Consider the following 230,686-nt stretch of genomic DNA (forward strand, 5'->3'; position numbering starts at 1 on the left):
AAGCTAATAAAAGTGGGTATCAGTTGCAGGTTAACCCTTTGCCACCCCGTTATGTACAAAAAGAACATCAACAAGCGGCTTTTAAAGCTTTAGCCAAACGAGGCGAGCAAACAGCTTGCTTATAAAATAACGACATAGTTAGTAAACCTCTTAACCAGAGCTCAGGTTAACTATGTCGTCATGTATTTATTTTAGTTACTTCGTGCTTGATTGGTTAACGTAACCAGCGCTTTGCGAACCTCTAACGGGCTGTTGCACTGGGTTTTAAAGTTAATAAAGTAGTTACGCTTTTGACTTTGTATATAAAAGCCTGTGGGTAATAAACCGCTCATTATAGGGGTGTTATCGGCTACGTTATAGTGCTGCATTAATATGAGCGACATGGCGTCTTGATGATCGTCATTCATGTGATTAATCATGCTTTGCTGTTGGCTTTCGTCCCAGTTTTTTACTTCGTCTTGCCATTCGTTTTGCTCAAGCCAAAATATTTTTCCAAAGCCACCAATGTAACGCGCACGTATTACGTCTAATTGCCACAATTGAAAGTCGTGCGCGTTGCGATAGCTGGCGGCTTCGGGGTATAAGGCAATATAGTTATTAAGTAAAGTGTTTGCTTGCTCACTTGGCACAACAGAGCCATCACCTACAAGCGTTACTCGCCCGTGCTCGTTTTGGTCGCCGTAGTCGGCGGCATCAAAAATAGTAAGGCTCATACGAGAGTCGTGCTTTAGGTTTTTAGTGTGCTGGGCTATATCGCTAATAAAAAAGTATAGTCGGCCTTGTTCGTCGCACATATAGGGGGTTACCGAGCCAAACGGGTAGCCACGTAAATTATTAGAAATAGTCGACATGACACCGGCATTGGTTTTGTATACCAAGGTGCGTGCATCGTTTAATGCTTGCTCTCTCATAAAAACTCCTGACGTTGGGAAAAAACCATGGGTGCATCGTTATAAGGATGAGGATTTACGTGCAGTTTCATGGCGTACATTTGTTGTAAGTTTTGTTCAGTTAAAACGGTGTTTATAGGCCCACTTTGCAGCACTTTTTTGTTGTGCAATAAAATAGCATCGGTTGCATAAAGGCTGGCTAAATTTAGATCGTGTATTGCAATAATGGCGCTGTTGCCCTGCTCAACAAAGGTTTTAACGCAGCTGAGCAGTGCATGTTGGTGGCGCATATCAAGTGCTGATGTAGGCTCGTCGAGCAGCATTAGTTTTGGCTCTGCCGATTGTGTAAAGGCATTAAGCTGCGCTAAAGTTCGCGCCATATGAACTCGTTGTTGCTCTCCGCCCGAAAGCGCACTTACGCGGCGAGTTAAGTAATGGCTTAAATCCATAATCGCGGCGTATTTATGTACTTTTTCGATTTGCATTTTTAACGACTCTACATACGGGTAGCGGCCCATTGCAATAAGCTCAAATACAGTAAAGTCAAACCCTACGTGGTTAGCTTGCATCATGACTGCGCGTTGTGTTGCAAGGCGTTTTTTAGCGTGTGAGGCTAAAGGTTTTGTATTAAAAAGTACACTGCCTGTAAAGGAATGCATTCCTGCTAAGGTATGCAGTAAGGTTGATTTACCCGCGCCATTTTCACCCAGTAGTGCGACAAGCTGCCCTGCTTTGGCACTGCCGCTAATGGTGTTTAAAACGTTATGATTATCAAAGCCAACACTTAGGTTGTTAAACGTGATCATGACCAACCTCGCTTATTTTTAACGATTAAATAAATAAACAATGGCGCACCTAAAAGCGCAGTAATAATGCCAATGGGTAGCTCGGCAGGCATTATTACAATGCGTGCTAACCAGTCAGAAAGTAGCAATACCACCACGCCAATTAACATACAAAGCGGCAGCATATTACGTAAATGTGGCCCCACCATTAAGCGGGCAATATGCGGGACTACCAAGCCAACAAACCCTATTAAACCGGTAAGCGCTACAACCGCACCTACTCCTAATGCAACGAGTATAATTACATATAATTTAAGTTTATTAGTGTCTACTCCTAGGTACTGAGCTTGTGACTCGCCAATCAGGAGTAAGTTCATTGGTTCTTTTAATCGCCAAAGGCCAATAAGGCTAATAAGCAGTAACGGCGCCGCTTGAATAATCGTGCTCCAGCTTGCCCCGCCTAATGATCCCATGGTCCAGTAATTTATTAATCGCAATGCACTGTCGTCGGCAAAAAAGCTCAGTAGCCCAATAATCGCAAAGGCTAACGCGTTAATAGCCACCCCCACCAATATAAGTGTGGTGATATTAATTTGCCCTTGCTGCTTGGCAATAAAATATACCAGCGAGGTAACACCAAGCGCTCCTAAAAACGAGGCATAAGGTAAGTACAGCTGAGCGTTAAAATTAAACTGCGCGCTAAGTGCTATAAACGCCACAGCAACCATAGCCGCACCTGCACTAATGCCAATAATGGATGGGTCGGCTAATGGATTACGACACAGTGCTTGAGTTGCCGCCCCTGTTTGGGCAAGTATCAGCCCTACTAATACAGCAAGTACAAAACGTGGTAAGCGTATTTGCATTACTACATTAATTTGCAGTGCATCAAACTGATTAAAATACTCGGGCGCAAGCCAAGCAATGGCCAAACGCCAATCCCATCCTGCAGGGCCGTACCCTATGCTTAGTAGCGCCAAAGCAAAAATATACACAGAGGCTAATAGCATCCATTTATGGGTTGGGCTAAGCGTTATGCGCGTAAAGCGGCTCAATGTTAGGGTGTTCATAATTGGGTTTTATATTCGTTAAGTTCATTAATTGCTGTGGCAATACGCGGCGACATACCAAGCGAAAGTAAGCTATCCATTACAAGTAAGTTACAGCTTTGCGCGGCTTTTAATAAGCGTAGCGGGGCTTGCTTACAAAAGGCTTGTTTACCACCAAGGCTTTGCACAACATGCTTTGGCGCAACTAAAAAGTCGGGCTGATTTACAGCAAGTACTTCACTGTTAATTGCTTTAAAGCCTGAATGCGTAGTGGCTATATTAGTAATGCCCGCATAGCTAAATAATAAATTAGGGACGGTTTCTTGCCCTGCGGCAACAAGCCCGCGCTCATTAGCTGAGAGTAAAAATAGCGCACTGTGTGTTTGCGCTTTTGATTTTTCAGGTAATGAGTTTGTAATGTGCGTAATAAGTAATTGCGCTTTTTGCTTGGCGTTTAAATCGTCACCTAAACGTTTAATTAGCGCAAGTAGCTCATTAACAGAAGTAGGCTTTTTATAATGAATTAGCTTAACCCCTGTTGCCTCAATTTGTTTAAGCGCTTGGCTTCGCCCTGCGCCTTCAAGTGCTAATAAGGTGGTTGGGCGCATAGAAAGTACGCCTTCTGCCGCTAAATCGCGGTAATAACCCACCTGCGGTAATTGCGTAGCTTGTTGCGGGTACATGCTCGATTGATCAACCGCTACAAGGGTACTTTGTTTGCCCAGCGCATAAATTATTTCTGTAAGGGTGCCGCCAGCACTAATAACACGCTCTTGTGCAAGTACAGGTTGGGCTATTAAGGCAAACAATATAAATAGGTATTTCATTACACACTCCGGTTTTATTTTTCGGCTATTATAACCAGTTAAATCTAAATGAAAATGATTATCATAATTAATTGATCTTAATTTGACTTAGTTGTAACATCCCCGCCATAAATAATAACTATTATCATTTGGAGTTAAAATGAATCCCTCTGCATTTAAATTTACTGCTATAGCAACCTTACTACTTGGCTCGGGCGCTGCATTTGCCGAAAACATAATTGACGATCACATTGTTGTGAGTGGCTCGCGCTTTGAACAAAAGCTTAAAGATGTAACAGGCTCAGTTACTGTTATTACCGAGCAAGACATAGAGCGCCAGCTAGCTGTAGATTTACAAACCATGTTTAAATACGATTCAAGTATTGCAACCACTGGCAGCGGTGCAGGCGCGCAAACACTCACCGTACGTGGTGTTGGTGGTAACCGTGTTGTATTTATAAAAGATGGCCGACGTACCAACGATGGCTATGCAGGCGGAGGGGGTTATTTAGTTGGCCGTAATTACTTTGATGTAGCAGGCGTAAAACAAGTAGAAGTAGCCAAAGGTGCTGCATCGTCTTTATATGGCTCTGATGCACTCGGTGGCATTGTGGTTATAACCACTAAAGATCCAAGCGATTACTTAAAAGATAGCAGCAGCTTTGTAAAAATGGCGCTGGGGTATCAAGGTCAAAGCAACCAAATTGCCGCTGATATTACCGCTGCAAAAGACTTAGGCGACTTTGCTGTAAGCGCCGTTTATAGCCACCGCGACAGCGAGGAAGTACAAAACTATGGCGAAAACTTACCCGGTTATGATGCAAAGTCGGATGCTTTATTAGTTAAATTTGAGCAACAGCTTGATGAAAAACGCACACTTAAATACACCCTTGATTACTTTAATCAAACAATTGAGCAAGTAATAACTCCCGCCGTTCAAGAAACCGAAGAAGACGACACTAATTGGTCACTGGCGCTAGATTATCATTCTGAGGTAGCAACAGCGGCATTTGATAAATGGTACGGACAAGTGTCTTACAGTAGCTACGAGCAACAAAGCGATCAAATTAGTGGGGCAAGCACCTACACCGATTATAACGACTATCGCTTTGAGCAAAATATTTTAGGTTTAAAAGCGGTATTTAATAAAGGGCTTAAAGGAGAAACCACCGATCACGAAGTGGTATACGGAGTTGATATCGACTTATACGACACCACCCGCCCTCGTTTAAAAACGCGTATTTTAGCTGATGGCACGGTTGATTTTACAGACCAAAAACAAAAAGCGTTTCCGGGGGCCGATACCTCTTTAATTGGCGCTTATGTACAAGACAGTATTTCGTTTAATAACAGTGCCTGGTCGGTTATTGCAGGCGTTCGATATGATTACTACACCTTAGAGGCTAAAAATGATGAGCTATATGCCGATGCGCAGCTTGATGATATTACCGAATCTGCTTTTTCGCCTAAGCTAGGTGTTATATATCAAGTGGATGATAACTTATCGTGGTATGGGCAATACGTACGAGGCTTTAAAATACCACCACACGACCAAGCTTATCAAAGCCACGGTGTAGAGCCGTTTTATCAAATACTACCCAATGCCGATTTAGACCCAGAAAGCAGCGACTCATTTGAGCTTGGGCTTAGGTACGCAAGCAGCGATATTAGCGTAAATGTAAGTGCTTTTTATGCAGCATTCGATGACTTTATTGAAACCGCCGTAGTGGGTGTTGAGCCAACGTTTATTCCTGGCGTAAACAAAACCTTGTATCAATATCAAAATATTAGCGAAACACAAATAAGCGGTGTAGAAGCAGGGATTGCCGTGTATGTTGCTGAAAATCTACTGCTTGAGGCAAACGTAGCCTACGTTGATGGTAAAAACAAAGAAACCGATCAGCCACTTACCAGCATTAGCCCGTTAAACGGCTCAGTATTGTTAAGTACAGAACAGGGTAATATTAACTGGACCGCTGCATGGCGTTTAGCTAAATCGCAATCGGATGTAGTACTTGATACAAACGGCGATAAAACCACACAAGGGCATGGCTACGGTATTGTTGATTTATACGCAAATTACGAGTGGCAAGCATGGCAGTTTAATGTAGGCGTACTTAACTTGCTCGATAAAGAATATGTGCCTTTTGAGCTAATTGCAGGCCAGTCGCAAAGTGCTGATTTTAGCCAATACAGCCAACCTGGGCGTAACTTTTCAGCAAGGGTAAGCTATCAGTTTTAATTAGGGCTAAACAAATGGCAATAAGCGCTGCATGGGAATGCAGCGTTTACTTGTCACATATTTACTCAAGTTAAATTACTTAATGGTAGTTATATTCAAGAAAATTTGTACACACTTAACGAGTCATAGCTTGATTTATACCAAACTGCATAAATCTTTGATCAATTTAACGAATTAAATTGCACTATAACGTCGTTAAAAATTTTTTATTTAGAACAACTAGATACAAAAATTTTTGCCTAGTTCTAGCGTAATTTTTTTAACGTTAAATAGACCTCATATATAAGCAGATTGGTATTACTTTGTACTTTATTAGTTATTAGCTTTTCAACTTATAGCAGGTTTTTAAAGGTTAGCTTGTGAGTAAAAATTGGCTTGGCATTAGCGTATTTACCAAATTTTGTTATTGACGATTTAGGGTTACAAAATTAACTGTAAAGGGGGTTAACAGTCACTACAGTGAGGATATTGTAATGATTTATAAGCCATCAAAAGCAGATGGCTGGCTTAATAAACTCATGTATTCTCTGTAAAGTATTTATCAATTTAAGGTAATACTGGGTAGTACTCAACGAAGCTGCACTTAGCTAATATCGGCCACTACGCACTGGTTACGGCCATGCTCTTTAGCATGGTATAGCGCTTTATCGGCACATTTATATACTTGGGCAATATCAGCACTATGCTCAGGCCAAGTTGCAATACCTATAGAGATAGTGATGTTGCCAATAGTGTCCATCTCTGTTGATTCTACTGTTTTACGTAAGCGCTCTGCAATTTTAAGAGCGCTTTGGCTGTCTTCATTAGGTAACACAAGGACAAACTCTTCACCGCCGATTCTCGATACTATGTCGTCTCTTCTTGATAGTTTTTTAATTATATTGGTTAGCGAAACTAAAGTTTCGTCGCCTTTGTCATGCCCAAAAGTATCGTTAACACGCTTAAAAAAGTCGATATCAATTTCTAATATAGCGAACGGGGTTTGCTTTAGCATAAGTTGGTTAAGTAAGCCGTTTAAGCTTCTTCTGTTATGCGTATCTGTTAAGGGATCTGTTTGGGAATCATGGCGTAGCACACCTATTTGAGCTTGTAATAAAGTAACTTCTCTTAACATAGCTAACTTTAGTTTTTGACTTTCGAAATACCACGACTTCACATTTTTAAGCTTTTCTAAGCTTGAAGGATCGTCGAGTGTATTTGCGTTATCGGCTAAGCGTTTTAGTGGCCTTGCTATAAAGTGTGCAAATAAACCAATAAAAATAAACGTAACTAATGCCATAGGTATCGTTTGTTTAACCACTTCAATAGTTAATGTATCAAGAGAGGAGAGCGTTGATTTTAATGGTCTTTGCGCCACTATTCCCCAATTAGATAAAGTAACGGGTGCATAGCCTGCGAGCATTGGCTTATTTAAGCTATTAATAACGGTTGAAGTACCCATTTCGCCATTTGTTACTGCATTAATCACACTATTATTAGTAACAACATTGCCGATTCTTAACGGTTCTGGGTGATATAAAATGCGTTTATTTGAGCTAACAACATAAAGGTATGAGCCACCCTTATAGTAATGCTGATCTAGAAGTTCATTTAAAATATTTTTCTCTTTTAAATAAAGAGAGCCTCCAATATAACCTAAATACTTACCTTCAAAATCAAACAACGGGTGCGATATAAAAACAATTAAATTATTAGCTGCCGATAAATAAGGCTCACTAATTAATGGGCGTTTTTCTTTTAACGCCTCTATTGCACCAGGTGATTGTATTTGTTGGCCTATTATACTTTCTAAACGAGGTGACGTAGCAGCAACTACGCCATGTAAATTAATAACAACAGAGTTAAAACTATCAGTTTGCTGATTTAAACGAATAGCTTCATCGTTTAATAATTTGGAGTTATTTGGTGATTGTTCAATAGTTTTAGCTGAGTATTCAAGCTGCTGAAGCGCAGACTTTAAAAAGTTATCAGTAGCAGAGGCTAGTTTTTGAGCATAGGCTAAATTACTTTTTAGCGTATATGATGTTAACTGCTCTTTTTGAACCTGATAGGTAGAATAAAAACTCCCTACCAATGTGCTCAGTGCTGCAGAGAGTGCGAGTAGCAATATAAGAAATCTTAAATTTAAAGCAGGTAATAATTTATATAGCAAAGCTTGCATCCCAAAGCACAATATTCAGCGCGTATTATACGAAGCTAATTATTATACCCATTTAAGTGTTTTTAGTTAAGATGGTTTGTTTGATTCTGTGACTAAGCGCTATGCTATGGAGTGATAAATAATATATTCCAGCATTGCATTTTTATCCTCAAATCAGTAAAACTCAATATGACTTAGTGGCGCCGAGGTTGTTTATTAAACTTTGATATATAGGTTGTTAACGGTGTATAAAAAGTCAATGAAACCAATAAATCAATGTGTATAGCCATCAAAAAGTTAATATGAGGTCATGACTAAAAACACCAAACTAAGTACATAAAAAGGCCAGAAGCAAAAGCGACTGGCCTTTCATTAAAACCGTCATGTGTTTAAAGACGGTATGTTATTTAAACTTATTTACTAACTGTTTTACGGCGTCTGTTAAACCATACTAATGGAGTAAGTAATAAAGCAATAAAGCCAAAGCTACCACCACTACTAGATTTGGTTTCTGTCACAGGTGTTATTTCAGCAGCTTCGTTCTTAACCATTACAGTGCTTTGCTGAGTAACCGTGGTTACTCCATCGCTCACTGCAACTTCAAATACAAGCTCTTCGTCTGCAGTAATTGCTGCAGGTGTAAAGCTTAAAGTTGCTGTATCAGCACCAGAAAGGGTCGCAGTACTACCACTAACTTGAGTCCAAGTATAAGTTAGTGTTTGACCATTACGATCGGTAGCTGTTGCAGTAATTGTTCCTGTAGCAGATTCAGTGATTTCCGCCGCGCTTTCGACTAAAACAAGTGGAGCTGCGTTATCACATGCCAGTGAATCACCCGCTACAAGCTCTGAAAATACAGGAGATAGCACGTTAGACATAGTTAGGTTATCAATCCACCAACCTAAGTCAGCTACAGCGCCATCTGATGAAATTCTAAAGCGTACTTTTACTAAGTTACCATTTAGTGAATCACCAAAGTTGATGGTTTCATAATTACCATATGTGCCGCTATCTTGAATGTTATTACCTGTAAAGGTTTCACGCTCTTGAAGCTCTTGCGAATCGTTTTCGGTTAGAACAGCGTCATAGCCAACATCAAATGTGCCGCCAATTTCAGTAGCATCAACCCAGTCACCACCATTAACACTAACTTCTACAACACCACCATCCCAGTCTTGCTCGATACTATAGAAATGCCAAAACGAAATTTCAAAGTCGCCTGAGTAGCCAACTTCAAACGCCTTACTTTCTACAGCTACATCTGATTGGAAGTCATTATTTAGAAGACGCATCGCTTGTGTGCCTAGTTCAAACCCGCCTTGTTCAAAGAATATAATATTACTACTGTTATCCATAACCTGAGTGCCAATGGCTAAATCAGCACCAAACATTACGTTTTCTTTTAAGTCAAATAGTGACGAACTTGCTACTTCCATATCATCTGTAACTACAGCCCCAACAGGCGCTTTTGATTCAAAGCCTATATTTACTTCAAACGTAAGTGTTTGATCAAGTGCTTCAACGATGTCATCGTCCGTTTCAATCTCAGGGAATGTAACTTCAATTTCTAATGTTTCAGCGGTACCGGCTTCATTCAAAGTAACTTTGATATCGTTACTTGTTATTGCTTCATATGGTTGAACTTCACCAAATGTAAGTAAGCCATCATTCTCAAATGTTACATCGTGATCGCTTATAACTGTCAGTTGTGCTGTTGTACCACTAAGCACTTCACTACCACGGTTAGTAATTGTTACGCTAACAGTGCTTGTTTCACCTTTATCTAAAATATTATCGTTAGTACAAAAGCCAAGTTCTGTACCGTTGTACATATTGTTTAAGTCAGCACTTGCAAATGCATAGCTAGATAGCTGTGTTTTATCTGATTCAACTACGCCTGTAAGGTCATTACTGAAACGATCTGGCGATACTGCGCCAAGGCCCATACCACGTTTAGCGAATGCGCCTACCATTAACTTGTAATCAGCAGGGTCTACTGCATAGGCAGCAGCTAAAATAGCATCACGCGCTTCAGTGTACGTTGGAGCTATAGGTGTTAATTTATAACCCGCAACTAAGTAATCTGCCATTCGAGTTTGTGCTTCATTAAAGCCATGCTCGTTAATAAGCGCTACGTAGTTCTCCCACAAGACAGTAGCCCAAATTTCGCCGGCAGCATGAGGAGAAGCAACGCTTGTTGGTGAAATACCAATATCAGCGCCTGCATCTTCAGTAATATGTCGGAACGACAATGCATTTACATCGGTATCAGTTGAATAAGGAACGCGACGAATACCGAAGTAGAAGTCTTCTACAAATGTGCCACTACCATATGCTTTTTGGAACTTATCATTACCTGTAATATTAATATCGTCTTCTTTAGCGATAAACATTAATGAGTGGAAATCTCCCCAACCTTCGCCCATTGCGCGGCCTTGGAAGTTAATAAGGCCTGATGAATTACCGACTAAGCGGTTACTGATGTAGTGACCCCATTCGTGAGCAATAATACCGTTATCAAACGTACCATCTTTTAATGTTGCTTTGGTAAACATGTTTACAGTAACAGCTTCACTAGCATCAATTAGGTCATACATTGCATGACCATCGGCGTAATTTAAACCCATATTTGGAATAGTTACAGTATCGTCTTCACCGCCCATTGGTGCTGGTTCAGCCGTATCTGGGTCATTATTAACAACGATAGTTGCTATTGCACCTGCATCTTGTGCATTTTTTACTTTAATTGTAAAAGAGCATGAGCCACGGTCTACAATTGCAATTTTACCTGCTAGTTCAGCCGCATTTATAGCTGGCTCACAACCATCATTAATACTTGTTGAATCTACTGTATTTCCATCATCTAAACGAACAACTTCTGCAACCACATCACTAAATTGGTATTTACCAAAGCCTGATTCTTTTGTTGAAGCTAAAAGGCCTAAAGAGTCATGTGAAGTTACTGTAATACCAAAATCTACACCAACAACGGCATCTTTACTGTTGTACAAGTACATTTGCATACGTGGGCTAGCACCATCAGCTGGTGTAGACATATTTGCGTTATTACGACCTGAGTTATCTTGAGCCTGTGCTTCAATCGGGTCTCCTTCTACGCCGCCACGATCAAAGTTAGATACCTGAGCTACATTTGATGTTTCATCAAAACCATGGTCATAGAAGAAATCATGTAAAAAGTTATTCATATAAAACAAGTTAACAATAGCCGCTTTACGGTTTGCGAAACTATTTGCAACTTCATCTACTTTATAAGGGTAGTCAAATGTAAAGTCTGCTGTTGTTTCAGCGGTAAAGTCACCTTCACTAAAGTCTTGAGGTGCAACCACATCTGCGTAAGCAAATACGTTATTACCTGATGTTGTCGTAGCATCATCAGCTAACCATGGGTCCATTGTGCTTAGTTTGCTGTAGTAAGATAGAGATACCATTGGCGCATCTAAAATCTCAGTCTCGTCTACTTGTCCTGGGCCATCTGCAGGGATTACATCACCGTGCGGGCTTTCCATAGGGTAACCATCTTGGTTAGCATAAACACGGTAATTAAAGTCAGCCGCATGAGATTTCAAATCTTTCGAAAAATATACTTTGCTGTTATTCGAACCTACCACATAGCTAAAGTAGTCACTTTCTAAAGAACCAACATCTGCTACCTCTACTTCAATGTAGTAAGCTGATTTAAGCTCGCCAGCAACTTCAAAAAAGACTTCTTTAGCACGTGGCGTGCCCAAAACAGTTTTAGCATCGTCTAGTGATTTAGCTTCATACGTTGCATATCCACCTTTGCTACCAATTTTACGAAGTGAAACATTTATACCCGCGACTTCATTAAATGCTTTTTTTATACTTTGCTCTGCATTAGCAAAGCCTGTTAATGCAGCAAGTTTATTTTTAGGTGAAGAAGTGTCAGCAAAGTAGCCCGAGCTTGCAACTAAGTTATGCTCTTTATCCATCAACAAGTTATATTCGCGGTTAAAAACATCAATGCCATTTATTTGTTGTTTGTATTTGGCGCTGATAGACCCACGTTTTTGCTCTGATAAATTAACCATTACAGCAGAAGATGCAGTTGCTTTGCTGTTACTGATCCCAGTTAAAGATTCCATGTAAAAGTCAGCTGCATATTGATTACGGGTATCTGCGGCTATTAAAGCCAGATCCGGTTTACGCTGACCAATTGCTTGCCATAAAAATGTAGCTTTACCCATTTGCGAATCGTAAATTGATTTTTGTCCTGAGACAGTTGCGCGCTCAGCTAAGGCTTGCTGTTTTTGTATGTTTAAAGAAGCTGATTGGGTCGCTGTGTTGCTTGCACTAACATCGAAAAAACGAGTTTGTTCAGCTGCGGTTATATTACCAGAAGTTAGCGTAGCCGTTATAACTGCTGCGATTGTTGTTAATTTAAATTGAGACATGTTTCCACCTATTAATGTTCATTATTATTACAGATAACATGTTTTTATTTGAGTGCTTTCTGTAAATGAAGTGTTACAATAATTAATATACATGTTTTATTGTGTCTTAAAAGCATTTAATTTAAATAAAGGTAAACAAAGGTAAACGAATGAAAAAAACAATTATATCTGCTCTATCATTGATTACAGTCGTGCTTTTAAGTGCATGTAATCACGAAACACAATTAGAGAATAAAACTGAAAAACTTCAGCCCAAAAAAAATGAAACTATGAAGGTTAGCAAAGAGGGTACATCACAAAATAAGGGGGCTGATAACATAGAAAAATATATGTCTGAAGAAAAACTCAATAGCATAAACTCATCGGGAGATAAGCTTACTTTTAAATCTGATAAATTATTTAAAGGGGGTATTATTTATAATCAAAACCTTAAACAGAATGGGGTTGTTACAGGTACATTAACGGTCACATTAAGCACAAATAAAATACCAAGCAATTTATTTGAAGGTTATAAAGTAAAAAAACTAACGACTCATAATTATATGTTACTAATCGAAAAAAATATCGATATAGTAACACTAACTAAAAAACTAAAAAATCACGAAGCTATTGAAAATATAGAAATATCTGTAGATTACTCACCTATAGAAACTCATTATTAATCAGTGTAATGACAAGAAAACGCCTACTTTCACTAGGGCGTGTTGATCTTTGTGGGTTGAAAATTGTTCAATCTAGGGGCTGTTTTATCGCGGTGTAAGGTTTGTAACCTAATGCTCTTCTGCCTAAAAAATAAATAGCCTGCTAGAAATTCAACCTCGAAAGGTAAATAGGCCCTAGTATCAGATACCAATAAATAGCTGATCTATTTTACTTGCTAAAACAACCCATTTATTTGTTGTAAATTTCGCAAAGGGAACAACCATTTACATCAATTTACGCCTAGAACTGAATTATTTTTTCGGCGTAAAATTTAGAACACATACTTAATGGAATTGGTATTAGATCGCAATCGCTTTTAAAGTTGAATTTTTAAAGTTAAAAGTATTTTAATAAAGGTGCCTGATTCGTAATCTAGGTAACTCAATTAGACCCTCAGTCTCACTAAGTTTATGAAAGCAAAGGTTACGTAAAAAATTCATATAATGTTATAGCTTATTTATGGACAGTAACGTCATTTCAGAAGCTTTATCTAGCCTAATAAAACATGCTAATAATTTAAGTACAAGAGATAAATATAATCCAATTTTAAAGCCTCTTAAAAACCAATTAAGGTAGATGAAAAAATTTATAAAACTGTTATCACTCCCGCTACTGAATGATGTTTTAAGAATGCACAATAGTATTAAATAGATAAATATCTGTGAAGCGAAGGCTATTTTGCAGTTACGTCTAAAAGTCGATAAGCTGCATGCACTTTTATACTTTATTTAGCTTTGGAGAGCGTTTTGCTAAATAAGCATGTTATATCGTCTATCGTTTTTTTATCTGGGTGTTTAATGCCGTTACAATCTTCTTTCGCTAAATCAACACTTTCTCTTGAACAGCAGCTTGGTCAAAAGTTAATACTCGACTTTCGTTACTACTGTGAGCAAGGTGCGAGTAAACAATGCCGAACGCCAATGACTAGTTTGCCAAGTGAGTTAGCAAACATAGTGACAAAGTATAATATTGGTGGGGTTATTTTATTTTCAGAAAATACTCAATCAATAGAGCAAACTATTACGCTTAATAGCCAATTGCAAACAGCTGCAAGTAAGTCTAGTAGTAAGCTGCCTTTATTTATATCAATAGATCAAGAAGGTGGACGTGTAGCACGTTTACCACGCGATGTTGCCACGTCATTTACCGGTAATATGTCCATTGGTGCAACCTATAAAAAACACGGTACAAGCTTTGCGACAAAAACAGCAACAGTAATAGCTAAAGAGTTAAATTCGCTGGGTATCAATGTAAACTACGCGCCCACAGTTGATGTAAATATGAATCCCGATAACCCTGTTATTAACGTACGTTCGTTTGGTGAAAACCCAGCACTAGTTAGTAAATTAGGCACAGCTCAAGTTGCAGGGTTTGAAAACAACGGCGTTATTACTTCGTTAAAGCACTTTCCTGGTCACGGCGATACAAACGTAGATAGCCATACAGGTTTGCCTCAAGTAAACCATGTAAAAGAAGTTATTTACGAGCAAGACTTAGCACCGTTTAAACATATTATCGCCAAGCAAAACCCAGGCATGATAATGACGGCGCATATTCAATATCCCGCGCTCGATAGCACAACGTTTGTAAGTGTTAATGGCAAAACTATGATAAAACCGGCAACAATGTCGCGCGCAATCATTACTGATATTTTACGTGGTGAGCTTAATTACCAAGGTGTTGTAGTAACAGATGCGCTTGATATGGCTGGTATTAGTAACTTTTTCACACCAATTCAAGCGGTAATTAATACGTTTGCGGCTGGGGCTGACATTGCCCTAATGCCCGTTGAAATTAGAACACCCGATGACTTTAATAAGCTCGACGACCTTATTAAAGAGCTTGTTGCAGCGGTTAAATCAAAACAACTTGATGAGCAAGAAATCGCACAATCTGCGATGCGTATTACCTCTCTTAAAAATAAATTTAGATTAAGCACTAATTTTGACCCTATTACCGCGCTTACAGAAGCTAAGCAGGTTATTGGCAGTGCAGCACATCGTAAAATAGAAGCGCAACTTGCTGTAGAGGCAATAACGCAGGTTAAAAATAATAACAGTACTTTGCCGCTTAATTTAAAAGCAGGGAGTAATGTTCATATTATTATGCCCGACACGCGTAAATGTATGGCAATGCAGCAAGCAATTGAAGCTACCAGCCAGCAAAAATACACCTATAGCTGTAGTAGCTTACAAGGGTTCGACCCTGCACTCGCAAAAACACAAATACACGCCGCTGATGTAGTTATAGCTGGCAATGCAACGCCTAATCAAAGTGCGGTAGAAATTGGCGGTATGGATGATTTAAAAGACGATCCTAATTTTGCACTTAATAATGCAGAGCAACCAAAAGCACTTGAGTCATTATTAAATATGACAAAAGAGAAAAATAAAAGCACTGTGTTTATAAGCTTAAGAGCCCCTTACGACATTGCTAAATTTGGTAATTATGCAAATGCTGTACTTGCATCTTACGCATATAATATTGATGTAGATAAAAACGATATTGTATCTGGGCCTGCTTTTACCGCCCTTGCAAAAGTGTTACTTGGTGAAGCACCTGCTAATGGCGTGCTACCTGTTACTATAAAATCGCAAAAGGCGCACTAATATGAAACTTAATTGTGATTTAGGCGAAAGCTTTGGCGCGTGGAAAATGGGGCTAGACGATGACGTAATGCCACATATTGATATGGCTAATATTGCCTGTGGATTCCACGCTGGTGATGCTGATGTAATGGCAAGTACGCTGCTGCTTGCCAAACAGCATAATGTTCAAATTGGTGCTCACCCAAGTTACCCCGATAAGCAAGGCTTTGGTAGGCGCTCAATGAATCTTAGCGAAAAAGAGCTTACAAACTGCCTGCATTATCAAATTGCAGCGGTTGAAGGTATGGCAAAAGTGCAAGGTTTAACACTTAGCTATGTTAAACCCCATGGCGCACTTTATAACGACATGATGGCTGATGAAACAATATTAAACACTGTCATGCATGCCATTGCCATCTACCCAACCCCATTAAAGCTCATGCTACTTGCAACAGCTAAAGCACAAAGCCATCAGCAACTTGCCAAAACATACCAATTAACATTAATTTTAGAAGCCTTCGCGGACCGTCAATATACCGATGCAGGACTGTTAGTATCGCGGAATATTCCTGGTAGCGTGCATAATAAATCGGCACTGATTGCGCAAGTAAAACAATTGTTAACTACAGGCTGTGTAACAACTCAATCGGGAAAGGTATTACCTTTACATGCTGATAGTTTATGTGTGCATAGCGATAACGAAGCAAGCATTGCCCTTATTCAGGAGATCAAAGCTCTGTGCCAAACTCGTTAAACACTCAAAAACTAAGTAACCTGACTCTGGTTAAGAGATTTACTGCGTATTGAACCATGGTGATATTTAACTTTATTTTCTCTAGCCAGAGATTCTCAGTGAAAAAAAGACGAATTTACGCGTCAATAGCAGGCCTATTGCAAGTAAATTCAACGCAGTTAGCGCTGAAAATAGCTGCTCGATATAGATTTATTATCCAGAGTTCAGGTTAATTAATCATGCATATTGTACATTACGCAATGAGCTTAAGCTCAGCACAGGTCATAAACTTTACTTTATTTATTATATTTTTAACGTACCATTAAAGTGCTACTCTTAATTTTAGGAAAAATGCAAATAGCATATGGAACTTTCCCCTTATACTCAGTTTACACCCTACCTTAGCCACAGCACTTTTTGTTGTAAATTTGATAGTAACCACTTTATTGATAGTGACTTTTCGAGTTATCAGATTTTTTCACCGCTGCAACTTCAAAAAGCAGTCACAAAACGAAAGGCCGAGTATTTGGCTGGCCGATTTTGTGCGAAAAAAGTACTAAACGCACTCGGTATTTCCTCTTTTGATATTCTTTCTGGCAATGATCGCGCGCCGATATGGCCTGATAAAGTTATCGCTAGTATTACCCATACTCAAGGGATTGCAATGGCAATGGCCTCTCAGCGCACAGATATCGCTGGCATTGGTATTGATATCGAACAGCTAATGAGCGCAAAACAAGAGCGAGAGCTACAAGAACAAATTTTGCACCCTAATGACTATCCTCAGTTTAGATTGTTCGCAGAGCAGGTATCACACCCGTTAACCATTATCTTCTCAGCAAAAGAAAGTATTTTTAAAGCTTTGTACGCAAGTGTGAAACAATTTTTTGGCTTTGAAGCGGCTACGCTCATTGCCTTTAATGAACAACAACTGCAATTTAAAATAACCCAAGCACTTTCACCGCAAGTGCCTAAAGACACTTACTTAACCGTATTTTACCAATGTGACAAAAATATAGTGCTCACAGAGTGCGAATTCAAAAATTCCTAGTTATACCAACCTGCATAAACCTTTGAGCAATTTAACGAATTAAATTGCACTATACGTCGTTAAAATTTTTATTTGAAACAAATAGATAAAAAATTTGTCTAGGACCTGTTTATCTTTCGAGGTTAAATTTCAGCCGTATGCTTGGTATTTAGGCAAGGCTGAGCTTATGTAGTGTGGTTATTCCCCATAAATAGGCGATAACGTTGAATAAATGCCAAATATGCGCTGCCAGTAGGGTAACGCAGGAGCCGTTACCAAGCTCACTAGATTACAAACCTCACGCCGCGATTAAATCGCCCTAGATTGAAATAACAGCCAAACCACCTCTCTACTGATTAACAATTAAGTTAAAAATACAACATTAATTAACTTTATTGTTGTATTTTAATACAATTGAATATAGTATTGAAAACAATTATCATTTACATTTGCAGAAAGGAATACCTGTGAAATTTAAGGATGTTTTAATCCCCCTAGCAGCACTTACATCTACTACAGCTTTAGCTAATTCTGATAACGATGACGCAGTGGATCAAATGACCGTTATTGAAGTTACTGGAGAGTTATTATCAAGAAGTCTACTACAAAGTGGTAATAGCGTTGTTGTTTTCGATAGTAAAGAACTTGAAAGCCGCCCCGAATTAAGAACAGTAAGAGACGTACTAAGCGAAATTCCAAACATCACAATGGTCACTGGTACTGGTAAAGCTCCAACAGTAAGGGGTATTGATGGTACTGGAGCCGCAGAAAACGCGAATGCATTTTTTGCAGGCAGCAGAGCACGCTTAAACTGGCAAATTGATGGTCGTTCAGCTACTTATAACGAAATAGTTTTTGGCGATTTAGGTATTTGGGACCTTGAACAAATTGAAGTTCTCAGAGGGCCACAAAGTACTTTAGCTGGGCGTAATGCAATAGCAGGTACAATACGCGTAGAAACACAAGATCCGACGTTTGAACAAGAGTTCACAATTCGTGCTGAAGGCGGGAATTTAGACCAAAAACGACTTTCAGCTATTTATAATCAACCTCTTTCTGAGCAGTTTTCCTTACGAATTGCAGCAGATCAATTTGAACGTAGTTCATCTGTTGATTATGAATCTTACCCTGGTGTTAAAGACCCAGCTGACATGGAAGGCCGTGCAATTAGAGGGAAATTACTTTATGAGGGCGATGACAAATACGGTACACGCGTTGTTGTCACACTAACCGATAACAAATACAGTGGTCCAAATAGTGAAATCATTGATTATCCATTTGATCAGCGTCGTTCTAACTTTCCGCAACAACCCGTTCATGTTACGCATACTAAAAGCTTAGGCATTGAATACAGCGCATCATTAACTCAACAACTACAGTTAGAGGTAACGGCTTCAGCAACAGACTTTAATTTTGAACGTAAATCTACGCCAGATGGTTCTAAAGCGAATATTGATAACAAAGAGTTTGTGATAGAACCTCGTTTACGCTATCAAGGTGATAACGGCGAACAATGGGTTATTGGTAGTCGCTACTACACTTCAAAACAAGATGATTGGATCCAATTCATTGTAAAACAAAGCTTTACTGATGATTCAGATAATTTTGCAATTTACTCTGAGGGTGCCCTCCCATTTAGTGACAAATTTGAGCTAACGGCAGGTTTACGCTACGAAAAAGAAAATCGCAAACGTGAAGGCGGTGATCCTGATAGAGCGATTGCAAAAATAGAATCTGATAACGACTACAGTGCCTTATTACCTAAGCTTGGGCTCAGCTACCAAGTAAGTGATACGCATATTGTCGGTTTACAATTATCTCGCGGGTATAATGCAGGCGGCGGCGGCATTTCCTTTGGCGCACCAATTGTTAACTATGAATATGATGAAGAGTACGTAAACTCTTTAGAAATCTATGGTCGTCAGCAATGGGCTAATAACAGTATAAGCACATCTCAAAACCTGTTTTATTCGCAATATACAGACATGCAACTACCTTTTGATTTAACACCTGAAAACTCACGTGATGAAGCTTATGTAGTTAGAAATGCAGACGAAGTAACTACTATTGGTTTTGAATTTAATGCCGATTGGCAGATTAATGATCAGTTCAATCTTTATGGTGGTTTTGCACTGTTAGATTCTGAGATCACTGATTATCCAAACTCAGGCCTAGAAGGGAACTCATTACTTACGGTTCCTTCTGCTTCTATGAAATTAGGGATCACATGGCAATCAAATAATTGGGTTGTTAACGTTAGTGGCCAGTACACTGATGGCTGGTATACCAGTATTTCAAACGATGAAGGCGGTAAAACAGACGCTTTTGCGACCTTTGATACAAGTTTGAACTACGTTATCTCTGAGCAAGCTAAAGTGTATCTTTCAGTACGTAATATTTTTGATGAAGATGCTCCTGTTGCATTGTATCCAGGTACAGCACCTGCTGATAGCAATGAACCTGATACTAACTTTGATACAGCAGTATTGACCCAACCAAGAACTATTAGTGCGGGCATACAGTATACATTCTAATCAATCAGATTTTTCCACAGCAAAGCTAAATCATTTGCCGTGGAAAAATCTATAAAATCAATAACAAAGGTTATTAAGTATGACAACAATTAAATACGATAGCAGCCTCTGGCCATTAGCTGTAACAGTAGCAAAGGGGGAGTGCACGCTAGCAATGCACTTAGACTCTTTAATATCATGGGATCGTTGGTTTGATAGAGCTGAAGCATTTATTGTAGTGCGTGTTTATACAGATGAAGCATCCTTACAACACCCTAAAGGGGCGGGTCCTGCAACACAAGAATGGCTTAAAAATGGTGCGGCAGAGAAAATGCTACAACTTGTTCAAGCGATGCTTATCGTTGTTCCTGAGGAGCAATATCAAAAATTGCAGAATATGAGCGTTCAAAAAGCCTTTGGTATACCTGGAGCCGTATTTAAATCACTTGATGATGCTGCAACATGGCTGCAGGCATCAACCAAAGAGATAGCGATACCTGAAAATATTGAATTACAAGATGTAGCTACACTTGTCCACTCTCATTGCGGTAATACCAATTAGCTTAATTAAGTGATCTATTTTGAGGTAAGCAAATCGTGTTGATAACAAGGCAACAAAGAGTTAATCGTCCCTCAAAGGGAAGCGCATGTTTGCTCTTTATGCTGCGTTATCGCTTATTTATGGGGAATAACCACACTACATAGGCTCTGCCTTGCCTAAAAACCAAACAGGCCGCTGTAAATTCAACATGCCCTAGTTATACCAATTCCAATAAATAGCTGATCTATTTTACTTGCTAAAACAACCCATTTCTTTGTTGTAAATTTCGTAAAGGGAACAACCATTTACATCAATTTACGCCTAGAACTGAATTATTTTTTTTGCGTAAAATTTAGATCACATACTTAATGGAATTGGTATTACCCCTTTATAAAAACACTCAATAATATGTAATCGATACAACTTAAAATCATATATTTGTGAGTGTTTTTTCCGCCACCATAATGTGGGGAAGTACATCTTCAATATCTGTTTGCAGCTTTGCATTAATATTATAAACATTACTTAAATAGCGCTGTGTTAGTACTTCTTCAGGCGAGCCATGAGCAACAACTTTTCCTTTATCAAGCATGTAAATTCGATCTGCAAAGCTCGCAGCAAGTGATAAATCATGAAGAACAGCAACAACTCCCGCGCCTTGTTTTGCGGTTGTAACGGCTTGGTTCATGACTTCATATTGATGATATAAATCTAAGCTAGCAGTTGGCTCATCAATTAATAAATAAGCATTTTTTTGCTGAGTTAAACTTGGCTGTAATTGGCACAATACACGAGCTAATTGAGTACGTTGCTTTTCACCACCAGAAAGCTGAGTAAAGCATTGCTGTGCTAGGTGAGTAATCCCTACGGCTTTCATTGCATCATTAGAGAACTGTTTCAAGGTAGCCTGCGTGCACTGTTCTTGATGACTAAAATGCGCCATATCAACAACTTCATTAACGGTGAAAGGAAAATCTAACTCGTAGCTCTGGGTTAATACCGCCCTTAATTTAGCAAGCTCTAGCAAACTATACTCATTTAACTCTCGTTGATTAATATTTACAGTTCCGCCACTTAACGGTAAATCTCCTGATAATGCTTTCATTAATGATGATTTACCTGCGCCATTGGGACCAATGATAACTACAATTTCATTTGGTTTTACATAAAAATCAATATTATCCAGCAACGTTTTATGTTTAATTTTTACGCTAAGTTGGTTGCCAATTAACATAGTTCACTTTGCTCCTTGGTAAGTTTTTAACAGCATAATCAAAAAGAATGGACCGCCAATAGCACTGGTTATTAGACCAATGGGGACTTCTGCTGGTAGCATTATGGTACGGGCAAATAAATCAGCAAGGCTAAGCATTAATGCTCCCCCTAACATACAAGCTGGTAATAAATAACGGTGATCTGGGCCTAATATTAAGCGCATAATATGCGGTACTATTAAGCCGACAAAACTAATAACGCCCGTAATTGCGACGGCTGCTGCTGTGCAAAGTGCCGTATATATAAAAACCTGCTTTTTCAATTTAGTCACATTAATGCCGACATGCTTCGCTTGAGCCTCTCCTAATAAATACACGTTAAGAGGTTTAGATAAACGTAATAAACCAATACAACAACCAATAATAATACCGAGTGTTGGCATTATCATCGCAAGGTGATTTCCCGCCAAAGAGCCCATACTCCAAAATGTTAAATCACGCAATTGTTGCTCATTACTTACCAGTGTTAAGATACCGATAATAGCGTTTACAATCGCATTTACGGCAATCCCTGCCAGTAGTAGGCTAACAATAGTAAAACGCCCATTTTGCGCGCCCAACCGATAGATAAACATGCATACCGCAATACAACTCAAAAATGCCCCTACAGGCACCGCATAGTAGCCTAAGTTGTCGCTAAAATTAGCAAACAAGCTTGTTCCTAATACAATAGTTGCTACTGCACCTAACGCTGCACCACTGGCAATGCCAATCAAGCCAGGATCTGCTAATGGATTTCTAAATAAAGCTTGCATTGCAGCACCGCAGGTTGCTAAACCAGCTCCAACAACCATCGAAAGTAGAATACGAGGAAGGCGGATCTGCCAAATTATAGCGTGCTTAAGCTGATCATCTACCGGCTGGGTTAGCATAAGCATCGTCTCGCGCAGCGTTATCACAACCCCTCCCTGACTTAGGGCAATAAAAAATACTAATATACAAATAATAAACAAAACAGGAATAGATAAAACCCGTATCCGTTGTTGCGCTAATAACCTATTTCCTAACGCCAGCATAGCTATCGCTCGTCCTGTTGTTTTGTGCTGTTTTCAGCTAATTTTAAAAATCTATATTGATAGCCATCCGGCAAGCGTGTTTTAGGATAAAATGCATGCGCTAGTTCTACCGCTGCTTGAGGCGTTCTAGGGCCCATACTTAACAAATAGAGCGCATCAAAATTGTAAATACGTCCATTTTTTATCGCATTTGAATATTTAAAAACAGATAATATTTCAGCGCTTGGTTGCTGATCATTGGCGCCAATTCCCATACTAATAATCACATCAGGATTTAGTGCTAATGCGGCCTCGCTTGAAATCGTCTGCCAGTTAACCATTGTTTGAGCCATCATATTCACTCCACCTGCAATAGTTACCAACTCATCAGCAGTTGTCTCTGCCCCTGCAACCATAAGTTGACTACTGCGGATAACCAAAACCTTAGGTTTAGTACTTGTTTGCTCTAAAATATATGACAAGGCCTTGCGGTCCGCTTGCAAAGAGTCTGCGAGCATATTGCCCTTACTCACAACATTTAATTGTTTGGCTATTTGCTCTATTTTATTTTCAATACGCCAAAAGTTGTCGTTTTCATGCAAGATAACCAAGTTAGCGCCAGTGAGCTTTAATTGCTCAACCATTTTTTTAGGACCAATATCTGATTCAGCGAGGATAAGATCTGGATTTAATGACAACACACCTTCAACGCTTATTTTGCGAACATAGCCAATTTGTGGCTTCTGAGTTGCAGCGGCTGGATAAACACTGGTGCTATCAACGCCAACAATGCGTTGTTGTTCACCAAGGGCGTAAATAACTTCTGTTATTGAGCCCCCTGCAACCACTATTCGCTGTGGGTTAAGAGGCTGCGGACTTGCATGTACATAGCTATTAGCAAGTAAAATAACAAACGGAATAAATAAAATAGATGAGAGTTTCATGATGTTAAACTTAAATTACAAATAAAAACAATAACAGTTTTCATTTGTAACTAGTAGCTTTTATTATGATTGTTTTAATGCCCTATAAAATTTAGTTTAACCTCTTAGGTAATAAGGTATGTGAGCTTTCGGAGTTAAATGATTTCAATTTAAAGGCTATTTAATCACGGCGTGAAATGTGTAACCAAGTCACCTCATACGGCCCGCATTACTCTAATGGCTGTATCCTTGTAAGAATAAGTAAAATACTGGGTAACAAAAGGGTTTCATCACCAAGTCAAACCTAAATAGCAGCGAGTGTCATCCATATTTTTCATCGCCTACTTATGGTAAATAATCACACCACATAGGCGCTACCTTGCCAAAAAACCAAACACTCTGCTGCAAACTCAACCTCGAGAAATAAACAAGCCCTTATTAAATTAAAATTTATTTCCCCCTGTTTATTTAACCTGAACTCTGGATAATAAATCTATCTCGAGCAGCTATTTTCAGCGCTAACTGCGTTGAAAATCTCTGGCTAGAGAAAATAAATTTAAAAATCAACATGATTCAATATGTTAGTAAACCTCTTAACCAGAGTTCAGGTTACTTAGTAACTTTTTAAACACCGTAAAGTAGATATTTGTTAAATTGCCAAGCTCACTAATATGAACTCGTTCATTTTCTTGATGGATAGTGCCGTTAGTTAAACCAAGTTCAACTACTTGCGGACAAATATCGCTAAAAAAACGGCCATCAGAAGTTCCTCCTGCAGTTGAGGTTTGAGGAAGCAAACCAGTACATTGATTAATGGCTGTTTTGCACTCTTTTATTAGCGAAAGTTTATTTTTACTATTCTCTGCAGAGTGATAAGGGTTGCAAGCATGCGATGTTGTTAGTGAGAAATCATTAGTAGTTCGCATTACAATATGAGTGACTAAATGAATTAGATCATCTTCACTGTAAGCCGTGGTATAACGAATATTTAAATTAATTATTACAGTATCAGGAATGACATTATCACTGCACAGGCCTGAGTCGATATGAGTGACTTGCATTGTTGTACCAAGCTGATTGCTATCTCTATTATCCCAATCAAATTTCATTAAATCTTTTACAATGCTACAGGCATGATGGATAGCATTAATGCCTTGAGTCGGATAAGCAACGTGCGCACTTTTTCCATTAACTTGAATGGCAAAACTCAACGCCCCTCTGCGTCCAATTTTTAGCATATCACCGCACTGCTTTATTGATGTCGGTTCTCCAACAATACAATAATCCAAGTCCTGTTTTGCATCTTTAAAGTGTTTTACAATTTCACATGAGCCGAATAAAGCATCGCCCTCTTCATCGCTGGTAATTAAAAACCATAGTCGCCCAACAAAGCGCCCTTCAAGTACTAGCATCTCAGCTGCAACTAAGGCTGCGGCAATACCGCCTTTCATATCTGCGATGCCTCGACCGATCAAGTAATCATTTTTAATTTCACCTGCAAAAGGTGGGGCTTGCCATTTATTAAGATTACCTGTGGGCACAACATCCGTGTGCCCACAAAAACCTAAATCGGGTCCATCACCATTAGATATAACAGCAATTAGATTACTCACCCCATGACTTTCAAATGTATCGACTTTTGCTCCCAGCATTGATAACTTTTTTGCAATCCATGCTTGGCAACCTGCGTCATCAGGTGTTACCGATTCAAATTGCAGTAATTCACGTGCATACTCAATTACTCGACTTTGGTATTCGCTCTTTAACTCAGCCGTTAAAGTAAATTGTTCATCGATGATAAGGCTCACCTCATAATTAAATAAAGGGTATTAAGGTAGTTTGTTTCATCAACAAGTTAAACAACAAACTCCCAGTAATAACTAATACTTTAAACGCACTATCAACTCACTATTAGCCACATTCATCGCATTTCTTGAAAATAGCAGTGTTAAACATTCATCAATAAACTGATCAACATCATCACCGAGTACAACAGTTTGAGCTGCAAAAGCGGCAGCTCGTAATGCATTTTTTAGACTTTCGGGGTTTTCCCCTCCTGCAACATTGATATTCTCGCGAATAGAAACCACTTCAAATCCTTTGTGTAAAAAAAATGCTGAAACATCTTCAAGAGAATGTTGAAACATAGCTAAAGGGGCATCTTTCAATCTGTCCTTCCATTTGGGACTCATAAATACTTCCTGTAATGTATCCCTTAATAAAAATCCCTCTGTGTTTGGCTGACTGCAGCTCCACTGTATAGCAATACATCCACCTGGTTTTACCGCTGCTGCCATTTGTTCAAGCGTATGAGTTGCATCTTTTAGCCAATGAAGCATCCAAAAACTAGTCACCAAATCATATATATTTGGCTTTAATACTAATTGCTTCGCATCACACACATTCGCATTAACAGGCAAATCATTACATCGCTCAATAGTTTTACTTATCATTGATTTTGAAACATCAGTAGCGTCAACACTCCACCCCCTATGCGCAAGTTCAGCAGCTAAGCGACCACTACCACAACCAATGTCAGCAGCAAGGCCAGCAATATTATTTTTATATAAATCTGTTTTTTTAAGTGCCTGTAAGGCCTCTAGAAATTGGCCATCATTAGCTTGCTCATATTCATCAGCCAGCCATTGTGGTGCATCTTCTAATGGTAGTTGTGTATCATTTATTTGAGTCATATTGTTTGTATTCCTTGATTTGTTGTTTATTAAGATCAAAATTAATTTTTTCTGATAATTTTTTACGAGCAATTTTACCTATAACGGTTAATGGGATATGTTCAACATACGCCACTGTATCTGGCAACATATAGCGTGCAACACCTTGTGCCGCTAGGTATTGCCTTACGTCTTTGAGTGCTAACTTAGGCGAATTTGGGTCTTGCGAAACGATAACTGCGCATGTTCGTTCACCGAGTTGTTCGCAAGGTAGTCCCACAACAGCAACATCTTTTATGCCATGATGGCAGGCTAAATGAGCTTCTAATGTTTCAACCGAAATAGTCTCTCCACCTCGGCGAAGAACCTCTTGGATTCGGCCTTCAACAATAAGGTGACCACTGCTTAGCCGCCTTACCTGATCCCCAGTACGGTAATAACCTTCAGTAGTAAATGATTTTTGATTGGCCTGCTCGTCTTTATAATAACCACGGATTGTATATGGACCTCTAGTCAACAGCTCGCCACACTTTCCCTTTGCAACATCCTGGCCTTGTTCGTCCACCACCCTAACTTCATCCAAATCAGATAATGGACGTCCTTGAGTCTTGAGTTTTAAAACACTAGGATCTGAATTACGAGTGAAATTAAGAAGTCCTTCAGCCATGCCAAACACTTGTTGTAAATTACAATTAAGTTCATTACCGATTCTGCGAGCTGTAGCTTCATCAAGTTTAGCACCGCCAACTTGTAATAAATCAAGACAAGCCGCTGGAGGTGTTACTAATGCAGCATAATTAAGCCAAGTTTTCACTAAAGTCGGCACTAACGCTGTCACCGTAACCCCTGCTTTTTCAATATACTCAAATGCAATTTCAGGACTCGGCACTGGACACATAACTACACCTGCTCCCACTTCAATCGCACCTAAAATACCTGGGCAAGCTAATGGAAAATTATGCGCCGCTGGTAATGCAACAAGATAGCGGTCTTGTGAACTCAATTCACAAAGCTTAGCGCTGGCTTTTATATTGTAGAGGTAATCTCTATGTGTTCTTGGAATTAACTTCGGTATTCCTGTTGTACCGCCTGAGCATAATAATAAAGCCATTTCAGCAGGATCCGCTGCGAGACCAGGAAACTCAGGTGCTGTCATTTGAGCTTCAGTTTCCTTAGTAAACTCTAGTAAAGATAATATTGACGGATGCGGTTTTAAATCTAGGCCATCTACAACAACATGTTTAAGTGTTGGGACTGTATTAAGTAGCTCATTGGCAAATGCATGACAATCGAAACTAATCGATTGTTCACTAACAAACCAAGCACGTGCTTGTGTTAATTTCACAAAATGCAAAATTTCACGTTGTCCATGCCCAGGTAACGCCATAACAGGAATAACGCCTAGCTGGAGTAAAGCGAAAAAGGTTAATACAAATGCATTATTATTACCCATTTGCATCACCACTTTATCACCTCGCCCAAGACCAATACTGTGGCAATGCTCTACTATATTATTCACAACAGCGCTTATTTCTTGGCCTGTCATCTGTTGCCATTCACCAGATTGAAGGTCGGGGCCGCTGAGCAAAATAACATCAGCATATTGCTTAAGTTTTGCAGTTAACCAATTTGCAAAGTTTTCATTTCCCCACACCCCTTGCTCTTTATATTTTCTGCTTATTTCTTCTGGCCAAGCATATAACCCGGCTTCGGTAGGCACAAACTCAGTCACAGTGCCCCCTCCATTTCCAATTCAGCACTGAGTGCGTCATCATCTAAATCTAAGATTTCACAATACACTTGAGCAATTTGTAATACTTCTTCAGCATCGCTCGAGTCAGTAATTGAAGCGGCAATGCCTGCAATAGAAGGTGAACTAAATAAGCTTTTCATGTCTATCGAATTGGATCCGAAGATTTCCCTAATTTGCGCGATTAACGAACTTGCTAAAACAGAATCCCCACCCGCAGCAAATAAGTTTTGATGAATATTACTACCATCCCCCCCGATCACTTCATGCCAAACAGAAGCTACCACACGAACTATTGGCATACTTAACGAGGTTTCATCATGTTCTACATTTTTAGTAATTACTGGCTCTTGAGTCTCAGCAACGACTCTATTTTTGGGTAACGTATCACCAATATGCGTATCCCAATAATCTGGCTCAGTGACGAGGTTCACTACGGTATTACTGAAAAAATCAAACATTGCATCGAGCACACCATCAACAAAAGCATCCTCTCGACAATCCCAATTAATTAAAATACCACCATCAAGTTCAGTTACTTGCGCATCAAGTAATACCTGTGGCCCTTGAGAAATAATCCAAATAGGATCCCCAAATACTCGGCGCACATTTGCATCAAATAACTCACCTAAATTTAATGCGCTTGTAAATACAACAGGCGCTGTTACTTGCTGCCCACGTGCACGCCCTAAATCTCTTAAAACATGAACTCCACCGTAGTCTGCGCGCGCTGCTCCCTCGTGCATACTAGATTGAACATCACGCGCTCGTGTCACAAAAGTTGCAGTCGGGCCAGTATCAACATCGAGGAGTATTGAACTACTAAAGTCGCCTACCACCTCTTTAATATTAGGGCCTGCGAGTGGACGTTGAAATAAAGGAACATTAAGAATAAAACGCGGATCTTTACTCCATCCAGCTAGGGTTTCTGCCAGCACGGTTGCTAACACCACTGATGGGGTTAATCCATACTGACGACATTGCGCATATAATTGTGCTTTACGCTGCGGATCAATATTAAAATGGCGTCGTGTTGTAATAGGATGCTGCGATGAAGCTGCTTTTAAAGGTAGTAATGGGCCATTGGGTAAAGAAGCTAGCTGTGTTTGCCACCACATCCCTGAGCTTTCTTTTATTGACTCCCAATTATGCTCAATGGCCATTCGGCAATCTTTATAACTCATTGCTAAATCAGCAAGTTCTACATCAGGATCATCGTATAACAGTGCAAGATCACGCAGTAGCGTGCGATAACTAACGGCGTCTGCAGCTATCATATCAATGTCTAAATGCAGGCGACTGTTACCATTTTCTAATAAGCTTAAAGCAACCGCAAATACTTCTCCTGACTCAATATCTAACATTTGTGATGAATAGGTCGAGCGGTACTGCTCTAGTAACTGCTGCGCAACATCAGTAGGTTTATCCCGTAAATCATTAAAGATGACATGCACTGTATTATTACTTGGATTATGTATTTGCTGTCCACTGGAACATACCTGTAAACGCAACGAGCTATGACGTTGAACAAGTTTTTCTATTGCTAGCGTCAAACGGGCTAAATCTAATGGCTGTGACTTATCATTGATTGCCGACAACTCAAATTCACAATACAGATGCGCTGATACCCCCCCAAGCGGTTGATTAACATCACGTCCTAACCAATAGGCATACTGCATAGGCGCAAGTGAAAAAGGCGCATGAGGAAGTTTCCCAATTTTTATTTTTGGGATCCCAAAGATAGTGTCTTGTGCATTATCAGCGAGGCTGGCAGCCGATACCCTAAGATACTCAACCCATGCCCCCACAAATGGTTTTTTAGCTAAATCTGCAAAGTTAATATCATAACCAGCCGCTCGCCAAGTTGACACTAAGTTCATTAATGTGATCGAATCAAGTCCTGCTTCAATTAGGTTACATTCTGCTGATACAGCACCTGGCTGTAAATTTAACGTATTACTAACGACAGCAAGTACATCTTCTAATAGCGAGGCTGAATTACTATTTTTATTCATTTGGGTAGTTTCCATTCTTAATGTTTGTCTTTACCAAATCATGTTGTTGACTTGGCGAGGATGTCTTGTTGCTTCAAACGCAGCAGCTCTAGCCGCTGTTGATGCAAAGAAGAAGTACTTTTTTGATTTGCTTGCCACTGCATAAGTAACGCTTTTTCATCCAGTTTTCCGTTTACTGTTAGCGGGAATTTTTTAACAAATAAAAAGTCTGAAGGTAAATAGTGAACAGGGAGATGCTGAGATAGATAATTTCTCAATGTTGCTATTGGTTGTGCGGTAAATGATTCCTCTGTCGCGATTAAAATAGCAATTAAGCCATCTGATAAACCACTGTCGAGGCATGGTTTTGCTATCACGGCTGCTCTTTGTATCTTTGCATGTGATTCTAAAACAACTTCTATTTCACTCGGCTCAATACGAAATCCTCTTACTTTCAATTGCCTGTCTGCACGACCAAAATAAAAGAGTTGACCATCAAGTTGCTTCGCTAAGTCACCCGAACGATACATCCGCTTCCCTGTATGAAAAGGACTGGCAACAAATCGCATCGCGGTTAGATCAGGGCGATTGATGTAACCGAATGCCACTTGATCTCCTGCTACATAAATTTCACCAATTTCACCATCAGCCACTTTTTCTAAATTTTCATCAAGTAAAAGCACCTCCAAACTAGATAGCCCTTCACCTATTGGACTATTTTCAGTGCCACAAAGTGAATCACTTAGTGTTAGCCATGTTACGTGCACCGTTGTCTCTGTGATCCCGTACATGTTTATCAATTGCAATGTTTCGCAAGGGTAAAGCTGCCACCATTTTTTTACTTTATCCAAATTAAGTGCTTCACCACCAAAGACCACTTTGCGCAAGCATAGTGGTTGCTCACTCATTTTTAGAGCCTTACTTTCTGCGTCAATTAAGGCATAAAATGCTGAAGGCGTTTGATTAAGAATAGTGACCTTTTCTGCTCTCAAATATTGTACTAAGGCGTCTGGTGACCAAATTACACTTTTTGGAATAATCGTTAGCTTGGCTCCTGTGGTCAAGGCTCCCCACACTTCCCACACTGAAAAATCAAAAGCCAGTGAATGAAACAAAGCCCAAACATCAGTATGTGTTGCATCTAATAAAGGCATTGCCGCATTAATTAAGGCCAGAACTTGCTGATGCCCTACAACAACTCCCTTAGGGTTTCCCGTCGACCCTGAAGTAAAAATAATATAAGCGAAAGCACCTGCGGCTCTGTAAACAGGTTTCTCGTGCTCATCTGGAACAAAGTTAAATTGGTCCTCGACAAACAACAAATGACTCATAGCTTTAGTAAGTGAATCGTTACCCCAAAGCGTCATGCTCAACTCTCGCTGAGTAACAATTGCGCTAGGCTGACTACAAGCAATTATCCAATCGATCCTTTCTTTGGGGTAGTCGGGATCAATCGGCACATAGCACGCTCCAAGTTGCAATATTGCTAACACGTGAATAATTTGCTCACAGTTTCTAGGCAATATTAAAGCCACGCAGTTTCCTGTACGAACACCACTTGCATAAAGTCGATGTGATGCCAACTCCGCTTTTTGTTTAAGCGCTTTATATGTCAAGGAGCTATGTTCATCACTAACAGCGATGCGATTAGGGTGCATAACGGCTTGTTCAGCAAAGGATTGATACAGGCATGCTGTACCTGCTGGCATCCCTTTGTTAATCTGCTCCATATTAATTTCCATCCATCTCTATGAGTGATTTAGGACGTAAATCTGTCCAATTATCATTTAGCCAACTCAAACAAGTATCACGTGTTTGAGGGCCAAAAACAGGCTCCCAACCAGAAGGAATAGTTAATACTTCAGGCCATAACGAATACTGTTTTTCATGATTGATAAGGACTACAAATGCCATTGATTCATCATCGAAAATATTTTCACTCATGATTTAACTCCAAAGAGACTGTTGATAGGGGGTTTAATTCGCTGTTATTAAGTTGCGCAGAATTTGCGGCTTCATGACTGAATTTGTTACAACTATCGACAAGTGCTTGCAAATAGAACTCAAAATCAGTTAATAGCTGAGCGCTACGTTTTTTGCCCACTGCATGCGGGTCAAAGCTCAAACGGATCTTGGTTGTTGCACCTGGGTAGATAAATAAAGCAGCGGCTTGGCCAACCGAATCTTGCCACTTAACATCCTTTAATCCTGCCAATGCAACTGGTAATGTAAGTCCTTGAGATGAATTGACTTGTTTAATTGGCTCTGCGGTTTGTGTATCCGCATCAAGGGCATTTTCAATAACTAATAAAGTATCAAAAAATTCACCAAAACGATGAGTCGCCTCCAAATTATCCAACCTAACCGGAGCTAACGCTTGCCATTCAAATTGTTCCGTTTGCAACTGCTGCAACAACGCAATTGGACTACTCAAAGAGCCGGTCTTAATCCGTATTGGTACTAACTGAGTAACCAATCCAACAAGCGTTTCAATACCTGCTAACGACGCTGCACGACCAGAGTCAAATAAACCAAATACGACATCGTCCTGATTAAGTGCATTACCCACTGTTTTAGCCCATGCCAATTGAAATAGCATGGCCGTAGATACATTAATCTTTGCAGCTAATGCTTTAACATCTGCATTTACAGCAGTACAAAGCACACTAGATAATTCTTGTGAAGGAAGTCGTTGTTGTCTTGTCGGGCATAATAATGAAGGGGCTTTGAAACCATTCAGCGCTTTATTCCAATATTGACAAGCTATTGTCGGATCTTGTTTTTGTAACCAATCAAGATATTGACCCCAATGTAAATTTGGATAAGCTAAAGTTGCTTCAGCACTCATCCCTCCAAGCCACTCTTGCAAAATTCGAGGGGCTGACCAACCATCCAGCAGTAAGTGATGACAATGAATCAAAATTAGCCACTGAGTATCACTTATACGTATAGATAAAAATCGCATGAGTGGCGGAGCATCAAATTCAAAGCGATATTGGTAACATGCTGTGCGATGTTGCGCTAACAATGCTTCATATTGCTCACTTGGTTCACCACGTAAATCTAAAGTTTCCCATACAGGCTCGAGTATATCGGCAGTAAAAGTAGAAAATGTTTTCACAAAAAAGCCTGATCTTAGCGCGTCATGACGGCGCAGAAGATCCGCAGCCCCTGCTTTTAAAGCACTTTCAGATATTTCTGGGGTGTGTTGATTAGAAAGAGTTATTTCCATTTGTGTTGTCCATGGATCTGCTAGTCCATGACAGTGGCGAAGCATTTCAACTTGCAGTGGCGTAGCTGGCTTAATTGTCAAATTATTACTATCAACAAGACCTTGCGCTTGTAGCTGTTGTTGTTCTTCAATAAAACAGTCGTGTAGTTGATGAAAAAGCTTATTTAACTCAGCTTTAAATCGTAGTAGATCACTATGGTGCAATTCGCTACTAGGTGCTATCGCATTAAAGTGAAGAGTTTTTATCCCTTTTTGTTGACAGTAGTAGGCTGTTAAATCTAAAGAATTTAGTAACGGCCAGTGATCGGAGCAAGCTTCAGTGAGCTGCTCAAGAAGCGGAGTTACTGACCATAAACCTGAATTGGAGGATAAATTTAAATCACCAAGAAAATTAAAACCGACTAACCATCCATTTACACCTTGTTGAGCAGGCGCGACACCACTTGATGATACAAAAGGAGAGTCTTGCTGAATAATTTGACCACACCATTTGCGCAACACTGTTTCTATCAACTGGCTCGACATTTCGTCCGATTTAGTCTTTAAAACATCACTATTGAGAGCCACATAAACTTCACGGGCAAACCAGCCAATGGTCCTGCTTAAATCTTGTGTTGGTTCCTGAGCTTCTCGACCATGCCGCTCTAGTACCAAGGTAGGGCAGCGATTATCTAGCGCTGGTTTTAATTTTGATGTAATAGCAGCTAAGCAACTTATTGCAGGTAATAAACTAGCCAGTGGAAGGCCTAACCTACGAGCGATAGTTAATGCTGGACATATTTTATTATAAGGTTCCAAGCTCCAAGTTAATGTATGAGCACTTGCCAACGTTCCCAAATTGGTTGAATTTTGCGCAGGTATATACTGCTGGCTTAATTTATTTATATGATTGGACCAACTACGCCATGATGTTGGTACGGGAGGTAATTCAAGTTTTTCATTACTCACTTGCTGATTTCGGACAATCGCAAGGTCTTCAGCCAAAATATGCCATGATGAGGCATCTATGACTAAATGGTTTATGGCAAACCAAGCCCTTTGGTTATTATTTTCATTTTCTTTAACTAACAATACGGCAACCATAACACCGTTTTTAGGACTTAAATTACTGCATAGTTGTTTTGCCAACTCAGCTGCTGATAATACACCTGAGTTTTCTAAAGTGGGTAAATCAGTATTTTCAGAATACACTCTATACTTATTATCATCACACTGTTGATAAGTTTGCTCACAATAAATAGTTTGGGCATTTTCAACTGGAACATTTAGGGATAACTCCCCCGTACCCGATTGCACTAATTGAGCTCGCAACAACCCATGGCGATTAAGTAAAGTATACACAAGCTCTTTTAGTTCACCAGCCGTCATACTTTCAGGCACTACTACACTTGCTAGTTGTGCAAATCGATCAAGCGGCGTCGCTGCACTAAGGTAGCGCTGCATTAATAAAGTTGAAGTAAGCTGACCTTTATCATTACTATCGTGGCTAACCGTTTTACTATTTTGACTGTCTCCGGGGGGATCAACTTCGTGTAATTCTTTAACCAAATTCGCAATGCATTTTGCATTAAATACTTGACGAGGAGTAAGGTGGATCCCTTCTCGACGAGCGCGACTGACTAATTTTACAACTGAAATACTATCGCCACCCACTGCAAAAAATCCATCGTCAATGCCTATTGTCTCAATCCCTAAAACGTCACACACTAAACTACATAGCTTTTTCTCCAGTTCATTGCGAGGGGCTCTTTTGGCAATAACACCTAAATCATCAGGTATCGACAGCGCTTTACGATTAATTTTTCCATTAGGTAATTTAGGTAGTTTTTTATTAATTACAAAATACTTGGGGACTAAGTGAGGAGGTAGAGCTTGCTCACATACATAGCGAAAGCGGGCTATTAAGTTTAAATTAGCCTCTTGATTATCGCTTAGTTGCTCTATTTCATTTTCAATATAACAAATTAACTCCATCGCACTTTGAGTAACCGCTCTGGCAATCACAGCGCAAGGACATTTAATTAACAGCTCAATGGTTGACTCAACTTCGAGCGGCTCAACACGAAAACCTCTAATTTTTACTTGCTCGTCTATACGGCCAATGTATTTAATATTTCCTTGAGTTGTCCATTTTACTCTATCACCACTTAGGTAAAGTCTTTCACCTTGTTCAGAAAAAGGATTAGCAATAAACTTGCTTGCTGTTAAATCACTACGATCAAGGTATCCTCTTGCTAATCCAGCACCAGCAATTGCAAGCTCACCAGGCACCCCTAAAGGCGCTAATTGCAAGCAACTATCTAAAACATAAACTTGCCCTCCTGCAACTGGCTCACCTATTACCGGCTTTTCAGCGGCATTGGTTTTAGCAATCATTGCATCCACTGTTGCCTCTGTCGGGCCATATAAATTAAAGCCCAACGTACCAGGCAGGCTCTTTATACGTTGCCAAAGCTCTTGTTTTACCGATTCACCACCAAAACCCAATATTGCAGGTGTGTGAGGTTCAATAAATTGCCCATTGGTATCTGTAAGTCCTGACTGTAACCACGGTAATACTTCATCTAGCATACTGGGAGTTAACTCAATAAAATCCATTTTTTTAAGCATTATCTCTTTGGCAAGAGTGACCGCGTCTTGCATCGTATTTGCATCAAATAAATAGACTTTATGGCCTTCAAACATCCACAGTGTGGGTTGCCATGAGGCATCAAAAGCCAAAGACCAAGCATGGCCAACTTTTAGCTGATTATGTTCTACAAGCGCAGAAGCTTCGCTATAGAGATCGTGTTTATGACTAGCAATAAGGTTAACCAGCGAAGCATGTTTTACAACAACACCTTTTGGCTGCCCTGTTGAGCCTGATGTAAACGTAATACAGGCTGGATGAGATGAGCGCAATGGCCGGCATCTCTCTTCGTTTGTAAGATTAAGATCACTATTTTTTACACTTAATGCTTCATTCTCAATAACTAACAAACTGACTGTTTTAGTTTGTAATTCAGTCGCTTTAGCTGATTCAAATGAATGTGTATCACCGTTATTAATTACTATATTTGGCGCCGCCAATGTAAGTACTCGGTTAATGTAATCCTCTGGATAATTTGGATCTATAGGTACAATAGCGGCACCAGCCTTAAGTGTACCAAGCATCACAACGAACCATTCCAACTGACGAGGCATTATTATGGCAACCCGATCCTCTGGCCCAATCCCTTGCGATACTAGCCACCTTGCGACTCTATTTGCTCTTGCATTGAGCGTTAAAAAGCTGAGGTCATGCAGGACGTTTTGTTTTTGCAAAACACTCTTTATCGTTTCACTGCCAACTAACTCAACGGCAGTTCGATTTGGGTATTTACCCACGGTACTCTCAAACCAAGCAACGAGCGTTGTTACTGGGCTTAAAAATGCATCGCGTTGACCCCATTTTATTAATTGATTTTCATCGGGTAATACAGTGGTAATGTTAGCTAGTGCTATATCTGGTTCTTGGACACAGTGTTTAAGTAACTGTAGCAGCCGTTTTAAATGATTTGGTATGGTTTTTGGTCTATATAATGAAGCACGCCAAGTGGCTTGAAACTGAAGGCAGTTATCTTTTAATAATGCGTCAAAAGAGAGATCTGTTTGCGTTGTACCATTAAAATACTTTTCCCAATGTACATCTAAGTCATCGATTACCGGTGGAGACATCCCATGGCTTAAGAAAGTCACCATAGTGTCTAATAATGGGTTTTGCGATTCCCCTCGTTTTATTTGTAATTTTTCAAGTAATAATTCAAAGGGTAAATCTGCATGTGAAAAAGCAGCACGACATTGTGTCGCACAATCACGGATCAGTTCACGAAAACAAAGTTTATTATCAACCTTAATCCGCAGTGGAATAACATTACCAAAATTACCTATCAGGTCACTCAGCTCAGGTAGATTACGATGCGAAGCCACTGTCCCTATCGTCACTTCCGAGGCCCTAGAAAGCCGAGTCATTAATAAAGCAATCACCGCAATAATGGCTTCAAAAGTTGTAACTTGTTCTTCTCGTGCTAACGTAAGTAGGTTTTGTGTTGTTGCTTTATCAAGATTATCACTGTGCCAGCCACCATTTTCATTTTGTCTCACTCCCCGAGGAAAATCAGTTGGAAAATCAATAGGCTCAGGTAGCGGTGTAAGCTGCTTTTGCCAGAACGCAACCTGCTCTTTGCTTTGTTCGGAATCTTGTTGCCATTTTTCACGATGCCATTGAGCAAAATCTAAATACTGGATGGGTAACGGAGCGCGTTGTTTAAATTCGCCGCTCTTAATTAGCCTATAGTATGTTGATAATTCATTGGAAAAAATACCAAATGACGCCCCGTCCCAAACAATATGTTGCCCTACCATAACTAAAGTGTGATGACTGTCGGTCATTTTTACGAGAGCAAGTCGAAGTGTACTCTTAGTTGCAAGATCGAAAGGTTCTGTACTTGCATGTTGTGCTATTTCTTTAAGACGTACTTCTCGCGTCTGCTGATCTAAATCTTGTAAATCATATTCACACCATTGCAAAGGAAACTCATCAAGCACTTTTTGTCGAGCACCAACAATAGGGTCTGCATAATAGGAAGTTCGAAAAATACTGTGCCTGCTCACTAATTCAAAACAACTTTGCTGTAAAACTCGCGCATCTAAACAACCCTTAAATTGCCACAAGACACAAACATTGTAAGCAGACGAAAGTGGATCGAGTTGATTAAGTAACCACATTCTTTCTTGCGCATTAGAAAGTACATAACTGGTCTCATTTTTTGCTTTTGAAACTGTAAAGCTTTGATTTAATGTCGATAAAGAGTCCACATTATTATTCGGCATGATTATTTTTCGAGTTGCCGCCAATTTTCTCGCAAGCTTTAGCCTAAGTGCATTATCCATAAAACAGACCCTAAAATATAAATAATAATAATTTGCATTATTATTTACTGTAGTTATTATTGCAACACATTGATTGAAAATTAATCCCGTGTGTATAAAAAATGTATTTTGAAAAGGAGCATAAGATATTATGAAAACTAATTTTTCCAATGAAGGCACAACCCAAAGCGATGAGCAAAATTTAATCTTCGCACGAGCAGCCGCTCTAGCCGACTGTGGTATATTTAAAGAGTATTTAATTTACGAAGATAACGGTGAATGTTGGTTTGCAGGGAGTATTGTTCGATCTATAACAGTATTTGCAACTCACATTGAATCTAATACCTCTGCAGGAAAAACTCAGCGCCAAGTTAACAACGAAAACCTCTGCCAAGTCCTACAGCAAGAATTAAATACTTGGGATGGTGAATGGCAAGCATGTGGATGGTCTAGTTTTGAATTCGCGTATGCCCTGAAATCACCAAAACTATTAACCGAAGAAGAAAAAGCAGGCCAAGAAGCGTTATTATTTATTTGTGAGCCAAAAATAACGGTATCCCTAGGGAAAAAACCAACACTCATTAAATCTAAATCCAGTGAACTTGAGCAAAAAGTACGCTTAATACTAGAAAATGCAGTTGTACGAGCACACGTTCCTTACAAAAATGTCGAAATACCAGACAATATTAATTATAAAAATGCAGTCAAAAAGTCTGTCGCCAATATCAAAAATGGTTTACTAGAAAAAGTCATACTCTCGCGTAAGGTTCCCCTACATTTTTCTCCCGATTACACTGCGACTTGGCTTCAAGGACGTTCAATGAACACACCGGCTCGTTCATTTACAATGAATTTAGCTGGTTGGAAAATCACCGGGTTTAGTCCTGAAATTGTACTTTCAGTTGATGAAAACCGTAAAGTTACAACAGAGCCGTTAGCGGGTACTCGACGATTAGAAGGTAATCCAGAAACAGATCAAAAAATATTTGATGAGTTACTAAAAGATCCAAAAGAAACCCACGAACACGCAATATCTGTGAGACTTTCAGTTGACGAAATGAATGAAGTTTGTGAACCAGAATCTGTACATGTACCACAGTTCATGGTTCAAAAAAAGCGAGGTTCTGTGCAACATTTAGCTTCGAGAGTCTGTGGCACTCTAAAAACAGAATATAACGCTTGGCATGCATTCGAAAGCCTATTCCCTGCTGTTACAGCATCTGGTATTCAAAAGCTGGCTGCTTTTTCAGAAATACGACGACACGAAGGCAGTAGCAGAGGGCTTTATGCAGGCGCAATTTTAAAACTAGATCACACAGGCGTTATTGACGCAGCATTAGTTTTACGCAGTGTTATGAGTAAAGGCGATCAGCACTGGTTACAGGCTGGAGCCGGAATTGTACTTGATTCAACACCAGAAAGAGAACTCACCGAAACCAGTGAAAAACTAGCAAGCATTTCACCTTGGGTTGTTGAAAAAACAAGCTAAATTAACGTAATTCATTAAATAAGGATACTTAATGAATCCTTATTCAGCTAATACCTACTGCTACACATTTTTATAAAAAAAAGTAAATTTATGTAGCAGATAAAAGTTGTTTTAAACGAGGAGTTTAAGCATGGCACAGCCACTAATACCTACATACGATATCATTGGTGTCGGATTTGGCCCATCAAATATAGCTTTGGCGATTGCCTTAGAGGAAATTAAAAGCAATTCCACCACACTAAATACCTTATTTATTGATAAACAGCCAGAATATCAATGGCATGGTGATACTATTACTAACCAAAGTGGGCTACAAGTCTCATTTTTGAAAGATCTTGTCACATTGAGAAATCCAACCAGCCCTTACTCATTCTTAAATTATTTACATTCACATAATCGTTTAGTGGACTTCATAAATTTAAGTACTTTCTACCCAAGCAGGCTAGAATTTAATGACTATCTGCGCTGGGTTGCGGGTCATTTTTCTTCTCAATGTCAATACGGCGAAGAGGTTACCTCTATTGAGCCGGTTATGGATAATCAAAAAGTAAAATTACTCAAAGTGACAACCGCAGATACAGGTGGTACAAGTAAGATCCGTTTTACTAAATCACTTGTTATGGGCACTGGCGGAACCCCTTTAATACCGGAAGTTTTTCAACCGCTAAAACAAACCCCGATTGTATTTCATCATACTCACTACCTATCAAAAATGGCTAAACTTATTCCAGCAAAAACAAAAGACTTACGCATTGCTATAATCGGTGGTGGGCAAAGTGCTGCGGAAGCTTTTATTGATATTAATGATAATTATCCGCACGCAAAAGTTGATTTAATTATGCGTGGTAATTCGATGAAGCCAGCAGATTCAAGTCCCTATGTGAATGAAATTTTTAACCCATCATCAACAGACTCTATATTCAGTAAAACGCAGCAAGAAAGAGAGGAGCTATTAAAAGAATATAAGTACGCTAATTATTCAGCTGTTGACTCATCGATGATTGAGCAAATATATAATATTTTTTATCAACAAAAAGTTGCCATGATGGAGCAACATACATATTGCCCTAACAGTGAAGTTACTGAAGCATCTGAAAAAAATGGAAAAATAACGCTGTCTATACTTGATAGAAAATCAAATCAGCATGCCACGAATAATTACGATTTAGTAATTTTAGCTACAGGGTATCAACGACCTAAAATGGCACCTATGTTAGAACCTATTAAAGCCTATTTAGGAAACATTGATATTGATCGAAATTATCAAGTTAAAACGGACGAGCGTTTTCTTCCATCGTTATTTTTGCAAGGACGTTCAGAATCATCCCATGGTTTAAGCGACACTTTACTCTCAATACTTTCAGTGAGATCAGCAGAAATAGCACACTCATTACAGGCAGAGTTGCAAGAACAGGCTCAGCAAGCAGTTGCTTTAGCTTAATCCCTTGAAATGCATATTACTCAAATAAGTCATTATCTAAGTAATGTGCATTCATCGCAATCGGGTTTATTTTCAATCATTATTGCCTTATAACAAATGTGATACTGTTTAATAACAAGGAATAAAAATGAAGTTTATTGCCCCTTTTGCGCTTTTGGCAACAGTCAGTTTTTCGGGTTTTACGAGTCAAACAGAGCAAACGCTACAACTTGAAAACGTATTCGACCTTGAATATGCGAATCAGATAGATATAACCGAAGACGGTAAAACGGTTTATTTTGTGCGTAACCGCATGGATATAAAAACAGATCGTAAAGTTGGTAATATTTGGTCTGTTGATTACAAAACCAAGCAAATGCAGCCGTTAACTTCTGGCGTGCACATGGATTACTCGCCAGTTCTTTCTCCTGATGGTCAGCGCCTTGCGTTTATATCGACTCGTGATGGCAGCAGCCAAATATATATTAAGTGGCTTAAAACAGGCGCTATGGCAAAAATTAGTAATCTAACGAATAGCCCGCGTGCAATTACGTGGAGCCCTGATTCTAGCCAATTAATATTTAGCATGTTTATTCCAAGTGCTGCTTCAGCGCCAGTAAGCTTACCGGGCAAACCTAAAGGGGCAACGTGGGCAGAACCAGCTAAGTTTATTGACGATGTTTATTACCGTTCAGACGGTGTTGGTTATACACAAAAAGGCTTTAGCCAATTATTTGCTATAGATGCTAACGGGGGGAATGCTAAACAACTTACTCATGATGAGTTTGATAACGCAGGCGATGTAAGCTTTAGTAACGATGGTAAATCACTTTATTTTTCTGCGAACAGGCATAAAAACAACCAGCTAAAATTCACAAATAATGAAATTTATAAACTTGATTTGGCCTCGCAAACTATAACCGAAATTACTAACCGAGATGGCCCTGATGAACAACCTAAAGTATCGCCCGATGGCCGTTACTTAGCGTACACAGGTTATGACGATATACGCACTAATTACGAAAATGCTCAACTTTATATTCGTGATTTAAAAACAGGTAACACAACTAGTTTAACGCCAAATTTTGACCGTAGCGTAGGGCAAATTAAATGGAGTGCAAACTCAAAAGGGATTTACTTTAGTTACGCAGATAAAGGCCAAACCGCCCTCGCCTACCAACCACGCAGCGGTAAGCATAAAGTAATAACAACTCAAATTGGCAGCGTTGCATTTGGTCGCCCTTATTCTGGTGGTGACTTTGATGTAAGCGAAGATGGCGAAGTAGCCTTTACCCTTGCCGATACTCAGCGCCCTGCTGACATAGCAACCATTAAACGCGGTAAAGCGCAGCGCTTAACTACCCTTAATAGTGATGCTCTGGCCGACAAAGCTTTGGCTAAAGTAGAAGAAATTTGGATTAAATCAAGCCACGATGAGCTAGCAATTCAAGGTTGGATTGCTTACCCACCAGGTTTTGATAGCAGTAAAAAGTATCCGCTAATACTAGAAATACACGGCGGCCCTGTCGCTAATTATGGCCCGCATTTTAGCGCCGAAATTCAACTGTTTGCAGCAAAGGGAAATATCGTCTTATACATGAATCCACGCGGTAGTGATTCATACGGTAAAGAGTTTGCACAAACTATTCATCACAATTACCCAAGTAACGACTTTGACGACTTAATGACGGGCGTTGATGCGCTAATAGCGAAAGGCTTTATTGATGAGTCTAAGCTGTTTGTAACTGGAGGCTCAGGCGGCGGCGTATTAACAGCGTGGATTGTAGGTCATACCGATCGCTTTGCTGCCGCTGTAGTCGCTAAACCTGTTATTAATTGGATCAGCTTTGTACTAACTGCTGACTTTTATCCATTTTTTGCTGATTACTGGTTTCCGGGTAAACCATGGGATCATATTGAGCATTACATGAAACGCTCACCTATTAGTTACGTTGGTAATGTAACCACACCAACCATGCTGCTTACTGGAGAATCTGACTACCGTACACCAATATCAGAAACTGAGCAGTTTTATCAAGCATTAAAACTACAAGGTGTTGATACAGCAATGGTCCGTATACCTAATGCTTCACATGGTATTACAGCTCGCCCATCAAACTTGATGACTAAAGTTGCTTATATTCAATGGTGGTTTGATAAACACACTAAATAAACTCTGGATAATAAATTTATAGCTCAAATAAAAGCCACTTCAAATAAGTGGCTTTTATATTTACCGCTATAGTATTCAAACTGTAAACCCCCTTTACACTTCTGTGACAATTAAATATCGGACTTAGCTAAAACTTCAGTTAGTAAAATTTCGGTTTATAGCATTTTTTGTAACTTGAGTTGGTAAAAAATCGGTTTGAGTCACTGTTTATACCCTCTCAGTTAGTAAAATTTTGTTTTATAGCAACGAGAAGTTAGTAAAAAATCGGTTTATAAATTCCCTCTGTTTGTCTATTAAAGCAAAAATCAGTCACTTATCCGCCCTTTAAAGTTGTTGTAAACGCTTTTTACAGCAAAATCACCCCAAATATGCCGTTTTATGAAAGGTTAGTTAAACTCTGATCTGTAAATTTACTCAGGTAGTTAAATCGTGATCCAACATGATTTAATTAACCTGAACTCTGGATAATAAATCTATCTCGAGCAGCTATTTTCAGCGCTAACTGCGTTGAATTTACTTGCAATAGGCCAGCTATTGACGCGTAAATTCGCCTTGTTTTCACTGAAAATCTCTGGCTAGAGAAAATAAATTTAAATATCGCCATGATTCAATACGTTAGTAAATCTCTTAACCAGAGCTCAGGTTAGTTAGTTAAAATCTGATCTAAAAATTAAAACAATAAAAAAGGGCCTATTGGCCCTTGAGTAACACTATCTAGTTAGGAATTAAAATTGGTTCATGGTGTTATCTTCACCACCGGCTTTCAGCGCGTTATCACCAGAGAAGTATTCTTTGTGTGTATCGCCCATGTTAGAACCCGCTAAATCTTGATGCTTAACAGATGCCTGCTCACGACGAATCTCTTGGCGTTGTACATCACGTACGTACGCCAGCATACCCATGTCGCCAAAGTAACCTTCCGATAAAATATCAGTGCTTAGCGCAGCTGTATGGTACGTAGGCAGAGTAATTAAGTGATGGAAAATACCCGCTTCACGTGCGCCATCGCGTTGGAAGTTTTGTACTAGTAAATCGGCTGCTTGCGCAAGCTCTGTTGCATCCATTTCTGGAGCCATAAGGCCTTTATTGTCGCCAAGGCTTGGGTAAGCACTTAAGTCACGGCCAGCTTCTTGCCACTCTTGGTACACTTGCTCACGGAATTTAAGCGTCCAGTTAAACGAAGGCGAATTGTTGTATACCAGTTTTGCATTTGGCACGTGTTCTTTTACACGATTTACCAGCTCTGCGATTTGTTTAACATGTGGTTTTTCTGTTTCAATCCACAGTAAATCAGCGCCCGACTGCAAGCTTGTAATACAATCTAGTACTACGCGGTCTTTTTCTGTGCCTTCGCGGAATTGGAATAAACCGTTATCTAGGCGAGTTGGTTTACATAACTGGCCATTAATTTTCATTGCTGTGTCGCCTTCATTTAAGTCATCAACACCGTTAATTGGGGTGGTTTCTAAAAATGCGTTGTACTGGCTTGCTAAGTCACCTGGTGTTTGCGACACAGGTACTTTTTGAGTAAGGCTGGCGCCTAATGAATCTGTACGTGCCACAATAATACCGTTATCAATACCGAGTTCTAAAAAGGCGTAACGTACTGCATTAATTTTTGCTAAAAAGTCTTCGTGCGGTACTGTAACTTTACCCGCTTGGTGACCACATTGTTTAGCGTCAGACACTTGGTTTTCTATTTGAATGGCACACGCACCGGCTTCAATCATTTTTTTAGCCAGTAAGTAAGTTGCTTCTTCGTTACCAAAGCCAGCGTCAATATCAGCAATAATTGGCACAACATGGGTTTCAAAGTTGTCTATTTTATCAATAACCGCTTGAACGTCACCGCCATTCGCTTTTGCTTCATCTAGGTCGTTAAACAAGTGGTCTAGTTCACGTGCATCAGCTTGCTTTAAAAATGTGTAAATTTCTTCAATTAGCGCAGGTACCGATGTTTTTTCGTGCATGCTTTGATCTGGCAGCGGGCCAAATGCAGAGCGAAGCGCTGCAACCATCCAGCCACTTAAGTACACATAGCTGCGTTTAGTTGTTTTTTGATGGCGCTTAATAGCCATCATCATTTGTTGTGCAGTAAAACCATGCCAACATCCTAAAGATTGTGTGTACTGGCTTGTATCTGAGTCATATGCTGCCATATCTTCACGCATTACGTCTGCTGTGTATTGCGCAATTTCAATTCCTGTGCGGAAACGATTTTGCTTACGCATACGGCTTGCGTATTCAGGGTTAATAGCTTTCCATGGGCTGCCTTGAGATTGGCAAAGAGTAGAAAGAGTGTCTGTTTCGCGTTGATATGTTGTCATAATAAAATCCTTCGAACGAGTGTGTAATACCAACCTGCATAAATCTTTGATCAATTTAACGAATTAAATTGCACTATAACGTCGTTAAAAATTTTTTATTTAGAATAACTAGATACAAAAATTTTTGCCTAGCTCTAGCGTAATTTTCTTAACGTTAAATAGACCCCATATATAAGCAGATTGGTATAAATTATTTTAATGTTGTGAGAGTGGCTAGGAGTGTGTGCTCCGTTTCGCTTGATTCAACATTAGGCTCATTTTTTAGATTTAGTAAATTTATAGTTATTATTGCGGCTATACATTTCGTGAATGGCTAAAAAGCACTCAACATTGCTTTTTTGAGTTATTGTTGCCTTAACGCACTAGCACACAACAACATCGCGACCGTTTAAGGAAGGCAATTATGTCCCACACTCTCACACATTCAGGACTCAGCGTAGACACACAACTTGCTGATTTCGTTAAAAACCAATTACTCCCTGGCACGCATTTAAGTGAACAGCAGTTTTGGCAAAACTTTGCACATATAGTGCAAACACTTACCCCTACAAATAAGGCGCTGCTTGAAAAGCGAGAACTGCTTCAAAAGCAAATAGATGACTATCATCTTGCTAACAAAACCTGGGATAGCGCTAAATACTATGCATTTTTGCAAGATATTGGTTATTTAGTAAAAGAGCCTGCCAACTTTGAGATTGAAACTCAAAATGTAGAACCTGAAGTAGCGCTTACAGCAGGGCCTCAGTTGGTTGTGCCTGTAAGTAATGCACGCTTTGCACTTAATGCTGCTAACGCACGTTGGGGTTCGTTATACGACGCTTTATACGGTACTGATGTGTTAAGCGAAGACGATGGCGCCGAAAAAGGCACTACCTACAACCCAGTACGTGGTTTTAAAGTAATGGCCTACGCTCGTCAGTTTTTAGACAAAGCATTGCCGTTGACTAATGGCTCGCACATAGAAAGCACTAATTATTCAGTAGTAAATGGCGCACTTTTAATTACGTTGCGTGATAGCTCTCAAACCACATTAGCTAATCCATCTCAGCTTATTGGCTACCAAGGTGAAGCGCAAAATCCTACTGTAGTATTATTAAAAAACAATGATTTACACATAGAGCTGCATATCGATCACCATCACATTATTGGTCAAGCAGATAAAGCTGGCTTAAAAGATGTGGTATTAGAAGCGGCACTCACAACCATTATGGATTGTGAAGATTCAGTAGCTGCAGTAGATGCAGAGGATAAAGTACAGGTTTATAAAAATTGGCTTGGTTTGATGCAAGGTAACCTTGTTGAATTATTTAAAAAAGGCAATAAAACCGTAGAGCGTACCCTACAAAGTGATAAAACATACACCGCACTCGATGGCGGCACAGTTACTTTAAAAGGCCGCAGCATGATGTTTGTTAGAAACGTTGGCCATTTAATGACGAATCCAGCGATTACCGATGTGTACAATCAACCAGTATTTGAAGGCATCATGGACGCGATGTTTACTGCAACGGCTGCCTTGCACGACCTAAACAAAAAAACTGGTATAAAAAATACCAGCGCGCAAAGTATTAATATCGTAAAACCAAAAATGCACGGCCCCGAAGAGGTTGCGTTTACTAACACTTTATTTAGCTTAGTAGAGGAAGCGTTAAGCTTACCTAAAAACACCCTTAAAATGGGTATTATGGATGAAGAACGCCGTACTTCTGTAAACCTAAAAGCCTGTATTCATGCCGCTAAAGAGCGTGTGGTATTTATTAACACCGGATTTTTAGATAGAACCGGCGATGAAATTCATACCTCTATGCAAGCGGGTGTTGTACTTCCAAAAGCACAGATTAAACAGCAACCATGGATAAGCGCATATGAGGATCGCAATGTCGATATTGGCCTTGCTTGTGGCTTAAGTCATAAAGCACAAATAGGTAAAGGCATGTGGCCAATGCCAGATAAAATGGCATTAATGATGGAGCAAAAATTAGCGCATCCTAAATCAGGTGCTAATACAGCATGGGTGCCCTCCCCTACAGCCGCTACCCTGCATGCAATGCATTATCACGATATAAACGTATTTACCGAGCAGCAAAGTATAGCTAAACGTACTATTGCTAGCCTTAATGACCTGCTTACACCGCCATTAATGGCAGACCCTAAAACGCTTTCAAAAGAAGATATTCAAAGTGAGCTTGAAAACAATGCACAAGGTATCTTAGGTTACGTTGTACGTTGGATTGATCAGGGCGTAGGCTGCTCTAAAGTACCCGACATTAACCACATTGGATTAATGGAAGACAGAGCAACACTGCGTATTTCAAGCCAGCATATGGCTAATTGGTTGCTAAATGGCGTGTGCTCAAAGGCGCAAATAGAATCAACAATGGCTAAAATGGCCAAAGTGGTTGATGGTCAAAACGAGCACGACACTGCGTATACACCCATGGCAACAAATGAAGAAACATTGGTTAACAGCATTGCCTATCAAGCTGCACTTGCACTGGTTTTAGAGGGCGTAACCCAACCGAGTGGTTACACTGAACCATTACTACATAGCTACCGTATAAAATACAAGGCACAACATTGTTAATACACTCCAAATGTTTAACTCGTGCTTGAGTTTTTTCGAGTAAAACCAGCCTTAGGGCTGGTTTTTTATCGGCTAGAATTAAAAAAGTAGCGCTTGTATGGCGTTTTAAAGATATATATCCGAATAAGCATAATATGCATGAATACCTAACATTTATTCAAACGTAAAAAAGCGCGTTTTGCTTACACAAAACACGCTTTTTTAGTGTTTTTAGGACTTTACTCTAATTTTTTACAATAGCATTGTGATAAATATTTTGTACATCGTCACAATCTTCAAGCATATTTATAAACTTATCAAAGTTAGCAATCACTTCTTCATCTTCAATTTCAATATTAACTTGAGGAATAAACGTAATTTCGTCTACTTCAAAGTTAATGCCTTCAAATGCATCTTCAAGGGCTGTTTTAGCTTTAAAGTATTCTGTTGGCGGTGCAAATACCGATATTTTACCGTCCTCGGCTTCAACATCGCTTACATCTACATCAGCCATCATTAGTGCTTCTAGCACAACTTCGTCGTCATCGCCTGCAAAGCCAAGTACCGCATAATGATCAAACATATGTGCTACACAGCCAGGAGTACCAATTTTTGAGTCTGTTTTAGTAAACGGTAAGCGTACATCTTTAATAGTACGGTTTGGATTGTCAGTTAAACAGTCAACAATAACCATGCAGTTACCAGGGCCATAGCCTTCATAACGGGCAACAGAGTAATCTTCCCCTGCGCCACCGGCTGCTTTTTCAATTGCTTTTTCGATAACGTGCGCGGGTACTTGATCTTTTTTAGCTTTTTCGATTAGGCGGCGCAGTGTTTGATTTACTTCGGGATCGGGATCACCGCTTTTTGCTGCAACGTAAATCTCTTTACCATATTTTGAGTTTACTTTTGTTTTTGCATTGGCTGTTTTGATCATAGAACTTTGACGAACTACAAATGCTCTGCCCATTTTGTGCCCCTAATGAATACGTTACGTTTTGCGGTATTTTACCAATTCAAAACGTATTGGGCTAGAAACAAACGTTATTTTGTAATTTAAATAACGTAGCACTTATTCTTAAATAAATTCAATAGCGCGCTATTTAACATAACTCTATTTTTTTAGAGTAACTCTCAACCAATGTCACTAATTCAACAAAGTCATGTAAAACGTAATCAGCTTGGTCTGCGTAAGCTGGCGTTGACTCTGGAGCATATAAACATGCTCGCATGTTTGCATTATGCGCAGCTTGAATATCGTAAAGGTAATCGCCTACATAAAGTAAATTTCTGGCGTTAATGTCCCAAAGTGTAGCAATAGCATTTAAAGCGCTCGGGTCGGGTTTTGCAGGTGCATCGCTTCGCGTTAAAACCGTGCTGATAGGAAGTGGGTTATTTTGTAATTTAATTGCAGCCGCTTTATCAAAATTGCGAGTAACAATCGCCATGGGGATATTTTTGGCTTTTAAAGCATGAATAGCTTCACTCACGCCGGGTAAAATAGTGGCATGTTGAGCGTCTATTAATTCGTGTTGGTGAACTATATTCATTGCCTCTTCACGCATATACGGTGAGGGCAACTGAGCAATATAATCAAGTAAATCTTGCTCGCAAGGGCAACCTATTTGGGCCTTAATTAATGCAAAGTCTAATTCTGATGAAACCAATGTCCCATCTAAATCAAAAATTACTCCAAAAATAGCCTCAACCTGAGTAGTCATATCATTCCCTGAATTTAGTTATTACTAAATGAAATTTAAACATAAAATTCTCTACTGCTTATGCCCTCGGCCGGTAAATACAAAGGGATAAATGAAACTAACTATATTTAAATATTAATACGCACCATTATCAATCTATTGATAACACAGTAATTTAAGTGCTTGATATATCATGCGCAAAAAAAGGTAAATATACAAATTGAACTACCAATTTTTACGTAAATTTACAAATAACAGATCAAATATGAACGCAGTTTAAACGTATGAAGAAAACGCGCACATAAACTGATGTGCGCGTCGGTTGGGGAAGTTTTAACTATTAATTTTGCTCAAAGCGGGCTTCGAGCCAAGTATCATCTTGTGCAAAGTTTAGGGTTTTAATCTTACCTTTGCCCTCAACATTTACCATATTTACCTGAGATGGCCATAAATCACGAAGTGCGCCATTACTCATTTTAATTCCTTCAATTTCTGCAGGAATAGGTGCTTCTTGGTAAACCCAAAAAAACTTACCATCAACTTGTGCCCCCACAAAGTTAAGTGGTAAAGGTTCACCACTTAACGTTTGTAGAGCAACATGCGATTCAACATATTTAGCAAAACGCTGTTGGTCGGCTTTATTATTAATAATATCGATTTTGCCTTTAAATAATGTTCCTACGGCATGTTCGGTATCGTGTAAATAAAAGCGATGCATTAACTCAACATTATGCGTTCGTTTATTAAAAAGCACAGTTGTAACTGACGACTTTAGTTGATGCGCCATACTTGGCGCAGCAACTAAAAAGCAAACAATAATAAGCAAAAAGCGCATTATTGCTGCTCCTCACCGTCATCCTTTTCGTCTTTTTTCTCATCAGTTTTAAGTTCAGTTTTAATATCTTGCATGATATCGCGACTCACCTTAGCTTTACTCTTTTCCTTTTTAAACACTTCAATACGTGAAGGAATAATACGACGAGGGTAGTTATTATTCTCTACATTTACGTCAGCTGTTTCCCAGCCTGGATCGACAGTAACTGACACAAGTGGCTTGTTTTTATCGGTAACAATTAGCTTTTGAACATTTTTATAATTACGACGCCAAATTTCAGCAGGAATATAACGCTCTTCTTTAGTGCCATCTTCATACGTTAGCTCTAATAAAATAGGCATTACCAAACCACCTAGGTTTGAAAACTCCATAACGTAGTAGTTTTTATCTTCACTTACTGCACGGTCAAGCGTTTTACGCTCCCACGGCTCTAAGCCTTTTAAAAACTTGTTGTACTTGTTACGTTCTTTATTGGTTACAGTAAAACGGTCGTTTTCGTCATAAAAGTCGGTAACATCAGTATTTTGCTCAACCCATGTTTTTTTACCTTCAGCACGGTTACGCTCAACAAATAATGACGTAGGCTTGTCTGCTTCAATGTCACGTAAACGGTTGTAGTCAATATCAGGGTTTTTAGTGTCTAAACGTAGTTGATATACTTTATCTAACGAGATATCTACATGATCTGTGGTGTAAAACCAACCGCGCCAAAACCAATCTAAATCAACACCAGAAGCTTCTTCCATTGTACGGAAAAAATCTGCTGGGGTAGGGCGCTTGTATTTCCAGCGCTGAGCATATTCTTTAAATGCAAAGTCGAATAAGTCACGACCTAAAATTACTTCACGTAAAATATTAAGTGCGGCTGCAGGTTTAGTATACGCATTAGGCCCCAAACGTAATACGCTGTCTGACTGAGTCATAACAGGTACTTGGTTTTCAGACTTCATGTAGCTCACTATATCGCGAGGCTCAACACCCCAAGGAATAGTAGGATCCCATTCACGACCAGCAACGCCATCTAAAAAGCTATTTAAGCCTTCATCCATCCACGTCCATTGGCGCTCATCTGAGTTAACAATCATTGGGAAGTAAATATGACCTACTTCATGGATAACTACGCCAAGTAAAAAGCGCTTTTCAGCTTGAGAATAAGTACGAGTACCATCATCTTGTAACTTAGTACGCGGGCCGTTAAAGGTAATCATTGGGTATTCCATACCGCCAACAGGGCCATTTACCGATTGCGCAGTTGGGTATGGGTAGTCAAAAGAATACTTAGAGTACACTTCCATTGTGTGTACTACAGCTTCAGTTGAGTACTTTTCCCATAAATCGCCACCTTCTTTAGGGAAGAATGACATTGCCATAACTAAAGGTTGAACATCACCACCTTGCTGATAACCTTTTGCATCCCACATAAACTTACGAGACGACGCCCACGCAAAGTCACGTACGTTTTGGGCTTTAAAGTGCCACGTTTTAGTTTTGTCAGTGCCTTCTTTTTCGTTTTCTAGCGCTTCTTCTGCGTTAACAATAAACACAGGACGCTTAGATGTTTCGGCTTGCTTTAAACGTTTGCGCTGAGTACTTGTAAGTACTTTGCTCGCATTATCAAGCTTACCAGTAGCCGATACAATGTGATCCGCAGGAACAGTAATCTCTACATCGTAATCACCAAACTCAAGCGTAAATTCACCAGAACCTAAAAATGGTTTGTTTGTCCATGCTTCGTAATCGGTATAAGCCGCTAAACGAGGAAACCACTGAGCAATTAAGAATATGTCGTTGCCATCTTCTTCAAAGTGCTCATAACCAGAACGTGCACCCACTGCATCTTCTTCAACAATGTTGAAGGCAAAGTTCATGCTAAATTCGACTTCTTTACCTGGTTTTAATGGCTCGTTTAAATCAATGCGCATTAAAGTATCGACTACAGTTACACGCAGCTCTTTACCATCGTCATCTTTTACGCCACTAATTGTATAACCCAGTTCGTTGTCGCTCATAAATTGCTGACGACGTAATTCGCCTAAACTTAATTTAGCGGGCTTTTGAGCTGGTAAGCTGTTTAATGTACTTTTAAAAGTTTTCGTTGTTTCGGCAATTGAGTCACTTTTAAAAATATTTTGGTCTAGCTGCAACCATAAATACTTAAGCGTATGTGGAGAGTTATTTTTGTATTCGATGTTTTGGCTACCGGTAATACGGTGCTTTTTTTCATCAAGCTTTACATCAATATCGTAATTAACACGTTGCTGCCAGTATTTTTCACCTGGTTCGCCAGCCGCACTACGATATACATTGGGTGTAGGAAGTGCTTCGTCTAATTGACGAAATTTATCAACGTAAGAACCTTTTGTTTGTTCAACTGAAGACGCCATAGCTGCACTCGATATTGCAAAAGGCAATACAAAAGCACTTAGCGTAAGACCTATTTTTTTCATTGTTAGTCCTAATATAATTTTGTGAGCGTACTTTGACAAATATACCAACAAGCTTCAATAAATTAGCGACCAAATACCGTATTTTTAGGGTGATGTTCACTTCGTTTTTTAGATAAAAAAATACAAATGTTTTGTAACAAAACACGAATGGATAAAAACTGTAAAGGGGGTTTACAAACAGTAATTCGATTTAAAGTATCAAAAAAGGAACAAGCCCTTGAATTTAGGGTTTTCATGCCTAATTCATAGTAATAGTTTAAATTAAAAGTAATTCGCAATTTGTAGGGGCACGATATGAAATTTTACATTGTAAAAAAAGGTCATCAGCTCGAAGCAATTCCTGCTAAAAAAGCATTACTTGAGCGCTATCAAGCAAATCATTACTCCTATGTAAATGTGGTATCGGGTTGTAATAAGCAAGATGCGCTTAAGCGCCTATCTACTGAGCAAAAACACAGTAAAAAGAGGCTATTAATTGGCGCAAATATTGCTGTGTTTTCAGTAATATTAACTATTTGTACGATAAATTAAAAATAGTGCATTTTTAGGTTGATCTTTAGTGCTGTTTATATTTAAAATCGCCAACCTTTTTATTTGAGGCAAATAAATTCGTCACATTTATCCTCAAATTAATATCGATTACTAGCAATAAATGCGGTGGGCTTATGGATTTTTATATCCTAAAAAAACAACAAGAACTAATTGCGATTCCAGCAAGTGAGAATAACTGTAAGCAGTATCTCGATTCGGGTTATTTTTATATCGATAAAGTAGCAGCGTGCAACGAAACTAATGCACTAAAGGCGCTACACGCAAAACAAACTAAAACGTTAAAAATCCCATTATTAATGGCACTTTTAGCATTACCGGTTGTTTTTTCAGCGTGGTACAGTTTAACCTAACGTAATGCGGGTCTTAGGCTTGCATCTTTAACTGCCTTGGGTATATTGGCGCTCTTACGGTTTTATTAAGAGCGCGACATGAAAGTCCTCCACACCTCAGATTGGCACCTTGGCCAACAATTTTACGAACACGATCGCCGTGTTGAACACCAAGCCTTTTTTACCTGGTTATTAGCCACTCTTGTTGAACAACAAATAGATTTACTTTTAGTTGCTGGCGACATTTATCATACAGCGACGCCAAGCGCTAGCGCTGAAAATCAGCTTTATCAATTTATTAAAGATGCCAAAAAAGCATGCCCACTATTACATGTAGTGATTATTGCGGGTAACCACGACTCTGCAAATCGTATTTTGGCAGCTCAGCCATTACTTGCACAGTTTGATACTCACGTAGTAGGACGCTTTGATGTCGCAACACCCGATGAAACTGTTATTATCATAAATACTAATGGTAAACGCGCTGTAATCGTCGCTATGCCATTTTTACGCGCAAGCGATGTAAGTTCACTTAGCCAAACTGAAAACGGCTCTAGCTATGCACAAGGCGTTGCAAAAGCTTACGAACTTGCACTAGAGCAAGCTGTTAATATAAATGAGCAAAACTCACCATTAATAGTTATGGGGCATTTACACGCTAAAGGCGGAGATATATCAAGTGACTCTGAGCGTAACTTAGTAATAGGCGGTGAAGAGTCTATTTCAGCTAATGTATTTGGTAAACAAGCTAACTATGTTGCCCTTGGGCATTTACACAAAGCGCAACAAGTTGCTAAAAGCGATGTTATTCGATACAGCGGCACACCTATCCCAATGTCGTTTTCAGAGCGTAATTACACGCATCAAGTAAATATTATTGAATTTATTACTGATAAAAAACAACATATTAGTACAACTGTAAACCCCCTTTACATTCCGCGATCTGCCGATGTAATTGTTTTACCAAAAGGGGAGTGCGTACCATTAAGTGAACTGTGCGAGCAAATTAAAGCACTCGACACATCACAAAATACAGTAGCGCCTTATTTACGTGTAAAGCTTAAATCGAGCGATACCGACACCACCTTCAGAGAGCAAATAGAACAAGCACTTGAAGGCAAGCATATTAAATTTTGTGGTATTGAACGCGTACGCGAGCAATTAGCTAACAATGACGAAAACACCGTATTTGAAGATTTAAGCGAGGTTGAAATGCTCAACCCACTTAATTTATTAGAGCAAGCGTTCGCAAACGATAAAGACATGGCAGGGCAAAGCGTACCCGATGAGCTAAAAGCACTTTTAAGTGACGTGATAAACGAGCTAACGGAGCAAGAACAACTATGAAAATAACCGCAGTTCGTATTCATAACTTAGCCTCAATTGTTGACGCTGAAATAGACTTTACTAAAGCCCCATTAAAAGACGCGGGTTTATTTGCCATTACAGGCGATACCGGCGCAGGTAAAAGTACCTTTTTAGATGCGATATGCTTAGCGCTTTATACAAAAACAGCACGGCTACGTGGCGATAAAGGTAATTTAATTGAGTTTAACGGCGACAGCATTAAGCTAAATGATGCGCGAAACTTACTACGCAGAGGCACCTGGGAAGGCTACGCTGAGGTTGACTTTTTAGGGCAAGATAAACAGCTTTATCGTGCGCGCTATACAATTTCACGCACCCATAAAAAAGTAACAGGCAAGCTTAAAGTTGCAGAGCACACTTTAGTAACCCTGCCAGACGAAACCCTAATAGCAGACAAAAGCCACACAATAAAAGAAGTTGAGAGCAAAATAGGGCTTAACTTTGAGCAATTCTCCCGTGCGGTATTATTAGCGCAACACGAGTTTGCTGCATTTTTAAAAGCCACTGGCGATGAGCGAGCGCAACTTTTAGAGTGCTTAACAGGCACCGATAAGTTTAGCCGTATTGGCGTGCGTATTTTTGAACGCCATAAAGAGCAAGTAGCAAAGCTTGAAGCGCTTAAAGCAGGCCTTGAAAGTTATACTCTATTAACACCAGAAGAACTTGAGCTACAACAAACCAAGTTAGCCGATTTAAAAGCGCAAACCGAACACGCTAAAAAAGAGCTGACCAAAACTGAAAAAGCACTTAGCTGGTATCAGCAAGCAGCAGTGCTTGAGCAAAACTTACTCCAAGCGCAGCAAACCCAGCAACACGCAAGCTCAGCGCTTGAAAGTATCGCTGAGCAAAGCGAGCAAGCAAAACAAGCTAAACAAGCGCTTGAAATAAAAGATAACCGCAGTCGCTTTACTCAATTAACAGATCAAAACACGGTGCAAAATGAGCAAATTACAGCGCTTAAAAGTGTTGACCATTTAGCGGTAATTAACGAGTGTAATACCGCGCTTACCAAACATACCGAGCTGCTTAATAACGCAAATGAGCAAAAACAAAATGCAGCGCCCGTTATCGCTAAAGCGCGCGAGCTCGACAGCAGCATTGCTTTGCAAAGCCAAAGTATAAAAGGTACTGAGTCACAAATAGCTAAAGAGCAAACGCAGCTTGATGAGCTCAATCAGCAGTTTAAGCAAAGCAGTAACGAGTTAGAGCTTGCTAATACCGACTCTACAAAAAGCCAGCAATGGCTTAATGAGCATGAGCAGCTGCATGTTTTAGCAAAAGATTGGAGCTATTATAAGCAAAGCTTTACTACTTACTTAAGTGCACAGCAGCAATTAGCCGCAAACCTTACGCAAAGCCAAACTCTTAATAGCGAGCTTGCAAATCAGAGCGATCTTTTAAATGCGCAAAATAATAAAGTGCAGCAGTGCGAGGCGTTACTTAATAACGAGAAATCAACTTTACAGGTATTAGATAATCAGCTGACTGAATTTAATGCAGAGCACTGCGACGCGCAGCTAAAGAGTATTGATTACTTAAAAGAGCAACGCGAGCGTTATGGGCAATTTAATACAGAACTAAAACAAAGCACGCAACGCCAACAAGTACTTAATCAGCAGTTAAATGAAAGCCAACAAGCTCATGCTTTACTTAATCAAAATTTAATAACCAGTGAGCAAGCGCTTAAAGGTAGCGAATACGCACTTAATCAAGCGCGCTTAAGAGCCAGCGAAAACGTAGAGCATTTACGTACTGAACTTCGCCCTAATGAGCCTTGCATGGTATGCGGCGCCACTGAGCACCCGTACGCGGTAAACCAAAATCAGCAATTAAATAACTTAATTACTGATTTTGAAAATGCTTTTACTACTGCTAAAAAGCAATTTGAGCATGCACAAAGTGAGCTGCATAAGCATCAAACTCAACATGCTGTATTAACTGCTGAACATGGACAACTTGAGCAAGTAATACAAACAGCAAAAGCTAAACAGCTTGATATTAAAAATACCATGCAAGGCGCACGTACCGAGCTTAACGACTTAACGGCCGACCAGCTTGAAGTTACTTATAAGCAGTTAACAGAGCAAAAAGCGCAATACTTTGAGCAACAAAAACGCCAGCGTACACTGCAAACCAAAGTAAATGAGCTACAAGCAGCACTCAAAGCAGAGCAGCAAGTACAGCAGCAACTGAGTAATAAACACCTTGAGCTTACACATCAGCAAAACCAAATAACGAGTAAGCATAGCGAACTAAGTGCGCAAGTTAACGAGCTGGGTACAACGCTTAATAGCCAATTTGAAAACAGTGATGTTTGGCAACAACTACAAGCCAATACGCTTGAGCTTACCCAGCTGCACGAGCAGGTTACGCAGTACCAGCAAACTCAAACGCAACTTGAGCAGAGCCAAAAACGTCAAGACACAGCTAATGAGCAAATAAAACAACTTACCCCGCTTATAAGTAAAAGTGAGCTGTCGTTAAAAACACTTAATGAAGAGCTCATAAAAGCTAAAGCGCTATTAAGCACTGTGCAAAGTGAGCGCTTAGCATTATTTAATAACGAGCAAATAAGCGCAGACGACTACCAAGCAAAACTTGTCAGTGAGCAAGAGCAAAAGCAATCGCTGGTTCAAGCTAGCCAAAAAGCACATGACGATGCTATTAAGCAGCGAGACGAGCACGCTATAACGCTTAAAAACGCAGAGCAACGCTTACTTGAAAACAGCCAAGAGCTAGCAACGCTTGAGGCACGTTATAACGAGTGGTTTAGCGACTTTAAAGTGCAATTTAGTAATGCAACGCACGAACAGGTCAAAATTTTACTAACGCTTAGTAGCGATGTTATTAAAACGCATTTAAATCAACACGAGCAGTTAACTCAAGCGCTAACCGATGCAAACGCCGCATTAAAACAGCAGCAGCTTACGCTTGAAAAACACAACAGTAGCGATAAACCAACGCAAAGTGCAGAGGCTTTAAATACCCAATTAAGTAGCTTAAACGAGCAACAAACGCAGCTGCAAAGTTCATTACTAGCGACTAATACTGCCATTGAGCAGCATAACCAAAATACAAAGGCGCTTGAAGGCAAACAAGCTGAGTTAACTACGCTTAAAACGCAGGTTGAACAGTGGCACTTGCTTAATAAAGTACTAGGTGATGCAACAGGTAAAACCATGCGTAATTTGGCACAAACGCAAACGTTAAAAATATTACTGCACTATGCCAACAGCCATTTAAAAACACTCAACAAACGCTACGAATTAACGGCAATAGCACAAACGCTCGACATTGCGATTATTGACCGCGACATGGCCGACGAGCAACGCTCTGTTAATACGCTCTCGGGTGGGGAGTCATTTTTAGTATCACTTGCGCTGGCACTTGGCTTAGCATCGCTCTCGTCAAACAAAGTACAAATCAATTCTTTGTTTATTGACGAAGGGTTTGGTACGTTAGATAGTGAAACCCTCAGCATTGCAATGGACGCTCTTGATTCATTACAAGCACAAGGTAGAAAAGTAGGCGTTATATCGCACGTAACACAAATGAGCGAGCGCGTAGCCACTCAAGTGCATGTAGCCAAAAAGCCAGGTGGATATTCCACAGTTGAAGTTATATAGCTATTAGGGAGTTTAAAAATGCCAACATTTACAGGCGAACAAGCAACACAATACGATAGCCGCATTACTCGTTTAGTCCCAGGTTATGAGTTATTACACCAACTAACTAACGCACAGCTACAAGCAACGCTAAGCGACAATGCACATGTTCTAGTAGTAGGGGCAGGCACAGGTAAAGAAGTGCTCGCACTGGCTGCATTAAACCCAACATGGCAATTTACCGCGCAAGATACATCAGCCGACATGCTTGCTATCGCACAGCAGCAATTTGATGAGCAGGGCATAACTAGTCGCGTAACGATTCACAATGGTCCTGTTGATAAATTATCGGTTAAAGCTGATGCCATTTTATGTTTATTAGTGATGCATTTTGTACAAGACAATGGCGATAAAAAGCAGCTATTAAAAGCAATGAAGGGCAATCTTAAAAAAGATGCACTCCTTTATATTGCTGATTTAATGCGCCCCGAAACGACGTTTGAGCGCGAAGCCCAACTTACCACATGTGCGCAATTAGGTTTAACCGAAACCGGTAAAACACAAATGGGACACGACCTAGAAAATGAGTTTTACCCACTCGATAGAATGCGCTTTAGCGAACTGCTAAATGAGTGCAAATTTGGTATTCCAAAGCTGTATTTTAAAGCGCTAGGTTTTAGTGGGTATGTAGTTTAATTTATCTATCTATTTAGATGAATGTGGCTTACACCACTGAACTGTGTGCTTATGGCGCGGTATCGTTTTACATTCTTTATCAGAATTAGCTCCTGGCTCGCTAACATATTGCGAGCTTGGCGCTACATTGGCACAACCTGCAGCCAATAATATAGCAAATACGGGTATTAATTTTTTCATTTCATCACCTATTAAAATATGTTTTAAAGCGCTTTGCAGTTACTGTAAATACAAAGCGCTTATTAGTTTGCTAGCATCTCTCACCAATATGGCGGGTAGTTATGCATCTACAAAAATAACTTCGCCTGTAATAAAGCCATCAACCGAACGCTCAAACGCTTTACCTACAAGCTTGCCTGGTACTGGTTGAAAACCTGGCATCATCTCGCCGTATACGTCCCATGCTTCTTCAAGTACGGTAGGGTTAACCACATTAATGCGAGTGCCGCGTGGCATTTCAAGCGATACGCATTTTGCAAACGTATCTATTGCGCCGCTAGTTGTTGCATCGGCAATCGCAAACGGAATAGGTTTAACGTTTAAAATACCGCTAATTAGCGTAAATGAGCCGCCATCGGCAATGTACTTTTGACCAATGCGTACAAGGTTAATTTGCCCCATCATTTTGCTCATAATAGTGCTCATCCACTGGGCTTCGCTCATATCTGCAAACGTTTCGTACTCACATAAACCTACGGTATTAACTACGGCATCAAAATGGCCTACTTTTTCATACAGCTCAGTAATTGATTGCTCGCTGGTAATATCAACAATATGATCCACATCGCCCGAACGACCCGCTGTAATTACTTTATGCTTAGATAAACCGGTTAATGCCGCTTGACCCATTTTTCCTAGTGCGCCTATTAATATTACTGTTTTCATTGTTTGCTCCAATCATCTGTTCACTTTAGTGTGTAGGAGCATAGTAAGGGGGTATCTCAACAATTAGAAACAACCCTTTTATGTAAGAGATACAAGATAATTTGGTTATGTGGTAAGTTAAATATTATTACTAAATAACACTGGCAGCAGCATGAGCAAGTTAGACCGATTAGATATAAAACAATTACGTATTTTCCAAGCGCTCATTCGCGAAAAAAATGCCTCAAAAGCAGCGAGTAAATTGGGCTTAACCCAACAAGCAGTGAGTGAGCAACTAAAAAAGCTACGTGATGTATTTGACGATCATTTGTTTTTAAGAAAAACCAATGGCTTTGTGCCCACGCCCTACGCTGAAGAGCTATCGGTAGATATAGACAAACTATTAAACGACTTTCAGGCATTATTAGCACCTAAAATATTTGACCCAAAAACAGTTAATGATGAGTTTGTAATAGCCGCTACCGACTACGCACAGCAAGTCGTTTTACCAGCATTAGTTAAAGTACTCCGGGCACAAGCGCCAAATTTAAAGCTTATAATAAGAGACTTCGAGATAGACAGCCTGCACGATTTAATGGAAAGCGGCAAAGTAAACCTTGCTATTGCATTTCCTGACTATATCCCAAGTACTTATCCCATTATTAAATTGTTTGAAGAGCAACATATTTGCGTTACCTCGCCGAATTCATCAATAGCAGGAACTAAGCCAAGCCTTGCTGAAATCGCCAGTTATCCAAGTATTATTGCCTCGCCTTCGCGTCCAAATTTTAAAGGGTCTATTGACGATTGGTTTAAAAGCTTTGATTTAACCCGTAACGTAGTGGTGTCGGCACCGTGTTTTTCTATTGTGCCGATGTACCTAGAAACAACCGACTCTATTGCATTTTTACCCTCACGCGCAGTAAGCTCAGAGCTAGTAAAAATAGAGCTGCTACAGTTACCTGCGCCGTTTGACGTAATAGCCGCATGGCATCCGCGCTACAATAAAAACCCGCTTCATAAATGGGTAGTATCGAAGCTGATTGTTGAGTGAAAAAGTGTGTGTTTAATTTCACTACACACGCTTACAACTTCTGACAGATACAAACAAAGTTCTCACATATTTTTTATGCTCTGATACTTATTATTTCCCTATTAAAATGATTAAAAGGGAAATCAGCATGAAAAAGTATCTTATAGTGGTATTACTCCTCTCGGGTTGCGCATCACAAGGTGTTGACCGTAACAATCAAAATCAAATAATTAAACGCTATTACGCCTCGGTAGAATCTATGCAACGTGTAACACTTTCATCAGAAGTGGGTACAGGCATAGCAGCAGGCGCCGGATTTGGCTTTGTAGATAATTTAGATGGTAACACCGAAGAAATGGTAGGCGGAGCAATAATCGGTGGGTTAGTTGGAGGACTATTTACCGCATTATTTGAAGGCGGTAACGATGCGTATCAATATAATTTATACGCTGCAAACGAAGGCGAGTTTACTGTAATTCAAAAACAAAAACTCAATAAAAACGCTCAATGTGTAGTTGTAGTTGCAGGCGATAAAGTAAAACTTGAGCCAGTAGCCTATCAGAATTGTACTAATAGCAAGAGGGTACATTTTGCAGCCAATTAACATACCGAGTTTTCCCCACAGTAAAATTACACTGGACGATAAACTCTTTATGTTTTTCATTATTGGTTGCTAAATTATTTAGCAACGTTTTACCCTATTCAGGGTAAAATAAACTTAATATTCGAAGTGAAATATTAAATATTGCTTAATTATTTACCAGTCTTATGTATAATAAATATGGAACGTAATGAAATTATTGGAAATATAGTTATTAAACCGTAAAACATAGCAGCTCTTGTGTCTTCGCTTGAAAACTCCCAGTTAAAAAAAATTGCGATGAATATCAGTGAGTAAATAAGTGAATTAAGTAGAATCATTTTAATTTTTTGCTTATTTACAAACATCAAAAATATCCTCCGACCGGTTAACAAGAGCTTCTTTAAAAGCGTTTAACTTATTAACCCCTATATTACTAGTTATAAGGGTTTTCATTAAGTAATCTCCGCTATTGCTATCTATTTCGATAAAAAAAACATCTAAATTAGTACTTTCAGGAAATTCTGCTTTAATTATTTTTCGGCTACTTTCAAAAGTGCTATGTTCGTACATAATTTCAGTCTTATAAAACAACATTGTCTCTAATGTATCTTTCTGGTAAGCATCGAGTAAGCTCTCATAAATACTATAGGGCTCATCGCTATAGTTTATATCCGATTTTTCTAATCGCTCTTTACTCAATACCCATACACTTAAATTAGAGTCAAAACCACCTATGTTAACTATTTTTGAATAGATTGGCTTATTAAAACTTTCGAATTTGCACTCTGCCGAAGCAAAAGGAGAGACGATAATTAATGTAAATAAAAGAAGCATAAGTGCAATAATGTTTTTTTTCATATTAAAGTTTCGATAAATATTTTTTCTTTGAAAAAGATAGAAAGTTTAAATAAGCAAATATAAACAGTAACGAGCCAAAAAATACGTAGCCTTCATATTCACTAGTCGTAGCTTTCTCCCATAATAATATCATTAAAGCCGTAGATATGAACGTGATGGCTACATGCTTAATTAAGACTTTCATTGCACTGGTTTGAGTGAGATTGTTCTAATAGAACTGCGACGTTTTATCTCGTCATTGACTTTGGCAAGTTCGCTTTTGTTAAACAACACAGTCCCCCATATAACGAGAGTTACAACTCCTCCCCGAGTTATTTTTCGCTGCTTCCAAACTTGTTTTAATAGATCTTTGCCACTAAGTACTGATGCACCTACACCGACATATGATGCAAAAGTATCTATTTGACTATGAAAGTATTTATCGGCGATTAACTCTTCCTCAGTAAATGACCATATACCTAAATCTTTATTAATAAAAGTTGGTTCTATTGCAACAGAAATCAATTTACCGGTTAGTGCTCGATTAGGTAAAGCACGAATTTTAGTCATTACTTCCATTCTTTGATGTCTATCGAGGTGCCTGTAGAGCATTGCACCGCAAATTGCTTCCACCTCATCTTCGCCACCATCTTTAACAAAAGAGTAGGGGATATCAACTATATTCGCTAATATTCTTAGTTGCTCATTTAAATTACTTGGTAAATTATATGGAAGATTATTTATAGAGAAAGACATTTTTTATTCCTTTAAAAAATTATTTCCAAATAAGGTACTTGATTAAATAAAATAAATCAACCACACACAATTAGACAAAATTGATAATGTAATTTCGTTATCATATCAATTACCCTTAACCAATCTCACCAAGTGCTTTCATAGCGGCTTGTGCTTTATCTGTTTGTACAAAAATATGGTCGTGATAAAACGCTGCTACTACATTGGCACTAATATTATGCTCGGTTAATTTAGCCGATACCGCAGCGGTTAAACCGACTGCCTCAAGGCTCGAATGCACGTTAAGAGTAATTAAATTATATTTACTCTCAAAGGTAATACCTGCTTTGTCGGCGGTTTCAGCTTTTAATATAAGAGTTAGCCCTTCTTCTTCTACATAAGTAGCAAGTGGCTCTAAATGAATATAATCAGCGAGCTTTCCTGCCAAGCAACAAAAAATATACTCGCCTTGCTTAAGCTCTGGCTGCATTGATTTTAATAATTGGTTTAACTCTAAAATTCCGGCCATGGTCGTTTCTTACAATGTGTTATTTAACCTGAACTCTGGTTAAGATATTTACTCACACATTGAATTATTTTGATATTTAAATTTATTTTCTCTAGCCAGAGATTTTCAGTGAAAGCAAGGCGAATTTACGCGTCAATAGCTGGCCTATTGCAAGTAAATTCAACGCAGTTAGCGCTGAAAATAGCTGCTTGAGATAGATTTATTATCCAGAGTTCAGGTTATTTAGTCATTTTTAGCTGCGCTACTAGCTCGCTTAAGCGCGCTATTTTTATATTACTTAGCTGCCTGTAATCAAAATACGGGCATACTATAATATTGTTGGCTGTATCTATTGCAAATTCGTCGTCGAGCCACTCAAATTGCGCATTAAGCTTACCTTGTTGGAGTAAGCTTTTAGCGTGCGTACGCCCAGCAATTATGTGTAACTGGTTTTTATTATTTGAAGCTTTATCCGTTCCAGTAAGAGTAAAGTTAGGCGCGCTAAATAGCAGGGCGGTTTTACTACTTTTTTGCAGTAAAAACTCATCGCGATATTGCTGCCAAGTAGGCGCTTGTTTTGCAAATGAATAATGCTCACTTGGTAGAGCAAACAATACTTTGGCGTATACGTTAAATACTTTTCGCCAACCATTACCACAGTGCTGGTTTATGGTATTTATTTGTTCATTTACTACAGGTTCAATACTATTAAGTGTTTCAAAAAACGGCATTGGTGGCGCTTTTGCTATGTACACTGCTACGCTAAATTGCGTATCGCCTAAGCCAACTAATTGTGTGTTCAAGTTAGTTAGCCTTGTTTTGCGCTAAAATACGATCGAGATTATTAGCAAAATTTTGACGGTCGGTTTGGCTAAGCGGAGGCGGCCCGCCACTCATTTCTACGCCACTTGAGCGCATGGTATCCATAAAGTCGCGTACGTTAAGTATTGAGCGAATATTCTCCGTGGTGTAAAGCTCGCCACGCGGGTTGAGCGCCTGCCCACCGTTATCAATTACTTCACTTGCTAGCGGTATATCGCCAGTAATAACTAAATCGCCTTTTTCAATACGTTTCACTATTTCGTCATCGGCTACATCAAAGCCTGACGATACTTGAACACGGCTTATGTATTTTGACGGCGGAATACGCATTGCGTGATTAGCCACTAAAATAGTGTCGATTTTCATACGCTCTGCAGCTCTAAAAAGTATTTCTTTTATAACGACAGGACACGCGTCTGCATCTACCCAAATTTTCATGCTATGGTCATTTTTATTGCTTTAGAATTAAGACGATCCTATAGCAAATATTATTCTTGTGAAATAGTATAAATTACATAATTGAAAAGGAGCTTACATGAAGGCTATAAAATACGGTTTACTTATTACTGGGCTATTTTTTCTTAGTGCTTGTACCAGCCCTCCTGAGGGAATAACACCCGTTAAAAACTTTGATATACAAAAGTATAAAGGCAAATGGTTTGAAATAGCGCGGCTCAATCACTCATTTGAAGAAGGTATGGAGCAAGTTACCGCTACGTATTCTATTAACGACGATGGCTCAGTAAAGGTCCTTAACAAAGGCTATTTAACTGAAGAGCAAAAGTGGGATGAAGCTGAGGGCTTAGCTAAGTTTGTTGAAAACACAGATACAGGGCATTTTAAAGTCTCGTTTTTTGGTCCATTTTATGGCGCTTACGTGATTTTTGAGCTTGACCAAGGCGATTACCAATATGCTTTTATAACCAGTTACAACAAAGATTACTTGTGGTTCTTGTCGCGTACACCAACGGTTAGCAAAGAGCTTAAAGAGCACTTTTTAACTAAAGCGAAAGAGTTGGGCTTTGCTACCGATCAGATTATTTGGGTAAATCAAGAGAGTATGTAAAGGGGGTTTACAGTTAGCTGTACGCGCTTTTAAAGTGGTAATAAAAACGTCATCTAACTGTAAAGTAACTTAAATATATAAACGCTATATTGCTAGCACTTACAGTGAGACAGTAAGTATTAGGAACACTGAATATCCCCTATTGTTGGCAAGCTATATAGCTTGCCATTTTTTTTGCCTAATCTATGGGAAAATAACGGATCACGTTTTTACTAACTAAGGCTAGTTTAACGCTAAAAATTGCCCGCTAAGTACAATTAATAAGGCGCTTAAAACACTAAACCACTTTACGTAACCTATTAAAAAATTATAAAAAACCACTATAATCAGTACACTTAGCGACATAAACCCACAAAAAAGTAATGCGCCATAACCACTTTGAGTTGCTACGCAAAGTACTAAGCTTAGTAAAATACTGATCCAAGCAATAAATAGAAGGCTTTTACTTTGTAATTCTGTAGGGCGTTTTTTAAATACATCTTTAAAATGATTAAACTTAGCCAGTGCAAAACCATTAAAACCAAACAAACACAGGCTAAAACCAAGTAAATCAATCATGATTTTTGCCTTTTAAGATTATCAGATTGGTTAGGGCTAATTATTTTTGAGGTGTTTTTAGCAGTACGTAATTTTTCGGTTTGTATAAAAAACAATATACTAAACAATAAAAACAGTGCATCAAAAGTAAATAAAGCCCACTGTTTGTGCATCAAATAGCTAACTATATTACCGTTGGTTGTAAGGGCATTAATAACCGGTACGCTTAAGCATGCAACAGTATTTATAGCAGCCATAACTCGCCATTGCAGTGTATCGCGCTTTAAAAGGGCAATAACAGCCACTGCTAACCATGTTAAAAAGAACGCGAGTATTTCTTTATCGGCGCGCTCTGCGGTAGTTGGGTTAAGTAGTCTGTTAGCAATAAAAAATGCACACGTTGCCAGAGGTAATCCCATAATCGTGGCTAGGTTTAACCCTTCAACTAGTTTTAAACCAAACGAAGGTTTAGCGTTATTTTTAGTTCGCTCGCGAATTCGTTTAGCCCACATTATGCAACCAGAGCCAATCATTACACAGCCTGCAATACCACCTAATACGTATAACCAGCGCAATAACCACGTAGCTAATCTGCCTGTATGCATTGAATTTAGTGACTCGTAAAGCGCTTTGCTATTAGTTAGTTCGTCATCAGTTTTAGCGACCATTTGCCCTGTAGCACCACTAAATATTAAGCGTGGTGCTTGGTCTCGTAGTGTTTTACCTGCGCTTACTAATACGGTAATTGTTGAAGCTGCCATATTGGGTTGGTTAACTTGTACACGGGTAATATCTGCATGAGGCCACTTAGTATAAACCTGATCTAAAATACTTTGAATCGGCACCATTGATGATTCGCCTTTGGCTTTATCGGTCATGGTGTTACGAGGGGTTACATCGTTAAAAAAGCCACGCATACCGTTATCGTAAGCTGTTTGCGCAGGGTAGGGGAACAACATAAATATGAGCGTAATCATGCCCGTGTAAGTAATCATTAAATGAAAAGGAAGGGCAAGCACAGAGCTTAAATTGTGGGCATCTAACCACGTGCGGCTACCTTTGTTACGCCTAAAGCTAAACATATCTTTAAAAATACGTTTATGAATAACCACGCCCGATATAATGGCAATCAGCATAAAAAAGCTAGCAAAGCATATAACCCAACGCGCTGTTATTGCATCCATATAATGTAGGTCAAAATGCAATCGGTAAAAAAAGTTACCGCCTTTAGTATCTACAAAGGGCTCAAGCTCTTGCATAGTATTAGGGTTTAGCTGGGTGTTTTTAAATTGACTGCGGCGCTGGCCAGGTTCTTTTGGTTTTGCATAGCCATAAACTAGGTAAGGAATACGCGGCTCGGGCAACGTAATACGCCAGCTTGGTGAGTTAGCCCCATGGTTTGCTAGGTAATCAAATCCGGTAATTATTTGTTGTTTTTGTGCTTCTATACGCTGTGTTTGGGCTTGCACATTATGTATGGCAGGTTGATTCCATAACGTTATTTCGTCTCTAAAAAAGCTAAGTGTTCCGGCAAAAAATATTAAATATAATAACCAACAAACAAGTAATCCAACCCAAGTGTGTAACCAAGTCATTGATCTGAAAAAGCTGTCTTTCATACCCAATCCTTTAGCAACGCAAGCAACCCGGCGAAAATACCTGTACTTAGTAAAATACTGATCCACACTGTTTTAAATGATTTAACGCTAAAGGCATAAATAAATACGACGGCATAAATTAAAATACTGATTGAAACACTAAACAGTACTGCGTCTTGCTTAGCTATTGGCATTAAAAAGCACAATAAAGCAGTACTTGCAGACGTAAAGGCATAGCCACCAATGATGGCAATAAAAAACCGTAAAAATATCAAAACTCGATAACTGCTTACGCTTTTTACTATAAGCGCAATCACGTTAATTTTATCGAATGACGCACTGTGCAAAGGTGCCTGCATAGTTAATTAATCCTTTATTTAAAGCTGAGGACAAAACAGAGGCGCTATTATATATGTTACAAATACAAAAGATAGCTATTCTCATTTGTAATATTAATATTCAAGTAAATTATTTCACCTTACTTAGGGTCTGTTGATCTTTCAAGGTTAAATTTGCAGCAGTCTGTTTGGTATTTAGGCAAGGCAGAGCCTATACAGTGTGGTTATTCCCCATAAATAGGCGATAACGTAGCATTAATGCCAAACAGGCGCTGCCCAAAGGGTTCTTCCTAGGGGCTATTTACTCTTTGTTGCTCGGTTTTGACTTAGCCCACTAGGTTACAAATCTCGCGCCGCGATTAAATAACCCCTAGTTTGAACAAATTTTAATCCGCAAAGATCAACAGACCCTAGTAAAATACTGATCTGTTATTATTTAATGATATTGCACAGACTGTATGTAAAGCTTAAGGTTAATAAACTGAGTAAAAATAAAGAGTAAAAATAAAGAGTGATCACGAAAAACTAAATTACGTTGAGCTTCCTGCATGTGACTTACCTGCTACTAAAGCTTTTTTTAGTCATGTATTTAATTGGCAGTTTACTGACTACGGCCCAGAATACACGGCGTTTAGCGGCCAAGGGCTCGATGGTGGATTTTTTAACGCACCGCTTAAATCGCTTACTCAAAACGGGGCTGCGCTCTTAGTTTTTTATAGTAACGACATTCACGTTACCTACAAAAAAATAGAACTGCATGGCGGCACAATATTAAAGCCTATTTTTGAATTTCCGGGTGGTTGTCGGTTTCATTTTGCAGAGCCAAGCGGGAACGAGTTTGCTGTATGGGCAGACAAGCATTAGGTTTTATGAGGGGTGTAGCTCGATTTAGTTTAAAGATCACGATTTTACTAACTAACGCTCGTTTTAATTAAAATAAACCGATTTTTTACCAACTCATTTATCCTAAATGGCCATTTAGGATGAATATTAAGCATTTAAGGCCAAATAAACATGAATAGTCACCAATTAATGGATCAAGTTAGTAAATGCGTGATCTGTGAACCTCATTTACCTTTGGGTGCTCGCCCAGTAATACAATTTAGCCCAAACGCACGTATTTTAATTGCGGGCCAAGCACCTGGTATAAAAGTTCACGAAACCGGAGTGCCATTTAACGATGCAAGCGGCAACCGGCTACGAGAATGGCTTGGGCTAACACGTGATGAGTTTTATAACGCCAATAATATAGCCATTTTGCCAATGGGCTTTTGCTATCCGGGTAGGGGTAAGTCGGGTGATTTACCACCTAGAAAAGAATGTGCACCGGCATGGCGTGAGCAATTATTAGCTGCACTACCAAATATTGAGCTGACAATAGTGCTTGGTAAATACGCGCAGGCGTATCACTTACCAGACACTAAAAAAATGCCACTTACTGAGTTGGTAAAATCGTGGCGTGAGTATTGGCCAAATTATTTAGTGCTTCCACACCCCAGTCCGCGTAATAATATTTGGCTTAAAAAGAATCCATGGTTTGAACAAGACGTACTACCAGAACTTGATAAGCGAATAGCGACTATTTTAAATAAATAAAACTCTGACCTAGAATAAAAATTAGGGTGGGTGTTACATTATTTTGCCTATAAAGACTCTCAAGCTCAAACGTTATGGTAGGCGCAGAGCTTGCTCGCGCGAGAAGCGAAGTTTCTAATTGCTAAAGCGCATTTCAGGGTGGCACAAGAGTGTGAGTAATACGGGGTGAAAACATTAGAATTAGGATGGCATCCTTTCTAATTATTTTGAAAAAGTAAGAGAGAGTGTCAACGTTATTTTTATTTTGGAGAGTGAATTGGCAAAAGTTACAGCAGAGCAAATTTCGGCGGCTTATCAAGTGAGTAAAAATATTTTTTCCAAAAAGATAAAAAGAGCTGAAGGTATTGAATTATTATCTAACACCTATCATTTAAATAAAGCGAGTGCTGGTGATTTTATAAATTGTTTTAAATGTTTGATGGAAGGAAGGGTTTTTCAAAGGGCAATGAGTAGTAGTGCGATGGATTTTTTTATGAGCAGTATAACTACAGATTTTTCCATAGAGCGCCAAGAAAATGCATTAAATGCGCTGTATAAACATATTGAATATTGGGAGTCGCATTATAAAACCAATGCTTTATCAATGAGAAAAATTGCAAATTACTATTTAAAAGGCATAGAACAAAATTTAACAACCGATTCTATTTATCAGCAACTTGAGCAAAGTGTTGCGGAATCTCTTAAGTTAACAAGTTATGAGAGATTGAACAAAATAAGAGCTAGTAATCCTATTCCAAAAAAAATATTGGTAAGCTCAACTGTCTATCAACGTAATCAGCATGTTGTAGCTGAGCGGTTAAATACTGCAAATGGTACTTGTGAAAGATGTAATAAAAAAGCGCCGTTCTTACGCGCCAAAGACAATACTCCCTACCTTGAAGTGCACCATAAAAAACAATTAGGTCATGGAGGATTAGATGTTTTAGAAAATACTATTGCACTTTGCCCTAATTGCCATCGAGAATTGCATTTCGGGATATAAAGTAGCTAATAAAATGCTCTGAGGCAGGTCATGGGTTAGGAGGAGGGTTAGGAGGACATCCACTCCAAATACTTAAAAATTAAGATGGGTCTCATACTACTTTCTAAATGGCCTTAATGATTTACGAGCTACGCCCACCACATAAACAAGTTATAAGCTTGGCTCGCAAGCTAAAACGTTACGGTAGGCGCTGAGATTGCTCGCGCGAGAAGCGAAGCTTCTAATTGCTAAAGCGCATTTAAGGATGGCACAAAGGTAATAAGTAATACGGGGTGAAAAAGCAGTTAATTATTTAGTTACTAAAACAGCGCCTTACTTTGTAAGGCGCTACAGTAAATTTACTCTTTGGTTTGCATATTTTTAGCGCGCTCTTCTGCATCTATCAATGCTTGCGATTTAGGGGCGCGTTTTTTCTCTTCTATTTTTGGCTTTTCAGTCGAGTCAGGATCCCAACTTGAATCTAGCGATAAGTTAGCAAATGGGTTGCTACTGTCTGCTTTTTTAGGGTCATTTTGTGGCTCATCAATTTGCTGTGCTGTTTGTGCTTGCTCAGGTATCGCGTCTTCTTTTTTAGGCATTGGCTTTTCACCAGGTAATGGTGCGTTTGGATTAAATGTACGCACTTCTGGTTCTTTAAAATCTTGCTCAGTTGTATACAAAGTCGATTGAGCGTCAGATATTTGCTCTGGCGTATGTAAATCTACAACCGGTTCACTCGCTGTTACTGGCTCAGGAGTGCTAATAACTGGCTCTACAGTGTTATGTTCGGCCTCTATTGGCTCATGCTCCGTTATTTGGGCTGCATGGTGTTTACGTTGTTTTTTTACTGGCTTTGCATCGGGATCAAAGTCGCGTACCTCTGGCTCATTAAAGCTGCTGGCATTTTTAATACGCTCTAAGGTTGTTTTAGCGGCGGCTTCAAACTCGGCAGTGTTAGGCTCAGGTTTTTGTTTTACTTTGTTAAATGTAGCTCCGCTTGCTTGCTCTGAGATATCAGTTGGGTTAAGAGGTGTAGGCTCACTTTCGCTTGCTTGCGCTTGAGTTGTTAAGGTGTTTGGCTCATTTGTACTTGGTGTAGCTGTACTTTTAACATCAACATCAGCATCAACATTTTGCGCCATATCCGTAGGCTCTGACTCTTTGTTTGCTGCTATGTTGCTTTCAACTATCTTATCTACTTGGGTTACTTTATTAATTTCAGCAGGCTCAGCATCAATCTCTTCTGTTGTTTTTACAGGTGCAGTTGTTTTAATTTCCGCTTTAGCTGGCGTAGTAATTTTTTCTGATTTAACTTCAGGTTGAGCCACGATAACGGGTGCTGCCGTTGCTTTACTTTGCTTTGCACGGCGCAGGCGCACGACTACCATAGCGCCAATAAGTACCACTATAACAAGTATTAAAGTGGGTAAAAGTAACGAGCTTGGGCTCTGTGCTACAGGTTGTGGCGCAATTACTGGCGCTGGTTTAGTTAACACAGGTGCTGGCTTTACAGGCGTAGGTTGAACGTTTTGCTCTGGCGTCGCCGGTTTTACTTGCTCTACTGTTGCTTCGTTTTTTTGCCCTGTAATTACTTGCTCAGGTGCTGCTTTTGTTGGCTCTGCATCAATTACTATTTCGTTACTGTTGGTATTTAGCTGATCGTTTATTTGTTGTTTTTGATCATTAGTTAAATTAAGCGTTTGCTCGTTGATGCTTTCTTTAACAGCTTCTTCAGTAGGTTCAATAACGGGGGTAGGTTCAACAATTTTAGTTTGTGGCTGAATAACAATAGTGGGCTCAGGCTCTATTACTTGTGGTTTAGGTTGTGCTTGAATCTCTTTTGGCTTATTACAGTTATTTTTGTAATCACGCACTGCCTTACGATATTTTTGACTCGCTTTATTATTACTATTTTGCTGCATTTCTTGTTTAATTAAAATGCACATAGCTTCGTTGTATGCAGCACTTTGCGCACTATAAAATAAGGCAAAGCAAAGGGTAAATCTAATTAATTTTGATATCATAAAGTTATGTGCGCTTAAATATTAATAGTTTGATTTTAAGCGCAAAATTAAAAATTATCTAGAGCAAGTTAACTTAAGTACCACTAATCAATGACCATTAAACTGCGATATTCATCGTAAGCAAATTGGTCGGTCATACCGCTTATATAATCTTGGATTAATCTACAACGATAATAAAACTCGTATGCAGCAAAGTGATCGGGCTCTTCTTGCATGGCATCTATTGCGTGTTGGTAGCTATTTAAATGTTTTTTAGAGAGCTTTTTAACAAGGCGCGACTCTATTAACAGGCGTGAGTCGCCATTGAGTGCGCGCTTAAAGTCATCGCTGTTTAATTGCAGTAGTGGTTTGTAGCAATCGAGTAAGCCGTTGATTATTCGATAGCCTTGTAGCTCTAGTTTTTCGACTTCTTTATTTGAAAAAACATGCTCAAGCGCCACCTGTTTTAGCGTTTTGGTTACAGCGTGTAAGTGGCTTCTGTCTTCTAAAAGTGCGTGGTTAAAATCGCCATGATAAATAGACTCTATATTTTCGATAAAGCGCTTAGCAGCATGATTAACCAATGGGTGTAAAAGTGCTACGCGTAGGTAGATAAAAAACTCACTGTTAAAATTATATGGCTGTGCTTTGGCGCGATCGAGCGCGTAATCTACGGCTTTATCTACAAAGTTTAGATGTTCTGTATCGTCTATTGTTAGGTTTATTAATGCTTTTTTATAATGGCTTTTAAGAGCTTGGCATAATTGCTCGGTGCTTATTATGTCTTTTTCAACGGCGTCTTCTATGTCGGCTAAGCAGTACGAAATGTCGTCGGCGGCTTCCATAATATAACTTGCCGGATGGCGGCAGTAAGGCTCAATAGTGAGCTCATTTTGGAGTGCTTCAACAAAGGCTTTTTCGCTGTAGTAGTAACCTACTTTTTTCATTAAGTAATTTTTATTTTGCGGAATATCTTTTGTATCAAGCCCTGCTGGGCGGGTGTATTTTAAAATACCGGCACTTTGGCTATACGTTAAATTAAGCGTTTGCAAAGAATGAATTATACGTATGCCTTGGGCGTTGCCTTCAAAGTTACAAATATCAAGCGCGAGGTGTTTAAATACAACACCTATACCAGTGTTTGGCTCTTTACAGCGCTCGGGTGTTACGCTTACTAGGTTATTATTAAACCAGTGGTTAATAGCCGCTTCGCCAAAATGTCCAAAGGGTGGGTTGCCTATGTCGTGCATTAGGCAGGCCATTTCTACTAGGCTTTCTAGCGGGCGTTCTAGGTCGGTTAAGCCGTAATCTTTTTGTTGTTGATAATTTAAGTTGGCAAAAATACGTTGCACTATAAAACGGCCAACTTGTTGTACTTCAAGCGAATGGGTAAGGCGCGAGCGTACGGCTGCATTGCGTTCAAGTGGAAACACTTGAGTTTTTTGCTGCAGCCTGCGAATAGCGGCACTGTTAATAATACGGCCGCGGTCGCTTTCAAGCGCCATCTGTAAGTTAGAGGTGGTGCGATACATACGTGCTGGCGTTATTTTTTTACTAAAATCTATGGTCATCTTTGTTTTTATCCTTGTTTACATTGATGACTGGCATAATTTTTAGCACATCGTCATTCGTTTTTGTAACCGGCTGTTATTCGTCTTTAATATACAGGGTTTAATCTATCAGTTTGTATCATAAAGTAACAACTTGCTTTAAAATAATTTTTTGAGTAATTGTTGTGCATTTATAGGTGTTTATAATGAAGCAGTGGATTTTAAAGGCAGTCTCAATTTGCCTATTATTAGGGATGAACAATGCGTTTGCTGCAAAAGAGCAAACAGTGGTGCTTATATCAATTGATGGCCTGCGTTGGGATTATATTGAAAAACACGGCGCGCCAAATTTAAAAGCAATGGCGGAGCGCGGTGTTCGCGCACAAAAGCTAATACCTGTTTATCCAACTAAAACATTTCCTAATCATATTTCTATTATTACGGGCTTATTGCCGGTAAATCATGGCATTGTAGATAATAACTTTTGTGATAAAGCGCGTAAAAACGACTGTTACAGCATGGGCAAAGCATTGGGCGATAGCACATGGGTAAAGGGTATTCCGCTTTGGAATTTAGCAAAAATGCAGGGGCTTAAATCAGCTACTTATTTTTGGCCTGAGTCGGATGCGCGCTTTAACGGCATGACACCAGATTATTTTTATCACTATTCTAAATACAGCGATTACCAAAACCGTGTTGATCAAATTCTTCAGTGGTTAAGTTTACCTAAAGCACAGCGCCCGCGTTTTATTGCGAGTTACTTTTCGCTAGTTGACAGCATGGGCCATGAGTTTGGGCCAGACGCACCACAAACACGTGATGCTGTTAAACAACTTGATGAATTAATGGGACAATTACAAGCTCGCTTAAGTAAATTAGAGCAAGAAGTAAACTTAGTTATTGTGTCGGATCACGGTATGGCGAGTATAGATCCAGATAAAAGTATTGATGTAACCACACTCCCTGAAGATGAAAACTTTTTAGTTAAAAATACAGGCCCACGTTTACTTATTTATACTCAGCCTGATGCTAAAAACGCTGATATTGAAGGTTACAAAGCGCGTTTACGAGATGCGTCAAACGGTCGTTATACAGTATTAACTGACGAGCAATTAGCAGCGTACCATTACAATAAAGGTACGCGTGTAGGCGATATTGTGGTGCAAACTACAGCGCCAGCGGTATTTACTAATGGTAAAAAGCCAACCTATTTAGGCACTCACGGTTATGCATATACTGATGATATGGCAGCATCATTTATTGCGGTTGGTCCTGCGTTTAAGCAAGGTGTAAGCCTTAAGGAAGTAAGTAACCTTGATATTTACCCAGTACTTGCAAAGGTGATGGGGCTAAAATTATTAAACAAAGTAGATGGCGATGGTAAAACATTAATGCCAGCAATTAAGCAAAAAATAGTTGTTCACTAAGTAGTTTTTATTGTGATGTTCAAAGCGGCTACTTAGCCGCTTTTTATGTTTAATCGATTAGTTATTTACTCTCTCCCCTTACTTATAGCACTAGTAAAACCGAGCTCGTCGCTTTGCAAAGTAAGCACAAGTTGATGGCGTTCGCATATTGCTTTTACGGTTGCCAAGCCTAATCCAAACCCTTCTTTTTGCCTCGCCGGATCGCCTCTATAAAAACGCTTGGTGAGTTGTGATAATTGCGCGGTTTTTACGCCGTTGCCATTATCGCTAATATTTATATGATTACTGGTAAGTGTAATATGTATCGCTGCGCCATTACCTGCATATTTTATAGCGTTTTCGATTAGGTTAAATAAAGCCTGAAAAAGTAGGTTTTTGTCGCCTTGAAGTACTAAGTTACCCTGATTAATTACACTTATATGCTGCTGATTTTGCTGTGCACTTGGCTCTAGTATTTCTATTAGATCGTTAATAAGTGTTTGGCAGTTTATAGGCTCTAACTTTAACGGAAATTGCCCGTGCTCAAGGCGAGTCAATTTAAGCATGGCATCAAAGGTATGTAATACGGTATCAAGCTGCTCTATTTCAAGCCCAAGCTCTGGTTGTTGCACTACTTGGCGCTCTAGTTGCAAGCGCAATCGAGTAAGTGGGGTTTTTAAATCGTGCGCTATGTTATCGGTAATGCCTTGCACTAAGGCAAAGTTTTCTTCGATGGTGTCGAGCATGGTATTAATGTGTTTGGCTAGTTTTACAAACTCATCGCCTTGTTGTTTATGTATTACTCGCGCCGACAAATCACCTTTTTGAACTTGTTCTACTACATCATTAAAATAATTTACACGTCTTAAATGCCTGCGCGCAAAAATATAGCCAAACACACAGGTAAGTAACAAACTGACCAAGCAAGCCCACGTTGCAATGGTTTTAAATTCAGTAATTAAGCGACTTAAATGCTCGGTGGCTGTGGCAATAACAACATTGCCATGTTGAGTATTCACAATACCGGTAGTAAGTAATCTAATTTGCCCTCGTTGCGTGTCGAGTACCGGAAATTCAAGCGTGTTAGGCAGCTTTGGTATGTCGTTTGGTAAAAAACTTAATTGTTGAAATTGCTCATCATCGCTTTGCCAAAATATTAAAATATCGCCTTCGTTACGAAATACCGCTAATTGCTGAAAAAAAGACGTTTTATCAAACTCATTCGCGAGTCCTTCAATGCGTACTTGCTCGGCGTTTAAGCGCCTTTCTACTTGGCGTGTTTGCTCGCCTAATAACAGCTGATATATAAGTACAACGCACAGCACTAAAACAATTGATGTAATAGTGGCAAAGGCGAGTGTAAGTCGCCATACAGAACTAAAACGCGGGTTAAATTGTTGCCAAAGGTTGCTGTTAGCAATCATTATTTTGCTCTACTTGTAATCGGTAGCCAACGCCTCGTATTGTTTCTATTTGTACTTTTGCACCAAGCAATGATAGTTTTTTACGTAACCTTGCTATGTGTACATCTATTACATTTGTGCCAGGATCAAAATTATATTCCCATACCGACTCAAACAACAAAGTGCGCGTAACGAGTTTGTTTTTATGATCGAGCAAAAAGTGTAAAAGTTTAAATTCTTTAGGTTGTAAGTTAAGTGTTTGCCCAGCTACATCTGCTTTATGATGACGAAAATCGAGGTTTACGTTTGCTAAACTTAATGCGGTTTGCGGTGGTTGGTTATGAAAAGGGCGCTTAATTATGTTTTCTACACGAATGGCTAATTCTGAAAAGGCAAAGGGTTTTATAAGGTAGTCGTCTCCACCGGCTTTTAGCCCTGCAACTCGGTCGTCTACTTTATCAAGCGCCGAGAGTATTAGTACAGGTGTTGTTTTACCTGTTGCTCTAAGTGCAGCAAGTACTTGCAAACCATCTAACTTTGGTAGCATTCTATCTAATACAATAACGTCGTGTTCTTCGCATGTAGCAATTAATAATGCTTGTTGGCCGTCTTGTGCGGTATCTACGGTGTAGCCTAGCTCGCTAAAGGCTTTGTATAAAAACTCGCGGTTTTGTTTGTCGTCTTCAACCAAAAGTAATTTCATTAATTGCCCCAACGCAGTAGTGGTAGGTTTTTACCTGTGGCAAGGTCAATGGCTTTTTTATGACGCCCTTTTAACGATACAAACGTGGCAACCATATAAGTTACGCCCATATCTTGCTCAAGTTGAGCTTCTATTAAGTATTGTGTTTGCGTTGAATCTAACGACTCGACAAGTTGATACATGCGGTAATCTTTTTTACGCATTAATTTAGCGGCTGCTACTTCGTCGTCTTCATCAAGCTCTGGCGGGGCATATTCAAGTTCAATTAGTTTACCTTTTACATCAACTAATAATTCAATAAAGCGATTATGTTTTTGCTCAAAAAGTGTTACCTCGTAGGTGGTTTGTCCTTTTTCGAACTCTAGCTCAAACTCTACAATAACGGCTGTATTTAGGTATTCGGTTTCTATATTTTTTAAAATACTTTGTGGTGATGGCTCGTTTGCATTATTAAGTTTGTCAAAAATTGCAGAGCTGCTTGCATGGCATAACCCGCTGAAAAAAAATAAGGCGCTCAAAAAAAAATGTTTCATGTAAGTATGCTCTTGTTTGAATGTGTTTAGCCTACCAAATAAGAGGGCTAAACACATTTATTTAGTCGTATGATTTATTCTTTATATCAGCGCTTTATATTGCTTATGGGGATTAGTCATCTAAAACGCATGCTCTTACTTGGTTGCTTGCAACCCATTGGCATTCTAATTCTACCGTTTGATTTAAATATTGCGTTAATGAGTTATCTTCACTTATGTAACCCCAAAGTGTTGCTTGCTGATTTTGATTTGCTGACACTAAGCCGGTTAAGTTAATCTCACTTGTATCGTCTTCTAGTTCAACTTCGCTTACGCTGTTTTGCTCATTGTTATAAGTGCCTTCAAGCTCAACCCACTGACCATCAAGGGTATTAACCGATAATCCATCTTCAAATACAGTTTGGCTATTAAATGTAAATTCAATGCCATTTATTGTCGCTATATTTTGCTCGTAACTAACAACGCCGGCTACCGAAAACTGCTGATTAGTTGTATTTGAGTTGATGTTTGTTGATTCAAATTCTATTTCTTGAGCGAGTAATTTATTGTTGGCTTGCTGCCATACACCATCGACCTCAACAACTTGACCAACAACAAGATTAGCGGTGGTGCCATCTTCAAATTGAGTTTGATCATTAATGCTAACTTGCCACTGCGAGTTTAGTGTTATTAAGCTCATATTGTTATTTACAAAGGTGATTACGCCTTCAAGTTCGGTGTCTATATTATCGGTGAAACTAAGGCTTTGCTCTGCATCAACCTCGGTTGCGGTAAATATTGCATTATTATAAAAACCTTCAACCTCAACAAGTTGACCATTACTCAGCGTGCCGTCTATATCAGCTTGTTGGTAGTTAATAACTAAATCACCTAAATTAAATGTGCGCAACTGCTGGTTTAAATTGGTGATACTGCCTTGCACTTCAAGCTCTGATTGGCTGTTAGTAATAGGGGCTTGGTAGGTAACCGTTAATGAGTTTAATGAATGACTGTAGCCACTAATTTCAAATAATTGCCCTTGACTAAAGTCGCTGCTGTTTAAGTTACTAAGCGTCACACCTGCAATACTCACCTGGCCATTTTGTATATTAATAGGGCCTTTAAATACAGGGTCATACTCTATTTCGGTTGCGCTTGTACCATTTGTTTCTACTTCTACCATCATGCCTTGTTTGATGTTTGCAAGGGTAGCGTTATTGCCATCTACTTCTATCTCAGCTGAACTTGCTGTAATAGTATGATCGTTCACGGTTATTGAATCCGACGTTACACCTGTTACTTGCCCAATGATCACACTTGGTAAGTTAGCTGTAGCAGCTAGCTCGTTGCTGTCGTTTTTTGACGAACTACTTCCGCATGCGCTTAACGCAAGTGTAATAGCACTTAATGAGATTAGTTTTGCTGTATTTTTAATTGATTGGTTGGTCATAGGGAACTCCAAGTTAATAACTATTGTTGATGGAGCCAGTATACTTAACCATGTATATCAAGAAGGTGGACAGAACATTAATTTTTGTTAATGTTATAAAAAAGAGCGCGTAAGCGCTCTGCAGGGAAGAACATGTTAAAACTTTAAAGCGAGCTATTTAACCCACATTTTTATTGGGCAGCTTATTTAAAGTTAGCAATACTTGTTTTTGTCGCAGTAACCGTGCGAATTGCATGCGCTTGGTTTGTAATACCAAATGCAATACCGTTTACGCTCCAATTAGGATTCGAGAAGTAATCGTACTGAGTTGCGCTACCGTAAACGTGCGGGTAAGCCATAATACTTGCAAACTCATTTTGTACGCCATGGCCCATACCATCAACATATACACCACCAGACGTATCACCTTGTTTGCGTGAATGCGCTAAACCTTGGTTATGACCAAGTTCGTGTACGAAGGTAGTTGCACCACAATCAATAGCGGTAATTGAGTACATACGACTGCTCATTGAGCTGTATAGGTTGCCATTAGTACCTTGACCAACCCATGCTAAACCACATGAAATAAGCCCATTACCAGCACTTTGACCAGTGCCTAATACGGCAACCATGTCGGCTTTCCAATCGCTGCGCAAACCATCTACGTAGCTACTATTTGTAATTGAATCTAACCAATCTTCAGACGGCGTTACTGCGTAGTCACCTAGGTTTTGCTTACCAGCTAAGCGTAGTGTTATATCAACGCCATTTTGGCTATATACCTGGTTACTAAAGGCAATTAGTTGATTGATTTTAGTATCAATATTGCTAGTTGCAGCCGCTGATTGATCGGTATACAAAATACCGATATCGATGGTTTCTGCTTGAGCAATACTTGCTGCACATAATGCCGCAGCCAGTGCGGTTGTAGTAATTACTTTTTTCATTGTTGTATTTCCTTACTCTTGTTGTGGTTGGAACTTGTTTTTAATTTGCTTGGTTGTCTGAAAAGCAGACACACTAACGCTGCCCTATAGTGCGGCTTTGGTTGTTTTTTATATTTTTTGGTTAGCCATCAATTTTTGGTGCAAATATATCGATGTTTTTATCTGATTTGGGTTTTGGGGCTGTTACTTCATGCTCTATATGGCTTTTGTATAAATCGCGCTTTGCTGCAATCCATCCGTATTTACCTTTACTTTCGAATACATAGTTGCCAGAGGGCGCAGTAAATTGGCCATATACGGCATCTTTACCTACTGTTAAAACAGTATTGTGCATACGCCCATCAACACCCACTATTTTGCCAAATATGCTCTTATCGCCATTTTCAGATTCAACCACATTAGTCACTTCGGCGGTGAATGTTTCGGCTGTTTGAGGAATAGCTAAATCAAAGTTTTCGCCAGTCTCTAACGCCTGCAAAGAATTTAAATCAAACTCAATATAGGCTTCGTTATGTAAGTCGGTAGGTAAAACTTTTGCGTTTATAAGCACTTGCTTTGCTTTGTCGGATAGGCGATTTACGGCATCAAATTCTTCAAACGGTAAGTTGTTGTCAGGGGTAACAATGTGTTTAACAGTAATTGGATCTTTGCTCATATCAATAGGGGCTGGGGCGTGTGTATTGCGTGTTTTTTGTAAATCAATAGGAACAAAATCAATTGCAACGGGCGCTATAGGCTCTACCGCTTTATCTGTATCAAAAAATAGCCCATAAACTGCAAATGCCGATAATGGTATAGCAATTAGTAAGACGACAGATCTCTTCATTCGTTTCTCTTTTAGTGTTTTTGGTTAACTATTTGTTACGTTTTATATTATTAAATAGATTAGATCAAGATAATAAATGTAACCGAAAAGGATTAATCATAAATATCATAATTCCTTATAAAGTATAGGGATATTTATTTTTGGCATGTTTTTTACTCTTTTTAGTATTGGTTATTTGTAGGGTTTATACGGGGTTTGGCGCGTTTGTGGGTACTTGTTTGTTTAGTTAAATACAATGGTTAAAAGTGACTTATTAACGTTAATTACAATGAAAAATAAAAAGTGAATTTATTTCACCTTTTGTAAACCAATCGCTAATTGCAATGTAATTATCGGGCACGTATGTTGTGTGCTGCATAAATGCATTACGAGGAATTTATGAAGGTGTCTGATCAGTTGCTTAACCGAATTACAGCAGGACTTGTGGCTGTCATTATTGGTTTTTCTAGTTCTATTGCACTGATTTATCAGGTAGTGATAACCCTTGGCGGTACGCCAGATTTAGTGGCTAGTTGGATTTTAATGCTCGGTTTAGTAATGGGTATAACGTCAATTGGCTTATCGTACTATTACAAAGTACCTATTTTAATTGCGTGGTCTACCACCGGAGCGGCATTACTTATTTCAAGTGCGCAGGGCTATAACTTAAATGAGGCCATTGGCGCATTTATGCTTAGCGCATTGCTGGTGTTTTTGTCGGGGGTGACGGGCTGGTTTGAAAAAATAATGAACCGTATTCCAAGTGAGCTTGCGTGTGCCATGTTGGCAGGTGTACTTGTTACCTTTGGCATAGACGTGTTTAATTTTATGAACGACATGCCGTTAGTGATTGGCTTAATGGTTGTTATGTACTTTATTGGTAAACGCTTTTTTGCTCGTTTTGCAATGTTAAGTGTACTTATTATAGGTGTACTACTTGCTTGGCAAATGGGCCATATTGATACCAGTGCACTGCACTGGAAAATGAGTGAATTTACTTATATTGAACCTGTATTTCACTTGCAGGCATGTATTAGCATAGGTTTCCCTCTTTATATAGTTACCATGACTTCGCAAAATTTACCGGGCATTGCTGTTTTAAAAGCGCATAAATATAAAGCGCCTATATCGGTTACCTTAAACGTGACTGGTTTTGTGAATATATTCACAGCGCCATTTGGCGCGTACTCTATTAATTTAGCCGCTATTACTGCAGCTATTTGTATGAGTGATGAGGCTGATAAAAATCCTGACAAACGTTATTGGGCAAGTATTGCCGGTGGTGTGTTTTATATTTTAATGGCGCTGTGCGCAGCTTCATTAGTTGGGTTGGTAGCAAGTTTACCACAGGCACTTATTTTAGCTTTGGCGGGCATTGCGCTATTTGGCACTATTGCTAATAGTTTGCAGCAAGCCCTTGGTAGTACTGAATATACTGAGGCCGCAATAGTCACTTTTTTAGTAACTGCATCTAACTTAACATTGCTCTCTGTGGGGTCTGCTTTTTGGGGGATTATAGCAGGTGTATTTACGGTAATGATCACCCGAAAAGACTAAGGTGACTATTGCTTTAAAAATAAGGTTTAAAAAATAAAATTAAAGGCTGTAACTGCAGCCTTTAGTTTTACAAAACAGGGTTTATCTAATCATAAGTATGATGGCGAGTTATGCTAAACCGATTAAGAAAATGGTGCATAACGTATACCGCACATAAACTTAAAATAATCGCTACAGATACCGAACTAAAACGGTATAAGGCACTGTAAATAATATCTTGCCCAGGACCAAGTGATTGCCCAAATAAAATACCAAAGGTAGTTAACACACCAAAACCAATACCCGGCGCGCCGCCTCCTAAAATATGATAACGCGAAAAAACAAACGATAAGATCCACAAAATTAATACAGGAAAAAGTAAAAAGTCAGAATTATTATACAAAACTAGCTGTGATAAAAGCGCTATGTTACACCCAATAAGAGTACCAATAGCACGATACCAACCAGCCATTCCAGCCGCTTTCCAACATAACGAAAATAAAATAAGCACAGATGCAGCTTGCGCCGAAATAGAATCTTGTAAATCTAAAACCTGAAAAACCACAAACGAGAGTGTTGCCACCGTAGAGCAAAGCAACACTTCATGGCGAATACTTTCTTTTGCTTTTGAGGGCATTGCACGCGCTGGGCGAGCTGTAACATCAGGAAATACAGCGTGCATTAAAACAGCGAGTATTACAGATAATAACGTCGCATACCCATTACTTAAAATAAGCGGATATACACTACCAGTGCCGGTAACATAGCTTGAAAAGTGTAGTTGCACAGATAACCCAACAACCCCTAACGCGCCAAATAAAAATGCACCTCCGGTACTCATTTTATAAAATAAAAGACAAAATGCGCCAAATACTAGTAGCCCCATTATTACAGGCAAATGCGAAAATAATCCCTGTATAATTAACACTACAAAGGCACTAAAACCAGCAGCTGCAAAAAATTGACGCACAACGCTTCTGCTTAATGTAGGGACTAACCCTAATAGCAGCATAGGATAAACCGTAAAAAAGATGCCATAAGGCCAATTCATAAGCTTATTTATAGCAAAGCCAAGAGTGCAACCGCCTGCAATGCGCAGCGCTTGACGCAGACCATTTGAGTCTAATTGTGGCCCTTGGCTAACAACTTGAGTCATAAGATCTCCATTAATAAATGTAGTGTAACCAACTAATAAACCTAATTTGTGCAGCACCAGCCCATTGACCAATCACAGAGTCTGGTAAAAGCTGTACTGTGGCACGTGCACCACTTGGCATATTGGCAATTAAATTTGCATCATCTAGCAGCTTTAAATGAATACGTTGTCGTTGTGCATCGCGTACCCAACGATTACTTGTCTCTGTGGTGCTTAGCAAACCATTTGCGCTTAATTGACCACTGCTTACACCTGCTTCAAAAGCTGTAATTTGTGCATCAAACACTTCACCAGGACGGCTATCAAAAACAACTCGCGCTGAGCTACCCGGCTTCATATGCAATAAAGACTTCTCTCTAAAGTCAGCGACTAAATCTGCTTTTTTTGCCACTATTGCTAACAATGGTTGTCCTGCTACTGCGTAAGCACCATTTAATAATTGTAAATTAGTGACAATACCGTCGCTTAATGCACGTATTTGTGTGTATGATAAATTAAGATTTGCTTGCGCTAGTTGATTAGCTGCGTGTCGCATTGCTAAATTTTGATCGCCTGATTCACCACGCGCCAAAATTGCTTCAGCCAACTGCGCCTCATAGGCGCCCACGTTAGCCTTACTTGCCTCATAGTTTGCACGAATGCTTTCAAGCTCTTGCTCTGAAATAGAGTTTTGCTTGTAAAGCTTTTCGCCTCTGCTTTTTAATAGCTTTTGCTCATGTTGTTTTGCTTTAGCTGCACTTATTTGTGCCTCAAGTGCTTTAACATTGGTATCGAGCCGTTTGTTTTGTAATTTAGCGTCATCGAGCGCCAGTTGAGCTTGATCAAACGCTAAATCATAAGGTCCTTGGTCGATACTAAACAATACATCGCCTGCCTTTACGTGTTGGTTATTACCTACCAATACATTGGTTACTCGACCACTAATTTGTGGTGAAATTTGCACAACAGGATGGTATACGCGCGCTTGTGGCGTTACAGGTAAGAAAATATCAGCCACTAAATAATAAATAAATACGAAAAAAAATCCGACGAGGGACAATCTCACGTAATGCGCAAATTTTTGATCAGGTGTCATTTTTAGCCTTAGTTTGAAATTTAATACAATGATGTGCGTTTTTTTCCATTTTAACTAAACCATAAGCCATCGCGTCTAATTGCTCGTCAGTAAAGCCGTCATATAACTGAGCCTTAATATGAGAAATTATCTCGGTTAATGAATCTAACGTTGCAAGACCTTGCTTAGTAAAATAGATTTGTTTACTGCGCTTATCATGCTCATCTATACGACGCGTAATAAGCGACTGCTCTTCTAACTGTTTGAGCGTACGGGTTAACGAAGGCATTTCTATACCTAAGCTATTGGCAAGCTCTAGTTGAGTTAACCCTTCTCGATTTATATTAATGTGCATTAAGACCATCCAACGAGATTGTGTTAACCCTAATGGCTCAACAGCAACTGTAATTGCCTCACGGCATATACGATGTACTCGCCCCATAGTGCCAATAATGGTTAAATCGAGAGTTTCGTGAAAAGGAATATTTTTGACCATAACCAGCCCAAAGTAGTTAGCAAGCTAACTATTTTATCATTGGTTAGCTGGCTAAGTAAATAAAATAGTAAAAAATGAATTTAAGGTTGGTAGTAAAAGTATAACAAAGCGGGGGATACCAAAATAAATAACGTACTTGTAGGTGCGATTTTATATCGCGCTCATGTAACGTGGCTTTAATGTATTATTCAATTCATTAAAACCTCACCTACGCGGGCTTAAACACCGCACTCAACAAAACCGTAGATGCGATTTTATATCGTGCTTATGTAATTAATTTCTCATTTACGGCTGTTATACAATCGCTCTAAAAGTTTAATAAATTAGCTGGTGAATATTGGTCAGTCAGTACTTTAGTATCAGCAGGCCAATCTTGACCATCTTTTGTAAACTCCATAAACTCACTTATGGCTTTTATATCGACATCATATTTGGCTAATCGCGGTGCTAGTAATTTTACTCGCGCGTTAATTTGCTCATTAGTTGGTATTGATTTAAGTCCCGCTAAAATAATACGATTACTACGATTTTCGCGGCTTACATTTATAAAATCGCCAAATACAGCGTGGTAAGTTGCCGACTCATGTTCATAAAGTTTACTACTAGAAAACGTATTTGCAGCTATAACGCCGCCTTCGGCTAATACGCTTTGTACTTCTTCAAAAAACTCTTTAGTGAGCAAATGCTCCGGAATATAGTCGCCGTTAAATGCATCTAAAATAATCCAATCGTACTTTTGCTTTTTAATAGCGGCGCGCTTTATAAAAATACGGCCATCTTGCACGCTTGATGTCACTAAATCGTTTTCTATAAAGTTAAAGTAATCGCGTGCCACTTTAGTTACTGCGGGATCTATTTCAACATTATGAATTTTTGCAGTGGGGTATAGCTCATGGATAACGTTAGAAAGCGTGCCGCCACCTAACCCTATAATAAGTACCCTTTTAGGGTTGTCGGCTACTAAAAGGCTCGCAAAAGTCAATTTTGTGTAATTAAAAACAAGTTTGTCGGGATTGCTTTTATACATACAGCTTTGGCTTGTTTGGCTACTTTTAGTATTAAATTTAAGGCAGCGTAGGTCGCGAGTCTCTTCAACAATAATATTGCGATAAAGCGAGCGTTCTTCATGAATGACCTCGCTCATTACTGCGCCCGAAAAGACGCTTGCAGCTAACAATAAATATTTAAGCATGGGCAAGCTCCTTATTATTGACCAAGGTATTAATAGCTATAGCGACTAAGCCTAGTGAGCCAAGCGTTAAAGCAAAGGTGCTAATAATCGTGTTTACGTCAAACGCGAGTACAAAGTAAAACGAGGTAATAATGGTGCCTAGGGCACTGCCAAGCGTACTTACAAAGTATAAACGCCCAGCCACTTGCCCACTTTTGTCGCTATCGGTTACCAGTAATCGTACAGAGTAAGGCGAAATCATGCCTAAAATAACGGTAGGTATAAAAAATAATGCGGTTGACGCTAACAGTGAGCCGTAACGGCTATCTTCAATATGGGTAAATATAAATTCCATTATTGGCTGCGAAAACAATGTAATAGGCACAACCATAAAGCTGGCAATTAAAAATATTAAACCATATTTGGTAAGGGAGGCATTTTTAGTGCTGAGTTTACCGCCAAGCAAATACCCAAAAGAAAGGCTAAGCATAAATACAGTGATTATACTGCCCCAAATATGTACGCTACTGCCAAAAAAAGGCGCTAGAATACGCCCTCCTAAAAGCTCAATTCCCATAATGCAAAAGCCACTGCAAAAGGCTAAAAAGTAAATTAACGCGTTTGTTTTGATACTCATGTAATTATCGTTATGTAACCTAAAGAGATCACCATACTAACGTGATGTATACAAAGCTGCTAATGCAATTTTTAAATTCAAATAAGTGGTTTTGTTATAAAGTAACACATGGTAAACTTATCGTTATAGTATAACATTTAATTAATTTCCCTATCATTATGAAGTACTCTTTAATTTATTTAGCCTGTTTAGGCATTAGTGCGCAAACACTTGCGCAAGAGCAAACCGACGAAATTGAAAAAATATCGGTTACTTATAAACAAGCATACCGTGGCGACATTCCTCAAAAGCAAATGCCGCAGTCTATTGTAAGTGTTAGCAGCGCTGCACTTGATCAAAAAGGCATTACCGAATTACAAGACGCGCTTGATTTTTCAGCGAGTATTTCGCGCAAGAATAACAGTGGCGCATTATGGGATAGCTTTTCTATTCGTGGCCTTTCGGGTAACGAAAATATGCCGTCGGGCTATTTAATTAATGGCTTTAGTGGTGGGCGTGGTTTTAGCGGCCCGCGCGATGTATCAAACATTGAATACATAGAAGTATTAAAAGGCCCAGGTTCTGCACTTTATGGGCGCTCGGAGCCCGGTGGCACTGTTAATATTGTTACTAAAAAACCACAATTTGAGCCACAAGGCGAGCTAAAGCTGAGCCTAGATAGCGACAGCTTTAATCGTGTTGAAGGCGATTATACTCAAGGTATTAACGATACCACTGCATTTAGAATAAATGGCGCATGGCAAGATAGCGATAGCTACCGCGATGAGGTTTACACCAATAAGAAAGTAATTACGCCATCTATTTATCATCAAATAAACGCATCGACCAGTGTCACTTACGAGTTTGAATACGTAGATTTAGCCCAGTTATTCGACCGTGGCGTTGTAGTACTTGATAACGACTTTGATACAGTGCCAAGTTCACGCTACTTGGGTAATCCAAACGATGGCGATACGCAGGTTTATTCTCGTGGTCACCAAATAACTTTAAACCACGATATTAATGATGATTGGGCAATAGTAGTGGGTGCAAACTACCGCAGCTCTACATTAACTGGGTTTTCGTCGGATGCTGAACTTTCGCCATCGCGCCAATCGTTATTTGACGATGGCCGCACACTTACCCGTCAGCAGCGCTATCGCGACTACGAAGTAGAAGACACAAGCGTTAAATTCGAAGTTAGCGGAAGCTTAGATACAGCTGGCATTACGCATCATTTATTAATAGGTGCCGATGCGTATAAATACGACTTACGTACAGCGCTTTCACGCTACCGTGGCGGTAATGGTACTTATATTGTTGATATTTTTGAGCCAAATTACGATGTTGAGCGCCCAGAAGTAAGCCTACTTTACGAAAACGACGAAGAGCAAAACGCATACGGTATTTATGTTCAAGACCAAATGGATATTACCGATAAATTTAAGCTATTAGTTGGCCTAAGGTTTGACAGCGTTGACCAAGACATTTTAGAAACTAACAGCGGCGTGTTTTCAACAAGCTCTGAGAGTCAAATAAGCCCACGTGTTGGCGTAGTGTACGAGCTAAATAATGCACTAACCTTTTACAGTAGTTACTCAGAAGGCTTTTTACCACTAAGCGGTACTGATGCAAGCGGTGACCCGTTTGGTTTTGAATACAGCGACTCGTTTGAAGTTGGCGCTAAATTTGAATACAAAGGCGTAAACGGTACTGTAGCATTTTTTGATGCATCAAAAAGTAATATGTTAGTGGCAGACCCTGTAAACGTTGGTTTTTCAGCGCCTATTGGTAAAGCCGATAGTAAAGGTTTTGAGCTTGATTTAAATACCTATATTACTGATGCAACGGCGTTTAACTTATCGTACGCCTATATAGATGCCACCACAGCAAACGACATTATTAATGCCGATTGGGGCGTACCAATTGAAAAAGGCAGCCCGCTGGTAAATGTACCCAAAAACAACTTAAACCTTACGCTTAGCCACCAAACAGCATTAATGGGCAAAGAGCTAGAGTTTGGTGCAAGTTACCAATACACAAGCAGCCGTTTAGGTGATGCCGCCGATTTAAGTTTTAGGTTGCCAAGCTATCAATTGGTGGGCGTATTCGGACAGTTAAACTTAACTGAAAAAACTGAGCTTAATATCAGCGTTAATAATATTTTTAATGAAGATTACGCCGAAAGCAGCTACAACGCTTTATGGGTTTACCCAGGTGCGCCAACTCAATTTAAAATGTCGTTAGCTTATAAGTTTTAATAGCTAGCAAATTAAAGTTTTCATCCAAAAGCGTCTTAATGTAGTGGTTAAGGCGCTTTTTTCATTTAAATTAAATTTCTTAAGTTTTCTTTAAGTTTCACTCGTTAAATTTAAACCCTGAAATATAAACAGGTTTAAACGAGCGAGCTTATGCAATTAGCCCACACTTCTACATCATTAGATTTAACACAAAATAATAGTCAGTTTATTAGTGCTCGTATTGATGATGTGCATCGGAAAAATCTCGAGAACACAGTTAAAGAAGGTTTTTTAGTTGCTTATAACGCTAAGCTTACTTCTTTTATGCCACTACTTTGCCAATACGTTACCGAGCAAGGAAAGTGCACGTTAGGGCTAAGGCAAGCAACTTCGCCATTGTTTATTGAGCAATATTTAGCATCACCCGTTGAAGATTTTTTAGGTGAGAGCATTTCTCGCAATAAAATTTTTGAACTTGGTAATCTCTGCTCTACAAATCGAAGAGCAACACTTGCACATTTTATTATTGTTAACGAAGCTCTGCAAAGTGTGGGGGCAAAACATTTGGTGTTTTGTGCAACCAACAAAGTGCGTGCTTTATTACGCTTACTTGGTGTTACGTGTACCGAAATTGCACTTGCGAGCAGTTTTGTAGTTGAGAACCCATTAAAGTGGGGCAGCTATTACGCTAACCAACCAACAGTGTGTATTGTGAGCCTAGAGCAAGCTCACCAACAAGTATTAAATACCCCAATGCTTTATAGTTTGATGCAGCAAAACCACTCAAATATCAATTCTTTGGTAAACGCATTGGTGAATGTATGAACTACTATAATACTCATTCAGTATCGCCATTAATTATTGCCCATAATAAAGATCTAACACGTGAAATTAACGGTGATGAGTTTAACCAGCAAATACAAAAAATAGTAAAAATACTACAAAGCTTTAACGGCAAATGTGTCGCTTATAAGCTCGATAATACGCCAGCTTGGCTTGTTATTGATGCCGCTACTGCGGTTTCTAATAAAGTGGCTGTGCCAATTGCTCACTTTTTTAGTGAACAACAAACTCAATATGTACTAGCGCAATGCGGCGCTAATGTATTTATGAGCGACACGCTAAACCCTTTATTTGGGGAGCCGACCGCATCAATCAATTTATTTGAGTGTTACACATTATATATTTACGAAATTGTTGTAGCTAAACCCGTCAGTTATTTTCCAGAAACTCAAAAAGTAACGTTTACATCAGGCTCGACTGGGCAACCAAAAGGCGTGTGCTTATCTGCAAAGAGCCAAATGCAGGTAGCTCAATCTCTTTGCGATAAGATTAATATTAAAAAGCCTGTGCATTTATGTTTATTGCCCCTTGCTGTATTGCTTGAAAATATAGCTGGCGTGTATGCCCCTTTAAAAAGTGGCGGTACAGTACACTTAATGCCATTAAATGAATTAGGCTTTGTTGGAACTGCATTAAAGCAGCCCGCACAACTTATTGCTGCGATTGATAAAGTTAAGCCAAATACGCTTATTTTAGTGCCAGAACTATTAGCATGCTTAGTTACTTTTGCAGAAGATGGGTGGCAACCGCCTAGTTCGTTACAGTTTATTGCAGTAGGTGGTGCGCTTGTCAGCGAAATACTATTAACCAAAGCGCGTAGCTTAAACTTACCGGTATACCAAGGCTATGGCCTTTCTGAAGCGGCATCTGTCGTTAGTTTAAATACACCCATAAACGATAACCTCCACAGTGCCGGCTCTGTATTACCTCATATTCAAACCAAAATTGAAAATGGTCAGCTTTTTATAAAAGGCGATTTGTTTTTAGGTTACTTAAATCATCAACCACACGACAAAAACCAGTGGTATGCAACCGGCGATCTGGTCGAACAGCATCAAAATACCTTATTTATTAAAGGCCGCCTAAAAAACCTAATTATTACCAGCATGGGGCGCAATATCAGTGCCGAGTGGCCTGAATCACTCTTACTTAGTCAAAGTGGTATTTTACAAGCGGTTGTATTTGGTGAGGGGCAACCTTTTTTAACCGCCATTATTTACGCCGATACAAAGCTAATTAACCCAGCGTTAGCGCAATACATTAACGCAATTAATAAACAACTACCCGACTATGCACGAATTCAAAAATGGCATCGTTTAACTGCCCCATTAAGTGTGCAACAAGGATTATTAACCACAAATAATCGCCCAAACCGAGATGCCATAAGTAAGCAGTACCATGCTGTGTTTGAGCAATTTTACCGACTTGGAGAAGTAATTAATGAGTGATTTTTTTAACACCCTTAAAGAGCAAACTAAACAAGAGCAAAACTATCTGCTTGCAGCACCTATTATTCAGCGTGTTTTTAAAGGCGAAGCATCACTTGAAGAATACGCCTCGTTTTTAGCACAAGCGTATCACCATGTTAAGCACACAGTGCCATTAATGATGTCGGTTGGTGCACGATTAACTGACGATCAAGAGTGGCTGCGCGAAGCAGTGGCAGAATACATTGAAGAAGAAATAGGTCATCAAGAGTGGATACTTAACGATATTGCAGCCTGTGGTTTTAATAAAGAAGCAGTAAGGTGCAGTCAGCCGCAATTTGCTACCGAGATGATGGTGTCGTATGCGTACGACTCCATTGCACGTAAAAATCCTTTGAGCTTTTTTGGCATGGTGCATGTACTTGAAGGCACTTCGATAGCGCTTGCTGATGGCGCGGCTTCAAACATTGCTAATGCTGTGGGTTTACCTAAAAAAGCATTTAGTTATTTAACCTCTCACGGCGCGCTTGATATAGAGCATGTAAAGTTTTTTGAAAACCTAATGAACCAAATAACAGATGAGGCGGATCAGCAAGCCATACTTCATGGTGCAAAGCGCTTTTATCGTTTATACGGCGATATATTTCGTGGACTCGATGACGAACCATTTTTTAAAGCAAGTGCACAAGGCAAATTGGCATGAGTAGCTCTTTATGTGTGCTCACTGGCGCAACAGGCGGAATAGGGCAAGCAATTGCTAAAGCCCTATATGCAAAAGGGTGGAAGTTACTGCTTGTAGGGCGTAATGCGCAAGCTCTTGAAAAACTGAGCCGTGAGTGCCCAGACAGTGAAACATTTACTGGCGATTTAACCGACGATACAACACGCATTAACTTAGCAATAAAAGCCAAGCAACTCGGCGGCGTTAAATTACTTATTAATAACGCAGGTATAAATACGATGCAAAGCCTTGAGCACACAAGTTCTGAGCAAATAGATAATATGCTGACTACTAATTTGTCGGTGCCTATTAAATTATGCCAGCTATTTTTAGGGCAGTTACAGTATACCAAAGGCACCATTGTTAACGTGGGATCATCGTTTGGCAGTATTGGTTACCCGTTTCAAACACTTTATTGCGCCAGTAAATTTGGTTTACGTGGTTTTACAGAAGCATTATCTCGTGAGTTGAATGGTTCAGGCGTTAAAGTGACCTATTTAGCACCAAGAGCAACAGATACCTCTATTAATAGCAGTAAAGCGCGGGCAATGAATAAAGAGCTCGGTAATAAAATGGACTCGCCAGAATTAGTTGCTCAAGAGTTATTAGCACTTATAAGTTCGAACCAAACAAGGCGCTTTATTGGTTTTCCTGAAAAATTATTTGCACGCATAAATGGCGCATTCCCAAGCGTTGTTGATAATACGATTGCAAAACAACTTCCTAAAATCAAACGATTTTTAAGTTAACAAACACACACAAGGGCAAAATTATGTATAAATTTACACTCGCATTATATTTAATATTAACGGCTGTATTTACTACCGCAGTACAGGCAGATGAAGCGCAAGACTTAACCTCAATTCAACAAAAGTGGGCAATTGCCAACTACGAACTTGAAGACGATGCGCAAATAGACGCGTTTACGCAACTAAGTGAGCAAAGCGCGTTATTTGTTAAAAACTACCCAAGCTCAGCACAAACACATATTTGGAATGGCATTGTGTTAGCTAGCTTTGCAGGTGCAAAAGGGGGCTTGGGTGCACTTGGTTTAGCAAAAGAGGCAAAAGTGTCACTTGAAAATGCACTCTCAATAGATGGTACTGCATTAAATGGGTCAGCTTACGCAAGCCTTGCAACGCTTTACAGTAAAGTACCTGGTTGGCCAATTGGTTTTGGTGATGACGACAAAGCTGAAAAATTATTTAAACAAGCGCTCGCTTTTAATCTCGAAGGCATTGATACTAATTACTTATACGGTGAATACTTGTATGACGAAGGCGATTATAAACAAGCTAAAGCACGACTACTTGTAGCACAAGCCGCGGGCATTCGTGATACTCGTGCAAAAGCAGATAAATATCGTCAACAAGCAATAAGCCAGCTATTGGTAAAAGTAGATAAAAAACTAAAAAGATAAACACATAATGCATTTATTACTCGTTGAGGACGATCATTTAGTGGCGCAAGGGCTTATTCGCTCTTTGCGTCAAGAGGGCTACAGCGTAGAGCATAGTGGCACAGTTAAGCACGCCTTAAAGTGCCTTTCTAGTGGTGAAATTGAGCTTGTTATTCTCGATTTAGGATTACCTGATGGCGATGGTTCGCAAGTTTTAAAGCATATTAAATCGCAAAAAAAAGTTATTCCGGTGGTTATTTTAACTGCTCGCGGTAGTATTGACGACAAAGTCCAAGGGCTTGATATGGGGGCAGACGATTACCTTGCAAAGCCGTTTGACCCCGCTGAGTTATTTGCCCGTTTACGTGTAGCAAGTCGGCGTATTAACCAAACACAATCAAGCTTATTACGCTGTGGTGATGTGGTAATGGATACATCTGCTCATACAGTTACACTAAGTGGGCAATCACTTACGCTACCACGAAAAGAATACATGCTTTTAAAAGCGCTGATGGAAAATCAGGGAAGGGTGCAATCAAAACAACAACTCGAAAACAAACTTTACCAATGGGGTGAAGAAGTTGGCTCTAATGCCATAGAGGTGCATATTCATCATCTTCGTAAAAAATTCCCTAGCGATTTTATTAAAACCTTACGTGGCATTGGCTACGTGGTTGGTAAGCGTTAGAGTGTGTTTGTTTTTCGAGGTTGAAAATGTCTATTCGTAAACGTCTGACCTTAATTTTACTTTCAATGATGGTGCTTACTTGTTTTTTAGCATTAGTAAAAGGCTATCAAAAAAGCATGCACCACGGCGAAAACTTGCTTGATAATGAACTTAAAATAGTGGCTGGCGTTTTAATTGAGCAACCATTGACACTGAGCACAAATGCAGTACAAGTAAGCAATAATAGTGCTCAGTTGTTGTATCAAATTTGGCAAAATAATCATTTACTTAGTGGTTCATCTAGTTTAACAAATAACCAAATTAGTTTTAGCGAGGGCTTTCAAACTGCAAATTTAGCAGGGCAGCGTATGCGAGTGTTTGTAATGAGCAAAAATACTCGTAAAGTCATCATTGCTGAACCTATAGCAAAGCGGTTTGAATTAGCTGAAGCCGTTATTTTATCGGCAATGTTACCTATGTTATGGGCAGTTCCCCTGCTTGCTATTTTTATAAGCTTTTTTGTTAAATACGCATTAGCCCCTCTTACCCGACTATCTAGGCAGTTGGCTTCTCGCCAAGCAAACGATTTTACGCCAATTAACTGGCAAGTAACCGACGAAGAAATTAAACCTGTTATTAATCGTTTAAACGACTTATTTAAACGAGTAGAAACCGCTTACTTACGAGAGCGCTTTTTTGCCTCAGATGCAGCTCACGAATTACGTACCCCGCTCAGTAGCTTAAAAATTAATGTACATAATTTAGCTAATAAGCAAAGTAACTCGCAAAATAATCAAGAACTCCAAGCAATGTCACAAGGCATTAATCGCTTAAGTAATATTGTTGAACAAATGCTAATTTTAGGGCGCACCCAGCCAGAACAGTGGCAAAAGCAGTTTAGTGAACAGTCATTGCTAACTATTACTCAACAAGCTGTGTCGGAGCAATACGATAAAATAGACGAAAAAAACCAAACGATTAGCCTCGAAGGTGATGGTTTTGTAATTAATGGTGATGAGTTTACATTAACGACCCTTATCTCTAACTTGCTCAGTAATGCGATTAAATACACACCTAGTAACGGTCAAATTATAATTAAATTAGCATCAAGTAATAATGACTATAGTTGGCAAATAGATGATTCTGGTGCAGGCATGACTGATGAGCAAAAAGAGCGAATATTCAATCGCTTTTATCGCGTGGGGGGCGATCAGCATCCATCAGGCGAGCAAGGTGCCGGTTTAGGTATGGCGATTGTTCAGCACATTATTGCTATTTATGACGCAAGTATTCATCTAGCGAATAGCTCTTTAGGTGGACTAACCGTTAAGGTTACTTTTACAGGAGTAAAAAGTGACTAAACGTTTATTCAATCAATGCCTTTGTTGTTTACTGTTTTTATCGTTTAACGCGGTGAGTAAAGAGTACCTTATTATTTTAAAAGATCACTTGTTCTATCCCTCGCAAATAATTATTCCCGCAAATAAAAAAGTAAAACTATTAATAGAAAACCAAGATAGCACACCAGAAGAGTTTGATAGCTTTGATCTAAACAGAGAAAAAGTGCTCTACCCAAATCGTAAAAGCATTATTTATATAGGGCCACTTAGTAAAGGGCATTACGAGTTTTTTGGTGAGTTTTCGCCAAATACAGCTAGGGGCGTTGTTATAGTTAGCGATAAAGGGGGGCAGCATGTTAATAACTAGTTTAGTCATGAGCCTTAATCAATTACTACCTGTGGCTATTTTATTAGTGCTGCTACAAGTAGTAAAAAAACAGAGCTCTTTGCGAATATGCTCTGCTGTGTTAATTGGCGCGGTAATGTCGTTTCTGTACATGCAAAGCGCATCATGGGTGAGCCAGTGGTTTGAACACCAAGGGTTAGAGTACTCACAGATAGGGCTATGTATTACTATATTTATTGCTGTGTTGGTATTTGCACTAAAGCAAAAGTCAGCGGCATTTTATATCGCAGTTATAAGCACAATAACGCTCTATTTAAGCCACTATATTATTTACCTCACCAGTTTTTGGCAAAATAGTGATGCAGGGCAAAGCTTATTTATTGGCACTTTATTAGGCAGTGGGATTTGCTTAAGTTTTAGCGTATTGCTGTACTTTTTAATGAATACAATTAAGTACCGCTTTAGTATGTATCCGCTTTTTACTTTGCTTGCTTTTAACAGCGCGGCTAAGTTATTAGTTGCACTGGATTTGGCAAGCCAAATAGATTTAATTACAAACACCGCAACCGTGTGGGATTTACGTGATGTGCTAAGTGAAAACTCTGAGCTTGGGCGCGTACTGCGTGCGCTTGTTGGTTACGAGGCCACTCCTGATTTAATGAGTGTACTTATATATAGTACAAGCAGCGTGTTATTTTTATTACTTTGTTACGTTATTCCAGCTTCAATAACTAAGGAACGTGTATGAAAGCACTCAACCTATATTTAGCGCTTAGTTTTACCGCTCTTTGTTTGTTGGTATTCTCAATCCAAGCAAAGGCCGATGGTATTGTTGTTGATAAGGTATATCACCCCTATGTTTTGCCTTTTGAGCGTGAGTTTGAGTGGCGATTAGTGTCGCACCAAACAGATAGTGGCAATATATTAGCGCAGCGTTTGGGTGGTGGCGGTGCTATTAACGATACAATGGCGCTAGAAGGTTACATAGTTGGTGAGCGAGACGATAACGGCGATTTTGGTATAGAAGCTTATGAGCTTGAGCTACGTTGGCAATTAATTGAACAAGGTAAATTATGGGCTGATTGGGGCGCGTTATTTGAGCTTGAAAAAAAGCATAACGAAGATGTGTATGAGGCAACTTCGGGTTTTGTGATCGAAAAAGAATTTGGAAAAACAAGCTTAACTATGAATGCCTTTTTAGTGTACGAGTGGGGGCAAGACATTAAAAATGAATGGGAAAGTGAGTTTAGAGCACAATATCGCTACCGGTATCGTTCTGCTTTTCAGCCTTCTATAGAGGTTTACGTAGGTGAAGACTTTATTGGCATAGGCCCTGGCTTTATAGGTTTGCAACGTTTTGATGGACAAAAACAATTAAAATGGGAAGCGGGCTTCATCACTGAAATAAGCCAATCAGAAAAAAATCATAGTTTTAGGCTCGCATTAGAATTTGAATTTTAATAACAAATAAAAGCAGTTTTGGTTGTTTATCACTCCGATCATAAATGTGTACTTGACATATTATTTAAACTCTATATAGTAAGCCGCAGCTAGAAAGAAAGCATGTAAGCTATAAATCTCCATTTCGATATAAGTAATACTTGTAGTACCGTCCTGAAGTTTTTAAAGTACCATCTCATTTTTTGCTACACCCGCTCTTATGAGCATATTTTTATTTTTATTTCAGGATATTACAATGTCTAACATCGTATCAGGTACAGTTAAGTGGTTTAACGAGTCTAAAGGTTTTGGTTTCATCGAGCAAGAAAATGGCCCAGACGTTTTCGCACATTTCTCAGCAATCAAAAGCGAAGGTTTCAAAACTTTAGCTGAAGGCCAACGTGTAGAGTTTACTCTTTCACAAGGTCAAAAAGGTCCACAAGCTGATAACATCACAGCTGTATAATTTTACTTTTTAAGTAAAATGAAAAAAAGCGCTTAAGGCGCTTTTTTTGTGTCTGAAATTTGACTCAAACCAAGCAACGCCCATTATCAATGTAAATTAACTAAATGATATTGCTATTATTTAGCTCCTCCTAATATTCGTTTTTCTATTCTTCTAAGTCATTCTTCTAAGCCAATGCGCTAATGCAAGTGAGTTTAAGCTTGTAATTTATACCGATCATTTCTCCCCTTATAACTTTAAAAATGACAAAGATCAGCTTGTTGGTATTAACCCCGATATTGTAAAAGATATTTGTACAACTAGTGATATAACCTGCGAGTTTAAATTGCTACTTTGGAAGCGTGCTTATAACTTAGTTTAAAAGCCCCTTACTGTGGCATTGTTTCAATAATTAAAAACATCGAACGTGACCCACCATTTTATTGGGCTGGGCCGCTGGCATCCAGTCAAACTTTCTTCTATAAGCTCAAAGCTAATAAGCAAGTTATACCAATTCCATTAAGTATGCGGTCTAAATTTTACGCCGAAAAAACAATTCAGTTCTAGGCGTAAATGGTTGTTCCCTTTGCGAAATTGACAACAAAGAAATGGGTTGTTTTAGCAAGTAAAATAGATAAGCTATTTATTGGGATTGGTATAAATAATCTAAAAGATGCGAAGCAGTTTTCTTTAGGAATAGTAATAGGGGATATATACGAATCATTAGTGAATGAAATCGTTTTTAAAGCGGGTGAGAACTTACTAATTTTTGAAGACTAAAAACAATATATAGATTTGTTTTTAAAAAGAAAAATTGATCTAATTTTAGGCTCAAAAGTTACAATAAAGTATAGCTAGAGCTCTTTGGATATAGAGCAAATGAAGTTGTGAAGTGCAAGAATTGCCTCTTCCTAAGTTTGCTGGCAATTATATAGCATTTAATAAGTCAGTAGCTGAGCGTGTTATAAAGCGATTTTATGAAGAATATATAAAGTTAAAAATGAAAGATAATTTTAACGTCTAAAAATATTGTTACCCACACTAATTTATTTTCCGTAAGGGAGCCCTTTATCCTCTTTTACTTTTAAAAAAGCAGCTTGTAATTTTTCAATTAAATCAGAGTTCGTTTCTTTATTAGCGGCTAAATAGGCATCAACAGTTAACTCGTCTATTTTATAAATAAAGTTTAAGTACCCTTTTTCAAGCTTTAAGTAGTCACTCATTTGTTGCATATAAAGAGGATCGTCCACAATTAAATCTACTTTTTTAGCAAGTAACAGATCATATGACTTTTGAATATCACTAGTTAACACAACTTCAAAACCAAGTTTTGAAAGTGTTTGAGTAGAAAAGTCATTTCGTTGCATTGCTATTTTGTAGTTTTTTGCTTGTTCGGTATTATTAATAATTATGTCGCAGCGGCCTGCGAGGCTAATAAAGCCTAAATGAAACTTACCAACTGGTGCAATCCAATAAAATTTGTTTTCTCGCTCTACAGTGCGAGCAAGGCTGTATATAAAGGTGTTTTTGAGTTCACTCGCAATCTTATAAGCGCGTGCCCACGGGTACATTTGAATATTAGGCGTAAGCTTTGCTTCTTTAAATATATCTCTAATAAACTCAGTACCTACGCCGGTAACTTCTCCATTAATTAATACTTGGTTCGGTGGTGCTAATTCAGTAACTACTAATAAGCTCTCTTTAGCATGAATAAATACAGAGCTTATTAAGCATAAAAGATAAAGAAGGTATTTCACGTTAGAGAGTCATCATTCAATTAATACGAGTAATATCAAGTGTGGCTTAAAATATAAAAAACACAAAAGGTGAGACGCAAAAAGTACTAATTAAAGTATTGGTTTATTTGAGTTATGTATAACTATAAAGGATGTTAGGTAGATAAGTGGCTTGAGGTTTGAAGTAGTTGAGGCTAAAAAATTAAAGCCCTAAAACGATAAAAGGGCCTTGCGGCCCTTGGTGAAGTATCGTTCAAGTCAGATAGAGCTTTAACCCCTTAAAGCGCTATCCTCTTGTTTTGCAACACCGGTGTTCATCTCAATAAGTTTCTAAGCTAGCGAGAGGAAAAACCCAGCAATTGCTGCGCTCATAAGGTTAGCCATAGATCCTGCTAACACTGCTCTGAGCCCTAAGCGTGCGATATCCTTCCGCCTGCTAGGCGCCATACCGCCTAACCCACCTAGTAAAATGGCTATCGATGATAAGTTAGCAAATCCACACAATGCAAAAGTAACAATTGCTTGCGTATGAGCGCTTAACGTATCGCGATAATTTATAAAGTCTAAGTAAGCAACAAACTCGTTTACTACTATCTTTTGACCAATAAAGCTGCCGGCTATAATTGCTTCATCCCACGGTACACCGAGTAACCATGCAACAGGAGCAAATAAATAACCTAATATTTCTTGTAGCGTTAATGTTGGGTAATCAAACCACCCGCCAATACCGCCTAATAAACCGTTTAATAATGCAATTAGTGCTACAAAAGCAAGTAACATTGCACCTACATTAAGTGCTAAATGCATACCGTTTGCGGCACCTGATGCAGCTGCATCAATTACGTTAACAGGCTTATCGTCGTCATCTAAATCTAAATCAGCTAAGTTATCTTTAGGCGTTTCAGTTTCTGGCACAATCATCTTGGCCATTAAAAAACCACCCGGAGCGGCCATAAAACTTGCCGCAATAAGATACTTAAGATCTACGCCAATAATTACGTAACCGGCCATTACAGAGCCCGCTACAGTGGCTAAGCCACCCACCATTACTGCAAACAACTCCGATTTTGTCATTGTTGCTATAAAGGGCTTAACTATTAACGGTGCTTCAGTTTGTCCAACAAAAATATTTGCTGTTGCTGAAAGCGATTCTGTACGAGAGGTTTTCAATAATTTTTGTAAACCGCCGCCTAAAATCCTAATTATCCAATCCATAATGCCAAGGTGATATAACACAGCAACAAGTGCTGAGAAAAACACGATAACCGGCAAAACTTGAATCGCAAAAATAAAACCTAATGTGTCTTGTGAGGCAAGTGGACCGAATAAAAATCCAATGCCGTCGTTTGCATAACCAATAACCGATGAAACGGCTGATGACATGCTAGTTAACACATTTTTACCTGCTTCGAAAAACAGTACAAAACCACCAATAACAATTTGCATCGCAAATGCTATACCAACGGTTCTTAAATTAATTGCCTTGCGATTAGTAGACGCAGCAAAGGCAATGCTTAGTAGCACACACATGCCCACTAAGCTCATAAATGTTGTCATACAAATGTTTCCCGTTGTTATTCTTGTAGTAAATATTTTATCTTACTTTTTATTATATCAATCGCAACGCGGTTCATACCGCCTCGAGTCACAACCAAATCGGCGTTATGTTTCGAAGGCTCAATAAATTGATAAAACATCGGTCTAACAGTTGCCTGATATTGCTCAACAACAGATTGTAACGTTCTGCCTCTTTGTTCCATATCACGTTGCATACGGCGCATTAAGCAAATATCTAAAGGTGTGTCTATAAACACCTTAATATCAAATTCTTTATTAAGCGCTTTATCACTCAATAGTAAAATACCTTCAACAATCAGTATTTTAGCAGCAGGCACTCGGCGTGTGGTTGCACTACGCGTGTGCTGTGCATAATCATACGTTGGTACTTCTACAGAGTTACCACAACGAAGTTGCGTTAAATGCTCAAGCATTAGCGCGTGTTCAAATGCATCTGGATGGTCGTAGTTTGTTTGCGTACGATGAGCCATCGGCAAATGCGACTGATCCTTGTAATAAGCATCTTCTTCAATAATGGCGATAGCGCCTGGTTCAAGCTCGTTAACCAGTTCATTGTAAATAGTTTGGCTAAAAAGAGATTTTCCCGACGCTGATGCGCCCGCAATGGCTATAATAGTAGTTCGTGTCACTAAAGTTCTCATCCACACAGAAAGATATATTGTTGGTAGATCACAATAGCAAAAAAGACACGATTAATCTCTTTTGCTTCGCTCAGGAGTGCAAATTTATAATGTTTAGGTTTTATGAAACAGGACTTTTGTCCTGTACGAAAAATTCGATCAGCAGATAAAGTAACCGCCTAGAATCAAAGTGAGGTCAAAATGGCAAGAGCAATTATCTTAATGGCAGATAGCCTAGGAATCGGTGCAGCACCAGATGCAGATAAATTCGGCGATCTTGGGGCTAATACATTCGCTCACTTACTAAAAGCATATTATGACGAAACAGGCTCAGCATTGTCGCTTCCAAACCTGTCAAAACTTGGGTTAGTGGACGCATGTGAAGCTGCCGGTGGCGAACCGTGTTTAATTTCAGACCGCCAAGCGCCTCAAGGCGCATGGGGTTACGCTAAAGAAATATCTAGCGGAAAAGACACGCCATCAGGTCATTGGGAAATGGCAGGCGTACCAGTGTTATTTGATTGGGGATATTTTCCAAAAACACAGCCAAGTTTCCCACAAGAATTTATAGACGAGTTTATTGCTCGTACAGGTATTCCTGGTATTTTGGGCAATTGCCATGCATCAGGAACAACCATTTTAGAACAGCTAGGTGAAGAGCACGTAAAAACAGGTAAACCAATCTGTTACACCTCAGCTGATAGCGTGTTTCAAATAGCCGCGCATGAAGAGTCATTCGGCCTAGAGAAGCTTTATCAAGTTTGCGAAATCGCACGGGCGCTACTTGATGAAATGAATATAGGACGAGTGATTGCGCGGCCATTTTTGGGTTCAAATAGTCAAGACTTTGCTCGAACGGGTAATCGTCGTGACTATTCAGTACTTCCGCCAGCACCAACATTGTTAGATGTACTAGCAAAAGACGGCGGCGAAGTAATTAGTATTGGTAAAATATCAGATATTTACGCGCATCAGGGCATAACTCAAAAGCACAAAGCACCTGGGCTTATGAACTTGCTAGAAAAAACCAGCGAAGTAATGGAAAGTGCGCCAGATCGTAGCTTAATATTTACTAACCTAGTTGATTTTGATGAAAAATTTGGTCATCGCCGTAATCCAGTAGGATACGCAAAAGCATTAAAAGAATTTGATGACTATTTACCAACTATACTAAATCAGTTAAACGCAGATGATGTATTAATGATCACTGCAGATCATGGCTGTGACCCGACCTTTCCAGGTTCTGAGCACACTCGTGAATACGTACCAGTTATTGCATACCAACCGGGTATGAGTAACACACCATTAGGTGAACGCAACAGCTTTGCAGATATAGGTCAAACACTGGCACAGTGGTTTAACTTATCTGCACTTGATTACGGCGACAGCTTTTTAAATGAGCTAACAACGCCAAATAAAAAGGAAAACAATTAATGAGTACTCCGCATATCAGTGCAAACGTTGGTGATTTCGCCGAAACAGTATTAATGCCAGGCGATCCGCTACGTGCGCAATATATTGCTGAAAACTTTTTAGATGATGCAGTACAAGTTACAGGCGTTCGTAACATGTATGGTTTCACTGGTACTTACAAAGGTAAGCCAGTAAGCATTATGGGTTCAGGCATGGGCATTCCATCAATGTCTATTTATGCACGTGAGCTAATTGTAAGCTTTGGCGTTAAAAATATTATACGTATTGGTACGTGTGGCGGTATCGGTACCGACATTAAAATCCGTGACGTAATTTTTGCACAAGGTGCAAGCACAGATTCAAACGTAAACCGTGCACGTGTACGTGGCTACGATTTTGCTGCTATTGCTAACTTTGACCTACTTTTAAACGGCGTAAACGCTGCTAAAGAGCTAGGCATTAAAGCAAAAGTAGGTAACGTATTTACCACCGACACATTCTATCAAGCAGATGACTCGTTCTATAAAGACTTAGACAAGTTAGGCATGTTAGCAGTAGATATGGAAACAGCCGGTTTATATGGCGTTGCAGCTGAATACGGCGCAAACGCAATGGCATTATTTACAGTAAGTGACCACGTAATTACTGGCGAAGCAACTCCTGCTGATGAGCGTCAAAGTACGTTTAACGAAATGGTTAAAATTGCATTAGAGTCTATCTAATCAATAAAACAGTTCCTTGGTAACGTATTCACTAAGTTTTGGAGACACGCCCAAAGTGAAGTGAGACTAAACCTCCAAAGCCGCATTTTATGCGGCTTTTTTTATGCCTGAAGGAAATGAGCCACCATACAATATTGCATCGCATTTTGACGTGATCCGCTGTGTTGTAGGCGCAGAGCTTGCTCGCGCGAGAGGCGAAGCTTCTCATTATTTAATTACCCATCCTAAAAACTACATTTTTAAACGCCAGAAAGCAGTGCGTCAACTGGTTAAATTAAACCGCGGGGTTAAAGTTTTGTTGTAGGCGGAGAGCTTGCTCACGCGAGAGGCGAAGCTTCTCATTACTTAATCACCCATCCTAAAAACTACGTTTTTAAACGCCTGCAAGCAGCGCGTCAGTAAGTGAATTTAACCCACAGCGTTAAGTTTCCCGGCGTAGGCGCAGAGCTTGCTCGCGCGAGAAGCGTAGCTTCTAATTACTTTACCACCATCTTAAAAACTGCGTTTTTAAACGCCTGCAAGCAGCGCGGTCAGTAAGTAAATTTAACCCAAAGCGTTAAGTTCCCCCGCGTAGGCGCAGAGCTTGCTCGCGCGAGAAGCGAAGCTTCTAATTACTTAATTACTCATCCTAAAAACTACGTTTTTAAACGCCTGCAAGCAGCGCGTCTACAAGTTAAATCAAACCACAGCGTTAAGTTTCCCCGCGTAGGCGCAGAGCTTGCTCGCGCGAAAAGCGTAGCTTCTAATTACTTAATTACTCATCCTAAAAACTACGTTTTTAAACGCCTGCAAGCAGCGCGTCTACAGGTTAAATTAAACCACTGAGTTAAGTTTGTGGGTAGGCGAAGAGCTTGCTCACGCGAGAAGCAAAGCTTCTAATTACCTAATCACTAATTTTAAAAACTTCGTTTTTAAACGCCTGCAAGCAGCGCGTCTACAAGTAAATTTAACCCACAGCGTTAAGTTCCCCCGCGTAGGCGCAGAGCTTGCTCGCGCGAGAAGCGCAGCTTCTAATTACTTAATCACCCATTCTAAAAGCTATGCTTTTAAACGCCTGCAAGCAGCGCGTCTACAAGTGAATTTAACCCACAGCGTTAAGTTTGCCACGTAGGCGGAGAGCTTGCTCACGCGAGAAGCGAAGCTTCTAATCACTTTACCACCATCTTAAAAACTGCGTTTTTAAACGCCTGCAAGCAGCGCGTCTACAAGTGAATTTAACCCACAGCGTTAAGTTTCCCCACGTAGGCGCAGAGCTTCCGTGAGAAGCGAAGCTTCTAATCACTTTACCACCATCTTAAAAACTGCGTTTTTAAACGCCTGCAAGCAGCGCGTCTACAAGTGAATTTAACCCACAGCGTTAAGTTTCCCCGCGTAGGCGCAGAGCTTCCGTGAGAAGCGAAGCTTCTAATTACTTTACCACCATCTTAAAAACTGCGTTTTTAAACGCCTGCAAGCAGCGCGGTCAGTAAGTAAATTTAACCCAAAGCGTTAAGTTTCCCCGCGTAGGCGCAGAGCTTGCTCGCGCGAGAAGCGAAGCTTCTAATTACTTAATTACACAACAAACTTAACCTTTAAAAACAAAAAAAGGGCCAAGGCCCTTTTTATGATGTTGTGCCTAATCAAACAGGCCAAATACTTAGTGCTTAAACTACTTCACCAGCCACTATTGTATTAAAGCTGTCGTTGTCATGTAGGCTTGCAAATGCACTCTCATGTAATAGCTCGTTACGTAAGTTAGGTGAATAATCAAGAGCCATTTTAATGTCGGCTAATGCATCAGCATGCTTATGTGTAAGTGCGTAAGCACATGCTCGTTGCCAGTAGGCATAACCGTAATCACTATCTATATCAATGGCTTGATTACACAGCTCAATGGCTTGTGCTGTTTCGTTTATTTCTAGTAACGCATCGGCTTTATAAGCAATGGCTTCAACATCTTCTGGCTTACGTTTTAAGATTTCATCAAATATTTCAATTTTATTAGCAAAATCACTTTCTAAATTGGCACGCATCCATAACGAATGAACCTCGTTGGTAACTGAGATACGTTCTTGGTTACTGAGTATTTCTTCAGAGCGTACGCGTAGCTTTTCTTCAAGAATTTTTAATCGGTCTTCATACTCGTCAGTAATTACACTTACACGCGTATTTACAATATCTTCTACTTTGTTTTTAACATCGCGTAGCGAGTTCCAACCTACTAAAACCAAAATAGATGCTGTAGCGGTAATTATAAAAAATACATTGTTAATAGTGTCTGTTGTGTACGTTAATGCACGATCGGCGGTATCAAGTTGCGCATGGGTAACTTGCTTAGTTACATCCTCACGGAGTTTTTGTTGATCTTGTCTTACCGCTTTTAGCTCGTCGAGTATGTAGCGCTCCATCAGCGGTTTATACATAGACTCTTTAAGTTGTCCAAGGGCTTGTTGTTCTTGTTGCGGTGTAGGAGCTGCAGGTTTTTGTTCAGCAGAATTTACTATGCCCGAAAAAAAAGTTAAACAAACAAAAAGTGTAGATAGGTAATAACGCATTGGTACGCCTAATTAAATTAATTACTGCAATAACTTTAACATGCAGGGCTTAAAGGCACTAGGTTTACACAAAAGTTAGTTTAAGCAAAAAAGAGGCAAAAAAAACCAGCTCAAAATGAGCTGGCTAAAACTGCTTAAAACAACAATATGTCGTAGGGATTCACAGGAGAACAACTTCATACTAACTGAATCTTTCTGAACAAATACTTAACTCAATTCAATCAGTTAAAAATATAAGAATACTCAGGGTATTCGTTATAAAGTAAAGGTGCATTGGGCTTAAGTAATGCACCTTTATAACTATATAACTACAATTTCATGGTGAAGGGGGGTATTCCAATGTGCGCTTTGAATAAATTAAAGCCACTTTCAAACCCTTCACATACCATTACGGCGAAATTTTTCAATTCGATCACAGGTCTAGTAAAAAGATTAAGGTTAACTTTTTTGATTTTACATTTTTAGCCTACGCAATACTTTATACGAGCGTCATCAAATTTAGTTTTACTATTATTTAAAACGTGACTGTAAACCTATTTTTAAATACATAATTAGCTAAAGACCGACCAATTAAAAATATAAATCGAAGCAATCGTTTTAAATAGTACGTTGAGGCTGGCGTAGCATAATTTATGCGCCTATATTAAGGATACATAAGTGTTTAGGCAGGCACACTAAATAATAAGTAAGCCGATTAAATAAAAATAACCGTTACTTTTTAAAAAGTTATAAATACATAAACAACAATACTGATTGATTAAGTATTTTACTTTTCTATTATAAGGATTCCAGAATGAGCAACCCAAAAGCGGGCCAGTGCCCTGTAATGCATGGCAGTAATACTGTTACTTCTAAAAGTAATACAGATTGGTGGCCAAACTCACTTAACTTAGACATCCTTCATCAGCACGACACTAAATCAAACCCATATAGCAGCGACTTCAATTATGCCGAAGCATTCAAATCAATCGATCTTGACGCGCTAAAAACAGACGTAAAAAGCTTAATGACCGACAGCCAAGATTGGTGGCCAGCCGATTGGGGGCATTACGGCGGTTTAATGATTCGTTTAGCATGGCATTCAGCGGGCTCTTACCGTTTAGCCGATGGTAGAGGGGGCGGTGGTACAGGTAATCAACGTTTTGCGCCACTAAATTCATGGCCAGATAACGGTAACCTCGACAAAGCACGTCGCTTACTTTGGCCAATAAAGAAAAAATACGGTAACAAGCTTTCATGGGCCGACTTAATTATTTTAGCAGGCACCATGGCATACGAATCAATGGGCTTAAAAACCTTTGGTTTTGCCGGAGGCCGAGAAGATATTTGGCATCCTGAAAAAGACGTTTACTGGGGAGCCGAAAAAGAATGGTTAGCGCCAAGTGACGAACGTTACAGTAGCGTGGATAAACCAGACACCATGGAAAACCCATTAGCCGCAGTACAAATGGGCTTAATTTATGTAAACCCTGAAGGTGTTAACGGTATACCCGATCCACTTAAAACAGCGGCTCAAATTCGCGAAACTTTTGCACGTATGGCAATGGATGACGAAGAAACCGCTGCATTAACGGTAGGCGGGCACACAGTAGGTAAAGCACATGGTAATGGCAAAGCAGAAAACTTAGGCCCAGAGCCAGAAGCTGCTGACGTACACGAACAAGGCCTTGGTTGGAATAACACTACAACACGTGGTATTGGCCGCGATACAGTTACATCAGGCGTAGAAGGCGCATGGACTACGCACCCAACACAATGGGATAACGAATACTGTAAGCTTTTATTAACCTACGAATGGGAACTCACTAAAAGCCCAGCAGGCGCTCATCAGTGGGAGCCTATTAATATTAAAGAAGAAGACAAACCTGTTGATGTAGAAGATTCATCAATTCGTTTAAACCCAATGATGACTGATGCCGATATGGCGATGAAAGTGGACCCAACGTACCGTAAAATTATTGAGCGTTTTAATAACGACTTTGAATACTTTTCAGATGTGTTTGCACGTGCCTGGTTTAAACTAACTCACCGCGATTTAGGTCCTAAATCATGTTACTTAGGTGCCGACGTACCAAGCGAAGACTTAATTTGGCAAGATCCAATTCCAACCGTTGATTACACATTAACAGACGACGAAATTAGCAATTTAAAAACGACATTATTAAATTGTGGTGTTAGTGCCGCTGATTTAATAAATACAGCTTGGGATAGCGCACGTACTTATCGTGGTTCTGATAAACGCGGTGGCGCAAATGGTGCACGCATTCGTTTAGCACCGCAAAAAAATTGGCAAGGTAATGAGCCTGAGCGCTTAGCATCAGTACTTAGTGCGCTTGAAAAAGTGCAAGCTGGCTTGAGTAAACCTGTTAGCATCGCCGACTTAATTGTTTTAGGTGGTACAGCTGCTGTTGAGCAAGCTGCGAAACAATCCGGTGTTGATGTAAACGTGCCGTTTGCATCAGGTCGAGGAGATGCAACAGATGAAATGACTGATGCAGAATCGTTTGATGTACTAGAACCCATTCACGATGGTTTTAGAAACTGGCTGAAAAAAGATTACGCAGTATCAGCTGAAGAGTTATTACTAGAGCGCAGCCAGTTAATGGGGTTAAGTGCACCAGAAATGTCGGTGCTTATTGGTGGTATGCGCGTACTAGGAACTAACTATGCAGGTAGCGAACATGGCGTATTTACAAATAACGTTGGCTCATTAACCAACGACTTCTTTGTAAACTTAACTGACATGTCAAACCGTTGGGAGCCAACTCAAAAAGGCTTATACAATATAGTAGAGCGTAAAAGTGGCACTACTAAATGGACTGCGACTCGCGTTGATTTAGTATTTGGTTCAAACTCTATATTACGCGCATTGGCTGAGTTTTATGCACAAGACGACAACAAAGAACGTTTCGTACATGACTTTGTAAATGCATGGGTAAAAGTAATGAACGCCGATAGGTTCGATCTTAAATAATCTACACGGTCATAATAAAAGGGGGAGTAATAATTTACTCCCCCTTTTTTATAAATTTAATATTGGTTATAAATTATTTGAGATAAGCGCAGAGCTTCCGCTAGAAGCACAGCTTCTAATTACTTAACCTAAAACCATCTTAAAAACTGCGTTTTTAAACGCCTGCAAGCAGCGCGTCTACAAGTTAAATTAAACTACAGCGTTAAGTTTGCCACGTAGGCGCAGAGCTTCCGTGAGAAGCGCAGCTTCTAATTCCTTAATCACTCATCTTAAAAACTGCGTTTTTAAACGCCAGCAAGCAGCGCGTTTACAAGTTAGATTAAACCACAGCGTTAAGTTTTCCGCGTAGGCGCAGAGCTTCCGCGAGAAGCGCTTCTAATTATTGAACCTAACATCCTAAAAACTGCGTTTTTAAACGCCTGCAAGCAGCGCGTCTACAGGTTAAATTAAACCACAGCGTTAAGTTTTCCACGTAGGCGCAGAGCTTGCTCGCGCGAGAAGTGCAGCTTCTAATTACTGAACTTCAAATAAAACCCTTCGGCTAACGCTTAAATATACCCTCTACTTGGTTGCGTAACCACATTAAGGCATCGTCTTTATCGGTGTTTTGGTGCCAATATAAATGCTGGTAAATAGCAGGCATGGTGGTTGGCACAGGGCGAGCTATTAATGTTTCATCAAGTAACTGACTCGCTATCATTGAAGGTAGAGTAAGTAAGAATGGCGAGTTTTTTATAACCTCTTTTGCTGCAAAATAGGTTTGGCAGCGTATCGCCACTTCTCGGTTTAAGCTCAATTGCAGCAATGCAATATCTTCAATTACTGTCCCCGTTGCTCTGTTTGAAACCGCTACATGTTTGGCGCTTAAGTAATTATCAATATTTAATTGGTTTTTAAGCGGGTGATCTTTTTTCATTAATACACAAAAATGATCACTCGAAAGCACAGCATGGCTAATGGGCGCTTTTATTGGCCGTGCTACATCTATCGCCATATCAATTTGATGATTAGCCAGTTGCTTGTGCATATCGTCGCGGTTTAACTTAACGCTCGCAAGGTTTGCCTTTGGGGCATGTTTTGCCAGTATTAATTGCAATTTAGGCAGCACTATTGGCTCAATAGCATCGTGCAGCGCTATTTTAAACGTTTGTGCGGTAGTGGTTAAATCAAAGTCGCCACAGGCTTGCAATACTTGTCGTAACTTTTCAAGTAAATCTATTAGCGCAGGTGCCATGCGCTGGCATGCAGGGGTGGGTAGCATTAACTGCCCTTGGCGCTCAAATAATGGATCGTTCAATACACTGCGCAGGCGTTTAATGGCATGGCTTACTGCAGAAGGCGTTATGTACAGTACTTTTGCTGTTTCGCTCATGTTTTTTTCAAAGTACAAACACTCAAAAATTTTAAGTAAATTTAAATCGAGTTGCTGAATGTGTTTAGCTTCTATCATTATTACCCGCTTATACTATGAATTATATTCACACTTGATTGGTAATATATTTCATTTAATTCATTGAGGCGAATGTTTTATGCTGGGTTAAATAAAAATAAACAGGTTACCCCATGAACTTTGAACCAAGCAAAAAAAGCCAAGACTACCTAAAGCGCGTAACAGCCTTTATGGATGAACACGTATTGCCTATTGAGCAAGCCGTTGTTGAGCATAACCATGCTAAAAATAACTCAAGCGATTGGACCACTTGGCAGCTAAGTGAACACATTGAGCCATTAAAAGCTAAAGCAAAAGAGGCCGGGTTATGGAATTTATTTTTACCTGATGAGCATTTAGCACAAGGTTTAAGCTGTTTAGAGTACGCACCTATTGCTGAGCAAATGGGTAAATGTCTATTTGCCTCAGAAGTATTTAACTGCAACGCCCCCGACACCGGTAACATGGAAGTGCTGTATCATTTTGCAAACGATGAGCAAAAACAACAGTGGCTAACCCCATTACTAAACGGTGAAATACGCTCTGTATTTGCCATGACCGAACCCGACGTTGCCTCCTCAGATGCAACCAATATGCAAGCTACCATAGATGTTGATGGCGACGAGCTTATTTTAAACGGTAAAAAGTGGTGGACCACAGGCCTTGGTCATCCTAATGCGCAAGTGGCTATTTTTATGGGGCTTTCTAATCCTGAAAACGATAAACACAGTCAACATTCAATGGTGTTAGTGCCATTAAGTACAACAGGGGTAAATATTAAACGCATGCTAAGTGCTTGTGGTGATTTTGATGCGCCGTACGGCCACGGTGAAATGGAATTTAATAATGTACGAGTGCCAAAGCAAAATCTTATTTTAGGTTTAGGTAAAGGCTTTGCCATTGCTCAAGGGCGTTTAGGGCCAGGGCGTATTCATCATTGCATGCGCGCAATTGGTGCTGCAGAGCGTTGTTTAGAACTTATGATTAAGCGCGGACTATCGCGCAGCGCCTTTGGTAAACCACTACTTAAATTAGGGGGCAATTTAGAGCGCGTAGCGCAAGCGCGAATGGCGATAGATCAAGCGCGATTATTAACCCTACATGCGGCATGGAAAATAGATACTCAAGGCGTTAAACACGCAATGACCGAAATATCGAGTATAAAAGTAGTGGTGCCCAATATGCTGCAAATGGTGTCAGATATGGCAATGCAAGTATTTGGCGGTGCAGGAGTGTCGAGCGACTTTCCTATTGCATCGTTTAATGCAATGGGACGCATTTTACGCCTTGCCGATGGCCCCGACGAAGTACATATGGGCATGGTTTCGCGCCTCGAACTTAACAAATACCGCTAAGGCCACCACATGAAAACAAGACTAATAATAACAGGTGGAGCCACAGGGCTTGGCAAAGCATTAGCACTTAGTTACGCCAATAACCTAGGTGCCAATTTACAAATTTGCATTGCCGATATAAACGCCGAGCGCGCAGCCGTCACAATTGCCGAGCTGCAAGCATTAAAAGCTGATGCCTTTTTTTATGCCTGCGATATAACAAAGCAAACTGATCTAGAAAGCCTTTGCGATATCATTCAAACCAAGTGGCAAGGGGTTGATATAGTTGTAAACAATGCAGGCGTTGCTACTGGCGGTTCGCTTGAAGGGGAGTCACTTGAGCAATGGCAGTGGATTATGGATATTAATTTGCTCTCAATGGTGCGGGTGTGCAAAACGTTTTATCCGGTATTTAAACAGCAAGGCAAAGGCTACTTTATTAATATTGCCTCACAAGCAGGGCTTACTCCTATTCCCTTTATGAGTAGCTACAATGCGGTAAAAGCAGCGGTTGTCAGTTTTAGTGAAACCTTAAAGCTCGAACTTGCCTACGACAATATAGATGTAAGTGTAGTGTGCCCCAGCTTTTTTAAAACTAATCTTGATGAATCAATGCGCACCAGCGAACCAGCTATGCAAACAATGCTAAACCGCGCGTTTGAGCGCTCGCCAATTACCGCAGAGCAAGTTGCTGATATTATTCATAAGCAATCGCTTAAGCGCCCGTTTTTAATTTTGACCCATAAATTAGGTAAACAAGCCTTTTTAATGAAAAAGCTTCTTCCCGTTGAGTGGTACATTAAAAGTATGCTGAAAAAAACACGCTCTATGCAACGTTTAAAATCAAAATAATAAAGGCAAACAATGAACACACAATTATTAGATCAAGCCAAAAGCGTGCGCCAAGGCGAAGAGCTCGACACACAAAAAGTAGATGCCTGGCTTAAACAGCACATTACACATTTAACTGGCGAGCCAAGTGTTACCCAATATGCAGGTGGCGCGTCAAACTGGACTTATTGCCTAGACTACCCAGAGCAATCACTTATTTTACGCCGCGCGCCAAAAGGCACTAAAGCCAAAGGTGCGCACGATATGGGCCGCGAATACAAACTACAACATGCGCTAAAACCGGTTTACAGTTATGTGCCTCGCATGGAAGCTTTTTGCGACGATGAAAGCATACTCGGTACCGACTTTTACGTTATGGAAAAACTCACTGGCATTATCCCGCGTAAAAACTTACCGCGCGACTTAACTGTAACGCCCGAGCGCACAAAACAGCTTTGCGAAAATGTACTCGACTGCCTAGTTGAGCTACATAAGGTAGATTATAAGCACGCTAATTTAAGTCACTTAGGTAAAGGCGAGGGTTACACACAGCGCCAAATTAGTGGGTGGAGCGAGCGTTTTACAAAAGCTAAAACATGGAATGTACCAAGTGGTAAAAAAGTCATTAAATGGCTTGAAAACAACATGCCAAGCCATGAGCGCATTTGTATAACCCATAACGATTTTAGGTTTGATAACGTCGTACTCGATGCCAACGACTACACAAAAGTACTGGGCATTTTAGATTGGGAGCTTGCAACGCTTGGCGACCCATTAATGGATTTAGGCAATACACTTGCTTACTGGGTAGAACCCGGAGATGACTTTTTAGCACAAGCTACACGGCGCCAACCAACTCATTTAAAAGGCATGCTTACCCATAAAGAAGTTGTCGCTTATTACTGTAAAAAAATGGATATAACGGTAGACGATTTTACCTTTTACGAAGTGTATGGCTTATTTAGACTCGCCGGCATAGTGCAGCAAATTTATTATCGTTATCACCACGGACAAACTAAAAACCCTGCGTTTAAAAACTTTTGGGTATTTGTACATTACCTTTTATGGCGTTGTAATAAAGCGATTAAAAATCAAGGCAAAGCCTAATGTGCATTTTATATTTAGTACGCCACGGACAGGCCAGCTTTTCGGCTGATGACTACGACAAGCTATCGGTAAAAGGGCAACAGCAAGCGAGCTTACTTGGCGAATATTTAGCGCAAAAACAGCTAACGCCTGATGCTATTATTGCAGGCACAATGCTACGCCATAATCAAACTGCCGAACTGAGTTTAGCTGCCCTTAACAATGCACCTGTTGTAGTAAATGATGCGCGCTTAAATGAGTACGATCACGAGCATATTTTAGCGGTTTATAACCCAAACCTTGCAACTCCAAGCCAACTACGTGCGGTACTTAGCAAACAAGCCGACCCCATGGAGTATTTTAAAACGGTATTTATTAGCGCCATAGAGCAATGGGTACTTAATCCCGACAGCACTCTCTATAACGAAAGCTTTAATGCCTTTAGTGCCCGAGTACTCGGCGCGCTTGAACAAATAGCCAAACAGCGTGATGGCAAAAAAGTGATTATTTATACTTCAGGCGGGCCTATTAGCATTATTACCAGCCATTTAATGGGGCTAAAGCTTGATCGCTTTATTGATATTAATTGGAGCCTAGTAAATGCAGGTGTTACTAAAGTGGTCGCGCGCGGCAAAGGTGAAAATCGTAAGCTGGGCATAAGCAGCTTAAACGAACATCACTTTTTAGAGCAATATCCACAACAAAAACTAATTACCTATACCTAAGGAGCAAATACAATGCGCAAAAATATACTTATAACAGGTGCAAGTTCAGGCTTAGGCAAAGGGATGGCGAAAGAGTTTGCTAAACAAGGGTGTAATCTTGCTTTATGCGCTCGCCGCTTTGAATTATTAGAGCAGCTAAAGGCAGAACTTGAGCAAGTAAATCCTAATATAACCATTAGTATAAAAGTACTCGACGTTAACAACCACGAGCAAGTGTTTAGTGTATTTAAAGCCTTTAACGAAGAGCTTAACGGCCTTGACCGAGTTATTATAAATGCGGGTATGGGTAAAGGCGCCTCTATTGGTACCGGCTATTTTAATGCCAATAAGCAAACCGCCGAAACTAACTTTATAGCAGCACTTGCACAGGCCGAAGCCGCAATGGAAATTTTTAGAGCACAAAATCATGGACATTTAGTCACTATTTCGTCAATTAGTGCTGTGCGTGGTTTTAGACGAGCGATGACAGTTTATGCTGCCACTAAAGCAGCTATTACCTCATTAAGCGAAGGTATACGTATCGATGTAATGAATACACCAATAAAAGTAAGTTGTGTACATCCTGGTTTTATTAGAAGTGAAATAAACGAAAAAGTAAAAACAGTGCCCTTTATTGTCGATACCGAAACAGGCTGTAAAGCATTAGTAAAAGCCATCAATAAAGAAAAAGCCAACAGCTTTGTGCCAACGTGGCCGTGGTCTTTTTTACATTGGATTTTACGTATAGCGCCGTTAAGTACAATTCGTAAAATGTCGTGATTTTATAATACCAGTCTGCTTATATACGGGGTCTATTTAACGTTAAGAAAATTACGCTAGAACTAGGCAAAAATTTTGTATCTAGTTGTTATAAATAATTTTTTTAACGACGCTATAGTGAAATTTAATTCGTTAAATTGATCAAAGATTTATGCAGATTGGTATGAAATATAAATTAGGCATTAAAAAAGGTGGCAACAGCCACCTTTTTTGTAAAACAATAAAACTTATAGAAGTGCAAAAAGCTTTTGTAGTTGTGGCATGTATTCGCTCACAAGTTCAAGGTTGCTTTCGCTTACTAAAGAATCCGTAGACTCCGCAGCTGCGCTTGATGATTTACCAAACGAACCCATTAACGAGCTAGCGCCACTATCTTTAGCACTTTTAAGGCTTTGCAGGCCGCCCATTACTTTAGTTGCAGTTTCTTGGTTATCAGCAGAAAGGCCCGATTTAAGATTTTCGATATAAGCCATTGATACTTCAGAACCTACAGTTACTAGTTGCTCTGGTGTAAAACCATAACTGTTTGTAACATCCGCGAAGCTTTTGTACAGCTCTTGCTCTTTAATCATGCTTAATGCGCTATTAGCGAGCGAGCTTTGCTCACCAACACTTTGATCAGCAGAGCCGCCTAGCATACTTGCTAAGTCTAAGTCTTTTAAAGACTCTTGGCTGCTTGCCCAGCTCGTTACAGCTGGCAGAGCTTTCATGTAGCTTTGAAGTTGGCCTTCATTAATATCTTCTGCGAGGCTTGAGAAACTCATTGCTAATAAGCTAAGTGATACAAGTATTTTTTTCATTGGGCATTTCCTAGTATTAAAGTTGCGCCAATTAAAAACTAATTAACGGCGCTTGCCAACACAAAACAGTGTATTAGCGGATTTTATAGTACAAGTTATGAGAATTTACTTAAGTTCTAAGATTTTAGTTGATTCACCACAAGTCAATGTACAGATGATATAATACATTTTTGACAAATAGAGCTGAACACAATGTTAACAATTTCAAATACTGTCACTATCGATGAATGGGAACTAGAGCTTACGGCTATTCGTTCGCAAGGTGCCGGTGGTCAAAATGTTAACAAAGTCGCAAGTGCCATTCATTTACGCTTTGATATTAACCGCTCTAAATTGCCTGATTTTTACAAAGAGCGTTTGCTAGCCTTAAACGATTCAAGAATCACCAAAGAGGGCGTTTTAATAATTAAAGCGCAAAGCCATCGCACGCAAGAGCTAAACCGCGAAGATGCGCTTAAACGTTTAAAAGATTTAATTCTTAGTGCCACGGTTGTCAATAAGGCGCGCCGCGCCACCAAGCCTAGCCGTAATTCACAGCGCAAACGTATGGATAAAAAAACCAAACATGGCCAAAACAAAGCGCTACGCGGCAACATAAAGTTTTAGTTTTAAACAAAATCAATAAAGTAGCCGTAGGATTTTATAACCTACGGCATACAGACGTTTAAAAACGCCGTTTTTAAAATGGTTAAATAATCAAAAAATTACACTTCTTGGATGAGTCAGCTTTGCGCTCACAACATCACACACTAGCTATTATAAAATCTAACTTATAAGCACAACTTTTTACTGACACGTAAAGCTGTAAGTCTTTGTCACTTAATGCTAATGTTTATAAATAAAATTCACTTTGAGTGAGTCATTTAAAACTTAATACCAATTCGCTTAATTAAGTTGTCTATTTTGAAGTAAGAAAACCGTGTCGATAACAAGGCAAAAATTTCGCTATTTAGTTGTTCTATATGAGAAGTTTTTAACGAAGTTAACGTGCGGTTTAATCCCTCAAATTGATTAGGTATTATTGCGAGTTGGTATAACTAGCTAAACCACGGGGGTAAATATGTCAAACTGGGTTGAAGCAACAGTAAAAAGCGTAACGTGGTGGAGCGAAACGCTCTTTAGCCTAACCGTAAATGCAAACGTAGAGCCATTTAAAGCAGGGCAGTTTACAAAGCTTTCGATAATGGATGGCGACAAACGTATTGCTCGAGCTTACTCCTATGTAAATGCTCCTGAAAATCCCGATCTTGAGTTTTATCTAATTAACGTTATTGACGGTTTACTATCCCCGTGTTTAGCTAAATTACAGCCCGGCGAAACCGTACTTATAGAGCAACACGCTACAGGCTTTTTTACTCTTGATGAAATACCACAAAGTGATCAGCTTTGGATGTTAGGAACAGGTACCGCCATAGGGCCTTTTTTATCGATATTACAACAACCCGATGTATGGAAAAAATACAAAAGCATAAACTTAGTGCATGGTGTGCGTTTTAATAACGATTTAAGCTATCAGGCACTTATTAACGAGCTATTAAGAGTTTACCCCGAGCAGCTCAATTATATTCCCGTTGTTAGTAGAGAAGAGCCATTACAAGGTTTAAGCGGGCGAATCACAAACGCTGTTGAAAATAATAGCTTGTTTGAACATGTAAAATTAAACCCAGCTCCTAGTAACGCGCAATTTATGATTTGTGGAAACCCACAAATGGTAAAAGACACAACCGCGCTACTTCTCGATAAAAACTTCACGCGCAACCGTCGTAAAAATCCCGGCAATATTACCGTAGAGCAGTACTGGTAAGCTACAGTAGTGGTATTAACTACCCGATAACGTTAAAATTTGCTATGTTGCACCCTTATACCAATTTTATCAAAAATATGATCATTCTATCGCATTAAATGACTCACTAACTGTGTTAAAAATTATTCATATAGAACAACTATATGTCACAATTTTCGCCTTGTTATTGTGCTATTTTCTTGACGCTATAATAGATCACTTATTTAATGCAATTGGTATTACACGTGTTTAGTGTTCATTTTAGGAAAGTTATGAAACCGTTATCTATTATTTTTGCCTCATTAATCACTACCGTCGCGCTTATTACTTATGCTGCAGAACAAAGCGAGCCTGAGCAAAAAGAGCCGCAAGTTGAAGCTCAAGCAAACGTCGAAAAACCAAAAGTTGAAACTGAGCAACCAGTGGCTCAGCCCAACACTGACGACAAAGTAAATACGCTTGAATACAAAGCGCCAGAGCTTAAAAAGCCAGTTATCGATACGACTAAACCAGACGATTCAAAAGTATTAGGTAACGAGCAAATTAAACCTGCTGAAAAGCCTAAAAATAAAATAGAAAAAGCAGTCGCTGTAGCCGAAGCTGAAAAAGCAGTTACGCAAGCAAAAGAAGCGCTAACAGTTAAGCAGCAAACTAAAGCTAAACAATCGCGCGAATCACTTGCGGTAGTAGAGCAGTTAGTTAAAGCATATAACGCACGTAACATTGAAGAGTTTCTTCGTGTATATGCCGAAGATGTTGAGTTTTATATTTTCCCTAATGAGTTATTATTTAAAGGTAAAGAAAAACTAATAGAACGTTACGGGCTAATGTTTAAAAAGTTAAAGTGTATACACTCATCACCAATTAAACGCATAGTGCACGGTGATATAGTGATTGATCACGAACTATCAGAAACCTGCTCAACTGACGAAAAAGTAGTTGATAAACGCTCAGAACTGATTTCGAGTTACCAAATTAAAGACGGAAAAATAGTAAGAGTACTGTTTTTTAGATAAAGGATTTACATGCAAATAAATGACGACAAAAAAATTCGCTTAATGTATCGCATTGAGCCCGGTTGCCTCGGTCCTGAAGGGGGTGAGTATATTGAAGATTTTTGTCGTTTTGCAAACAAGCATATTAAATCTCCCTTTTATGGCCAATTTGTATTTTTACCTCGTTACGATAAAACCATAGACGAGCGACAATACAGCGTTAACAGCCGTAATTTATCACTTGCTCAGGCTAGTGCGTACTTAAAGCATTTTGATATTGATATAGAAAAATTTGAAGAACAGCTCGATGAGCTCCTCAGCAAAGCCATTGATTTATACTTTAAGCGATAGCGTCTAATTACTATTGCTTAGGTATTCCCCAAAACTATTTTAATCGTAAGTATTTATTAAAAACTACGTTTTTAAACGCCTGCAAGCAGCGCGTCTACAAGTTAAATTAAACACAGTGTTAAGTTTTCCGCGTAGGCGTAGAGCTTGCTCACGCGAGAAGCGTAGCTTCTAATTACTTTGTATATAGAAGTAGGAGTTAATGTATGTGTGGTTTAATTATTTTGTAAAAGCGTTGCTTTTAAACGCCTGCAAGCAGCGCGTCTACAGGTTAAATTAAACACAGTGTTAAGTTTTGTGGTAGGCGCAGAGCTTGCTCACGCGAGAAGCGAAGCTTCTAATTTCTTAATCACTCATCTTAAAAACTGCGTTTTTAAGCGCCTGCAAGCAGCGCGTCTACAGGTTAAATTAAACACGGTGTTAAGCTTTCCGCGTAGGCGCAGAGCTTGCTCGCGCGCGAAGCGTAGCTTCTAATTCCTTAATCACTCATCTTAAAAACTACGTTTTTAAACGCCTGCAAGCAGCGCGTCTACAAGTTAAATTAAACACAGTGTTAAGTTTGCCACGTAGGCGCAGAGCTTGCTCGCGCGAGAAGCGTAGCTTCTAATTCCTTAATCACTCATCTTAAAAACTACGTTTTTAAACGCCTGCAAGCAGCGCGTCTACAAGTCAAATCAAACCACAGCGCCAAGTTTTCCGCGTAGGCGCAGAGCTTGCTCGCACGAGAAGTGCAGCTTCTAATTACTTAATCTAAAACCTTAAAGCCTTAAAACCTTAAAACAAAAAAGCGGTGTTAATTTTAACACCGCTTAATACGAATTATTTATAGCTATACGCTTTTATAAACCAGATTTACAACATCGGTTTTATAACATCAAACACTGCGTCTATGTGATCGTCTCTGTCGTTTAGTGCCGCTATGTAACGGTATTTTTTGCCGCCTGCATTTTCGAATATTTCACGGTTTTCGCCTTCTAGCTCTTCAAGTGTTTCTAGGCAATCGGCGCTAAAAGCAGGGCTGATAATAGCTACATCAGTAATACCCTCATCAGGCAGGGCTTCAAGGGTCGCGTCGGTATAAGGCTTTAACCACTCGGCTTTACCAAATCGACTTTGAAAAGTACTAATAACTTTGTCTTTATCAAGGCCTAGTTTTTCGACAACTAAACGCGTGGTTTGTAAACATAAGCAATGGTACGGGTCGCCTCGCTCTAAAAATAACTTGGGCATTCCGTGATACGAAAAAACAATTTTTTGTGGCATACCATTCGCTTCTAAATCCTCACTAATACTATTAGCAAGGGATTCTATATAACGGGGGTTTTTATGATAGCCATTAATAAAATGAAGCTCTGGCACCCAGCGCCATTTACGTAGTACGCTCGACACGGCATCAAACGTTGAACCCGTTGTTGGGCTTGAATATTGCGGATACATTGGCAATATAATTATGCGCGTTAAGCCTTTATCACGAAGCTCTTCAAGGCCAGCCTCTATTGACGGGTTACCATAACGCATAGCCATAACTACTTCAGTATTAGTATAACCTTGCTCTTTTAGTAAGGTATTTAACTTAACGCTTTGTTGGCGAGTAATATGCGTAAGCGGCGAGCCGTTTTCGGTCCATATGCTTTTATATAATTTAGCTGAACGTTTAGGACGCACACGCAAAATAATACCGTGAAGTATTATCATCCATACTAGGCGTGGTATTTCTACTATACGAGGATCTGATAAAAACTCGCGCAAATATGTACGAAGCGCAGCAGCTGTTGGTGCATCTGGGCTACCTAAGTTAGTAAGCAGTATTCCCGTCTTTTGATTAAAACGTCCGTCGTGGGGGTTGTCGGTAACTGCAGAAAATCGCGACACAGAGTGCTCCTTCAAGCAAATTTATTAGTTTATTTTAAGCCTATTGTAACGAAAAAAACTGCTGTTTAGATCAATCATTTAGCTGTTTTAACCATTATTCTAAATGGGGTTGGTTTTTTTGACTCTAGCTGCTGCAGTTTATCTATCGATTTAGAGCTAAATACATGGCCTTTAGGCAGCAACATTATACCCGCATGGCTGTGTAGGGCATGGCCAAGTATCATTTGCTCTTTGAGCTCTTGGGCATTACAAATTAGTATTGATCCGGCGGTACTTTTTTTCTCGTTTAGTTTTGCATGGCTTGCTTCAAGTGCACGTACAATTTTAGGATGATAAAACGATCCGCTATAAAGCTTTACACTTTCGAGCGCGTCATCGTGGCGCTGCTTTTCATCACTGGCATTACTTTGTTCAAACGCATCCCAATAATCGCGCGCTAAACCCAGCACCATAGCACCTATAGGTATGTCGTTTCCGGCAAGGCCTTTGGGCATACCATTACCATTAAAGCGTTCAAACTGATAATAAATAGCATCCGACAAGTCATGTAAATGTATTGCCGGCATTAACATTAATTGTGCAGTGCTTGGGTGAGTATAAAATGTTTTGCGTTGTTGCTCATTTAAGCGATTTACTGGCTTTTTGTAAAGATCGGGGTCCATAGCAAGCAAACCTATTTGTGCCAAATAACCTGCCATAGGGGCCAGATCAATGCTTTTTTGCGACAGGTTTAAATAAAGCGCAATTTGTGTGCAGGTATCAGCAATGTTTTGTGCTTTATTGCCATCTAAATAAGGGTTTGCGTTAATAAAATTATAAAGCAGCTCTACGGTCGATTTATGCTCTTGTTTTTCGCGCTCGTTAGCGTCTTCAAGCTTTTTTAAAACCTGTTTGATTTGCACTGTGCGTTTTTCTACTCGTTGCTCTAGCGTGTTATTAAGCTCTAGCAGCTCTTGGTTTTGCAATTTAACTTGTGCTTCTAATTTTTGGTTTTGTTTTTTTAGTGCAAATTTTTCAAGGCTATCTTTAATGCTACGAAGTAATAAATCGTTTTGCCAAGGCTTTTGAATATAACCATTTATTTGCCCCTGATTAACAGCCGCTAGCGTAGTTTGTATGTCAGCGTAACCGGTTAACAAAATACGCTGGGTGTCGGGAGCCAACGCGCGTGCTTTTTCTAAAAACTCTGCACCGCTCATGACTGGCATGCGCATATCGCTAATAATTAAACCAAATTCATGATTTTTAAAAAGCGATAGTGCACTCTGCGGATTATCGCAAACAATAACCGACAGACCATTTACTTCAAGTAGTCGTGTTAACGTGCGTAGTACTATTTCATCATCATCAATGCAAAGTACATCAACCTGATTTATCGGTGTGCTTGGTGTTACTTGAGTCATTGGGTCGCCTTTAAATTACTTCTGGATAAATAATAGCTTAAAAAAACATCCGTGACCTGTTTATACTTACCTTTTATATAGAGTAGGAGTCACCTAATGTGGTTATTATCTATAAGTAGATAAATGCTCACACTAAAGTTGCAAATTTGCATGTAGACGACTAAACGTTAAGTATAAAGTTATCTATATGGATGAAAGGAATGGATGGATCAGATGGTAATTTTGAACAAGCTTTTTTAAACGAGCAAAAATTGCGCTTAGCTGCAGAGCAATTACTCAAAGATAAAAGCACCGTTTTAGTTGCCATAAATAACGAATTACAAAAAAAAGTAGCCGACCTAGAACGCCAACAAACCCTATTTGTTCAAACAGAAAAAATGGCGACCCTAGGTACACTTAGCGCTGGTGTTGCACACGAAATAAATACCCCTCTTGCCTATGCAATGAGTAATATAGAAAGCCTACAAAATTCCAGCCCTTTGCTTGTTGCGCTGTTAAAGCTTAACGAGCAATATTTAAATAATGAAATTAAAGAGAGCCGTTTTAAACACGAAATCGACATACTCAATTTACAGTATCCGTACGCGTGGCTTTATAACAATTTACAGGAGCAAGTTAACGACAGCGTTGAAGGCCTCAAACGAATAAAACAAATTGTGCATGACCTATTAAACTTTGCTCACCCCACCTCCTCACAAAATAAACAGCTAACCGATGTAACAACGGGTGCTAACAATGCTTTAAGGTTATTAAATAACAAGCTTAAGTTATGCGAAATAAAAACGCGGTTTGAACCACTCCCCTTTGTTTGGTGTAATTTATCGTCTATTAATCAAATTTTTGTAAATCTATTAATGAACGCATGGCAAGCGTGTGAGCGTGATTTAGAAAAAGCCTGCATTATTGAAGTGAATATTTTTGAAATAGACACAAATATTTGCCTTGAGGTAAAAGACAATGGCTGCGGGATGAGTGAGGACACAATTGAGCATATGTTCGACCCATTTTATACCACCAAAGAGGTGGGTAAAGGCACAGGAATGGGCATGACACTTGTATACGCTATGGTACGTGATCATGATGGAAAAATAGAAGTTAGCAGCACATTAGGGACAGGTACGACCATCCGCTGCCTATTACCTTTAAAAGTATAAATAAACTAACAAAAGCTTAATGTAAATAAATTGTTGCCATTCTAATTTTTGAAATTCAATCCTCTTGTAGTGCTTATTTTAAGCGATTTGATGTGGTTTTTCCTTATCTTTAAGTTTATTTGCATACTTAGACCAAATATTTAGTTTTTTTCATTTCTTTTTGTTTGCATATGTTGCTAGGATGTTTGCAACAGGTTATGGGTACCATAGCTTTACACATATTATAAGAACATAAAAAAACAGGGTCGTCACTATGCCAACACACCGTTTAAACACACTCGCTGTAGCCATTGCTTTTGCCTTTAGTGCACCAAGCATTGTTAGTGCACAAGAAGCACCAGTGCAAGCAGCTAAGAACATTGAGCAAATCTCTGTATTGGGGTCGCGTGTATCTAACCGTACTTCTACAGAATCTTCTTCTCCAATTGATTTAATTGACGCTGATGATTTAACCAAAGGTGGTTTCACAGAACTTGGCCAGAGCCTGCAAGCTACAGCGCCTTCATTTAACTTTTCGCGTACACAAGTATCAGATGGTTCAGATTTATTTAGACCTGCAACACTTCGTGGCTTACAGCCAGATCAAACTCTTGTATTGGTAAATGGCAAACGTCGTCATAACCAATCAATTTTTGGTCTTAACGGTACAGTAGGCGCAGGTGCTGCGGGTACCGATATGAATGCCATTCCGCTAACGGCCCTTAAAGGCGTTGAAGTATTACGCGACGGCGCAGCAGCGCAGTATGGCTCAGATGCAATTGCAGGCGTAATTAACTTATCACTTAATAACTCAACCGGTATTACAACTGGTTTTGTACAGTACGGTGGTACAAGTGAAGGTGACGGCGATACTATTTCAGCAGGTTTAAACCGTGGTTTTGAACTAGGTAACGAAGGCGGTTTTATTAACTTATCGCTTGAGTACCGCGACGCAGACGGCACTAACCGTGCAGAGCGCGATACCGGTGGCTCGCTTAATGTTGAACCAGGCACACTTAGTGAAGATGTACGCTGGGGCCAAGGTAATTCAGAAAGCGAATTTACATCGTTATTTTACAACATGGCATTACCAATGGGCGACGGCGAACTTTACTCGTTTGGTGGTTACTCTGAGCGTACTGCACTAGGTAATGGTTTTTACCGTAACTTTAACGAAGCCTCTAAAAACGTAACACAAGTGTACAGCGATGGGTTTTTACCGCGCATTTATAACGAAGCACAAGATATTTCAGTAGCGGTAGGTTTTAAAGGCGATATAAATACCGATTGGAATTACGACGTATCGGCCGTTTACGGCGAAAACCAATACGACTTTACATCACGTAATACATTAAACGCTTCTTACGCAGCTGAGTATTTATTTAATAACCCAGGTGCAAGCGATGCTGACATTGCAGCAAATTCAGGCCCAAGTGGTGGCTATTCAGGTGGGTTTAGATTTGATCAAACAACGGTTAACCTTGATGTAAACGGTATTGTAGATATTGGTCGTAGCGAACCTTTATATGTAACGGTAGGCGCTGAGTATCGTAAAGAAAACTACGAAATAGTGCCTGGCGATGAAGCATCATACGCGTGTGGATTAGCAAATATGGATACTTCGTACCCATCGGTTAACGATCCGAATCAATTTGCACAGTGTGGTTTTCAAGCTTATAACGGCCTACGCCCAGAGGCGGCTAACGATAGCGACCGCAACAGCTATGCCGTATATGTAGATGTAGAAACCATGATCACCGACGCATGGAATGTAAGTGGTGCGCTACGCTATGAAGACTTCTCAGATGCGGGTGACGATTTAATTGGTAAATTAGCAACACGTTATGAATTTTCAGATGACTTTGCAGTACGTGGCGCAGTATCTACTGGTTTTAGAGCGCCATCGCTTCAACAAAGTGGTTATACAGCTTTCACAACTAACCTAGGCTCAGACGGCACATTAACGCAGTCGTTTACAGCAAACACTGGTACCGCTTTTCCAAGTGCGTTAGGTGTAGATAGCTTAAAGCTTGAAACCTCAACAAACTACAGTGCAGGTTTTGTTTACGATGTAACAAGCGAGCTTTCGTTAACAGTTGATTTTTACCGCGTAGAAATTGAAGACCGCATTACACTTGGCAGCTTACTTACCGCTGACGACGTATCGTTTAGCTCAGAAGCTGTTGCAGCGCTACAAGCAACGGGAGCAGTACAAGCTAACTACTTCTCAAACTCGGTTGACTCAACTACGCAAGGCGTTGATATTATTGCATCGTACCGTACAGAAGTTGACGGTGGTAATTTAGGTGTAACCTTTGCCGGTAACCTAAACGACACTAAAATTGACGGCGTAAATGCAGAAGACGGTATTCCTGAAGCAGTTGCATTTGATGACCTACAACGTAGCTTTTTTACAGACGGACAACCTAGTGAGCGTGCAACACTTACGTTTGATTTCGAGCGCGACGCGTATACATCAACACTTCGCTTTAACTACTTTGGCGAAACAGACGTAAAATACTTTGGTAACGATCATATAGAGCTTGCAACAGATGGCTCGTTTAAGCCAACGAGTACAGTTGAATCTGCTGTGTTAGTTGATTTAAACGTAAGCTACCAAATTAACGACATGTTTGCCCTTTCGGTAGGTGCCGATAACGTATTTGACGAAACACCAGACGAGTTAGGTGATGACGAAGTACTTAATGCCATAACAAATGGGGCATTTAAATACCCTGTACGCGCATTGCCATACGGCTTTGACGGCAGAACGTACTATGCAAAAGTAAGCTTTAGTTTTTAATTTGTAAGCAGGTTAAAACAATATTGAGCGCAGTTACTAACTGCGCTTTTTTTATGCTTTTTTATTATTAAAAAAATACCTGTTGAACATTAAAAATACTTGCGCGGTTGAAAATTAAGCCTACAATCGCCATCTCATAAATAGGCTGATATAAAAGCCCATTTATTATTTGAATCCAAGTTTAACTTAAAATAACCATTAGTTTATAGGAAATATATGACTAAAAAATCTAAAGCAAAAACCGCAAACAACAGCGCGGTAGACACAGGGCGAGGCGTGATAAACCACAATGCACTAGCGGCGATGGTCACCTCTAAATTATTTAAACCACAAGTGGTTAAAGCTAAAAAAGGCAAAGGTTCGTTTAAACGCAGCAACAAACATTCAGGACAAGAGTCCTATTTAATCGCGGCTTAAATAGCACCGATCAAATAGGGCTTTTGTAAGAGCTGTTTACTTACTCAAGCAAGCAGCGCGTCTACAAGTTAAATAAACCACAGCGTTAAATTTTTACGGTAGGCGTAGAGCTTGCTCACGCGAGAAGCGCAGCTTCTAATTACCTTGTATATAAGAGTAGGAGTCAATGCATGTGTGGTTTAATAATCTTGTAAAAACTGCGTTTTTAAACGCCTGCAAGCAGCGCGTCTACAGGTTAAATCAAACCACAGCGTTAAATTTTGTGGTAGGCGTAGAGCTTGCTCACGCGAGAAGCGTAGCTTCTAATTACCTTGTATATAAGAGCAGGAGTCAATGCATGTGTGGTTTAATAATCTTGTAAAAACTGCGTTTTTAAACGCCAGCAAGCAGCGCGTCTACAAGTTAAATTAAACCACAGCGTTAAATTCCACCTGTAGGCGCAGAGCTTGCTCGCGCGAGAAGCGCAGCTTCTAATTACTTAAGCTCATCATCACAAAGATAAACACAATCCCAAAATGGATATTCCTCAGCTTTATTTACAAGCCCAGCACGTAAAGGGTTAGCAATTATATAACGTGCTTGGTTAATTAAATCATCTTCTGCTCTGAGCTGATGCTCAAAATAGTTTTGCTGCCAAATTTTCCCATTAGAACAATTAAACTTATTAATGTTCACCGTGGTAATACTTTTATATTGCCTTACAACGTCATTAAGAGGTAAATCTTTCAATTGAAATAACCAATGGAGATGATCTGGCATTAGGATATAGCAGATTGTATCCACCTTATTTTGCATATAAACCAAACCTCTTGCCGCAATACATGCATTTTCAAAGCTCATAAATAACGGAATTCTTTGTTTTGTGCATATTGTTACAGAGTAAAATTTATTTTTAGAGGAGTGGCGCCCAACTAATAATTTTTTAGAGGAATACATAAAGGTTTTAATTTATTGGTTTTTATAAATATAGATAAAAAAGGGTATTCATCAAGTTAAATTAAACCACAGCGTTAAGTTTTGGGGTAGGCGTAGAGCTTGCTCACGCGAGAAGCGCAGCTTCTAATTACTTAATCACTCATTATAAAAACTGTGTTTTTAAACGCCAGCAAGCAGCGCGTCTACACGTTAAATCAAACCACAGTTTTAAATTTTCGTGGTAGGCGTAGAGCTTGCTCACGCGAGAAGCGCAGCTTCTAATTACTCGATCACCCATTGTAAAAACTGCGTTTTTAAACGCCAGCAAGCAGCGCGTCTACAGGTTAAATCAAACCACAGCGTTAAATTTTGTGGTAGGCGTAGAGCTTGCTCACGCGAGAAGCGTAGCTTCTAATTACTTAATCACCCATAAAAAAACGGCGCTAAATTTAGCACCGTTTTTACAAGTAATTAGAAAAAGTTTACGCTTTTTTCTCTTCACAGCTTGCAAGGTATTCGTCAAACGTACCTTGGAAGTCGATTACTTTTTTATCTTTAATATCAATGATACGCGTAGCTAATGACGATACAAACTCACGGTCATGGCTTACAAAAATAAGCGTACCTTCAAAGTCTTTAAGCGCATTGTTTAAAGCTTCAATGGCTTCCATATCCATGTGGTTTGTTGGTTCGTCCATTACAAGTACGTTAACGTCTTGCATCATTAACTTACCAAATAACAGGCGGTTTTTTTCACCACCAGAACAGTTACGTGCTTTTTTGTTTGAATCGTCTGCTGTAAATAACAAACGGCCTAACATGCCACGAACCATTAAATCGTTATGCTTAGCTGTACGCCATTGCGACATCCAATCAAACAACGTTAAATCGTTTTCAAAATCTTTTGTGCTGTCTTGCGGGCAATAACCAAAGGTCGCATTTTCAGACCATTTAATTTCGCCTTCATTACTTTTAAGCTCGTCTACTAAACAGCGTAAAAAGGTGGTTTTACCCACACCATTTTCGCCAATTACAGCAAGCTTAGCACCGGCTTCTAATAGTAAATCGCCGCCAGTAAATAACATTTCGCCATCAAAACCATGGCCAATCTTGTTAACTTCAAGCGCTTGACGATACATTTTTTTACCTTCGTCAAACGAAAGCGATGGACTCATACGACTCGACGATTTAACTTCATCAAGCTTAATTTTATCCATTTTTTTAGCGCGCGAACTTGCTTGTTTAGCTTTTGACGCGTTAGCACCAAAACGGTTAACAAAGTCTTGTAGTTCGTCAATCTCAGCGCTCTTTTTAGCGTTTTCAGCTAAAAGTTGCTCGCGTTGTAAGCCCGCAGCTTCTAAAAACTTCTCGTAGTTACCAGGGTAAATACGTAATTCGCCGTAATCAATATCGGCCATATGCGTACATACCGAGTTTAAAAAGTGACGGTCATGCGAAATAATAATCATTGTACATTTACGTTTGTTAAGCTCATTAGCAAGCCACGTAATTGTATGAATATCCAAGTTATTGGTAGGCTCATCAAGTAGCAAAATGTCAGGGTTTGCAAATAACGCCTGTGCTAAAAGCACACGTAATTTCCAACCTGGTGCTACGTTTGCCATTAACCCGTAATGAAATTCTTTATCGATACCCGCTTCTAGCAAAATTTCTTCAGCGCGGCTTTCTGCCGTGTAACCGTCCATTTCAGCAAATACGCTTTCAAGGTCAGCTACTTTCATACCGTCGTCTTCGCTCATTTCTGGCAACGAATAAATACGTTCGCGTTCTTGCTTTACTTTCCAAAGCTCCACGTCGCCCATAATTACGGCATCAACTACGCTATACTCTTCAAAAGCAAACTGGTCTTGGCTTAGGTTACCCACTTTTAGCCCAGGCGTAATAGATACATTGCCCGCACTTGGTACAAGCGCACCGCTTAAAATTTTCATGAAAGTCGACTTGCCGCAGCCGTTAGCGCCAATTAAACCGTAACGGTTACCGTTACCAAATTTAGCTGAAATGTTTTCAAACAACGGCTCTGCGCCAAACTGCATCGTAATATTTGCGGTGGAGATCAAAAAGGGTAATCCTAGATTAGTACTGACAGGAATACGCTGCAGCAACACGCCACAAACAAGAACCAGACAATAGGGTAAATTAGCTGGCGAATTATACAGATCAGCCACAACTAATGAAAGATAAAAGGCAGCTAATTTATAACCAAGCGTTTGCGCTAATAAAAACAAGCAAAAAACACTGCATTGGTTAAGTAAATAATGCCAATAATAAAGCGTTCATCTCGCTCCAATAACTGCTATTCGAAAATTGCTTTGAGCGCTGCTTCGTTATTTTTTATGTGCTTATTAATTATTTTAAGTTCATTAATCGACACCGTTTTTTTGCTAAACATTAAATAAATATCGTCTTTATTTACATACTCAATGTTGGTGACTAATTTTATGCTCGAGTTTTCTTTTGCAAAATAAGCACCCACTAACTCGTCTTCAATAGCAAAATCAATACGTTGTTTATTAAGCATTTCAAAGCGTTTACTGGTTGCACTGGTGTATTCAATTTGTTTTTTATGCGTTGTTTTATATTTTTCAAACTCTTCGCCGTAGTAACTTCCAAAGTTAGCGCCTATGGTTAAACCTTGATTAAAAATATCAGCCAAACTTTTAACTACATGCGTATTGTTTTTGTTTTCGTATAAACGCATAACCTCAGTACGATAGCTAACAGTATAGTGAGCGTATTTAGCACGTTTATCTGTATAGCTACCAGCCCAGCCTAAATCTATTCGGCCATGTCTAATTTCAGTGAAAGCGCGTTTTGAATTAGGCAGTAGTTCAACTTTAAAGCAAAAAGGGGAGTCTTTAAAAATAAGGTTAAGCGCATCAACTTCAGTACCTTTAAATACATTACTCATGCCCATTACATACGGCGGCCAAAAGGCATCGTGCGAGGCAACGCTAAATGTTCTGTCACAAGCAAATGCATTTATTGGAGCGGTAAACAGCACACATAAAAATATGGTTATTATTTTATTCATTGCGCCTCATAGTTATTATTTTTGCTCATTATTACAACAGTATAAACCAGCTTTTGTATTTTAGCGGCGCGGGTTTGTGTGAATATGTAAATAGCTCGTAAAAATGTACTTGAGGATAAAGTAACCTAGGTATAGTTATTGGTCACCTAATCTAAAATTGTATTTATTGCGTGAATTTAACAGTCATATTGTTGGTAACCTTATCTACGGGTACACTAATAATAAATTTATACATAGCAGGTCACATTATGTCGCCAACTAAAATTCGCAACAATGTTATAAAACTCAGTGAATTAAGCACTAAAAAACCAAATTACTATTTTATACAAGGTTATTTAATGGGGTTAGGTGTGTTACCCCAAATGCTCACCCCGAGTGAATGGCAGCCTGATTTATTTGGAGATATTAACCTTCAAAAAGAGAGCGAGCTAAAATATCTCGAAAGCTTAATGGCACTGTATAACCAAAGCATGGATAAAGTAATTCAAAACGAATTAAAAATGCCAGCAAAATGCAGCCTATCCAAGCAAGACTACCGGGATTCACTAAAGCCGAATATGCCCCTACCAAGTTACTGTAAAGGGGTTTTACAGGCGCTTAAAAATATAAATAAACGTATGCTTGATGCAGGGCAAAAACAGGCGCTTAATAATATAAGCAGCGTTTTAAAAGCGTTTACTAGCGAAAAAGCAGCGGCAAGAGTATTTGGTGAATTTGCTCAATATAACGCCCAAGAATATAAACGTAATTATGTTTATTTTATGGCCGACGCTATTTTTGAGCTTCGCTTTAGTAACGACCTAACTTTAAGTGATGAAGATGAGGCACAATTTAACAACAGCTTTTTAGACGAAGAATCAAATGAATTAGATAAGCTTGATGAACTACTTGAACTGGTACTTGCCGATACCGAACTAAAAGCACTTGAGCCAATGCAGATGTTGCTAGAAATCATGGAAGGTGGGCTTATAACCAAGCAATTTATTAAAGACAACACAGGGCACTTTTGGGGCTTGCACGAAACCCGCCCCTATATGATGCTTCGCGCGCATCGAGCAAAAATACACGCACTGCATGGTTATACCCAAAAAGCACAGTCAGAGCTCGAAGAGTTATTAACGCTAAACCCAAACGACAATCAAGGTAATCGCTTTTTATTAATGAATTGCCTAATAATTAATAAAGAATGGGACAAGTTAGACGCTCTATTGGTTAAGTCCGACAGTGAAGAGCTACACGCAACAGCAAGCCGTGCGCTAAGTGCTTTTGTAAAACATGGCGATTCAAAACCCGCTAACGATTACAAAAAAATGCTCCAGCAGCAAAGTAAACACTTTGCCAAAATACTCACAGGGCAAGAAAAACTAAAAGAACAGCCGCCATATTACAGCCCAGGCAGTAAAGAAGAGGTAGGCGTTTATCTTGATTCGTTAGGTAAACAAGCGTGGATTTCGGTTCCCGCGAGTCTTTTTTGGTTAAGAAAAAAATAACAAAAAACGTTTAGCGTGGTTTATATCGCGCTCAGTGCTCAACATAAGCACTTAATAATAACAGCGTATTAATATAAAAATTTCTACTTATTAAGCCTATATTTAATGCGCTTGTTCCTGTAGATTAAACAAATAATGAATGCAGTATTAACAGTGTCTTAGCTGTTAAACGATTAGCCAAGGAGCGGTGAGTCTCGTGTCAAACACTACACTTACTTATTACAACCAAAATGCCAAAGCCTTTAGCGACTCAACACTTAACGTTGATATGTCGGCGCTTTATGCTGAGTTTTTACCGCATATTGCACAATATGGGCATATTTTAGATGCCGGTTGTGGCAGTGCGCGTGATGCCGCATTTTTTAAAACACAGGGTTTTACTGTGAGTGCGTTTGATGCAAGCCCAGAGCTGGCAGAGTTGGCAAGCAGTTACTTACAACAACCTGTAGCGGTTAAAACATTCCAAGAGCTAAATTGTGTAAATCAATACGACGGTATTTGGTGCTGCGCTAGTTTATTACATGTTCCAAAAGCGGAGTTACCGCAGGTGTTTTTAAACCTACAAAATGCGCTTAAACCCAATGGTGTTTTGTATGTATCGTTTAAATATGGCGATACAGAGCGTGTGCACAATGGTCGTGAATTTACCGATTTAAACGAAACTGCTTTAACACATTTACTTAGCCATACGCAGTTAAAAGCTATTAAACAATGGCAAAGCGTTGATCAGCGCCCAGGGCGCGAAAGTGAAGTGTGGCTAAATGCGCTTATAAAAGTAGTGCACGTTTTATGATTGGAGCAATGCAGCAACAGCTCGACTTTATAGCTTATATACAACGTATGTTGGTCGAAGGTGAATTCACAGCTACTTATAAATATGCATTGTTACATGCAATTGCTGATATAAGTATCGAAAAACATCACGCTGATCCACAAGCACAGTTACAAATAAAATTTGATGAACTAGTCGACAAATTTATTACTTTATATTGGCACCAAGCATCGCCATTTGGTGCAATTGGTAATAATAGAGAGGAACTACTTTTACAAAATACCAACTCTAATAAACAAGCCAAAATTATAACTACGCTTCATGATGCAAAATTAAATAATATTAATTCAATTAGCCAATTAAAAAAGAGCGACGGTTGGAAAAATATACGCAGCTCAACATTACAAACCATTAAAGACGGCCCGCTTTGGCTATTACAAAAATTAAATGGCAAAGAAGAGTGTTTCTTGTATCCCCATATTAAAGGCCAATCATACATTACCTTAAATGAAGGTATTGCAGGCTGCTTTAGGCGTTTTTACGACTTAGTTGTTTATTTAGCAAAAAACGCATGGCTGCAAAAAATTCAAAGTATTAAGCATAACCAAGCCTTAATTGGCCCACAAAGCCAATTACACGAATTTTTATTCGGCTTTGATCGCAATGCATTGAGTAAGGCCAAGCCTGTGTTAATAGAGCTTCAGCACGGTAATTGTTTTTATTGTCAAAAACCATTGAACAGTAAAACCGAGGTTGATCACTTTATACCGTTTGTTCGCTACGCAAATGATTTAGGTCATAACTTTGTGGCAGCACATAGCACCTGTAACAACAGTAAAAGTGACTTTTTAGCTGCGCAACTTCACCGCGAACGCTGGCAAGAACAAAACTTAGTAACTAATAGCCAGTATTTAACAAGTGAACTTAGTAATTACTTTAATTGCGATTCAGATAAGTCGCTTTCGGTTAGCGATTGGGCATATCAGGTTGCACAGGCAAATAGTGCAAAGTTATGGGTAGCGAAAGGCAGTTTTGAAAAAGCAGCTGGTTTTAAATATCAACAACCAAGTGCTGTGCTGGATTTAGTAGCGGAAGAAAAGCCAAGGTATGACGTGTAGCCGTAGCGTAGTCGCGATTTTACATCGCGCTTTGGGTTGTTAGGCGTGGGTTTATCTCGCGCTTTAACTTGTAGGCGCAGAGCTTGCTCGCGCGAAAAGCGCAGCTTTTAAATTTTGGTGTAATTAATGTGTAGGTGCGATTTTATATCGCGTTCATAAATTGGTGTTTTGATGTGGGTTTAAAGGATTAAAAACCTCTATTCGAGGTTATATCGCGTTGGCGATGGCAACCAAAGGGCGGCTGCCGCCGACCGCCCTTTGGAATCCCACGGCGCACCCGAGGAGCACACTTTATCTTCAACTTACGTTAATGATGTGAACGTAATCAGCGTAGATAGGCCATCCATGGCCAAGCTACGCTTTTTACAGCATCCATGCTGTAAATTACTCATCATTAACTAAGTTTCAGGTGTGATCACGGGGAATTGGAGTGTGTTGGTAGATTGGTGTTTATAAATGTAGGTTTTCTATTTTTGTTGGGTGTCAAAATTAACACTAACTGAACGATTATTGCCCTAGTAGTAATTTACTGTTACCTTATTTGAAACATAATTAGAAAGGACTCTATAAAATGAAACTCAACCAAGTTTTATCAGTTGTTAACCAAGTAGAAAAATCAAAATTCATTTCATGCCTCGATCGTCTTTGTTCTGATGCCGCTAAAAACAATAAAAAACTAGCGAAAACAATCGATAATATCGACGGTCAAATTAAAAACGCCTCAGGTAGTGAAATTACTCAACTGTTCAATACTGTTCGTGACTTCTTCAAAATCTCTGTCCAAGAACAAATATTAATGAGTAGCGCTCAACTTAACTTATTGGTGAATATTTTAAGTCGAGACGGGAATGGTGTAGCAAGAATTAGTTGGATAGAGTCACTTTATGAAAAAGAATGGGTTGAGTTATCTAAGCTATCAAAAGAGCTCAAAGAGTGTATCCAGCAAGGCGCAGCGGAAAGTGTTTTAGAGCGAAACCGAGCCTTAAAAATTTACCATGCTTGTATGAAAGAAGCATACTTTAATGATGAAAAAAATAACCGAGAAGCTAAAGTTACAGATGATGAGCGCAGTGTTCTCAACGTTCTGGCTAATGAACTTAATTTAACTACTGATGAATGCGCCGCTGTAGAGCATTTAGTTGATGTTATTCCAAAAAATGGAGTACTGGATGCCTTAAATAGCCTCAGAGATATGGGGTTATTATTTATCAGTAAAAAGCGACAAGAAGTATTCATTCCTGATGAAATAGTTACGCTATTGAATGAGATCCAAGGAAAAGATTTAGCTGATAAATACGTGCTAAGAATACTTAGAACGCTAACAGATGCCGAACTTTCCAATGCCTTAAAAGCCCATGGTCGTAAAATTAGAGGCGTAAGCCGAACTGATAAAATTCAAACAATTATACATTCAGGAATTAGCGCAGCTAAATTATTATCCGACGATATTCATAACGTTGAAGATAACCAAAATCAACGCAAAGACAGATTAAAGCAGCTGATACAAGATTTAGAAATTGATACAGAAAAACTAGGCACTACTTTAGATGAGCGCATTGGTCTAATACTGTCATCATTATCAGGCGCTACAGAAAAAGAGTTTGATTCGCTAAGCGCAAGCGGCTTCAAACAGCTTTTAAAAACGCTAGAAGAACACTTTCCAACTATGCAAGCAGTGTTAAAAGAAGCGTTTGAACTTGAAGCGAACGAAGTTATTGATACCGAAAAACTACGTGCGTTAAGCATTACGCCACACGATATTTTATATTTACTATCAAATGATGAAGTAAGAGAAGTTCGCGACAGCATGGGGCTTTCTAAGCGTGGCAATGCACGTTTTGCTATTTTAGAAAGCTTTGCAAACGCGACAGATAAGCTAATAGAGAACTATGACGCACTAGCACGTCGTGATATTAACGCATTAAGAGAAGTTGGCGCAGATGTAACAGAAGCTGATATTGGCGTTAAATTCGAAGAAGTTACAAAAGCTATTTTTGAACTTTTAGAGCTCAATATCGATGAAGACTTACGAAAAGATTTAAATACCACTAAAGATAAAGCCGATATTGTAATTTCGCTCAGTGATAACGACATAATTATTGGTGAAGCAAAAACCTGTAAAAATGGTGATTTTGCTAAATATTCAACAACGTCACGCCAAGTAAAAGCCTATGTAACCCGCGCTGAAAATCAAGGTAAGCGCGTGGCACAAGTATTAATAATAGCCCCTAGCTTTTCTGATGATTTCATTGAATCAGCTGAAATGGATACAGAGGTCAATATTTCACTACTCGAAGCACATGGCCTTAAGTTAATACTTGATGCTTACAAATCAAAACGTAATCCAAGTTTCGCGCCCAAGTTATTGACTAAAGGCGGCTTGTTGAAAGCTGAATTAATAGCGAAAAATATTTAAAGGGTTATTATAATTACTCAGAGGTGATTTTATATCACGTTGGCGATAGCAACCAAAGGGCGGCTATCGCTCTTTGAAATCCCACGGCTCTCCCGAGGGTCATACTTTATCCTCAAGCTAAAATTTGAATACGCGATTTCGCCATCCGCGGTGGAGTCACAGCTTAAATTGCATCCCTGTAGTGAAGATTTACCAATTTATAATTTACGGGTGAGATCATGGGGGGAGCTAAAGGGCAATGGCGGAGTAAGTTATATTTCATATTTCAATTAGAGCCAAACAATAAAAATTAAAGTCCAAATTAATATCAATATGCTTCCAAATACAGCCCCTAAAAACTCTTCTTTATAGGCCTTACAAAAGTTTTGGGTATTACTATTAAGATACAAGTTATGTGTATAGTAAGTGTTAATTTTAGTCACTATGCTTGTTTCTATAATGTTTAGTCTTCTTTCGTAGTCGTCGGCCTTCATTAAGTCAAAAATGTTTAAGCTATAGAACTCTGAAAGCATTGCAGGGTCGAATGCTTTTCTTTTGTATACAAGATTCAAATGTTCAATTTTTTCTTCTAACTGAGCTATTTTAGATGCTACGATTTCTTCAATCTGTAGAGTGCTAGCTTGGTATTTAGTAGTTTCAGTTTTATTATCGATTGTATGTTTAACTTTTTTATTTAACCATTCAAAGTCAGACTTAAGTTGACTTAAAAAAGAATCTTTTAAACGTCCCAACTCAGTTCTTCGGAGGTTACGGCTATGAAGGTAGAAAATAAAGCCCCAGCCAAATAATTGTAAGAAAAACTGTGTGTAGCTCATTATGATGAAGTATCTCGTATAGCAGCATCAATACGTTCATCTATAACCGGTATGATACTTTTTACATCTCTGTGTATGTACTTCAATTTTGATGAGAGATCTGCACCTGTGAACCCTTCTTCTCTAATTAACCCCCCAAAAGCTTCGTCTAAGAATGACCTACCATATCGGTTATACCCAGTTAAATCGACTAAAACGCTTTCGTTTTCTCTCAGCGCAGGCGCCAATACCTCTTCCCTAAAAGTTTGTCCTGAACTTTTTTCACAACCTTCAGCATCTGAACGGTATCGGCCGTAAGGTTCTTTATGGAAGTCTTTTACTACAACAATAGTTTTCATAATTATCCTATCTTTATATTCCATTGGATTAAAGTTCCAGATATTTCGCTAGGTAACTTGTAAACCTGTGGAGACTTATCCCCATCTTCATATTTATAAAGACCATTATTACTATAAACCCAGAGTTTACCACCATTGGTATCACTTACTAAAGCCTTTATACTTTTACTACCTTGACCATGTTTTTTTTCTTTAGTACCAGACACATCACCCATCATAGACAAATATATCAATTGGTGATCTTGAAACATATTTAATGTTACCAATTTAACCTTATCAAGTACTGAACCGACTTCTTTTTTGAGAGTCGCATATTCCACAGGGTAGGTTTTCTCGTAGGAAGTCAAAAACCATGTTTTTTCTACTACTGTTTTCGGTATTCCTACACCACTATCATAGATACATAAATAGAGCTGATCACCAATAACATCGCAAATCATCCACCATTTTTTTTCTTTATTATCTAGTCTTGGATACGCATGTCTACCAACATTGTTTAAAGTTTCAGATAAAGCATCACCAATTTTAAATTCTATTTCAGGGTCCATTTCATCTTTGTAGTATCGACGTTGAATAAAGTCCATAATCTGAGCATAATGTTGAATGCCAACTCCATTAACGACGGGTAATGATCTAACACTAGAAAGATCCTCTATAGGGTTACCCGTTCGGCATAACTTAGGTAAACCAGATCTCTTGATTATTCTATTAACATGCTTAGACTCCTTGGACCAAGCTATTTTAATCTTAAATTTATTAAGGTTTTTTATTGATTGAATTTGGGCAAATAAGTAGACCATTGCGCCAGCAGTAAATGATTTAGTACTGCTGAAATCAATAATACAATTATACGATCCAATTATTCTAACTAAGTTATTTTTGAAGGCTAAAGTTTCTTTAAATGGATGAAACGTTTTATATTTTTCATCAATAGAGTATATAGACAAAAGATCAGGAGCTTTTATAATTTTAGTGTTACCCAGATTATTAATCTGTTTACTTCTGATTTCAATATACTTTTTACCTTTTCGAGATAAAGCATTTTCAGCTCTCGAGGTGTAGATAGAGTGTTTGTATTTATGTGCAAATTGCATGCTTTTTTTCAAGAGTACTTCCTTATAAATCAAACAACATCGTCTCAGAGCAACATTTGAGTTGTTACTAACATTTTACAATTATATCAATAGTTTATTCTTACCTCAAAAATATAGTTATTAAAAGGTTTAATTTCACCCAACCGCTAATTTTCCTGCCTCATGCCACATTTCACTTGGCATGGGGTTGGTTAGCTCCCACGTTATATTCATCGGCTGACTGCCGTTGTGGCTTTGGTATTTAACCTCACCGTAGTTAACAAATCCCATAATTCGGCCGTTTTCATCTTTGCCTTGTTCGCGCACAAATAACAGGATGGTTTTGCCTGTTTGCTGGTGCTGAATATAACTAAGGCCACGGCCGTGTTCTGGTCGGGCGCTGTTTTGCGTTTGCCAATGAAACAAAGTAGGGCTGATAGCGTAATCGTGATACAGCGTGGTGGGTGAATATGTTTTTTCGCACTTGTTGAGTGTTACAAATAACAGCTCTAGGTTTTGTTTTTTAAATTCTAAAACGCCTTCGCGGGCGGTCGATTTTTTATCAAACGTATTTGCGCCAAACGCGGAAAGTATTTGCTGGCGTGTGTAGCGGCTATGTAATTTGATTGCATGATTAGGTAAACACACTAAGTCGCTTTCTTGCTGGTGAATACGGTTTATTAACAGCGTAATCACTTGTGCAAGTTCGTGCTGTAGCTCTTTGTGTTTAAGTGCTTGTAAGCTTTGTTCAAGGGTTTTAAACCCTAAGCTTGTACCTGTGTTATCCCAAAAGTTGTAATGCGCTATAAGCGCGTACTGTTGGTTTTGCGCTGTTGGCATAAAGCTAAAGTTGTTATTACATAAATCACGTAAAAAGCATAAGTAACTGAGTGAGTCGCAGCCGAGTAATTGGGTGTTTATAGCGCGGTAATACGCGGCGTAAATATCGGCTTGTTCTACTAGAATTTCATCGCCTTTAAGCCAGTGCCAACCGCCGAGTTTTTTATCTTTTGGTTTGTAAATATCTTCAAGAGTAACTTGTGGGTTTATACGTAAAAAGTTACTTAGCGTAAGCGCGTCATTGGTGTGTTGCGAGTAGCTATTTATAAGCTGCTGTAATCGGCGTTTAGAGTTTATAGCTTGCTGAATGTTTTTTAATATTGTTTGTTGTGTGCGCTTTTGTAGCTCAATACGACAACCCAGTGGTAAATGCGGGAAGTTGTTTTCAATCTCGGTTTTTATTGGCTGGTTACTTTTACCAATGAGTGCGCGAAATTTACTGGCAAAGTCGTATTCTGGGCGGGCATTCCCTACAAAATCAAGTACGGTACAGCACTGCTTTTGGCTGTTGTCGGGTAAACGCAAACCACGGCCGAGTTGCTGCAAAAACAGCGTTAAGCTTTCAGTTGGGCGTAAAAACAGTAAAGTATCGACTTCTGGAATATCGACCCCTTCGTTAAAAATATCAACCACGCAAAGTATTTGTATTTCACCACGGCACAACGCGTCTTTTTTCTGTTTACGCTCATTGGCGTTTTTGCTGGTCAGTACATCAGCACTTATGCCTGCCAAGTTAAATTTTTCCGCCATAAATACAGCGTGATCTTGGCCTACACAAAACGCGAGTGCTTTTATTGTGTGAACATTGGTTACGATATCAGCAAGGCTGGATATAATTTTGTTAGCGCGGCTGTTCTCGCCTGTATAAAGGTTACTTAGTTCGCTTACATCGTAACGGCCGCCTCGCCATGTTATTTGGCTTAGGTCGGTGTCGTCATCTAATCCAAAGTATTGAAATGGGCATAAATGGCGTTGGTTTATTGCCTCTGGTAAGCGAATTTCGGCGGCTATTACGCCACAAAAATCATCGAGTATATTTGCGCCATCTTGTCGCTCTGGTGTAGCGGTTAAGCCAAGTAATATTGTTGGCGTAAAGTAACTTAAAATAGCGCGATAACTTGCAGCGCTTACGTGATGTACTTCGTCTATCACTATGTAGTCGTAGTAATCGCTGGTTAAATTGAGCGATTCAATTTGGCTGTTCAGCGTTTGGATTGATGCAAATAATTGGTTGTAGCGTTGTGGTTTGTAGTTACCTACCCAAAGCTCTCCAAAGTCGTTATTTTTAAGCACACCACGGTAAGCGCTTTGCGCTTGTTTTAGTATTTCTTCTCGGTGGGCTACAAACAAAAAGTGTGCGTTTGGGTTTTTATCGTAAACGGTTTTAAAGTCGAACGCTGATATTATGGTTTTACCTGTGCCGGTTGCGGCAACTACCAAGTTTTTAAAACGATTATGTACGCTGCGCTCAGTACTTAGTTTTTCTAAAATAGCGAGCTGATGCGTTTTTGGTGTTATATCAAAATAAAACTGGCTGCTTGATTGCCCAACACCGCGCTGCTCGTTAAGTGAATTGATGAGCTTTTCTTTACACTCAACTGCGCCTGTAAATAGCTCGAAATCTTTTGATTCCCAGTAGGTTTCAAAGGTACTTTTGGTTTTAGCTATTATGTGCGGAATTTCTTGTGCAGTAATTTTTAAGTTCCATTCAAGACCGCTTGTAAGCGCCGAATGCGATAAGTTAGACGATCCAATATACCCTGTATGAAAACCCGTATTGCGCATAAATAAGTAGGATTTAGCGTGTAGGCGTTCTTGCTGATTATTATAACTTAGCTTTACTTCGGTATTTGGTAGGTTTGCTAAAAACTCAACGGCTTTAGCATCCGTTGCGCCCATATATGAGGTGGTAATAACTTTGAGTTTATTGCCGCTTTTAGTAAACGCTTCAAGCTCATTTTTAAAAATGCGCAGCCCTGTCCATTTTATAAATGAGACAAGCCAGTAAATAGTGTCGGACGATTTAATCTCGCGCTTTAGCTCAGTTACGAGCGATATACCTGCATTAGCACCGCTAAATAACTCGCTTTGTGTGAGCCCTGTTAGTGGGAATATATCGCTTGAGTAATCTTTAAGATTGGCCGCAATAGGGTTTTGGGTATTAAACAGCGCAGTGAGTATTCGGCCTTGGCTGTCGATAAGGTTTTCGTTAATTAGCTCGTCATCGCGAATATGATCTTTAAGCCAAAGTACAAGGCTATTAGCTAGGCTAATTTGTTCTTGTAGGCGCTCGTTTGAGTTAGGAATGGCATTTATGGCATGCTCAACAAGCTTACCTAAAAAACGTGAAAGCCATGTTGCGGCTTCGGCCGTTTCAAGTTGGCGCTCGCCCACATAAAATTGATCACGATTTAAGTTTTGCTCAATTACTTGCGTAATTAACTGCTCGTAAATACCAATTTGCTGCATAAAACCCACTCCCTGTTTGCGAGTGGTTAGTTTACTTAAATGCGGTACAGCTACAAGTATTAATCGACTAAGTTACTAGTAATTAAGTACAAACGTGTGAGTTAAGTATTAGCCGAGAGAGTAATCAAATGATGATGCTAAGAAATTATCCCCTTCAACTTCACCTGCAAACACATAATTAATGAGTAATTACCTCGCATGGATTCGAGGAAAGCGATGCTTGCACATGGATGTGCTTTCATCGCGTTTACGTTCATATTAATTATTTGTTTAAGGATAAGTGAAATTGAGGGGCGCCGTGGGTGACGAATGACCAAAGCGTAGCTTTGCAGCTTGAGGAAGTGGAAGCATGGATGCTGACAGGAACCCGGCTTCAGGGATGAATTATTAGCAGCAGAGCTTATTTGAAGAAGACCGCCCCTTGGTTGCCATCGCCAATGCGATATTAAGTCAATTATTTTTAAATTAAGAACCAAAAGCGCGAGGTAAACTCCCGCCTACGGCTTTTCGCGCGAGCAAGCTTCGCGCCTACAGCAAATTTTAAGGCTGGTGCTAAGAAATCCTCCTCTTCTACTTCACCTGCAAACACATAATTAATGAGTAATTACCTCGCATGGATTCGAGGAAAGCGATGCCTGCACATGGATGTGCGTTCATCGCGTTTACGTTCATATTAATTTAGTGTTTTTAAAGATAAGTGAAATTGAGGGGCGCCGTGTGATTCCAAAGAGAGGCCGGCATTTGCCTTTCTTTGGTTGCCATCGCCAACGCGATATTTGTAAATTAAATTACAAACCAAAAGCGCGAGGTAAGCTCCCGCCTACAGCTTTTCGCGCGAGCAAGCTGAGCGCCTACAGGTGTTTGGGTGAGATTTGTAGCGTGAGTTTGAATAATGCGACATGTACCTTTTTTTAAGGTATAAAGTAAACATTATGATTATAGGAACTCATCATGGATGATTTATTAAACCAAGGTTTAAGCCTTTTATTTGTTATTGGTAGTGTTTATTCATTACTAGGTGTTTTGTTTGTCAAAATATGGCTTCATCAAAAAAATGCAAAACTACCTGTTGATCGCAAAAAGCTTAAACGTGTTGCAGCGCAAACATTAAACGAACAAGTAAATGACAAGATTGTTGAGGTAATTGGCCTGATTTCTTTGTCTGCTTTAATAGTTACAATGCCTTTTGCTATTAAAGGCATTGCTGAAATGTTTGCCAGAGGCAAGTTTAATTACTTCTTAATTATTGCGATTGCATTGGGTTTAATCTATGTAGCACGTAAGCTTTGGGTTAAATCTAATCACTTAATAAAGTTAAAACTTGGGCGTGATGCAGAACTAGCCGTTGCCTCTGAGCTTATAGAGTTACAGTCACACGGATACCAAGTATTTCATGATATACAAGCTGATGGTTTTAATATAGATCACTTGGTTGTTGGGCCAAATGGGATATTTGCTATTGAAACCAAAGGCAGACATAAACGAATAAAAGACGATACAAATTACAAAGTTAAATTTGAAAATAACCATTTAGCATTTCCCTCTTGGTTTGAAAGCAAGCCGTTAGAGCAAGCTCAAAATCAAGCTAATTGGGTGAATAAATGGCTTTATGAATCAACCGGTTTTAATACTCCGGTTTTACCTGTTTTATGCTTTCCTGGTTGGTTTGTGGAACTAAAGCAGAAACCAATCTTTCCAATCGTTTCTCATAAACAAATAGTTAAAACTATCCTTTCAATGCGACAAGTTAGCTTAAATCAAGAGCAGCAGCGTGCTATTTGCTATCAAGTGGTGCAGCGAGCCTTAAACGATAGTAAGGCAATTTAAAAGCTTCGCTTTTCGCGCGAGCAAGCTGAGCGCCTACAGGTGTTTAGCTTGGCTATTAAGCTCAAAATGTCATTAACTTTCCATAAGTGATTTATGTTTTACTTATGGGGTTGGGTTTTATTTTACTGCCTATAAGTAAAGTAAGATTTACTTATAGTTGATGAATATACATTCAAACTTAAAAGTAAGTTATATTTGACTTTTGAGTAGGCTACCCTAAAATAAATTGTATAAGTAAACTATAGTTGACCTTTGATGAGTGAATTACCAGCAAAAAAAACACTTGGAAGAGTTGTTAAGCGCACTGAAATGCCTGATCTATCAAAGCCGTTTTCGTCGGTGCGACTCGCTAAAGCGATTACTTCAAAGCGAACAGGCATGAAGCTTACGCTGGTTGATGTATCGCAAGCACTTAATATTTCAAAGCCTACGCTGATAAAAATAGAAAAAGGTGATGTTAATGTGCAGTTTTTTAATGTACTCAAAGTGATGGCATACTTGGGGTTGTCGTTTAGCCTTGTCAGTGATGACGAGTCGCACCACAATAACAAGGATGAGGTGAGCGATGAGCAGTGGTATTAAAAAAAATAGCTTAGATGTATTTATTGGGCATACGCAGAAGATAGGTGCGATAACTCTTGATATAGGCTCTGAAAATGAAATTACATTTACCTATGAGCCTGAGTGGATTAATAAGGGTTTTGCTATTTCACCACACTTACCGCTCAATGGTGATTTTGACTCGCGTGATGTGCGTAATTATTTACAAAACTTATTACCCGAGGGCAAAGGTCTTGATGAGATTATAAGTAGTACTACTATCTCTAAAAATAATACGTTTGGTTTGATTAAAGTCATTGGCGAGGAAACATCAGGGGCTTTGTCGTTTAGAGCAAGTGGCGGGGATTCAAAGCAAACATCTTTTCGGGAAGTAACTCATGATGAGCTAAGCCAAAAACTTAAACGTTTTAAACAAGTTGGCGAGTCAATTACTCATTGGGATGGCCGAACTCGGCTCTCTGTTGCTGGCGTTCAAGATAAACTAAACCTACTCGAAATCGATAGTAAATTAGGATTTGGTGAAGGGGAGCTATGTTCTAATAAAATTTTTAAATTTGAAACAGGTACCGCTCCTTTCATTGCAGTAAATGAACTTTTTACCATGCTTTTGGCAAAAGAGTCGGGGCTCAATGTTCCCCATGTTGAGTTGCGCACTTATGCAGATATAAGAGTATTTGTAATAGATCGCTTTGATAGGCGCGTTACACAAGATAAAAACCGTGTATTACGTCGTCATATTATTGATGGTTGCCAAGCCACTAATTTACCTCCTTCTTATAAATATGAGCGTCAGCATGGTGATGATGGGGATGGTATTTATATTCGAGATGGCGTTTCTTTTGCAAAACTATTTAATGTTAAAACAACGAATGTACAAGCGTATGAGGCTCAGCTTATTCGTTGGATGACATTTAATATTTTAGTACGTAATTACGATGCTCATGGCAAAAACATTAGTTTTTTTGTTGGTAAAAATGGTTTAGAGCTTACGCCGTTTTACGACTTGGTAAATATAGAGGCTATTATTGAGCAGGGAAGCATTGACCGTGATATGGGCTATCTACAGCCCAAAATATCAAGGTGTTATGCTATGTCAGTGGGTGAGCATAATTCGCAAAGTGCAGGCAATTTTACTAATGAGATTACAGCTTATATGTTAGCTGATTTTGCTGATGAATTTGCTATTTCACTACCACGGATGCAACTACTTATGAGTCAAACCGTTGACTCTGTATTAGCCGCAATTGATGCGGCTAAAGTTTCTGCTGTTAAAAATAACTTATCTACTGCTGAATTAGCACACATTGATTTGTGCATAAAAATAATTAATAAAGCTGCAAATAAGCTGAGTGAGCAAATAATACAACTACCAAATATGGATGCATTTATTTAAGTTGATTTAGGTTCGAAAAAATAAACATGTGTATTTTGATTGCCAGTGTTAGCGCGATATAAACTCCCACCTACAATCTGAAAGCTTTAGTGTCTGTGCCAGTAAATAATATGCCTGCAAAAATGAGGCAATTAAATTGTTATTCGCCTCACCATGTGAGGCGAATAGGTGTTTAATTGTTGTAGGTGAGGTTTTATACCTCGCATGGTGTTTTTATAAAGCCAAAGCGCGATGTAAAATCGCACCTACAATTTAAACGCTTCGCTTTTTGCGCGAGCAAGCTGAGCGCCTACCGGTGTTTAGCTTGGCCTTATTTCAAAGCCAAAATGCGATATAAAATCGCACCTACGGTTTTGATGAGAGTGGTGTTCGCATTGATGTAGGTGAGGTTTTATACCTCGCTTAAAAATGGATTGTTTTCACCATTGAAAAATGCATTATTGTTCTATGTAGCCCTTAAAAGTAATGAGGCAATTAACTCTATTATTCGCCTCATTGCATGAGGCAAATAAATAACATAAACTGAAGCTAATTACCTTTAGGACTAAAGACTATGTGGATATGGCAACAGCAAAACTGGCCAAACTTTACGTGGGATGCTGCGGCGCTTGCTCCTTTACTAAGGGAGCTTTCATATAATCAAGGTTTATTAGTAGGGCGTATGGGCGTGCAAAGTGCTCAACAAAAGCAGCAAGCTCTAGATACTTTACTAGCAAATATTATTCACTCCAGTGCTATTGAGGGCGAAAAGCTTAATGCATTTTCGGTTCGGTCTTCACTTGCTAAAAAGCTCAACATTAATGAGCAGCCTTACCCAACTACCGTGCAAAGCGATAATCTTGCAGAGATTATGCTTGATGCAATAAATAACACAGATTCACCGCTTAATTTAGAACGAGTGCTTAATTGGCATCGCTTATTATTTGCAGGTGAGCAAAGCTTATTTACTAAAATTGAGGGCGGGCAATTGCGTGGTGACGAGCCAATGCAAGTGGTATCGGGGCGCTTAGATAAACCGGTATTACATTTTACGGCGCCTACTAAAGAGCGAGTAAATAAAGAGCTTTTGCTATTTTTTAACTGGTTTAACAAAACGCAAAACGAACCTCAAATAGATCCTTTTATTCGGGCAGCTATCGCACACTTATGGTTTGTAACAATACATCCACTTGAGGATGGTAATGGGCGTATTACACGGCTTATAACCGACCTGGCATTAGCGCAAGAACATGCTGAGTCGATTCGGTTTTACGCTATGTCGGTGGCTATTTTAGAAGACAGAAAAAGCTACTACGAGGTGCTTGAAGCCACTCAACGTGGAGATCTTTGTATTACGCAGTGGGTTAAATGGTTTTTACGTACGCTTAATAATGCGATACACCATACGCTTAATAATATTGAGCAAACAATTTTTAAAACCAATTACTGGGCAAGTAAAGATCAAACAAAGTTAGGTGAGCAGCAAGTAAAAATGCTTAATAAGTTACTTGATGGCCAATTTGAACAGGGTATTAGCGCGAGTCAGTATCAAAAGGTGGCTAAGGTTAGCCGTGCAACTGCAACGCGCCATTTATCGGACTTGCAAACGCTTGGATTCATAACAAAAACCGCCGCAGGTGGGCGTAGTACACGTTACAAGGTTGCCCAATGAGGCAATTAAACACATATTCGCCTCACTATGTGAGGCGAATATGTGTTTAGGTGAGCTTTGTAGCGTTGATTGGGGATTATGAGCCAGAGGGCAAAGCGCGAGGTAAACTCCCGCCTACAATTTAAAAGCTTCGCTTTTCGCGCGAGGTAAACTCCCGCCTACAATTTAAACGTTTCGGTTACCTCTTATCCCAGCCGCGTTACTTTCACTTTTATTTTTCCGGCATTAGCGCCGTAAAAGCGGCTTAGGTCGTTTGCAAATGGGCAAAACTCGCCTGATTTATCTATTTTAATGTCGGCGCCGTCGGCTATTTCAAAAAGGTGGTCGTCGTTTTTATTAATAGCACCAATGAGTGAAAACCATTGCGCGCGAGGAAATCGTCTAAATGGTTCAAGCACGGCCATTGGGATTTCTTTTACGCCAAGTTGTACGTTGTCGCGGTTCCAGCCTAATGGCGTGCACTTTATGCCATCGTCAAACCAATATTGATTTGGGTACGGGGTAAAGCGGTACGTAGCGCCTTGCTCTAGCATGAGGCCGGTTGCGTTGTATTGCTCGGAGGCAAATACAACTATATCTTGGCTTTGGTTAATGCTCAGCACACTCATGTTTTGATTAGCGAGCTCTATATGTTGGCTTAAACCAATAAAGATAAGCGTGGTGTTGTCGTTGTAGCTAATTTTGTAATGCAGTTTTTTAAGCGATTCTGGACGGTAACTGGTTAGCTTATTAATACGTTCGGCTACGCTGTAGTGCACTAAAGGCTTAAGGTTGCTGGCTTGGTCATCAATTAATACATAGCATTCTCTATCTACTAATTTAAAAAACGGGTTAAACCAAAAGTAATTTTGTTGATGACTTAATGCGAGTGGGTCGGGTGTTACGGTTACGTCATCTTGTGCTACTAAGTTGCTGTCGGGGAGCAGGGTTTCGTAATCTATGTCGTGGCTAGTGAGTAACGATATATTAAGCGGTTGTTCTATTAACCATTCAAGTGCATAGCGCAAGCTAATATCGGCTAGGCCATCGCGGTAGTAACCGCCGCCAATGTCTGAATGCGCACCTGCAAACCATAGCTCAGTAATATTGTTTTGATGGTTCATGAGTGTGGGTTCAAAGGCGCGGCGTTTTTCGTCAAGGGCGACGCAGTGCAGCGCCTGAGTAATGTTGTTGGCAATGGTGTGGTTTTCAAAAATAACGTGCTCTGCGCCACGTGTGGCTTTACTTACTTTTGATAAGCCAATAGAGGCAACGGTATCAAACACACATACATACACGTTGTTGCTTATTAAGGGTTCTAAACATTTAGCAAAGCGTCTGGCAAGCGCAGCGCCTCGGCTAAAACCTGTTAGCAGTATGGTATCGCCTATTAGGTAGTGAGCTTTAAAGTCGCTTAACGCTTGATTTAAAATACTGGCTACGTCGTCACCACGAGGTGCAAGGGTTTGGTTTAAAATACGTTTAAGGCGGCTGCCTTTGGTACCAATACCTTGATAATAAAAACTGAGTTGGTTAGCAAAAGGAGTAACGAGGGAGTCTTCTAATTTACCGCCAAGCAGTAAATGCAATTTTAGAATGTTGGTAATATTAGAGTCTTCTTTAAAATGATCAGAGCTAAATTGCTGTGCGTCACGGGGCTCGCTACCGGTACCATCAAAATTAAAAATTAGCGTTTTACCCGTCATAACCCAATTCCCTTAGTTGTTTTAAATACTCTATACAGACAATGTTAAATATTAAAGACAGTAATACCGCTAAAACTGCATTACTGTCTTTAATTTAGTATATAGATTAGTGCAATTTCATTTTAGGGCGCACTACTCGCAGTACTTTTTCGCTTATCCATAATGCAAAGGTTTTTGCGCTGCCGTGTATGGCGCGTTGGTGCATGCGGTATAAAGATATATACATAAAACGGGCAATTTTACCTTCAATAAAAAAGGTATTGCTGGTTAGGTTGCCCATTAAGTTACCTACCGTGCTGTAGCTCGATAAGTTAACTAGCGAGCCATGGTCGCTGTATTTAAAGCCGCGTAGTGGTTGCTGCTTTAACGTGGCTATTAGGTTTTTTTCGACGCATAACGCCATTTGATGCGCCGATTGTGCGCGTGGTGGTACTTGCTTGCCGTCGGCTTGGGTAAATGCACAGCAATCGCCTAATACAAAAATGCTTTCGTCAACCGTGCTTTGTAAAAACTCGTTTACTTGAATTTGATTGCTGCGAGTAAGCTCAAAAACCCCTAAGTCTTTTATAAAGTCAGGTGCTTTTACACCTGCTGCCCATACCATTATATCGGCATCAATGTGTTCTTCATCTTTGGTGATAAAGCCTTGTGCGGTGCCTTCTTTTATTTGCGTTTGCTCGCGCACGTTTACGCCAAGCTTTAATAGCTCGCGTTTGGCACTAACGGCAATACGCTCTGGTAATGCAGGTAAAATACGCGGTCCGGCTTCAATTAAATGAATATGCAAACGCTTAGACGACATATTTGTTAAGCCATAAAGCTTTAATAGCTCAGACACATGGTAAAGCTCAGCTGAGAGTTCAACACCCGTAGCGCCGCCACCTACAATGGCAATATTAAGTGATTGCTGTTGGTTGTCGTCCTGATGAAGGCGGGTAAAGCTATCTAGTAATGAGTGCTGAAAGCGCTCTGCTTGTTGGCTTGAATCTAAAAAGTAGCAATGATCTTTTATGCCGGGGGTATTAAAGTCGTTACTTACGCTGCCAATGGCAATAACAAGGTGATCGTAGCGTACGGTACGCCCAGGTAAAATGGTGTGGCCTAATTCGTCGTTAAGTGGTGCAAGGGTAATTGTTTTATTGCTTTGGTCTATGTTGCAAAAAGTACCAAGTTGAAAGTTATAATGATGTTTTGCGGCATGGGCTGAATACACAACGCCATCTAAATCAGGGTCAATAGAGCCTGTCGCTACTTCGTGCAGTAACGGCTTCCATATATGGGTACGGTTTTTGTCTATTAGTAGAATTTCTGCTTGTTTTTTCTTTCCTAGTTTATGACCTAATTGCGTTGCGAGTTCTAATCCGCCAGCACCACCGCCAATAACGACAATTTTAGGTGTAGTAATATTCATAACGTTGCCCTCAAAAATAATATACCCAAATAATCTGTATTATTTTTAGTGTTTTGAGGTTACTTGGGTATGGCAAAAAGTTATTTTTGGCAAACGTGACTATTTATTTTTACGCTATTAGTTTGCGCCTAAATAAAGGATATGTCAGCAAAAAATGCTGAATAAAGGCATATAAGTTATACTCACTTTTTTATCGTTTAGCTGTGCAGTTAAATTGCTGTTAAAACACCAAAAGGACATTTATGACCACGCCACTAATTCAATCACTTGAGCAGCACTTTGGTTTTAGCCAATTTAGAACAGGCCAACAACAAACTATTGAGCAGCTTTTAAATGGTCAGTCGTCGTTGGCTATATTTCCTACGGGCTCGGGTAAGTCGTTGTGCTACCAGCTAACTGCGTTGCATTTACCAAATTTAACCTTAGTTGTATCGCCTTTACTTGCATTGATGAAAGATCAAATTAGCTTTTTAAATAGCAAAGGTATTTACGCTGCCAGCCTTGATTCGAGCCAAGATCAAATGCAAAGCAGCACGGTAATGAACGATGTTCGAAACGGTAAAATTAAAGTATTAATGGTGTCGGTTGAGCGCTTTAAAAACGAGCGTTTTAGAGAGTTTATAAGCCAAGTTGCGCTTTCTATGTTGGTGGTAGACGAAGCGCACTGTATATCTGAATGGGGCCATAACTTTAGACCCGACTACCTTAAATTGCCGCGTTACCGCGAAGAGCTTAATATTCCTTTAGTGTTGTTACTTACGGCAACGGCCACTAAAAAAGTAAAACGCGATATGGCTGAGCGCTTTGCTATTGCCCCTGAGTGCATTGTGCAAACGGGCTTTTACCGTGCTAATTTAGATTTAAGTGTGCTGAGTGTTAAAACCGCCGATAAAAACACCGAGCTTGCTAACATTGTACGTGCGCAAAGTGGCCCTGGTATTGTGTATGTAACTTTGCAGCAAAGCGCCGAGCAAGTAGCAAACACGCTCAGTGCGCAAGGCATTCATGCTGTTGCCTACCACGCAGGGCTTGAAGATACGCTACGCTGGCAAATTCAAGATGACTTTATGGGTGGTAAAATTAACGTAGTGGTGGCAACCATTGCCTTTGGTATGGGCGTTGATAAATCGGACATTCGCTTTGTTATACATTACGATTTACCAAAATCGATAGAAAACTACAGCCAAGAAATTGGCCGAGCAGGGCGCGATGGTAACCCGTCAAACTGCTACACGCTTGCTAATTTAGACGGCCTAAATACGGTAGAAAATTTTGTATACGGCGACACCCCTGAGCTTAGCGGTATTGAATACGTAATTAACGATATTCGCCAAAGCCACCAGCAATGGGAAATGCAAGAATACAGCTTGTCGAGCGAAAGCAATATTAGGCAACTTGCACTTAAAACCTTACTTGTACAGCTAGAAATGCAAGGCGCAATAACGCCGCAATATGCTTATTACGCCGATTTTAAATACAAATTTTTGGTTGATAAAAACGAGCTACTTGGTCATTTTGATGAGCAACGCCAAGCATTTTTAACACAAATATTTAGCCACACCGATTTTAAAAAAATATGGGGCACGCTAAATTTTGACTCCCTTACACAAGCCGCGCAGGTTGATCGTAAACGCGTAGTGGCAGCGCTTGACTACCTAGCCGAAAAAAACCTAATAACGCTCGAAACCAAACGTATTACCCAAGTATACAAAGTGCATGAAGACGTTATAAATAACCCGGAACTTGCCCAGCAACTTCACTACTACTTTACCGATAAAGAACAAGCCGAAATTAAACGTATTGCTGCACTGGTGCGCTTTTTTGAGCTACAAAGTTGCTTAAGCTATAACTTAGCGCGCTATTTTGACGATCAAAATGCACCACAGCAATGTGGGCATTGTAGTGTGTGTAGAGGTCATGCGGTTAAGCTTGAATACTCTATAGAGCCTGCACATATTGACGATCAACTTATTTATCAAAAGGTAGATGAGTTTTTAGCGCACATGGCAGGCAAAGGTAATCATAATGTGGGTATTGAAACCCAATGCCGCTTTTTAGCAGGGATGAGTGTGCCGTTATTTGCGCGTAATAAAGTACGCCAGCTTAGTGGTTTTGCACTGTGTGAGCAAATGCGTTACAGCGATATTAAAGCAAAACTACTAGCGCGTTAAATTAGTTACTGTATCCTAGTGGCTTATTCAAAAAAGTAAGCCACTATGCCTCAAATTGTTATCCCCGTTGAAAATATTGCTACTACCCCAGAGCCCGTTACGTGTGCTAACTGCCAAGCCTGTTGTTGCCAGCTAGAAGTGCGCATAGTGACCGACACTGGTGTGCCATTTCATTATATTGAATACGATAAATGGGGCAGCGAAGTAATGAAACGCGCAGACGACGGCTGGTGCCAAGCACTCGACCGTAATACGCTTATGTGCTCTATTTACGAAAACCGCCCATTAGTTTGCCGTGAGTTTGAAATGGCGTCGGGTGAGTGTATTACCGAGCGCGATTTAGCGGGTATATAGTTAGTCCCAATCCAAATTAGTTAACTAAGTGATTATCGGTGATTACTACCTACAACAACTACCTACAACAAAGGGGCTTAAAGCCCCTTTGTTAATTACTGCATATCTCTTAATCAGAGTTCAGGTTAAACAATTAAACTTTAAAGTAACTAATATACTTTTTAAGTGTGTTTGAAAGGTCGGCTAATGCAACAGCTTCTTGTGCGTTACTGTTAAGCGACATGCTGGTTTCTTTAGACATACTGGCAATTTCTTCAACGCCGGTACTAATTTGCGCCACGGTAGCTACTTGGTTTGATGTTGATTCAACAATTTCAAGCACGTTACTTAATGAGTCGTTAGCTTGTTGCTGTATTTGATGCAGTAACTCGTTTGCTTCATGAGTAAGCGTTAAGCCATTTTCTACTTGCGGTACTGTGGTTTCCATTGCAGTCACCGACGCTTGGGTATTTTCTTGCACTTGCAAAATCATCTTTTCAATATCGCCTGTTGCATCACCCGTACGCTGGGCTAGTTGCCTTACCTCGTCAGCAACTACGGCAAAACCTCTACCAGTTTCGCCTGCTCTTGCAGCTTCTATTGCTGCATTGAGTGCAAGCAAGTTTGTTTGATCAGAAATACTGCGGATCACACTTAAAATATCGCCAATGTGTTTTACATGTTCTTGCAATACGTTTACTTGGGTAACCGTGGCTTTTACCGTTACTGAAATTTGCTCAATTTCGGCTGCTACTTTTTGCACTGCAATACTACCTTGCTGCGATAATTGCGCGGTTATTTTTGAGTTATCTTCTGTTTGCCTAACCGAGTCGGCTACAGCATGAATACTACGGCTCATATCCTCTAGGCTGCTTACAGCAGAGTTTGTATAAGTAACTTGTGCGTCAGCGGCACTAAGTGCTTGCTGCGAACCAGACGCTACGCTTGCAGAGTGCGTATAAAGCTCTTCAGATGAATTAATAATACTATCTACAATAGTTTTTAATTTAGATTGCATCACCCCTACAGAGGCCATCATGCTATTTGGGCAACACGATTGTACATCACCTCTCAAATCACCTTGGGCTATAAGGGCAATAACTTCTGCGGCTTCTTGTGGTTCGCCACCTACTGAATTTCTGATCAGTTGGCTAATAACATACGCAATGCTTGTGCCTATTAAAACAGCAATTACAGTAAGCGCTATCATCCACGTTTTAAACGAGCTAGCTACTTCGCGGGTATCAATTGTTGTTATTTGGTTTGCTTGCTCTTGCAGGTTTATAAATTGGTTTATAACATTTAGCCACTGGGTAAACGCTGGGCGAGCATCAGTTAATAAAATGCGTTCTGCTTCGTTTTGGTTTCCTGCATTTTTAGCGTTTATAACACTTTGAATAAAAGGCTGAGTGCGTTGCTCTATTTGATTTATTTTATTAAGTAAGGATTGCTCTTCACTATTCATATCACCCACTAGCTTAGCCATAGAGCGGCTAGATGTTTGGTAAAAATCATCTAGCTCTTTTATGTTATTTAAAACAGTGCGTAAATTGTTTTGATCGCTAATTAACACTACATCGCGCACGGCTATGGCTCTGTCGTGTACGCTGCCTCTAAAGTTAATAGCGTAACGCTGCTTTACCGAGTTTACGTCGGTCATGTGGGTAATGTTATTATTAATGAGGCTAACGCGCGAAATGCCAATGATGGTTAAAATAAGCATCATTGATAAAATTACGCCAAAACCGGTCGCTAAACGCATGTTTATTGTCATGGATGATTCCAAGTTTGAGTTAATACCAGTAAGGGGAGCCAGCATTATTAGTGATAATTTCAAAATAATATCGGCATTATGCCCTATAAACTGAAGCTTTATTAGCAATAAGGGGGTATTTGTTAATTTAGTTTACAAGCGTAACTCTGGTGGGGTTGTTTTACAGGCATTAAAAAGGGGCTAAATGCCCCTTAGTGTTACATAAAAAGATTATATAAAAGTTTAGTCGTACTTTGCTTCTAGCTCATTAGCTGTATGAAACTTCTCATGACTTTGTAATTGCTCGTCGTATTTAACGAGGTTTTTAAAGTGTGCTAATTGACCTGAGTTTTTAACAATTTCAACAATAAACGACATCATAAAGTCAGCGCCCGTTAGGGTATCGCCCACTAAATAACGTTTACCTTCAAGGCGGTCGTTAAAGTAGCTAATTACTTTAACTGTTTCGGCGTCGGCATAGCCCTCTAAAAACTGGGTTTTAGCGCCGTCTTTTAGTACAAACATTTTAAGTAAAAGTGGCAAAATTGCTGAGCTTTCTGCAAAGTGTAGCCATTGCTGGTAATCAACATATTCAGCGGTATCTACTTTTGGTGCAAATTTACCGTTACCGTATTTAGTAATAAGGTAGTCGGTAATAGCGCCTGACTCGGCAATAATTAGGCCGCCGTCTTCAATCACTGGCGACTTACCAAGTTGATGAATATGCTTTAATTCGTCAGGGGCTAAGAATGTGTCTTTATTGCGCTGATAAGCCACAATTTCGTAGTCAACATTTAGCTCTTCTAAAAGCCAAATTACGCGTTTTGAGCGCGACTTATTTAAATGGTGTAGTTTGATCATGTCAGTCCTTTTGAGCTTATAAGGGCTAAGCCCTTATAAGCTATTTAAATTAAAGTGGGTTATTAATTTTAACCACAGTTTTACCAAAGTTTTTGCCGCATATCATATCGTTGAATGCGCCGACTGTATTTTCGATGCCTTCTACCATGTGTTCACGGTATTGAATTTTTCCGTCTTGTAGCCATTTTTGCATGTCTTGTGCAAACTCGTCATAACGGTCGCCGTAATCATCAAAAATGATAAAGCCTTGCATTTTAATACGCTTAGTAAGCAATTGACCCATTAGCATACCTAAACGGTCTGGGCCTTCTGGCAAGCTAGTGGCGTTATATTGCGATACTAAACCACACAGTGGTACGCGTGCTGCGGTATTTAGTAGTGGTAATACGGCGTCGAATACTTTACCGCCCACATTTTCGTAGTAAACATCAATGCCTTTATCACAGGCTTTTTCTAGCTGCTCTGCAAAGTCATCTGCTTTGTGATCAATACATGCATCAAACCCTAGCTTTTCAACTGCATGTGCGCATTTTTCACTACCACCAGCAACACCCACTACTTTACAGCCTTTAATTTTAGCTATTTGACCAACCGTTGCGCCTACCGGGCCTGTTGCTGCTGCAACTACAACTGTTTCACCTTCTTTTGGTGCGCCAATATCAAGTAAACCCATGTAAGCGGTAAAGCCAGGCATACCCATAATACCTAACGCGTAAGAAGGATTTGCAGGCTCTTTACCTAACTGCATTAAGCCTTCGCCATTGGTAATGGCGTAGTCTTGCCAACCAGTGTAGGCAAGTACCCACTCACCCTCGCTAAACTTATCGTTTTTAGACTCTTCGACTTGGCACACTGTAGCGCCAACCATTACATCACCAATGTTAACTGGGTCAGCGTACGACTTAGCATCGCTCATACGACCACGCATATACGGGTCTAGTGATAAGTAAATAGTACGTAGTAAAACTTCGCCGTCTTTTAATGCAGGAAGCTCTACCGTTTTTAATTTAAAGTTTTCGTCTGTTGGAGCGCCATTAGGGCGTGATTCAAGAGTAAGTTGGCGACTAGTCGTAGACATATAAGATCTCCTATTAATATAAATAAACTACTTACCGAATGTTTACGCTTTAAAAATCGTGTTCAGCTAAACAATAATGCGCGCTAAGTAGTATAAGTATGTACAAATTTGTACCTTATAACAGGAGTTTTGGGCGGGGGACTGGTAATTCAACCCTTATAGGCAGAGTATTTATTCTAAATACTTTATTTAAGCTTGCTAAAAATATGGCTATTGTAAAACACCCCGTTTTTATAAATGGCCTGTTTAAGCACAGCCTCTTGCTCAAAGCCACTTTTAGTAAGTGCTTTTATAGAGCCTGTATTACCAGCAAACACAGCGCCAAAAATTCTATTTAGGTTAGATTGCGCAAACGCTTCTTCGCAGATAAGTGCAATAGCGCGAGTAATAATACCTTGCCCCCAGAAGGCTTTATTTAGCCAATAACCAATTTCTCCACTGCGGCTATACTCAAACTCCCCTGGGGTTATGCCAATACAGCCTGCAAATTGCTCATTTACAACAATGGCCTTAACCGTTGCATCAATTACGTCATTTTTAGAACCTTGGTTTATCCACCAATCAGCATCGGCTTGCGTATACGGAAACGGAATTTTTGACGATAAATACCGTGTTACCTGCTCATCGTTTAAGGTTTTAATAATGTGTGGCGCATCGTGCGGTTGAAAATCTCTGAGCGTGATCATAGCGATAGTTAATTATTAGTTGAATACACACTAACTTAGCAATCATTTAAACCTTGTACAATCATTAAGATTAAACGGTTTACGGCTATTACTTTGTTTTAAAGTACTCTAATATAAGCAAAATATTACACCTGTTTAGATGCCATTATGCACCCACATATAGCCGCCCTTTATAATAGTGCCCAAAAGCCAAGCCGTTTAATTATTGGTTTAATGAGCGGTACCTCGTTAGATGGGCTCGATGTTGCACTGTGCAAAGTAACGGGCGCAGGCTTAAATACACACATTGAGGTTTTAAACTTTACCACCGTTGACTACAACGACGACTACAAAACCAAAATAAAGCAGGTATTTGCTAAGCGCGAATGCGATTTAGAGCTTGTTACCTTACTGCATCCTTGGGTAGGTAAGCTGCACGGGAATATGGTTAATCAGTGCTTAGCTAAGTGGAATATAAACCCAGCAAGTATCGATGTAATAGCCAGTCACGGGCAAACCATTTACCACTGCCCGCAGTCGCAGCATAATCACAAAAGCTTTACTAATGGCACCTTACAAATTGGCGATAGCGACCAAATAGCAGTTACTACCGGTATTACTACCATTGGTGATTTTAGGCAAAAACACATAGCCGCAGGAGGCGAGGGCGCGCCACTGGCGGTGTATGGCGATTATTTATATTTTTCAAGCGCTGCTGAAAGTCGGGTTTTGCTAAACATGGGCGGCATTGCTAATTTAACGTTCCTAGCCAAAAATGGCGATGCAAACGGTGTGTTTAGCGCCGACATTGGCCCCGGTAATACCATTATGGACGCCTACGTACAGCAACATTTTACAGGGCTACATTATGACGACGGTGCAAAAATAGCAAAAGCAGGTAAGGTAAATACGCCATTATTGAATGCATTATGTAATAACGCATTTTTTAAACTCCCAATGCCTAAAACCACAGGGCCTGAGGTATTTAACTTAGCGTATTTAAACGCCGCACAGCAGCTTACAAATACACAGCACTTAAGCCATGAAGATGTAATGACCACCTTAAATACCTTTACAGCAACCGCTATAGCAAATGCATTAAACGAGTGTGCAGAGCGCGAACAAAATTGTGTGGTGTATGCAAGTGGTGGTGGTATTCATAACCCGTTACTAATGGCGCAACTTACAGCACTTTGCCCACGTATTAAGGCATTTAAAAATACCGACGATTTAGGTATTAACCCCGACGCTAAAGAGGCCGTGTTATTTGCTATTTTAGCAAACGAATGCCTAGCAGGAGAGCAGCAACACCTAAGTAATACTGCACAAGGTATTGCGGGAGTTACTATGGGTAAAGTAAGTTTTGCAGATTAATAGCTTATAGGTCGGCAAAGTACAGCCAGCACTAAAACAGTGATAAAAATGTAGATCCCATACTCGCAAAGTAACTACGAACGCCCTGAGGCTTAGCATGTTCAGTTGTTATGTGTTCAGGAATATAGCCTTGCTCAAATGCTTTAATGTACACATCGAGTTGTTGGCTTTCTTTTAAGGTCGTGTTTTTTCCGTGCAGCATCATTTGCACTACAAAACATTGGCTTTGTGTAATGTTACTTAAAGTAAGGTTTACAGTACCAGATTCAAGGTCGTCATTGCTCAGCGTTTTTTCAGTAAAATACTGCGCCCCACGCGCACTGGGATGCGTAGCACTTAGTGAAATAACATCGCTCTCATTTGCGCCATCAGGCAACACACATTGCAGCGTAATGTTATGCGCAGCACTGGCTTTTAGTGATAGCTTTTCGTATTCCATAGCGTGGCTCATCGCCGCAGACATAGAATCATCAAATGATTGCTGTGCAAATGTTAGTTGCACTAGTGGTGTACTCATCTTACTTAGTCTTCTTGATTATAAAAAATACAGTTCGAGTTTGAATTATCATCTATTTTGATTGCACTTTTATGACAAATTGCACTTAATTGGATAATCACTGTTTTTTGATCAAAAAAGATAGCTATAAGCAAAGCTGTTTTAGTAACTTATGAGGAACAAGATAATTGTATCGGGCGGTTTCAATAGCGATTACTTTATATAAAACAAAGCAGCCATTAAAACAGTTAAGAAGTATTTAGCTGCTTAGAAATAATACTTAAAAGCGCTTCAGCATCACTATATTCAATTTGAACTGCTCTGCTTATATCTAGTACTAAATTGTCTACTTTGGACTCAACATTGAACAATTTTTCATTAATGAACGAAAGAACTTCTGCGTTAGCGATGTTGCAAGCATCAGTGGCTAGTTTCATTGTGCTCGCTTTATGTTCATCATAGTCTTGTGCGTCCATAAAATCATCTTCATAAAGTGAGTCTGCGATAGTAGGTATTTTTGAGTAGTGCCTAGTAAGATAAAAAATATCCATTGCGTCTTTACGTCTAACGCCATGCTCCCTTTCTAGCCATGAGATTAACTTCAACAGTAGCATTCCAGCAGGCGATGCAACTTTAATATTAAGGTTGGGGCTATTGGCAATTTTTACGTCAAGTGCATGTTTAAATGCCTCGTTAAAGCCTGTTACTGACATTCCAATATCGTGCTGTGGCGGCCAAGTAATAGAGTTACCATCACCAGCAATATTTCCAAATGGAATAATATCAATTTCCCATTTTTCACCGCTAGGAACGGTAGTTACTAGTTGGTGTACTTTTGTTTTATCAGGTGTAAAACCATTTTTTAGGAGATGCTCCTTTAACTGTTCAAACTGATCCCAGTTTTGGACTTGTATACCAAAATCAATATCTCTTGTACCTCGCTCAATTGCAACACCGTAACCATGATGGAGTATAATGTCTCTGGCGGTAGCACCTATGACTAGCTAAGGGATCCCTAATGCTTCAGTTTGGACGTTTATTTTTTGATAAAGGCCAACTAACCCTTGTGGTAATTTACCAACGACATCAAGCAATGTGCTTTTCATAAAACCTCGTTGCGGCATCTATGTTTCTTGCATCTCTACTAGCTAATAAATTGGCATAGATTAAATACGGGTGTGCTAAATTAACCTTTGGGCCGACAAGTTTTTCTATGGCTAAAAATGGCTCCACTAAAACTACTTTTGTTAGTGCATCGTTTATATCATCTTCCGCTTTTACTTTTCGTAATCGTGCGGTTTTTAAAATGACTTTTTTATGTTCAGGATTTACGTAAATTAGATAATTTTTTGCATTTAAATAATTGTCATATTGTTGAACAGCATATTCGCCTCCCCACATCGCTTTTACATTATTTAGTTTAAGTTTTTGTAGTAGCTCTGTGTTATCAGTGGTGAAGATTTCTTGTTTTAATTTAGCTTCAACAGTTACAGGGTAAGCGTCTAACCACTTATCTAGTAAAGCTTTTGAATTGTAGATTATTTTAGTGTGTTGGTCTTTTTGAACTATAAACTCTTGATATATTAAATCGTCAATTACTTGTTTAACCGTTCCCAGTGCAACTTCGGCCACCTTTGCAATTGTGCGCATGGGTTTATTTACTAGCTCCGGCTGCACTAAAAACATAAATACTACTTTCATGCCCTTAGGTTGAAATGCCTTACCTAATTGTTTAGCCAAGGCTATTTTATTGTGGGCTTTTTCGGGCTTATTTCCCTGAATATCAATATAAATTGGAGGGCAATTAATATACGTGTTACCAACACAGTCTATAAAAGATATTTTTTGCTCTTTTAATAAGGCTGCTTGATTTGGATTGATGTACTCAGTAATTAATAGGGCATCGGTTATCTGATTCTTTATTTTGAATTCAGCAATATACTTTTGTAAGGTGGTTGTATGTAGGTGTTTTTTGCATTTAATAATTAAATTGCTTTTAACATTAGGCAAAGTGAGTTCGCCCTCAACACACTCTTTTTTAAAAGTTTTATACTCTGCGCCTAAACCTGTTTGCAAGTTTAGTTTTTCAATAGCTGCCTGTATTAGCCCTTGGTTTATCATTTGTTCACTAAATTAAACTGTTCATTATTTGTGAACATAGATAAAATTTGAACGACAGTCAAGTTTTGTTCACTAAGGTCGTATGTTCATTGTTATTGAACAGCTACTTTTAATGAACGCGGAGTATGGTAAGTTCTATTCTTTATAAAAGCTCAATATAAATAGCCCCCGTGTTAAACGTAAAAAAGCAGATATCTAATTAGCATCTGCTTTTATATTTAAAAACCACAGTGCTAAGCGCTGTGATTTTTAATTTTTAACGAAGAATATTTAATTAAGCTTGAGGTTTAATTAAGTACTTTTCGCCTGTTGCTTGTTTAGAATAAGCCGCAATTGATTGTAAATGTAATACCTCAGCTAATGACACTTCGTGCGTGTAGTTGCTCGCAAATGTTGTGGTGATTTCGTCTGCAATACGTTTGCGCATTTTTATTACTGTATCTGTGCCTAATTTACCTAAGGCATTAAATAATAAGAATCCGTTTACACCCCATGCAAAACCAAAGTTACGGTTTATTGTGATAGGGCCTCGGTTTAATGCACCATAAATATACACTTGTTTGTAAGTGTCTGAGCCATAAACACTGTGCTCTTTCATATCGCGCGCGGCCGCTACTTCCATACAGTTAAGAATGTCACTTGTAAGTTGGCCGCCACCGATTGGGTCGAACGCTATAGTTGCACCGGTTTCGATTATTGCAGCGGTTAGATCAGCAATGAAAGTGTCGCTGCTTGAGTTAATAATGTATTTTGCACCCATATCGCGCAGTAATTTTTCTTGTTCTGGTTTACGAACAATATTAATCAAATCAACGCCATCGGCAATACAAATACGGTTTAGCATTTGGCCAAGGTTAGAAGCCGCTGCGGCATGAATAATGGCTTTATGACCTTCAGCGCGCATGGTTTCTACCATTGCTAGTGCGGTAAGTGGGTTAACAAAAGATGATGCACCTTCTTTAGCGGTAGTCCCTTCTTTTAGCTCTAGGCAACTTTGTACATTGGCACAAATAAATTGACGATACGTACCACCGCCAATTACAGCAACGGTTTTACCTATTAATGCTTGTGCGGCTGTTGATGAGCCTGCTGCCACTACGGTGCCCGCACCTTCATTACCTACTTGTGTGGCTTTACCTACGCGTGTTTTAAGTGATGGCATAAATTGAGCTGGAACATCGGCAGTAATTACTGGATTGTCATCAGTACCCGATTGCTTTGCAGTAGACATATCAGCTGCGCTGAATAAAACGCCTAAGTCTGATGGGTTTAATGGTGCAGCTTCAATACGAATAACCACTTCATCGGCACTGGGCTTTGGCATCTCGATGTTTTTTAAGGCAAGTGTTAGTTTATTGTCTTCGCTGATAGTTGAAGTAAGTTGGATATTTTTATCTGTCATTATGTTTGCTCCTACAAAAATGAGTATTGATTACTGTTATAGCTAAGGGCTATTTAGCGTTTGCTGCTTGAATTTGTGCTTTCACTTTTTGCATAAAGTCAGCCATATTTGCTTGGCGGTCGGCCTCTATGCTTTGAAGAGTTAGAATGACACCCATTACAGTTATTACAAAAATAACCAATTTAAACAGGGAGATAAGTCCAGTTATAAAAAATTCCACAAAAAATAATCTACAGATAAAGACACTCATCCAAAGAAATAAACAAGATAAACAAAAAGGAATAAACAAGACATCCATCCTAAATTTAGCCTCCAAAAACGCCAACCAAAACAACACTAAACTCTTTTTATCTTCTGCTAAAAAAACAGTAACCGATTGAAGCAAAATAAAAACTCAGCTATGGTTTGTTGATCAAAGAAGACAATAAAAAGCGAGTTATGCTACAGGCTTGTTATATTTTTTATGTTGGAGTATCTAAATGGCTCAAGGCAAGAATAAGAAATTACTAATCAAAAAGACTCGTAAAGGTAATAAAGGTTACCCTATAGCAACGATCGCTTTTTATGGTCCAAAACGTGATCTTGCATCAAAAGCAGTATGCGCAATTATAATGCATGAAGGTGCAGCTGCAGAACCAATGAAAAAGTGGTTTGCTTCAACAGACTTGAGAAAATCAGAACTGGTTATGAGTGAAATACTGAATTTCATTGATGCAAATGAAGCTAAATCCGTTAGCATGATCCAAGAAGTAATTGGTTGCCCTCATGAGGAAGGAATTGATTATCCTGTAGGTTGCTATTGTCCTGAGTGTAATTATTGGAAAGGCCGAGACAGATTTAGCGCAGAGATGGTGCATTAATTAAAGTTAGTAAGTTAGGATGACATCCATTCTAACTATTACAGAAATCGCTAACTATAACAGTGGTATCTAGTTAAAAACTACAGTTTCACTCATTTCAATTCCACATATGCCCCCTCCCTTGGGGTCAAAAGGAGTTAGTTTATAAACGTCAAAATTGATACCTTATTCTATTATCATATTTCACTGTAATGGTGCGTCACAATCTTGCTGAAAAGCCAAGGTGCTGAAATATATTTGAGCTATCGCGTCATTTATATTCGGCGTTATGCCTAATGAAGATTAAAAGTAAAATAACGAGCCACTGATTTTAATACGAAAAAAAGAGTGCTAGCTGGCACTTATATATCGAATGTGGGGATCAAATCTACATTACGTATATAAAAAATATAAACCTTAACTATGGTTAATAGGCGTAAGTGCGTTTTTGAGATTGGGATTAGAATTAAAGGCAATAAAAAAGAGCTTAAATCAGCTTTTTATTGCCTTGCAGTTAGGGCCTGTTTATCTTTCGAGGTTAAATTTGCAGCCGTATGTTTGGTATTGAGGCAAGGCAGAGCCTATGTAGTGTGGTTATTCCCCATAAATAGGCGATAACGCAGCATAAATGCCAAACATGCGCTGCCTAGGGGCAATTTACTCTTTGTTGCTCGGTTTTTACTTAGCGCACTAGATTACAAACCTCACGCCGCGATTAAATCGCCCCTAGATTGAACAAATTTTAATCCTGAAAGGTCAACAGGCCCTAGTCGTGCTTAAAACACTGAACGAAATGAAGAGCGACCTGAAGAGCGACCTGAAGAGCGACGAGCATTACGGCGGCTGCGCATGCGGCTGTGTAGTTCACGACGTTTTGCGTCTAGCCATTCATCACGCGTAATGGTTACGTTACCGTTGCGACCTTCTTCACGGCTACGGTAGGCACAAAACTCTTCAAACGCTTCTACGTCGTCACTAAATTCACCAGCGACCAGTTCAATCATAATTGCGTCATCTAAAAAGCCCAGTACGGGTATGTGATCAGGCACTAAATCTTCAGGATCACTGAAGTAAGCAAGCGCACTTAATATTTCTACGCGTTCATCTTCTGGAATTTGCCATTCAGCATCTTCAATCATTGCGACAAACGTTTCTAATTTTTGAATACGAAGGCGTACAAATTCAGGTACATTGTCTTTAATGTTTAAGCTGATTTTTTTTGCATTATTTATTATTACCTGCTCGCTGAGTAATTTTGCACCTTGCTGTGCTTTACGCATTACATCACGAAAGTGTTCTAGATCGGTATCTGATAATTCAAACTTAACTTCAAACGCCATTATAATTCTCCTGTATTGGTTATATGGTCACAGCAAATTATCACTATGACAGACAACATTATCAATAGCTTATTGCCAATGTTGAATTTAGCAGATACTTGAGCTAGCAGCACGTTTAATAGTTGATTTTGTATAAAATATTTGTAATGTACATGTTACATCGTGCTATTGTTTTGTGCATTGCTCCATTAATAGTTTAAATAGTCGTAGTGAAATTATGTCCCAAGAAAGTCAGGTAGTGAATGTAAATGGCTCGCTTTCTTCACACGAAGAAGTATCCGTTATTAACGAGAGTGCAGCGGTTAAAGCGGCTCCTAAAAAGCATTGTGATAATTGCCACCAATCAGTTGAGGGAGGTTTTTGTTCTAATTGCGGGCAGTCACTCGACTCCACGCTAAAATACTTTTGGGTGGTTATTTTACATCTACTCGATGATATTTTTAGCTTTGATTCTCGTGCGAGTCGTACTTTATGGCCGTTAATATTTCGCCCAGGCTTTTTAACGAATGAGTATTTTGCTGGCAGGCGAGTGCATTACGTGCCGCCACTACGGCTGTATTTGTTCATCAGTATTATGTTTTTTTTAACCCTAAAACTAACTGTTTCGGGAGAAGACAAACAAACCATTGAAATTAATAATAACAAAGCCGCTATTAGCCAAGTGACTGAGTATATTAAAACGCTTAATGAAAAAAAGTTACAAGTTCAGTCAACGCCTGATGATAAAACAATGGCGAGTATTGATGCTGATTTGGCGAGATTTAATCGCTATTTGAGCGATTTAAAACGTGATATTTCTGTTGCTGAAAATGCCAAACTGGTGAGTACGACCCGACAGCTAGCTACCATAGAGCTGGAGCGCGTTAAGTTAGGTACAAATGACAAAAGCAATGATATTACTATTTCAAACAATGCTGATGGTAGTTTATCATTTGATTTTTTATCAGATGAAAGTAATAAAAAGCTCGATGATTTTGCAAAAAAATTAGCAGAAAAAGCAAAAAAAACATTTACCACAGACACAAACCGTTTGATCAATGAAGTATTAGGCAAACTCCCGCAATTAATGTTTGTACTTTTACCTCTATTTGCCTTGTTATTGAAGGTGGTTTTCATCTTTTCAAAGCGTCTTTATATGGAACATTTAACCGTGGCACTGCATAGCCATAGCTTTATTTTTATCAGCTTTTTATCAATCGATATTTTGGATGTAACACATGATCATGTTATAGCGCTGGGAGGTGGGGTTGCTACTGCTGCGGCCAGTATTTTAGGATTCATTGGCTTTGCCTTACTGATATGGGTACCTATTTACTTGTTTATTATGCAAAAACGTATTTACAAACAGGGTTATATATCAGCGTTTTTTACTTATGGCTTTGTCGGTATTATTTACTTTATATTGATGGCATTAACGACGTTTGTGGCAGTCGTTTGGGGTCTAACAGAAATTTAGCCTTTTTAACAATAAGCCACTAAAATACACCTGATAACGCTGTGCAAATAACGTGACCTTAAATTTATATATTTAAATAACTGCCTTTAGCAAAACATTTTACCTAAAGGTTTTAGCTAAGCGACCGATAAATTACTTAACAGGGTTTAGCGATTAAGGAAAATCATGGTTAATAACATACTTGGCAGCCAGGCTAATTTAAGCACTTTACTTGCGCAATCAGTTAATAACACTAGGCAAACCCCAAATGTTATACAGGGCAATGTTCCAAACATAACTAATGAGCAACTTAATCAGCTCAATAACGCAAAAGCTGACCAGGTTTTAAAACAACAGCTTACCTCCTTGTTTACTATTTCAAGCACGCCTAGCTTGAACAGCTATAAACTCTCCAATGAAGATCTCGCCTTACGCACTGTAATAAGCTCTCAGCAAGAAGGGCTATTAAAAAATGAGAGTGGCGCAAAGTTAATCGAGCGACTAAATTCGTCAGTCAAAAATATTCAGGGCGCTTATACTAATACCAGCGATATTTTGTCGAGTTTAGGCCGGTTAGGGCACGAACAAAAAACATTTTTAGCTTCAAGTCAGCAACGTGTTGAGCGCTCACTTAATCCATACATGGAAAGTGCTAACCGAAGCAAGTACGAGGACGACGATAACTACCAGTTTGAGCTCTCGGTTAAAACTAAAGAAGGTGATGTAATAAAAATCACTTTTAATTCATCGCAAGGTTACGATGAAGAAACAGGTGAAGCAATAGATGGCTTTGGCGTAAGTTACGAAGTAGAGGGGGATTTATCTGAGGCTGAGCACAAGGCACTTACGCAGATTCTCACTGGTGTTGGTGAAATGGCTGATGAATTTTTTAAAGTGAGTGAAAATTCGTATAGTCGTTATGTGTTGCCGAACCAGAGTGATATAAATTTAGACTTTTTATCCGATTTTGATAATCAACAGTTATCGGGCTTCAATGTATATTTTTCAACAACTGATGGCGAAACTGTTGACCCTTCAGAGAATACATTTAATTTAAGTTATGATATTGATGAAGAAACACAGCAGCAAGCGCTTATGTTTTACTCTCAAAGTGGACAAAGTGAAATTGATTTTACGCTAGATATGTCAACCATTGGCGCTAAAGATACAAATCAAATGAAACAGTATTTAGCATCTTTAGATCAAAGCTTAGAAGATAGTCGGGTTAATAGTAACGATAAAAAGCTAAAGTCGGCGTTTGGTCATAAGGGCGACGAGGTGATGCAGCAAAGCTTTGAGTTGTTTAAAGGCGCTTTTACAAGTATGTCATCTGCGGCTGAGCGTTATAGCAGTTTAGAATCGTTAGCAACACGAGAGTTTAACGATGGGCGCGCTATGGTTGCCGATTTAGTTGATAACATGATCACAAGCGATCCGCGTTACCAAGGGCTTGGCAATAAAGCGCCAAATACATTGGGTGCAGGTGTGTCTAAGCTTGCTGACTTTAATGCTGAGTTTAGTTTTTTGATGGACAAAGGTGACTATCAGCCTGAAAGTAAGGTTGAGTTAAGTCAGACAACCGAGCAAGAAGAGTACGGTCAGTTAAGCGGTGTAACTCAAAATAAAACGGGTAGCTCTAGTTTTAGGAACCTTAATTCAAAAACAAGCCCAGATCATTATGATAAAAAAGAAAGCTACGATATTGGCACGGCTGTTAAAAATAACGAGTTGGTTGGGCTTGATCAATTTCACGAAGTTGATGTTGATAAAAAAACTTATCAGTTCAACCCTGAGATATCTCGATATGAACTAAAAATGGCTATGACAGAGCAAACTGCTAGCGAAAGTAATATTCGGCTTATCAATGATATTTGGCTCGAAAAAAATGAAGATAGCTACGATATGCACAAAAAAGAGCGTGTAGAAGGTGGCGAAGAACAAGATGACTTTAAAAAAACAGACCGCCATTCTCATAATAAGCTAGTTACGTTAATTGGTGATTTAGACAAACTTGCTGATGACAAAAAAGCAAAACAAGAGTACTTAACCGATTTAGGGGAAGTAAACTTTTTTATGGGTAAATATATTTAACCTATGCTTTATTCACTCCACAATAAATATTGGGTATAGTCTTTAAATGCCTCATTTAATACTTAATTAAATACCTAATTAAAGAGTACCTTATGTTTAAACAATTAATTTTATTGTGTGCTTTAAGCATGCCGCTTGTAAGCTGCGCTGCTACGGCGCCATTTTCGGGCGAGATAAGTACGCAAGCACTGCTAAGCGACTACGACAAGTTTAACGAGCAATACAAAGCGTATACACCAACAGCACAAGATATAGCCCTAATGCAAAAGCTAGAAGGCAAAGAGCTTATTGTATTATTTGGTACGTGGTGCCACGACAGTGAGCGCGAAGTGCCAAAGCTCATTAAGTTACTTGATGCGTCGAAAGTTGAACTTGCAAGCATTGAATATGTGGCGGTGGGTTACGACAAGCAAGACGATGTAGGCATTGCACAGGCTCACGACTTGCAATACACACCAACGTTTATTGTTAAACAAAATGGCAAAGAGTTAGTACGCGTAATTGAAAAACCAACGGGTACATTGGCGCAAGACCTAACTAAAAATTTATAACGGTTATTCACTAAACAGACTTTTTTCGAATGCTTGTGCAGCATGCGAAGAGGGTCTGTCTTTGTAGTGCAATTGGTATAATGGTCTTGATAACTCGACGTTATTTGGCTGTTCTAGCCGTGTTAATTTACCTAACTGTACTAAATCCTCAGTGACTACATTAGGCAATAAAGCAACGCCCATTCCTTGTGCTACTGCTCTTGCTATTGCTTCATTACTTCCGAGCTGCATACAGTTTTTTACTGTAATACCGTGTTGCTGTAGTAACTTAACCGACACCTCTAAAGTGCCAGAGCCAGGCTCGCGCAGTAGCCAAAATTGATTGTTTAACCATGCTTTTAAGTTTTTAGCGGGTTTTAAATTGCTCGGTATAACCACACTCATTAAATCGTTTTGCCAGTGCTTACTTATTATATGCGACTCGGTGGGTGTGCCCTCAACCAGTGCTAAATCGATGGTGCATTCAAGTAGTGCGTGCTCAATTTGCGCAGTATTAGCTACTTGCACTTCCACTTTTATATGTGGGTACTGCGCACAAAATTTAGCTAAATAGGGTGGTAGCCAATAGCTGGCAATGGTGGTGCTGGTGCCTATAACCAATGTGCCGCGCTTAAGCCCTGTGCGCGATTTAATATCTTCAATAGCGGCTTTTTCAATGGCAAAAATACTACGCGCATGTTCAAAAAGCGCTTGCCCGCCTTCACTTAAAGTGAGTTTTTTGCCTTTAGATGCACGTTCAATAAGTTGAATGTTTAGTTGATACTCAAGCTCTTTTAATGCCTTTGATACCGCCGGCTGGCTTATAAAAAGCGCCTCGGCTGCGCCTGAAAAACTACCAAGCTTTGCTACCGTATAAAACACCCTAAGTGCATGTAAATTCATTGTGCCTCTCAAATTGCATAACTTTAAGTTATCAAATCATGATTTTAATATATTGGAGTTATATTTTGGCCTTTATTAAAATGAAGTCAACTAATTAGAGTTGTTTGATTGAGGGAATATTATGCTTAGCGCTATTAAAAATGGGTTACAGCCTTTAGGTGTTAACACTAAACAGTATGGTGACTCTCGCTGGTGGATTGGCATGTTACTGGTTATTGTACTTGCGGGTGTTGCTGTTGCGCTTAGTAAATTATCAGTAATGCAAACTGCGCAATTTAGCTCACTCACTATTGGTATTGTGGTTGGTATTATTGTGGGTAACAGTATTTTTTCGCGTATAGCGACTCATACCGATGTGGGTGTTGATTACGCTAAAAGTTTTTTGCTCAAAGCGGGCGTTGTGTTGTTTGGTTTTAGAATAACCTTTACGCAAGTAGCGGGCGTTGGTTGGAGTGGCTTACTAACTGACATTGTTATGCTTGTTGGTACATTTATATTAGCAATTCAACTTGGAAAACGTGTATTTAAGCTAGATGAGCAAACAACTATATTAATTGGCGCGGGTAGCTCTATTTGTGGCGCTGCAGCGGTAATGGCAACTGAGCCTGTTATAAAAGCGCAGGCGCATAAAGTATCAGTAGCGGTGGCAACGGTGGTAGTTTTTGGTACGCTAAGTATGTTTGCCTACCCAATAATGTTTGAGTACATGGGATTGAGCGAGCACGCATACGGTATTTTTGTAGGCTCAACCATTCATGAAGTAGCGCAAGTGGTTGCAGCGGGTACGGCGGTAAGCGCCAATGCGGCCGACACCGCTGTAATAGAAAAAATGTTAAGAGTGATGATGCTTGCGCCATTTTTAGTGGGTTTATCGTTTTGGCAAAGTAAAAAAAGAGCAAAGGCAGGTAATGCAGCAAGCAGTGAGGGCGATAAATCAGGTATTACCATCCCTTGGTTTGCGGTGTTATTTATAGTGGCAAGTGGTGTGCATTCACTCTCTATTATTCCTCAAGTGGCTACCAGCGCAGTTGTTTGGTTTGATAATATATTACTCACCATTGCGATGGTGGCTTTGGGTTTACGCACACATGTTGGGGCAATTCGCCAAGCGGGTATTAAACCGCTGTTACTGGCGCTGTGTTTATTTTTGTTTTTAACGTTAGGCGGCTTTGCCATTAATGTGGGTATTGCTGAGCTGTTTTAAACGTTATTTGGTAAAGTTGATTGGCGGCTTAAATTGGCCAATCAACTTCGTTTAAGTTATCGAGTTGTGTACTTGTGTTTTTATTACCTTGCCACTTATTAGTGTAAATACCGTGTGGATCAAACTGCGCGGTTTGCTTTTGTATATTAAAGTGCCTACCGCCACGCGGATCTACACCTACGCCCGCTATGTATTGCCAGTTGCCCCAATTTGCGGCTACGTCGTAATCAATCAATTGCTGTTCAAAATAAGCCGCGCCATAGCGCCAATCAAGACCAAGTTCGTTAACTAAGCAGCTCGCTGCAACTTGCCTTGCTCGGTTTGATATATAACCAGTGGCATTAAGCTCATTCATAATGGCATTGACCAATGGGAAGGGTGTTGAGCCATTACACCACGCAGCAAAGCGGTTTGGCATAAACGTTGTTAGGGGTTTGGTTTGTTTTTGGCCTTTAAAGCTAAATAAGCTGTTGCCCGCATTGAGTGCATGCCATTTAAAATACTCTCGCCATAGCAATTCAAATTTAATCCAATAAGTAGATTCGTTTGCGATATGTTTATGTTCGTACTCTTCAACCGCTTTGTAAACTTGCCGTGCACTTACACAACCAAAGGCAAGCCAGGTACTAAATTTTGTGGTGTTATTAAAGCCATCAAGTTCGTTTCGAGTTGTTTTATAGGTGCTAGGCAGTAAGCCCGAAAAGTACTGCGCTAAATGAGCTTGCGCACTTTTAAAACCGCCATGCATTATCGCGTTGTTGTCATCAGTAAGCTCAATTGGTTTGGCCGCACATAATGTTATAGGTTGAGGGAGTAAACCTTCAGGTAGTATTGAAAGGGTTATAGGTATATTGGCTGCCTCTACCTTTTTACGAAACGGCGTAAAGCTTTTGGGTAATTCATTTAAGCTAAAAGGTAGGTCGCTTTGTTTAAATAGGGTGTCTTGCAGCACGCCTGTAAATTTTGTATTTGGGCAATGCGCTTTAAGTAAACTTATTTGGCGTTGCTCGTACAAACCGATTTGCTTGCTATAAACCACTTCATCAATATTTTGCTTTGCAATACGCGCTTTTAAAAGCGCTATTGGTTCACCTTCAAGCACGTGCAGTGTTTGCCCGCGTTCAATAAGTGCTTGTTGCACCTCGTACAAGCTTTGCATTAAAAACTGTTGTTTATGCACGCCATATGGTTTTTGTTGGTAGTTATTATTTTTAAACCAGTGCGGATTTATTACAAATACAATATCAAGCGTACATTGCTCAGTAGCAAGTTCACTTAAAATAGGGTTGTCGTCTATTCGTAAATCGTTTTGTAGCCAATATAAAATGTGTTTGCTCATACTTATGCTCTGGTTTTTGTAAATCATTAACTTTACGAAGTAAAAGCCGGTAGGGATTAGTCAGCTGCAAGTTTTAGTAATGAAGCGGTGAGCAAGTATTACTTACTCACCTGCTTAGGTTTTATTTAACTGGTTTTGTCGTGTTAGTGAGGTTAATAGATACATAAGCAATTAAATACACAAATACGCTAAGCGGTAAACTACAAATAAATAAAGCAATTTTGTACTTTTTAGCAATAGATGGTTTAGGCAATATGATTGCAAAAAGCATATTCATTGCTAACCAAAAAATAGTAACGAGTGGTGATAGCGTTGTTTTAGCGCTTGATAAATCACACGTGCCGAATGAAATACTGGCAATAGATGCGTTACCTATTTCAATACATTGCGCATTACCTATTAGACTGATGGTAACTAATGTTGTAATTAATAATAGTGCTAGCGGCAGTAAATGTTTCATATTTTTTCCTTAATTATTTAATTTTATGGGTCGCTCTACAGCGCCTAAATAAATTAAAACGTTAGGTAAAAAATAACGATAATAAAGCCGTTAACTAGTTATTATAAAGTTATAACCACGATATTACCTCGGTTATAACTTTAATAAATCATTACTATTCAGTGGTTTGTGATTTAACTTCTGCTATGAGCTGATAACCTCGCTTCATTACAGACTTTATATATTTGGGGTTTTTTGTGTCGTTATCGTTAAGGGCTACACGTAGTTTGCTAATAACTCGCCTAACTGCAGTGTCGGTTACTATTTGATTCTCCCATACATTATTATGTAACTCTTCTAGGCTAACTATCCTTGGTTGTTGTTCAACTAAATAGCTTAGTACCTGCATGCATTTAGGCTCTAATGTGAAGTGGTTATCTTCTTTAATTAAGGCCTGTTGCATGCTGTCAAAAGTGTACTCACCAATTATTAGCTGCTTAACGCTCGGTTTTTCTATAACAGGTTCCGCGCAATCATGGTTAGGTTGGGCTTTGTTTTTTGCGGTGTTTGAATATTTTTTATAAATGCGAGATACCATCATTCCAGTTAAATTCATTAATAGTACTAACGGGCTCAGTGGGAACGCACAAAGAAAAAGTAAATATTTAAATCCCACGTGTATATTTGGTTTATTAAGCATTTGCCCAAATAACACGTTTAAAAGCATCCATATAATAAAATAAGGCGTAAGGGAAATTGAATCTGTTTGCTCCCCACAAACGCCATATTTTACGCCCTCTATGTAGTTTGATGCGTCTAAACAAAACGCATTAGCTTGGCTGCTAAATAAAATGAGTGGTATAAAAATAATGATTTGTTTCATTAAAAAGTCCATTTAGAAAGAGGCGGTAAATAATACCGCCTCCTTTAATGTTAAATAGCCGATTTTTGCTCTGCTATCCAATCGTTTATTACATCCTCAAGTACTGACATAGGGAGTGAGCCTTGACCAATAACGGTGTCGTGAAAGCTGCGAATATCAAATTTAGCACCTAGTTCTTTTTCAGCTTTTGCGCGTAGTTCGCGTATTTTTAGCTCCCCCATTTTGTACGAGAGCGCTTGGCCTGGCCATGAGATATAACGATCTATTTGATCCTCCACCGCGCTTTGTGGCAATGCAGTGTGATCTGCTAAGTAGTCTATTGCCTTTTGGCGGCTCCAGCCAAATGCATGAATACCTGTATCAACCACTAAACGCACTGCGCGCCACATTTCGTAACCTAAACGACCAAAGTCGCTGTATGGATTTTGATAAAAGCCGGCTTCTTTACCTAAACGTTCGGTGTAAAGCGCCCAGCCTTCGCCAAAAGCTGAATGGCTAAGTGTGCGTCTAAACTCAGGTACGTCTAACTCCATTGCAATGGCGTTTTGTAAATGATGCCCTGGTATTGCTTCGTGTAGGCTAAGTGCTTCTAAATTATACAAAGGCTGTAGCTTAGGCGTTGAGGCTAAAAAGTAAGTACCCGGTGAGCGATTATCAGCCGGTGGCATATAAAACGCGCCACGACTCGCTGAGCCTTTTATTGTAAAGGTGTTACGCGGTAAATGATTAAAGTAGGTTGGTAATTTGCCATACATTTTTTGCGTAATAAAGGCTGTTTTTTCAAGCAGGTCTTGTGCGTCTGTTGCGTAAAATTGCTCATCGGTTGCTAAAAACTCTAAAAATTCAGCATACGTGCCATCAAAACCTACTTTATCAATAATGTTTTGCATTTGCGTTTTTATACGCGCCACTTCTTTTAAGCCAAGCTCGTGTATTTGCTTGGGTGTTGCATTGGTTGTGGTGTAATAATTTACCGCATATTTATAATACTCAAGCCCGCCTTTAACGCTTGAAATACCTGGCTCTGCTCTGCAATTCGGCATGTAATCGTTTTCAAAAAAGTCGTAAAAGTGCTGATAAGCCGGGACTACTTTTGAGCTAATTAAGGCTTTAGCTTTGTTTTGGTATGCGGCCTTTTGCTCTGCTGTAAACGTATTTGGTATACGTGTAAAGGGCTCGTATAAGGCGCTGTTTTCAGGTTGCTTAACAATATGAGCGCTGATGCTTTGGCTATAGTTTTCAAAAGTTTTACAGTAGTGGGTGTAACCCTTTTCAATACCTTCCTTCATCAAGTTAATGTTTTCTTGATTAAAGCGAGGATAGTCGGCAAGGCTTACTAAAAATGCGTTGTAATCGTCGGTTGTTAAAAATGCCATATTAGCCGGTGCTTCGGCAAAGTAGGTATGCCAGCCACTTAAAAAATTAACCTGAAAATACTTATCTTGAAAAAGGTAGCTTTGCTGCTCTGTTTCGCGCTCGTATTTAAATAAGCGGTAGTTCATTAGTTGTTTGTTGTTGAGCGTTTTTGGGTCAATGCTGGCTAAGCTTTTTAGTACGGTGTTGTTATAAGCTTGGCGCTTTGCAATGGCTTGCTCGCTCCAATTTGGTAATGTACCACTGGGTTTCCAGCCATCTGGGTCGGTACGAAAGAATATTTTTTCGGCTTTTGCGTTTTGCCAGTGGTTATCAATAATCGTTTTTAAGTCACTGTTACTATCGGCAATGCTTGGCAGTGATGTAACTGTTAAGCAAATTGCTAAAATACTTTTTTTAAACATAGTCATCCATTTATTGCGCGTTAATTTTTATTAGTTTTCGTGTATTTATCGTTTTTGTTTTTAATATAGTACCAAGTTAACTTAATCAATGCGCTTAATTTTATAACCTGTAACTATTGGTTTTTCTTTTTGATTGAACAAATTTCACTGTGCAAGTGAGTGGCGCACTAGTTTATTGTTTTATCAGCGTTTAGAATGATTAAAACTAATTATAATAAAGGTCGTCATGTTTAATAAAGTAATAGCGCTGATTGATGAAGCGAATAATCAAGATCCTAATAGCGAACAACACAATGGCGAAAATTTCCCAAAAGAAAGTTTATACGCCCTACGCATGAGCGAAATGCTAACTCGCTTTAAACCAGATGCCAATGAACTTATGCAAATTGCAGTGCGTGCACAGCATATTCAGCGTTGGAAGTCGCCGCGTAGTGATTTTGAAATGAATAAGCAGGGTTATCATCAGTGGCGCAGTGCTCTTTATATATTTCATGCAAGTAGTGTTGTTACGCTTATGCAGCAAGCTGGTTACGGTGAGGCTGAGCAAAACCGTGTTTACGATGCGGTTGCTAAAAAAGATATTAAACGTAACCCAGACAGCCAATTAGTAGAAGATGTAGCAAGCCTTGTATTTATTGAGCATTACATGCTTGGTTTTGCCAATGCAAAACCAGATTACAATGAAGAAAAGTGGATTGGTATAATTCGCCGTACTTGGCAAAAAATGTCAGATGAGGCACATGAGTTTGTACTTGCAGGTAATATTACGTTACCCGCGCCTTTAGTTGGGCTTATTCATAAAGCACTTGAATAAATAATAAAAGTATAAAAATAAAAAAGGAATTTTAAATGCATTGCCCTAGAACTAATACGCCACTTGAGCCTTTACTTGTTGGCGGGATTACTGTTTTTACGTCAGCTCAAGGCGGCGTATTTTTTGATAACAGCCAAATTTTTAAGTTTAGCTCTCCAGAGTTAAAGCACGGTCAGGTATTGCTAAAATATTTGAGTGATCATATCGAGAGTGAATACGATGTATCGCTACGAATAAACTGCCCACAGTGCAAAAGTATTGTGATGATGCGCAGGTATTTTTCGCCAGTTAAGGCCGTCGAAATAGATGAATGTCCAGGTTGTGCAGGAATATGGCTTGATAGTGGCGAGCTGGCAAAAATACACGAAAACCACTTAACACCCCGAGAGCGAAAGCTGTTAGCACATGAAATGGCAACCAATCATGGGTTTATAACTATTAAGCCGCCAAAATCAAAGTATTACCCTAAAGCGCCTAAAAACGTTCAAGGCACCACTGTTGAACGGCTGGTGCAATTGGCATTACTTAATTTTGAGTAATAAATTAGTCTCGAATGCTACATTAATTTTAAGCATGCAGGTGCTGCTAATAAAAGCATGACTTGCAAGAACAAATTTTAAAACCAAGGAAGGCTGAGTATGAAGGATTATAAGAGTAAAGTAGCACTGCAATTTTACTGTGTGCTACTGGCGTGTTTTTTGACATCAGGCTGTGATTTTTTATTTGATAAAGCGCATGGTTATCGTGGACCCATTGTTGTGACGATTGAAACAGAAGATGGCTCAGTGCCAGAATTTCCTTTTTTGATAAAGTCGGCCTATTCAGAATCGTGTGGTCATAGTAGTTGTGGTATTGATTTTGGTTATAAGTATTTTAAAGCTGCCTATGCTAATGAGCCAATTACCTTCCCACGGGAGCGTTTGGATTTATTACAGCCCAACGCCTATGCATCGATTGAGTTTACGGTTACTCATCCTAATTATCACCACCGCGGATTTCCGCGAGGTTTTGCGCCCACCGATGCCGATGACCCCATTCATATCACGTTTACCGTTAAGCCGTTTGCTGAACAAATGAGTAAAGTAGCTGGCTGGGCGACTGGCCCTAAACAAAACATGCAAAACTTTACACCTGATAGCAGGGAATATAAAAAAGCAGACATAAGGTATCGCCAAGCGCGCTTTAATTTAGGAAAGACGATTAAAAGGCACATTACGGTGATCAAAACGTTTTACTTACCTCATTTTTCAAAACGTATGCAACAACGGGTGATTGAAAAGTATCAACCGATTTTTAGAGCCTGGTATTACGGCGTACCTGAAACGGATTGTTGGGATATGGTTGACTGTAGAAAGCAAATTTTAAAACCAAGGAAGGCTGAGTATGAAGGATTATAAGCGTAAAACTGCACTGCAATTTTACTGTGTGCTACTGGCGTGTTTTTTGACAACAAGTTGCACTACGGTATTCGATAAGGCTCATGGTTATCGTGGGCCCATTGTTGTGACGATTGAAACAGAAGATGGCTCTGTGCCAGAATTTCCTTTTTTGATAAAGTCGGCCTATTCAGAATCGTGTGGTCATAGTAGTTGTGGTATTGATTTTGGTTATAAATATTTTAAAACGGCCTATGCTAATGAGCCAATTACCTTCCCACGGGAGCGTTTGGATTTATTACAGCCCAACGCCTATGCATCGATTGAGTTTACTGTTACTCATCCTAATTATCACCACCGCGGATTTCCGCGAGGCTTTGCGCCCACCGATGCTGATGACCCTATTCATGTCACGTTTACCGTTAAGCCGTTTACAGAACAGATGAAAAAAGTGGCTGGGTGGGCCGAGCAAGGCAAAGTGATGATGCAGAACGCGGCGCCAGATAGTAATGAGCATTTCAATGGAAAAATGCAGCTTTGGCAAGAGCGCTTTAATTTAGGAAAGGCGATTAAAAGGCACATTACGGTGATCAAAACTTTTTACTTACCTCATTTTTCAAAACGTATGCAACAACGGGTGATTGAAAAGTATCAACCGATTTTTAGAGCCTGGTATTACGGCGTACCTGAAACGGATTGTTGGGATATGGTTGACTGTAGAAAGCAAATTTTAAAACCAAGGGAAGCTGAATATAAAGGATTATAAGCGTACTTACCTGCAATAATACGTAATCATTTTGCACAGCTAAATGTGTCGCTATCTGCGTTAAAAAATTCTCATTTTGAACCATTGAATAGCGAAATTTTTGCCTAGCTAGCAACACGTTTTTCAAATCTCAAAATAGATCACTTAATTAAGCTAATTGGTATAAAGCATAAAAAACGGCGTACTAAAAAGTACGCCGTTTATATTGCAATAAACTAATTTTTAACGAATTTATTTATTACGGTTTTCTTTGGCAAATGCACGTATTTTACGTTTTTGCGACAGTGTTACTTTATTAACACGACCAGCAAATGGGTTTTCACCTTCTCTAAATTCAATTTTGATAGGTGTGCCCATAATTTTAAGCGCTTTACGGTAATAGTTCATCAGGTAGCGTTTATAGCTATCTGGTAAATCTTTAACTTGGTTACCGTGAATAACAATACGTGGTGGGTTATAACCACCGGCATGTGCATATTTAAGCTTAACACGACGACCACGAACAAGTGGCGGCTGGTGATCGGCTTGAGCCATGTCCATAATACGACGTAACATTGCAGTACTTATACGTTTAGTCGCTGATTCATACGCTTCGTCAACAGACTCAAACAAATGACCAACACCTGTACCGTGTAGTGCAGATATAAAGTGCAAGCGTGCAAAGTCAATAAAGCCTAAACGGCGATCGAGCTCTGATTTAATACGATCTTTAACGTAATCGTCTAAGCCATCCCATTTGTTCACGGCAATAACCAATGAACGACCTGAGTTAAGAGCAAAGCCTAATAAGCTTAAATCTTGATCTGAAATACCATCGCGAGCATCAACAATTAATAACACTACGTTACAATCTTCGATTGCTTGAAGCGTTTTAATTACTGAGAACTTTTCAACAACGTCGCTTACTTTTTTACGTTTACGAACACCGGCTGTGTCAATTAACACATACTCTTTTTCATTTCGAGTCATCGGAATGTAGATAGAGTCACGTGTTGTGCCTGGCATATCGTATACAATTACACGTTCTTCACCCAGTATGCGGTTAGTAAGTGTAGACTTACCAACGTTAGGGCGGCCAATAATTGCAAGCTTTACAGGTTTATCTGCAAATGCTTGATGATCGGTATCGCTGTCTTCATCTTCTTCGTAAAGATTAATAAGCTCTTCGTCATCATCGGCTACGTCTTCGTCTTGTGCAGCTAATTCAGCAATAAGTGGCTGAAGTGTTTGCTCAAGGAGTAACGTAATACCACGACCATGCGATGCAGCAATATGATGGATTTCACCTAATGATAATTGGTAAAATTCAGCACAGTTTGAATCTGCATCAATACCATCGGTTTTGTTAGCAACAACAAAACACTTTTTATCTTGCTTGCGCAAGTGATTAGCAATTGCTTGGTCAGCGACGGTCATACCTACACGAGCATCTACTAAAAACAGAACAATGTCGGCTTCTTCAATAGCTAGCAGAGATTGATCTGCCATTTCGATTTCGATGCCTTCTTCAGTGCCATCAATACCGCCCGTGTCTACCACGATAAATTCATAGCCATCGTAACTAGCTTGGCCATATTTTCTATCTCGTGTTAAACCTGGGAAATCGGCTACGAGTGCATCACGAGTACGTGTTAAACGGTTAAATAATGTGGACTTGCCCACATTGGGTCGCCCAACTAGAGCGATCACGGGAAGCATAAACTACCTCTTTAAAAAACAACAAAAGGCTTCGCAGTGCGAAGCCTTAAAAAAACCATATGACTATTAGTAACTTAGTTTGGTATTTTTACCATACTAACTTCACCATCACGGGTGTATAAAATTAGCTTATCGTCGGCAACAACTGGCTCAACAAAAAAGCCCGAGCTGTCAAAGTCTTCACGAGATACTAGCTCGCCAGTTTCTTTATTTAGCCAATGTAGGTTACCTTCTTGGTCGCCTAAAGCTAAGTGGCTACCTGCAACTGCAGGGCCTGTTAGGTACCAACCGCGTAGAGCGGGTTGGCTCCAACGTTCAATACCTGAATCTTTATCTAATGCGTAAATAACACCATCGCTATCTACTAAATAAATTGTTTGTGCATCCATCGCAAGGTCGCGGTAGCTGCTGTATTCACGTTTCCATACAACATTGCCAGAGCGAATATCAACAGCAGCTAAGTTGCCGTTATACGCAATAGCGTAAGCATATGGGCCACTAATAAGTGGTTGAGTGTCTACGTCAACTAGGCGTTCAAATTCTGATGCGCCTTTGGCAACCGCAATTTCTGCGCTCCATGCTGAGTAACCACTATCTGAAATTAATACGCTTAGCTTACCTGTTTCTAGGCCAACTAATACACCACCGTTAGCAACAGTTGGTGAGCTTTGTCCGCGTAATGTTAGTGGTGGAACCTCTTGTTCAAAGTTCCAACGCTCTTCGCCTGTATCTGGGTGAAGTGCTAACAGTTTACCTGAGCCTAAATTAGCAAATATTAAGCCATCGCCAGCTGTTGGTTTAGACAGTGATTCGCCTGGTACATTTTTACGCCAAACTTCTTCACCGGTTTCGCGGTCAAGGGCAATAATAAAGCCGTGTTCAGAACCAATATAAATTTTACCATAGGCTTGCAAAATACCACCTGATAATTTTGCATTACCGTTATCAGCCCATGGCCAAAACGATAAATCTTGGCGTACATCGGTTTCCCATTTTGTATCGCCATTAGCAAGCGAAAGCGCTTCTACTTGGCCTTCGCGGCTAGCAACGTACACAGTATCTTTGTAAACTGCCGGTGTTAAACGAGAAAAATAATGCTCTACGCCATCACCTACAGATTCTTGCCATACAACGTCAGTTTCAAACTGATTTACAATTTCAGGAAGTACGAGCTCTTCTTCATCATCACTTGATGAACAACCCATCAATGTTGCCATACATAGGGCAAGGGCTGCTGTTGTTAATTTTTTCATGCCTAAAACCTTATGCCGCTGGGCTAGTTACTGCTAGGTCATCTAACTTAATTTGTAATAGTGGATTACTTGTTAATCCACCCGCATCTATTGCTGCTTGATATGCAGTACGTGCTTGATCTTTATTACCTTGCTCAGAGTAAATGTCGCCTTTAAGTTCGGCAACGTTTGCGTTGAATGCTTCAGGTAATGGTGCATTTAATGTCGTTAATGCATCGTCATATTTAGTTTGCGCAATTTGAATACGCGCTAAACGTGTAATCGCAATTGCTTTTAATTCTGTGTTTGATGTATTAGACACTATCCAGCTTAGCTTTTCGCCAGCTACGTCTAGCTTTTGTGCTTCTACTGCATCTTTAGCTGCTACAAATGCTGCAAGTGTTGCGTAGTTTGTATCTTTATTTTCGCTAATAAACGCATCAGCTGAAGATAATACATCATCGCTTTCAACAAGTGTTGTATATGAATCTGATGCTTTTTCAGCTGTCGTAATTTGGTTTTGGTTATATGCTTTCCAGCCATATAATCCACCTAGGCCAACAAGTATACCTAGCGCAAGTGAAATGCCGTTTTCACGGAAAAAGCGTTTAATGGCTTCTGCTTGTTGTTCTTCTGTTGAATAAATGTCCATTCTTACCTCTAATGTTCGCTTAGCCGTTAATAAGCTCAGCTAATAGCGCTTTAGCTTGTTCTAATTCTAATGTGACTTGTTCTTTACGCTCGCGTAAATACTTGATGGTCACAACGCCTTTTTCTAATTCATCTTCGCCAATAATCACTGCAACAAGTGCATCGCTTTTATCAGCACGTTTTAATTGTTTTTTAAAGTTGCCGCCACCCGCATGTACCATAACGCGTAAACCTGGTACGTCTTTGCGTAGTTGCGCTGCAATTGCAGGAGCTTGAATGCTTGCTTTGTCGCCCATTGCTGCTAAATATACATCAGCATTACGACGAATGTCACCTACACACTCAAGTGCTTGCAGTAATAACACTAAGCGCTCTAGACCCATTGCAAAACCAACTGCTGGCGTTGCTTTGCCACCAAGTTGTTCAACTAAGCCATCGTAACGTCCGCCAGCACATACAGTGCCTTGTGCGCCTAAACTGTCGGTTACCCATTCAAATACAGTGCGGTTGTAGTAGTCCAAACCACGTACTAACTTTTCATTAACCGTATATGAGACGCCAGCAGCGTCTAAACGTTCACATAAATTTTCAAAATGTTCTTTTGATTCAGCATCTAAATTTTCAGACAATTTAGGCGCATCAGTTAAAATTGCTTGTACGTCTGGGTTTTTGCTATCAAGTACGCGTAATGGATTTGAATACATACGGCGTTTTGAATCTTCATCAAGCACATCAATGTGTTGCTCAAGGTAGGCTACTAGCGCATCGCGGTAATCTGCACGCGCTTCGTTAGATCCTAAAGAATTTAGCTCTAAACGAACGTGCTCAGTAATACCAAAGGCTTCCCATAGTTGCGCTGTTAATAAAATAACTTCTGCGTCAATGTCGGCTGTAGCAATACCAAATGTTTCTAAACCAAATTGGTGAAACTGACGGTAACGACCTTTTTGCGGGCGCTCGTGACGAAACATTGGACCCATGTACCAAAGGCGTTGTTCTTGATTATATAGTAAGCCATTTTGGTTGCCAGCACGTACGCATACTGCGGTGCCTTCTGGGCGAAGTGTTAATAAGTCGCCATTGCGATCAGCAAAGGTGTACATTTCTTTTTCTACTATATCGGTAACTTCACCAATAGAGCGTTTAAATAAGTCGGTTGATTCTACAATAGGAAAACGAATTTCTTGATAACCGAACGATGCTACTGTCTCGCGTAAAATGTTTTCTACTTTCTGCCAAACTTGTGTATCGCCCGGCAGACAATCGTTCATACCCCGAACTGCCTGAATTTGTTTTGCCACTGATAAATCCTAAATGCTGTTTTTTTTGTGTAATGAAAAATGCTTACACAACAAGAATGCTAAAAATTGACCTGACATTATAGCGTTTTGGCCATAAAGGTAAACGGCAAACAGGGTAGTTTACCGCCTTAAAATGTATTTATTCGACTATTTTTATGTCAATCGGTGTTTGGCTCTGCTTTTTCTCTATAAAGTCGCGTACATAACCCTCAAGCTGGTCAACAATGTTGTTGTTATCAATGCGCGCTTTTTGGCGTTCGCCATTTATATACAAACCAGAACGACGATTTGCACCGGCAAGCCCTATATCACTAACGAGTGCTTCACCTGGTCCATTTACAACACAACCAATTACCGAAACAGACATAGGTTCGATAATATCCTCTAAGCGCTCTTCAAGTTGGTTCATGGTGCTTACCACATCAAATTCTTGACGTGAACAACTAGGGCAGGCAATAAAGTTAATACCGCGAGCACGAATACGCAGTGAATTTAAAATATCAAAGCCGACTTTAATTTCTTGAACAGGATCGGCAGCAAGTGACACTCGCAGGGTATCGCCAATACCTTCGGCAAGTAGCATACCTAAACCTACTGCAGATTTAACAGAGCCAGAGCGCATGCCGCCCGCTTCGGTAATACCTAAATGCAGTGGTTGATCTATTTCTTTAGCGAGTAAGCGATAGGCGCCTACGGCTAAAAATACGTCTGATGCTTTTACTGATATTTTAAATTGGTCAAAATCAAGGCGGCGTAATATATCTACATGACGCATTGCTGATTCGAGTAGTGCTTCTGGTGTTGGTTCGCCGTATTTTTCTTGTAAGTCGCGCTCTAGTGAGCCGCCGTTTACGCCAATACGAATAGGAATGTTGTGCTCGCGAGCTGAGTCTACTACCGCTCTAATACGCTCTTCGCTACCTATATTCCCCGGGTTTATACGCAGGCAATCAACGCCGTATTTTGCCACTTTTAAGGCTATACGGTAGTCAAAGTGAATATCGGCTACTAGCGGAATAGTCACTTGTTCTTTAATACTTTTAAACGCCTCAGCAGCGTCCATAGTTGGTACTGATACGCGAACTATGTCGGCACCTGCAGCTTGTATTGCCTGAATTTGTGCAACCGTTGCATCAACATCCATGGTGTCGGTGTTGGTCATTGATTGCACTGCAATAGGGGCGCCGTCGCCAATAGGGACGTTACCTACATTGATACGGGTGGATTTTCTGCGTTTAATTGGAGATTCTGAAAACATAGCGACTACTCTGCTAGTGGTAATGTAAATTTGGCTAAACGGTTTTTAGGAAATGCAGAAATATCTACAGGTTCGCCGTTTAAAGTAATGTCTACAGCGTCATGCTTACCAAGCACAACTGAAAAAGGAGGCGTGCCACTTACGGTCATAATATAGCCTGCTTTTTTAACACCGAATGCTATTTTTTCGCCTTCGCCGTCGTAAATTTCAACCCAACTTTCGCCGTTAAAGTTCATAACAATTGTACTGCTTGCATCTTCTTGGCTTGCGTTGTTAGAAGCAATAGGAGCAGTTTCTGTAACTGCTTCTGGGCTTGTTGATATTTCAGTAGGCGCATTTTGCGATTCTAATAATGATTCGTCGTCAATGTCGGCTTGTTGCTGTTGCTCTGAAATACTGGGTTGAGCGGCTTGGCGCTCGCTCATTTTTGAGTTGGCAACGTTTATGTTACTGGTTTGCTCTTCAATAGGTGTCGCGTTTTGCCAAAACCATAAAGCAGATGAGCCAATAACAATCGCTAAAATTAAATAGCTAAAAAACATTAAGCGACTGTCGTTTGCTTCTTTTTCTGTTCGGCGCGAAAAGCTCTGCATATTAGCGGGCTTAGTCGGCTCTGGTGGGGCGGGCATCATCGCTAATATAGGTGCGCTATCTACTTTTAATTCACGGCAATAATTTTTTATGTAGCCTTTTACAAAAGTGATTGGGCCGAGTAATGCAAATTCATCATTTTCAAGGCGTTTAATTTGAAGTTCAGACAGCTTTAACGGTGCAGCAATAGTCGCTATGCTAACGTTCGCTTGCTCTCTATGATTTTTTAATATTTGGCCTACAGTTGGCTGTTCGCTCTGTGTTTGCGTATTTTCTTCATTCATAATTTGTATGAGTCTGGATCCACTAGTAAAAGTCTATGCCCTGGGTTTAGTGCTATATCAGGACTTAATTTATTCCATCGCATTAATTCATCAATTAATACATGCCGCTGGGTAGCTATATCGTAAAGGGAATCGCCAGCTTTAATTTCGTAATAAACATTCGGATCGTTTAGATAAATTTTACTTCCATCCATTACTCTATCCGACTCTTTTAAACCATTCCATTGTAAGAGTTTTTGTAGTTTAACATTGTATTGTACCGAAATGCTAAATAGGTTTTCGCCAACGGTAATTATATGAAATGGTAACTGTAAAGTTGGTACTTTACGGTTAAGCATTGAACGCTCGGATTTCCGTACGGTCTTATAACTTTTAAACTCGATATCCGCACTATTTTGATAGTTGCTGCTTCCAAGTATGGCTGTATTTTTAGTCCCTTCACAGAATACCACGTCATGACTATTTTTTTGAGTGGAAACTACAGGCACTGCGTTAGTATTATTGGTTTGTTGTAGAACAAGCCGGCCAGTTTTAGGTGCGAAAAAGGACATTATCTTTACTTCATCCGCTTTGCTTGGGAACACGGCCGTAGGAACCTCTACTGTTTGAGATATCATTTGTTCTAATACTATAACTTTTTCAGCGATTTGCTCTTCTCTTGCTATAACCAAATTTACATCTCGGCTATTTGCTGTTGCGAACTTTTATCTTTTTTCTGCTCGTTACTTGCTAGCGGACTTGTTGAGCCGTCTTTGGGTGAACGTTTCTTTCTAATTACTTTTATTTTTGGCTTTGAGCTAATATGCGTGCCGCTTTCGTCATTTTTTAGTTCTTTTAGCTGCGCTTTTCGGTATTTTTCTCGCAGTATCTCAAATTCATTTAAACGCGTTCTTTTCTCTTTTAATGCGTAGGCTTCGTTACTGGTAGAATAAGTTTGTAAAATAGTGCTAGAGATTTTTTCAGCTTCTTCTATTCTGCCCATTCTGTTTTTTACAAGGTAGCTAAGCATTAATGCACGAGAAGATACTCGCCCTGTACTGCCAAAGCGCTCTAAAAGTTCGCTGGCTTTGTATAAGTCACTTTTAGCATAATACAGTGCAGCTAAGCTAATTAAAGTGGATGCACGTTGGGAGCTGTGGTTAAGTGCTTGCTGGAAATAGCTTTCTGCATTTTCAAAGTCATCAAATTCAATAGCGCATAACGCTAAGTTTTCGTAGCTTTCGGCAACGCGAATATAACTTGGTACTTTAATGGCTTTTAAAAACTGATCAGTAGCACGATCGTATTCATCAATACCACATAAAAACACACCGTAGTTATTAAGGGTATTAGGATCGTCTGGCTTTATTTCGAGTGCTTTTTGGTAGGCTTTATCAGCTCGCGGGTTTTCGCCTACTTGTTGATAGTAATAAGCAAGAGAGTAATGCACTTCAGGTAGGTCAGGAGCAAATGCGGCTGCACGTTCTAAATTGTATTTGGCTTGAGAGTTATTGCCCGTTTTTAAATATTGAAGGGCTAGAGCAATTCGAGTACGTGCCGCGCCATTATTATCAATTTTATTTTTGACGACGGGTTTGTTACTGCCGTTATAGCTACTTTCGCTAACACAGCCACTCAGTGCAAGTGCTGATAATGTTAAAGCAAGTATAGATCGCATTACCTTGTCCCTTTATTTTTATCCATAGGGCCTATACTACCTAAAAGCTTTTATGTTGCATCATTTATTTAAAAATAAACGACTTAACGGCTCTATGTGACTTAGTCACATAGAGCCGTTACAGATTATGCTTGGTGGATATTAACGCTAATTGCGTTATCGTCACGCATTTTCTTTTTAGCTAAACGTTTAGTACGGTCAACTACGTCACCAACTAACTGTCCGCAAGCGGCATCAATGTCGTCACCGCGAGTACGACGCACAATACAGGTAACACCCGCTGCTTGTAATACTTTTGAAAAACGGTCGATACGGCTATTGCTTGAGCGAGTGTACTCATTACCCGGGAACGGGTTAAACGGAATAAGGTTGACCTTACAAGGTGTGCCTTTTAACGTTTGCACTAATGCATGCGCCTGATCGGTGCTGTCGTTAATGCCGTTAAGCATAACGTATTCAACTGTTACGTCTTTATTGGCTTTTGAGCCATCGATATAACGACGACACGAGGCTAAAAATTCTTCAATAGGGTATTTTTTATTAACAGGCACTAAAATATCACGCAGGGCGTTATCTGGTGCGTGAAGTGATATAGCCAGTGCTACGTCAATTTTCTCTTTTAATAAATCAAGAGCAGGTACAACCCCTGAAGTACTTAATGTTACGCGGCGCTTAGAGAAACCAAAACCCCAATCGTCCATCATTAGTTCCATTGCTGGCACTACGTTTTTAAGATTAAGTAAAGGCTCGCCCATACCCATCATTACAACGTTAGTTACTGGGCGCTTTTCGCTATGACCATCAAGGCCAATATCTTTAGCTACACGCCAAACTTGGCCAATAATTTCAGATACTTTTAAGTTACGGTTAAAGCCTTGTTGCGCAGTAGAGCAAAAAGTACATTCAAGCGCACAACCTACTTGTGATGATACACATAAAGTAGCGCGCTCTTTTTCAGGGATCCAAACAGCTTCTACTTCTTGGCCGCCTTCAAGAATAAGTGCGTACTTAATAGTACCGTCGCTTGCTTGTTGGCGAACTGTGATTTCTGGCGCAACAATTTCGCACTCAGCTTTAAGTTTTTCTTTAAGCTTTTTGTTTACGTTGCTCATATCGTCGAAGTTGTCTACGCCAAAATGATAAATCCATTTCATCACCTGGTCACTACGAAACGGCTTTTCACCGAACGATGCAAATAACTCGCGCATTGCTTCTCGGTTTAAATCTAATAAGTTAATCTTTTTTTGCTCGGTCATGAAACAACCTCAATCGGTGACGGTGGAGATAAAAATTTACGAGGACGAATTGTACACAATTCACTCACTTTAATCATTAAGTAAAACATCAACAAATACACTGACAAATACTTTACGTAATGACTAAAAAAGGGCCCGAAAGCCCTTTTCATTTTGTTAACGAGTTCGAATTAACGAGTACGTGAACAAAGCTCTTCGTCAGCGAAGAAGTACGCGATTTCGCGAGCAGCAGATTCAACAGCGTCAGAACCGTGAACAGCATTTTCGTCGATGCTATCAGCGTAGTCTGCACGTAAAGTACCAGCTAGTGCTTCAGCAGGGTTAGTAGCACCCATGATTTCACGGTTTTTAAGAACAGCGTTTTCGCCTTCAAGAACTGTAACCATTACTGGACCAGACGTCATGAAAGATACTAAAGCACCGAAGAAAGGACGTTCGCTATGTTCTGCGTAGAAACCTTCAGCTTTCTCTTGTGAAAGGTGAACCATTTTAGCTGCAACGATTTTAAGGCCAGCAGACTCGAAACGGTTGTAGATAGCGCCAATGTGGTTTTTAGCTACTGCATCAGGTTTTACGATTGAAAAAGTACGTTCTAAAGCCATCTTTATGCTCCAATAATTTTAAGTAAAAGTGTGAATATTAACGGGCGCGAATTATACGCGTTTTAAGTGAAAAATCCTAATTTTATTAAAAACCAGTTTGATTGCAGTTTTGTGATCTCGATCAAAAGCAAATTGCTAATCGTACTTATACTGCCGCGCTTATAAATTAATTAATCATACAACTGGCTTAAAGCCAGTTCGCTGTATGGAGCGCACATGTTACCAACTATCTCTTCAACGCCTTTTATTCCTGAATTATTATGCCCTGCAGGCAGTTTAAAAAACATGCGCTACGCTTTTGCTTATGGCGCAGATGCGGTTTATGCAGGGCAACCTCGCTATAGTTTGCGTGTGCGTAATAATGAATTTGACCTAGACACTCTGCAAATAGGTATTAATGAAGCTCATCAGCAAAATAAGAAGTTTTATGTGGTATCAAATATTGCGCCGCATAACGCGAAGGTTAAATCGTACTTACGTGATATAGAGCCTGTTATTGCAATGAAACCCGATGCGCTAATTATGTCAGATCCTGGTTTAATCATGCTTGTTCGTGAAAAATGGCCTGCTATGCCTATTCACTTGTCGGTACAGGCGAATGCGGTAAATTACGCGAGCGTGCAATTTTGGGCAAAGCAGGGGATTGAACGCGTTATTTTGTCAAGGGAGCTATCGCTCGAAGAAATAACTGAAATACGGACACTCTGCCCAGACACCGAACTTGAAGTGTTTGTACATGGTGCGCTTTGTATGGCGTATTCAGGGCGTTGTTTACTTTCGGGCTATATTAACAAACGCGATCCAAACCAAGGCACGTGCACAAATGCGTGTAGGTGGGATTACGATGTAAAACCAGGGGTTGAGAACGAAACCGGCGAAATGGTGCATAAAATTGACCCCAAACAGGTTATTCCTACACTAGGTGAAGGTACGCCAAGTAGCGAAGTATTTATGCTTGAGGAACAAGGTCGCCCTGGCGAGTATATGCCTGCGTTTGAGGATGAACATGGCACGTATATTATGAATTCAAAAGATTTACGCGCTGTACAATACGTAGAACAGCTCACAAAAATGGGTGTACATAGTTTAAAAATAGAAGGGCGTACTAAGTCATTTTACTATGTGGCGCGCACGGCACAAGTTTATCGCAAAGCAATAGACGACGCAGCTTCGGGTAAACCATTTGATACTAGCTTATTTAAAACACTCGAAAACTTAGCGCATCGTGGTTATACCGAAGGCTTTTTAAAACGTCACGCTCACCAAGATTATCAAAATTATGAATACGGTCATTCAGTTTCTACCAAGCAGCAATTTGTGGGCGAAGTACTTGAACGCTGCGAAAATGGTTTAGTTGAAATAGACGTTAAAAATAAATTTTGCACAGGGCACTCACTCGAACTCATGACACCGCAAGGTAACATTACTTTTAAGCTTGAATATATGGAAAACAAAAAGGGCGAAAGTATTAGCGATGCTAAAGGCTCTGGTCACATTGTAAAAATACCATTAGATGAGAGTATTAACTTAGAGCACGCTATTTTAATGCGTAACCTTGAGACACACCAAGATACCCGTAATCCATTTAAGCAAGCTGTTTAGCTACAGCTTAATATAGTTTTTTCAAAAACTCGGGATTATAAAAACCCCGAGTTTGCGACTTTATTTAAAATAATATTAATTATTTTTCAAGCTGCTTTAGCTTATCTCTTCGCTCTTTACGTTTTTGTTTTAATGTTTTGCTTGCATGTTTTTTAGGTTTTTCTTTACTCATTACAAATAACTCCAATTAAATATATAAAATTAATAAATAAAAATTGAAATAATTTACTCTATATTTCCTCCTTAATATTTATGGCTATGATTTCCCAAAAATAGGACTCCCCAGCTTCTTTATATTCAATAATATGATTTATTTTATGCCCTAAAAGAGCGACCCCAAGAGGAGAGTGAAATGATACGTCACTAATAAAGTGCCTTCGTTGGCTTGGAGGAACTAAAGTTATACGGCGCTTAAAACCGGTGGTTATATTTTTAATAACCACCGTGCTATTAATTTGTACATGCGGATTGAATTTTGACCAAGGCCGCTGTGAATACTCGACTTCTTGGAGCAAATACGCAAGCTTTAACGGTTGTAATAGTACCGCTGCATCTGTGAAGTCATTTTTAGACAGGAAAGGTTTTTTACGCTCGAACAGAAAAGAAAGCACGGACTAATCCCCACAAAAACTAAATCGAATTTAAATATATAAAGGTACAGTGTAACTGCCGAGTGTAAGGGTTACACTCGGCTTAAATTCCGAAGATGGTATTTGTTTTTAGCAGGTATGTGATTAAAGTAAACATATTATCCTCTTTGTTTAAATCAATCATATTGAGTTAAAAAATAAAGTCAATTGAGTTTTAGGTTAAAAAATATTTTGACGATAAAATAATAGTTTAATAGCTATTTTTTATGCTTTTATAAACTCGTTTTTTCTCACTGAAATGCTGTAATGCCTACGTGTTAATTTCTCACTATGTAATTGAAGCTAAACGACTAAATGATTAAGTGCTATTTATGGGATCTATAGTGTCATTTATGCCTGTTTATAATATTTATAGATTAAATATAATGGTGCTGTTGTTTATTAAAGTGTAATTATGTGAAGCTTAAGCTGTTTATTTTATAGAGTAAAATTAGGTGTTGGGTAACACTTTTATAGTGGTCACGTGCTCTATAGCTTAATCTTTATGTAATAGTCATTGCATTGAACAATGTTAAATAACCACTTCTTATTCGGGTTCATCAAAGTAAATTATAAAGGGTCTCATTTATATGTGGATAATTTTTGCATTACTCGCCACTGTTTTTTTTGGTGCACGAGGAATAATGTATCAATGGACGTCGCAGAAAAAAATTAACCGTAATCTATTATTGTTCGGTGTTTTTTTTGTGGGGTTTATAATTAGTGCGCTAGGTACTGTGGTATTTGAACATACATGGTATGGCTGGGCAGACATTACGGTTGGACTTGCTTTAGGCTTTGGATCTTTTGCGGCCAATGGGTTTTTGCACAAGGGGTTTTCGGTTGGAAAAGCATCTTTAATTAGTATTCTATCGGGGTTAACGCCTTTATTTGTACTTATGTTTGCTTTTTTATTGTGGCAGGAGACCTTAACAACAATTCAATTAGTTGGCTTTTTCATTATTTTTGGTGGGCTTTATATCATTCGTTATTCAAGCGATATCTCGTTGAATAACTTACAAGGTGCACAATGGGGATTACTCGCTGCACTATCCTTTGCATTTAATGATTTAATGGGCAAACAATCAACACTCCTTGAGGCCGATACGTTTGCAACGCTAACGTCTATGTTTGGGTTTGGTAGCTTTCTTTTTGCTGTTAGTTGGTTAGTAAAGCGAAAAAAAATGCTAGTAGAGCAAGGTGCTGATCCAGTGTATTGGTCTGCGAGTAAAACATTTTCGTGCGGGTTACTTATTGGTTTAACAAATGTAGCAGGTATGGTGGCAATAATATCTGCTTTTGCAATTGGTAATACAGGGCTCGTTTCGGCAATTTCGGGGATGAACATTTTAATTATTTTGCTGTATTCGCGCATCGTTCTAAAAGAGTCTTTTACACGCCAAGAAGTTATAGGATTAACAACTGCATTTTTAGGTGTAATCGTACTAAGACTTAGTTTTTAAAGTTTAGCTAACTTAAAGTTTTGTTGTTGAAAATAATTCCGTTTAAGTGCTAAAGGCATACGCTGCTACACTTTAGAAAAGTGTTGCAGTGTATGCTCTATAAGTAATCGCACACGATAAGGGATTTGTTTTCTGTTGCGATAAAGCATAGAAAAAGGCTGCCCTTCGCTTTGCCAGCCAGGAAGAATGTGTTTAAGCTTTCCGGCTTCAATAAGAGGCAATGCTATATAATCAGGAATGTAACTAATACCTACGCCAGACTCAACGGCTTGTTTCATCATTTGAATTTCATCAACTTCTAACCTGATATGCGTGTTTGGATTAAAACTGTATTCTTCGCTCGTTTGCTGATTTTTTAGTTTCCACGGGACTAACCCAACGCACGTAACTTTTGGATGATCTTCTAATTGCTCAGGATGAGTGATGGGATGATGATCATAATTTGGGTGAACACACAGCAGATTATTAGTAAGCTTAAGCTCCCTAATTACCCAATCTTCAATCGCTGGGTTTCTTACTCTAAATGCTATATCAATCCCTTCTTTTTCAATATCAATAAGGTTATTTGAAAAGCGTAAATCTAATTGAATTTCGGGATACTGTAGTAAAAAATCACAAAAAATAGCACTTAAAAAATGTTTACCCATGTAAATGGGTGCAGAGATCCTAATTTTCCCTTTAGGTTGGTCTTTTTCATCACAAAGTGCTTGCTCAATACACTCTACTTCGTCAAATAACTTGCGGTAGCGGTCGTAATATAACTCGCCAGTATGCGTAAGTGTAACTCTATGGGCATCTCGATTTAGGAGTGTTAATTGCAGGGCCTGCTCTAATAAACGTATTCTACGGCTTAAAGTTGATAGTGACATATCAAGGCTTATTGATGCTTTTTTAAAGCTACCTAGTTTTACTATGGTGCAAAAGTAACGTAAATCATCGAGAGAATAACTAGCTGCCATCAGAACTACTTTATTGCTTAGGAGGTAGATAATATTAACAGCGGCGCTTTAAAATTTCATTAGAGATTAAAAGTAGAGAAGGCCGAGGTTTTTATTGTGGAAGCTGGTACTGTACTTTTTTAGCTAACGCTTCGCGTGACATTTTTGCTTTTTTGCGACGTTCTTTTAGATGCTCTGCAAAAGCTAGCTGCACTTCACCTTCGCTTAATAGCAGGTAATTAATAATGTAACCCCCAAGAAAAAGAGACACAACTGTATCTAAAATGGATTTAAAATAAGATTAATGGGTACTATAGTGTCTATTTTTGCGAGTAAAGCGTTTGAGACGTGTTAATGCCAAGCAAAGTAGATACTGGCTAATCTCATTTAGGTTCCCTATACAATAGAATGTAAATCAACTTTAAAACTATCGAGAATATGCATCCGAAACTTATGATAGCCACAAAATCATATTAATAACCGCTACTTCTTTTCAGCATGCTCAAAACCCTGACGCCGCATTATGTTTGGAGGAAATTTATAAATGCTTGATAGTTTTGACTGAAAAAATAAATGATGAGCATGCGAGTTGGGCAATCGAAGACTTCTTATCATTACTAAAATCAGAGGGATTAGGGCCAAAAACACCAATGAATCGCTTCTCAATTACTAATTATTTAGAGGCCGTGAAGTTTAGCGAACAAGTTGACTCTATCTTCAAAGAAGCTCAAAAACTAGTATGGCCGTTACAAAGCATAGGAATGGAGCCTGTATTTAAGCGTCAAGGAACTGAGTCAAGAGTTGGGCTAGAATTTTGCCCTACGATTAAAGATAAAGGCAGGCAATGGCTTCCAGGGATATTTTGTGGCGTGTTACTCGATGGTGCGGATCACGGGGTTAAAAACTTTACAAACAATGAATTAAAATTATGTTTAGTTTTTGACTTTAATCGAACAGGCCAAGAAACGATTAAACATTCAGAGAATTATAAAAAATTTAAAGAGGGGCTTAAATCGTTTGTTAATGATTGGGATTACATAGATACGGCTGTAGAGGCAAACGCAAAACATAATAAATGGCACCCAATTATTATTTTAAAGCCAATGCTTCCTCTGTTTGAGAGTACCAATACTCACCAAGAGCAGGTAAATGTCGTGCTTGAGGTGTTTAGCGAATTACAGAAAAATCTTATTAAGGGACCCGAATTTATAAAATTAGTAGAAGAGCTCACAGTGGCAAAATCAAGTGTTATTAAATAGGCTTTAACAACCCCGTTTTGTAGCACTTAAAAATTAGTAATAGGGTGAAACTCAGGTTGTTCGTCAAATTAGCTAAGCCACTACAGCCAATAAAATAAATGATATACGGGGAATTTTATTGCTAAAGCCGAAGTTTCTCTTTACTTGTACAAAGCATATTTTTAATACCAATTTATTACTAGGGCGTGTTGAACTTTGTGGATTGAAATTTGTTCAATCTAGGGGCGATTAAATCGCGGCGCGAGGTTTGTAACCTAGTGGGCTAAGTAAAAACCGAGCAACAAAGAGTTGACCGTCCCTAGAAAGAACCCAGAGGGCAGTGCATGTTTGGCATTTATGCTGCGTTATCGCCTATTTATGGGGAGCAACCACATTACATAGGCTCTGCCTTACCTAAAAACCAAACATACTGCTGCAAATTCACCCACCAAAGATCAACACGCCCTAATTAACACTCAAAAAACCACGACCTTTGCGGTATGATAAGCCAATAATTTATATTGATATTCTTGCCTAAGAGAGACCACATGGACGCTGCATCAAAAAAGCCTGCACCTAAAAAAGCTGCAAAAAAAACACAAGTCGGGTTTGAAGAATCCCTTTGGGATGCCGCCAATAAACTGCGCGGCAGTGTTGAATCAGCCGAATATAAGCACATTGTTTTAAGCTTAATCTTTCTTAAATTTATTAGTGATAAGTTTGAAGGGCGTAAAAAAGCCATTGTCAGCGAATACGGTGATGAATACATAGACATGGTCGACTTTTACGCAATGGATAACGTGTTTTATCTACCAGAAGACGCCCGTTGGTCACACATTCAAACCAACGCCAAACAAGGCGATATTGCCGTAAAAATAGATACCGCACTACACGGCGTTGAAAAAAACAATAAATCACTCGCCGGCGCATTGCCCGACAACTACTTTTCACGCTTAGGGCTTGATGCCAGTAAGCTCTCAGCGTTAATCGACACCATTAATAATATCGACACCATCGCCAACCAAAACGAAAAAACAGAAGAAGACTTAGTTGGCCGTGTTTACGAATACTTTTTAGGTAAATTTGCCGCCTCTGAAGGTAAAGGCGGGGGCGAGTTCTATACGCCTAAGTCAATTGTTACCCTTATCGCCGATATGATTGAACCATTTCAAGGTAAAATTTACGATCCATGTTGTGGCTCGGGCGGTATGTTTGTGCAATCGCTTAAGTTTATTAATAGCCATAACGGCAATCAAAAAAATGTGTCTATTTATGGGCAAGAGTACACCAACACTACTTATAAACTGGCTAAAATGAACCTCGCCGTGCGCGGTATTTCGGGCAACTTAGGCGATGTAGCAGGCGATACCTTTTTTAAAGATCAACACCCTGACCTAAAAGCCGATTACATAATGGCAAACCCACCGTTTAACCAAAAACAGTGGCGCGCCGATAACGAACTCGTTGACGATGCCCGCTGGGCAGGTTACCCAACACCGCCTACTGGTAATGCCAACTATGCGTGGATCATGCATATGATCTCAAAACTCAGCGAGCATGGCACCGCTGGCTTTGTACTGGCTAATGGCTCAATGAGTTCAAACACCAGTGGCGAGGGTGATATTCGCCAAAAAATAATCGAAAACGATTTAGTCGATTGTATGATAGCCCTACCAGGGCAGCTGTTTTACACCACACAAATTCCGGTGTGTTTATGGTTTATAAGTAAAGATAAAAAAGGCAATAACGAAAAAGGCCTACTAAAGCGCCGCGACCGCCAAGGCGAAACGCTCTTTATAGACGCCCGCGAAATGGGCTCTATGGTTAACCGCACCTTAAAAGAACTCACCAACGACGACATAGCTAAAATTACCCAAACCTACCATATTTGGCGCGGCGAAGAGTTAACCACTGAAAGTACCGAGCGAGAAAGCGCACAAAAAGAGCAAAGCGCAAATAAAGAGCAAGAGAAAAGCGAAAATAAAGAGCAAGAACAAGAGTACAAAGATGTAGCCGGTTACTGTAAATCAGCCACTCTTGCCGATATAAAAGCGAACGACTACGTACTTACCCCCGGGCGCTATGTAGGCGCTGCTGAGATTGCAGACGACGGTATCCCGTTCGAGACCAAAATGAGTGAGCTTAGCCAAACCCTTTATAGCCAAATGAGTCAAAGCGATGCGCTAGACAACGCTATTCGACAAAACTTAGAGGCACTGGGTTATGGAAAATAGTAACGCATTAGATAACCCCGCCATATTAATCGAAATTAAACAGGTTATTGAGCAAGCGCGTAAACAGGTTAAACAAACCGTTAATCACGCTATGGTGAACGCCTATTGGCAAATTGGACGGTTAATTGTTGAACAAGAGCAGCAAGGAGCGACACGAGCTGAATATGGAAAAACACAACTTGCGTTGCTCTCAACACAATTAACCGCACAATTTGGTAAGGGATATTCAAGTCGAAACTTACGCAATATGCGCAGTTTTTACTTAGCCTTTTCAAAATGGCAGACAGTGTCTGCCAAATTGAGTTGGTCGCATTATTCAACACTTATACGCATTGAAAATGAAAATGCCCGCTTATGGTATATGCAAGAGGCCAGTCAACAAAACTGGAGTGTACGCGCCTTAGAACGTCAAATCGGTACGCTTTACTACGAGCGTTTGCTCTCAAGTAAAAACAAACAACCCGTAGAGCAAGAAGCCCAACAAAAAACTCAACCGTTAGCAGAAACGCCAAAAGACTATTTGCGTGATCCTTATATCCTAGATTTTCTCAATTTAGAAAGTGGTCATTACCAAGAGACAGATTTAGAGTTAGGTATTATCAATAACTTGCAAAAATTCTTACTTGAGCTGGGTAAAGGTTTTGCATTTGTTGAACGTCAGCAACGAATAATCACCGATGATGGGGATTACTTTATTGATCTGGTTTTTTATAACTATCACTTAAAATGCTTTTTATTAATTGACCTAAAACTCAATAAATTAAGCCATCAAGATGTCGGACAAATGGACATGTATGTGCGCATGTATGAAGAGCAAAAACGTCAAGCAACAGACAACCCAACTATCGGCTTGATTTTATGCTCACAAACCAATAATACCGTGGTTAAATATTCAGTGCTTAATGAAAGCAAACATCTTTTTGCCTCGCAGTACCTCACACAACTGCCCAGCGAAGAAGAGCTGCGCATAGAACTCCAAAAAGAGCGCGAACGTGTGCAAGCACAGTTGCTTAATCAGCAAGCCAGAGGCCAAGATGATGAATAAACAAATAGTGTGTGAAGTTGATTGGCAAATGGGCGAAGCAAAAGTGTTAGATAAAGCTATCCGTAAAAACTTGGAGGCGCTGGGTTATGGGGAGTAACTATTTGATGAAGGTAAGAGATATTGCTGAAGTTTTTGATGGCCCGCATGCTACACCACAGAAAATTGATGTAGGTCCTTATTTTTTGAGTATATCAAGTCTCGTAAATGGTCAATTAGATCTTTCTAAATCAGCGCACCTTAGCGAGGAACAATTCAAAAAGTGGACTAAAAGGGTAACACCTCAAGTAGGAGATGTTCTCTTTTCATACGAAACTAGGCTAGGTGAAGCCGCATTAATGCCTGCTGGCGTAACTGCTTGTTTAGGAAGGAGAATGGGGTTGCTAAGACCGGATCAATCTAAAGTTCTCCCAGAGTATTTACTATATGCTTATTTGTCACCTGTTTTCCAACAAGAAATAAAAAAACGTACAATTCATGGGGCAACAGTTGAACGAATTTCATTGAGGGAGTTACCAGACTTCAATATCCACATTCCTGGAATAAAAACGCAACGAAAAGTTATTAATACTTTAAATGCTATTAATAACAAAATAAGTCTAAACAAAGAAACAAACCAAACCCTTGAACATATGGCGCAGGCGTTATTTAAAAGTTGGTTTGTTGATTTTGATCCGGTGTTCGACAATCTACTTGCCAGCGTTGATTTTAACTTAGACAACCTTGAAACTAGTCTGCCTGATGAGTTAAAACAAAAAGCACAGCGCCGCTTAGCGGCACTGAACAGTTTAGAAAATGCGGCGCAATGTAAAGCATCACTCAGTGCGCTCGCTCACGAGTTACAAGTACAGTTACCAACAAAAGAAGCAACACACGCAGCAGGGCAAGTATCAGAAGAAGCCGCTAAAACACCCGTTAAACCAAACTTTAGCGCCAATCCTAAAATATTAGCCCAACACGCCAACACCCACGCTCACTTCCCCAATGAGTTCGAGCACAACGAACAACTAGGTTGGATACCAAAGGGCTGGGAAGTACTTCCTCTAGAGTCATTAATTATATTAATTGGTGGAGGTACACCTAAAACGAGTATTGAAGAGTATTGGAACGGTGACATCCCTTGGTTTTCGGTAGTTGATGCACCTCACGATAGCGATGTATTTGTTGTTGATACGGAAAAGCATGTTACGCAGCTAGGTGTAGATAAATCGTCTACAAAAATACTCCGTGTTGGTACTACAATTATAAGCGCCCGAGGAACTGTTGGTAAATGTGCATTTGTAGGCACTCCTATGGCTATGAATCAGTCCTGTTATGGTATTAATGGCATTAATAATATCTCAGATGAATTTATATACTATCTTACGAGGCACCAAGTTTCTGACCTACAGAAAAGAGGTCATGGCTCAGTTTTTAATACAATAACTCGGGAAACATTTAAATCTATTTTACTGCCATTTTCCGGTGATAAACTGACTGAAGAGTATGGTAAAGCTGTAACCTCATTATTTGATAAAATTTTAATGAACAATCGGCAAAACATAGAGCTGACCAAACTCCGCGACACTCTTTTACCTAAACTCATATCTGGCGAGCTACAAATACCTGATGTAGCCACTGGTGAAAAAGCAGTCGATTAATAACTTGAGCTGAGCGCTTAAAGGCCAAAATAACAAGAATAAGGATGTTTGATGAAATTTACTGAAGCCAAATTAGAACAAGTGGTAGTTGAGCTATTAGGCGAGCAAGGCTACCCGCATTTATTGGGCGGGCAGCTCACCCGTAGTAATAGCGACGTATTAATTAAAGAAGACTTACGGGCTTTTTTAACCAAGCGTTACGCTAAAAATAATATTACTACCGGTGAAGTAGACTCAATTATTGCAAAGCTTGAAAAGCTACCTGCTAGTGATTTATACGAAAGCAATAAAACCTTTTGTAAGTGGCTAAGTGATGGATTCTTACTTAAACGGGAAGTACTTACACACGAGCGTGGCAGTGTAGCAGGGAGTAAATCACAAAAAGATTTGTATATTCAACTACTTGATTACGACAACGTTGAGCAAGGCATTAAAAGTAGCTTAACAGCTGGTAATGCAATGGCACACGCTGCTTTAGATAATGTGAATGAAGCAAGCGTTACCTACCTGCAAGATGGCAATATTTACCGTTTTGTTACTCAGTTAGAAATACAAAGCCCCACAAGTTACGACAATATTGAAATGCGCATTCCCGATGGTATTTTATATGTAAACGGTTTACCGCTGGTGGTGTTTGAATTTAAAAGCGCGATACGCGAACAAGCCCCCATTTTTGAAGCCTTTAAACAGTTAACAGTACGGTACAGGCGCGCTATCCCGCAGTTATTTGTATTTAATACCTTGTGCGTTATAAGCGATGGCGTAAACAACAAAATGGGCAACTTATTTGCGCCGTATCAGTTTTTTTACTCGTGGGGAAAAGTAACGGGGCAAGAGCTAACTGCACAAGAGGGGATTAACTCGTTACATACCTTATTGCAGGGCTTGTTTGATAAAGCGCGGCTGCGCGATGTAATGCGCAATTTTGTATTCTTCCCTGATTCTGATAATAAAAACGCGGGCAAAAAAGAGATAAAAATTGTGCCGCGTTACCCGCAATATTATGCGGCTAATAAGTTGTTCGAAAATATAAAGCGGCATTTAAAGCCACAAGGCGATGGTAAAGGCGGTACGTACTTTGGCGCAACGGGTTGCGGTAAAAGTTACACCATGCAATTTTTAACACGCTTGCTGATGAAAAGCGTTGAACTTAAAAGCCCAACCATTATTTTAATTACCGACCGCACCGATTTAGACGATCAACTCTCGCAGCAATTTGGTAATGCTAAAACCTACATTGGCGATGACACGGTAAAAACTGTAACCAGCCGTACTCACTTACGAGAGTTATTAGAGGGCCGTAACAGTGGCGGTGTGTTTTTAACGACCATTCATAAGTTTACCGAAGACACCCAACTATTGACCGAGCGCACTAACGTTATTTGTATTTCTGATGAGGCGCATCGTAGCCAAGTTAACCTTGATCAAAAAATTACCATTATCGAAAAAGGCCCTAATGCCGGAGTAAGAAAAACCTTTGGCTTTGCAAAATACCTGCACGACTCACTGCCCAATGCTACTTACGTTGGTTTTACCGGCACGCCAGTAGACGCGACTTTAGATGTATTTGGTGAAGTGATTGACTCGTACACCATGACCGAATCGGTTAAAGATGAAATAACCGTACGCATTGTGTACGAAGGCCGCGCGGCCAAAGTATGTTTAAACAACAGTAAACTGGCCGAAATTGAAGCCTATTACAAAGAATGCGCCGATGCTGGCAGTAACGAGCTGCAAATAGAAGACAGTAAAAAAGCCACCGCCAACATGAATAGTATTTTAGGCGACCCTGATCGCATTAAAGTGTTAGCAAAAGATTTTGTGCAGCACTACGAAAAACGCGTTGAAGAAGGCTCTACGGTTGCAGGTAAGGCTATGTTTGTGTGTAGCTCGCGCGGGATTGCTTATCAGTTGTATCAAGAATTAGAAGAATTACGCCCAGATTGGTTTGATGTAGTTGATACCGAAAATACACAAGCGTTATCGGATACCGAGCGAAAGCGTGCTATTAGCGAAGGCCGTATTGCAGCCCCTTCTGAAAAAGTAAAAATTGTGATGACGCGTGGCAAAGACGACGTCGCACGTTTATATAATTTACTTGGCAGTAAAGACGAACGTAAAAAGCTTGATAAGCAATTTAAAAATAAACATTCAAACTTCAAAATAGCCATAGTGGTCGATATGTGGCTAACCGGTTTTGATGTGCCATTTTTAGATACTATGTACATTGATAAGCCACTGCAAAAGCACAGTTTAATACAAACTATTTCGCGGGTTAATCGCCAGTTTGAAGGCAAAAATAAAGGCTTGGTAGTCGATTATATTGGTATTAAATCTGAAATGAATAAAGCCCTTGCGCAGTATTCAAAAACAGACGAAACTAACTTTGAAGATATTACCGCTTCGGTTATAGAAGTAAAAAACCACCTAGCATTACTTGTTCAGTTATTTCATAAATTTGACAGCAGCCCTTATTTTACAAGTGAAGCGGTTGCCCAGTTAAATTGTTTAAACCACGCAGCCGAGTTTGCACTTATTACCGAAAAACGCCAAAAGCGCTTTATGGATTTAGTTAAACGTTTAAAAGCCGCTTACGATGTTTGTTGTGGTAGTGAAAAAATTAACGAAAATGAGCGTAACCACATTCACTTTTACCTCGCCATTCGCTCTATTATTTACAAGCTAACCAAAGGCGAAGCGCCCGACACGGCGCAAATGAACGCCAAAGTACGTGAAATGATAGCCGAAGCCCTACAAAGCGACGGCGTTGAGGAAATATTTAAGCTAGGTAATGAAGACGGCGGCGAAATCGACATTTTTAATGACGACTACATCGCTAAAATAGAAAAAATAAAACTCCCCAATACCAAAATTAAAATACTGCAACAAATGCTAGCCAAAGCCATTGGCGAGCTTAAAAAAGTAAACCAAACCCAAGGTATCGACTTTACTAAACGCTTTGAATCGCTAGTACAGCGCTACAACGAGCGAAAAGAAGATGACGTACTGGTAAGTAGCGTACTTGATGATTTTTCAGAAAGCATGGTTGATATGATTTACAGCGTACGCGACGAAATGAACGCCGGCGACGAGCTAGGCATTGATATTGAAGAAAAAGGCTTTTACGACGCCCTAAAAATGTTAGCGATTAAATACGACTTTGACTACCCCGAAGATAAGCTCATTGAACTGGCCCAAGCGGTAAAAGTAATTGTAGACGACAAAGTTAAATTTGTTGATTGGAACCATCGCGACGACATTAAATCATCACTTAAAGTAGAGCTGATTTTAGTGTTGGCTAAATTTAAATACCCACCCATCAGCCGCGATGAAGTGTATAAAGAAATATTTGATCAAGCGCAGAGTTTTAAAGCGAACAAAGGGGCGTGAATATCTATTCCTATTAAACAATAAGGGACTATATGTTTTAAGCTCAAGGCGAACATTTTATTTAGAAAAGCTGAACTAAATCTATTTTAATTAACTTTAGTAAAATTCAGAAGTGAAGCATTTTATAAAATGATTTTCAGTTAACACTAGGTTGGTTATTAAGTTTTAATGAAATTTAAAATAGGACACTAAAAAAATGAATAGCTATTTTGCACTCCATAAAGATTATAAATTTGGCGGAGAGTTTATGGCCGATATGGGTTATGGATTCAAACCTGAAAGTCCTGGAAACTGGTTTAAGGACAGTCCAGGTAAATCTAAAAATCCTAGAACTCCACCTTCCGAGGGGGACCTAGTGTATGTAATACAAAGGCAAAAGCCTAAAAAATCTTACCAGTTAGTAGGCAAGTACAAAATTGTTGGCTTTACTAAAGGCAATTCACAATCAACAAACAAAAAGGCACATAGGGCAAAGCTTCATAATTCGGTTGTCCCTACGAAGCCAATCTTTTTAGATGATAAATTGCTAGAGAAAGTATTTAAAATGGGTCATCAAGTTGAATACAACGATCTTGAGAAGCAATTAAAAACCCAAAATACATCTTTCAAGCATCCTTTAAGTAAGAATATATGCAATTTTCTCGACTGGATATTAGCTATCGATAATCCCAAGCCTGAAAACTCAGCTCAAAATGAGCATCCTGACGATGACCTGCAACATAGTGAAGAGAATGCATATAAAAACTCAGAGCAGAAAGTTCGACAGGGACAAAATAAGTTCCGTAAAAATGTTGAAAAGGCTTGGAATGGTAAGCAATGTGCAGTTACTGGAATTAATTTTGAGCCGTTGTTAATTGCATCGCATATTGTCAGGTTTAGCGATTGCAAGGAAGGTGAACACTGGGATGGTGCAAATGGAATGTTTCTGACTGCTCATCTTGACGCCTTATTCGATAAATACCTGATCACGTTTATTGAGAAGTCAGAATGTTTCAAGATGATTTTTTCGAAACACGTAGATCGACAAGCTTTGGAGAGCATAAATATTAAAGAAGATAATGAACTTAATATTAAAGCATTAGGAACAGTAGAGTTATTGAGATTTAAGAAATACATGTTGGAGCATAATAGGCTCTTCTATGCTAGGAATAAATAAGATGAAATTAAAGTATTTAGTTTCATCTTCTATAGCTAAATGCCTTGCGATAGCGAAATATAAACCTCTTTCATTAAGCTAAAAAATATTCATAATTTTAACGGCAGCAATCTGTCAGGCCGAATCTGAATTATAGTTCTATATTTCACCGCTGGTTACAAAAGTTAATGAAGTTCTATCTCACCTTTATGTAATGGGTAATGCAAAATGAATTCACGCCGCCATTTATCAATTTTAGAGCTTGTGCCAATAGCACCAAGCTCTATTTCAACTCAAAAATTGCAACAAAGAATGATTGAACGTGGCTTTGATATTTCAACTCGTATGTTGCAACGCGATCTCCAATTACTTTACGAGCAAGGTTGTTTTGGCCTTGAAAAAGATACGCGGAGTAAGCCGTATGGTTGGTCTATTAATTCACAGTGGCGAGGTGGTAACGCAAAAGTAATGAGCAGCGAAGTGGCTGAGCATTACCTGCTACTAGAGCAGTTACTACCGCAATCTGTACCGAGCGATGTTAAACACTCAGTTCACATTAAAGCAGAGCAGGCTCTTAAACGTTTTAATGGTCATGTGCCTAATTGGCTTGCAACCCTTCCAAAATCGTCGTTAAAAGTGAATATCGATACTCAGTTAGTTGCGCAAATTGAACATGCGATTAACCATAGGCGAGCAGTGAGTGCTGAGCTTTATAGAGTACTTTACGATGAGGCACATTGGCTTAAGTTTGCTGAATTGAGTTTTTATAATTTAGTTGAGCAAGGCGGCGTTTTAATGGCGCAGTTTATGGTGGGGGAGCTTCACGATAAATGCTATCAAATGCCGGTTTACCGCATCCGCAATGTACACATTTTGCAAAAAACACGACGAGAGCCAAGTGATGAGCAACTAAAATCTTTACGCAGTGCGATTAACAAAGGTATGAAGCAAGAAGATATCGAGTTAACAGTGAAAGTGCCTAGCCATTCGGCGGTTAATCAAGGATTTTTTGAACTTGGCGAGCTGACTGACAAGCAACATATTGACGATAAAAATGTATTACTAACCTATCAAACTACTGATACCGAGCAATTGACTGATGAGCTATTTAAATGTGCTCATTGGCTTGAAGTGATTAAGCCAGAAAAGCTGAGGAAAAGAATTATTTCTAAGCTTAAAGCGGCTACTACAAATTATCTCTAATTAATTTAAATGCTTAGGTGCGTCAAAAATTGACGTACCTATTTGTTATGCTCCTTTAAAAGTTAAGGAGTAGTTATGTTTCAATTAATTCAGCAAAATGATGGTTTATCAATTGGCGTATTTGGTATTGGTGGGTGCGGCTGTAATACGCTAAACAGTATTTTTGAACAACGTGAATCTGAACAGGCGCACTTGTACAGTGTTAATACCGACAAAGTGGTGCTTGAGCATACACAAAGTGATGAAGCAGTACTGATAGGTGCAGAGCTCACTCATGGTTATGGCGCAGGAGCCGACCCTAAAGTTGGGCTGCAAGCGGCAGAAGAGAGCAAAGAGCAGCTTTTAACACTCATTAATGGCTGCGATATAATACTCTGTGCAACAGGGTTGGGTGGTGGTACTGGGACTGGCGCTAGCCCGTATATTGCAGAGCTTGCTAGTGAGCAAGGTAAACCCATTATATTTGTTGCTACATTGCCATTTAGCAGTGAAGGGCAGTTTAGGAGTAATATAGCGCAAGCAGGTTTAAACGAACTTAAAGAGCATGCTAATGCTGTTATTACTCTCCCAAACGATCAACTCATTGAAGTGCTAGGTAACGATATTGGCTTATTTGATGCGTTTAAACACTCAAACCAAATACTCCACTCGCTCATAAAATCATTAATCGATATGCTGTGCTTTCAAGGCTTAATAAACGTTGATTTAAACGATTTTGCCAAAATTATGGATTGCCAAGGCGATGCGGTATTAGGTGTTGGTAAATGCAATGAAGAAAGTGAGCTTACTACTGCGCTCAATGGGGCACTTAATAACCCGTTAGTTAATCAAGTGGATATGTCGTCAAGTACGGGGGTGATAATACAAGTAAATTGCAAAGATGAAATTTCACTGGGTAGTTATAACCTTATTACCGATACAGTGCGCCAGCAGGTGAGCCCAAATGCGTTGGTTATTTGTGGTGTTTCAAAAATAGAAAGCTTAGCGACTAATTATGAGTTACTGGTAATTGCTACGGGCGCGAGTTCAAAAATGATACTTGATGACACTACAGGTCAGTCAAGCTCTAAAGTAGTCGCCACTAAGCCAAAGGCATCTGATATTTTTGATATCCCCGCTTTTATAAGAAATCAATCTGCACCACCTAGTAAAAGCACTTTATAGGGTTTGCAAGCAAAGACCGCGGTATATAGCTATGTGTAAACGCTACCACAGGACGATTTAGATAAAAATTTATTAGCTTTGTTATAACCTATATAAATAAAGGCCTTGCGGCGATTTTTTTGATTGAGATCAACAAAGTAACAGAGAAAGATAGGCATAATTCGCGGCTGTAATTTACACCCAAAAATAAAAATTTGTGTTACTAATTTGTGTTACTAATTTGTGTTACGATTTAATAAATAATAGCGGTTTTTTATTAAACTAGAACTGCACAATCGTTAGCCTTTACACACCTTTGTTTTTACTTATCTTTTTGTTTTATAATGATATTAATTGAAAAGGCTAGAAAGTGGCTCTACTCATAAACAGCAAATGCATTAACTGCGATAGTTATAAGGTTTTCAATTAAAGTCTTTAAAAACAGGTTGTTACTTTGTCGTGCTATAGCTTGTGCTACGATTTTACGTAACTCGTTAGCACTTAGTTAGTATCTTAAAAACAGCCTTAAAAGGCAAATTGTATTAACTAAAAAATTAAAAACACAAACTACCATAATTTTTGAATCGATATTATTTAAATCTAAAAACGCTTAAATAAGATTCCAAGTAAGTAAGAGTACTGGTAGATAACGTAACTCAATCTGATCAGCTAAATGAATTAAACGTAGTTTGAAGTCATGTTTGCTAGGGTCATTGAAATAGACATTAGAAATGTCAATTAGAAATAAAGTTGCCGCTGCCTTTTTAGAGTTATAAATAAATCAATACTATTAGCTTAATACAATTAACTGCCTATTAAATGCTTATTTATGGCGTACGTATTATCAAGCTGTTGCTCTATTAAACTAATCGTTTGCTTATTTATGTCGAGCGCTTTTGCTGTATTTTTAAAGTTTAAAATAATCTCTGCTATTTCAGATATGATAACTTGTACCTGCTTCCAATTTGCGTAACCAGCAGCAGAAGCTAGCTTTTGAATCGCTTTTAGTGGCGGGTTTTTTCCAAATCCAGCAAACGAAGTAGCATGCTCATTAAAAGGGTGAGGACTAAAAGTGACATCATAAAAAGGCGCTAAATCCCACTCACCAGAATCTTCTTGTAAAAAAGCCCAGTTTTTACTGTGGTCGTCTTGGTTACAGCTAAATAAATTAAACATAGCCCGACGAAATTGTAATTGCCCTGCAGCAGGTGATTTGCATAAAACACGGCTCGCTTTAATTAAATCTTCATAATCTAATGTAGGTGTGCGAAAATCAGCATCAAGCAAGCCACATGCACTATGCATATGTTTGCAGCCCATTTTATTACCCATTAATTTAAACCTATCGAATCGTTTTAGGGCAAGCCATTGCTTTGCACCGGTCCCTTCTGGGGCGGGTACCAGTAATCTCTGAGGAGGGTTTAATCCCGCTTGTTCAGCTAAATCCAAATACACAGCTTCACATAACCCTTCCTCATGTCCTAAAGCGAGGTTTTTGGATGTGAATTTTATTAACCAAGCATCATCACCTGTTTTAGGTTTTGTTCTACATTCTTGTATATTATTGTCAGAAAAATAAATTTGGGCTTTTGGGCGTGCACCGCCGGAGCTACCAGCAGCCACTAACGCAGAAAGTACTTCTTCTGTTTGTCCGTCAAATATTGCTTGGGCTTGTTGGCCTAATGTAGCAAGACCAGCTTCATCGTCATTTGTGCCATCATAATGAGTTTCAGGTGTAAACGATAATGCTCCCATAGCCGAATGGCCAACAAAAGATAAGCGGTCCATTGCTGTAACAAAGTTAGGCATTATATTATTTTGTCTGAATACACGGTCCTGTAGTAATAGCCCCCACCCATCAGGTAAACAATCAGAAAAGACCCCATGCAATCCATTGTGTGGGCTTTTGGGTGCTAACTGAACATCTCTATTGAAGGCGAGTGAAAATGGCGAAAGATTACCATATGTGTCTATATAGCCTTGATCGAATTGAAAGTAAACACCTTGTCTATTTTGAGCAAGTACACCAACCTTTAACTCTGTTGAGTCTGACAGTGTACGTTTTACTTCTAGCTTTTCTATGGGTTTAAAGGCCATTGTTTAATACCTGAGCAATTGACGTTGGCGCATTCTTACCTTGAGTTGGCGCTTTTGTTAATTCATATAAACGAGTCAAATCGTCGAGAGATTGCCACAAAAGTAATAGCTGCCTGAATGAAATAAGTCCTGTAACCTCAAACTTTTTTATTGTAGAAGCAGGTACCGTACTTTTTTTAGCTAACGCCTCACGTGACATCTTTGCTTTTTTGCGGCGTTCTTTTAGATGCTCAGCAAAAGCTAGCTGCACATCACCTTCGCTTAATAATAAATAATTAATAATAGAACCTCAAAAAAGACATGTGTGTATCTAAAGTGGATTTTAAATAGGGTTAATGGATACTATAGTGTCTATTTTGTTGCGAGTAAAGCGTTTGATACGTGTTAATGCCAAGCAAAGTAGATACTGGCTAATTTTGTTCAGGTTCCTTATACAATAGAGTGTAAATCAAATTAGAAGCGTAAAAAATTAAAACGCATTTTTGTGTTTTTCACTTTTCACAATAAAGTGCCTTTTAGGGAACATTAAGCCGCATTTAAGGTCTTAAAGTGACTTATTGGTCACTTTAACTACCGGCGGTTATATAAAAAAAGTTAAGTCTTTTTTTACTTAATCTACTTTTTTAGCTTGTTTAATAAGCTTAATTAGAATTATCGTCAACACAGCAGCTGGAAATAACCATATAAAATCACTCATCTTAGATTCTCAATATTTGAAATAGTAACTTAACATTAATGTTTTTGAGGTGTTTTGCAAATTTACGTCGTTTATCTATTACCTTTCAATTTTTCTCCTCACTTATGCCTAGTTAGTTTTAGGACAAATAATTAGGAAAAATCATGAAAGACCAAAAATCGCCGTTTATTCGCCAATATGTACGCGCTAGTAAATCCCCCTGGGAGGATGCTTCCACCATTTTGCTGTTAGCTGATGTAATTGATAAGCAAACGAAAGAGTTGGGCTTCACAAACTACATTTATTTACACCGAGATAGCGTGGGGAGTGTGCTGGGTATTAGTATTTCTCAACAGTTGTTAGCTGCTAACCCTGAGTTCTCGGAGAGGTATTTGGAAGGTATTGAGATGTATGCTTTTTTACTCATACATATTGAAGAAATAACAAAATTTTGTGGGTTGTTTACTGCAGAATTTGAGCAACTATTTATGCTAAAACCGAATGAGTATTTTGCAGCTACAGAGTGCCATTGGTTAGATATATTAGAAAATACCTAAAAACCTTTAGCGAACCACGTGGTTCGCTTTTTTATTTCCCTGCAACGCTACTAGTTATATGTATAGAACCAAAAATAAGTTACACACTGCATGTTCATTACTCCAAAAAATTGCACCGAGCCTGGCGCTAAACAGGCTTACCTACCTGAAGAGCCTTTGTGGTGATTCACTGCATTTAAATGAATATTCATACTCTGTATGACGTACAGGGTTATGTAGGGAGAAAACAATATAGCGATTGTTTTGGCGGCAGGGCCCGAATGCGCGGTCTTAGTTACCTAATGTAGACAGGTTAAAAATAAAAAGGAGTGAATAATATTCACTCCTTTTTTACATTCAAATTTTATCGTTTTGATATTCTATGCGAAATATCAACAATGCCTCTTAGTTGTGCATACCTAATTAAAATAGGTCATATACATAAGAGATATTATGAAAAATAAACCAATAAAATGGCAGTTCGGGGTGATAGTTCGAACACTCTCAGATGTGTGCTCCATAAGCGGCTACACATTTGCGTTATCGGGTTGGCTTCATTACAAAAAGGTCTGTGATATACCATTAATTACAGATATGGCAGCTAACTCGTATGTACTATTGATTTTAGCGTGTTACGCAAGCCATTTGACATTGGATATTATTGCGCAGTGGTCTAATCGCCATTAACTTCTAGAGCATCATTTTGATGCTCTTTCTTATGAATAGAATAGGGCGGTAATTTCATCGCAAAATTTTGTGCGATACACAATCGCAGATTGTAATAACGCAGCATCTTTGTGAGTCATGAATGGTTGTTGGGTTCTCTTATTTATGCGCTCTGGGAGCTCTGTCAGTAACTGGGTGTGTAATCTTTTTATATCTTCAAATATTTGCGTAGATTGTGAAAATATAAATACCTGTTGGTAGTGGCCTGCTTTAAGTGAGTCGAGGTATTTGAGCAGGATAGTCTGACGCGTCGATTTATTTTTAAATGAGTTTTCAATTTCGATGGCAACGACAGCTTTATCTGGTAATACGGCCACACCGTCTACAATTCGCGCACTGCCTTGGTTATATAATCGTTTAAATTCTGGCTCAGATAAAAATCCTGTCCATAGCGGCCTGTAAACGCCGTCTGAGGTATGGTTATGTAATCCGCGAAGGGCAACAAATGTATTCATCAGGTCGTGCATTATGTGGTTGTAGTTAACCTGCAGTGCGGGGTTTGATTTTGAGCGAAAGTAAGTATCAATACTGGTTTGCTCTTGTGCGTATTTAGCTCCTGAGTAGCTAGGAATATAGACCCGCCCATCAGGACTTCTGTGTGTAGGGACCATCGTTAACAGTTTTTCGTCTACTAACTTATTTAAATGGGCAAGCGCTTGAGGTTGACTAATATTATAGAACCAGCGAATAATCACTGGCGCGACAATAGAAAACCTAACCGCAATAAGGACTGTTAGAGCAGTACGGTTTACACCCTTTTGATAGTTGTTAGCACCTACGTTATATCGCATGTTAATATCAAAATAGCGGGCGTATTGGTGAGTATAGTCGTTATCGTTTTGCATTCGTGTTCACTAAATCAGGAGTCATAATTTATATAACTCCCGAGCATGCAAAATTGCTCGCTTATTTAGCGCGAATCATCAAAAATCGCCCATCGTTATATATATCACCAAACGCGATACTCATAAGTTTTTCACTACTGGCGCCGTTACGTGATTTAGACTGCGCTATATCAACCACAGTCACTGAATTGGTGCTGGCTTTTAAATCTTTTGTTGCAATGAGCACATTATCAACTGCACGCGCAATTTCAGTATGGCCTCGGTAGTTTTTGCCTGTTTTATCTGTGTGGTGAAGTATCAAAATTGCCTTTCCTTCGCTTCGCAATGCGTCAATGCATTTGTTGTAGTAGTTCCAGTCGTTTTGATTGAGCTCCTCTGCGGATGTATACAGTGCGGATAGGTTATCGAAAATCACTACATCGGCCCATTCAATATCACTGGCGAGTGCATCAAAACCGTCAGGTGTTGCAAGGTCAGGTATTCCTCCTGGAATACTTTTTCTATGAATTACTCTAAAAAATGGGTCACCAGGCCCAGCGCTTATCGCGTTAAAAATATTGCCAAAACGTGTTTGTATCTGATGCAGACCTAATTCAGCATCAATATACAAAACTTTTTTAGCTTCGCACGGCTCATTACCAAAACTAGTAGTGCCAGCAGCAACACACGCAGCGATATACTGAGAAATATAGGTTTTTCCAGAGCCAGCTCCGGCAGCAAGTAGCGTAGCCTCTCCGGCAGTTAATATCGAAGGCACAATGATGCATGGTTGAGGAATATCGGCCTGAACAATACTAAGCACGCTATCGGATCTTCTTAATTGGTGTAATGGCTTAGGTGTGCTTGTTGATTCACTGTTTTGTGAAAATTGTTGGGTATGTTTTTGGTCATTCATATTTATAAACTCCTATGGGATTGCGATATTTCGGAATTTCTAAATAGGATGTCGAAAAACGAACTAATTGTGTTTTAAGTAAAATTATCCAATTTATTTTTTATTTTTATTAAGCGTGTTTTTAAACGTAGAAAATTTGTATGAATTAAACTTATAAAGTAAGGCCTCCTCTTAAAGAGGAGGCCTTACTTTATAAGTTATTCTTTATTTCAATTAGGCAAAAATATTACGGTATTCATTGCAAGACGTTGTGCGTTTGCTCTTTTAATGAAACGAGGGATGAAACCATTGAGAGAAGCCGCTTTCAGCGGATGGCTTCGTCGCTTCGCTACTCAACCATAGGGCCTAAAACGCACGCCAGCTCTGATGTTGCTCCGCAACGAGCTGACTCGACGCGCTATCGCACTAGCGTTGTAGACCCAGCGCGAATGCACCGAGCTACGCTCTGTACTACCCGCCATCCTGCCGCTACAGACAATGCGATGGGTGCCCCATTATCCGCATTTTTCTTCGCTTTTATTTTCTACGAAAATAGATGGTTCGATATCAATTTGTGCCAAATCTTAATCGAATTTCGCTGATGCGAAACACTATCGCGGGTAGTACAGACCAGCTGTACATTCGCGCTGTCTCCATGTGTCTGCGGCTTCGCCTACAACACATTACGCGCTTGTTGGCCTCATTCTGAGGCGTTTTTTCTTGCAGTTTTTCGTGCCGAAAAATGCCATTTTAAACCTGTCTTGCAGACAAAAAACAGCCTTTAAAATAAACTAATTAATGTGTTTTTTAGAAATGAATAAAGGGTTTTTACTTAATAAAAAATTAGGTGAAGTAAGGGGGGGGGAACTACTTATGCAAACTGTTTGTTGCTGAGCTGCGCAGTCAAACGAGTTTGTTTTTTTATCACGAAATCATTAAATTTGAAAGCATAAATTAATAATTAAGAAGGTTTAAAAAATGAAAAACGACGCTAATGATATTGCTATAAATCCCTCAACAGGATTACCTATAACAAATGCGAGCGCTAATATCGTAGATGTTGGTGGCAATGTGGTGGGTCAGCCTAATAGAGTAATGACTGTTTATGAAATTGAAGAATCGATAAGTGATTCAAACAATGATGACTGTTTTGATGCATTTGACTCGTTTGATGATGGCTTTTAATGCCCATAATATTGAAAGCAATTAGTCGGTATCGAATAGAAATTGCCTATTCGACTATTGCTTTTAGTGGCTCAGCGTTACTGCTTTTTCAATATCAATCAACTCAAAATTTTGCCTGGTTTATTTCGCTGACCTTATTCTGTACCAAGATTGCTATTGGCATAATTAACTATGAGCAATATTGCCAAAGCAATAAGCGTAGCATGAAAACTATGCTGCAATATTTGTTATTTAAATTTGTATAACCCTGTTTATTTGTCCGAAATGCAAAGCGCCCAATTCTAGGGCGCTTTTTTAGTTTTATGATTTAGAAAAAGTGTGACTCTAATACTTAAGTGTATTTCTATGCGAATTCTTGGTGATATTGATAAGAGAAATCCTGTAACCTTATAACTTAAAAATAATTGTCCGACTTCTCTTATTTATATTTTCAAAAGTTGGGTATTGGTTAACAAGGAAGTAAATTAATGTATTACAGTGAAGTCAAAGAGCAGTACCTTGCTCATTTAAAGCAATCAAAAAATAGCATTACCGCTTATAAAGCCATAGTAAATTATAGTAATAAAACACTTACTGAAATTTCCGACGAGTCTTTTGAGTACTTAGAGAATGAGTTTGAGGGAGTGTTTTTTGCACAAGGAAGCAATAAGAGGCAAATATTAAAATCTACAGGTAAATATTTAATTGGTTGTTTTTCATTAGGTGGTACTTATCACTTAGCACTTCAAAATAAACATTACGAAGACTTACACAACACCCTGTATAAGCCAGTGTTTGAAAATTTAAAACTGATTAATGATGAGACGAATAAAGCCTTAAATTCTATCGGTTTTACATTAGAGAAAACAAATAAGCTTTTAAAAAAAGTTGGAAAGGTTTTACAAACTAAATCTAATGTTACAAGTGACAGAAAGTCAGTTGATCAAAAAGTAACTTTAATTCAGTTAAAGCAGTTCTCCGATGGTTTCAAAACTTCACTCAAAGCAGGGTTTGGTGGTTTAGTGGGTGGTACTTCAGCTATTGGTGCTTGGGGCGTCGTTACCATTATAGGTAGTGCATCTACAGGTACTGCTATTACCTCACTCTCTGGTATAGCTGCAACAAACGCAACACTAGCTTGGTTTGGTGGTGGTTCTATCGCTGCAGGTGGAGCTGGTATGGCTGGAGGGTTTATAGTTTTAGGTGGCATAATAGCAGCTCCGGCAATGTACTTTGCAGTAACAGGTTCATATAAAAAAGTCGAAAAAATAAAGATGAAAAAAGTTGAACTGTTGGCAGAGATAGAAAAGTTAACATCCCTTGAATCTGAAGCAACGGCACACCTTAAAACCGTCCAGCAGCATCATTACCACATTACCGAGTATGCCAATCACTTTGGTAAGTTGCTTGAAGATAACTTGAGGATGTTTAAAAAACATAGCTCACTTAAGTATAAAATTTTTGGCGGACAGATGAACGTTAAGCAAGAAAAAGCTTTTAACCTTCTGAACCAATATAGCAATGAGTTACTATTTCAGCTTGGTTATAGCAATAATTAGCTTAATACTTTTATTAACTCAGCTTGCTAACTTTTAATACCTTTTATTTTTGCTAATTCATTATATTTTATATAGCATCACTAAATAGCATGAAACACGTTGAATCAACGAGTTGTACGCAAAGCCTTGTTGGCTCATAGCGTAGTATTTAGGGATGGTTTAAGTTATGGATAAAAGAAAGCTCAGCGAAACCGATATAATCAGTAAGTTTATTCTACCCGCAGTTAAAACCGCAGGCTGGGATGATATAACCCAAATACGCCAAGAAGTTAAACTACGTGACGGTAAAGTAATCGTCCGTGGGCAACTTGGTGTACGTAAAACGGTTAAATCGGCTGACATAGTGCTTTACCATAAACCCAGTATGCCGCTTGCTGTCATTGAAGCTAAAGCGAATAAGCATGAAGTAGGTAAAGGCCTGCAACAAAGCTTAGATTATGCTAGATTGCTCGATGTGCCGTTTATATTCGCCTCCAATGGCGATGGTTTTATATTCCACGATAAAACTAAGCTAGGCACGCCTGATGCGCATAACCTTGAAACCGAAATACGCTTAGAAGACTTCCCATCACCGCAAGAGCTTTGGGCTAAATATTGTGCCTACAAGGGCTATACCGAGTCGCAACTTCCTATAATAAACCAAGCCTATTATGATGATGGTAGTGGCAAGCACCCGCGTTACTATCAGCTCCAAGCCATTAATAAAACAGTAGAGGCTATATCGTCTGGTAAAGACCGTGTATTACTAGTTATGGCAACAGGAACCGGTAAAACCTATACCGCGTTTCAAATCATATGGCGCTTATGGAAGTCACGCGCTAAAAAACGCATATTGTTCTTAGCCGACCGCAATATATTGGTTGATCAAACTCGCATTAATGACTTTCAGCCGTTTGGTACTTCAATGACCAAAATTACGGGCAGAACGATCGACCCCGCTTACGAAATACACCTAGCACTATACCAGGCGCTAACGGGGCCAGAAGAATCTCAAAAAGCGTTTAAGCAAGTTGACCCTGACTTTTTCGACCTTATTATCATCGACGAGTGCCACCGAGGCAGCGCAAGTGAAGATAGCGCGTGGCGCGAAATACTCACCTATTTTAAAGGCGCAGCGCAGGTCGGTTTAACCGCAACACCCAAAGAAACTGATGAAGTATCAAACACCGATTACTTTGGCGACCCTGCTTATACCTATTCCCTTAAAGAGGGCATAGAAGATGGCTTTTTAGCACCATACAAAGTGGTACGTGTCGACCTTGATGTAGATCTACAAGGCTGGCGACCAACAAAAGGGCAGGTTGATAACAACGGTGAAGTAATACAAGACCGCATATACAACCAAAAAGACTTTGACCGCACAATGGTGATTGACGAGCGTACACAACTAGTGGCCGAAACCATTACCAACTATTTAAAACGTACAGACCCTATGGCTAAAACCATCGTGTTTTGTAACGACATAGATCACGCCGAGCGTATGCGCCGCGCTCTTGCCAACTTAAACCCAGAGCAAATGGCAAAAAGCGATAAATACGTGATGAAGATCACTGGCGACGATGAATTAGGTAAAGGCCAGCTCGACAACTTTATAAACCCTAAACGCCCATACCCAGTAATAGCCACTACCTCAGAACTCATGACCACAGGGGTAGACGCTAAAACCTGTAAGCTAGTAGTGCTTGATCAAAACATCCAATCAATGACCAAGTTTAAACAAATCATTGGCCGTGGTACCCGTATTGATGACCGCTACGGCAAGCTGTGGTTTACCATACTCGACTTTAAAAAAGCCACCGAGTTATTTGCCGATGAACGCTTTGATGGCACCCCCGAAAAAGTAATTAAAGTAACGCCCACTGATATTGAAGACGTTGATATTGAGTCACAAGACGATACAACTGCCGAAGAGCAGCCTGATAGCGTATTCGATGATCAATCAACCGCTGACGATACAACCGATGCCAACAACGACACCATTAACGACCCCAAAGGCGATGGCACGCATGATGGCGAATGGGACGACGAAACTAACAAAATGGTTAAGTACCGCGTATCGGGTGTTACCGTTAATAAAGTGGCAGAGCGAGTACAGTATTACGATACCGACGGTAAGCTGGTTACCGAGTCTTTTATAGATTACACCCGTAAAACCATGAGCAAGCAGTACAGTTCATTGGATGACTTTGTAAAACGCTGGAACGAGTCAGATCGCAAACAAGCCGTAATAGACGAGCTTGCCGAAGAAGGCATTATTTGGTCAGCGCTAGAGGAAGAAGTCGGCAAAGACATGGACCCATTTGATATGATCTGCCATGTAGTTTACGACCAACCACCACTTACCCGTAAAGAGCGCGCAGATAACGTACAAAAGCGTAACTATTTCACTAAATATTCGGGAACCGCACACACCGTACTCGAGAACCTTCTGTTAAAATACGCCGATGTAGGTGTGCAAGAAATAGAATCTATGCAAGCACTTAAAGTAGCGCCGTTTAACGAAATTGGCAGCCTAAGTGAAATAGTAAAAAAAGGCTTTGGTGGCAAACCACAATACGAGCAAGCACTCAAAGAGCTTGAGGCCGAAATTTACCAAATGCCAGCGCCTAAAACAGCTTAAATTTATATTTGCTGTTGCTATTTATCAGCGTCAGCAAACATTGAACCATTTAAATTAAACAGCTTTCATATTTGCTTTTAGCCGCTGTTTATAAAAATAATCAAACAAGAGAATACTATGTCTATAAGTTCAGCTATTAAATCAATTCAAGATATCATGCGTAAAGACGCCGGTGTCGATGGCGACGCACAACGCCTTGGCCAAATGTCATGGTTACTATTTTTAAAAGTATTCGACGCGCAAGAAGAAGAGCTAGAGCTTGAATTAGATGACTACCGCGAGCCAATCCCAGAGCAATTTTTATGGCGTAATTGGGCAGCTGACAACGAAGGCATAACCGGCGATGAGCTACTAGAGTTTGTAAACGACAAGCTATTCCCAGAGCTTAAAAACCTAACAGCCCCTATAGATAAAAACCCACGTGGCTATGTAGTCACCCAAGCCTTTAGTGATGCCTTTAACTACATGAAAAACGGCACGCTACTGCGCCAGGTTATCAACAAACTAAACGAAATAGACTTTACCGACTCAAAAGAGCGCCACTTATTTGGCGACCTTTACGAGCAAATATTAAAAGACCTACAAAGCGCAGGCAACGCAGGCGAATTTTATACCCCGCGCGCCATTACCAAATTTATAGTGGCAGTAACCGACCCAAAACTAGGCGAGTCAATCATGGACCCGGCTTGTGGTACTGGTGGCTTTTTAGCGTGTGCGTTCGACCATGTAAAAGCTAACTATGTAAAATCGGGCGACGACCACCAAATACTTCAAAAGCAAATACACGGCGTAGAAAAAAAACAACTCCCGCATTTACTGTGTACTACCAACATGATGCTTCACGGCATTGAAGTACCGGTACAAGTTAAACACGGCAATACCCTAAATAAACCGCTTTCAAGCTGGGATGATCAAGTCGATGTAATCATCACCAACCCTCCATTTGGCGGCACTGAAGAAGACGGCATCGAAAAAAACTTCCCAAGCGACATGCAAACCCGCGAAACCGCCGACTTGTTTTTACAGCTTATTATAGAAGTGCTCAACACCAAAGGCCGCGCCGCAGTGGTATTGCCAGACGGCACCTTGTTTGGTGAAGGCGTAAAAACCAAAATTAAAAAGCTATTGGTAGAGGAATGTAACTTACACACCATAGTACGCTTACCTAATGGTGTATTTGCCCCGTACACAAGCATTAAAACTAATATCCTGTTTTTTACTAAAGGCACGCCAACAAAAGACGTGTGGTTTTACGAGCACCCATACCCAGCCGGTGTAAAAAATTACAACAAAACAAAACCAATGAAGTTTGAAGAATTCAAAACGGAGCTCGAATGGTGGGGTAACGAAGCAGACGGCTTTGCAAGCCGAACTGAAACAGAGCAAGCATGGAAAGTATCAATCGACGATATTATTGCCCGTAACTACAATCTCGACATTAAAAACCCGCATGTAGGCGAAGTAATCAGCCACGACCCACAAGAGCTATTAGCTGACTACTCAAAGCAGCAAGCCGACATACAAGCACTGCGCGATCAGCTTAAAGGTATATTGTCAGCAGCGCTTTCTAAAGATGTTGAGGGCAAGTAATGGCTGACTCAAAAACATCAACCACAATCGCAGAGCAGCTCATAACCGAGCATCTTGATATTTGGACGACTGCTATTGAGCAAAAATCGTCATCAGGTCGAGGCTCATCTAAAAAGTTTTCACTTCATGGTATTAAAAAGCTGCGTGAACTTATTTTAGAGCTCGCAGTACGTGGCAAGTTAGTGCCGCAAGATCCAAATGATGAACCAGCCTCAGTGTTGCTAGAGCGAATAGCCGCTGAAAAAGCGCAATTGATAAAAGAAAAAAAAATAAAGAAGGCAAAATTAGTTGATCTTAAAGATATGCCAGAAGTTAAGTTTGCTTACCCTGAAGGCTGGTCTTTACCTATTCTAAGTGAGCTCATAGTAAATAGTTCAGAAAATATTGTTGATGGACCATTTGGTTCTAATTTAAAGTCAACTGAATATGTCGATGAAGGTGTTCCTTTAATCAGGATTCAAAATGTCGATAGAAACAAATTCAAATATAACGGAATTCAGTATCTTACTCATGAAAAAGCAACAAGTTTAATTAGACACTCTTTTCATGGGGGAGATATTGTATTAAATAAATTAGGGGAACCCACTGGCAAGGCTTGTATTATCCCTGAAGACTTAGAGTTTGGAATTATAGTTGCTGATCTAATAAGAATAAAACTAGATGAAAGCTCTATTAATAAGCAGTTTTTAATTCATTGTATCAATTCGCCTTTTGTGGCTAACCAATTCAAAGGATTAGCTAAAGGGGTAACGCGTCAACGTGTAAACCTATCGCAAGTTCGCAGTCTTAAAATTCCTTTGCCCTCTAAGTCGGAGCAAATTAGAATTGTCGCCAAAATTGACCAGTTAATGAGCTTGTGTGATGCGCTTGAAGCGCAAACTGAAAACAGTATTGCGGCACATCAAACATTAGTTGAAGTGCTGTTAGAGGCTTTGCTGAAAGCACCTGAGGAAGGAGCAACACCGGAACAAACAGCTGAACAGTTCCAACAAAACTGGCAACGTTTAAGCGAGCACTTCGACACGCTATTCACCACCACAGCCAGCATCGACACGCTTAAGCAAACCATTTTACAACTAGTAGTAATGGGCAAACTCGTCCCACAAAACCCAAAAGACGAACCTGCCGCCAAACTCCTAGAGCGCATAGCAGCAGAAAAAGCTCAATTGATTAAAGATAAAAAAATCAAAAAGCAAAAACCACTGCCAGAAATCACCGACGAAGAAAAACCGTTTGAATTACCAAGAGGGTGGGAATGGGTTAGGTTTGGTTCAATCTTTATTGATCTAAAATATGGAACATCACAAAAATCCGATTATGGAATTGATGGCCAAGCCGTTTTAAGAATACCTAATGTTGTCAAAGGTTTTGTCTGTATCGAGGACTTGAAGTACTCAAAGCTAACAAATAAAGAGAAAGAAGACTTAAAGCTTCAAAGTGGAGATTTACTTTTCATTAGATCAAATGGAAGTTTAGGAATAGTTGGAAATTGCACTGTTGTTGACAGGGACCTTGAAGACTTTGCTTATGCAGGCTATTTAGTTCGAACTAGACTTCCTCAAAAGTTTGTATTATCGAAATTCATAGCGTTAATAATGAAAACCACACATATACGCGACCAGATAGAGAAGCCTATAAGAACAACATCTGGGGTTAAAAATATCAATTCTACAGAGTTGGGGCAACTTAGCTTCTCAATGCCATCACTCGAGGAGCAACACCGTATAGTAGCTAAAGTCGATGAGTTAATGACACTTTGCGACCAACTTAAAGCCCGTTTAACCGACGCACAAACTACTAAACTTCACCTAACCAACGCCATTGTTGAGCAGGCTGTAAATTAATCTATAACGGAATATAGAGAACAATAATAATGAGATTAAAATCACTATATATTAGCGAGTACAAAAATTTAAAAAATTTAAATTTAACGTTGGCTGATAATTTTTTAGAAGTGTTTGTAGGCAAGAATGGCTCAGGGAAATCAAATTTATTTGAAGCATTAATTGAGATTTTTAGGCATGTTTATGAATCTGAAATTAAGTATAGGGACAGTAATAGAAAGGAGATTATACCTGCGCCATTTAAATATAAAGTTGAGTACGAAATTGATAAGTCTACAGTATCTGTAGACTATACTGGAGAATTACTAGCAACAAAATATGTAATTCCTCCTGGAGATGACCACTTACCATTTCCTGAACATATACTTATGTATTACTCAGGTAAAAACAATAATATAGCTAAAATTTTAGAAAAGTATGAAAGCCGCTTTAGGCGAGCAATAGGTAATGAAGATGATAACGACAGTAGCCGCATTTTTATTGGTATTGGCTCTGAGTACAAACACTTGTTACTTGCAACTATGCTGCTTTTACCGGAAGAAAATAAAGCTAGGCAATTTATATTTGAGAAACTCGGTTTAGCTACTCAACAAACATCTATTCAACTGACTTTTACTCGCCCAAGTAAAACTTATGCTAAAGGTGTTCAAGTTGAAGACTTTGATACCAGAACTCATTATTGGGGTTTAAAAGGGCGGTCTTTAGAATTTGTAAAAAGGCTTGAAAAATGTATTAAGGGCGAGTTTCAGCATCGAGATATTTATTTCAAAACACCACAGCAATATGTATTGAACATAGATATTGAACTATTCCGCAATGAATTTGAGTATGATGATGCTGGCCGCTTATTTAGTTATTTTGATAATTTAAAAGCGTTAGAGATGTTGGCTGCCATCAAAGCTGATATAACCCTCACTTGTGGTACTCAAGCTAGCTTAGACTTTTTTAGTGATGGACAAATTCAGTCTGTTTATATTTACGGCATCAGCGAAATATTTAAAAATTATAACTGTTTAACTCTTCTTGATGAGCCAGACTCTTTTTTACACCCAGAGTGGCAGTTTGAGTTTTTAAGCCAAGTTAACGCAATTTCAGACACCGCACTAAAAACGAATCAAGTATTAATGACAAGCCATAGTGCTGTTACTTTAATTCCGCATGAAACTAATAAGATACGCTACATGGAATTGAAGAACGAAAACTCGCTTTGCTTTGAACTACCTAAACATGTTGCAGTACAGAAGCTCAGCTCAAATATAATTAATTATTCTGAGCATAAGAGTTTAGTGTCGATTATCCAAACTATTCAAACTGAAGATAAGCCAATTCTATTTACAGAAGGTAATTCTGACCCATATATTTTAAGTGAGGCATGGAGAAAGTTATATCAAGATGAAATGCCTTTTATCCCTTTCTATGCCTTTACTTGTACTTATATAAATCAGTTAATTACAGACAAGAGAATACATGCTGAAATGCAAGGTAAGCCTATATTTAGCTTGTTTGATTTTGATAAAGCGTTTAATCAGTGGAATTCTTTGAACGGTGACACCTTAGAGACAGATGTAAATAAGGGTTTGATAAAAAAGTGGGCTGAAGGAAACTCTTTTGCGATTATGCTACCGGTTCCTGAAAACCCTGATATCAGATCCCTTGTTATTAAAGACGAAGAAAAAGGAACAACTTGGGGGGGAGAGTCGAGTTGTGCGATAGAGCATTTATTTTATGGTTTGGATGCAACCAACCAATATTTTAAGGTAGAGCCCTCTAGAGGGGGAGGCCAAAGTATAGTATTTACCCACGATAAGATTAAATTTGCTAAGAATATAGTCCCACAATTAGGCTCTGAATGCTTTGAGGTATTTAGGCCTATGTTTGATTTTATTAAGCAACAATGCGCTCAATAAACAATATAGATAAATATTAAGGAACAATATGAAAACTATAAAAAAGTATGATTTTGACGGCCAGCAATTGGGCGTTGGGCGTCTTATTTTAGCAATAATGAAAAAGTATGTCGAAGACAATAATCCAACATTTGAACAGTTACAACAAGACTTCAAAGAGGTCGAGGAATACAGAACCAAAAGTAGACCCTTATATATAACTCTACAAGACTTGGAACAAAAGAAAAAGCAGACTAATTATAATAAAAAACGCTTTTTTGAGTTAGACGATGAGTCTTTAAAGCTTTCAGATAACACCATTGTATACGTAAGTAATCAATGGAGTGGTAATGGAGACAAATCAAGTGGCACCAACAAGTTTATTAACTTTGTTAATTCTAAGTTCAATTACAAAATTACAGACGTTGTAGAACATAAGTCTATCAATGATTTATATAACGATTACCTTAAAAAGCCAAGCAAGGGCTGGATCTCTGATTATGAGCGCTTTAGTGCAGAAGTTAAGCAAAATATAGATACTACTCCTAATGGATATAGTGCTGGTTTTATAAATGAATTATGGAAGCTTGATACAAATGGTATTACTGGAGTTAAACCTGGGGCACTAAGTGACATTGAGTTTAATAAACTTTTAGATGATTTACCTAAAATTACAGCTTTAATATTTAAAGATCCTTCAGCGGATACATTAAAAGAAGTTTATGAATGGGCGGAAAAAGCTAAAATAGTAGGTAAGCTAAAAACTATTAAATGGAGTGTAATTCACAGAGTATTTTCGGCTGCAGATACTCAAACATATAGTACTATTTTGAATGTGGATGATTTAAAGCTTTTTGCTAAATTATTAAATGAGAGTTTTTCTCTGGGTGTTAAAAGAAATGGCAATTGGTCTGAGTTAAATAAAGAAATTACGGCTAAAATTAAACAAAAAGTAGATAATGTTGAAGATACTATTACCTTTAATACATTTATCTGGTGGTTGTTTGAAAAGCTAAGAATTGAAAGACAGGATGAGGGCTTATATATAAACGAAGATGAAGCGGATCCTTCAATGACCACTGAGCTAAATAAATCGGAAAAAAAATCAAAAAACCTTATTTACTACGGTCCACCTGGTACTGGCAAAACTTTTACCCTGCAAAAGCTGTTAAAAGAACAGTACACAGAAACAGGAACTTCTGAAGAGCCTGTAGTTTGGCTTAACAATAAGTTGGGTGAGTTAAGTTGGTTTGAAATTATTACACTTATTTTGTTGGATTCAGAGCACTATTTATCTGTCACAGATATTGTGAACCATGAGTATTTTACAAAGAAGTTAGCGCTCAATGGTAGAACTGCCAACATAAGGCAGACAGCTTGGGCTGCTTTGCAAACTCATACCATTCAAGACTCAGAAACTGTTAAGTACGCCAAGCGCATTGAACCACTAATTTTTAACAAAGATAAAGATAGTAAGTGGACTATTGTTGATAAAGAACATGAACTAATCGCTAGTTATAAAGAGCAACTAAATGAGCTTAAGGCAGGTCCCCCTGTCGAAAAAGAAATAAAGCGTTTTGAGTTTGTGACTTTTCATCAATCTTATGGATATGAAGAGTTTATTGAGGGTTTAAGGCCAGTTACTAACGATGATGGTGATATAAGCTACGCTGTAAAGCCCGGGATTTTAAAGCGCCTCTGCAAACGTGCTGAAACTGACCCTAATCATCAATATGCACTAGTGATTGATGAAATTAACCGAGGCAATATTAGTAAGATATTTGGTGAGTTGATAAGCCTTATTGAAATAGATAAACGGGCTGGTGAAGAGCATTCACTTACCGTTACTTTGCCATACTCAAACTTACCTTTTTCGGTACCTAGCAACCTCGATATTATTGGCACAATGAACACGGCTGACCGTTCTTTAACGCATATAGATATAGCGTTAAGACGCCGTTTTGAGTTTGAAGAGCTTAGAACTGACTACTCATTATTAAAAGAAAATGTAGATGGTATTAACTTAAGGAAGCTTTTATTCACGATTAACAAACGGATAGAGCTTTTATTAGATAGAGAGCACATTATCGGCCATGCCTTACTAATGAAAGTAAATAATTTGGTAGATCTTAAAAAAGTATTTATCACTAATATTATGCCGCTATTGGAAGAATACTTTTTTGAAGATTGGGATAAAATTAAGCAAGTATTTAACGGCAACGGATTTGTTTCAGAGCTCAAAGATGCTCATACAACTTGGCTTGGTGGCTCTGATGAGTATGCAGCGAAGTCTTACTTTGTAGACCGTAAAGCCTTTGACAAGATTGAAAATTATACAGCTGTTTATCAAAGCATAAATGATGAAAATTTTGATGAAATGAAACAGAACTAAGGAAGGTTTATGCGTACATGGACTGTTTATGAGTTTTCTCGCTTGTATAAAGGTAATATTACTAAATATGAGGGTGATCATTTAAACTTAGAACACTCTCAATTTGAAGCGCTCAAACAGCTGTTAACTTGCAGTGAGGCAGACCATGATAAGTTATTTAGATATGGCTTTGAAAAGCGACAAGAGGTACTAGTTTGCCAAAACTACTTTGGTGTCATTTGTCTACCTTGCGGCGATCAAATTGAAATATTGCCTAAAATACATCGAAAAAGCGTACATAGTGAGAGTGATGAAAGTGGTATTAATAGTAATCGCTCTAACCTCATAAAGATGTTAAAGGCAACGCGTTATTTACCAGGTAAGGTTGCTGACAATGCATCGTTAGATATGGCTAAAATGCCGTTACTTGATGTATTCATACAATTGTTTTTGCAAGAAATAAGCTTATTAATTAAGCGTGGTGTGGCAAGGCAGTATGAAACGCATGAAAGTAATGAGCCTTTTATTAAAGGGAGAATATTGGTTAGTCAGCAAATCAGGCATAACTTAGTTAATAAACACCATCATTTTATAGCCTTTGATGAGCTGACAACTAATCGCCCTGAAAACCGATTAATTAAAAGTGCTTTGCTCTGGTCGCTCAGGCGCGTGACAGCAAAAACGCAACATCTTTGCAGGGAGTTACTATTTCATTTTGAAGAAGTAACAAGCTCAAAGGCTATATGGCAGGATCTCAATGCTTGGCAACGGGGCAGGCATTTATCTCACTATGAAGCGATTAGACCGTGGATAGAGATGATTTTTAAAGATCAAAGCCCTACATCGGTAAACGGTTCAAAAAGCATGTTGTCTATATTATTTCCTATGGAACGCGTATTTGAGGATTACGTACCAATTTGTCTGAAAAAACAATTTCAAAATTATGACATACAAACACAAACCAGCAGTCAATACTTAATAAGCCATACGCCTAGCGACAGTAAAAAACGTACTAATGATGGCAAGCTTTTCCAATTAAAGCCTGACATACATATTCAAGCAGAAAATAAATTAATTATTGGTGATACAAAGTGGAAGGTGATTGATGAAAACTTACCTAACAAAAAGTATGGAATAAGTGAAAGTGATATGTACCAGATGTTGGCCTATAACCAAACTTACCAAAAGGATGAATTAGAACCCGCAGTGATTTGGCTGATCTACCCTATGACACCTCAATTTTTAAAGCCCTTGCCTGATTTTATTTTTGATAACGGCCTTACACTTAAAGTATTACCATTTGATATTGATAAGTCGGAGTTAGTAGAGAACTCGGCTGATAATTAATGGTTAATATTGCCTAAACAGTTAAGGTTACTGAATTTAAGCTTAAAGTTCGGTTGTATAGCCTGCTTTTTTAGTGGTTTATCATTATTTTTTTGCTTATCACAGTTGATTTATATACTATCTCGCCACGACTAAAGTATTGCTTTATTTTAGTTGTGGATGGCGAAAGGGAACTTAAAGATTTTATGGATAAAAGCCAAGCAGTATTACCATATCCCCACTGTTAATTTTATACCTCTTTATGATTCTTTTCCTTGCTATTAATGCGTGTTTTCTGCTTTGAGGTTTCAAAGTAGTTGTTTATTTAATTACGAGAGTACAAAAGATAAATCATATGGATATACTAGAAAGTTTACTACGCGGTTTTGATACAAACGTTGTTAGTGGTGTTGTTTTAATTTTAATGCTTTTTGTTTTTGGTTTAGGTTTGTTTTACACCAAAAAAGCTAAGCAAGTTGAGTTTGTTCAGTTTGTTCCAACACTATTAACTACTATGGGTATATTTGGTACTTTTTTAGGTATAGTTCTTGGTTTATTAGAATTCAACCAAAGTGATATAGAGGCCAGTATTCCGTTATTACTAGCGGGTTTAAAAACGGCATTTATTACAAGTTTAGCGGGTATATTTTTATCTTTAGTGTTTAAAACCCTGTCTACGTTTTCGTTCTTAAAACCTAAGCAACTAGAAGATAGCTTTTCTCATGCAACACCTGAGGCGATATTAGGTGCTATGCAAGCGCAGGTTGCAGAAACAAAAGTTTTAAAAGAGGCGATTGTTGGTAATGAAGAGTCAACACTGTTTGGGCAATTAAAAATATTACGTGGTGATATTAATGATAATGCAAAAACATCGATTAATATTGCCCAAGAACAAGCTGTAAAACAACAAGAAAACTTTGAGGCGTTTAGTGAAAAGCTATGGCTTAAACTACAAGACTTTGCAGATACTTTATCAAAGTCAGCTACAGAGCAAGTTATTGAAGCGCTAAAACAGGTGATTAGTGATTTTAATAATAACTTAACAGAGCAGTTTGGTGATAACTTTAAACAATTAAATGAAGCGGTAGTTAAATTAGTTGAATGGCAAGAAAACTATAAAGTTCAGCTTAAAGAAATGAGTGAACAATACGCTCATGGTGTTGCTTCTATTTCTGCTACTGAGTCATCTGTTGCTCATATTAGTGAGCAAAGCCAAATAATTCCTCAATCTATGGGTGAATTAAAAGGCGTTATGGAGGTTAATCAACATCAATTAGCTGAGCTTGAACGCCATCTAGAGGCCTTTAAAGATATGCGCGACAAAGCTGTTGAAGCCGTCCCGCAAATTCAAAAACAAGTTGAAGCTACAGTAAACGATATATCGGCTGCTGTAACAACAGCGAGTGACCATTATAAAACCCTTCTTACACAATCAGACGATTACATAAAAACTCACGTTCAGACATCTAATGATTTATTAGACAAGTTTGCTCATGAAACAGAGAAAGGCATTAATAGTGTTGGCGATCGTTTGATAGAAAGCTCAGACAAGATTGGTAAAGAAATCCAAACAGCAGGTAATGAGTTTACAGATAATACAGCTAGAACCAACGAAAGCTTAAAGACAACATCCGATCATTTACAGTCGCAAACTGAAGTAATTAAGCAGCACCTACAAGATACGGTGACTGACTTAAATAACAATATGCGTGACATGATTGAAAAATTAGTAGATGACGCTAAAGATATTACTTCAACTATGAAGCAAGCTAATCAAAACCTTGTGACAGATACAGAGCAGGTGCGTGACACTGTAGTTGAGTCTGCAGAAAAACTTCAGCAACGCCTTAATGAAGTGATTGACGATGCAGCTACACAGCAAATTAACCAAGCTAAACGTACCTTTGACGCAATGGAAAATGAGGTTAAAAAGCAGGTTGGTATGACTGGGGAAGCTGTAGACTCGCAACTAAAACTTATTGATACTGCGATGCAGCAAGAAATAAACCGTGTAATGAACGAAATGGGTAAGGCACTTGCGCAGGTAAGCGGTAAATTTGTTGATGATTACATTAAGCTAACTAAAGCTATGAATGAAGTTGTAAGTCAGCGAGTAATGTAATGGAAAAGATATTTGGCTCTCTAAACACCTCTCAAGATAGTGGTGACCATTGGTTAACTGTATCAGATTTGATGGCCGGTCTAATGGTTGTATTCTTGTTTATAGCTATTGTTTTTATGATGATAACTCAAAAAGAAAACGACAAGATTAAAGATGTTGCTGTTGCTTACCAACAAAACCAAGTTGCTATATATGAAGCTCTAGAAAGCGAATTTGAAAAAGACCTTGATAAGTGGGGAGCAACAATAGACAAAGAAACGTTAGCGTTCAATTTTCAATCTCCTGATGTTTTATTTGCTAATAATGAAACTAGATTAAGTGACGCATAT

Annotated in this window: 187 protein-coding genes and 2 pseudogenes (2 of these 189 cut by a window edge); 97 read left to right on the forward strand and 92 right to left on the reverse strand. The window is 39.3% G+C overall.

The genetic code is table 11. The features are described from left to right. On the forward strand, nucleotides 1–125 hold the 3' end of the coding sequence (locus PX700_RS05455; RefSeq protein WP_479520095.1) for a ChaN family lipoprotein. 808 nt of this gene lie to the left of the window's left edge; only the last 125 of its 933 coding nucleotides appear in the window; its start codon lies beyond the left edge, outside the window; the stop codon is at nucleotides 123–125. Between the two features lie 66 nt (nucleotides 126–191). Here PX700_RS05455 and PX700_RS05460 read toward each other — a convergent pair whose 3' ends face one another. From PX700_RS05460 to PX700_RS05475, 4 genes are read right to left on the reverse strand one after another with little or no spacing between them, the layout of a single operon-like run. Further along, on the reverse strand, nucleotides 192–911 hold the full coding sequence (locus PX700_RS05460) for a HugZ family pyridoxamine 5'-phosphate oxidase (protein WP_479520096.1): 720 nt from the start codon (nucleotides 909–911) through the stop codon (nucleotides 192–194). After that, nucleotides 908–1,696 carry a heme ABC transporter ATP-binding protein gene (locus tag PX700_RS05465; protein ID WP_479520097.1) on the reverse strand — a complete coding sequence of 263 codons (789 nt, stop codon included), beginning with the start codon at nucleotides 1,694–1,696 and terminating at the stop codon, nucleotides 908–910. The genes PX700_RS05460 and PX700_RS05465 overlap by 4 nt, the downstream gene beginning before the upstream one ends. Further along, a complete protein-coding gene (locus PX700_RS05470; RefSeq protein ID WP_197139442.1) occupies nucleotides 1,693–2,745 on the reverse strand; it encodes a FecCD family ABC transporter permease in 1,053 nt (350 codons plus the stop codon). The genes PX700_RS05465 and PX700_RS05470 overlap by 4 nt, the downstream gene beginning before the upstream one ends. Beyond that, complete coding sequence (locus tag PX700_RS05475) at nucleotides 2,742–3,551, reverse strand: heme/hemin ABC transporter substrate-binding protein (RefSeq protein ID WP_479520098.1); 810 nt, start codon at nucleotides 3,549–3,551, stop codon at nucleotides 2,742–2,744. Before PX700_RS05475 ends, PX700_RS05470 begins: the two co-directional genes overlap by 4 nt. 139 nt (nucleotides 3,552–3,690) lie before the next feature. On the opposite strand from PX700_RS05475, the gene PX700_RS05480 reads away from it, so the two are divergent. Then, complete coding sequence (locus PX700_RS05480) at nucleotides 3,691–5,772, forward strand: TonB-dependent hemoglobin/transferrin/lactoferrin family receptor (protein ID WP_479520099.1); 2,082 nt, start codon at nucleotides 3,691–3,693, stop codon at nucleotides 5,770–5,772. Nucleotides 5,773–6,355: 583 nt separating this feature from the next. On the opposite strand, the gene PX700_RS05485 is transcribed toward PX700_RS05480, so the two are convergent. Next, nucleotides 6,356–7,879 carry a sensor domain-containing diguanylate cyclase gene (locus PX700_RS05485; protein ID WP_479520100.1) on the reverse strand — a complete coding sequence of 508 codons (1,524 nt, stop codon included), beginning with the start codon at nucleotides 7,877–7,879 and terminating at the stop codon, nucleotides 6,356–6,358. A 446-nt stretch (nucleotides 7,880–8,325) separates the two neighbouring features. After that, complete coding sequence (locus PX700_RS05490; RefSeq protein ID WP_479520101.1) at nucleotides 8,326–12,345, reverse strand: rhombosortase-dependent M36 family metallopeptidase; 4,020 nt, start codon at nucleotides 12,343–12,345, stop codon at nucleotides 8,326–8,328. 149 nt (nucleotides 12,346–12,494) lie between these two features. On the opposite strand from PX700_RS05490, the gene PX700_RS05495 reads away from it, so the two are divergent. The 6 genes from PX700_RS05495 (at nucleotide 12,495) to PX700_RS05520 (ending at nucleotide 20,473) form a co-directional block, all read left to right on the forward strand. After that, nucleotides 12,495–13,007 (forward strand): hypothetical protein, encoded by a 513-nt coding sequence (locus tag PX700_RS05495; RefSeq protein ID WP_479520102.1) that lies wholly within the window; start codon nucleotides 12,495–12,497, stop codon nucleotides 13,005–13,007. Nucleotides 13,008–13,844: 837 nt separating this feature from the next. After that, nucleotides 13,845–15,656, forward strand: a complete 1,812-nt coding sequence (locus PX700_RS05500) for a glycoside hydrolase family 3 protein (RefSeq protein ID WP_479520103.1) — start codon at nucleotides 13,845–13,847, stop codon at nucleotides 15,654–15,656. A 1-nt stretch (nucleotide 15,657) separates the two neighbouring features. After that, nucleotides 15,658–16,389 (forward strand): 5-oxoprolinase subunit PxpA, encoded by a 732-nt coding sequence (locus tag PX700_RS05505; protein WP_479520104.1) that lies wholly within the window; start codon nucleotides 15,658–15,660, stop codon nucleotides 16,387–16,389. Between the two features lie 343 nt (nucleotides 16,390–16,732). After that, nucleotides 16,733–17,419 (forward strand): 4'-phosphopantetheinyl transferase family protein, encoded by a 687-nt coding sequence (locus PX700_RS05510; protein ID WP_165727922.1) that lies wholly within the window; start codon nucleotides 16,733–16,735, stop codon nucleotides 17,417–17,419. Nucleotides 17,420–17,865: 446 nt separating this feature from the next. Then, nucleotides 17,866–19,932, forward strand: coding sequence for a TonB-dependent receptor (locus PX700_RS05515; protein ID WP_479520105.1), 2,067 nt, complete (start codon nucleotides 17,866–17,868; stop codon nucleotides 19,930–19,932). Between the two features lie 79 nt (nucleotides 19,933–20,011). After that, complete coding sequence (locus PX700_RS05520) at nucleotides 20,012–20,473, forward strand: hypothetical protein (protein WP_166377515.1); 462 nt, start codon at nucleotides 20,012–20,014, stop codon at nucleotides 20,471–20,473. A 409-nt stretch (nucleotides 20,474–20,882) separates the two neighbouring features. Here PX700_RS05520 and PX700_RS05525 read toward each other — a convergent pair whose 3' ends face one another. The 10 genes from PX700_RS05525 to PX700_RS05570 all read right to left on the reverse strand — a co-directional run bounded on the left by PX700_RS05525 (nucleotide 20,883) and on the right by PX700_RS05570 (nucleotide 38,203). Further along, the gene (locus tag PX700_RS05525; RefSeq protein ID WP_479520106.1) at nucleotides 20,883–21,686 is read right to left on the reverse strand and encodes a heme ABC transporter ATP-binding protein; all 804 of its coding nucleotides are present in this window, start codon (nucleotides 21,684–21,686) and stop codon (nucleotides 20,883–20,885) included. A gap of 3 nt (nucleotides 21,687–21,689) precedes the next feature. Further along, on the reverse strand, nucleotides 21,690–22,742 hold the full coding sequence (locus PX700_RS05530) for a FecCD family ABC transporter permease (RefSeq protein WP_197119013.1): 1,053 nt from the start codon (nucleotides 22,740–22,742) through the stop codon (nucleotides 21,690–21,692). A gap of 2 nt (nucleotides 22,743–22,744) precedes the next feature. Next, a complete protein-coding gene (locus PX700_RS05535) occupies nucleotides 22,745–23,665 on the reverse strand; it encodes a heme/hemin ABC transporter substrate-binding protein (RefSeq protein ID WP_415636902.1) in 921 nt (306 codons plus the stop codon). Nucleotides 23,666–24,237: 572 nt separating this feature from the next. Beyond that, nucleotides 24,238–25,452 (reverse strand): succinyl-diaminopimelate desuccinylase, encoded by a 1,215-nt coding sequence (gene dapE, locus PX700_RS05540; protein ID WP_479520107.1) that lies wholly within the window; start codon nucleotides 25,450–25,452, stop codon nucleotides 24,238–24,240. A 72-nt stretch (nucleotides 25,453–25,524) separates the two neighbouring features. Next, the gene (locus PX700_RS05545) at nucleotides 25,525–26,337 is read right to left on the reverse strand and encodes a class I SAM-dependent methyltransferase (protein ID WP_479520108.1); all 813 of its coding nucleotides are present in this window, start codon (nucleotides 26,335–26,337) and stop codon (nucleotides 25,525–25,527) included. Further along, nucleotides 26,321–28,048 (reverse strand): (2,3-dihydroxybenzoyl)adenylate synthase, encoded by a 1,728-nt coding sequence (locus PX700_RS05550; protein WP_479520109.1) that lies wholly within the window; start codon nucleotides 28,046–28,048, stop codon nucleotides 26,321–26,323. Before PX700_RS05550 ends, PX700_RS05545 begins: the two co-directional genes overlap by 17 nt. Beyond that, the gene (locus tag PX700_RS05555; protein WP_479520110.1) at nucleotides 28,045–30,081 is read right to left on the reverse strand and encodes a condensation domain-containing protein; all 2,037 of its coding nucleotides are present in this window, start codon (nucleotides 30,079–30,081) and stop codon (nucleotides 28,045–28,047) included. Before PX700_RS05555 ends, PX700_RS05550 begins: the two co-directional genes overlap by 4 nt. A gap of 38 nt (nucleotides 30,082–30,119) precedes the next feature. Further along, nucleotides 30,120–31,790 (reverse strand): amino acid adenylation domain-containing protein, encoded by a 1,671-nt coding sequence (locus PX700_RS05560; protein WP_479520111.1) that lies wholly within the window; start codon nucleotides 31,788–31,790, stop codon nucleotides 30,120–30,122. 1 nt (nucleotide 31,791) lies between these two features. After that, on the reverse strand, nucleotides 31,792–32,004 hold the full coding sequence (locus PX700_RS05565; RefSeq protein ID WP_197119019.1) for an MbtH family protein: 213 nt from the start codon (nucleotides 32,002–32,004) through the stop codon (nucleotides 31,792–31,794). Beyond that, the gene (locus PX700_RS05570) at nucleotides 31,997–38,203 is read right to left on the reverse strand and encodes an amino acid adenylation domain-containing protein (RefSeq protein ID WP_479520112.1); all 6,207 of its coding nucleotides are present in this window, start codon (nucleotides 38,201–38,203) and stop codon (nucleotides 31,997–31,999) included. Before PX700_RS05570 ends, PX700_RS05565 begins: the two co-directional genes overlap by 8 nt. A gap of 130 nt (nucleotides 38,204–38,333) precedes the next feature. Between PX700_RS05570 and PX700_RS05575 the strand changes: the two genes are divergently transcribed. From PX700_RS05575 to PX700_RS05585, 3 genes are all read left to right on the forward strand, one after another. Further along, complete coding sequence (locus tag PX700_RS05575) at nucleotides 38,334–39,671, forward strand: salicylate synthase (RefSeq protein WP_479520113.1); 1,338 nt, start codon at nucleotides 38,334–38,336, stop codon at nucleotides 39,669–39,671. Nucleotides 39,672–39,801: 130 nt separating this feature from the next. Beyond that, nucleotides 39,802–41,112, forward strand: a complete 1,311-nt coding sequence (locus tag PX700_RS05580) for a lysine N(6)-hydroxylase/L-ornithine N(5)-oxygenase family protein (protein ID WP_479520114.1) — start codon at nucleotides 39,802–39,804, stop codon at nucleotides 41,110–41,112. Between the two features lie 127 nt (nucleotides 41,113–41,239). Then, complete coding sequence (locus PX700_RS05585) at nucleotides 41,240–43,264, forward strand: S9 family peptidase (protein ID WP_479520115.1); 2,025 nt, start codon at nucleotides 41,240–41,242, stop codon at nucleotides 43,262–43,264. 725 nt (nucleotides 43,265–43,989) lie between these two features. On the opposite strand, the gene PX700_RS05590 is transcribed toward PX700_RS05585, so the two are convergent. After that, a complete protein-coding gene (locus PX700_RS05590; RefSeq protein WP_479520116.1) occupies nucleotides 43,990–45,591 on the reverse strand; it encodes an isocitrate lyase in 1,602 nt (533 codons plus the stop codon). A gap of 403 nt (nucleotides 45,592–45,994) precedes the next feature. Here PX700_RS05590 and PX700_RS05595 point away from each other — a divergent pair, with 403 nt between their 5' ends. Next, nucleotides 45,995–48,175 carry a malate synthase G gene (locus tag PX700_RS05595; protein ID WP_479520117.1) on the forward strand — a complete coding sequence of 727 codons (2,181 nt, stop codon included), beginning with the start codon at nucleotides 45,995–45,997 and terminating at the stop codon, nucleotides 48,173–48,175. Nucleotides 48,176–48,398: 223 nt separating this feature from the next. On the opposite strand, the gene PX700_RS05600 is transcribed toward PX700_RS05595, so the two are convergent. The 4 genes from PX700_RS05600 to PX700_RS05615 form a co-directional block, all read right to left on the reverse strand. Beyond that, a complete protein-coding gene (locus tag PX700_RS05600) occupies nucleotides 48,399–49,124 on the reverse strand; it encodes a YebC/PmpR family DNA-binding transcriptional regulator (RefSeq protein ID WP_002959197.1) in 726 nt (241 codons plus the stop codon). A gap of 133 nt (nucleotides 49,125–49,257) precedes the next feature. Further along, nucleotides 49,258–49,875: an HAD family hydrolase gene (locus tag PX700_RS05605; protein WP_479520118.1), complete on the reverse strand. Its 618-nt coding sequence runs from the start codon at nucleotides 49,873–49,875 to the stop codon at nucleotides 49,258–49,260. A 319-nt stretch (nucleotides 49,876–50,194) separates the two neighbouring features. Then, complete coding sequence (locus tag PX700_RS05610; protein ID WP_479520119.1) at nucleotides 50,195–50,689, reverse strand: DUF6702 family protein; 495 nt, start codon at nucleotides 50,687–50,689, stop codon at nucleotides 50,195–50,197. After that, nucleotides 50,689–53,136 carry a M1 family metallopeptidase gene (locus PX700_RS05615; protein ID WP_415636894.1) on the reverse strand — a complete coding sequence of 816 codons (2,448 nt, stop codon included), beginning with the start codon at nucleotides 53,134–53,136 and terminating at the stop codon, nucleotides 50,689–50,691. Before PX700_RS05615 ends, PX700_RS05610 begins: the two co-directional genes overlap by 1 nt. 294 nt (nucleotides 53,137–53,430) lie before the next feature. Between PX700_RS05615 and PX700_RS05620 the strand changes: the two genes are divergently transcribed. The 5 genes from PX700_RS05620 (at nucleotide 53,431) to PX700_RS05640 (ending at nucleotide 59,686) form a co-directional block, all read left to right on the forward strand. Further along, complete coding sequence (locus PX700_RS05620) at nucleotides 53,431–53,667, forward strand: hypothetical protein (RefSeq protein ID WP_479520120.1); 237 nt, start codon at nucleotides 53,431–53,433, stop codon at nucleotides 53,665–53,667. Nucleotides 53,668–53,801: 134 nt separating this feature from the next. Then, nucleotides 53,802–54,038, forward strand: coding sequence for a hypothetical protein (locus tag PX700_RS05625; RefSeq protein ID WP_002959190.1), 237 nt, complete (start codon nucleotides 53,802–53,804; stop codon nucleotides 54,036–54,038). Between the two features lie 78 nt (nucleotides 54,039–54,116). After that, the gene (locus PX700_RS05630; RefSeq protein ID WP_479520121.1) at nucleotides 54,117–55,364 is read left to right on the forward strand and encodes an exonuclease SbcCD subunit D C-terminal domain-containing protein; all 1,248 of its coding nucleotides are present in this window, start codon (nucleotides 54,117–54,119) and stop codon (nucleotides 55,362–55,364) included. Next, nucleotides 55,361–59,011: an SbcC/MukB-like Walker B domain-containing protein gene (locus PX700_RS05635; RefSeq protein ID WP_479520122.1), complete on the forward strand. Its 3,651-nt coding sequence runs from the start codon at nucleotides 55,361–55,363 to the stop codon at nucleotides 59,009–59,011. The genes PX700_RS05630 and PX700_RS05635 overlap by 4 nt, the downstream gene beginning before the upstream one ends. 18 nt (nucleotides 59,012–59,029) lie before the next feature. Next, a complete protein-coding gene (locus PX700_RS05640) occupies nucleotides 59,030–59,686 on the forward strand; it encodes a class I SAM-dependent methyltransferase (RefSeq protein WP_479520123.1) in 657 nt (218 codons plus the stop codon). 9 nt (nucleotides 59,687–59,695) lie between these two features. On the opposite strand, the gene PX700_RS05645 is transcribed toward PX700_RS05640, so the two are convergent. Together PX700_RS05645 and PX700_RS05650 are read right to left on the reverse strand one after the other, a co-directional pair. After that, nucleotides 59,696–59,866 carry a hypothetical protein gene (locus PX700_RS05645; protein ID WP_479520124.1) on the reverse strand — a complete coding sequence of 57 codons (171 nt, stop codon included), beginning with the start codon at nucleotides 59,864–59,866 and terminating at the stop codon, nucleotides 59,696–59,698. A 99-nt stretch (nucleotides 59,867–59,965) separates the two neighbouring features. Continuing rightward, nucleotides 59,966–60,571, reverse strand: coding sequence for a short chain dehydrogenase (locus PX700_RS05650; RefSeq protein ID WP_479520125.1), 606 nt, complete (start codon nucleotides 60,569–60,571; stop codon nucleotides 59,966–59,968). Between the two features lie 151 nt (nucleotides 60,572–60,722). On the opposite strand from PX700_RS05650, the gene PX700_RS05655 reads away from it, so the two are divergent. Further along, nucleotides 60,723–61,604: a LysR family transcriptional regulator gene (locus tag PX700_RS05655; RefSeq protein WP_479520126.1), complete on the forward strand. Its 882-nt coding sequence runs from the start codon at nucleotides 60,723–60,725 to the stop codon at nucleotides 61,602–61,604. 127 nt (nucleotides 61,605–61,731) lie between these two features. After that, the gene (locus PX700_RS05660) at nucleotides 61,732–62,187 is read left to right on the forward strand and encodes a hypothetical protein (protein WP_479520127.1); all 456 of its coding nucleotides are present in this window, start codon (nucleotides 61,732–61,734) and stop codon (nucleotides 62,185–62,187) included. 330 nt (nucleotides 62,188–62,517) lie between these two features. Here PX700_RS05660 and PX700_RS05665 read toward each other — a convergent pair whose 3' ends face one another. From PX700_RS05665 to PX700_RS05685, 5 genes are all read right to left on the reverse strand, one after another. Beyond that, nucleotides 62,518–63,024: a hypothetical protein gene (locus PX700_RS05665; protein ID WP_479520128.1), complete on the reverse strand. Its 507-nt coding sequence runs from the start codon at nucleotides 63,022–63,024 to the stop codon at nucleotides 62,518–62,520. A 180-nt stretch (nucleotides 63,025–63,204) separates the two neighbouring features. Beyond that, a complete protein-coding gene (locus PX700_RS05670; RefSeq protein WP_479520129.1) occupies nucleotides 63,205–63,759 on the reverse strand; it encodes a hypothetical protein in 555 nt (184 codons plus the stop codon). A gap of 115 nt (nucleotides 63,760–63,874) precedes the next feature. Next, a complete protein-coding gene (locus PX700_RS05675) occupies nucleotides 63,875–64,267 on the reverse strand; it encodes an ACT domain-containing protein (RefSeq protein ID WP_479520130.1) in 393 nt (130 codons plus the stop codon). 218 nt (nucleotides 64,268–64,485) lie between these two features. After that, on the reverse strand, nucleotides 64,486–65,049 hold the full coding sequence (locus tag PX700_RS05680; RefSeq protein ID WP_479520131.1) for a DUF6942 family protein: 564 nt from the start codon (nucleotides 65,047–65,049) through the stop codon (nucleotides 64,486–64,488). A 1-nt stretch (nucleotide 65,050) separates the two neighbouring features. Further along, the gene (locus PX700_RS05685) at nucleotides 65,051–65,506 is read right to left on the reverse strand and encodes a YaiI/YqxD family protein (RefSeq protein WP_165727905.1); all 456 of its coding nucleotides are present in this window, start codon (nucleotides 65,504–65,506) and stop codon (nucleotides 65,051–65,053) included. Between the two features lie 97 nt (nucleotides 65,507–65,603). Between PX700_RS05685 and PX700_RS05690 the strand changes: the two genes are divergently transcribed. After that, nucleotides 65,604–66,134, forward strand: coding sequence for a lipocalin family protein (locus PX700_RS05690; protein ID WP_479520132.1), 531 nt, complete (start codon nucleotides 65,604–65,606; stop codon nucleotides 66,132–66,134). Between the two features lie 222 nt (nucleotides 66,135–66,356). Here PX700_RS05690 and PX700_RS05695 read toward each other — a convergent pair whose 3' ends face one another. Genes PX700_RS05695 through PX700_RS05705 form a run of 3 tightly spaced genes read right to left on the reverse strand, consistent with a single transcriptional unit; the run spans nucleotide 66,357 to nucleotide 68,628 of the window. Further along, nucleotides 66,357–66,692, reverse strand: coding sequence for a DUF3325 domain-containing protein (locus tag PX700_RS05695; protein WP_479520133.1), 336 nt, complete (start codon nucleotides 66,690–66,692; stop codon nucleotides 66,357–66,359). Further along, the gene (locus tag PX700_RS05700; protein ID WP_479520134.1) at nucleotides 66,689–68,290 is read right to left on the reverse strand and encodes a PepSY-associated TM helix domain-containing protein; all 1,602 of its coding nucleotides are present in this window, start codon (nucleotides 68,288–68,290) and stop codon (nucleotides 66,689–66,691) included. The genes PX700_RS05695 and PX700_RS05700 overlap by 4 nt, the downstream gene beginning before the upstream one ends. Beyond that, nucleotides 68,287–68,628, reverse strand: coding sequence for a hypothetical protein (locus tag PX700_RS05705; protein ID WP_479520135.1), 342 nt, complete (start codon nucleotides 68,626–68,628; stop codon nucleotides 68,287–68,289). The genes PX700_RS05700 and PX700_RS05705 overlap by 4 nt, the downstream gene beginning before the upstream one ends. A gap of 483 nt (nucleotides 68,629–69,111) precedes the next feature. Here PX700_RS05705 and PX700_RS05710 point away from each other — a divergent pair, with 483 nt between their 5' ends. The 3 genes from PX700_RS05710 (at nucleotide 69,112) to PX700_RS05720 (ending at nucleotide 71,185) form a co-directional block, all read left to right on the forward strand. Further along, the gene (locus PX700_RS05710; RefSeq protein ID WP_479520250.1) at nucleotides 69,112–69,471 is read left to right on the forward strand and encodes a VOC family protein; all 360 of its coding nucleotides are present in this window, start codon (nucleotides 69,112–69,114) and stop codon (nucleotides 69,469–69,471) included. Between the two features lie 150 nt (nucleotides 69,472–69,621). Next, on the forward strand, nucleotides 69,622–70,203 hold the full coding sequence (locus tag PX700_RS05715; RefSeq protein WP_479520136.1) for a uracil-DNA glycosylase family protein: 582 nt from the start codon (nucleotides 69,622–69,624) through the stop codon (nucleotides 70,201–70,203). Nucleotides 70,204–70,459: 256 nt separating this feature from the next. After that, a complete protein-coding gene (locus tag PX700_RS05720; RefSeq protein WP_415636877.1) occupies nucleotides 70,460–71,185 on the forward strand; it encodes an HNH endonuclease in 726 nt (241 codons plus the stop codon). 338 nt (nucleotides 71,186–71,523) lie between these two features. On the opposite strand, the gene PX700_RS05725 is transcribed toward PX700_RS05720, so the two are convergent. Together PX700_RS05725 and dgt are read right to left on the reverse strand one after the other, a co-directional pair. After that, on the reverse strand, nucleotides 71,524–73,188 hold the full coding sequence (locus PX700_RS05725; protein WP_479520137.1) for a cell surface protein: 1,665 nt from the start codon (nucleotides 73,186–73,188) through the stop codon (nucleotides 71,524–71,526). 83 nt (nucleotides 73,189–73,271) lie between these two features. Then, nucleotides 73,272–74,738, reverse strand: a complete 1,467-nt coding sequence (gene dgt / locus PX700_RS05730) for a dGTPase (RefSeq protein ID WP_479520138.1) — start codon at nucleotides 74,736–74,738, stop codon at nucleotides 73,272–73,274. A 185-nt stretch (nucleotides 74,739–74,923) separates the two neighbouring features. On the opposite strand from dgt, the gene PX700_RS05735 reads away from it, so the two are divergent. Next, entirely contained in the window at nucleotides 74,924–76,144 is a 1,221-nt protein-coding gene (locus PX700_RS05735) for an alkaline phosphatase family protein (RefSeq protein ID WP_479520139.1), read from the forward strand. Between the two features lie 65 nt (nucleotides 76,145–76,209). Here the strand turns inward: PX700_RS05735 and PX700_RS05740 are convergent, their stop codons facing one another. The 6 genes from PX700_RS05740 to PX700_RS05765 form a co-directional block, all read right to left on the reverse strand. Further along, on the reverse strand, nucleotides 76,210–77,547 hold the full coding sequence (locus PX700_RS05740) for a sensor histidine kinase (protein WP_479520140.1): 1,338 nt from the start codon (nucleotides 77,545–77,547) through the stop codon (nucleotides 76,210–76,212). Further along, nucleotides 77,537–78,229, reverse strand: a complete 693-nt coding sequence (locus PX700_RS05745; RefSeq protein WP_479520141.1) for a response regulator transcription factor — start codon at nucleotides 78,227–78,229, stop codon at nucleotides 77,537–77,539. Before PX700_RS05745 ends, PX700_RS05740 begins: the two co-directional genes overlap by 11 nt. Beyond that, entirely contained in the window at nucleotides 78,229–78,762 is a 534-nt protein-coding gene (locus tag PX700_RS05750) for a hypothetical protein (RefSeq protein WP_479520142.1), read from the reverse strand. Before PX700_RS05750 ends, PX700_RS05745 begins: the two co-directional genes overlap by 1 nt. Nucleotides 78,763–78,874: 112 nt before the next feature. Beyond that, entirely contained in the window at nucleotides 78,875–80,191 is a 1,317-nt protein-coding gene (locus PX700_RS05755) for a DUF5666 domain-containing protein (protein ID WP_479520143.1), read from the reverse strand. Between the two features lie 182 nt (nucleotides 80,192–80,373). After that, the gene (locus PX700_RS05760; protein WP_479520144.1) at nucleotides 80,374–81,117 is read right to left on the reverse strand and encodes a zinc-dependent metalloprotease family protein; all 744 of its coding nucleotides are present in this window, start codon (nucleotides 81,115–81,117) and stop codon (nucleotides 80,374–80,376) included. 121 nt (nucleotides 81,118–81,238) lie between these two features. Next, complete coding sequence (locus PX700_RS05765; RefSeq protein WP_479520145.1) at nucleotides 81,239–81,943, reverse strand: hypothetical protein; 705 nt, start codon at nucleotides 81,941–81,943, stop codon at nucleotides 81,239–81,241. A gap of 378 nt (nucleotides 81,944–82,321) precedes the next feature. On the opposite strand from PX700_RS05765, the gene PX700_RS05770 reads away from it, so the two are divergent. Then, on the forward strand, nucleotides 82,322–83,479 hold the full coding sequence (locus tag PX700_RS05770; RefSeq protein WP_479520146.1) for a benzoate/H(+) symporter BenE family transporter: 1,158 nt from the start codon (nucleotides 82,322–82,324) through the stop codon (nucleotides 83,477–83,479). Nucleotides 83,480–83,564: 85 nt separating this feature from the next. Here the strand turns inward: PX700_RS05770 and PX700_RS05775 are convergent, their stop codons facing one another. The 5 genes from PX700_RS05775 to PX700_RS05795 all read right to left on the reverse strand — a co-directional run bounded on the left by PX700_RS05775 (nucleotide 83,565) and on the right by PX700_RS05795 (nucleotide 87,972). Continuing rightward, complete coding sequence (locus tag PX700_RS05775; RefSeq protein ID WP_479520147.1) at nucleotides 83,565–84,614, reverse strand: DUF2955 domain-containing protein; 1,050 nt, start codon at nucleotides 84,612–84,614, stop codon at nucleotides 83,565–83,567. A 10-nt stretch (nucleotides 84,615–84,624) separates the two neighbouring features. Beyond that, on the reverse strand, nucleotides 84,625–85,689 hold the full coding sequence (locus tag PX700_RS05780) for an HlyD family secretion protein (protein ID WP_479520148.1): 1,065 nt from the start codon (nucleotides 85,687–85,689) through the stop codon (nucleotides 84,625–84,627). Then, a complete protein-coding gene (locus PX700_RS05785; protein WP_415636864.1) occupies nucleotides 85,679–86,164 on the reverse strand; it encodes a MarR family transcriptional regulator in 486 nt (161 codons plus the stop codon). The genes PX700_RS05780 and PX700_RS05785 overlap by 11 nt, the downstream gene beginning before the upstream one ends. Before the next feature lie 307 nt (nucleotides 86,165–86,471). Continuing rightward, nucleotides 86,472–87,356 (reverse strand): spermidine synthase, encoded by an 885-nt coding sequence (locus PX700_RS05790; protein WP_479520149.1) that lies wholly within the window; start codon nucleotides 87,354–87,356, stop codon nucleotides 86,472–86,474. Next, nucleotides 87,349–87,972, reverse strand: a complete 624-nt coding sequence (locus tag PX700_RS05795; protein WP_479520150.1) for a fused MFS/spermidine synthase — start codon at nucleotides 87,970–87,972, stop codon at nucleotides 87,349–87,351. Before PX700_RS05795 ends, PX700_RS05790 begins: the two co-directional genes overlap by 8 nt. Nucleotides 87,973–88,130: 158 nt before the next feature. On the opposite strand from PX700_RS05795, the gene PX700_RS05800 reads away from it, so the two are divergent. From PX700_RS05800 to PX700_RS05865, 14 genes are all read left to right on the forward strand, one after another. Beyond that, on the forward strand, nucleotides 88,131–90,212 hold the full coding sequence (locus PX700_RS05800) for a TonB-dependent siderophore receptor (RefSeq protein WP_479520151.1): 2,082 nt from the start codon (nucleotides 88,131–88,133) through the stop codon (nucleotides 90,210–90,212). A gap of 150 nt (nucleotides 90,213–90,362) precedes the next feature. Continuing rightward, complete coding sequence (locus PX700_RS05805) at nucleotides 90,363–91,016, forward strand: thermostable hemolysin (RefSeq protein ID WP_479520152.1); 654 nt, start codon at nucleotides 90,363–90,365, stop codon at nucleotides 91,014–91,016. Further along, nucleotides 91,013–92,482 (forward strand): AMP-binding protein, encoded by a 1,470-nt coding sequence (locus tag PX700_RS05810; protein ID WP_479520153.1) that lies wholly within the window; start codon nucleotides 91,013–91,015, stop codon nucleotides 92,480–92,482. The genes PX700_RS05805 and PX700_RS05810 overlap by 4 nt, the downstream gene beginning before the upstream one ends. Continuing rightward, a complete protein-coding gene (locus tag PX700_RS05815) occupies nucleotides 92,475–93,164 on the forward strand; it encodes a TenA family transcriptional regulator (protein WP_479520154.1) in 690 nt (229 codons plus the stop codon). Before PX700_RS05810 ends, PX700_RS05815 begins: the two co-directional genes overlap by 8 nt. Continuing rightward, nucleotides 93,161–93,931, forward strand: coding sequence for an SDR family oxidoreductase (locus tag PX700_RS05820; protein ID WP_479520155.1), 771 nt, complete (start codon nucleotides 93,161–93,163; stop codon nucleotides 93,929–93,931). Before PX700_RS05815 ends, PX700_RS05820 begins: the two co-directional genes overlap by 4 nt. Before the next feature lie 23 nt (nucleotides 93,932–93,954). After that, nucleotides 93,955–94,602 (forward strand): tetratricopeptide repeat protein, encoded by a 648-nt coding sequence (locus PX700_RS05825; RefSeq protein ID WP_197159951.1) that lies wholly within the window; start codon nucleotides 93,955–93,957, stop codon nucleotides 94,600–94,602. Between the two features lie 7 nt (nucleotides 94,603–94,609). Continuing rightward, nucleotides 94,610–95,269 (forward strand): response regulator, encoded by a 660-nt coding sequence (locus tag PX700_RS05830; protein WP_479520156.1) that lies wholly within the window; start codon nucleotides 94,610–94,612, stop codon nucleotides 95,267–95,269. Between the two features lie 26 nt (nucleotides 95,270–95,295). After that, nucleotides 95,296–96,609, forward strand: a complete 1,314-nt coding sequence (locus PX700_RS05835) for an ATP-binding protein (protein ID WP_479520157.1) — start codon at nucleotides 95,296–95,298, stop codon at nucleotides 96,607–96,609. Beyond that, entirely contained in the window at nucleotides 96,602–96,955 is a 354-nt protein-coding gene (locus PX700_RS05840) for a cupredoxin domain-containing protein (protein ID WP_479520158.1), read from the forward strand. The genes PX700_RS05835 and PX700_RS05840 overlap by 8 nt, the downstream gene beginning before the upstream one ends. After that, the gene (locus PX700_RS05845) at nucleotides 96,942–97,682 is read left to right on the forward strand and encodes an iron transporter (protein WP_479520159.1); all 741 of its coding nucleotides are present in this window, start codon (nucleotides 96,942–96,944) and stop codon (nucleotides 97,680–97,682) included. Before PX700_RS05840 ends, PX700_RS05845 begins: the two co-directional genes overlap by 14 nt. Further along, the gene (locus tag PX700_RS05850) at nucleotides 97,679–98,395 is read left to right on the forward strand and encodes a hypothetical protein (protein WP_479520160.1); all 717 of its coding nucleotides are present in this window, start codon (nucleotides 97,679–97,681) and stop codon (nucleotides 98,393–98,395) included. The genes PX700_RS05845 and PX700_RS05850 overlap by 4 nt, the downstream gene beginning before the upstream one ends. Before the next feature lie 235 nt (nucleotides 98,396–98,630). After that, nucleotides 98,631–98,840, forward strand: a complete 210-nt coding sequence (locus PX700_RS05855; RefSeq protein WP_002959120.1) for a cold-shock protein — start codon at nucleotides 98,631–98,633, stop codon at nucleotides 98,838–98,840. A gap of 205 nt (nucleotides 98,841–99,045) precedes the next feature. Continuing rightward, a complete protein-coding gene (locus PX700_RS05860) occupies nucleotides 99,046–99,201 on the forward strand; it encodes a transporter substrate-binding domain-containing protein (protein WP_479520251.1) in 156 nt (51 codons plus the stop codon). 191 nt (nucleotides 99,202–99,392) lie between these two features. Beyond that, nucleotides 99,393–99,599, forward strand: a complete 207-nt coding sequence (locus tag PX700_RS05865) for a hypothetical protein (protein WP_415636852.1) — start codon at nucleotides 99,393–99,395, stop codon at nucleotides 99,597–99,599. 266 nt (nucleotides 99,600–99,865) lie between these two features. Here the strand turns inward: PX700_RS05865 and PX700_RS05870 are convergent, their stop codons facing one another. The 3 genes from PX700_RS05870 to udk form a co-directional block, all read right to left on the reverse strand. Continuing rightward, complete coding sequence (locus tag PX700_RS05870; RefSeq protein ID WP_479520161.1) at nucleotides 99,866–100,576, reverse strand: substrate-binding periplasmic protein; 711 nt, start codon at nucleotides 100,574–100,576, stop codon at nucleotides 99,866–99,868. Between the two features lie 309 nt (nucleotides 100,577–100,885). Further along, nucleotides 100,886–102,112 (reverse strand): NupC/NupG family nucleoside CNT transporter, encoded by a 1,227-nt coding sequence (locus PX700_RS05875; RefSeq protein WP_415636850.1) that lies wholly within the window; start codon nucleotides 102,110–102,112, stop codon nucleotides 100,886–100,888. Between the two features lie 17 nt (nucleotides 102,113–102,129). After that, nucleotides 102,130–102,762 carry a uridine kinase gene (gene udk / locus PX700_RS05880; protein WP_007583533.1) on the reverse strand — a complete coding sequence of 211 codons (633 nt, stop codon included), beginning with the start codon at nucleotides 102,760–102,762 and terminating at the stop codon, nucleotides 102,130–102,132. Nucleotides 102,763–102,954: 192 nt separating this feature from the next. Here udk and PX700_RS05885 point away from each other — a divergent pair, with 192 nt between their 5' ends. From PX700_RS05885 to PX700_RS05895, 3 genes are all read left to right on the forward strand, one after another. Beyond that, complete coding sequence (locus PX700_RS05885; RefSeq protein ID WP_479520162.1) at nucleotides 102,955–104,187, forward strand: phosphopentomutase; 1,233 nt, start codon at nucleotides 102,955–102,957, stop codon at nucleotides 104,185–104,187. Next, complete coding sequence (gene deoD, locus PX700_RS05890) at nucleotides 104,187–104,888, forward strand: purine-nucleoside phosphorylase (RefSeq protein WP_024599424.1); 702 nt, start codon at nucleotides 104,187–104,189, stop codon at nucleotides 104,886–104,888. Before PX700_RS05885 ends, deoD begins: the two co-directional genes overlap by 1 nt. Before the next feature lie 103 nt (nucleotides 104,889–104,991). Further along, nucleotides 104,992–105,192, forward strand: a complete 201-nt coding sequence (locus tag PX700_RS05895) for a hypothetical protein (protein WP_479520163.1) — start codon at nucleotides 104,992–104,994, stop codon at nucleotides 105,190–105,192. A 1,339-nt stretch (nucleotides 105,193–106,531) separates the two neighbouring features. Here the strand turns inward: PX700_RS05895 and PX700_RS05900 are convergent. Further along, nucleotides 106,532–107,422 carry a tetratricopeptide repeat protein gene (locus PX700_RS05900; RefSeq protein ID WP_166421803.1) on the reverse strand — a complete coding sequence of 297 codons (891 nt, stop codon included), beginning with the start codon at nucleotides 107,420–107,422 and terminating at the stop codon, nucleotides 106,532–106,534. A 793-nt stretch (nucleotides 107,423–108,215) separates the two neighbouring features. Between PX700_RS05900 and katG the strand changes: the two genes are divergently transcribed. Beyond that, nucleotides 108,216–110,396, forward strand: a complete 2,181-nt coding sequence (gene katG / locus PX700_RS05905; protein ID WP_479520164.1) for a catalase/peroxidase HPI — start codon at nucleotides 108,216–108,218, stop codon at nucleotides 110,394–110,396. A 541-nt stretch (nucleotides 110,397–110,937) separates the two neighbouring features. Here the strand turns inward: katG and PX700_RS05910 are convergent. Continuing rightward, nucleotides 110,938–111,846, reverse strand: coding sequence for a LysR family transcriptional regulator (locus tag PX700_RS05910; RefSeq protein WP_479520165.1), 909 nt, complete (start codon nucleotides 111,844–111,846; stop codon nucleotides 110,938–110,940). A gap of 113 nt (nucleotides 111,847–111,959) precedes the next feature. Between PX700_RS05910 and PX700_RS05915 the strand changes: the two genes are divergently transcribed. Genes PX700_RS05915 through PX700_RS05935 form a run of 5 tightly spaced genes read left to right on the forward strand, consistent with a single transcriptional unit; the run spans nucleotide 111,960 to nucleotide 116,560 of the window. Further along, on the forward strand, nucleotides 111,960–113,180 hold the full coding sequence (locus tag PX700_RS05915; RefSeq protein WP_479520166.1) for an acyl-CoA dehydrogenase family protein: 1,221 nt from the start codon (nucleotides 111,960–111,962) through the stop codon (nucleotides 113,178–113,180). Between the two features lie 9 nt (nucleotides 113,181–113,189). Next, a complete protein-coding gene (locus tag PX700_RS05920) occupies nucleotides 113,190–114,011 on the forward strand; it encodes an SDR family oxidoreductase (protein WP_479520167.1) in 822 nt (273 codons plus the stop codon). Nucleotides 114,012–114,023: 12 nt separating this feature from the next. Continuing rightward, nucleotides 114,024–115,097 (forward strand): phosphotransferase family protein, encoded by a 1,074-nt coding sequence (locus PX700_RS05925; RefSeq protein WP_479520168.1) that lies wholly within the window; start codon nucleotides 114,024–114,026, stop codon nucleotides 115,095–115,097. Next, entirely contained in the window at nucleotides 115,097–115,801 is a 705-nt protein-coding gene (locus PX700_RS05930; protein ID WP_479520169.1) for a histidine phosphatase family protein, read from the forward strand. The genes PX700_RS05925 and PX700_RS05930 overlap by 1 nt, the downstream gene beginning before the upstream one ends. Nucleotides 115,802–115,813: 12 nt before the next feature. After that, nucleotides 115,814–116,560: an SDR family oxidoreductase gene (locus tag PX700_RS05935; RefSeq protein ID WP_479520170.1), complete on the forward strand. Its 747-nt coding sequence runs from the start codon at nucleotides 115,814–115,816 to the stop codon at nucleotides 116,558–116,560. A 227-nt stretch (nucleotides 116,561–116,787) separates the two neighbouring features. On the opposite strand, the gene PX700_RS05940 is transcribed toward PX700_RS05935, so the two are convergent. Next, the gene (locus tag PX700_RS05940) at nucleotides 116,788–117,360 is read right to left on the reverse strand and encodes a short-chain dehydrogenase (RefSeq protein ID WP_479520171.1); all 573 of its coding nucleotides are present in this window, start codon (nucleotides 117,358–117,360) and stop codon (nucleotides 116,788–116,790) included. Nucleotides 117,361–117,552: 192 nt separating this feature from the next. On the opposite strand from PX700_RS05940, the gene arfB reads away from it, so the two are divergent. The 4 genes from arfB to PX700_RS05960 all read left to right on the forward strand — a co-directional run bounded on the left by arfB (nucleotide 117,553) and on the right by PX700_RS05960 (nucleotide 120,489). Next, on the forward strand, nucleotides 117,553–117,966 hold the full coding sequence (gene arfB / locus PX700_RS05945; RefSeq protein WP_024599421.1) for an alternative ribosome rescue aminoacyl-tRNA hydrolase ArfB: 414 nt from the start codon (nucleotides 117,553–117,555) through the stop codon (nucleotides 117,964–117,966). A gap of 454 nt (nucleotides 117,967–118,420) precedes the next feature. Further along, complete coding sequence (locus PX700_RS05950; RefSeq protein WP_479520172.1) at nucleotides 118,421–119,164, forward strand: ferredoxin--NADP reductase; 744 nt, start codon at nucleotides 118,421–118,423, stop codon at nucleotides 119,162–119,164. 251 nt (nucleotides 119,165–119,415) lie between these two features. After that, on the forward strand, nucleotides 119,416–120,159 hold the full coding sequence (locus PX700_RS05955; protein WP_415638747.1) for a nuclear transport factor 2 family protein: 744 nt from the start codon (nucleotides 119,416–119,418) through the stop codon (nucleotides 120,157–120,159). Between the two features lie 9 nt (nucleotides 120,160–120,168). Continuing rightward, entirely contained in the window at nucleotides 120,169–120,489 is a 321-nt protein-coding gene (locus PX700_RS05960) for a hypothetical protein (protein ID WP_415638748.1), read from the forward strand. Nucleotides 120,490–121,338: 849 nt separating this feature from the next. On the opposite strand, the gene hemH is transcribed toward PX700_RS05960, so the two are convergent. Together hemH and nosR are read right to left on the reverse strand one after the other, a co-directional pair. Continuing rightward, nucleotides 121,339–122,358 carry a ferrochelatase gene (gene hemH, locus PX700_RS05965; protein WP_479520173.1) on the reverse strand — a complete coding sequence of 340 codons (1,020 nt, stop codon included), beginning with the start codon at nucleotides 122,356–122,358 and terminating at the stop codon, nucleotides 121,339–121,341. 74 nt (nucleotides 122,359–122,432) lie between these two features. Next, complete coding sequence (gene nosR, locus PX700_RS05970) at nucleotides 122,433–123,761, reverse strand: response regulator c-di-GMP phosphodiesterase, NosR family (protein ID WP_415638750.1); 1,329 nt, start codon at nucleotides 123,759–123,761, stop codon at nucleotides 122,433–122,435. 200 nt (nucleotides 123,762–123,961) lie between these two features. On the opposite strand from nosR, the gene PX700_RS05975 reads away from it, so the two are divergent. From PX700_RS05975 to arfA, 3 genes are all read left to right on the forward strand, one after another. Beyond that, nucleotides 123,962–124,915 (forward strand): sensor histidine kinase, encoded by a 954-nt coding sequence (locus PX700_RS05975; RefSeq protein ID WP_479520174.1) that lies wholly within the window; start codon nucleotides 123,962–123,964, stop codon nucleotides 124,913–124,915. A gap of 253 nt (nucleotides 124,916–125,168) precedes the next feature. Then, nucleotides 125,169–127,697, forward strand: a complete 2,529-nt coding sequence (locus tag PX700_RS05980) for a TonB-dependent receptor plug domain-containing protein (protein ID WP_415638751.1) — start codon at nucleotides 125,169–125,171, stop codon at nucleotides 127,695–127,697. Nucleotides 127,698–127,913: 216 nt separating this feature from the next. Continuing rightward, a complete protein-coding gene (gene arfA, locus PX700_RS05985; protein WP_479520175.1) occupies nucleotides 127,914–128,114 on the forward strand; it encodes an alternative ribosome rescue factor ArfA in 201 nt (66 codons plus the stop codon). Nucleotides 128,115–128,588: 474 nt separating this feature from the next. On the opposite strand, the gene PX700_RS05990 is transcribed toward arfA, so the two are convergent. The 3 genes from PX700_RS05990 to PX700_RS06000 form a co-directional block, all read right to left on the reverse strand. Further along, the gene (locus PX700_RS05990; RefSeq protein WP_479520176.1) at nucleotides 128,589–129,050 is read right to left on the reverse strand and encodes an REP-associated tyrosine transposase; all 462 of its coding nucleotides are present in this window, start codon (nucleotides 129,048–129,050) and stop codon (nucleotides 128,589–128,591) included. 461 nt (nucleotides 129,051–129,511) lie between these two features. Next, the gene (locus PX700_RS05995) at nucleotides 129,512–131,110 is read right to left on the reverse strand and encodes an ABC-F family ATPase (RefSeq protein WP_479520177.1); all 1,599 of its coding nucleotides are present in this window, start codon (nucleotides 131,108–131,110) and stop codon (nucleotides 129,512–129,514) included. A 236-nt stretch (nucleotides 131,111–131,346) separates the two neighbouring features. After that, nucleotides 131,347–132,084, reverse strand: coding sequence for a substrate-binding periplasmic protein (locus tag PX700_RS06000; RefSeq protein ID WP_479520178.1), 738 nt, complete (start codon nucleotides 132,082–132,084; stop codon nucleotides 131,347–131,349). Between the two features lie 248 nt (nucleotides 132,085–132,332). On the opposite strand from PX700_RS06000, the gene PX700_RS06005 reads away from it, so the two are divergent. The 4 genes from PX700_RS06005 (at nucleotide 132,333) to PX700_RS06020 (ending at nucleotide 137,880) form a co-directional block, all read left to right on the forward strand. Then, complete coding sequence (locus tag PX700_RS06005; protein ID WP_479520179.1) at nucleotides 132,333–133,574, forward strand: UPF0149 family protein; 1,242 nt, start codon at nucleotides 132,333–132,335, stop codon at nucleotides 133,572–133,574. A 196-nt stretch (nucleotides 133,575–133,770) separates the two neighbouring features. Continuing rightward, a complete protein-coding gene (locus PX700_RS06010) occupies nucleotides 133,771–134,367 on the forward strand; it encodes a class I SAM-dependent methyltransferase (RefSeq protein WP_479520180.1) in 597 nt (198 codons plus the stop codon). Further along, complete coding sequence (locus PX700_RS06015; RefSeq protein WP_479520181.1) at nucleotides 134,364–135,464, forward strand: HNH endonuclease; 1,101 nt, start codon at nucleotides 134,364–134,366, stop codon at nucleotides 135,462–135,464. The genes PX700_RS06010 and PX700_RS06015 overlap by 4 nt, the downstream gene beginning before the upstream one ends. A 571-nt stretch (nucleotides 135,465–136,035) precedes the next feature. Further along, nucleotides 136,036–137,880: a hypothetical protein gene (locus PX700_RS06020; RefSeq protein ID WP_479520182.1), complete on the forward strand. Its 1,845-nt coding sequence runs from the start codon at nucleotides 136,036–136,038 to the stop codon at nucleotides 137,878–137,880. Nucleotides 137,881–138,149: 269 nt separating this feature from the next. Here the strand turns inward: PX700_RS06020 and PX700_RS06025 are convergent, their stop codons facing one another. From PX700_RS06025 to PX700_RS06040, 4 genes are all read right to left on the reverse strand, one after another. Then, nucleotides 138,150–138,695, reverse strand: a complete 546-nt coding sequence (locus PX700_RS06025) for a hypothetical protein (protein WP_479520183.1) — start codon at nucleotides 138,693–138,695, stop codon at nucleotides 138,150–138,152. Beyond that, nucleotides 138,695–139,033, reverse strand: a complete 339-nt coding sequence (locus tag PX700_RS06030) for an STAS-like domain-containing protein (RefSeq protein WP_479520184.1) — start codon at nucleotides 139,031–139,033, stop codon at nucleotides 138,695–138,697. Before PX700_RS06030 ends, PX700_RS06025 begins: the two co-directional genes overlap by 1 nt. 2 nt (nucleotides 139,034–139,035) lie before the next feature. Further along, nucleotides 139,036–140,139 (reverse strand): hypothetical protein, encoded by a 1,104-nt coding sequence (locus PX700_RS06035; protein WP_479520185.1) that lies wholly within the window; start codon nucleotides 140,137–140,139, stop codon nucleotides 139,036–139,038. Nucleotides 140,140–140,262: 123 nt separating this feature from the next. Then, complete coding sequence (locus PX700_RS06040; protein ID WP_479520186.1) at nucleotides 140,263–143,415, reverse strand: DEAD/DEAH box helicase; 3,153 nt, start codon at nucleotides 143,413–143,415, stop codon at nucleotides 140,263–140,265. Between the two features lie 951 nt (nucleotides 143,416–144,366). Between PX700_RS06040 and PX700_RS06045 the strand changes: the two genes are divergently transcribed. The 4 genes from PX700_RS06045 to PX700_RS06060 all read left to right on the forward strand — a co-directional run bounded on the left by PX700_RS06045 (nucleotide 144,367) and on the right by PX700_RS06060 (nucleotide 148,847). Further along, on the forward strand, nucleotides 144,367–145,242 hold the full coding sequence (locus tag PX700_RS06045; protein ID WP_479520187.1) for a nuclease-related domain-containing protein: 876 nt from the start codon (nucleotides 144,367–144,369) through the stop codon (nucleotides 145,240–145,242). 255 nt (nucleotides 145,243–145,497) lie between these two features. Next, the gene (locus PX700_RS06050) at nucleotides 145,498–145,824 is read left to right on the forward strand and encodes a helix-turn-helix domain-containing protein (protein WP_169044081.1); all 327 of its coding nucleotides are present in this window, start codon (nucleotides 145,498–145,500) and stop codon (nucleotides 145,822–145,824) included. Continuing rightward, nucleotides 145,808–147,196 carry a HipA domain-containing protein gene (locus PX700_RS06055; RefSeq protein WP_479520188.1) on the forward strand — a complete coding sequence of 463 codons (1,389 nt, stop codon included), beginning with the start codon at nucleotides 145,808–145,810 and terminating at the stop codon, nucleotides 147,194–147,196. Before PX700_RS06050 ends, PX700_RS06055 begins: the two co-directional genes overlap by 17 nt. A 553-nt stretch (nucleotides 147,197–147,749) precedes the next feature. After that, nucleotides 147,750–148,847: a Fic family protein gene (locus PX700_RS06060; RefSeq protein ID WP_479520189.1), complete on the forward strand. Its 1,098-nt coding sequence runs from the start codon at nucleotides 147,750–147,752 to the stop codon at nucleotides 148,845–148,847. A gap of 185 nt (nucleotides 148,848–149,032) precedes the next feature. Here the strand turns inward: PX700_RS06060 and PX700_RS06065 are convergent, their stop codons facing one another. Together PX700_RS06065 and PX700_RS06070 are read right to left on the reverse strand one after the other, a co-directional pair. After that, nucleotides 149,033–150,532 carry a phospholipase effector Tle1 domain-containing protein gene (locus tag PX700_RS06065; protein WP_479520190.1) on the reverse strand — a complete coding sequence of 500 codons (1,500 nt, stop codon included), beginning with the start codon at nucleotides 150,530–150,532 and terminating at the stop codon, nucleotides 149,033–149,035. A gap of 106 nt (nucleotides 150,533–150,638) precedes the next feature. Next, nucleotides 150,639–151,943, reverse strand: a complete 1,305-nt coding sequence (locus PX700_RS06070) for an NAD(P)/FAD-dependent oxidoreductase (RefSeq protein WP_479520191.1) — start codon at nucleotides 151,941–151,943, stop codon at nucleotides 150,639–150,641. Nucleotides 151,944–152,185: 242 nt separating this feature from the next. Here PX700_RS06070 and PX700_RS06075 point away from each other — a divergent pair, with 242 nt between their 5' ends. Together PX700_RS06075 and PX700_RS06080 are read left to right on the forward strand one after the other, a co-directional pair. Beyond that, a complete protein-coding gene (locus tag PX700_RS06075) occupies nucleotides 152,186–154,114 on the forward strand; it encodes a RecQ family ATP-dependent DNA helicase (protein WP_479520192.1) in 1,929 nt (642 codons plus the stop codon). A 45-nt stretch (nucleotides 154,115–154,159) separates the two neighbouring features. After that, entirely contained in the window at nucleotides 154,160–154,468 is a 309-nt protein-coding gene (locus tag PX700_RS06080) for a YkgJ family cysteine cluster protein (RefSeq protein ID WP_197240862.1), read from the forward strand. A 133-nt stretch (nucleotides 154,469–154,601) separates the two neighbouring features. Here PX700_RS06080 and PX700_RS06085 read toward each other — a convergent pair whose 3' ends face one another. The 4 genes from PX700_RS06085 to PX700_RS06100 form a co-directional block, all read right to left on the reverse strand. Continuing rightward, complete coding sequence (locus tag PX700_RS06085) at nucleotides 154,602–156,221, reverse strand: methyl-accepting chemotaxis protein (protein ID WP_479520193.1); 1,620 nt, start codon at nucleotides 156,219–156,221, stop codon at nucleotides 154,602–154,604. 222 nt (nucleotides 156,222–156,443) lie between these two features. Then, nucleotides 156,444–157,061 carry a glutathione S-transferase family protein gene (locus tag PX700_RS06090; RefSeq protein ID WP_197180431.1) on the reverse strand — a complete coding sequence of 206 codons (618 nt, stop codon included), beginning with the start codon at nucleotides 157,059–157,061 and terminating at the stop codon, nucleotides 156,444–156,446. Between the two features lie 49 nt (nucleotides 157,062–157,110). Then, entirely contained in the window at nucleotides 157,111–158,139 is a 1,029-nt protein-coding gene (locus tag PX700_RS06095; RefSeq protein ID WP_479520194.1) for an NADP-dependent oxidoreductase, read from the reverse strand. A 185-nt stretch (nucleotides 158,140–158,324) separates the two neighbouring features. Then, the gene (locus PX700_RS06100) at nucleotides 158,325–158,825 is read right to left on the reverse strand and encodes a GNAT family N-acetyltransferase (protein ID WP_479520195.1); all 501 of its coding nucleotides are present in this window, start codon (nucleotides 158,823–158,825) and stop codon (nucleotides 158,325–158,327) included. Between the two features lie 147 nt (nucleotides 158,826–158,972). Between PX700_RS06100 and PX700_RS06105 the strand changes: the two genes are divergently transcribed. Beyond that, on the forward strand, nucleotides 158,973–160,178 hold the full coding sequence (locus PX700_RS06105) for an anhydro-N-acetylmuramic acid kinase (protein WP_479520196.1): 1,206 nt from the start codon (nucleotides 158,973–158,975) through the stop codon (nucleotides 160,176–160,178). 31 nt (nucleotides 160,179–160,209) lie between these two features. Here the strand turns inward: PX700_RS06105 and PX700_RS06110 are convergent, their stop codons facing one another. From PX700_RS06110 to PX700_RS06130, 5 genes and pseudogenes are all read right to left on the reverse strand, one after another. After that, nucleotides 160,210–160,695 carry a hypothetical protein gene (locus PX700_RS06110; protein WP_479520197.1) on the reverse strand — a complete coding sequence of 162 codons (486 nt, stop codon included), beginning with the start codon at nucleotides 160,693–160,695 and terminating at the stop codon, nucleotides 160,210–160,212. Nucleotides 160,696–160,922: 227 nt separating this feature from the next. Continuing rightward, nucleotides 160,923–161,672 (reverse strand): nucleotidyl transferase AbiEii/AbiGii toxin family protein, encoded by a 750-nt coding sequence (locus PX700_RS06115; protein WP_415636797.1) that lies wholly within the window; start codon nucleotides 161,670–161,672, stop codon nucleotides 160,923–160,925. Between the two features lie 88 nt (nucleotides 161,673–161,760). Further along, on the reverse strand, nucleotides 161,761–162,750 hold the full coding sequence (locus PX700_RS06120) for a type IV toxin-antitoxin system AbiEi family antitoxin (protein ID WP_415636755.1): 990 nt from the start codon (nucleotides 162,748–162,750) through the stop codon (nucleotides 161,761–161,763). Nucleotides 162,751–163,069: 319 nt separating this feature from the next. Then, a complete protein-coding gene (locus tag PX700_RS06125) occupies nucleotides 163,070–164,197 on the reverse strand; it encodes a zinc-binding dehydrogenase (RefSeq protein WP_479520198.1) in 1,128 nt (375 codons plus the stop codon). Nucleotides 164,198–164,246: 49 nt separating this feature from the next. After that, nucleotides 164,247–164,336: pseudogene (locus tag PX700_RS06130) on the reverse strand (glutathione S-transferase family protein); the annotation flags it as partial. A gap of 340 nt (nucleotides 164,337–164,676) precedes the next feature. Between PX700_RS06130 and PX700_RS06135 the strand changes: the two are divergent. Continuing rightward, nucleotides 164,677–165,057 (forward strand): hypothetical protein, encoded by a 381-nt coding sequence (locus PX700_RS06135; RefSeq protein ID WP_415636757.1) that lies wholly within the window; start codon nucleotides 164,677–164,679, stop codon nucleotides 165,055–165,057. A gap of 755 nt (nucleotides 165,058–165,812) precedes the next feature. Here the strand turns inward: PX700_RS06135 and PX700_RS06140 are convergent. Then, nucleotides 165,813–166,376 (reverse strand): YkvA family protein, encoded by a 564-nt coding sequence (locus PX700_RS06140; RefSeq protein ID WP_479520199.1) that lies wholly within the window; start codon nucleotides 166,374–166,376, stop codon nucleotides 165,813–165,815. A 217-nt stretch (nucleotides 166,377–166,593) separates the two neighbouring features. On the opposite strand from PX700_RS06140, the gene PX700_RS06145 reads away from it, so the two are divergent. From PX700_RS06145 to PX700_RS06155, 3 genes are all read left to right on the forward strand, one after another. Further along, the gene (locus PX700_RS06145; RefSeq protein ID WP_415636758.1) at nucleotides 166,594–167,832 is read left to right on the forward strand and encodes a DUF3667 domain-containing protein; all 1,239 of its coding nucleotides are present in this window, start codon (nucleotides 166,594–166,596) and stop codon (nucleotides 167,830–167,832) included. A gap of 165 nt (nucleotides 167,833–167,997) precedes the next feature. Further along, a complete protein-coding gene (locus tag PX700_RS06150) occupies nucleotides 167,998–169,902 on the forward strand; it encodes a hypothetical protein (RefSeq protein WP_479520200.1) in 1,905 nt (634 codons plus the stop codon). A 92-nt stretch (nucleotides 169,903–169,994) separates the two neighbouring features. Then, complete coding sequence (locus PX700_RS06155) at nucleotides 169,995–170,453, forward strand: TlpA family protein disulfide reductase (RefSeq protein ID WP_479520201.1); 459 nt, start codon at nucleotides 169,995–169,997, stop codon at nucleotides 170,451–170,453. A gap of 3 nt (nucleotides 170,454–170,456) precedes the next feature. On the opposite strand, the gene PX700_RS06160 is transcribed toward PX700_RS06155, so the two are convergent. Next, on the reverse strand, nucleotides 170,457–171,335 hold the full coding sequence (locus PX700_RS06160; RefSeq protein WP_479520202.1) for a LysR family transcriptional regulator: 879 nt from the start codon (nucleotides 171,333–171,335) through the stop codon (nucleotides 170,457–170,459). A gap of 121 nt (nucleotides 171,336–171,456) precedes the next feature. Here PX700_RS06160 and PX700_RS06165 point away from each other — a divergent pair, with 121 nt between their 5' ends. Further along, entirely contained in the window at nucleotides 171,457–172,539 is a 1,083-nt protein-coding gene (locus tag PX700_RS06165) for a YeiH family protein (RefSeq protein ID WP_479520203.1), read from the forward strand. A gap of 28 nt (nucleotides 172,540–172,567) precedes the next feature. Here PX700_RS06165 and PX700_RS06170 read toward each other — a convergent pair whose 3' ends face one another. The 4 genes from PX700_RS06170 to PX700_RS06185 form a co-directional block, all read right to left on the reverse strand. Continuing rightward, a complete protein-coding gene (locus tag PX700_RS06170; protein WP_479520204.1) occupies nucleotides 172,568–173,878 on the reverse strand; it encodes a DASH family cryptochrome in 1,311 nt (436 codons plus the stop codon). Between the two features lie 121 nt (nucleotides 173,879–173,999). Next, entirely contained in the window at nucleotides 174,000–174,338 is a 339-nt protein-coding gene (locus PX700_RS06175; RefSeq protein ID WP_165728760.1) for a transcriptional regulator, read from the reverse strand. A gap of 154 nt (nucleotides 174,339–174,492) precedes the next feature. Continuing rightward, a complete protein-coding gene (locus PX700_RS06180; protein ID WP_479520205.1) occupies nucleotides 174,493–175,200 on the reverse strand; it encodes a winged helix-turn-helix domain-containing protein in 708 nt (235 codons plus the stop codon). Between the two features lie 50 nt (nucleotides 175,201–175,250). Next, nucleotides 175,251–176,978 carry a DUF885 domain-containing protein gene (locus PX700_RS06185; RefSeq protein WP_479520206.1) on the reverse strand — a complete coding sequence of 576 codons (1,728 nt, stop codon included), beginning with the start codon at nucleotides 176,976–176,978 and terminating at the stop codon, nucleotides 175,251–175,253. A 226-nt stretch (nucleotides 176,979–177,204) separates the two neighbouring features. Between PX700_RS06185 and PX700_RS06190 the strand changes: the two genes are divergently transcribed. The 4 genes from PX700_RS06190 (at nucleotide 177,205) to PX700_RS06205 (ending at nucleotide 179,934) form a co-directional block, all read left to right on the forward strand. Continuing rightward, entirely contained in the window at nucleotides 177,205–177,792 is a 588-nt protein-coding gene (locus PX700_RS06190) for a DUF4202 domain-containing protein (RefSeq protein WP_415636768.1), read from the forward strand. A 35-nt stretch (nucleotides 177,793–177,827) separates the two neighbouring features. After that, nucleotides 177,828–178,331: a TFIIB-type zinc ribbon-containing protein gene (locus PX700_RS06195; protein WP_309169396.1), complete on the forward strand. Its 504-nt coding sequence runs from the start codon at nucleotides 177,828–177,830 to the stop codon at nucleotides 178,329–178,331. Between the two features lie 99 nt (nucleotides 178,332–178,430). Next, the gene (locus PX700_RS06200; protein WP_479520207.1) at nucleotides 178,431–179,189 is read left to right on the forward strand and encodes a hypothetical protein; all 759 of its coding nucleotides are present in this window, start codon (nucleotides 178,431–178,433) and stop codon (nucleotides 179,187–179,189) included. Then, nucleotides 179,176–179,934, forward strand: coding sequence for a hypothetical protein (locus PX700_RS06205; protein WP_479520208.1), 759 nt, complete (start codon nucleotides 179,176–179,178; stop codon nucleotides 179,932–179,934). The genes PX700_RS06200 and PX700_RS06205 overlap by 14 nt, the downstream gene beginning before the upstream one ends. Before the next feature lie 231 nt (nucleotides 179,935–180,165). Here the strand turns inward: PX700_RS06205 and der are convergent, their stop codons facing one another. From der to ndk, 9 genes and pseudogenes are all read right to left on the reverse strand, one after another. Continuing rightward, the gene (gene der / locus PX700_RS06210) at nucleotides 180,166–181,632 is read right to left on the reverse strand and encodes a ribosome biogenesis GTPase Der (protein ID WP_479520209.1); all 1,467 of its coding nucleotides are present in this window, start codon (nucleotides 181,630–181,632) and stop codon (nucleotides 180,166–180,168) included. A 74-nt stretch (nucleotides 181,633–181,706) separates the two neighbouring features. Next, nucleotides 181,707–182,885 carry an outer membrane protein assembly factor BamB gene (gene bamB, locus PX700_RS06215; RefSeq protein ID WP_479520210.1) on the reverse strand — a complete coding sequence of 393 codons (1,179 nt, stop codon included), beginning with the start codon at nucleotides 182,883–182,885 and terminating at the stop codon, nucleotides 181,707–181,709. A gap of 10 nt (nucleotides 182,886–182,895) precedes the next feature. Then, nucleotides 182,896–183,516 carry a YfgM family protein gene (locus PX700_RS06220; protein ID WP_166419845.1) on the reverse strand — a complete coding sequence of 207 codons (621 nt, stop codon included), beginning with the start codon at nucleotides 183,514–183,516 and terminating at the stop codon, nucleotides 182,896–182,898. Nucleotides 183,517–183,535: 19 nt separating this feature from the next. After that, on the reverse strand, nucleotides 183,536–184,816 hold the full coding sequence (gene hisS / locus PX700_RS06225; protein WP_170071597.1) for a histidine--tRNA ligase: 1,281 nt from the start codon (nucleotides 184,814–184,816) through the stop codon (nucleotides 183,536–183,538). A gap of 139 nt (nucleotides 184,817–184,955) precedes the next feature. Then, nucleotides 184,956–186,074 carry a flavodoxin-dependent (E)-4-hydroxy-3-methylbut-2-enyl-diphosphate synthase gene (gene ispG / locus PX700_RS06230; protein WP_415636770.1) on the reverse strand — a complete coding sequence of 373 codons (1,119 nt, stop codon included), beginning with the start codon at nucleotides 186,072–186,074 and terminating at the stop codon, nucleotides 184,956–184,958. 5 nt (nucleotides 186,075–186,079) lie between these two features. Beyond that, nucleotides 186,080–186,949: a RodZ domain-containing protein gene (locus tag PX700_RS06235; RefSeq protein ID WP_479520211.1), complete on the reverse strand. Its 870-nt coding sequence runs from the start codon at nucleotides 186,947–186,949 to the stop codon at nucleotides 186,080–186,082. Further along, nucleotides 186,946–188,606: pseudogene (pilW, locus tag PX700_RS06240) on the reverse strand (type IV pilus biogenesis/stability protein PilW). Before pilW ends, PX700_RS06235 begins: the two are co-directional and overlap by 4 nt. Nucleotides 188,607–188,731: 125 nt before the next feature. Further along, nucleotides 188,732–189,862, reverse strand: a complete 1,131-nt coding sequence (gene rlmN, locus PX700_RS06245) for a dual-specificity RNA methyltransferase RlmN (RefSeq protein ID WP_479520212.1) — start codon at nucleotides 189,860–189,862, stop codon at nucleotides 188,732–188,734. 170 nt (nucleotides 189,863–190,032) lie between these two features. Then, nucleotides 190,033–190,464 carry a nucleoside-diphosphate kinase gene (ndk, locus tag PX700_RS06250; RefSeq protein ID WP_007377442.1) on the reverse strand — a complete coding sequence of 144 codons (432 nt, stop codon included), beginning with the start codon at nucleotides 190,462–190,464 and terminating at the stop codon, nucleotides 190,033–190,035. Between the two features lie 216 nt (nucleotides 190,465–190,680). Between ndk and trhP the strand changes: the two genes are divergently transcribed. Next, on the forward strand, nucleotides 190,681–192,066 hold the full coding sequence (trhP, locus tag PX700_RS06255; RefSeq protein ID WP_415636772.1) for a prephenate-dependent tRNA uridine(34) hydroxylase TrhP: 1,386 nt from the start codon (nucleotides 190,681–190,683) through the stop codon (nucleotides 192,064–192,066). A 230-nt stretch (nucleotides 192,067–192,296) separates the two neighbouring features. Here the strand turns inward: trhP and PX700_RS06260 are convergent, their stop codons facing one another. Then, a complete protein-coding gene (locus PX700_RS06260) occupies nucleotides 192,297–192,677 on the reverse strand; it encodes a GreA/GreB family elongation factor (RefSeq protein ID WP_415636773.1) in 381 nt (126 codons plus the stop codon). Between the two features lie 608 nt (nucleotides 192,678–193,285). On the opposite strand from PX700_RS06260, the gene PX700_RS06265 reads away from it, so the two are divergent. Continuing rightward, nucleotides 193,286–194,158, forward strand: coding sequence for an EamA family transporter (locus PX700_RS06265; protein ID WP_479520213.1), 873 nt, complete (start codon nucleotides 193,286–193,288; stop codon nucleotides 194,156–194,158). A gap of 65 nt (nucleotides 194,159–194,223) precedes the next feature. Here PX700_RS06265 and PX700_RS06270 read toward each other — a convergent pair whose 3' ends face one another. Then, a complete protein-coding gene (locus PX700_RS06270; protein ID WP_479520214.1) occupies nucleotides 194,224–195,117 on the reverse strand; it encodes a LysR family transcriptional regulator in 894 nt (297 codons plus the stop codon). Between the two features lie 91 nt (nucleotides 195,118–195,208). Further along, complete coding sequence (locus PX700_RS06275) at nucleotides 195,209–195,367, reverse strand: hypothetical protein (RefSeq protein WP_479520215.1); 159 nt, start codon at nucleotides 195,365–195,367, stop codon at nucleotides 195,209–195,211. 286 nt (nucleotides 195,368–195,653) lie between these two features. Here PX700_RS06275 and PX700_RS06280 point away from each other — a divergent pair, with 286 nt between their 5' ends. The 8 genes from PX700_RS06280 (at nucleotide 195,654) to PX700_RS06315 (ending at nucleotide 208,142) form a co-directional block, all read left to right on the forward strand. After that, complete coding sequence (locus PX700_RS06280) at nucleotides 195,654–196,355, forward strand: hypothetical protein (protein ID WP_479520216.1); 702 nt, start codon at nucleotides 195,654–195,656, stop codon at nucleotides 196,353–196,355. A 527-nt stretch (nucleotides 196,356–196,882) separates the two neighbouring features. Continuing rightward, nucleotides 196,883–198,568 (forward strand): type I restriction-modification system subunit M, encoded by a 1,686-nt coding sequence (locus PX700_RS06285; RefSeq protein WP_479520217.1) that lies wholly within the window; start codon nucleotides 196,883–196,885, stop codon nucleotides 198,566–198,568. Beyond that, nucleotides 198,558–199,613: a PDDEXK nuclease domain-containing protein gene (locus tag PX700_RS06290; RefSeq protein WP_479520218.1), complete on the forward strand. Its 1,056-nt coding sequence runs from the start codon at nucleotides 198,558–198,560 to the stop codon at nucleotides 199,611–199,613. Before PX700_RS06285 ends, PX700_RS06290 begins: the two co-directional genes overlap by 11 nt. A gap of 86 nt (nucleotides 199,614–199,699) precedes the next feature. After that, the gene (locus PX700_RS06295; protein ID WP_479520219.1) at nucleotides 199,700–201,250 is read left to right on the forward strand and encodes a restriction endonuclease subunit S; all 1,551 of its coding nucleotides are present in this window, start codon (nucleotides 199,700–199,702) and stop codon (nucleotides 201,248–201,250) included. 51 nt (nucleotides 201,251–201,301) lie between these two features. After that, nucleotides 201,302–204,640 carry a type I restriction endonuclease subunit R gene (locus PX700_RS06300; protein WP_479520220.1) on the forward strand — a complete coding sequence of 1,113 codons (3,339 nt, stop codon included), beginning with the start codon at nucleotides 201,302–201,304 and terminating at the stop codon, nucleotides 204,638–204,640. Nucleotides 204,641–204,836: 196 nt separating this feature from the next. Continuing rightward, nucleotides 204,837–205,796 carry an HNH endonuclease gene (locus PX700_RS06305; RefSeq protein WP_479520221.1) on the forward strand — a complete coding sequence of 320 codons (960 nt, stop codon included), beginning with the start codon at nucleotides 204,837–204,839 and terminating at the stop codon, nucleotides 205,794–205,796. Nucleotides 205,797–206,003: 207 nt separating this feature from the next. After that, entirely contained in the window at nucleotides 206,004–206,978 is a 975-nt protein-coding gene (locus PX700_RS06310; RefSeq protein ID WP_479520222.1) for a helix-turn-helix transcriptional regulator, read from the forward strand. 75 nt (nucleotides 206,979–207,053) lie between these two features. Next, on the forward strand, nucleotides 207,054–208,142 hold the full coding sequence (locus PX700_RS06315; RefSeq protein ID WP_479520223.1) for a cell division protein FtsZ: 1,089 nt from the start codon (nucleotides 207,054–207,056) through the stop codon (nucleotides 208,140–208,142). 783 nt (nucleotides 208,143–208,925) lie between these two features. Here the strand turns inward: PX700_RS06315 and PX700_RS06320 are convergent. Together PX700_RS06320 and PX700_RS06325 are read right to left on the reverse strand one after the other, a co-directional pair. Then, a complete protein-coding gene (locus PX700_RS06320; RefSeq protein ID WP_479520224.1) occupies nucleotides 208,926–210,218 on the reverse strand; it encodes a type II toxin-antitoxin system HipA family toxin in 1,293 nt (430 codons plus the stop codon). Next, nucleotides 210,208–210,498 (reverse strand): helix-turn-helix domain-containing protein, encoded by a 291-nt coding sequence (locus PX700_RS06325; RefSeq protein ID WP_090493474.1) that lies wholly within the window; start codon nucleotides 210,496–210,498, stop codon nucleotides 210,208–210,210. The genes PX700_RS06320 and PX700_RS06325 overlap by 11 nt, the downstream gene beginning before the upstream one ends. A 560-nt stretch (nucleotides 210,499–211,058) precedes the next feature. On the opposite strand from PX700_RS06325, the gene PX700_RS06330 reads away from it, so the two are divergent. Both PX700_RS06330 and PX700_RS06335 read left to right on the forward strand, forming a co-directional pair. Then, the gene (locus PX700_RS06330; RefSeq protein WP_479520225.1) at nucleotides 211,059–211,451 is read left to right on the forward strand and encodes a hypothetical protein; all 393 of its coding nucleotides are present in this window, start codon (nucleotides 211,059–211,061) and stop codon (nucleotides 211,449–211,451) included. Between the two features lie 432 nt (nucleotides 211,452–211,883). Continuing rightward, a complete protein-coding gene (locus PX700_RS06335; protein WP_138529418.1) occupies nucleotides 211,884–212,117 on the forward strand; it encodes a hypothetical protein in 234 nt (77 codons plus the stop codon). Nucleotides 212,118–212,146: 29 nt separating this feature from the next. On the opposite strand, the gene PX700_RS06340 is transcribed toward PX700_RS06335, so the two are convergent. Beyond that, complete coding sequence (locus tag PX700_RS06340; RefSeq protein WP_479520226.1) at nucleotides 212,147–213,001, reverse strand: hypothetical protein; 855 nt, start codon at nucleotides 212,999–213,001, stop codon at nucleotides 212,147–212,149. 61 nt (nucleotides 213,002–213,062) lie between these two features. Continuing rightward, the gene (locus PX700_RS06345; RefSeq protein ID WP_197236903.1) at nucleotides 213,063–213,896 is read right to left on the reverse strand and encodes an AAA family ATPase; all 834 of its coding nucleotides are present in this window, start codon (nucleotides 213,894–213,896) and stop codon (nucleotides 213,063–213,065) included. A 957-nt stretch (nucleotides 213,897–214,853) separates the two neighbouring features. Here PX700_RS06345 and PX700_RS06350 point away from each other — a divergent pair. The 10 genes from PX700_RS06350 to PX700_RS06395 form a co-directional block, all read left to right on the forward strand. Further along, complete coding sequence (locus PX700_RS06350) at nucleotides 214,854–215,060, forward strand: hypothetical protein (protein ID WP_069439592.1); 207 nt, start codon at nucleotides 214,854–214,856, stop codon at nucleotides 215,058–215,060. A 467-nt stretch (nucleotides 215,061–215,527) separates the two neighbouring features. Then, entirely contained in the window at nucleotides 215,528–216,598 is a 1,071-nt protein-coding gene (locus PX700_RS06355; RefSeq protein WP_479520227.1) for a hypothetical protein, read from the forward strand. Nucleotides 216,599–216,764: 166 nt separating this feature from the next. Continuing rightward, on the forward strand, nucleotides 216,765–219,218 hold the full coding sequence (hsdR, locus tag PX700_RS06360) for an EcoAI/FtnUII family type I restriction enzme subunit R (RefSeq protein ID WP_479520228.1): 2,454 nt from the start codon (nucleotides 216,765–216,767) through the stop codon (nucleotides 219,216–219,218). Nucleotides 219,219–219,335: 117 nt separating this feature from the next. Continuing rightward, nucleotides 219,336–220,808, forward strand: a complete 1,473-nt coding sequence (locus PX700_RS06365; protein ID WP_479520229.1) for an N-6 DNA methylase — start codon at nucleotides 219,336–219,338, stop codon at nucleotides 220,806–220,808. Next, nucleotides 220,808–222,652: a restriction endonuclease subunit S gene (locus tag PX700_RS06370; protein WP_479520230.1), complete on the forward strand. Its 1,845-nt coding sequence runs from the start codon at nucleotides 220,808–220,810 to the stop codon at nucleotides 222,650–222,652. The genes PX700_RS06365 and PX700_RS06370 overlap by 1 nt, the downstream gene beginning before the upstream one ends. Before the next feature lie 29 nt (nucleotides 222,653–222,681). Beyond that, a complete protein-coding gene (locus tag PX700_RS06375) occupies nucleotides 222,682–224,559 on the forward strand; it encodes an AAA family ATPase (protein WP_479520231.1) in 1,878 nt (625 codons plus the stop codon). 28 nt (nucleotides 224,560–224,587) lie between these two features. Beyond that, entirely contained in the window at nucleotides 224,588–226,930 is a 2,343-nt protein-coding gene (locus PX700_RS06380) for an McrB family protein (RefSeq protein ID WP_479520232.1), read from the forward strand. Nucleotides 226,931–226,972: 42 nt separating this feature from the next. After that, nucleotides 226,973–228,256: an McrC family protein gene (locus PX700_RS06385; RefSeq protein ID WP_479520233.1), complete on the forward strand. Its 1,284-nt coding sequence runs from the start codon at nucleotides 226,973–226,975 to the stop codon at nucleotides 228,254–228,256. Between the two features lie 334 nt (nucleotides 228,257–228,590). Further along, nucleotides 228,591–230,357 carry a MotA/TolQ/ExbB proton channel family protein gene (locus PX700_RS06390; protein WP_479520234.1) on the forward strand — a complete coding sequence of 589 codons (1,767 nt, stop codon included), beginning with the start codon at nucleotides 228,591–228,593 and terminating at the stop codon, nucleotides 230,355–230,357. Continuing rightward, nucleotides 230,357–230,686, forward strand: partial view of an OmpA family protein gene (locus tag PX700_RS06395; protein WP_479520235.1) — the 5' end (the start) only. Its footprint extends 369 nt past the window's final position; the window shows 330 of its 699 coding nt (coding positions 1–330); it begins with the start codon at nucleotides 230,357–230,359; its stop codon lies beyond the right edge, outside the window. Before PX700_RS06390 ends, PX700_RS06395 begins: the two co-directional genes overlap by 1 nt.

The organism is Pseudoalteromonas sp. TP27, assembly GCF_056470645.1.

Coding starts and splice junctions, on each gene's coding strand:
- PX700_RS05460 (WP_479520096.1), bottom strand. CDS start 911: ATGAGAGAGCAAGCATTAAACGATGCACGCACCTTGGTATACAAAACC.
- PX700_RS05465 (WP_479520097.1), bottom strand. CDS start 1,696: ATGATCACGTTTAACAACCTAAGTGTTGGCTTTGATAATCATAACGTT.
- PX700_RS05470 (WP_197139442.1), bottom strand. CDS start 2,745: ATGAACACCCTAACATTGAGCCGCTTTACGCGCATAACGCTTAGCCCA.
- PX700_RS05475 (WP_479520098.1), bottom strand. CDS start 3,551: ATGAAATACCTATTTATATTGTTTGCCTTAATAGCCCAACCTGTACTT.
- PX700_RS05480 (WP_479520099.1), top strand. CDS start 3,691: ATGAATCCCTCTGCATTTAAATTTACTGCTATAGCAACCTTACTACTT.
- PX700_RS05490 (WP_479520101.1), bottom strand. CDS start 12,345: ATGTCTCAATTTAAATTAACAACAATCGCAGCAGTTATAACGGCTACG.
- PX700_RS05495 (WP_479520102.1), top strand. CDS start 12,495: ATGAAAAAAACAATTATATCTGCTCTATCATTGATTACAGTCGTGCTT.
- PX700_RS05500 (WP_479520103.1), top strand. CDS start 13,845: ATGCCGTTACAATCTTCTTTCGCTAAATCAACACTTTCTCTTGAACAG.
- PX700_RS05505 (WP_479520104.1), top strand. CDS start 15,658: ATGAAACTTAATTGTGATTTAGGCGAAAGCTTTGGCGCGTGGAAAATG.
- PX700_RS05510 (WP_165727922.1), top strand. CDS start 16,733: ATGGAACTTTCCCCTTATACTCAGTTTACACCCTACCTTAGCCACAGC.
- PX700_RS05520 (WP_166377515.1), top strand. CDS start 20,012: ATGACAACAATTAAATACGATAGCAGCCTCTGGCCATTAGCTGTAACA.
- PX700_RS05525 (WP_479520106.1), bottom strand. CDS start 21,686: ATGTTAATTGGCAACCAACTTAGCGTAAAAATTAAACATAAAACGTTG.
- PX700_RS05530 (WP_197119013.1), bottom strand. CDS start 22,742: ATGCTGGCGTTAGGAAATAGGTTATTAGCGCAACAACGGATACGGGTT.
- PX700_RS05535 (WP_415636902.1), bottom strand. CDS start 23,665: ATGAAACTCTCATCTATTTTATTTATTCCGTTTGTTATTTTACTTGCT.
- PX700_RS05545 (WP_479520108.1), bottom strand. CDS start 26,337: ATGACTCAAATAAATGATACACAACTACCATTAGAAGATGCACCACAA.
- PX700_RS05555 (WP_479520110.1), bottom strand. CDS start 30,081: ATGAATAAAAATAGTAATTCAGCCTCGCTATTAGAAGATGTACTTGCT.
- PX700_RS05560 (WP_479520111.1), bottom strand. CDS start 31,790: ATGGAGCAGATTAACAAAGGGATGCCAGCAGGTACAGCATGCCTGTAT.
- PX700_RS05565 (WP_197119019.1), bottom strand. CDS start 32,004: ATGAGTGAAAATATTTTCGATGATGAATCAATGGCATTTGTAGTCCTT.
- PX700_RS05570 (WP_479520112.1), bottom strand. CDS start 38,203: ATGGATAATGCACTTAGGCTAAAGCTTGCGAGAAAATTGGCGGCAACT.
- PX700_RS05575 (WP_479520113.1), top strand. CDS start 38,334: ATGAAAACTAATTTTTCCAATGAAGGCACAACCCAAAGCGATGAGCAA.
- PX700_RS05580 (WP_479520114.1), top strand. CDS start 39,802: ATGGCACAGCCACTAATACCTACATACGATATCATTGGTGTCGGATTT.
- PX700_RS05585 (WP_479520115.1), top strand. CDS start 41,240: ATGAAGTTTATTGCCCCTTTTGCGCTTTTGGCAACAGTCAGTTTTTCG.
- PX700_RS05590 (WP_479520116.1), bottom strand. CDS start 45,591: ATGACAACATATCAACGCGAAACAGACACTCTTTCTACTCTTTGCCAA.
- PX700_RS05595 (WP_479520117.1), top strand. CDS start 45,995: ATGTCCCACACTCTCACACATTCAGGACTCAGCGTAGACACACAACTT.
- PX700_RS05600 (WP_002959197.1), bottom strand. CDS start 49,124: ATGGGCAGAGCATTTGTAGTTCGTCAAAGTTCTATGATCAAAACAGCC.
- PX700_RS05605 (WP_479520118.1), bottom strand. CDS start 49,875: ATGACTACTCAGGTTGAGGCTATTTTTGGAGTAATTTTTGATTTAGAT.
- PX700_RS05610 (WP_479520119.1), bottom strand. CDS start 50,689: ATGCGCTTTTTGCTTATTATTGTTTGCTTTTTAGTTGCTGCGCCAAGT.
- PX700_RS05615 (WP_415636894.1), bottom strand. CDS start 53,136: ATGAAAAAAATAGGTCTTACGCTAAGTGCTTTTGTATTGCCTTTTGCA.
- PX700_RS05620 (WP_479520120.1), top strand. CDS start 53,431: ATGAAATTTTACATTGTAAAAAAAGGTCATCAGCTCGAAGCAATTCCT.
- PX700_RS05625 (WP_002959190.1), top strand. CDS start 53,802: ATGGATTTTTATATCCTAAAAAAACAACAAGAACTAATTGCGATTCCA.
- PX700_RS05630 (WP_479520121.1), top strand. CDS start 54,117: ATGAAAGTCCTCCACACCTCAGATTGGCACCTTGGCCAACAATTTTAC.
- PX700_RS05635 (WP_479520122.1), top strand. CDS start 55,361: ATGAAAATAACCGCAGTTCGTATTCATAACTTAGCCTCAATTGTTGAC.
- PX700_RS05640 (WP_479520123.1), top strand. CDS start 59,030: ATGCCAACATTTACAGGCGAACAAGCAACACAATACGATAGCCGCATT.
- PX700_RS05645 (WP_479520124.1), bottom strand. CDS start 59,866: ATGAAAAAATTAATACCCGTATTTGCTATATTATTGGCTGCAGGTTGT.
- PX700_RS05650 (WP_479520125.1), bottom strand. CDS start 60,571: ATGAAAACAGTAATATTAATAGGCGCACTAGGAAAAATGGGTCAAGCG.
- PX700_RS05655 (WP_479520126.1), top strand. CDS start 60,723: ATGAGCAAGTTAGACCGATTAGATATAAAACAATTACGTATTTTCCAA.
- PX700_RS05660 (WP_479520127.1), top strand. CDS start 61,732: ATGAAAAAGTATCTTATAGTGGTATTACTCCTCTCGGGTTGCGCATCA.
- PX700_RS05665 (WP_479520128.1), bottom strand. CDS start 63,024: ATGAAAAAAAACATTATTGCACTTATGCTTCTTTTATTTACATTAATT.
- PX700_RS05670 (WP_479520129.1), bottom strand. CDS start 63,759: ATGTCTTTCTCTATAAATAATCTTCCATATAATTTACCAAGTAATTTA.
- PX700_RS05675 (WP_479520130.1), bottom strand. CDS start 64,267: ATGGCCGGAATTTTAGAGTTAAACCAATTATTAAAATCAATGCAGCCA.
- PX700_RS05685 (WP_165727905.1), bottom strand. CDS start 65,506: ATGAAAATTTGGGTAGATGCAGACGCGTGTCCTGTCGTTATAAAAGAA.
- PX700_RS05690 (WP_479520132.1), top strand. CDS start 65,604: ATGAAGGCTATAAAATACGGTTTACTTATTACTGGGCTATTTTTTCTT.
- PX700_RS05695 (WP_479520133.1), bottom strand. CDS start 66,692: ATGATTGATTTACTTGGTTTTAGCCTGTGTTTGTTTGGTTTTAATGGT.
- PX700_RS05700 (WP_479520134.1), bottom strand. CDS start 68,290: ATGAAAGACAGCTTTTTCAGATCAATGACTTGGTTACACACTTGGGTT.
- PX700_RS05705 (WP_479520135.1), bottom strand. CDS start 68,628: ATGCAGGCACCTTTGCACAGTGCGTCATTCGATAAAATTAACGTGATT.
- PX700_RS05715 (WP_479520136.1), top strand. CDS start 69,622: ATGAATAGTCACCAATTAATGGATCAAGTTAGTAAATGCGTGATCTGT.
- PX700_RS05725 (WP_479520137.1), bottom strand. CDS start 73,188: ATGATATCAAAATTAATTAGATTTACCCTTTGCTTTGCCTTATTTTAT.
- dgt (WP_479520138.1), bottom strand. CDS start 74,738: ATGACCATAGATTTTAGTAAAAAAATAACGCCAGCACGTATGTATCGC.
- PX700_RS05735 (WP_479520139.1), top strand. CDS start 74,924: ATGAAGCAGTGGATTTTAAAGGCAGTCTCAATTTGCCTATTATTAGGG.
- PX700_RS05740 (WP_479520140.1), bottom strand. CDS start 77,547: ATGATTGCTAACAGCAACCTTTGGCAACAATTTAACCCGCGTTTTAGT.
- PX700_RS05745 (WP_479520141.1), bottom strand. CDS start 78,229: ATGAAATTACTTTTGGTTGAAGACGACAAACAAAACCGCGAGTTTTTA.
- PX700_RS05750 (WP_479520142.1), bottom strand. CDS start 78,762: ATGAAACATTTTTTTTTGAGCGCCTTATTTTTTTTCAGCGGGTTATGC.
- PX700_RS05755 (WP_479520143.1), bottom strand. CDS start 80,191: ATGACCAACCAATCAATTAAAAATACAGCAAAACTAATCTCATTAAGT.
- PX700_RS05760 (WP_479520144.1), bottom strand. CDS start 81,117: ATGAAAAAAGTAATTACTACAACCGCACTGGCTGCGGCATTATGTGCA.
- PX700_RS05765 (WP_479520145.1), bottom strand. CDS start 81,943: ATGAAGAGATCTGTCGTCTTACTAATTGCTATACCATTATCGGCATTT.
- PX700_RS05770 (WP_479520146.1), top strand. CDS start 82,322: ATGAAGGTGTCTGATCAGTTGCTTAACCGAATTACAGCAGGACTTGTG.
- PX700_RS05775 (WP_479520147.1), bottom strand. CDS start 84,614: ATGACTCAAGTTGTTAGCCAAGGGCCACAATTAGACTCAAATGGTCTG.
- PX700_RS05780 (WP_479520148.1), bottom strand. CDS start 85,689: ATGACACCTGATCAAAAATTTGCGCATTACGTGAGATTGTCCCTCGTC.
- PX700_RS05785 (WP_415636864.1), bottom strand. CDS start 86,164: ATGGTCAAAAATATTCCTTTTCACGAAACTCTCGATTTAACCATTATT.
- PX700_RS05790 (WP_479520149.1), bottom strand. CDS start 87,356: ATGCTTAAATATTTATTGTTAGCTGCAAGCGTCTTTTCGGGCGCAGTA.
- PX700_RS05795 (WP_479520150.1), bottom strand. CDS start 87,972: ATGAGTATCAAAACAAACGCGTTAATTTACTTTTTAGCCTTTTGCAGT.
- PX700_RS05800 (WP_479520151.1), top strand. CDS start 88,131: ATGAAGTACTCTTTAATTTATTTAGCCTGTTTAGGCATTAGTGCGCAA.
- PX700_RS05805 (WP_479520152.1), top strand. CDS start 90,363: ATGCAATTAGCCCACACTTCTACATCATTAGATTTAACACAAAATAAT.
- PX700_RS05810 (WP_479520153.1), top strand. CDS start 91,013: ATGAACTACTATAATACTCATTCAGTATCGCCATTAATTATTGCCCAT.
- PX700_RS05815 (WP_479520154.1), top strand. CDS start 92,475: ATGAGTGATTTTTTTAACACCCTTAAAGAGCAAACTAAACAAGAGCAA.
- PX700_RS05820 (WP_479520155.1), top strand. CDS start 93,161: ATGAGTAGCTCTTTATGTGTGCTCACTGGCGCAACAGGCGGAATAGGG.
- PX700_RS05825 (WP_197159951.1), top strand. CDS start 93,955: ATGTATAAATTTACACTCGCATTATATTTAATATTAACGGCTGTATTT.
- PX700_RS05830 (WP_479520156.1), top strand. CDS start 94,610: ATGCATTTATTACTCGTTGAGGACGATCATTTAGTGGCGCAAGGGCTT.
- PX700_RS05835 (WP_479520157.1), top strand. CDS start 95,296: ATGTCTATTCGTAAACGTCTGACCTTAATTTTACTTTCAATGATGGTG.
- PX700_RS05845 (WP_479520159.1), top strand. CDS start 96,942: ATGTTAATAACTAGTTTAGTCATGAGCCTTAATCAATTACTACCTGTG.
- PX700_RS05850 (WP_479520160.1), top strand. CDS start 97,679: ATGAAAGCACTCAACCTATATTTAGCGCTTAGTTTTACCGCTCTTTGT.
- PX700_RS05855 (WP_002959120.1), top strand. CDS start 98,631: ATGTCTAACATCGTATCAGGTACAGTTAAGTGGTTTAACGAGTCTAAA.
- PX700_RS05865 (WP_415636852.1), top strand. CDS start 99,393: ATGGTTGTTCCCTTTGCGAAATTGACAACAAAGAAATGGGTTGTTTTA.
- PX700_RS05875 (WP_415636850.1), bottom strand. CDS start 102,112: ATGACAACATTTATGAGCTTAGTGGGCATGTGTGTGCTACTAAGCATT.
- PX700_RS05885 (WP_479520162.1), top strand. CDS start 102,955: ATGGCAAGAGCAATTATCTTAATGGCAGATAGCCTAGGAATCGGTGCA.
- deoD (WP_024599424.1), top strand. CDS start 104,187: ATGAGTACTCCGCATATCAGTGCAAACGTTGGTGATTTCGCCGAAACA.
- PX700_RS05895 (WP_479520163.1), top strand. CDS start 104,992: ATGCCTGAAGGAAATGAGCCACCATACAATATTGCATCGCATTTTGAC.
- PX700_RS05900 (WP_166421803.1), bottom strand. CDS start 107,422: ATGCGTTATTACCTATCTACACTTTTTGTTTGTTTAACTTTTTTTTCG.
- katG (WP_479520164.1), top strand. CDS start 108,216: ATGAGCAACCCAAAAGCGGGCCAGTGCCCTGTAATGCATGGCAGTAAT.
- PX700_RS05910 (WP_479520165.1), bottom strand. CDS start 111,846: ATGATAGAAGCTAAACACATTCAGCAACTCGATTTAAATTTACTTAAA.
- PX700_RS05915 (WP_479520166.1), top strand. CDS start 111,960: ATGAACTTTGAACCAAGCAAAAAAAGCCAAGACTACCTAAAGCGCGTA.
- PX700_RS05920 (WP_479520167.1), top strand. CDS start 113,190: ATGAAAACAAGACTAATAATAACAGGTGGAGCCACAGGGCTTGGCAAA.
- PX700_RS05925 (WP_479520168.1), top strand. CDS start 114,024: ATGAACACACAATTATTAGATCAAGCCAAAAGCGTGCGCCAAGGCGAA.
- PX700_RS05930 (WP_479520169.1), top strand. CDS start 115,097: ATGTGCATTTTATATTTAGTACGCCACGGACAGGCCAGCTTTTCGGCT.
- PX700_RS05935 (WP_479520170.1), top strand. CDS start 115,814: ATGCGCAAAAATATACTTATAACAGGTGCAAGTTCAGGCTTAGGCAAA.
- PX700_RS05940 (WP_479520171.1), bottom strand. CDS start 117,360: ATGAAAAAAATACTTGTATCACTTAGCTTATTAGCAATGAGTTTCTCA.
- arfB (WP_024599421.1), top strand. CDS start 117,553: ATGTTAACAATTTCAAATACTGTCACTATCGATGAATGGGAACTAGAG.
- PX700_RS05950 (WP_479520172.1), top strand. CDS start 118,421: ATGTCAAACTGGGTTGAAGCAACAGTAAAAAGCGTAACGTGGTGGAGC.
- PX700_RS05955 (WP_415638747.1), top strand. CDS start 119,416: ATGAAACCGTTATCTATTATTTTTGCCTCATTAATCACTACCGTCGCG.
- PX700_RS05960 (WP_415638748.1), top strand. CDS start 120,169: ATGCAAATAAATGACGACAAAAAAATTCGCTTAATGTATCGCATTGAG.
- nosR (WP_415638750.1), bottom strand. CDS start 123,761: ATGACTCAAGTAACACCAAGCACACCGATAAATCAGGTTGATGTACTT.
- PX700_RS05975 (WP_479520174.1), top strand. CDS start 123,962: ATGGATGGATCAGATGGTAATTTTGAACAAGCTTTTTTAAACGAGCAA.
- PX700_RS05980 (WP_415638751.1), top strand. CDS start 125,169: ATGCCAACACACCGTTTAAACACACTCGCTGTAGCCATTGCTTTTGCC.
- arfA (WP_479520175.1), top strand. CDS start 127,914: ATGACTAAAAAATCTAAAGCAAAAACCGCAAACAACAGCGCGGTAGAC.
- PX700_RS05990 (WP_479520176.1), bottom strand. CDS start 129,050: ATGTATTCCTCTAAAAAATTATTAGTTGGGCGCCACTCCTCTAAAAAT.
- PX700_RS06000 (WP_479520178.1), bottom strand. CDS start 132,084: ATGAATAAAATAATAACCATATTTTTATGTGTGCTGTTTACCGCTCCA.
- PX700_RS06005 (WP_479520179.1), top strand. CDS start 132,333: ATGTCGCCAACTAAAATTCGCAACAATGTTATAAAACTCAGTGAATTA.
- PX700_RS06015 (WP_479520181.1), top strand. CDS start 134,364: ATGATTGGAGCAATGCAGCAACAGCTCGACTTTATAGCTTATATACAA.
- PX700_RS06020 (WP_479520182.1), top strand. CDS start 136,036: ATGAAACTCAACCAAGTTTTATCAGTTGTTAACCAAGTAGAAAAATCA.
- PX700_RS06025 (WP_479520183.1), bottom strand. CDS start 138,695: ATGAGCTACACACAGTTTTTCTTACAATTATTTGGCTGGGGCTTTATT.
- PX700_RS06030 (WP_479520184.1), bottom strand. CDS start 139,033: ATGAAAACTATTGTTGTAGTAAAAGACTTCCATAAAGAACCTTACGGC.
- PX700_RS06040 (WP_479520186.1), bottom strand. CDS start 143,415: ATGCAGCAAATTGGTATTTACGAGCAGTTAATTACGCAAGTAATTGAG.
- PX700_RS06045 (WP_479520187.1), top strand. CDS start 144,367: ATGGATGATTTATTAAACCAAGGTTTAAGCCTTTTATTTGTTATTGGT.
- PX700_RS06050 (WP_169044081.1), top strand. CDS start 145,498: ATGAGTGAATTACCAGCAAAAAAAACACTTGGAAGAGTTGTTAAGCGC.
- PX700_RS06055 (WP_479520188.1), top strand. CDS start 145,808: ATGAGCAGTGGTATTAAAAAAAATAGCTTAGATGTATTTATTGGGCAT.
- PX700_RS06060 (WP_479520189.1), top strand. CDS start 147,750: ATGTGGATATGGCAACAGCAAAACTGGCCAAACTTTACGTGGGATGCT.
- PX700_RS06065 (WP_479520190.1), bottom strand. CDS start 150,532: ATGACGGGTAAAACGCTAATTTTTAATTTTGATGGTACCGGTAGCGAG.
- PX700_RS06070 (WP_479520191.1), bottom strand. CDS start 151,943: ATGAATATTACTACACCTAAAATTGTCGTTATTGGCGGTGGTGCTGGC.
- PX700_RS06075 (WP_479520192.1), top strand. CDS start 152,186: ATGACCACGCCACTAATTCAATCACTTGAGCAGCACTTTGGTTTTAGC.
- PX700_RS06080 (WP_197240862.1), top strand. CDS start 154,160: ATGCCTCAAATTGTTATCCCCGTTGAAAATATTGCTACTACCCCAGAG.
- PX700_RS06085 (WP_479520193.1), bottom strand. CDS start 156,221: ATGACAATAAACATGCGTTTAGCGACCGGTTTTGGCGTAATTTTATCA.
- PX700_RS06090 (WP_197180431.1), bottom strand. CDS start 157,061: ATGATCAAACTACACCATTTAAATAAGTCGCGCTCAAAACGCGTAATT.
- PX700_RS06095 (WP_479520194.1), bottom strand. CDS start 158,139: ATGTCTACGACTAGTCGCCAACTTACTCTTGAATCACGCCCTAATGGC.
- PX700_RS06100 (WP_479520195.1), bottom strand. CDS start 158,825: ATGATCACGCTCAGAGATTTTCAACCGCACGATGCGCCACACATTATT.
- PX700_RS06105 (WP_479520196.1), top strand. CDS start 158,973: ATGCACCCACATATAGCCGCCCTTTATAATAGTGCCCAAAAGCCAAGC.
- PX700_RS06110 (WP_479520197.1), bottom strand. CDS start 160,695: ATGAGTACACCACTAGTGCAACTAACATTTGCACAGCAATCATTTGAT.
- PX700_RS06125 (WP_479520198.1), bottom strand. CDS start 164,197: ATGACAGATAAAAATATCCAACTTACTTCAACTATCAGCGAAGACAAT.
- PX700_RS06135 (WP_415636757.1), top strand. CDS start 164,677: ATGGCTCAAGGCAAGAATAAGAAATTACTAATCAAAAAGACTCGTAAA.
- PX700_RS06140 (WP_479520199.1), bottom strand. CDS start 166,376: ATGGCGTTTGAAGTTAAGTTTGAATTATCAGATACCGATCTAGAACAC.
- PX700_RS06145 (WP_415636758.1), top strand. CDS start 166,594: ATGTCCCAAGAAAGTCAGGTAGTGAATGTAAATGGCTCGCTTTCTTCA.
- PX700_RS06150 (WP_479520200.1), top strand. CDS start 167,998: ATGGTTAATAACATACTTGGCAGCCAGGCTAATTTAAGCACTTTACTT.
- PX700_RS06155 (WP_479520201.1), top strand. CDS start 169,995: ATGTTTAAACAATTAATTTTATTGTGTGCTTTAAGCATGCCGCTTGTA.
- PX700_RS06160 (WP_479520202.1), bottom strand. CDS start 171,335: ATGAATTTACATGCACTTAGGGTGTTTTATACGGTAGCAAAGCTTGGT.
- PX700_RS06165 (WP_479520203.1), top strand. CDS start 171,457: ATGCTTAGCGCTATTAAAAATGGGTTACAGCCTTTAGGTGTTAACACT.
- PX700_RS06170 (WP_479520204.1), bottom strand. CDS start 173,878: ATGAGCAAACACATTTTATATTGGCTACAAAACGATTTACGAATAGAC.
- PX700_RS06175 (WP_165728760.1), bottom strand. CDS start 174,338: ATGAAACATTTACTGCCGCTAGCACTATTATTAATTACAACATTAGTT.
- PX700_RS06180 (WP_479520205.1), bottom strand. CDS start 175,200: ATGAAACAAATCATTATTTTTATACCACTCATTTTATTTAGCAGCCAA.
- PX700_RS06185 (WP_479520206.1), bottom strand. CDS start 176,978: ATGTTTAAAAAAAGTATTTTAGCAATTTGCTTAACAGTTACATCACTG.
- PX700_RS06190 (WP_415636768.1), top strand. CDS start 177,205: ATGTTTAATAAAGTAATAGCGCTGATTGATGAAGCGAATAATCAAGAT.
- PX700_RS06195 (WP_309169396.1), top strand. CDS start 177,828: ATGCATTGCCCTAGAACTAATACGCCACTTGAGCCTTTACTTGTTGGC.
- PX700_RS06200 (WP_479520207.1), top strand. CDS start 178,431: ATGAAGGATTATAAGAGTAAAGTAGCACTGCAATTTTACTGTGTGCTA.
- PX700_RS06205 (WP_479520208.1), top strand. CDS start 179,176: ATGAAGGATTATAAGCGTAAAACTGCACTGCAATTTTACTGTGTGCTA.
- der (WP_479520209.1), bottom strand. CDS start 181,632: ATGCTTCCCGTGATCGCTCTAGTTGGGCGACCCAATGTGGGCAAGTCC.
- bamB (WP_479520210.1), bottom strand. CDS start 182,885: ATGAAAAAATTAACAACAGCAGCCCTTGCCCTATGTATGGCAACATTG.
- PX700_RS06220 (WP_166419845.1), bottom strand. CDS start 183,516: ATGGACATTTATTCAACAGAAGAACAACAAGCAGAAGCCATTAAACGC.
- ispG (WP_415636770.1), bottom strand. CDS start 186,074: ATGTTTTCAGAATCTCCAATTAAACGCAGAAAATCCACCCGTATCAAT.
- PX700_RS06235 (WP_479520211.1), bottom strand. CDS start 186,949: ATGAATGAAGAAAATACGCAAACACAGAGCGAACAGCCAACTGTAGGC.
- rlmN (WP_479520212.1), bottom strand. CDS start 189,862: ATGACCGAGCAAAAAAAGATTAACTTATTAGATTTAAACCGAGAAGCA.
- ndk (WP_007377442.1), bottom strand. CDS start 190,464: ATGGCTTTAGAACGTACTTTTTCAATCGTAAAACCTGATGCAGTAGCT.
- trhP (WP_415636772.1), top strand. CDS start 190,681: ATGTTACCAACTATCTCTTCAACGCCTTTTATTCCTGAATTATTATGC.
- PX700_RS06265 (WP_479520213.1), top strand. CDS start 193,286: ATGTGGATAATTTTTGCATTACTCGCCACTGTTTTTTTTGGTGCACGA.
- PX700_RS06270 (WP_479520214.1), bottom strand. CDS start 195,117: ATGGCAGCTAGTTATTCTCTCGATGATTTACGTTACTTTTGCACCATA.
- PX700_RS06285 (WP_479520217.1), top strand. CDS start 196,883: ATGGACGCTGCATCAAAAAAGCCTGCACCTAAAAAAGCTGCAAAAAAA.
- PX700_RS06290 (WP_479520218.1), top strand. CDS start 198,558: ATGGAAAATAGTAACGCATTAGATAACCCCGCCATATTAATCGAAATT.
- PX700_RS06295 (WP_479520219.1), top strand. CDS start 199,700: ATGGGGAGTAACTATTTGATGAAGGTAAGAGATATTGCTGAAGTTTTT.
- PX700_RS06300 (WP_479520220.1), top strand. CDS start 201,302: ATGAAATTTACTGAAGCCAAATTAGAACAAGTGGTAGTTGAGCTATTA.
- PX700_RS06305 (WP_479520221.1), top strand. CDS start 204,837: ATGAATAGCTATTTTGCACTCCATAAAGATTATAAATTTGGCGGAGAG.
- PX700_RS06310 (WP_479520222.1), top strand. CDS start 206,004: ATGAATTCACGCCGCCATTTATCAATTTTAGAGCTTGTGCCAATAGCA.
- PX700_RS06315 (WP_479520223.1), top strand. CDS start 207,054: ATGTTTCAATTAATTCAGCAAAATGATGGTTTATCAATTGGCGTATTT.
- PX700_RS06320 (WP_479520224.1), bottom strand. CDS start 210,218: ATGGCCTTTAAACCCATAGAAAAGCTAGAAGTAAAACGTACACTGTCA.
- PX700_RS06330 (WP_479520225.1), top strand. CDS start 211,059: ATGAAAGACCAAAAATCGCCGTTTATTCGCCAATATGTACGCGCTAGT.
- PX700_RS06335 (WP_138529418.1), top strand. CDS start 211,884: ATGAAAAATAAACCAATAAAATGGCAGTTCGGGGTGATAGTTCGAACA.
- PX700_RS06340 (WP_479520226.1), bottom strand. CDS start 213,001: ATGCAAAACGATAACGACTATACTCACCAATACGCCCGCTATTTTGAT.
- PX700_RS06345 (WP_197236903.1), bottom strand. CDS start 213,896: ATGAATGACCAAAAACATACCCAACAATTTTCACAAAACAGTGAATCA.
- PX700_RS06350 (WP_069439592.1), top strand. CDS start 214,854: ATGAAAAACGACGCTAATGATATTGCTATAAATCCCTCAACAGGATTA.
- PX700_RS06355 (WP_479520227.1), top strand. CDS start 215,528: ATGTATTACAGTGAAGTCAAAGAGCAGTACCTTGCTCATTTAAAGCAA.
- hsdR (WP_479520228.1), top strand. CDS start 216,765: ATGGATAAAAGAAAGCTCAGCGAAACCGATATAATCAGTAAGTTTATT.
- PX700_RS06365 (WP_479520229.1), top strand. CDS start 219,336: ATGTCTATAAGTTCAGCTATTAAATCAATTCAAGATATCATGCGTAAA.
- PX700_RS06370 (WP_479520230.1), top strand. CDS start 220,808: ATGGCTGACTCAAAAACATCAACCACAATCGCAGAGCAGCTCATAACC.
- PX700_RS06375 (WP_479520231.1), top strand. CDS start 222,682: ATGAGATTAAAATCACTATATATTAGCGAGTACAAAAATTTAAAAAAT.
- PX700_RS06380 (WP_479520232.1), top strand. CDS start 224,588: ATGAAAACTATAAAAAAGTATGATTTTGACGGCCAGCAATTGGGCGTT.
- PX700_RS06390 (WP_479520234.1), top strand. CDS start 228,591: ATGGATATACTAGAAAGTTTACTACGCGGTTTTGATACAAACGTTGTT.